At 41.9% G+C, this 230,686-nt stretch carries 227 protein-coding genes, 5 pseudogenes, 5 riboswitches and 2 other annotated features (2 of these 239 running past the window's edge); of the genes and pseudogenes, 158 read left to right on the top strand and 74 right to left on the bottom strand.

From position 1 onward, the window contains the following. The 6 genes from QUF86_RS12220 to QUF86_RS12245 all read left to right on the top strand — a co-directional run. Positions 1-279: the final stretch of a DedA family protein gene (locus tag QUF86_RS12220; RefSeq protein WP_289334497.1), read on the top strand. 336 nt of this gene lie to the left of the window's left edge; 279 of the gene's 615 nt are visible here — the last part of the coding sequence; the start codon falls outside the window, past its left edge; its stop codon occupies positions 277-279. A 180-nt stretch (positions 280-459) separates the two neighbouring features. Then, on the top strand, positions 460-2,097 hold the full coding sequence (locus tag QUF86_RS12225; protein ID WP_289334498.1) for a spore germination protein: 1,638 nt from the start codon (positions 460-462) through the stop codon (positions 2,095-2,097). Continuing rightward, positions 2,087-3,310 (top strand): Ger(x)C family spore germination protein, encoded by a 1,224-nt coding sequence (locus tag QUF86_RS12230; RefSeq protein ID WP_289334499.1) that lies wholly within the window; start codon positions 2,087-2,089, stop codon positions 3,308-3,310. Before QUF86_RS12225 ends, QUF86_RS12230 begins: the two co-directional genes overlap by 11 nt. A 21-nt stretch (positions 3,311-3,331) precedes the next feature. Beyond that, on the top strand, positions 3,332-4,450 hold the full coding sequence (locus QUF86_RS12235) for a GerAB/ArcD/ProY family transporter (RefSeq protein WP_289334500.1): 1,119 nt from the start codon (positions 3,332-3,334) through the stop codon (positions 4,448-4,450). 19 nt (positions 4,451-4,469) lie between these two features. Further along, positions 4,470-4,700 carry a YczF family membrane protein gene (locus QUF86_RS12240; RefSeq protein WP_289334502.1) on the top strand — a complete coding sequence of 77 codons (231 nt, stop codon included), beginning with the start codon at positions 4,470-4,472 and terminating at the stop codon, positions 4,698-4,700. Between the two features lie 173 nt (positions 4,701-4,873). Then, entirely contained in the window at positions 4,874-8,083 is a 3,210-nt protein-coding gene (locus tag QUF86_RS12245) for a DEAD/DEAH box helicase (protein ID WP_289334503.1), read from the top strand. Between the two features lie 133 nt (positions 8,084-8,216). Here QUF86_RS12245 and QUF86_RS12250 read toward each other — a convergent pair whose 3' ends face one another. From QUF86_RS12250 to QUF86_RS12265, 4 genes are all read right to left on the bottom strand, one after another. Continuing rightward, positions 8,217-8,402 (bottom strand): DUF8096 family protein, encoded by a 186-nt coding sequence (locus QUF86_RS12250; RefSeq protein WP_289315224.1) that lies wholly within the window; start codon positions 8,400-8,402, stop codon positions 8,217-8,219. A gap of 106 nt (positions 8,403-8,508) precedes the next feature. Further along, the gene (locus QUF86_RS12255; protein WP_230161041.1) at positions 8,509-8,823 is read right to left on the bottom strand and encodes a DMT family transporter; all 315 of its coding nucleotides are present in this window, start codon (positions 8,821-8,823) and stop codon (positions 8,509-8,511) included. After that, complete coding sequence (locus QUF86_RS12260; RefSeq protein WP_289334504.1) at positions 8,823-9,164, bottom strand: DMT family transporter; 342 nt, start codon at positions 9,162-9,164, stop codon at positions 8,823-8,825. Before QUF86_RS12260 ends, QUF86_RS12255 begins: the two co-directional genes overlap by 1 nt. Positions 9,165-9,236: 72 nt before the next feature. Continuing rightward, positions 9,237-9,337: riboswitch (guanidine-I (ykkC/yxkD leader) on the bottom strand. 497 nt (positions 9,338-9,834) lie between these two features. Beyond that, positions 9,835-10,806: a DMT family transporter gene (locus tag QUF86_RS12265; RefSeq protein WP_289327370.1), complete on the bottom strand. Its 972-nt coding sequence runs from the start codon at positions 10,804-10,806 to the stop codon at positions 9,835-9,837. Positions 10,807-11,332: 526 nt separating this feature from the next. Here QUF86_RS12265 and QUF86_RS12270 point away from each other — a divergent pair. Continuing rightward, on the top strand, positions 11,333-11,614 hold the full coding sequence (locus QUF86_RS12270) for a transition state genes transcriptional regulator AbrB (RefSeq protein ID WP_289315227.1): 282 nt from the start codon (positions 11,333-11,335) through the stop codon (positions 11,612-11,614). 52 nt (positions 11,615-11,666) lie between these two features. On the opposite strand, the gene QUF86_RS12275 is transcribed toward QUF86_RS12270, so the two are convergent. The 4 genes from QUF86_RS12275 to QUF86_RS12290 all read right to left on the bottom strand — a co-directional run bounded on the left by QUF86_RS12275 (position 11,667) and on the right by QUF86_RS12290 (position 16,601). Next, positions 11,667-12,104 (bottom strand): GNAT family N-acetyltransferase, encoded by a 438-nt coding sequence (locus tag QUF86_RS12275; protein WP_289334505.1) that lies wholly within the window; start codon positions 12,102-12,104, stop codon positions 11,667-11,669. Between the two features lie 734 nt (positions 12,105-12,838). After that, positions 12,839-13,984 carry a Ger(x)C family spore germination protein gene (locus tag QUF86_RS12280; RefSeq protein WP_289334506.1) on the bottom strand — a complete coding sequence of 382 codons (1,146 nt, stop codon included), beginning with the start codon at positions 13,982-13,984 and terminating at the stop codon, positions 12,839-12,841. A gap of 3 nt (positions 13,985-13,987) precedes the next feature. Further along, positions 13,988-15,472, bottom strand: coding sequence for a spore germination protein (locus tag QUF86_RS12285; RefSeq protein WP_289334507.1), 1,485 nt, complete (start codon positions 15,470-15,472; stop codon positions 13,988-13,990). After that, positions 15,447-16,601, bottom strand: a complete 1,155-nt coding sequence (locus QUF86_RS12290; protein ID WP_289334508.1) for a GerAB/ArcD/ProY family transporter — start codon at positions 16,599-16,601, stop codon at positions 15,447-15,449. The genes QUF86_RS12285 and QUF86_RS12290 overlap by 26 nt, the downstream gene beginning before the upstream one ends. 180 nt (positions 16,602-16,781) lie before the next feature. On the opposite strand from QUF86_RS12290, the gene QUF86_RS12295 reads away from it, so the two are divergent. The 5 genes from QUF86_RS12295 (at position 16,782) to QUF86_RS12315 (ending at position 20,603) form a co-directional block, all read left to right on the top strand. After that, a complete protein-coding gene (locus tag QUF86_RS12295) occupies positions 16,782-17,300 on the top strand; it encodes a YfiT family bacillithiol transferase (protein WP_483313916.1) in 519 nt (172 codons plus the stop codon). 36 nt (positions 17,301-17,336) lie between these two features. Continuing rightward, the gene (locus QUF86_RS12300; protein ID WP_289334510.1) at positions 17,337-17,849 is read left to right on the top strand and encodes a GNAT family N-acetyltransferase; all 513 of its coding nucleotides are present in this window, start codon (positions 17,337-17,339) and stop codon (positions 17,847-17,849) included. Positions 17,850-17,872: 23 nt separating this feature from the next. Then, on the top strand, positions 17,873-18,358 hold the full coding sequence (locus tag QUF86_RS12305; RefSeq protein WP_289334511.1) for an SRPBCC family protein: 486 nt from the start codon (positions 17,873-17,875) through the stop codon (positions 18,356-18,358). Positions 18,359-18,962: 604 nt separating this feature from the next. Beyond that, positions 18,963-20,213: an MFS transporter gene (locus QUF86_RS12310; RefSeq protein WP_289315237.1), complete on the top strand. Its 1,251-nt coding sequence runs from the start codon at positions 18,963-18,965 to the stop codon at positions 20,211-20,213. 192 nt (positions 20,214-20,405) lie between these two features. Next, positions 20,406-20,603, top strand: a complete 198-nt coding sequence (locus QUF86_RS12315; protein WP_289315238.1) for a hypothetical protein — start codon at positions 20,406-20,408, stop codon at positions 20,601-20,603. Between the two features lie 139 nt (positions 20,604-20,742). On the opposite strand, the gene QUF86_RS12320 is transcribed toward QUF86_RS12315, so the two are convergent. Together QUF86_RS12320 and QUF86_RS12325 are read right to left on the bottom strand one after the other, a co-directional pair. Beyond that, positions 20,743-20,955 carry a hypothetical protein gene (locus QUF86_RS12320; protein WP_289334512.1) on the bottom strand — a complete coding sequence of 71 codons (213 nt, stop codon included), beginning with the start codon at positions 20,953-20,955 and terminating at the stop codon, positions 20,743-20,745. A 490-nt stretch (positions 20,956-21,445) separates the two neighbouring features. After that, positions 21,446-21,844, bottom strand: coding sequence for a HesB/IscA family protein (locus tag QUF86_RS12325; protein ID WP_289334513.1), 399 nt, complete (start codon positions 21,842-21,844; stop codon positions 21,446-21,448). A gap of 380 nt (positions 21,845-22,224) precedes the next feature. Here QUF86_RS12325 and QUF86_RS12330 point away from each other — a divergent pair, with 380 nt between their 5' ends. Further along, the gene (locus QUF86_RS12330) at positions 22,225-23,427 is read left to right on the top strand and encodes a C40 family peptidase (protein ID WP_289334514.1); all 1,203 of its coding nucleotides are present in this window, start codon (positions 22,225-22,227) and stop codon (positions 23,425-23,427) included. A gap of 5 nt (positions 23,428-23,432) precedes the next feature. Here QUF86_RS12330 and QUF86_RS12335 read toward each other — a convergent pair whose 3' ends face one another. From QUF86_RS12335 to QUF86_RS12370, 8 genes are all read right to left on the bottom strand, one after another. Beyond that, positions 23,433-24,062, bottom strand: a complete 630-nt coding sequence (locus QUF86_RS12335) for a poly-gamma-glutamate hydrolase family protein (RefSeq protein WP_289334515.1) — start codon at positions 24,060-24,062, stop codon at positions 23,433-23,435. Between the two features lie 83 nt (positions 24,063-24,145). Continuing rightward, complete coding sequence (locus QUF86_RS12340) at positions 24,146-24,295, bottom strand: CapE family protein (RefSeq protein WP_176474433.1); 150 nt, start codon at positions 24,293-24,295, stop codon at positions 24,146-24,148. Between the two features lie 69 nt (positions 24,296-24,364). Beyond that, entirely contained in the window at positions 24,365-25,948 is a 1,584-nt protein-coding gene (locus QUF86_RS12345) for a gamma-glutamyltransferase family protein (protein WP_289315243.1), read from the bottom strand. A 74-nt stretch (positions 25,949-26,022) separates the two neighbouring features. Beyond that, complete coding sequence (locus tag QUF86_RS12350; RefSeq protein ID WP_289334516.1) at positions 26,023-27,297, bottom strand: CapA family protein; 1,275 nt, start codon at positions 27,295-27,297, stop codon at positions 26,023-26,025. A gap of 10 nt (positions 27,298-27,307) precedes the next feature. Continuing rightward, positions 27,308-27,757 (bottom strand): poly-gamma-glutamate biosynthesis protein PgsC, encoded by a 450-nt coding sequence (gene pgsC / locus QUF86_RS12355; protein ID WP_063232582.1) that lies wholly within the window; start codon positions 27,755-27,757, stop codon positions 27,308-27,310. Positions 27,758-27,772: 15 nt separating this feature from the next. After that, positions 27,773-28,954: a poly-gamma-glutamate synthase PgsB gene (gene pgsB, locus QUF86_RS12360; protein ID WP_289334517.1), complete on the bottom strand. Its 1,182-nt coding sequence runs from the start codon at positions 28,952-28,954 to the stop codon at positions 27,773-27,775. A gap of 771 nt (positions 28,955-29,725) precedes the next feature. Then, the gene (locus QUF86_RS12365; RefSeq protein WP_289326124.1) at positions 29,726-29,938 is read right to left on the bottom strand and encodes a hypothetical protein; all 213 of its coding nucleotides are present in this window, start codon (positions 29,936-29,938) and stop codon (positions 29,726-29,728) included. A gap of 463 nt (positions 29,939-30,401) precedes the next feature. Next, on the bottom strand, positions 30,402-32,081 hold the full coding sequence (locus QUF86_RS12370; protein ID WP_289334518.1) for a methyl-accepting chemotaxis protein: 1,680 nt from the start codon (positions 32,079-32,081) through the stop codon (positions 30,402-30,404). A 186-nt stretch (positions 32,082-32,267) separates the two neighbouring features. After that, positions 32,268-32,310: riboswitch (PreQ1 riboswitch) on the top strand. Positions 32,311-32,365: 55 nt separating this feature from the next. On the opposite strand from QUF86_RS12370, the gene queC reads away from it, so the two are divergent. Genes queC through queE form a run of 3 tightly spaced genes read left to right on the top strand, consistent with a single transcriptional unit; the run spans position 32,366 to position 34,222 of the window. Further along, on the top strand, positions 32,366-33,031 hold the full coding sequence (gene queC / locus QUF86_RS12375) for a 7-cyano-7-deazaguanine synthase QueC (RefSeq protein ID WP_289315248.1): 666 nt from the start codon (positions 32,366-32,368) through the stop codon (positions 33,029-33,031). Further along, complete coding sequence (gene queD / locus QUF86_RS12380; protein WP_289326120.1) at positions 33,031-33,501, top strand: 6-carboxytetrahydropterin synthase QueD; 471 nt, start codon at positions 33,031-33,033, stop codon at positions 33,499-33,501. The genes queC and queD overlap by 1 nt, the downstream gene beginning before the upstream one ends. Further along, positions 33,494-34,222: a 7-carboxy-7-deazaguanine synthase QueE gene (queE, locus tag QUF86_RS12385; RefSeq protein WP_289315250.1), complete on the top strand. Its 729-nt coding sequence runs from the start codon at positions 33,494-33,496 to the stop codon at positions 34,220-34,222. The genes queD and queE overlap by 8 nt, the downstream gene beginning before the upstream one ends. 63 nt (positions 34,223-34,285) lie before the next feature. Here queE and QUF86_RS12390 read toward each other — a convergent pair whose 3' ends face one another. Next, the gene (locus QUF86_RS12390; RefSeq protein ID WP_289334519.1) at positions 34,286-34,633 is read right to left on the bottom strand and encodes a DUF4260 domain-containing protein; all 348 of its coding nucleotides are present in this window, start codon (positions 34,631-34,633) and stop codon (positions 34,286-34,288) included. 53 nt (positions 34,634-34,686) lie between these two features. After that, entirely contained in the window at positions 34,687-35,256 is a 570-nt protein-coding gene (locus QUF86_RS12395; RefSeq protein ID WP_289334520.1) for a TetR/AcrR family transcriptional regulator, read from the bottom strand. A 115-nt stretch (positions 35,257-35,371) separates the two neighbouring features. Between QUF86_RS12395 and QUF86_RS12400 the strand changes: the two genes are divergently transcribed. The 3 genes from QUF86_RS12400 (at position 35,372) to QUF86_RS12410 (ending at position 36,947) form a co-directional block, all read left to right on the top strand. Beyond that, positions 35,372-35,539, top strand: a complete 168-nt coding sequence (locus QUF86_RS12400) for a hypothetical protein (protein WP_289334521.1) — start codon at positions 35,372-35,374, stop codon at positions 35,537-35,539. 102 nt (positions 35,540-35,641) lie between these two features. Beyond that, complete coding sequence (locus QUF86_RS12405; protein ID WP_289315252.1) at positions 35,642-35,929, top strand: hypothetical protein; 288 nt, start codon at positions 35,642-35,644, stop codon at positions 35,927-35,929. A 46-nt stretch (positions 35,930-35,975) separates the two neighbouring features. Further along, positions 35,976-36,947: an HD domain-containing protein gene (locus tag QUF86_RS12410; protein WP_289334522.1), complete on the top strand. Its 972-nt coding sequence runs from the start codon at positions 35,976-35,978 to the stop codon at positions 36,945-36,947. 196 nt (positions 36,948-37,143) lie between these two features. Here QUF86_RS12410 and QUF86_RS12415 read toward each other — a convergent pair whose 3' ends face one another. Continuing rightward, a complete protein-coding gene (locus QUF86_RS12415; protein ID WP_289334523.1) occupies positions 37,144-37,584 on the bottom strand; it encodes an SRPBCC family protein in 441 nt (146 codons plus the stop codon). Between the two features lie 6 nt (positions 37,585-37,590). Next, positions 37,591-38,106 (bottom strand): SRPBCC family protein, encoded by a 516-nt coding sequence (locus QUF86_RS12420; protein WP_289334524.1) that lies wholly within the window; start codon positions 38,104-38,106, stop codon positions 37,591-37,593. A 377-nt stretch (positions 38,107-38,483) separates the two neighbouring features. Beyond that, a riboswitch (PreQ1 riboswitch) is annotated at positions 38,484-38,526 on the top strand. 51 nt (positions 38,527-38,577) lie between these two features. On the opposite strand from QUF86_RS12420, the gene QUF86_RS12425 reads away from it, so the two are divergent. Next, the gene (locus tag QUF86_RS12425; protein ID WP_289315256.1) at positions 38,578-39,120 is read left to right on the top strand and encodes a VUT family protein; all 543 of its coding nucleotides are present in this window, start codon (positions 38,578-38,580) and stop codon (positions 39,118-39,120) included. 21 nt (positions 39,121-39,141) lie between these two features. Then, positions 39,142-39,291 carry a hypothetical protein gene (locus tag QUF86_RS12430; RefSeq protein WP_289334525.1) on the top strand — a complete coding sequence of 50 codons (150 nt, stop codon included), beginning with the start codon at positions 39,142-39,144 and terminating at the stop codon, positions 39,289-39,291. On the opposite strand, the gene QUF86_RS12435 is transcribed toward QUF86_RS12430, so the two are convergent. Continuing rightward, positions 39,288-39,653, bottom strand: coding sequence for a hypothetical protein (locus QUF86_RS12435; RefSeq protein ID WP_289334526.1), 366 nt, complete (start codon positions 39,651-39,653; stop codon positions 39,288-39,290). The genes QUF86_RS12430 and QUF86_RS12435 overlap by 4 nt on opposite strands. A 72-nt stretch (positions 39,654-39,725) precedes the next feature. Then, positions 39,726-40,046 (bottom strand): PadR family transcriptional regulator, encoded by a 321-nt coding sequence (locus QUF86_RS12440; RefSeq protein WP_289334527.1) that lies wholly within the window; start codon positions 40,044-40,046, stop codon positions 39,726-39,728. Positions 40,047-40,354: 308 nt separating this feature from the next. On the opposite strand from QUF86_RS12440, the gene QUF86_RS12445 reads away from it, so the two are divergent. After that, positions 40,355-41,101, top strand: coding sequence for an alpha/beta hydrolase (locus QUF86_RS12445; protein WP_289315263.1), 747 nt, complete (start codon positions 40,355-40,357; stop codon positions 41,099-41,101). 173 nt (positions 41,102-41,274) lie between these two features. On the opposite strand, the gene QUF86_RS12450 is transcribed toward QUF86_RS12445, so the two are convergent. Continuing rightward, complete coding sequence (locus tag QUF86_RS12450; RefSeq protein WP_289315264.1) at positions 41,275-41,979, bottom strand: DUF421 domain-containing protein; 705 nt, start codon at positions 41,977-41,979, stop codon at positions 41,275-41,277. A 268-nt stretch (positions 41,980-42,247) separates the two neighbouring features. Then, positions 42,248-42,351: riboswitch (purine riboswitch) on the top strand. A 176-nt stretch (positions 42,352-42,527) separates the two neighbouring features. On the opposite strand from QUF86_RS12450, the gene QUF86_RS12455 reads away from it, so the two are divergent. Continuing rightward, positions 42,528-43,721 (top strand): nucleoside transporter C-terminal domain-containing protein, encoded by a 1,194-nt coding sequence (locus tag QUF86_RS12455; RefSeq protein WP_289318309.1) that lies wholly within the window; start codon positions 42,528-42,530, stop codon positions 43,719-43,721. A gap of 62 nt (positions 43,722-43,783) precedes the next feature. On the opposite strand, the gene QUF86_RS12460 is transcribed toward QUF86_RS12455, so the two are convergent. From QUF86_RS12460 to QUF86_RS12470, 3 genes are all read right to left on the bottom strand, one after another. Further along, positions 43,784-44,923 carry a CAP domain-containing protein gene (locus tag QUF86_RS12460; RefSeq protein ID WP_289334528.1) on the bottom strand — a complete coding sequence of 380 codons (1,140 nt, stop codon included), beginning with the start codon at positions 44,921-44,923 and terminating at the stop codon, positions 43,784-43,786. A gap of 39 nt (positions 44,924-44,962) precedes the next feature. Next, positions 44,963-45,274, bottom strand: a complete 312-nt coding sequence (locus QUF86_RS12465) for a hypothetical protein (protein WP_289334529.1) — start codon at positions 45,272-45,274, stop codon at positions 44,963-44,965. A gap of 372 nt (positions 45,275-45,646) precedes the next feature. Beyond that, positions 45,647-46,018, bottom strand: coding sequence for a winged helix-turn-helix transcriptional regulator (locus QUF86_RS12470; RefSeq protein ID WP_063232600.1), 372 nt, complete (start codon positions 46,016-46,018; stop codon positions 45,647-45,649). Between the two features lie 187 nt (positions 46,019-46,205). Between QUF86_RS12470 and QUF86_RS12475 the strand changes: the two genes are divergently transcribed. Both QUF86_RS12475 and QUF86_RS12480 read left to right on the top strand, forming a co-directional pair. Next, complete coding sequence (locus tag QUF86_RS12475; protein WP_230176687.1) at positions 46,206-47,411, top strand: MFS transporter; 1,206 nt, start codon at positions 46,206-46,208, stop codon at positions 47,409-47,411. Positions 47,412-47,604: 193 nt separating this feature from the next. Next, positions 47,605-48,447, top strand: coding sequence for an aldo/keto reductase (locus QUF86_RS12480; protein ID WP_289315267.1), 843 nt, complete (start codon positions 47,605-47,607; stop codon positions 48,445-48,447). A gap of 138 nt (positions 48,448-48,585) precedes the next feature. Here QUF86_RS12480 and QUF86_RS12485 read toward each other — a convergent pair whose 3' ends face one another. Further along, positions 48,586-49,029, bottom strand: coding sequence for a MarR family winged helix-turn-helix transcriptional regulator (locus QUF86_RS12485; RefSeq protein ID WP_289315268.1), 444 nt, complete (start codon positions 49,027-49,029; stop codon positions 48,586-48,588). A 183-nt stretch (positions 49,030-49,212) separates the two neighbouring features. Here QUF86_RS12485 and QUF86_RS12490 point away from each other — a divergent pair, with 183 nt between their 5' ends. The 4 genes from QUF86_RS12490 (at position 49,213) to QUF86_RS12505 (ending at position 52,362) form a co-directional block, all read left to right on the top strand. Beyond that, a complete protein-coding gene (locus QUF86_RS12490) occupies positions 49,213-50,241 on the top strand; it encodes an NADH:flavin oxidoreductase/NADH oxidase (RefSeq protein WP_289315269.1) in 1,029 nt (342 codons plus the stop codon). A 168-nt stretch (positions 50,242-50,409) separates the two neighbouring features. Continuing rightward, entirely contained in the window at positions 50,410-50,721 is a 312-nt protein-coding gene (locus QUF86_RS12495; RefSeq protein WP_148357489.1) for a rhodanese-like domain-containing protein, read from the top strand. 307 nt (positions 50,722-51,028) lie between these two features. Continuing rightward, the gene (locus tag QUF86_RS12500; protein ID WP_289334530.1) at positions 51,029-52,111 is read left to right on the top strand and encodes a tartrate dehydrogenase; all 1,083 of its coding nucleotides are present in this window, start codon (positions 51,029-51,031) and stop codon (positions 52,109-52,111) included. Positions 52,112-52,176: 65 nt separating this feature from the next. Then, positions 52,177-52,362, top strand: a complete 186-nt coding sequence (locus QUF86_RS12505; protein WP_057913195.1) for a sporulation protein Cse60 — start codon at positions 52,177-52,179, stop codon at positions 52,360-52,362. Between the two features lie 161 nt (positions 52,363-52,523). Here QUF86_RS12505 and QUF86_RS12510 read toward each other — a convergent pair. Beyond that, a pseudogene (locus QUF86_RS12510) lies at positions 52,524-52,790 on the bottom strand (SDR family oxidoreductase); the annotation flags it as partial. Between the two features lie 150 nt (positions 52,791-52,940). Here QUF86_RS12510 and QUF86_RS12515 point away from each other — a divergent pair. The 3 genes from QUF86_RS12515 to QUF86_RS12525 all read left to right on the top strand — a co-directional run bounded on the left by QUF86_RS12515 (position 52,941) and on the right by QUF86_RS12525 (position 54,261). Further along, positions 52,941-53,111: a hypothetical protein gene (locus tag QUF86_RS12515; protein WP_169803975.1), complete on the top strand. Its 171-nt coding sequence runs from the start codon at positions 52,941-52,943 to the stop codon at positions 53,109-53,111. A gap of 240 nt (positions 53,112-53,351) precedes the next feature. Next, entirely contained in the window at positions 53,352-53,912 is a 561-nt protein-coding gene (locus QUF86_RS12520; RefSeq protein ID WP_289334531.1) for an MEDS domain-containing protein, read from the top strand. Continuing rightward, positions 53,881-54,261 carry an MGMT family protein gene (locus QUF86_RS12525; protein ID WP_289334532.1) on the top strand — a complete coding sequence of 127 codons (381 nt, stop codon included), beginning with the start codon at positions 53,881-53,883 and terminating at the stop codon, positions 54,259-54,261. The genes QUF86_RS12520 and QUF86_RS12525 overlap by 32 nt, the downstream gene beginning before the upstream one ends. A gap of 92 nt (positions 54,262-54,353) precedes the next feature. On the opposite strand, the gene QUF86_RS12530 is transcribed toward QUF86_RS12525, so the two are convergent. After that, on the bottom strand, positions 54,354-55,619 hold the full coding sequence (locus QUF86_RS12530) for a BaiN/RdsA family NAD(P)/FAD-dependent oxidoreductase (protein WP_289336221.1): 1,266 nt from the start codon (positions 55,617-55,619) through the stop codon (positions 54,354-54,356). Positions 55,620-55,824: 205 nt separating this feature from the next. Between QUF86_RS12530 and QUF86_RS12535 the strand changes: the two genes are divergently transcribed. Beyond that, positions 55,825-57,426, top strand: coding sequence for a putative polysaccharide biosynthesis protein (locus tag QUF86_RS12535; protein WP_289334533.1), 1,602 nt, complete (start codon positions 55,825-55,827; stop codon positions 57,424-57,426). A gap of 124 nt (positions 57,427-57,550) precedes the next feature. Next, a complete protein-coding gene (locus QUF86_RS12540; RefSeq protein WP_289334534.1) occupies positions 57,551-58,273 on the top strand; it encodes a pseudouridine synthase in 723 nt (240 codons plus the stop codon). 84 nt (positions 58,274-58,357) lie between these two features. Here QUF86_RS12540 and QUF86_RS12545 read toward each other — a convergent pair whose 3' ends face one another. Next, positions 58,358-58,579: a DeoR family transcriptional regulator gene (locus tag QUF86_RS12545; protein WP_034309346.1), complete on the bottom strand. Its 222-nt coding sequence runs from the start codon at positions 58,577-58,579 to the stop codon at positions 58,358-58,360. Between the two features lie 544 nt (positions 58,580-59,123). Between QUF86_RS12545 and QUF86_RS12550 the strand changes: the two genes are divergently transcribed. Further along, positions 59,124-59,474: a hypothetical protein gene (locus tag QUF86_RS12550; RefSeq protein WP_098372038.1), complete on the top strand. Its 351-nt coding sequence runs from the start codon at positions 59,124-59,126 to the stop codon at positions 59,472-59,474. A 937-nt stretch (positions 59,475-60,411) separates the two neighbouring features. Here the strand turns inward: QUF86_RS12550 and QUF86_RS12555 are convergent. Then, positions 60,412-61,170 (bottom strand): DeoR/GlpR family DNA-binding transcription regulator, encoded by a 759-nt coding sequence (locus tag QUF86_RS12555; RefSeq protein ID WP_483313953.1) that lies wholly within the window; start codon positions 61,168-61,170, stop codon positions 60,412-60,414. A 228-nt stretch (positions 61,171-61,398) separates the two neighbouring features. Between QUF86_RS12555 and QUF86_RS12560 the strand changes: the two genes are divergently transcribed. Genes QUF86_RS12560 through phnX form a run of 5 tightly spaced genes read left to right on the top strand, consistent with a single transcriptional unit; the run spans position 61,399 to position 66,698 of the window. Next, on the top strand, positions 61,399-62,151 hold the full coding sequence (locus QUF86_RS12560) for an ABC transporter ATP-binding protein (RefSeq protein ID WP_289315275.1): 753 nt from the start codon (positions 61,399-61,401) through the stop codon (positions 62,149-62,151). Further along, positions 62,144-63,760 carry an ABC transporter permease subunit gene (locus QUF86_RS12565; RefSeq protein ID WP_289334536.1) on the top strand — a complete coding sequence of 539 codons (1,617 nt, stop codon included), beginning with the start codon at positions 62,144-62,146 and terminating at the stop codon, positions 63,758-63,760. Before QUF86_RS12560 ends, QUF86_RS12565 begins: the two co-directional genes overlap by 8 nt. 13 nt (positions 63,761-63,773) lie before the next feature. Further along, the gene (locus tag QUF86_RS12570; RefSeq protein ID WP_289315277.1) at positions 63,774-64,766 is read left to right on the top strand and encodes an extracellular solute-binding protein; all 993 of its coding nucleotides are present in this window, start codon (positions 63,774-63,776) and stop codon (positions 64,764-64,766) included. 25 nt (positions 64,767-64,791) lie between these two features. Next, positions 64,792-65,886, top strand: coding sequence for a 2-aminoethylphosphonate--pyruvate transaminase (gene phnW / locus QUF86_RS12575; protein WP_289315278.1), 1,095 nt, complete (start codon positions 64,792-64,794; stop codon positions 65,884-65,886). Beyond that, positions 65,883-66,698 carry a phosphonoacetaldehyde hydrolase gene (gene phnX, locus QUF86_RS12580; RefSeq protein WP_289334538.1) on the top strand — a complete coding sequence of 272 codons (816 nt, stop codon included), beginning with the start codon at positions 65,883-65,885 and terminating at the stop codon, positions 66,696-66,698. Before phnW ends, phnX begins: the two co-directional genes overlap by 4 nt. Before the next feature lie 65 nt (positions 66,699-66,763). On the opposite strand, the pseudogene QUF86_RS28910 reads toward phnX, so the two are convergent. From QUF86_RS28910 to QUF86_RS12590, 3 genes and pseudogenes are all read right to left on the bottom strand, one after another. Further along, a pseudogene (locus QUF86_RS28910) lies at positions 66,764-66,922 on the bottom strand (IS110 family RNA-guided transposase); the annotation flags it as partial. A gap of 18 nt (positions 66,923-66,940) precedes the next feature. Continuing rightward, complete coding sequence (locus tag QUF86_RS12585) at positions 66,941-68,308, bottom strand: APC family permease (protein WP_289334539.1); 1,368 nt, start codon at positions 68,306-68,308, stop codon at positions 66,941-66,943. A gap of 385 nt (positions 68,309-68,693) precedes the next feature. Beyond that, positions 68,694-69,815, bottom strand: a complete 1,122-nt coding sequence (locus QUF86_RS12590; RefSeq protein ID WP_289334540.1) for an alanine dehydrogenase — start codon at positions 69,813-69,815, stop codon at positions 68,694-68,696. A 454-nt stretch (positions 69,816-70,269) separates the two neighbouring features. Between QUF86_RS12590 and QUF86_RS12595 the strand changes: the two genes are divergently transcribed. Next, positions 70,270-71,910 (top strand): PucR family transcriptional regulator, encoded by a 1,641-nt coding sequence (locus QUF86_RS12595; protein ID WP_289334541.1) that lies wholly within the window; start codon positions 70,270-70,272, stop codon positions 71,908-71,910. A gap of 538 nt (positions 71,911-72,448) precedes the next feature. Next, on the top strand, positions 72,449-73,516 hold the full coding sequence (locus QUF86_RS12600; RefSeq protein ID WP_289334542.1) for an NAD(P)/FAD-dependent oxidoreductase: 1,068 nt from the start codon (positions 72,449-72,451) through the stop codon (positions 73,514-73,516). 304 nt (positions 73,517-73,820) lie between these two features. Here the strand turns inward: QUF86_RS12600 and QUF86_RS12605 are convergent, their stop codons facing one another. The 4 genes from QUF86_RS12605 to QUF86_RS12620 all read right to left on the bottom strand — a co-directional run bounded on the left by QUF86_RS12605 (position 73,821) and on the right by QUF86_RS12620 (position 78,309). Then, a complete protein-coding gene (locus QUF86_RS12605) occupies positions 73,821-75,767 on the bottom strand; it encodes an FtsX-like permease family protein (protein WP_289334543.1) in 1,947 nt (648 codons plus the stop codon). Beyond that, complete coding sequence (locus tag QUF86_RS12610; protein WP_289326081.1) at positions 75,757-76,518, bottom strand: ABC transporter ATP-binding protein; 762 nt, start codon at positions 76,516-76,518, stop codon at positions 75,757-75,759. Before QUF86_RS12610 ends, QUF86_RS12605 begins: the two co-directional genes overlap by 11 nt. Positions 76,519-76,618: 100 nt before the next feature. Then, positions 76,619-77,623 carry a sensor histidine kinase gene (locus QUF86_RS12615; RefSeq protein ID WP_289334545.1) on the bottom strand — a complete coding sequence of 335 codons (1,005 nt, stop codon included), beginning with the start codon at positions 77,621-77,623 and terminating at the stop codon, positions 76,619-76,621. Next, positions 77,620-78,309, bottom strand: coding sequence for a response regulator transcription factor (locus QUF86_RS12620; RefSeq protein ID WP_289318312.1), 690 nt, complete (start codon positions 78,307-78,309; stop codon positions 77,620-77,622). Before QUF86_RS12620 ends, QUF86_RS12615 begins: the two co-directional genes overlap by 4 nt. 195 nt (positions 78,310-78,504) lie before the next feature. On the opposite strand from QUF86_RS12620, the gene QUF86_RS12625 reads away from it, so the two are divergent. Then, on the top strand, positions 78,505-78,843 hold the full coding sequence (locus QUF86_RS12625) for a zinc ribbon domain-containing protein YjdM (protein WP_289315288.1): 339 nt from the start codon (positions 78,505-78,507) through the stop codon (positions 78,841-78,843). Positions 78,844-78,919: 76 nt separating this feature from the next. Here QUF86_RS12625 and guaC read toward each other — a convergent pair whose 3' ends face one another. Together guaC and QUF86_RS12635 are read right to left on the bottom strand one after the other, a co-directional pair. Next, positions 78,920-79,903, bottom strand: a complete 984-nt coding sequence (gene guaC / locus QUF86_RS12630; RefSeq protein ID WP_289315289.1) for a GMP reductase — start codon at positions 79,901-79,903, stop codon at positions 78,920-78,922. A 372-nt stretch (positions 79,904-80,275) separates the two neighbouring features. Then, positions 80,276-80,779, bottom strand: a complete 504-nt coding sequence (locus QUF86_RS12635; protein ID WP_289334546.1) for a DinB family protein — start codon at positions 80,777-80,779, stop codon at positions 80,276-80,278. Between the two features lie 697 nt (positions 80,780-81,476). Between QUF86_RS12635 and QUF86_RS12640 the strand changes: the two genes are divergently transcribed. The 3 genes from QUF86_RS12640 (at position 81,477) to QUF86_RS12650 (ending at position 84,040) form a co-directional block, all read left to right on the top strand. Next, the gene (locus QUF86_RS12640) at positions 81,477-82,145 is read left to right on the top strand and encodes a YdeI/OmpD-associated family protein (protein WP_289334547.1); all 669 of its coding nucleotides are present in this window, start codon (positions 81,477-81,479) and stop codon (positions 82,143-82,145) included. A 120-nt stretch (positions 82,146-82,265) separates the two neighbouring features. Further along, positions 82,266-83,276 carry a permease gene (locus tag QUF86_RS12645; protein ID WP_289334548.1) on the top strand — a complete coding sequence of 337 codons (1,011 nt, stop codon included), beginning with the start codon at positions 82,266-82,268 and terminating at the stop codon, positions 83,274-83,276. After that, positions 83,276-84,040: a TIGR03943 family putative permease subunit gene (locus QUF86_RS12650; protein WP_289334549.1), complete on the top strand. Its 765-nt coding sequence runs from the start codon at positions 83,276-83,278 to the stop codon at positions 84,038-84,040. The genes QUF86_RS12645 and QUF86_RS12650 overlap by 1 nt, the downstream gene beginning before the upstream one ends. Before the next feature lie 62 nt (positions 84,041-84,102). Here QUF86_RS12650 and QUF86_RS12655 read toward each other — a convergent pair. Then, a pseudogene (locus QUF86_RS12655) lies at positions 84,103-84,202 on the bottom strand (hypothetical protein); the annotation flags it as partial. A gap of 121 nt (positions 84,203-84,323) precedes the next feature. On the opposite strand from QUF86_RS12655, the gene QUF86_RS12660 reads away from it, so the two are divergent. Continuing rightward, entirely contained in the window at positions 84,324-84,764 is a 441-nt protein-coding gene (locus QUF86_RS12660; protein ID WP_289334551.1) for a ferritin-like domain-containing protein, read from the top strand. Between the two features lie 57 nt (positions 84,765-84,821). Here QUF86_RS12660 and QUF86_RS12665 read toward each other — a convergent pair whose 3' ends face one another. After that, a complete protein-coding gene (locus tag QUF86_RS12665) occupies positions 84,822-85,718 on the bottom strand; it encodes a DMT family transporter (protein WP_289334552.1) in 897 nt (298 codons plus the stop codon). Positions 85,719-85,853: 135 nt separating this feature from the next. On the opposite strand from QUF86_RS12665, the gene QUF86_RS12670 reads away from it, so the two are divergent. From QUF86_RS12670 to QUF86_RS12680, 3 genes are all read left to right on the top strand, one after another. After that, a complete protein-coding gene (locus QUF86_RS12670) occupies positions 85,854-86,309 on the top strand; it encodes an RrF2 family transcriptional regulator (protein WP_289315296.1) in 456 nt (151 codons plus the stop codon). A 74-nt stretch (positions 86,310-86,383) separates the two neighbouring features. Further along, entirely contained in the window at positions 86,384-87,094 is a 711-nt protein-coding gene (locus tag QUF86_RS12675) for a DsbA family oxidoreductase (RefSeq protein WP_289315297.1), read from the top strand. A gap of 132 nt (positions 87,095-87,226) precedes the next feature. Further along, complete coding sequence (locus tag QUF86_RS12680; protein WP_289334554.1) at positions 87,227-87,511, top strand: hypothetical protein; 285 nt, start codon at positions 87,227-87,229, stop codon at positions 87,509-87,511. A gap of 94 nt (positions 87,512-87,605) precedes the next feature. On the opposite strand, the pseudogene QUF86_RS28605 reads toward QUF86_RS12680, so the two are convergent. Beyond that, positions 87,606-87,806 (bottom strand): annotated as a pseudogene (locus QUF86_RS28605) (aldo/keto reductase); the annotation flags it as partial. Positions 87,807-87,955: 149 nt separating this feature from the next. After that, the gene (locus tag QUF86_RS12685) at positions 87,956-88,105 is read right to left on the bottom strand and encodes a hypothetical protein (protein ID WP_289315299.1); all 150 of its coding nucleotides are present in this window, start codon (positions 88,103-88,105) and stop codon (positions 87,956-87,958) included. Positions 88,106-88,297: 192 nt separating this feature from the next. Between QUF86_RS12685 and QUF86_RS12690 the strand changes: the two genes are divergently transcribed. The 8 genes from QUF86_RS12690 to QUF86_RS12725 all read left to right on the top strand — a co-directional run bounded on the left by QUF86_RS12690 (position 88,298) and on the right by QUF86_RS12725 (position 95,507). After that, positions 88,298-89,113, top strand: a complete 816-nt coding sequence (locus QUF86_RS12690) for a uroporphyrinogen-III synthase (RefSeq protein ID WP_289315300.1) — start codon at positions 88,298-88,300, stop codon at positions 89,111-89,113. A 13-nt stretch (positions 89,114-89,126) separates the two neighbouring features. Next, a complete protein-coding gene (gene cobA / locus QUF86_RS12695; protein WP_289334555.1) occupies positions 89,127-90,575 on the top strand; it encodes a uroporphyrinogen-III C-methyltransferase in 1,449 nt (482 codons plus the stop codon). A gap of 88 nt (positions 90,576-90,663) precedes the next feature. Beyond that, on the top strand, positions 90,664-90,837 hold the full coding sequence (locus QUF86_RS12700) for a hypothetical protein (protein WP_289315302.1): 174 nt from the start codon (positions 90,664-90,666) through the stop codon (positions 90,835-90,837). A gap of 227 nt (positions 90,838-91,064) precedes the next feature. Beyond that, a complete protein-coding gene (locus QUF86_RS12705) occupies positions 91,065-91,475 on the top strand; it encodes a DUF4064 domain-containing protein (protein ID WP_289315303.1) in 411 nt (136 codons plus the stop codon). 178 nt (positions 91,476-91,653) lie between these two features. Next, positions 91,654-93,552: an immunoglobulin-like domain-containing protein gene (locus QUF86_RS12710; RefSeq protein ID WP_289334556.1), complete on the top strand. Its 1,899-nt coding sequence runs from the start codon at positions 91,654-91,656 to the stop codon at positions 93,550-93,552. 188 nt (positions 93,553-93,740) lie between these two features. Continuing rightward, positions 93,741-94,124, top strand: a complete 384-nt coding sequence (locus QUF86_RS12715) for a DnaJ family domain-containing protein (protein ID WP_289334557.1) — start codon at positions 93,741-93,743, stop codon at positions 94,122-94,124. 64 nt (positions 94,125-94,188) lie between these two features. Beyond that, a complete protein-coding gene (gene lepB / locus QUF86_RS12720; protein ID WP_289315306.1) occupies positions 94,189-94,767 on the top strand; it encodes a signal peptidase I in 579 nt (192 codons plus the stop codon). A 254-nt stretch (positions 94,768-95,021) separates the two neighbouring features. After that, positions 95,022-95,507 carry a DedA family protein gene (locus QUF86_RS12725; RefSeq protein WP_034309313.1) on the top strand — a complete coding sequence of 162 codons (486 nt, stop codon included), beginning with the start codon at positions 95,022-95,024 and terminating at the stop codon, positions 95,505-95,507. A gap of 74 nt (positions 95,508-95,581) precedes the next feature. On the opposite strand, the gene QUF86_RS12730 is transcribed toward QUF86_RS12725, so the two are convergent. Further along, complete coding sequence (locus QUF86_RS12730) at positions 95,582-96,316, bottom strand: SDR family NAD(P)-dependent oxidoreductase (RefSeq protein ID WP_289315307.1); 735 nt, start codon at positions 96,314-96,316, stop codon at positions 95,582-95,584. A 353-nt stretch (positions 96,317-96,669) separates the two neighbouring features. Between QUF86_RS12730 and QUF86_RS12735 the strand changes: the two genes are divergently transcribed. The 8 genes from QUF86_RS12735 to QUF86_RS12770 all read left to right on the top strand — a co-directional run bounded on the left by QUF86_RS12735 (position 96,670) and on the right by QUF86_RS12770 (position 105,849). Continuing rightward, entirely contained in the window at positions 96,670-98,010 is a 1,341-nt protein-coding gene (locus QUF86_RS12735; RefSeq protein WP_289334558.1) for an MATE family efflux transporter, read from the top strand. Between the two features lie 154 nt (positions 98,011-98,164). Next, entirely contained in the window at positions 98,165-99,577 is a 1,413-nt protein-coding gene (pepV, locus tag QUF86_RS12740; RefSeq protein ID WP_289334559.1) for a dipeptidase PepV, read from the top strand. Between the two features lie 21 nt (positions 99,578-99,598). Next, positions 99,599-100,453, top strand: a complete 855-nt coding sequence (dat, locus tag QUF86_RS12745; RefSeq protein WP_289315310.1) for a D-amino-acid transaminase — start codon at positions 99,599-99,601, stop codon at positions 100,451-100,453. Positions 100,454-100,757: 304 nt separating this feature from the next. Further along, complete coding sequence (locus tag QUF86_RS12750; protein WP_353957658.1) at positions 100,758-101,996, top strand: Nramp family divalent metal transporter; 1,239 nt, start codon at positions 100,758-100,760, stop codon at positions 101,994-101,996. Between the two features lie 249 nt (positions 101,997-102,245). Further along, positions 102,246-102,803, top strand: coding sequence for an RNA 2',3'-cyclic phosphodiesterase (gene thpR, locus QUF86_RS12755; RefSeq protein ID WP_289318313.1), 558 nt, complete (start codon positions 102,246-102,248; stop codon positions 102,801-102,803). Positions 102,804-102,823: 20 nt separating this feature from the next. Beyond that, positions 102,824-103,831 (top strand): NERD domain-containing protein, encoded by a 1,008-nt coding sequence (locus tag QUF86_RS12760; protein ID WP_289334560.1) that lies wholly within the window; start codon positions 102,824-102,826, stop codon positions 103,829-103,831. After that, positions 103,818-104,774 (top strand): diacylglycerol/lipid kinase family protein, encoded by a 957-nt coding sequence (locus QUF86_RS12765; RefSeq protein ID WP_289334561.1) that lies wholly within the window; start codon positions 103,818-103,820, stop codon positions 104,772-104,774. Before QUF86_RS12760 ends, QUF86_RS12765 begins: the two co-directional genes overlap by 14 nt. A 292-nt stretch (positions 104,775-105,066) precedes the next feature. Next, positions 105,067-105,849, top strand: a complete 783-nt coding sequence (locus QUF86_RS12770; protein ID WP_289315313.1) for a phosphotransferase family protein — start codon at positions 105,067-105,069, stop codon at positions 105,847-105,849. Here QUF86_RS12770 and QUF86_RS12775 read toward each other — a convergent pair whose 3' ends face one another. After that, the gene (locus QUF86_RS12775; RefSeq protein WP_289315314.1) at positions 105,850-106,125 is read right to left on the bottom strand and encodes a YtzH-like family protein; all 276 of its coding nucleotides are present in this window, start codon (positions 106,123-106,125) and stop codon (positions 105,850-105,852) included. A gap of 251 nt (positions 106,126-106,376) precedes the next feature. Here QUF86_RS12775 and trmB point away from each other — a divergent pair, with 251 nt between their 5' ends. Further along, the gene (gene trmB / locus QUF86_RS12780; RefSeq protein WP_289315315.1) at positions 106,377-107,015 is read left to right on the top strand and encodes a tRNA (guanosine(46)-N7)-methyltransferase TrmB; all 639 of its coding nucleotides are present in this window, start codon (positions 106,377-106,379) and stop codon (positions 107,013-107,015) included. Between the two features lie 331 nt (positions 107,016-107,346). Then, a complete protein-coding gene (locus tag QUF86_RS12785; protein ID WP_289334562.1) occupies positions 107,347-108,192 on the top strand; it encodes a YtnP family quorum-quenching lactonase in 846 nt (281 codons plus the stop codon). 48 nt (positions 108,193-108,240) lie between these two features. Here QUF86_RS12785 and QUF86_RS12790 read toward each other — a convergent pair whose 3' ends face one another. Then, a complete protein-coding gene (locus QUF86_RS12790) occupies positions 108,241-108,558 on the bottom strand; it encodes a PepSY domain-containing protein (protein WP_289315317.1) in 318 nt (105 codons plus the stop codon). Between the two features lie 176 nt (positions 108,559-108,734). Here QUF86_RS12790 and QUF86_RS12795 point away from each other — a divergent pair, with 176 nt between their 5' ends. The 3 genes from QUF86_RS12795 (at position 108,735) to QUF86_RS12805 (ending at position 111,432) form a co-directional block, all read left to right on the top strand. Beyond that, the gene (locus QUF86_RS12795) at positions 108,735-109,808 is read left to right on the top strand and encodes a M42 family metallopeptidase (RefSeq protein ID WP_289315318.1); all 1,074 of its coding nucleotides are present in this window, start codon (positions 108,735-108,737) and stop codon (positions 109,806-109,808) included. Between the two features lie 81 nt (positions 109,809-109,889). Beyond that, the gene (locus tag QUF86_RS12800) at positions 109,890-110,402 is read left to right on the top strand and encodes a DUF84 family protein (protein WP_289315319.1); all 513 of its coding nucleotides are present in this window, start codon (positions 109,890-109,892) and stop codon (positions 110,400-110,402) included. A gap of 160 nt (positions 110,403-110,562) precedes the next feature. Continuing rightward, positions 110,563-111,432, top strand: coding sequence for an AraC family transcriptional regulator (locus QUF86_RS12805; protein ID WP_289334563.1), 870 nt, complete (start codon positions 110,563-110,565; stop codon positions 111,430-111,432). A gap of 120 nt (positions 111,433-111,552) precedes the next feature. On the opposite strand, the gene QUF86_RS12810 is transcribed toward QUF86_RS12805, so the two are convergent. Further along, entirely contained in the window at positions 111,553-112,002 is a 450-nt protein-coding gene (locus QUF86_RS12810; protein ID WP_289334564.1) for a YtoQ family protein, read from the bottom strand. A 123-nt stretch (positions 112,003-112,125) separates the two neighbouring features. On the opposite strand from QUF86_RS12810, the gene QUF86_RS12815 reads away from it, so the two are divergent. The 6 genes from QUF86_RS12815 to murC all read left to right on the top strand — a co-directional run bounded on the left by QUF86_RS12815 (position 112,126) and on the right by murC (position 120,197). Then, positions 112,126-112,632 (top strand): hypothetical protein, encoded by a 507-nt coding sequence (locus QUF86_RS12815; protein WP_289334565.1) that lies wholly within the window; start codon positions 112,126-112,128, stop codon positions 112,630-112,632. Positions 112,633-112,751: 119 nt separating this feature from the next. Continuing rightward, positions 112,752-113,063, top strand: coding sequence for a thioredoxin family protein (locus QUF86_RS12820; RefSeq protein WP_134783638.1), 312 nt, complete (start codon positions 112,752-112,754; stop codon positions 113,061-113,063). A gap of 50 nt (positions 113,064-113,113) precedes the next feature. After that, the gene (locus QUF86_RS12825; protein WP_289315323.1) at positions 113,114-113,920 is read left to right on the top strand and encodes a DUF1444 domain-containing protein; all 807 of its coding nucleotides are present in this window, start codon (positions 113,114-113,116) and stop codon (positions 113,918-113,920) included. Between the two features lie 232 nt (positions 113,921-114,152). Beyond that, on the top strand, positions 114,153-115,340 hold the full coding sequence (locus tag QUF86_RS12830) for an amidohydrolase (RefSeq protein WP_289336222.1): 1,188 nt from the start codon (positions 114,153-114,155) through the stop codon (positions 115,338-115,340). A gap of 430 nt (positions 115,341-115,770) precedes the next feature. Further along, positions 115,771-118,608: a DNA translocase FtsK gene (locus tag QUF86_RS12835; protein WP_483313917.1), complete on the top strand. Its 2,838-nt coding sequence runs from the start codon at positions 115,771-115,773 to the stop codon at positions 118,606-118,608. 284 nt (positions 118,609-118,892) lie between these two features. Continuing rightward, the gene (gene murC, locus QUF86_RS12840; protein WP_289318316.1) at positions 118,893-120,197 is read left to right on the top strand and encodes a UDP-N-acetylmuramate--L-alanine ligase; all 1,305 of its coding nucleotides are present in this window, start codon (positions 118,893-118,895) and stop codon (positions 120,195-120,197) included. 57 nt (positions 120,198-120,254) lie between these two features. Here the strand turns inward: murC and QUF86_RS12845 are convergent, their stop codons facing one another. Next, entirely contained in the window at positions 120,255-121,367 is a 1,113-nt protein-coding gene (locus QUF86_RS12845; RefSeq protein ID WP_289315324.1) for an aminopeptidase, read from the bottom strand. Between the two features lie 225 nt (positions 121,368-121,592). On the opposite strand from QUF86_RS12845, the gene QUF86_RS12850 reads away from it, so the two are divergent. The 5 genes from QUF86_RS12850 to ccpA all read left to right on the top strand — a co-directional run bounded on the left by QUF86_RS12850 (position 121,593) and on the right by ccpA (position 126,089). Beyond that, a complete protein-coding gene (locus tag QUF86_RS12850) occupies positions 121,593-122,102 on the top strand; it encodes a DUF948 domain-containing protein (protein ID WP_289315325.1) in 510 nt (169 codons plus the stop codon). 47 nt (positions 122,103-122,149) lie between these two features. After that, a complete protein-coding gene (locus QUF86_RS12855) occupies positions 122,150-122,722 on the top strand; it encodes a YtxH domain-containing protein (protein ID WP_289315326.1) in 573 nt (190 codons plus the stop codon). Between the two features lie 127 nt (positions 122,723-122,849). After that, on the top strand, positions 122,850-123,176 hold the full coding sequence (gene ytxJ / locus QUF86_RS12860) for a bacillithiol system redox-active protein YtxJ (RefSeq protein ID WP_289315327.1): 327 nt from the start codon (positions 122,850-122,852) through the stop codon (positions 123,174-123,176). A gap of 453 nt (positions 123,177-123,629) precedes the next feature. Next, positions 123,630-124,706 (top strand): bifunctional 3-deoxy-7-phosphoheptulonate synthase/chorismate mutase, encoded by a 1,077-nt coding sequence (locus QUF86_RS12865; RefSeq protein ID WP_289315328.1) that lies wholly within the window; start codon positions 123,630-123,632, stop codon positions 124,704-124,706. 381 nt (positions 124,707-125,087) lie between these two features. Beyond that, positions 125,088-126,089 (top strand): catabolite control protein A, encoded by a 1,002-nt coding sequence (ccpA, locus tag QUF86_RS12870; RefSeq protein ID WP_289315329.1) that lies wholly within the window; start codon positions 125,088-125,090, stop codon positions 126,087-126,089. An 89-nt stretch (positions 126,090-126,178) separates the two neighbouring features. Here the strand turns inward: ccpA and QUF86_RS12875 are convergent, their stop codons facing one another. Genes QUF86_RS12875 through QUF86_RS12885 form a run of 3 tightly spaced genes read right to left on the bottom strand, consistent with a single transcriptional unit; the run spans position 126,179 to position 128,662 of the window. Further along, positions 126,179-127,360, bottom strand: coding sequence for an acetoin utilization protein AcuC (locus QUF86_RS12875; protein ID WP_289315330.1), 1,182 nt, complete (start codon positions 127,358-127,360; stop codon positions 126,179-126,181). Further along, complete coding sequence (locus tag QUF86_RS12880; protein ID WP_289315331.1) at positions 127,353-128,003, bottom strand: acetoin utilization AcuB family protein; 651 nt, start codon at positions 128,001-128,003, stop codon at positions 127,353-127,355. The genes QUF86_RS12875 and QUF86_RS12880 overlap by 8 nt, the downstream gene beginning before the upstream one ends. Positions 128,004-128,029: 26 nt before the next feature. Beyond that, positions 128,030-128,662 carry a GNAT family N-acetyltransferase gene (locus tag QUF86_RS12885; RefSeq protein ID WP_289315332.1) on the bottom strand — a complete coding sequence of 211 codons (633 nt, stop codon included), beginning with the start codon at positions 128,660-128,662 and terminating at the stop codon, positions 128,030-128,032. 347 nt (positions 128,663-129,009) lie between these two features. On the opposite strand from QUF86_RS12885, the gene acsA reads away from it, so the two are divergent. Next, positions 129,010-130,728, top strand: a complete 1,719-nt coding sequence (gene acsA, locus QUF86_RS12890; RefSeq protein ID WP_289334566.1) for an acetate--CoA ligase — start codon at positions 129,010-129,012, stop codon at positions 130,726-130,728. Positions 130,729-130,889: 161 nt separating this feature from the next. Here acsA and QUF86_RS12895 read toward each other — a convergent pair whose 3' ends face one another. Next, positions 130,890-133,898, bottom strand: coding sequence for a transglycosylase domain-containing protein (locus QUF86_RS12895; protein WP_289334567.1), 3,009 nt, complete (start codon positions 133,896-133,898; stop codon positions 130,890-130,892). A gap of 149 nt (positions 133,899-134,047) precedes the next feature. Continuing rightward, positions 134,048-134,264 (top strand) — a binding site (T-box leader). A 66-nt stretch (positions 134,265-134,330) separates the two neighbouring features. Between QUF86_RS12895 and tyrS the strand changes: the two genes are divergently transcribed. Beyond that, on the top strand, positions 134,331-135,587 hold the full coding sequence (gene tyrS, locus QUF86_RS12900) for a tyrosine--tRNA ligase (RefSeq protein WP_289315335.1): 1,257 nt from the start codon (positions 134,331-134,333) through the stop codon (positions 135,585-135,587). Positions 135,588-135,686: 99 nt separating this feature from the next. On the opposite strand, the gene rpsD is transcribed toward tyrS, so the two are convergent. Then, positions 135,687-136,289, bottom strand: a complete 603-nt coding sequence (gene rpsD / locus QUF86_RS12905) for a 30S ribosomal protein S4 (RefSeq protein WP_057276730.1) — start codon at positions 136,287-136,289, stop codon at positions 135,687-135,689. Positions 136,290-136,667: 378 nt separating this feature from the next. After that, positions 136,668-137,147: a GAF domain-containing protein gene (locus QUF86_RS12910; RefSeq protein WP_289315336.1), complete on the bottom strand. Its 480-nt coding sequence runs from the start codon at positions 137,145-137,147 to the stop codon at positions 136,668-136,670. A gap of 154 nt (positions 137,148-137,301) precedes the next feature. On the opposite strand from QUF86_RS12910, the gene refZ reads away from it, so the two are divergent. Next, entirely contained in the window at positions 137,302-137,955 is a 654-nt protein-coding gene (refZ, locus tag QUF86_RS12915) for a forespore capture DNA-binding protein RefZ (protein WP_289315337.1), read from the top strand. Between the two features lies 1 nt (position 137,956). Here the strand turns inward: refZ and hisJ are convergent, their stop codons facing one another. Continuing rightward, positions 137,957-138,760: a histidinol-phosphatase HisJ gene (gene hisJ / locus QUF86_RS12920; protein ID WP_289334568.1), complete on the bottom strand. Its 804-nt coding sequence runs from the start codon at positions 138,758-138,760 to the stop codon at positions 137,957-137,959. Between the two features lie 168 nt (positions 138,761-138,928). Here hisJ and ezrA point away from each other — a divergent pair, with 168 nt between their 5' ends. From ezrA to rarD, 7 genes are all read left to right on the top strand, one after another. Then, complete coding sequence (gene ezrA, locus QUF86_RS12925) at positions 138,929-140,623, top strand: septation ring formation regulator EzrA (protein ID WP_289334569.1); 1,695 nt, start codon at positions 138,929-138,931, stop codon at positions 140,621-140,623. A gap of 240 nt (positions 140,624-140,863) precedes the next feature. Beyond that, positions 140,864-142,012, top strand: coding sequence for a cysteine desulfurase family protein (locus QUF86_RS12930; RefSeq protein ID WP_289334570.1), 1,149 nt, complete (start codon positions 140,864-140,866; stop codon positions 142,010-142,012). Beyond that, positions 142,009-143,220, top strand: coding sequence for a tRNA uracil 4-sulfurtransferase ThiI (gene thiI, locus QUF86_RS12935; protein ID WP_289315341.1), 1,212 nt, complete (start codon positions 142,009-142,011; stop codon positions 143,218-143,220). The genes QUF86_RS12930 and thiI overlap by 4 nt, the downstream gene beginning before the upstream one ends. 82 nt (positions 143,221-143,302) lie before the next feature. Next, on the top strand, positions 143,303-143,509 hold the full coding sequence (locus tag QUF86_RS12940; RefSeq protein WP_289315342.1) for an alpha/beta-type small acid-soluble spore protein: 207 nt from the start codon (positions 143,303-143,305) through the stop codon (positions 143,507-143,509). Between the two features lie 135 nt (positions 143,510-143,644). Next, positions 143,645-145,228, top strand: a complete 1,584-nt coding sequence (gene mbcS, locus QUF86_RS12945) for an acyl-CoA synthetase MbcS (protein ID WP_289334571.1) — start codon at positions 143,645-143,647, stop codon at positions 145,226-145,228. A gap of 148 nt (positions 145,229-145,376) precedes the next feature. Continuing rightward, a complete protein-coding gene (locus QUF86_RS12950; RefSeq protein ID WP_289315344.1) occupies positions 145,377-146,978 on the top strand; it encodes an amidohydrolase in 1,602 nt (533 codons plus the stop codon). Positions 146,979-147,059: 81 nt separating this feature from the next. Next, positions 147,060-147,989, top strand: a complete 930-nt coding sequence (rarD, locus tag QUF86_RS12955) for an EamA family transporter RarD (protein ID WP_289315345.1) — start codon at positions 147,060-147,062, stop codon at positions 147,987-147,989. A gap of 91 nt (positions 147,990-148,080) precedes the next feature. On the opposite strand, the gene QUF86_RS12960 is transcribed toward rarD, so the two are convergent. Next, positions 148,081-148,908 (bottom strand): protein-glutamine gamma-glutamyltransferase, encoded by an 828-nt coding sequence (locus QUF86_RS12960; RefSeq protein WP_289334572.1) that lies wholly within the window; start codon positions 148,906-148,908, stop codon positions 148,081-148,083. Positions 148,909-149,227: 319 nt separating this feature from the next. Further along, a riboswitch (TPP riboswitch) is annotated at positions 149,228-149,337 on the top strand. Positions 149,338-149,458: 121 nt separating this feature from the next. Between QUF86_RS12960 and QUF86_RS12965 the strand changes: the two genes are divergently transcribed. The 5 genes from QUF86_RS12965 to QUF86_RS12985 are packed head-to-tail and all read left to right on the top strand — an operon-like array spanning position 149,459 to position 153,051. After that, positions 149,459-150,463 (top strand): ABC transporter substrate-binding protein, encoded by a 1,005-nt coding sequence (locus QUF86_RS12965; RefSeq protein WP_289334573.1) that lies wholly within the window; start codon positions 149,459-149,461, stop codon positions 150,461-150,463. 11 nt (positions 150,464-150,474) lie between these two features. Then, the gene (locus QUF86_RS12970; protein WP_289315348.1) at positions 150,475-150,756 is read left to right on the top strand and encodes a thiamine-binding protein; all 282 of its coding nucleotides are present in this window, start codon (positions 150,475-150,477) and stop codon (positions 150,754-150,756) included. Further along, positions 150,753-151,535: an ABC transporter permease gene (locus tag QUF86_RS12975; RefSeq protein ID WP_289315349.1), complete on the top strand. Its 783-nt coding sequence runs from the start codon at positions 150,753-150,755 to the stop codon at positions 151,533-151,535. The genes QUF86_RS12970 and QUF86_RS12975 overlap by 4 nt, the downstream gene beginning before the upstream one ends. Next, complete coding sequence (locus QUF86_RS12980; protein ID WP_289315350.1) at positions 151,519-152,262, top strand: ABC transporter ATP-binding protein; 744 nt, start codon at positions 151,519-151,521, stop codon at positions 152,260-152,262. Before QUF86_RS12975 ends, QUF86_RS12980 begins: the two co-directional genes overlap by 17 nt. Before the next feature lie 18 nt (positions 152,263-152,280). Beyond that, on the top strand, positions 152,281-153,051 hold the full coding sequence (locus QUF86_RS12985) for a TatD family hydrolase (RefSeq protein WP_289326024.1): 771 nt from the start codon (positions 152,281-152,283) through the stop codon (positions 153,049-153,051). A gap of 35 nt (positions 153,052-153,086) precedes the next feature. Here QUF86_RS12985 and QUF86_RS12990 read toward each other — a convergent pair whose 3' ends face one another. Further along, positions 153,087-153,887: an NAD kinase gene (locus QUF86_RS12990; protein ID WP_289315352.1), complete on the bottom strand. Its 801-nt coding sequence runs from the start codon at positions 153,885-153,887 to the stop codon at positions 153,087-153,089. Positions 153,888-154,228: 341 nt separating this feature from the next. On the opposite strand from QUF86_RS12990, the gene QUF86_RS12995 reads away from it, so the two are divergent. The 9 genes from QUF86_RS12995 to tpx all read left to right on the top strand — a co-directional run bounded on the left by QUF86_RS12995 (position 154,229) and on the right by tpx (position 163,250). Beyond that, entirely contained in the window at positions 154,229-155,896 is a 1,668-nt protein-coding gene (locus QUF86_RS12995) for a sigma-54-dependent Fis family transcriptional regulator (RefSeq protein ID WP_289334574.1), read from the top strand. Positions 155,897-156,050: 154 nt separating this feature from the next. Next, positions 156,051-157,025 (top strand): 2-keto-3-deoxygluconate permease, encoded by a 975-nt coding sequence (locus QUF86_RS13000; protein WP_289334575.1) that lies wholly within the window; start codon positions 156,051-156,053, stop codon positions 157,023-157,025. A gap of 28 nt (positions 157,026-157,053) precedes the next feature. Then, the gene (locus tag QUF86_RS13005) at positions 157,054-158,346 is read left to right on the top strand and encodes a four-carbon acid sugar kinase family protein (RefSeq protein ID WP_289334576.1); all 1,293 of its coding nucleotides are present in this window, start codon (positions 157,054-157,056) and stop codon (positions 158,344-158,346) included. Then, positions 158,346-159,341, top strand: coding sequence for a 4-hydroxythreonine-4-phosphate dehydrogenase PdxA (gene pdxA / locus QUF86_RS13010; RefSeq protein WP_289336224.1), 996 nt, complete (start codon positions 158,346-158,348; stop codon positions 159,339-159,341). Before QUF86_RS13005 ends, pdxA begins: the two co-directional genes overlap by 1 nt. A 373-nt stretch (positions 159,342-159,714) precedes the next feature. Then, entirely contained in the window at positions 159,715-160,716 is a 1,002-nt protein-coding gene (gene sppA / locus QUF86_RS13015; RefSeq protein WP_289334577.1) for a signal peptide peptidase SppA, read from the top strand. A 12-nt stretch (positions 160,717-160,728) separates the two neighbouring features. Then, on the top strand, positions 160,729-161,268 hold the full coding sequence (locus QUF86_RS13020; RefSeq protein ID WP_289334578.1) for an RDD family protein: 540 nt from the start codon (positions 160,729-160,731) through the stop codon (positions 161,266-161,268). A 99-nt stretch (positions 161,269-161,367) separates the two neighbouring features. Next, on the top strand, positions 161,368-162,060 hold the full coding sequence (locus QUF86_RS13025) for a DUF2953 domain-containing protein (protein WP_289334579.1): 693 nt from the start codon (positions 161,368-161,370) through the stop codon (positions 162,058-162,060). A 15-nt stretch (positions 162,061-162,075) separates the two neighbouring features. Next, on the top strand, positions 162,076-162,576 hold the full coding sequence (ytfJ, locus tag QUF86_RS13030) for a GerW family sporulation protein (protein ID WP_289334580.1): 501 nt from the start codon (positions 162,076-162,078) through the stop codon (positions 162,574-162,576). Between the two features lie 173 nt (positions 162,577-162,749). After that, positions 162,750-163,250: a thiol peroxidase gene (gene tpx / locus QUF86_RS13035; protein ID WP_289315357.1), complete on the top strand. Its 501-nt coding sequence runs from the start codon at positions 162,750-162,752 to the stop codon at positions 163,248-163,250. Positions 163,251-163,410: 160 nt separating this feature from the next. On the opposite strand, the gene QUF86_RS13040 is transcribed toward tpx, so the two are convergent. After that, on the bottom strand, positions 163,411-163,728 hold the full coding sequence (locus QUF86_RS13040) for a hypothetical protein (RefSeq protein ID WP_289334582.1): 318 nt from the start codon (positions 163,726-163,728) through the stop codon (positions 163,411-163,413). Positions 163,729-164,218: 490 nt separating this feature from the next. Here QUF86_RS13040 and QUF86_RS13045 point away from each other — a divergent pair, with 490 nt between their 5' ends. The 4 genes from QUF86_RS13045 (at position 164,219) to QUF86_RS13060 (ending at position 168,173) form a co-directional block, all read left to right on the top strand. After that, on the top strand, positions 164,219-165,205 hold the full coding sequence (locus QUF86_RS13045) for a class I SAM-dependent methyltransferase (protein ID WP_289326016.1): 987 nt from the start codon (positions 164,219-164,221) through the stop codon (positions 165,203-165,205). 174 nt (positions 165,206-165,379) lie between these two features. Then, a complete protein-coding gene (locus tag QUF86_RS13050) occupies positions 165,380-166,582 on the top strand; it encodes an acetate kinase (RefSeq protein WP_289334583.1) in 1,203 nt (400 codons plus the stop codon). Between the two features lie 239 nt (positions 166,583-166,821). After that, positions 166,822-167,661 (top strand): EcsC family protein, encoded by an 840-nt coding sequence (locus tag QUF86_RS13055; protein ID WP_289334584.1) that lies wholly within the window; start codon positions 166,822-166,824, stop codon positions 167,659-167,661. Next, the gene (locus QUF86_RS13060) at positions 167,661-168,173 is read left to right on the top strand and encodes a MogA/MoaB family molybdenum cofactor biosynthesis protein (RefSeq protein WP_289315362.1); all 513 of its coding nucleotides are present in this window, start codon (positions 167,661-167,663) and stop codon (positions 168,171-168,173) included. The genes QUF86_RS13055 and QUF86_RS13060 overlap by 1 nt, the downstream gene beginning before the upstream one ends. Positions 168,174-168,231: 58 nt before the next feature. Here the strand turns inward: QUF86_RS13060 and QUF86_RS13065 are convergent, their stop codons facing one another. Further along, entirely contained in the window at positions 168,232-168,546 is a 315-nt protein-coding gene (locus QUF86_RS13065) for a hypothetical protein (protein WP_289315363.1), read from the bottom strand. 213 nt (positions 168,547-168,759) lie between these two features. On the opposite strand from QUF86_RS13065, the gene QUF86_RS13070 reads away from it, so the two are divergent. Together QUF86_RS13070 and argH are read left to right on the top strand one after the other, a co-directional pair. Beyond that, positions 168,760-169,965 (top strand): argininosuccinate synthase, encoded by a 1,206-nt coding sequence (locus QUF86_RS13070; protein ID WP_289315364.1) that lies wholly within the window; start codon positions 168,760-168,762, stop codon positions 169,963-169,965. After that, the gene (gene argH / locus QUF86_RS13075; protein ID WP_289334585.1) at positions 169,962-171,341 is read left to right on the top strand and encodes an argininosuccinate lyase; all 1,380 of its coding nucleotides are present in this window, start codon (positions 169,962-169,964) and stop codon (positions 171,339-171,341) included. The genes QUF86_RS13070 and argH overlap by 4 nt, the downstream gene beginning before the upstream one ends. A 47-nt stretch (positions 171,342-171,388) precedes the next feature. Here the strand turns inward: argH and QUF86_RS13080 are convergent, their stop codons facing one another. Beyond that, a complete protein-coding gene (locus QUF86_RS13080; protein WP_370016042.1) occupies positions 171,389-171,841 on the bottom strand; it encodes a universal stress protein in 453 nt (150 codons plus the stop codon). A 242-nt stretch (positions 171,842-172,083) separates the two neighbouring features. Here QUF86_RS13080 and bamE point away from each other — a divergent pair, with 242 nt between their 5' ends. Then, the gene (bamE, locus tag QUF86_RS13085) at positions 172,084-172,653 is read left to right on the top strand and encodes an outer membrane protein assembly factor BamE domain-containing protein (RefSeq protein ID WP_289334586.1); all 570 of its coding nucleotides are present in this window, start codon (positions 172,084-172,086) and stop codon (positions 172,651-172,653) included. Positions 172,654-172,740: 87 nt separating this feature from the next. Here bamE and QUF86_RS13090 read toward each other — a convergent pair whose 3' ends face one another. Continuing rightward, positions 172,741-173,838, bottom strand: a complete 1,098-nt coding sequence (locus QUF86_RS13090; protein ID WP_289315367.1) for a M24 family metallopeptidase — start codon at positions 173,836-173,838, stop codon at positions 172,741-172,743. Positions 173,839-173,952: 114 nt separating this feature from the next. Between QUF86_RS13090 and QUF86_RS13095 the strand changes: the two genes are divergently transcribed. The 3 genes from QUF86_RS13095 (at position 173,953) to QUF86_RS13105 (ending at position 176,456) form a co-directional block, all read left to right on the top strand. Further along, positions 173,953-174,633 carry a metal-dependent hydrolase gene (locus QUF86_RS13095; protein ID WP_289334587.1) on the top strand — a complete coding sequence of 227 codons (681 nt, stop codon included), beginning with the start codon at positions 173,953-173,955 and terminating at the stop codon, positions 174,631-174,633. Between the two features lie 207 nt (positions 174,634-174,840). Continuing rightward, positions 174,841-175,065, top strand: a complete 225-nt coding sequence (locus tag QUF86_RS13100; protein ID WP_289315369.1) for a hypothetical protein — start codon at positions 174,841-174,843, stop codon at positions 175,063-175,065. A 71-nt stretch (positions 175,066-175,136) separates the two neighbouring features. Continuing rightward, positions 175,137-176,456 (top strand): DRTGG domain-containing protein, encoded by a 1,320-nt coding sequence (locus QUF86_RS13105; protein ID WP_289315370.1) that lies wholly within the window; start codon positions 175,137-175,139, stop codon positions 176,454-176,456. 30 nt (positions 176,457-176,486) lie between these two features. Here the strand turns inward: QUF86_RS13105 and QUF86_RS13110 are convergent, their stop codons facing one another. Further along, complete coding sequence (locus QUF86_RS13110) at positions 176,487-176,789, bottom strand: YtpI family protein (RefSeq protein WP_289315371.1); 303 nt, start codon at positions 176,787-176,789, stop codon at positions 176,487-176,489. 168 nt (positions 176,790-176,957) lie between these two features. Here QUF86_RS13110 and QUF86_RS13115 point away from each other — a divergent pair, with 168 nt between their 5' ends. Then, complete coding sequence (locus tag QUF86_RS13115; RefSeq protein ID WP_289315372.1) at positions 176,958-177,896, top strand: DHH family phosphoesterase; 939 nt, start codon at positions 176,958-176,960, stop codon at positions 177,894-177,896. A 99-nt stretch (positions 177,897-177,995) separates the two neighbouring features. Here the strand turns inward: QUF86_RS13115 and ytrI are convergent, their stop codons facing one another. Both ytrI and ytrH read right to left on the bottom strand, forming a co-directional pair. Then, positions 177,996-178,499, bottom strand: a complete 504-nt coding sequence (ytrI, locus tag QUF86_RS13120) for a sporulation membrane protein YtrI (protein ID WP_289315373.1) — start codon at positions 178,497-178,499, stop codon at positions 177,996-177,998. Further along, positions 178,496-178,831 (bottom strand): sporulation membrane protein YtrH, encoded by a 336-nt coding sequence (gene ytrH / locus QUF86_RS13125; RefSeq protein WP_076364742.1) that lies wholly within the window; start codon positions 178,829-178,831, stop codon positions 178,496-178,498. Before ytrH ends, ytrI begins: the two co-directional genes overlap by 4 nt. A gap of 182 nt (positions 178,832-179,013) precedes the next feature. Here ytrH and dnaE point away from each other — a divergent pair, with 182 nt between their 5' ends. From dnaE to aceA, 10 genes are all read left to right on the top strand, one after another. Continuing rightward, positions 179,014-182,373 carry a DNA polymerase III subunit alpha gene (gene dnaE / locus QUF86_RS13130; RefSeq protein WP_353957659.1) on the top strand — a complete coding sequence of 1,120 codons (3,360 nt, stop codon included), beginning with the start codon at positions 179,014-179,016 and terminating at the stop codon, positions 182,371-182,373. A gap of 112 nt (positions 182,374-182,485) precedes the next feature. Further along, positions 182,486-183,727, top strand: a complete 1,242-nt coding sequence (gene ystJ / locus QUF86_RS13135; protein ID WP_289315375.1) for an NADP-dependent malic enzyme — start codon at positions 182,486-182,488, stop codon at positions 183,725-183,727. Positions 183,728-183,732: 5 nt separating this feature from the next. Next, positions 183,733-184,362, top strand: coding sequence for a FadR/GntR family transcriptional regulator (locus tag QUF86_RS13140; protein WP_289334589.1), 630 nt, complete (start codon positions 183,733-183,735; stop codon positions 184,360-184,362). A gap of 90 nt (positions 184,363-184,452) precedes the next feature. Continuing rightward, entirely contained in the window at positions 184,453-185,316 is an 864-nt protein-coding gene (gene accD, locus QUF86_RS13145; protein WP_289315377.1) for an acetyl-CoA carboxylase, carboxyltransferase subunit beta, read from the top strand. Further along, positions 185,313-186,314 (top strand): acetyl-CoA carboxylase carboxyl transferase subunit alpha, encoded by a 1,002-nt coding sequence (gene accA / locus QUF86_RS13150; RefSeq protein WP_289315378.1) that lies wholly within the window; start codon positions 185,313-185,315, stop codon positions 186,312-186,314. The genes accD and accA overlap by 4 nt, the downstream gene beginning before the upstream one ends. Positions 186,315-186,592: 278 nt before the next feature. Next, a complete protein-coding gene (gene pfkA / locus QUF86_RS13155; protein ID WP_289315379.1) occupies positions 186,593-187,552 on the top strand; it encodes a 6-phosphofructokinase in 960 nt (319 codons plus the stop codon). A 128-nt stretch (positions 187,553-187,680) separates the two neighbouring features. Next, on the top strand, positions 187,681-189,441 hold the full coding sequence (gene pyk / locus QUF86_RS13160) for a pyruvate kinase (protein WP_289315380.1): 1,761 nt from the start codon (positions 187,681-187,683) through the stop codon (positions 189,439-189,441). A gap of 81 nt (positions 189,442-189,522) precedes the next feature. Continuing rightward, entirely contained in the window at positions 189,523-189,915 is a 393-nt protein-coding gene (locus QUF86_RS13165) for an FxsA family protein (RefSeq protein ID WP_289334590.1), read from the top strand. A gap of 398 nt (positions 189,916-190,313) precedes the next feature. Beyond that, entirely contained in the window at positions 190,314-191,906 is a 1,593-nt protein-coding gene (gene aceB / locus QUF86_RS13170) for a malate synthase A (RefSeq protein WP_289315382.1), read from the top strand. 38 nt (positions 191,907-191,944) lie between these two features. Then, on the top strand, positions 191,945-193,228 hold the full coding sequence (gene aceA, locus QUF86_RS13175; RefSeq protein WP_289334591.1) for an isocitrate lyase: 1,284 nt from the start codon (positions 191,945-191,947) through the stop codon (positions 193,226-193,228). 94 nt (positions 193,229-193,322) lie between these two features. Here aceA and ytvI read toward each other — a convergent pair whose 3' ends face one another. Beyond that, on the bottom strand, positions 193,323-194,450 hold the full coding sequence (gene ytvI, locus QUF86_RS13180) for a sporulation integral membrane protein YtvI (RefSeq protein ID WP_289315384.1): 1,128 nt from the start codon (positions 194,448-194,450) through the stop codon (positions 193,323-193,325). Positions 194,451-194,641: 191 nt separating this feature from the next. Here ytvI and QUF86_RS13185 point away from each other — a divergent pair, with 191 nt between their 5' ends. From QUF86_RS13185 to QUF86_RS13245, 13 genes are all read left to right on the top strand, one after another. Next, positions 194,642-195,103 carry a DUF441 domain-containing protein gene (locus tag QUF86_RS13185; protein ID WP_289334592.1) on the top strand — a complete coding sequence of 154 codons (462 nt, stop codon included), beginning with the start codon at positions 194,642-194,644 and terminating at the stop codon, positions 195,101-195,103. A 523-nt stretch (positions 195,104-195,626) separates the two neighbouring features. Beyond that, the gene (gene citZ, locus QUF86_RS13190; protein WP_289315385.1) at positions 195,627-196,742 is read left to right on the top strand and encodes a citrate synthase; all 1,116 of its coding nucleotides are present in this window, start codon (positions 195,627-195,629) and stop codon (positions 196,740-196,742) included. Between the two features lie 94 nt (positions 196,743-196,836). Further along, on the top strand, positions 196,837-198,153 hold the full coding sequence (gene icd / locus QUF86_RS13195; RefSeq protein ID WP_289315386.1) for an NADP-dependent isocitrate dehydrogenase: 1,317 nt from the start codon (positions 196,837-196,839) through the stop codon (positions 198,151-198,153). 126 nt (positions 198,154-198,279) lie between these two features. Further along, positions 198,280-199,215: a malate dehydrogenase gene (gene mdh / locus QUF86_RS13200; protein WP_289334593.1), complete on the top strand. Its 936-nt coding sequence runs from the start codon at positions 198,280-198,282 to the stop codon at positions 199,213-199,215. Positions 199,216-199,470: 255 nt separating this feature from the next. Continuing rightward, positions 199,471-200,190 carry a response regulator transcription factor gene (locus tag QUF86_RS13205; RefSeq protein ID WP_289334594.1) on the top strand — a complete coding sequence of 240 codons (720 nt, stop codon included), beginning with the start codon at positions 199,471-199,473 and terminating at the stop codon, positions 200,188-200,190. Next, complete coding sequence (gene pnpS / locus QUF86_RS13210; RefSeq protein ID WP_289334595.1) at positions 200,187-201,965, top strand: two-component system histidine kinase PnpS; 1,779 nt, start codon at positions 200,187-200,189, stop codon at positions 201,963-201,965. The genes QUF86_RS13205 and pnpS overlap by 4 nt, the downstream gene beginning before the upstream one ends. Positions 201,966-202,222: 257 nt before the next feature. Beyond that, positions 202,223-203,257 (top strand): FtsH protease activity modulator HflK, encoded by a 1,035-nt coding sequence (hflK, locus tag QUF86_RS13215; protein ID WP_289336225.1) that lies wholly within the window; start codon positions 202,223-202,225, stop codon positions 203,255-203,257. Beyond that, positions 203,254-204,186 carry a protease modulator HflC gene (gene hflC, locus QUF86_RS13220; protein WP_289334596.1) on the top strand — a complete coding sequence of 311 codons (933 nt, stop codon included), beginning with the start codon at positions 203,254-203,256 and terminating at the stop codon, positions 204,184-204,186. Before hflK ends, hflC begins: the two co-directional genes overlap by 4 nt. A gap of 128 nt (positions 204,187-204,314) precedes the next feature. Continuing rightward, complete coding sequence (gene polA / locus QUF86_RS13225) at positions 204,315-206,939, top strand: DNA polymerase I (RefSeq protein WP_289334597.1); 2,625 nt, start codon at positions 204,315-204,317, stop codon at positions 206,937-206,939. Between the two features lie 19 nt (positions 206,940-206,958). Further along, positions 206,959-207,789, top strand: a complete 831-nt coding sequence (gene mutM / locus QUF86_RS13230) for a DNA-formamidopyrimidine glycosylase (protein WP_289334598.1) — start codon at positions 206,959-206,961, stop codon at positions 207,787-207,789. Between the two features lie 79 nt (positions 207,790-207,868). Then, the gene (gene ytaF / locus QUF86_RS13235; protein WP_289315393.1) at positions 207,869-208,501 is read left to right on the top strand and encodes a sporulation membrane protein YtaF; all 633 of its coding nucleotides are present in this window, start codon (positions 207,869-207,871) and stop codon (positions 208,499-208,501) included. Positions 208,502-208,525: 24 nt separating this feature from the next. Then, positions 208,526-209,125, top strand: coding sequence for a dephospho-CoA kinase (gene coaE, locus QUF86_RS13240; RefSeq protein WP_289315394.1), 600 nt, complete (start codon positions 208,526-208,528; stop codon positions 209,123-209,125). 159 nt (positions 209,126-209,284) lie between these two features. Beyond that, positions 209,285-210,322, top strand: a complete 1,038-nt coding sequence (locus QUF86_RS13245; protein WP_289334599.1) for a glyceraldehyde-3-phosphate dehydrogenase — start codon at positions 209,285-209,287, stop codon at positions 210,320-210,322. Between the two features lie 155 nt (positions 210,323-210,477). Here QUF86_RS13245 and QUF86_RS13250 read toward each other — a convergent pair. Then, positions 210,478-210,708 (bottom strand): annotated as a pseudogene (locus tag QUF86_RS13250) (IS5/IS1182 family transposase); the annotation flags it as partial. Between the two features lie 574 nt (positions 210,709-211,282). On the opposite strand from QUF86_RS13250, the gene speD reads away from it, so the two are divergent. The 13 genes from speD (at position 211,283) to QUF86_RS13315 (ending at position 221,380) form a co-directional block, all read left to right on the top strand. Continuing rightward, positions 211,283-211,663, top strand: a complete 381-nt coding sequence (gene speD / locus QUF86_RS13255; protein ID WP_034311443.1) for an adenosylmethionine decarboxylase — start codon at positions 211,283-211,285, stop codon at positions 211,661-211,663. 262 nt (positions 211,664-211,925) lie between these two features. Then, complete coding sequence (gene nrdR / locus QUF86_RS13260; protein WP_063232877.1) at positions 211,926-212,387, top strand: transcriptional regulator NrdR; 462 nt, start codon at positions 211,926-211,928, stop codon at positions 212,385-212,387. A gap of 64 nt (positions 212,388-212,451) precedes the next feature. Next, positions 212,452-213,864 carry a replication initiation and membrane attachment family protein gene (locus QUF86_RS13265; protein ID WP_289334600.1) on the top strand — a complete coding sequence of 471 codons (1,413 nt, stop codon included), beginning with the start codon at positions 212,452-212,454 and terminating at the stop codon, positions 213,862-213,864. Then, complete coding sequence (dnaI, locus tag QUF86_RS13270) at positions 213,851-214,789, top strand: primosomal protein DnaI (RefSeq protein WP_289325987.1); 939 nt, start codon at positions 213,851-213,853, stop codon at positions 214,787-214,789. The genes QUF86_RS13265 and dnaI overlap by 14 nt, the downstream gene beginning before the upstream one ends. 121 nt (positions 214,790-214,910) lie before the next feature. Next, positions 214,911-215,747 carry a sporulation protein YtxC gene (ytxC, locus tag QUF86_RS13275; protein ID WP_289334602.1) on the top strand — a complete coding sequence of 279 codons (837 nt, stop codon included), beginning with the start codon at positions 214,911-214,913 and terminating at the stop codon, positions 215,745-215,747. Between the two features lie 413 nt (positions 215,748-216,160). Then, positions 216,161-218,092: a threonine--tRNA ligase gene (thrS, locus tag QUF86_RS13280; protein WP_289315399.1), complete on the top strand. Its 1,932-nt coding sequence runs from the start codon at positions 216,161-216,163 to the stop codon at positions 218,090-218,092. 105 nt (positions 218,093-218,197) lie between these two features. After that, entirely contained in the window at positions 218,198-218,368 is a 171-nt protein-coding gene (locus QUF86_RS13285) for a hypothetical protein (RefSeq protein WP_289315400.1), read from the top strand. Between the two features lie 52 nt (positions 218,369-218,420). Continuing rightward, positions 218,421-218,915 (top strand): GNAT family N-acetyltransferase, encoded by a 495-nt coding sequence (locus QUF86_RS13290; RefSeq protein WP_289334603.1) that lies wholly within the window; start codon positions 218,421-218,423, stop codon positions 218,913-218,915. A gap of 126 nt (positions 218,916-219,041) precedes the next feature. After that, positions 219,042-219,178, top strand: a sequence feature (ribosomal protein L20 leader region). Between the two features lie 98 nt (positions 219,179-219,276). Next, positions 219,277-219,777, top strand: a complete 501-nt coding sequence (gene infC, locus QUF86_RS13295; protein ID WP_034309072.1) for a translation initiation factor IF-3 — start codon at positions 219,277-219,279, stop codon at positions 219,775-219,777. A gap of 34 nt (positions 219,778-219,811) precedes the next feature. Next, positions 219,812-220,012, top strand: a complete 201-nt coding sequence (gene rpmI, locus QUF86_RS13300; RefSeq protein ID WP_034309070.1) for a 50S ribosomal protein L35 — start codon at positions 219,812-219,814, stop codon at positions 220,010-220,012. Positions 220,013-220,047: 35 nt separating this feature from the next. After that, the gene (rplT, locus tag QUF86_RS13305; RefSeq protein WP_034309067.1) at positions 220,048-220,407 is read left to right on the top strand and encodes a 50S ribosomal protein L20; all 360 of its coding nucleotides are present in this window, start codon (positions 220,048-220,050) and stop codon (positions 220,405-220,407) included. Positions 220,408-220,474: 67 nt separating this feature from the next. Next, positions 220,475-220,750, top strand: a complete 276-nt coding sequence (locus QUF86_RS13310; RefSeq protein WP_289325983.1) for a DUF1294 domain-containing protein — start codon at positions 220,475-220,477, stop codon at positions 220,748-220,750. Positions 220,751-220,810: 60 nt separating this feature from the next. Further along, positions 220,811-221,380 (top strand): TVP38/TMEM64 family protein, encoded by a 570-nt coding sequence (locus QUF86_RS13315; protein ID WP_289334604.1) that lies wholly within the window; start codon positions 220,811-220,813, stop codon positions 221,378-221,380. Positions 221,381-221,433: 53 nt separating this feature from the next. Here the strand turns inward: QUF86_RS13315 and QUF86_RS13320 are convergent, their stop codons facing one another. Next, positions 221,434-221,814, bottom strand: a complete 381-nt coding sequence (locus QUF86_RS13320) for a sigma-w pathway protein ysdB (RefSeq protein WP_101222875.1) — start codon at positions 221,812-221,814, stop codon at positions 221,434-221,436. 109 nt (positions 221,815-221,923) lie between these two features. Between QUF86_RS13320 and QUF86_RS13325 the strand changes: the two genes are divergently transcribed. Both QUF86_RS13325 and QUF86_RS13330 read left to right on the top strand, forming a co-directional pair. Then, on the top strand, positions 221,924-222,412 hold the full coding sequence (locus QUF86_RS13325; RefSeq protein ID WP_289334605.1) for a dUTP diphosphatase: 489 nt from the start codon (positions 221,924-221,926) through the stop codon (positions 222,410-222,412). Between the two features lie 71 nt (positions 222,413-222,483). Beyond that, the gene (locus QUF86_RS13330) at positions 222,484-223,569 is read left to right on the top strand and encodes a M42 family metallopeptidase (protein WP_289334606.1); all 1,086 of its coding nucleotides are present in this window, start codon (positions 222,484-222,486) and stop codon (positions 223,567-223,569) included. A 64-nt stretch (positions 223,570-223,633) separates the two neighbouring features. On the opposite strand, the gene QUF86_RS13335 is transcribed toward QUF86_RS13330, so the two are convergent. From QUF86_RS13335 to QUF86_RS13350, 4 genes are all read right to left on the bottom strand, one after another. Beyond that, entirely contained in the window at positions 223,634-224,338 is a 705-nt protein-coding gene (locus QUF86_RS13335) for a LutC/YkgG family protein (protein ID WP_289336226.1), read from the bottom strand. Further along, complete coding sequence (locus QUF86_RS13340) at positions 224,332-225,762, bottom strand: LutB/LldF family L-lactate oxidation iron-sulfur protein (protein WP_289334607.1); 1,431 nt, start codon at positions 225,760-225,762, stop codon at positions 224,332-224,334. Before QUF86_RS13340 ends, QUF86_RS13335 begins: the two co-directional genes overlap by 7 nt. A gap of 22 nt (positions 225,763-225,784) precedes the next feature. Then, complete coding sequence (locus QUF86_RS13345) at positions 225,785-226,501, bottom strand: (Fe-S)-binding protein (protein WP_289334608.1); 717 nt, start codon at positions 226,499-226,501, stop codon at positions 225,785-225,787. A 180-nt stretch (positions 226,502-226,681) separates the two neighbouring features. Then, complete coding sequence (locus QUF86_RS13350) at positions 226,682-227,413, bottom strand: FadR/GntR family transcriptional regulator (protein WP_289334609.1); 732 nt, start codon at positions 227,411-227,413, stop codon at positions 226,682-226,684. Positions 227,414-227,667: 254 nt separating this feature from the next. Between QUF86_RS13350 and QUF86_RS13355 the strand changes: the two genes are divergently transcribed. From QUF86_RS13355 to glcD, 3 genes are all read left to right on the top strand, one after another. Then, positions 227,668-229,359, top strand: a complete 1,692-nt coding sequence (locus tag QUF86_RS13355) for an L-lactate permease (protein ID WP_289334610.1) — start codon at positions 227,668-227,670, stop codon at positions 229,357-229,359. 73 nt (positions 229,360-229,432) lie between these two features. Then, the gene (locus QUF86_RS13360; protein WP_289334611.1) at positions 229,433-230,545 is read left to right on the top strand and encodes a PucR family transcriptional regulator; all 1,113 of its coding nucleotides are present in this window, start codon (positions 229,433-229,435) and stop codon (positions 230,543-230,545) included. Between the two features lie 117 nt (positions 230,546-230,662). Next, positions 230,663-230,686, top strand: partial view of a glycolate oxidase subunit GlcD gene (gene glcD / locus QUF86_RS13365; protein ID WP_289334612.1) — the 5' end (the start) only. Its footprint extends 1,389 nt past the window's final position; 24 of the gene's 1,413 nt are visible here — the first part of the coding sequence; it begins with the start codon at positions 230,663-230,665; its stop codon lies off the right edge, out of view.

Below are 230,686 nucleotides of genomic sequence, written 5' to 3' on the forward strand. Positions count from 1 at the left end.
GTGTTTTTCTGTAGACTGGTTCCGCTGATCAGAAGCTTGATCTCGATTCCAGCAGGCATGTCCCATATGAGCTTTTGGCTCTTTTTGCTTTACACAACATCCGGTACGTTAATTTGGAACATCATTTTAGTGAATATCGGGGCAGCTGTTGGATCTTCGTGGGAAGATATTGTAGGATATATGGACATTTATTCAAATATCGTTTATGCGATATTGGCTTTGCTATTCATTCTTTTCGTTGTTTTGATTTTCAGAAGGAATAAAGGCAAAGTGAAATAATCTCAGTTTAGTTGATTAGGCCGTTCGAATCGTCACTTGCATTACATAACCGAATATAACCGCGAAAGGCTGTCATTGTGACAGCCTTTTTCTTATGTGAGGAAGAAGGCTGAACCCAGAATAAAGGGGGAGTGCTTTGGACAAAATGAGTGAAACGAAAAAGGAATGAGGTTCGGTGCTATGGCTTCTTTTTTCAAACAAAAAAGACAAATGAAGCAACTTAAAAAGAAAAAGGAAGATGCAGGTCAATCCAAAAGCAAAACGCCTGAGTATATTGAAAGCTCCATTTCGGCCAATCTGGAAATCGTGAAAAAAAAGACGGGAAACAGTCCGGACATTATTATCCGAAGTCTGAAAATCGGTAAAAATCCGGAGATAAAAACGACTATTTTGTATGTGCAGGGTCTGATTGATAATCCAAGCGTTACGGACTTTTTAATTGAATCAATCATGAAAAATCCTCATCTATCAGAAAAAATACTTCCACAAGAAGCGTTGGATGTAATCTCTGAGGACGTGGTTTCCCTCGGTGGTGTAGAAACGGTCACGGACTGGGAAAAACTATTTTTATCCTTATTATCAGGGGACAGCATCATTTTTGTTGATGGTTTAAACAAAGCCCTGGTTGCCAGTACAAAAGGGGGGGAACGGCGCTCGATTCAGGAACCAAGTACGCATTTGACTGTCCGGGGATCAAGGGAAGGGTTTACGGAATCGAATGGAACGAACATCGCCATGTTACGCCGCATCATCAATACCCCGGATTTATGGATAGAGTCGATGAAAATAGGCACGGTGACAAAAACGGATGTTTCCATCATGTATATAAATGGGATTGCCAAAGAGGGGATCGTCGAAGAGGTCAAGAAGCGCTTAAAACGAATAAACATCGATAGCATTCTTGAATCAGGATATATTGAACAATTGATAGAAGACCAGGTCATGACCCCATTCCCAACCCTTAACCATACAGAAAGACCGGATATGGTCGCAGGAAATCTTCTGGAAGGAAGAGTGGCGATATTCGTTAATGGAACGCCTTTCGTCTTGGTAGCCCCGGCAATATTTGTACAGTTTTTTCAATCTGTCGAAGACTACTATAATCGCTTCGACATTGCTTCTGCCACACGTTTTTTACGGATCATCGTTTTCATTATTTCTATAGTCGGACCAGCTGTCTATGTTGCAGCCACGACTTTTCATCAGGAAATGATCCCAACGAAGTTGCTGGTCATTGTTGCAGCCCAAAGGGAAACGGTTCCTTTGCCGGCCGTCATTGAAGCACTTCTCATGGAAATGACGTTTGAAATATTAAGGGAAGCAAGTCTTAGGATGCCAAAGGCCGTTGGTTCGACCATGTCCATTGTCGGAGCATTGGTCATCGGGCAGGCGGCTGTCCAGGCTGGTATCGTATCGCCGGCAATGGTCATCATCGTCTCGATTACGGCGATTGCCAGTTTTGCAACCCCTTCTTATTCCATAGCCATATCTGCCCGTATCGTGCGCTTCGGCTTTATCATTTGTGCCGGAACTTTAGGTTTTTATGGCATGATTTTGGCCTTTTTCGTGCTCATTGTCCATTTATGCAGCCTCCGTTCATTCGGTGTTCCTTATATGACACCGCTCGCCCCTCTGGATCCGGAAGGGTTGGGCGACACATTCTTCAGAAGACCTATGTGGGCCTTTAAGGAAAGGCCAAAATTTTTAACCAACGAAAATAATCTGATAAGGGAAGGCGAAAATCAAAGACCCTTGCCTCCTGAATCGCGTGGAATGAAAACTGCTGACGAGAAAAAAGGTGAAGGCAATGAATCGTAAAAAGCTAATTCTTTTCTTGATGTTGATCTGTACCACATTCACCACCGGCTGTTGGGATAAAACGGAGTTAAACGAAATGGCCATCGTCTCGGCGGTTGGACTCGATAGAAATAAAGAAGGAAAGTTAGTGGGAACTTTCCAAATCATTAATCCGAGCAATGTAGCGGGAGCTCTTCAGGGCGGCGGCGGAACGAATCCACCGATATCCACTTATAGGGCCACCGGAGATAATGTGCTTGAACTGGATAGTAGGACTTCAACTAAAATCTCGCGAGATATGTATTTTGCCCATGCCAATCTGATTGTCATAGGTGAGGAACTAGCAAAAGAAGAGGGCCTCAACGATATTTTCGACGCATTTGAGCGCTCACCGGAATTCAGGGCAACTACGAGAATCGTGATTGCCCGGGGTGTGAAAGCAAGGGATATTGTCGAAACGTTAACCGCAATCGATAAGGTATCAGCTGAGAAAATCATTAGGACAATTGAAATCACTGAAAAAATTCAGGGGAAAAATATTAGCATCAATCTCCAAGAAGTGATCAAGAATCTGCTTAGTACCGGGAAAGAACCGATAATAAGTGGTTTTACCGTGAAAGGAAACACAGGTAAAGAAGATAAAATGGAGAATACCATGTCCTCGGATATTGAGGCAAACCCTAATGCAGCAGGAATAGGTGTTTTTAAAGATGGAAAATTGATTGACTGGCTGGATGGCAATATGGCAATAGGGTCAATGTGGGTATTGGATAGGATCGAAAATACCCATTTAAACATTGATTGGGAGGGTAGAAAAGACGCAGTCACCTATTCGGTTATTCGCCAAAAAACCAACGTCGGAGCAAAATTGGTAAACGGCAAACCGAAAATATCGATAAAGGTCCGTGCAGAAGGAGATATCCGGGAGGTGAATGTTCCTGTGAATCTAACCGATACGCATGTTCTGATTGATATTGAAAAGAAGTTAGCGAAAGAATTGAAGAAGGAGATGGAAGATGCGATCGTTCGGGCACAGAAAAATAAAGCCGATATTTTTGGCTTTGGTGAACTCATGCACGAATCCCACCCGAAAGAATGGAAAAAAATCGAAAAGAACTGGGATGATGATGCTTTTCCCAAGCTTGATGTGGATGTGCAGGTAGAGACTTTCATTCGCCGTACCGGATTACGTAATAAGCCTTTTCTTTCAAATTTAAAAAAGAAAGATCAATAATGGAAAGGAAGTGGCATTCTCATGGAAAAGGCAAAAATCAGCGGTTACCAGCTGTTCGTCCTTATTTTCCTGTTTGAAATGGGCAGTGCACTTTTGGTTCCGCTTGCAGGTGAAGCCAAGCAGGCTGCTTGGCTAGTCATCCTTATTGCGATGATAGGCGGATTTTTATTATTTTTCGTTTATTATGGCCTTTGTCGATACTACCCTGAGCAGCTGTTAACAGAGTTTGTAAAACATATATTGGGAAATTTTCTAGGCAGGATCGTAGCTTTTCTATACATCCTTTATTTCATCTATCTTGCTGCAAGGGTGCTGAGGGATTTTGGAGATACACTGCTTACTTTTGCCTATCCTCAAATTCCGTTATTTGTTGCGAACGCTGTATTCATTTTAGTCGTGGTGTATACGGTCCGTAAAGGGATAGAAGTATTGGCGAGGACGGGGGAACTATTCTTTGTCTTGGAGAATTTACTTTTAATGACCTTCATGCTTCTGATTATTGCTTCAGGCATGATCCATTTAAACAACTTAAAACCCATTTTTGAAATCAGCGGGACAGAGATGATGAAAATGGGTTTCACTAAAACCGTATTCTTTCCATTTGGCGAGATCATAGTGTTTTTAATGATTTTTCCTTATTTGAACGAACCTCAGCGACTGAAAAAAATTGGGATAGGGGGCTTGGCGACAAGCGGTATTTTTCTCGCGATAATAATGGCTGTGAATGTTGCTGTACTTGGTGTGGACCTTACAACACGTTCGCAATACCCTCTTCTTACCCTCATTCAGTCAATAGAGGTCGCTGGCATTCTTGAACGTCTCGATGTGTACTTCTTGTTTTTGTTGTTGATTGGCGGGTTCATCAAGATAAGTGTATTTACTTATGTAGCGGTAACGGGTACGGCGAATGTTTTCAATGTTAAACAGCCCTCTAGACTTGCATACCCTGTTGGCATGGTCATTTTATTGATTTCGATTATTATGGCAAGCAGCTATACGGAACATCTCTATGAAGGGCTAGATGCCGTACCAAAATACATCCATCTGCCATTTCAGGTGATCATCCCGTTGCTTCTCTTGATCATTGCCTTTTTTAAGAATCGAAAAAAAAGCAAGACAAGCACCAAAAAAAGTTCCTAAAAGGTGGAATTGATGAGAAATGAAAATCTTTGGTATTACAGTTTTGATCCTAGCTCCTTTAGTGGTCATATCTTTAGGTATGGATATATTATTGGGATTTGATTTGGATAATTCAATAAAGCATGCCTTTAACCCATTTTTGGTGAAGGACCCCGCTGAACTCATCCTTTTTCTCATTCTTCTTGCATTCCTTGTGATCAGCTCCTTTTATCGAAAAAAAAAGAAAGGCAACACCAAAGGACAACAATGATGGTGCAAATTCCCCTTGCTGAAATAGAGATGAACTCCGAATATGGGAGTTTGTCTTTTTGCTTTTTTACAACCCCATATACCATTTTCATAGTATGATGATGAAATGAGCTTTATTTTTCAACGGAATGTAAAATCGCTTAACAAAAAAACCTCAGGAGGGAGGACGGCAATTTGGATATCAAGTTGAATCAAAAAATCATAAAAGACATGTGCGGGGCCGTCTCCTTCAAAAGAGGGGAAGCTTTTCATCGTGCGAATAAAGTGACATTTGAAAGTTACCAGCCTGATGGTTGTGAAGCAACGGTTAAAGGCAAGGAAGACTTCCATGTTACGATCGAAGTGGATGCTGTCGGCGGATTTCAGACGAAATGCAGCTGTCCTACGCTAGCTTCCTTCCAAAGGGATTGCCAGCATATTGCAGCCGTCCTGCTGTCGGTTTTAGACCATCAGCGAGATGGAACGATTCCAGAGGGCCTATATGCATACAGTTCTGATAAGAAGTTGTCAGAGGGCTTGCTGACCCTTTTCAATAATCAGCCTATACGCAAAAGCGGTCATCAGCGCCACTTTGAAAAAAGAAAGATGATTGATGCAGAGTTTACGTGTAAACCTGTAAGGATAGGCACGGATCAATATATGTTAGGAATGGAAATGAAAATCGGTTCTTTCAATGTAGCGAATGTCCGGGAATTCCTGAAGCGAGTAAAAGAAGGAAAACCTACCCAAGTGTCACTTGCATTTATATATGACCCGGAACTGCATTGTTTTCAGAACGAAATGGATTCCGTACTTCAGGAGCTTATTACAGTGGTATCGGATGAAAGAGTCTATGTTGACGCATTGGCGGACAAGTCTGAATATACGTTGGACAAACACTTATTGCTTCTGCCTCCATCTTCTTTTCAAAGGCTTGTCCCCATCCTTGAAAGAGCACCATTGGTAAAGCTTTCCCATGGGAGCCATACATTCAATGGTTTTTGTTTATCCAGCGGACCGCTTCCTTTACAGTTTGACTTTACCCAAAGCGAGGGAAAAGGTTATCAACTGAATATTAAAGGGTTGAATGAGATGATCGTCATGAATGCATATAAAATGGTTCTATTCGAAGGGAATTTGGTTCAGCTCGAAAACGAGGATTGCCAACGCCTTTCAGAATTGAAGCAAATGCTGGAGAATTCGGGCATGAATCGAATTCCAATCCATCATGACCAACTGGAATTATTCCTCGACAAAGTGGTGCCAGGTTTGAAAAGACTAGGTGAAGTCCGTATAGCAAGGTCCATCACCGAACTGTTTTTCAAGACACCGCTGGTTGCAAAGCTATTCTTGGATCGAGTGAAAAACAGGCTGCTTGCGGGGCTGGAATTCCACTATGAAAATATCGTGATCAACCCTTTGGAAAAACAGGAATCCAAGGCAGTCTCCATGCTCATAAGGGATGTGGAGAAGGAAGCTGAGATACTAAAGCTTATGGAGGATAGCCTGTTTGCCAAGACTGATGGCGGCTATGTCTTGCATAACGAAGAGTTGGAGTATGAGTTTTTGTACCATATCGTTCCGAAACTTCAAAAGCTGGTACAAATCTATGCCACGACCGCTGTAAGAAACCGGATTTCCCGTGGGAATGCTGCACCGCGCATTAGGGTGAAAATCAAAAAAGAACGGACCGATTGGCTGGAATTCAAATTTGAAATGGATGCGATTCCCGATAAACAAATACGTGAGGTCTTAGCAGCGCTTGAAGAAAAAAGGAAGTATTATCGTTTAAAGAATGGATCGCTGCTTTCCCTTGAAACAAGGGAGTTCGAGGAAATCAATCGGTTTCTGAATGCACTTCCCGTTCAGGATGAAAACCTGGAAAGCAGTCTGAACATGCCAATCGTAAAAGGGCTGCAACTCCTTGATTCCGTAAATGACAGCCAGACATTCACAATGGAGGAATCATTCCGTCAGTTTTTGGATAACATCAGGAATCCGGGTGCCTTGGAGTTCGAGGTGCCAAATAGTCTGGGACCGATATTGCGCGATTATCAAAAAAACGGCTACAAATGGATGAAAATACTTGCCCAATACGGTTTTGGCGGGATACTTGCTGATGATATGGGACTGGGAAAAACACTACAAAGCATCACGTTCATTTTATCGGAGCTGCCTGACATCAGGAAGAAAAGGGTTCCTGCGCTTATTATCTGCCCATCATCATTAACCTATAATTGGCTGAGTGAATTCACTAAATTCGCTCCTGAAATACAAGCCGTCGTCGTGGATGGCCACAAATCGGAAAGGTCGAAGCTGCTTAAGGAAGTAATGGACGTGGATGTAGTGATCACCTCTTATCCATTGCTCCGGAAGGACATCACGTGGTTTGAAAAAGAGGAATTCCATACGGTGTTTTTCGATGAGGCACAGGCCTTTAAGAACCCGGGGACACAAACTGCACGAGCGGCTAAGAAGATAAAAGCGGCCCATCGCTTCGCGTTGACCGGTACGCCCATCGAGAATTCACTAGAAGAGCTCTGGTCCCTTTTTCACGTGGTATTCCCTGAACTATTCATGGGGTTAAAGGAGTATAGTAACCTCTCAAGGAAGAAGATTTCACGTAGGATCCGTCCATTTTTGCTGCGGAGAATGAAAGAGGATGTGCTTGCGGAACTTCCGGAAAAAATCGAGTCGCTTGAATCGATGGAACTGCTTCCTGATCAGAAGAAGCTGTACGCCGCCTATCTGGCGAAGCTGCGGCATGATACACTGAAACACCTGGACAAGGATACCCTCCGGAAAAATCGGATCAGGATCCTCGCTGGCCTGACCCGGCTCCGGCAGATTTGCTGTCACCCCGCCTTGTTTGTGGACGGTTATAAAGGCAGCTCGGCAAAATATGAGCAGCTGATTCAAATTGTTGAGGAATCGAAGCTTTCTGGAAGAAGGGTGCTGATTTTCTCGCAATTTACAAAAATGCTGCAAATTATCGGCAGGGATTTGGCTATTAAAGGACAGCCCTTTTTCTACTTGGATGGACAAACCCCATCAAAGGAACGTGTGGAAATCTGCAATCGGTTTAATGCAGGAGAACGGGATATATTCCTCATTTCATTGAAAGCGGGCGGCACGGGTCTCAATCTTACGGGGGCCGATACAGTCATTCTATACGACCTTTGGTGGAATCCCGCAGTTGAAGAACAAGCTGCGGACCGTGCCCATCGAATGGGGCAGAAGAATGTGGTTCAGGTCATCAAACTTGTTGCCCGTGGCACAATCGAAGAAAAAATGAATGAACTGCAAGAGAAAAAGAGACACCTTATTGAAGAAATCATCGACCCTGATGAAAAGTCGTCATCTGCACTTACAGAAGAGGATATCAGGGAAATCTTGATGATATAGGGATAGGGCTGCCGTTCTCCTACAACTTTAAAAGATTGGGTAGCATATTGCCAGCCCAAGAAGGCCGCCAACTAATTGGCGGCCTATTATATAGAAGGGTAGCATGAATTCATATATCGGGGCAAACCAACGACTAAATCGATTTCTTCATGCCGCACTCCCTGCATTTACGAATATATACATAATCCTTGACCGAACTCTCGAACTGGGCTTTCCCGCAATTGTCACACCGTCCACTAACGATGTCAGGATGGTCTTTGTAGTCATAAATGATTGTGGTGTCATATTCCTTTTTTTCTTCTGGAATTTCTTCAGACAAAGTAAAATCACCTTCACTAATTTATTTAACTCATGTATCATACCAAAAATTCAATGGAGCAGGTAGGTGGTTTTCAATAAAACGGGAATTCAGTGGGGGCGGTCACCTATGAAACCAGTTTTAATCCCACTGCCGCACCTAGGACCATGGCAATAAAAACGACCCTTCTCCAATCTTTGGATTCCCCATATAAGAGCATCCCGATTATCGCTCCGCCAGATGCGCCGATCCCTGTCCAGATTGCGTAAGCCGTCCCCATCGGCAAGGTTTGCATGGCATAAGCAAGAAATAGAAAACTTGCTCCAAATCCGATGAATAACAGCAGCAAGGATTGCCAATTTCGGTCTTTATGCAATTTATTTATCATCGCAACCCCAAACATTTCGAATAGTCCCGCTAAAATTAAAGAGATCCAAGCCATTAGGATTCATCCCCTTCCTCGACCTTATCGTCAGTCACTAGTTTCAACCCGATTACCCCTGATAATAATAGGAGGATCAATAGCGTTTTGCTCAGTTTGAAAGATTCTCCGAAGAAAATGATTTCGGAAAGAACGGTTCCGGCCGTTCCCATACCTACAAAAACGGCATATACCGTTCCGACAGGAAGCTTCCTGCCAGCCATTATCATCATATAAAAACTGATGATGATGCAAATGGCCGTTCCAGTCCACGTCCAAAAATCATCTGCATGTTTTAAGCCAATCACCCAAAAAACCTCAAAAAAAGCTGCAATGAACACTTTAATCCAATTCGCACTCATAGAATAACACCTCCGATTTTATTCTTTACAAAAAAAAACAAAAAAAGCCAAAGAGATAACCGTTAAACAGTTTTCTCCCAGGCTTTTATCCTTCCGTGACACAGCAAGCTGTGAGTTTTCTCTCGGACCAGACCAGCAATTGGATACACTGCGGAACCCTAGAAAACATTTGAATTATGCAATTTACATTTCATTATACATACTTTTTGAAATAACTCAAGATAAAAGTTTTGTCAACTCGAAAGCCCTTGATCCAATCCATTCACCTTTTTGAGTCATGCCCATTTTGCCTAATATCCGCATTCGTCATGTAGCGTTTCCACTATGGATGACTTAATATATCCCAAGGTTTTTAGTTTAGATGACCAACCAGAAATGAGGGCAAATCATGGCTCCTGAATATAACATCAGAAAAATGCACAACATCTTTCTGAAAAGGAAAAAAGGAAATATATCAATGCGGTTTTGGAGTTAAAAGAAAAAGGCATATGATCGGTACGTAGCGTGGCATGCTACCGCAGGAAGGTTTCAAACCCCTCCCGTAAAGCGCCCGATAGCTGGGAACGCTCCAACAGAATCCACCCGCAGTCATAGTGACCTGTCAATGGAAAAAAGAACGTAATCTATACCAATAAAGGTGCAGATTACGTTCTTTTTTTTGACTTACTATTCAGGCACTCACTGTCCGTTTCCGGGATGGACCTTCTTTTTTATGTGATACATAGCTATGCAGGATCATTCCTATGATAACTACAAAGATGCCGAACCACGATAACGGAGAAGGGATCGGTAAAGATAGGAATAGTAATTCGCCAGCCAGGGCAAAAAGGACCTCCATCGACTGTGTAGCTTCGACTGAAGCTAATTTCTGCATATTTCCACTTACCAAATCGGTCGCTTTGAAAAAAAGGACCGTGGCAATGACACCTGAAAATAGTGCTACCAAAAGGGATTGGAAACTCTGCATCTTCGTCGGTGCCCCTACTGTAAAGAATCCGTACAATGAAAGCAGGAACCAGAATGGCAGGCTCGCCAAAGTCATTCCCAATACACGCTGGTAAGCATCTAAACGTCCTTCGGATACTTCCATCATTTTGCGATTCCCCAAAGGGTATGCAAACGAGGCGATGACGATGGGAATCACTCCCAACCAAAGATTGGCCATTGAAATGTGCTTGGTGTGTTCCAATTGCATCAGGATGATCCCAAGCAGAATGATCATTGACATGAGGAGGCCTTTCACAGATACCTTTCCTCTTTGCCTTTCGAGCCCATCTTTCGTTTGGACATTTTCAAAAAATAGCGGGGCAAGTAAAGCACCCGAAATGATCGTGATCTGCCAAGTGCCGGCGATCAGCCAGCCAGGTGAGTAGGCGGATGCAAAGCATAAAGGAGCATAAAACAACCCGAATCCGACAAAACTCCAAAGCAACCAAGGCCCCGGCCGTTCTTTCATCACTCGTAAAAGGGGACGCAGGTTTTTTCTGCTTAATACGATACACAACAGGAAAGGCACCATAAAGATGTAACGCAGCGAAGCACTCCATATCCAACTTCCACCAGACAACTCCATGGCCTGATTTAAAACAAACGTAAATGCAAAAAAGAAAGCAGAACAAATACCTAATATAATCGGACGCAATTGACTCACCTCAATCTGTTTTATGAGCCAGTAATTAGCCAAACTCTGGAAGTATGGCAATCGTTTCGGCTTTCCAAGTATTAAAAAAGTTTAAAATACACTCATGTTTAACTGCGTTAAAGGCAGAAGAATGAATTTTCGAAATATAATAAGCCATCAGTTTCAATTTTCCTTCAAATGTAAAAGAAAATCAACTGGATTCTTTTAAACTACTGAAATTCCATCTTCATCATTCGACATGGAATCGAAAGAATGGTTGTGGAAAATAAAATGGAAACGTTGTCATTTTTGTAAATAAATTAACAATAAGTACCATTAAATAATTCGATAGATGGCGGTATGACGCGTTTTATAAAGGGTTTACTGTGAATTTATATAAAAATCATATAAAGGCAGATAATATATGAGGATACGAGAATTGACGAAAATGGTAGGGAGTGGTATCTTTATAGAAGTGCAAATAATGTCGAATGGTGACGAAATATATAAATGCAACATTCGAAAGAAAATTAGTGGGGTAAATTAAATGAAATCTACAGGTATTGTACGTAAAGTTGACGAATTAGGACGGGTAGTCATTCCAATTGAATTACGCCGTACATTAGGAATTAATGAGAAAGACGCCTTGGAAATCTATGTAGAACAAGAGCGCATCATCCTTCAAAAATATAAACCGAACATGACTTGTCAGGTAACAGGTGAAGTGTCAGATGACAATATGAAACTTGCTGCCGGAAAATTAATACTTAGCCCTGAAGGTGCCGAACTTCTAATTAAAGAAATTCAAGCCAGCATGGAAACTGTTTAATAAAATCATCCGGAGTGTAGGGAAAAGAAAATTTCCCCTGCACTTTTTTTAATTAAATGGCGAAATGATAAAAATGGTTCGATTCACGGACGAAACCAATTCTTTCGTAAAGTTTTTGTGCTTTTACATTATCTTTACCTGTCTCGAGGGAAACCCCTTTGGCACCTGTTTCCCGAGCAAAAGCGATGGCTGCGTTCAATAACTCCTCGCCAAATCCCTTTTTGCGGGCGGACTCCTTCACGAATAAATCATTCAATATCCATGAACGTATCATACTCACAGATGAAAAAGAAGGATATAATTGCACAAAACCAATCGGATTCCCTTCATCAAAGGCCATAAAAACGACAGACTCTCCATTTGTCAGCCTTTCTCTTAAAAATTCCCTTGCACGATCAGGATCAGATGTTTGCTCATAAAACACTCTGTATAAATCAAAAAGTTCTGTCAGAGATTCGAGCTCAAGTAATGTCGCTTTCTGAATGCTCATATTTGGAAACCCCCATTTTTAGAATACTCTTAATTTACCATTTGTTTCTATTTAATGATATATTCAGGACTCAATTTTAGCGCCAAAATTCAGGATGGAGCCTTAAAAAGGATCCATCCTGAATTTTTTTATAATTAAGAGGGCTTTTAACGAGCAGTAAACTTGGGGGATATAAGCGTTTACTCGTGAGTTTATAGCAAATACTCGTGAATTTGTTCGACTTGCTCGTGAATTGAGCATTTACTCGTTTGAATGAGCAGCAAACTCATGAGATATAAGCGTTTACTCGTGAGTTTATAGCAAATACTCGTAAGTTTGGTCGATTTACGTGAAATTGGAGTAAATACTCGTGAGTTTGGTCGATTTACTCGTGAAATGAGCATTTACTCGGAATGAGCAGCAAACTCATGAGATATAAGCGTTTACTCGTGAGTTTATAGCAAATACTCGTAAGTTTGTTCGACTTACTCGTGAGTTTGGTCAATTTACTCGTGAAATTGGAGCAAATACTCGTAGTTTGGTCGACTTACTCGTGAATTGAGCATTTACTCGTTTGAATGAGCAGCAAACTCATGAGATATAAGCGTTTACTCGTGAGTTTATAGCGAATACTCGTGAATTTGTTCGACTTACTCGTGAATTTGGCACAAATACTCGTGAATATGGTCAATTTACTCGTGAAATTGACCATTTACAAATAAACAGGCTTTCAATCACCAATCCTCTTTTTTTCCTTACTGCAATGGTTTGGCTTCTAATCCGCCTGTGTTAAGGATATGTACCTTTACGTTTATATCATGTATCGAATCCTTATCTAGGAAATCAGCCGGTTCTTTAATATGATTTTCTTGCCAGTATTTTGTCTCTTTGATATAAAGTGTTTTGCCTAAGCTTAATGGGTCTGCGTTCTTTTGAATCCCGCTCTTGAAGGTTGTTTGGATGTCTTTTTTTATTTGACTTTCGAATTTTCGTTTAATTTTATCGATATCCATTTGGGTATCTAGCCCCAGTATTTTACCTGATACATCAACTTCAATATCAAATTTGTACTTTCCATCCTTGAAAACAGGTTTTACTTTATGTTGTGGATGGGAGAAAGAGGCATAGATGTCTTGTTTATTCATGTTAATGCTTACGGGAGTTTTGTTGGTCCTTTTAGTGAGCCAGCGTACACCGCTCAGTTCCTTTTCAGAGAACCAGGGTTGGGACACTTTATAGTAAATGACAAATGCACCATCCATATAGAGGCTCTTTCGATTTTTATCTTTTTCTTTCCAAACTTTATCGTTCCAGGATATGGAGGGTAAGATGGTTGTAGATGCTTTTTCCCTCTGGTTAGAATAATACCTTTGGACCGTAATGGGTTCGATGTATGATCTGCTCCGATAGACATCTTCTGGTAAATATAATGTCGTGTATAAAGGCGATAAATTAAAATAACCATTAATGGAGAAAAGCTCATCCATGGAACTTTTTGTGCCAAAGATATTGGCTGAGTACCTAAGTAATTGGTTTCTGTATATATAATCCACTATTTCTGAGCTTTGCTGCTTCAAAACATTTTCACTGATGACAAATGTGGAAACATGGCCTATATAAAGAGACTGTTGAGTATCGCGCATTAGTTTATTAATGGCGATCGAGATGGAACGGCCTTTTTGTTTTCCTACATATACGGGGGGACTTTGCGTAGGCTTGGCCTCCGTTTTAGCTACCGCAGCGAAGTCTACAAGTTGCGTATAAACAATGTACTCCCCATCCTTGAAATCAATCCCGATGGCCGTTATATAATGAAAGTCCTGAATCGTTTTTTCATCCCAACAGCCTGAAAGTAAAAGGATTAAAGGTAGGGTCAAGCAAATTTTACAGATGCGGAACATGCCTTACTGCCCCTTTCTGGTCTTATCGTTAGCTGCCAAGGATCGTTTGCTTATGGAATTCCATGGCCTCTTTATGAATGCATCCAGGATTTTTGTGAATTTTGGTGGGTTCAGTCCGCCAATATAAGAAACCCCGAATGATTCAAGTCTGGATAATAAAGTGACAATCGAGAGTAAACCGATTATCATGCCATAGATTCCATAAATGCAGCTTAGTAACAACACAAACATACGTAAAATTGTTACGGCACCTGTTAAAGACTGGTTTACAAGGGTATAAGATGCGACAGAGGTTACGGCAGTAACCACAAGCATGGTTTGTGAAGTTAGCCCGGCCCTTATCGCGGCATCACCGACAATGAGACCGCCTACAACTGCAACTGTCTGTCCAACGGCTTTAGGTAACCTAACTCCGGATTCACGGAATAATTCAAATAAAATGAGCATGAGAATGAATTCCATGGTGGCAGATAAGGGGAGTCCCAGCCTTGAAAGGGTTATGGTGGCTAGTAACGGAAACGGCACCTGTTCAATATTGAAAGCTGAAATGGATATCCAAAACCCTGGCAATAAAATGGTAATACCAAGCCCCATAAAGCGAAGAAGTCGCTCAAGGCTAACAAAAAGATAAGGGAGATTCGAATCTTCTGCGGTTTTTATTTGCAATAGTAATGTAGAAGGAGCTACGATTATCGTTGGCATACCGTCCACGATTAGAATGAATCTTCCTTGATTGAGTGCTTCCACTACAAAATCAGGGCGACTCGTATAATGAGTGAGTGGAAAAATACTATATTTACTGTTTGTAATCAATTCCTCTAATTGTTGGCTGCTAACCAATATATCAATATCAATGTTATTAATTTTCGACCTTACATTGTTAACCAGTTCTTTATTGATGATGTCATCCATGTACATAAGTCCGACTTTCGTTTGACTGCGTCTGCCAACGATAAAGTCTTCATAGGCAAGTGATTTGGTTTTCAGCCGCTTTCTGATTAAAGCTGTATTGATGGATATGTCCTCGACAAATCCATCTCTTGGACCTCTTACCGAGACCTCGAAGGAAGACTCCTCAGGCTGCCGGTTCGGAACATTGGACAAATTTATTGAAAATAAATCTTGGGTTGATGGTATGAATAATAAGGCATACCCAGAGAAAATCAGCTGTTGGACGTTATTGAATTCGCTATCAATGGTTACTTTCGTCAGATCTATCAAGGGTTTTAGCTTGTTGATTGCTTCTTCTTCATCGATTCTCTCATCCAATTCCATCATCTTGTTTAACTTTTCCAAAATTCCCTCGTTCAATAAGCTGATATCGGCCATACCCGAGCAATAAAAAATAAGGACAGGAATAAGTCTTTCGGTTTCTCCGATATAAATCGTGTCAAACATGATATCTGAGCTTGAACTGAATAACTCCCGAAATGTCTCCTCCCTTAATTCAGGCGGGGGTGGTTCATTTTTGGATCGTTTCATTCGCATGTCGTTTACCCTCCTTAGAACTGATGAAAGTGCCGATAAACAAAAAGGTGGACAAAAGTAACAGGAAATAAAAAGCGCCAGGATAGTAGAATGTCTGACTTACATGTAAGAACTTGAAATTACTGAATGGTACGATGGAGATGACGACCATAAGAAAGCCTACAGCGAAAAGGATTCCGAGCTTCATATTATTAGTTTTTCCTTTAAAGACTTCCGTTATTAAGAATAACGCCAGTGAAACACGGATATAGGCTCCTGCAAGCCATTGATAAATGGAAAAGAAGTCTGTATGTTCGATATATTTACCAATTGTCAGCAACCGCCATTGTTCATAGGCGGGGTACCTCATGACTTCTGCTAAGGTCGGTCCGAATTCGGCAATTGCAGCTGTTAATGGGCCAAGAAGTAAAAACACTAATCCGAGGCATAAGAAAAACAATGATTTCCAACTGAGCTTATCAGAAAGCTTTTCCTGAAAAAAGACGATTAAAATCAGTTCGGCAAGGCCATAACCAGTATATTGAAAGGTTTTAACGCCATGAAAATAGCCATTCTCGAAAAGGGGAAGGAGGTGGCTGTAGTCTTTTGTCGGTATATTTCCGGTCGCAACGAAAATCCCAAGAATGACGACTATTGGTAATAATACAGAAGAGCAAATGGCGATGGAGCGCATACCTGAATGGGCAAGGAAGATGCATAGCAGTGTAAACGGAATGATAATGGCTAAACTTGGGGTTTCAAAAAGAAAGCTTGTAGTGATCCAATCAATCGTTTCCTTGGTTGTTGCCAATACAAGGCTAATCAGATAAATCACAATAAAGAATAAAGCGATATTTTTAATAGGTTTCCCAAATCTATTTTCAAGCCAATCCGTCAGGGATTGATTATTCATATTCTTGATTATCCTCGATAATATGTAGACCCAAATCGGTATTATTCCAATAGTAAGGATGGGAAAAAACCAAGCATCCCTTCCGCCGGTGGATAGGAGGAAAGGGATCAAAATAACGTGATCAAGAAGGCCGATTGATAAAAAGAAGATGCTAAGGGTTTGTATCGAACTGATTTTCTTCAAGATGATCCTATCCCCATTTCCATTGTTTAAAGATTGGATTGATGCACATGGCATTCTTTTGTTATGGTTGCTAAATGTGGAAATAGTATACGTGATAATGATATGGATTAATATTCCTGAGGATCAATGAAAACAGGATTGCAAGCCAAGAATTGCCGGTAAAAAGGGTTTGTCTCAATCGACAAAGAATATATATTGGATGCTATTTTTATTGAACATCAAGGGGGAATGAAGATGGATTTAAGATACCCGATAGGAAAGTTTCAGTTTGACGGGGAAATTACTAATCTTGTGGCCGAGGGATGGATCAGGGAGATTGAAGCTTTGCCTGGGATGCTGCGGGAGACAGTGGGTAACATGGATGATGAACAGCTTGATACGGCTTATCGACCTGGAGGATGGACAGTCCGCCAAGTGGTGCATCATGTTGCTGATAGTCATATGAATGCGTATATTCGCTTTAAATTGGCCCTTACGGAAGAAAGTCCGGTCATTAAGCCGTACGAAGAGGGGCAATGGGCAGAGCTGCCTGATTATGATTTGCCGATTGAAATTTCTCTATCACTGCTCGAAGCTATACATATCCGAATGTGCAAACTTTTATCGGGACTTCATGCAGACGACCTGAGCCGAACATTCATCCATCCTGACTCAGGTGAGGTGACTGTCGGTGAAAATATAGGCATTTATGCATGGCATGGACGCCATCATCTTGCTCATATTACTTCTTTATCAAAGCGCCAGGGATGGTGAATATATATTGTATCTCCTGAAAGTGAGGTGAATACTGTGAGTACTGATGTGAAAGTCGAACAATTAACATCGATCGGGCACCATCTTAATGAGCTTTCGGACCTTTTGATGCAAGTTGTGGAAGATGGCGCGTCAATTGGTTTTTTGCCTCCCATGAAACGGTCCGAGGCCATTGACTATTGGGAGAGTGTCATTAATCCTGATGTGATTCTATTTGTCGCTAAATTACATGGGAAGATTGTCGGGAGTGTACAGTTACATTTATGTACAAAGCGGAACGGCGGCCATCGGGCGGAAATCGCAAAATTAATGACGCATACTGGTTATAGGCGAAAAGGTATAGGCCGTTCACTCATGCACCAGGCTGAGGAGAGTGCCAAGCAGGAGGGGCGGACATTATTGGTCCTTGATACAAGAGAAGGGGATCCTTCTAATTTCCTGTATAATTCATTGGGATATATTCAGGCAGGGAGCATTCCTGATTTTGCGAAATCTGCAAATGGTGAATTCCATCCGACCATTTTTTATTATAAAAATATGATTGGGTAACGAAATTGAATGGGGGAATCTACGTGCAAGCAGTAATCGAAAAAGAAGGTAAAGGAATCATCGCAAGATTCGATCGCCAGCTCCATCATTCGGTGGAAAAGGTATGGGGTGCTTTAACGGAGAATGATAAGTTGGAAAAGTGGATGTCCAATCTGGAAATAAAGGACCTTCGAAAAGACGGGAACATAAAATTCAATTTTAATGATGGGTCAGGGGAATCCTTTGATATGAAGATAAGGGATTTCCGGGAATCTGCCGTTTTAGATTTTGAATGGGGGGACGGCTGGGTTCGTTTCGAGATATCCACTGAAAAGGATGGATGCTCATTAGTATTGAAGGAATCCATCACGCCGGTTAATGATCATACATCAAAAGATTTGGCAGGCTGGCATGTTTGCCTCGATATGTTAAGTGATTTATTGGATGGTCAATATCAGGACTTTCAAATGGATGAATGGGAAAAATGGCATAAGGAATATACGGCCGCCGTCAAACGATTGGATGGATGAATGGAATGCAGGTGGTTACATAAGACGGCCTTAAACCGAAGTGATGCTTCTGCTATGAAGGAAGTTTTTTGTTGATATACCAGTTGGTGCCATGTTAATATTATTTTAACTTTTAAGAAATGGAGGTTTTCCTTGTGACATTTATCAGACTGCGTTTCCTATCTTTGAACCGTTAATTGAATACGTTCAAGGGCTCTGCATGTCCGCAGGGTAAATGGGAATGGTCTGTCTATTTTTAAGGAAACCTTCATTTTACGATTTGTGAAAAAAGTTGGGACGATTCTATCCTCTTTTTTTGCTGTCCAGCTGAAGCATAAAACCTTTGTGGATCAAGGGCTTTCGCTATTCAAGCTGGTTTTTAAAAAATAGAAAAAGATTATTAAGGGGAGAAACTCCACTTATCCAAGAGAGGTTATTTTGGATTCGTGTCATTTCTCCATTTAATTGACCAAACCGAAGGCCAGTGAGGGATTATTGTTTTCCGTGATGATCAGTTCCTCTCAGGTTTCCGTTAGATAGGTTTTTATCCATTTACTCTAAACACAGGCAGATAGCCTGTGTTTTTTTTGGGGCATTATTAAAAATGGAATGGGGTGTTTGTAAGATGGAATCATTAAATGAAAAAGTAAAGGAAAAGTGGAAAAAGAATATCATTCTCTTTCTAGGCAGTCAGACCATATCGCTCTTTGGATCGTCCTTGGTTCAGTATGCCATCATGTGGTATATCACATTGAATACACAGTCAGGTGTCATGATGACGATATCCATCGTTTGTGGTTTCGTGCCTACCTTTATATTATCGCCAATCGCGGGAGTATGGGCGGATCGCTACAATCGGAAGATGCTGATCATACTTTCGGATTCATTGATTGCCTTTTCAACCCTGATATTGGCCATCTTGTTTTTAATCGGATACGATGAGCTTTGGCTGCTTTTCGTCATGTCAGCCGTTCGCGCAATCGGAACTGGAATCCAAACTCCGGCTGTCGGGGCCATTCTTCCGCAGCTTGTGCCGGAGGATAAGCTTACTAAGGTGAACGGGACAAATGGAAGCATTCAAGCGCTCGTGATGCTCGTCTCCCCCATGGTGAGCGGAGCGCTGCTTACGATGGCTTCAATCGAGACCATTTTCTTCATAGATGTGATCACTGCTGCAATTGCCATCTTCACATTACTGGCATTTTTGAAAATTCCAGCCCATGCGAAGGCATTACAAAAGCAAACAACCAGCTATTTCACCGATTTGAAAGAAGGATTCAGTTATATCAGAAATCACGACTTTCTTAAGAAGTTCTTTGTTTTTTTCGCATTTTTCTTTGTGCTAGCCGCACCTGTTGCATTTCTTACACCGCTACAGGTCACACGCTCTTTCGGGAATGATGTTTGGCGGTTGACTGCGATAGAAATCACCTTTGCCATCGGTATGATGCTAGGCGGGATTTTCATGGCTTCCTGGGGAGGCTTTAAAAATAAGATCCATACGATGACACTTGCAAGCCTTATGATTGGGGCTTGTACATTCGCGCTTGGAATCATCCCCGTTTTCTGGATTTACTTAATCATCATGGGAGTAGTCGGATTGGCGATGCCCATCTTTAATACGCCGTCCATGGTCTTATTACAGGAGAAAGTCGAGGAGGATCTTCTCGGGAGGGTTTTCGGTGTTTTAGGGATGATCTCGACTTCGATGATGCCGCTGGGCATGCTTGTATTCGGACCGGTATCCGATATCATTAAAATTGAATGGCTGCTTATAGGAACTGGTGTATTGTTGTTCATTCAAGGTTTTTTCTTACTGGGAAGCAAAGTGTTGATCGAAGCTGGAAAACCGATTACGAAAGATTCCCCCGAATAAAGGGTACACAGAATGCCTGGTCAGGATAAAGGACGGCAGTATTACAGGGTTAGCTGAAAAGGACTTGTCTTAATTGGATGTTGTGAATATAAAAGGTTATTAGATAGTGGGCAGAGCTCTTGTGGAAAGGTAATTGGCGGATCGAGGTGGAATCTGCATGAAAGTCAACATTAGACCGGTAAGGGGGAAAAGATGAATTCTTTGGGAAAATTATTTAATTGGATGGTAGTTATCGGAGTGATTCTGCTAATAGGGCGACTGGTTACGGTGGTATTTTTATTTCTGGACATTCCATTCACGACTTTTTTTAAGGACTACAGTCTCATTTCAATCATCATTTTAATAATAGGTGCAATTGGTCAGCAATTCACCAAGCCGGATAAAAAGTAAAAGGAGTTATCACCTTTCCTTCTCACGGAAATGATCAGCTTCGAATTCAAAAGACCGGCATATTCTATTGTCGGTCCCAGAATGCAGTCAAACTCGATGAAAATCGAGTTTGACTGCATTTTTTCATTTGGAAAACGTTTCAATTGTTTTCAGAAATCCGCTCCCTTTCGCCGATTGTCTGCCAAGCCTCCTCGCCGCAAGCGGCTAGCCAGTTATTCGGCAGGAGTGTCGCAAATTTCTTCAATTTAAAAGAAAAACAAAGTTGATTGGAACGGGTAGGCGAGACTCCCGCGGAAAGCGAGTGCCCTACGTTCCAATCACGTTTAAAATGTACATCATTTTCTCGGATCATTTTCACTGGCATTCATTTCATGTTTAATTTCATTCATTCTGTTTTTCGCAGCTTACACAGTTAATAAATGATTTGGAGCATACGCTGGGGGAATTCCAGAAAAAGAACTAGGGGATAACATAAACGCTGCAAAAGGGGAGGCCACTAAAGTGGTTTCCCCTTTTTTGTTGTATGGCCATTTTATCATTCTGCAGGCATTTAACCCTGATTCGCTGAACGTTGCATTTCTCTTTAGTGGATAAAATCACTAGAAGTACAAAAGTACAATTTAGAGGGACTGGTCAAGTATCCATGCTTTTTTTACGAAGGGGAATAATATATAGGAATCGGACAAGTAGGCTCCAATGGCTCAAGACCCAAAAAGCGGGACTATTTTTGGGTTTGTCATGACAAGGAGGGTCATACCAATAACATATTAAAGCGGTGTATATGCCATAGATTCATAGAAATGTGGGGAAGGCCATTTAAGCTTTCCCCTTGTTTACTTTTGCTAGATGATGGGTGATACCAATGGATTCGGGTTCCTGATCAAAAATCCATCGCCTTCGTAATCAATTTCCGTTTGATCTGTAAAATGGGAGTCCGATGGATCTATCAACATTTTTATATCATGTAAAATCAGTATTTCCTCGTGCTCCTTTTTAGAGATTGCCAAACTTAATGTGTAGTTCATTTGGTTACAGCAAGGTCTGTGTATGCCAAACCTCACATACGTTTCCCCTCCCAAACTATGTTGCATATCTTTAAGTGCACGCTGGGCTTTCTCTGTCATTTTTATCAAGATGTTCACTCCAATATCGTTAGGCTCTTCATAGGGCACCCGTATATGTACAACTTTATCATGACCGGGAAAAAAACCGATAACATTCTTATCTTTGGATGTTTCCAATGTAACTTTACCCATATGATTGCACGATTAATAAATGAATAAATTGCGCTGTCCCATGATCTTCTTTGAATCTTCGATTTCCAAAAGTATATCCACTATGAACCTTTTTCTATCTCCATTACCTTACATTTAAAGGATAAATGCAAACAGTAGGTATAATGGTTTGTTTTTAGGCCGTTTGATAAACGATGGTCAAATAATAGGCTAAAGGTTTCGGTTTATTCACCGATAATACACTCGTGGTGGGCATTAAGGTATATTTCCTGAGAATGATGATAGGGTAAAAGGTTTATATAGAACTGGTTCAGCTTCTTATAATGGAGTATTTATTGGAAAATCGTAAATTTTAAAATATTTGAGCGTATAAAGGAAGGGTTTAAATGTTTAAAGGGAAATTAAGCGTTATAGTACTTTCATTGGTATTCATGGTTAGTTTCACTTTTTTACCTGGTTTAAAGGTCGAGGCGGCAGATCGTGTGCATACTGTGATTTCTGGCGAAACGGTAGAATCGATTGCCGATACTTATGATATATCGGCAGAGCAATTAATGAAATCGAATGGTTTACCGGATGATAAGTTATTTGTGGGCCAAAAGTTGACGATCATTCTAACGGATTATACTCCTTCCATCTATCAATGGTCGGAGAGAGGAAAACAAATAGCGAACTATGCGAAATCCTTTATAGGGTTTAAAAAGACAGCTGGAGAGGAGACGCCTGAAAAGGGGTTTGATTCGAGCGGATTGATTCATTGGGTGCTTTCCCAGCAAAATGTGCCGGTCGACCGTTTGACAGTAGATGGTTTTTATAAGCAAGGGATGGATACAGCCACTCCGAAAACTGGGGATATTATATTCTTTCTGGAAAAAGACAGCTTAAAAGTCGTGACTGCGGGTATTTATGTCGGCGAAAACCAATTTGTCAATTCTGGATATGGTGCAGAAACGGTTCAGGTGAGATCCACTACAGAAGATTACTTTGCAAAATACCAAGTGGCGTACAAAACATACACGCCTAAAGGGGAGCATATCGTCCAAACGGGAGAAACGCTTAATAGTATATCGGAGAATTACAGCATTTCCATGAGTACGATCAAAAGCCGTAACGCGTTAAGAACTGATGAGTTAATGAAAGGGCAGTATCTTCAACTATACAGCAACCCGTTATATCCGTTTTATGTAAACCAGGAGGCTGCCTATGATAAAGCATATGATGTCATCAAGTATGCATATACTTTACGCGGATTCACTTATGTTTTCGGGGGAGAAGATCCGATGATCGGAATGGATTGCAGCGGTTTCATTTATTGGGTCATGAAGGAGCAGGGCCTTTCAGTAAAACGGGATTCCGCAGCGGATTACTTCTCATTGGTGCCCAAAATCGAAAATCCAAAGGCAGGGGATTTAGTATTTTTTAGGGACACAGGAACTAGGCTAGGTGTGACCCATGTAGGTATTTATCTAGGTGATGGCCGTTTTCTCAATACAACGGAAAACACCGGCGTTCATATCTCCAATCTTTCGTCAGGTTATTTTGCCGAGAAATTCGAAAGCTTCGGTCAAGTTGAAAGCCTCATCGACTAAGAAGATCATTCAATCTCTTTATATGCTAGAGTCGCTTTTTCAATGGCAGTAACGAACTGTTTAAAAAGATCACATGGATTGACCCTGTTCTTACTAGTAAAGTCATCACCTTTGAAAAAGCTTTTTCTAAGCTTTGTGGAAAGTTCCAATTGCACGCCTGCACCCGTTTTGGAAGTGTTGGTGATGTTGTTTCCTTTCATGCCTGAAAGGTACTGCGGTGCATGATCAGTTTGAAATCCAGCTTTGTTGAGGCATTGCTGAATAAGGTTCTTATAGGGTTCGTTCCTTCCGCCAATGTAAACCAGCGCATTATGTACATCGTAGTGGCCATGGATGGAAAGGGTGGTCTGTGCGTTCGCTGCCATTGAAACGCCGATCGGTTCATTAAACAAGCGGGATGTTATATGGAGGACCTGGTTGCCCCTTGGTTTAAGTCCTTCGAATAGATAGGTGCTTGCACAAAGTCTCTCTCCAAGTGCGGCTGCAATCTCGCTAGTTCCCGGTTCGATGTTCCCGCCATGTATGGCTAGAACTGCAATATCAGGATTCCTGTGATGAACGATGATGCGGTAATCGAGGTCTTCTTGTTCATTTTGCTGCAGTTCAAAAAAATCAGTATAGTTATTTTCAATCATGGTTATCCTCCATATCTCTAGTGTATTTCATCTTCCATACCGTTGACGGCAAAAATAAAAAAAGCGGGGATGCCCCAGCTTTTTTATTCTTCGACAGTCGTATATTGTTCTATTTTCTTTTGCTCGTCGGGTGTTAAAGTTTCTGTCCGTTTAAACGTATTCATGGTCACAAGCAGGGCTGCTACAAGAAGAACAGGTATAACCCAGCTTGTTATTTTTTTTACGATATTCATATTCAAAATCCCCTTATACATCGATAAAATTCATATGATATTTAGGAAAGGAGGGGCTGGATTGCACTTTTATTGCTGAGCTTTCCAGCTTCCATTTCTTCTTTTATCCCCAGCTCCGGATAATCGTCCATTTTTCTCGTTTTTAACGAGAACTTGAACCCCGCCATAATACATGGGGGAAATCTTCTGGATGACTTCATATCCTGAATCTTCCAAGTTGGATATCATTTCATCCGAAAGCCTGGATTCCGTATAAATCTTCTTTCCATCAAAGACGAACCGATTACGGTCGACGATATCCTGAAATGAGCCTTCATTCTCTGTATAAGAATAAAGGACCTGCATCAATATTTGCGGAATCCTATCACCGCCTGGTGAGCCGATCCCAATCGATTCCTGCCCTGGTTTCTTGAGAATGGTAGGAGCGGTGAAAGTTCTTGACCGTTTATATGCCTCTTGAGAGTTCAAGCCGGACCGGAAATTTTTCAATTGATCGTTAAGGAAAAATCCATTCGTATAATCACCAGATCCGAAAAAGTTACTGAGCGTATTTGTTGTGGAAACGACAGTGCCATACTTGTCCATGATCACAAAGTGTGTCGTACTCTCATGTTCTTCGGAGCCATTCGATTCTTTATCTTCCCATTTTTCACTTTTGATCTTACTTTTAAGATTATCCAAGTGAATGGGGGAGAGCAATTTTTCCGCCTTAGAGTGACTTATTCCATCTCCAATGTGGTCGGACCGATCTTGATAAGCAGTATCTGTGATGCCCCCCAAGACTTTCATATAAGCTGATTTGCTTGAAGAATCACCTAGGTTCATTTCCTCCGCCAGTTTTAACATTTCAAGAACTGTGATTCCTGAAAAGGGTGGAGGGGCGGTAAAAACATCATAACCGGCAAATGTTCCTTGGACCGGCTTATGTTCTTTCACCTCATAGCGCTTTAAATCCATCAAGTCGATATCTGATTCTCTTTTAATATCTCGCGCAATTTCCCCTTTATAAAAACCATCAGGACCATCCTTTTGAATCTGCTTCAATGTTTCAGCAAGTCTTTCTTGGACGAGGGTTTTTCCTGGTTCAATGGCATCACCATCAGGATAAAAAAGTGAAGTCGCATCGGAAGATATCCTTGGCTGAGCTGATTCTAAGCGTGATGATAACGATTCGTCGACTTCAAATCCGCCTTCAGCCAACTCTATCGCCGGCTGAAGAAGATCTGCCATTGGTACGCTCCCATACTTATCACTTATAACCTGCATGCCGGCCACTAAGCCTGGAATCCCTGTATCGTGTCTCGAACTCGGGTCTTCTGGAGAGGATTCACGATAATCGATAAAATTGGGATCGCCGGATTCCGGGGCAATCAGCATACCGCCGCCGCCACCCACGCCAGATCCATAAGGTTCAACTACACCTAATACATAAGATACGGCAATGGCAGCATCCGCCGCCGTTCCGCCGTTTTCCAATATATCCATCCCGACATCTATTGCGATTGGGTTTGAAGAACTGACCCCATATGATTGAGCGTTTTTACTATCTATCGGTTCATTCGTGTCAGAAATAGGGGGTGTCTTCGAACATCCAGCAATAGATATGAGCATGCTAAGGGATATAATCACTTTTCTCGTCATACGGTTAATCATCGGTTGATCCCCCTTTTCGTTGAGCTTCTAAGTTGTGTGTCTTTTTTCTTCACGTAGTAGTAACAAAGCGTTCTTTACTGAATGGGTTGTATGTCCTGTTGTTTAGCTTGTGCTGCTTTTTTCTCTTGTACAGCTTTCTTTTCCATTGCTGCTTTCGCTGCTTTTTCTTCTTGTTCACGTTGTGCCTTATGGTCGATTATCTTCTTGTGATCCAAGGTAATCTCGATGCGATCCTCTTTTTTCGACCATTGGGCTTTTTCACTCGTTTCTTTCGTCAACTGACGGTAAACACGTGATTTGTCGATTGAAGAGGTAGCTGGTCTTGGTGTGGCTTCTTCAATTTGCAGTGGAACGACATCGATTGTAGCTTTGCCGTCTTCCGCTAAATGGTATTGAACCATGGCTGAATCCTTTGTCCGTGTCCAGCCTTGATCGAATATGAAGTTTCCTAAGCTATAGAAAATGATTCCATCTTTATAAACATCAAACGATTGAAGTACATGGGGGTGATGGCCGATGATGATGTCAGCCCCCGCATCGATGATAGCTTTAGCCAAGTCTTTTTGCCGGGTGGTTGTAGATGTTGAATACTCTTGCCCCCAGTGCATATTCACGACAACCAAGTCTGCGTTGCCTTGCTTGGCATCACTTGCTTTTCCGATCATTTCAAATAATAAATCAGGGTTGGAGTTCAATAGGCCGGCTTGATTATGTTTTGGCACGGCATCCTTACCGTAAACATCTGTGAAGCCAAGTGTTGCGACACGAACGCCATTAACATCCGCATAGTCGATGCTAGCTTTAGCATCCTCAGTGTTCGACCCAACACCGACATAGTGCATGCCCGCATTTTTGAATTCATCGATCGTGTCAAGGAGTCCCTGTTCTTCAAAGTCCTTCATATGGTTATTGGCCAAAGTCATCACAGAGAAGCCAGCATCTTTAACGGCTTCAACACCACTAGTATTGGAGTTTAAATGGATGGGCGTATCTGCTTCCTTGTAGTTGGCTGCCTCTTCTTTTAAAGCTGGGTGTTCATAATTCCCACTGACATAGTCCGAATCGGAAAAATAGGGCTTCATATAACGGAAAAGGTATTCATATCCGTGCCTTTCCGTCACTTCTTCAACATTACGCCCCATCATTACATCACCGACCATGGTCATCGTCAATGGTTGCTCGGATTTTGAAGCGGTTGTTTTCACTTCCTCAGCCCGTCCCATCCAAGTGGTAATGACTAAAGCGATCAGTAATATAGGTAGTATGATTCCAGTGTATTTAAGATTCTTTTTCTTCGTACGTTTAATAAAGATAAGTGTTTTTTCTTTTGCATTTAAAGTCCGTTTCATTTTTTGCACCTCAGAATAGGTAGTACACGTTCATTAATCCGAAAGTCAAGCCGGATAATAAAAGCGTGCTGCCAAGTGTCAATGGCATTCCTTGTCTTTGAATGGTATTCGCTATCAAACCGGGAACGATTATACCGATTCCCCGAAACTCGAATATTTCAAATGGCATGACGGGGTAGACGAAGTCCAATAGGAGTTTCAAGCAGATCCCTGTCACCATCATGGCTGCGAATTTTCTTCTTCCATATAAAATCACCCATCTTGAAAGGCCGTGAGTGACGATTAAATAAGTTACGACACTAATGATCAGGATGGTCAGCATGATTTCCCATTGATCAAATACCAATGCCAAATAACCTGGCACAATAAGTCCTGCGGGTACGACACCCGTTTTTTCTGAAAATATAAGGCTAAGCGTTACTCCCAGCACTAGGGCTACATATAAATCCGATCCAAACATTAAGGTTCCTCCTACTTAACTCGCTTTTTGCTTTGTTTTAGATTTCATGAATGCTTCAATTAATGGTTCCGCTGCACCGTGAATATTCCCGACACCGTAGACGATTCGATTTTTCATCAATGGGCGGAGACGTGCCACGATTTCTTCAGTTGACCAGTTTTCTAAATCCCAATATTCTTTTGTATCCAATTTACCTTGCTCGAATGCCTTTGTGATCGGTGAAGTGGTTTCACCAATGGCAATGACGATTTCAGATTTTATGTAAGGCAATACATCTCTTGCAAACTGCTCTGTACGGTCCACACGGTCGGCACGGCAGTTCATGATGACGATAGGAGGTTCTGTGCTGTATCCGAACGTATTGACGCGTTCCCAGATGTTCAGCGTCGATGATGCGTCATTTGCAGCAAACCCATTGACAAAGAAAGTTGGCTGGATGGAATCCCCGAATTTGGTGATCCTCATGGCACCTGGATCGGGATGCGCATTTAACATGCCGCGAAAAGCCGTTTTCTCATCGATGCCCAAAGCTTCTGCAACGGCCAACGCCAGTGACGCGTTATCGGGAAATACCATATAGTCGAATTCGCGTAAGAATTCTTCCGAAATTCTTGAATTATCAGCAACGATCACTTTAGAGTTGCGTTCTTGGGCAATTTGCTTGAAAAAGTCCAAATATTCACTTTCGATGGTTATTAAGTGACCGTTATAGGGTATGGTAGCAGTGAAAGCCTCTGCAACCTCATCCAAGGTCGGTCCCATGACATCCATATGGTCTTCCAATACATTCACGATGACCCCAATGTTTGCTTGGATCATTTTATTTTGGAAGATTAGTTGATAGTCAGGCTGAACGGCCATACATTCACAAACCAGTGCTTCCGTGCCTAAATCGGCAACTTCTTTAACTACACGCCTTTGTTCTCCAATGTTGGGTCCTTCTGGGCGGCGTTTAATCGGTTTTTCCTTGTCGGTAAACCAATAGATCATTCTTGCTGATGTTCCGGTTGTTTTACCTACAGTTTTGTACTTAGCTTCCTGGATCACCCCTGTAATTAGACGCGTCACAGTTGATTTCCCTCGAATTCCATTCACATTCACACGTACCGGGATGGAGTCGAGACGCTTCTGGTGGCGTTTTTGTTCGAATATGCCATAGCCAAGCAAAAAGATCGCACAAATAAATATTGGTGCCATTTTTTAACCTCTCTTTTTTTAAATATTTGATTTACTGAATACACACTACATGATTTTAAACTTAATAGGCAATAGTCAATTATTCTATTGTAATATAGTTAATGTCAGCTTTTTCAAATAAATGTATATAGAAGTGTAATAGTATCTAAAGGGATAAAATGCTTTATGAGTACAAAGAAATGGCTAAAAAACACGTAAAACCTTGGAGTTTTACACTAAAATATGGAAAGTGTAATAAAAGCTCATTTTTGAACAGCATCAAAATAGTTTCATGAGCATTTGAGCCCGATTCATAATGGCTATATTTATATAATTAATTGTTTTTAAAAGTGAGGTTTATTACAGAATGGTAATTGTTTATACCCATTTATTTGACCTAAATGTAACAATGTTTATGCATCTGTCATTCAATGTAAGATATTGTATCTATCGACTCAATTAGTTGGACTCTTTTGAATATGGACAAAGATGAGTAAAAGAACACATCTCTTTTTTTTTGTTATTTTTTGGTTTTTTCATTGAAAAATACCCATGGGTCTATAAAGTGATCTTTTCCTTAAACATGAAATAAACTAAAGTTAATCCAATTTTTTAAAAAAATACCTAGTTTCTTCTATTGATATAGTGTTAATAGAAGAATGAAAAATAGAAAAAGCTCAGATGTATATCTGAGCTTTCGGCTTATATATTTTGAATGAATCCGAATGGGTTATAATCCCGTTTGTGGGTTAGGAGCTACAACATTAGTGGCTGATTATGGAAGGGATCTGTTTAACTGGATTTCTTTCTGTCGGAAATCTCAAGGTTGGAGCCTTTTTTACCGCCATCAATTACATAAAATCTAGGAGCTAATCTCCTTTTTCCTTGATTTTCAGGATTCATCTTCATATAATTTTCGTATTCTTTGCGAAAGAATTCTTCGGTTTCCCGTTCCATTGCTTTTCTTTCGTTAAAATCTGCGATGAATTTGAAAAAACGTTTCATATGAATTCCTCCTTATGGGGTTAAAAGGTCTTAGTTTAATAGTAACGTATTGTTAGTGAAGTTTAACCTTTTTTCAATTTTGTAGAAAAATTTATGATTTTGTGTGAATAAAGTTGTGAATGGTGTGGTTTGAATGAAAGTATGTAATGGATAGGTACCCGTGCATTGTGTTGAAATGAACTGTCCGGATCAAGTGAATCCGTGTACCGGGATTTGCGGTAAGCAGGTATTGGAAATGATGATTATTGCAGTTAAATTATTCCTATAATAATATTTATTATACACTAAATATTCTGAAAATAAACGAAAATATTCACATCTAACCGCTTTTGACGGATTTGTCTTTTGATGAATCATTAATGTGTATAGTGTTTTATTCCCCGAATATACGAAAACGAAACAATTCACATCATGGAGGGAAAATAAGCAATTTCCCGTATTAAGTGACGGGAAATTGCTAGTATCATAATTTGAATTTCTTAACCTGTTCAGTCAGCAGTTCAGCAGACGATGCAAGTTCACTGGCATGATTAGTGATTTCATCCATTGAAGAGCTGGACTGTTGGGCGGAGGCGGAGACTTGTTCGATTCCTGCCGCGGAATCTTCGGAAACGGCTGCGATATCTTCGATAGCCTGATTGATTTTTTTACTATTAGTAGAGATATATTTCAATTCATCTGTAATATGCTGTATTTTCATGCCTATATTCCCGACAGAGTGATTGATTGTTTCAAAGGTTCGTCCAGTGAGCGTAATCTGTTTCGTGCCTTCATCCACTTGTGTATAACCATCTTCCAGGGAGTGGACGACCGTTTTTGAACCTGTTTGTATAGCGGAGACAATATCGGTGATGTCCCCAACCGAGTGTGTGACCTCTTCAGCGAGTTTACGCACTTCAGCTGCGACGACGGCGAAGCCCTTGCCATGTTCACCTGCGCGTGCAGCTTCTATGGCCGCATTCAGCGCCAATAGATTGGTTTGATTGGATATATCCTTGATGACCAGCACAAGCTGCGAGATTTCCTGTGATTGAGAATCGAGTCCTTTCACTTGCTCAACGGCATTTTTGACAATCCCATCTATAATCTCCATTTGTTGGACTGAACTGCGCATTAAAGTGGTGCCCTCCTTAGACAAGGAAAGGATCTCGGTTGAACTTTGAGATACTTCCACTCCTTCAAGATGGGCCTCCACGATCTTGCCTGTGAAATCATCCATCATGCGAACCATTTCAGCTGCCCGGTTGGCTTGTGACTCCGAACCTTCGGAAAGTTCGTACATGGTAGTCGCTATCTGCCTGCTGCCCTGTTGGACTTCATTTGCCGATTGAGTCAGATCCTCGCTTTGGCTGGAAACGGATTCGGATACAACCAGCATTTTTTCGATCGTATCACGAAGGTTTTTCTGCATTTGGTTGGCGGATACCGTTAATTCGCCTATTTCATCCTTGGACTTTTGCTCCAGGGGCTCATGATTCAGCTGCCCATCAGCTATCATTCTCATTCTGTCCCTGATTTTAAGGAGAGGGGTGGTAATGAGGTTGGCAGTCACAAGCGCGAGCAGAAGGCCGATAATGACAGCCGCAATCGAGATGATGATACTTGTCGTCTTGACCGATTTCCCGCTTGCGATCACGCTTTCCCCTGAAGCGACAATCAATTCCTCACGTTCCAAAGTCAGCTCCTTGAGCCCTTCCGTCACTTCATCGCCGACCGGTGCCACTTCATTTTTGAGTATTTCTTTAGCGCGTTCTTCATTTCCTTTATCATATTGAGTAAATACCCGGTCTACAATCATGGTCCTCCAATCCACGCTTTTCTCGATCAATTCCTTCGCTTTATCAGAATCGCTTATGGCCAAAAGATCCTCCTGGATGGCCTTGCTATCCTCTGTATATTGTAAAAACCTTTCTTTATAACTCTCGTCGCCATATAAAATATAGGCTCTTGCTAGTGCGGTTCTTTGTGCTAAATTATATAGTAGCTTTTCGTCTTGGATAAGAAGTGGAAGTTCCTCATCAATGATATCCTGAGACTGTTTAAGTGACTTGTTGCTGCTATAAATATTGAATGCTCCTAAGATGATACATAAAGATATGATGAGAGAAAATGCCACCAATATCTTTCCTTTAATGCTTTTCAAATTAATGATCCCCTTTATCGATATTTTATTCACTCTTTTTTATCGGATGAATAATGGGATATTTAAGCAGAAGAGGTGATGATCAAGGTTTCCATTAGGTCTAATTTTCAATAAATATAAACATCTTGATTTCTTTTTGTTTTCAAGTTACTATTGACTTGGAAAAATATTATATTCCGCGTTAAGGCGGAAGAGGTTCTAGCTACCCTCTCAAAAAAACTAAGGAGAAACAGTGCTCTATTCTTAGGGTGCTGTTTTTTTCCGTAAAAAGGAGTTTTATAGAAATGAAGAAGAAAGAAAAGGCAGTGGTTGTGTTTAGCGGAGGGCAGGATAGTACGACGTGCCTGTTCTGGGCGATGGAGAGATATGAGGAAGTGGAAGCGGTAACGTTTGATTATAATCAGCGGCACAGCCTGGAAATCGAATGCGCTCAAAAGATTGCCAATGAATTGGGCGTGAACCATCATATTCTTGACATGTCGCTGCTGAACCAACTGGCACCGAATGCGTTGACAAGAAGTGATATTGCAGTGGAGGACGGAGAAGACGGGGAATTGCCGTCGACGTTCGTACCAGGGAGGAATTTGCTGTTCCTTTCGTTTGCCGGAGTGTTGGCCAGTCAGATTGGCGCTAAACACATTGTCACCGGTGTCTGTGAAACGGATTTCAGCGGATATCCGGACTGCCGTGATGTATTCATCAAATCGTTGAACGTGACCTTGAACTTGTCGATGGACCAGTCATTCGTGATTGATACGCCGCTTATGTGGCTTAATAAAGAGGAAACATGGGAGCTTGCGGATCAGCTCGGAGCGTTCGACTTTGTTCGCGAAAAGACCCTGACATGCTATAACGGAATCATATCCGATGGCTGTGGAGATTGCCCGGCATGTAAGTTGCGGAAAAAAGGACTGGATGACTATGTAAGCAGACGGAAGGTGCTTTCATGATGTACGGTTTTACTATAGTGGATAAACTCCAAAAAATAGATGAAGATATTCAGCGCAGCCAATTGAAATATACCACCAAGAGGGTTCTGGTCAGTAAGGAGTTCACCTTTGACGCAGCGCACCACCTACATGACTATGAAGGAAAATGCAAGAACTTGCATGGCCACACGTATAAGGTCATTTTCGGCTTGAGCGGGTATACGGATTCACGTGGTTTGATGATAGATTTCGGGGACATCAAGGATATATGGAAAAATGAAATTGAAGTCCACCTTGATCATCGTTATTTGAATGAAACCTTGCCACTCATGAATACAACGGCTGAAAATATGGTTGTCTGGATTTATGAAAAAATGGCCGAAGCCCTTTCATTAAAAGATTATGAGGGTGCTAGAGTCGAATTTGTCCGACTATACGAAACGCCAACAAGTTATGCTGAAGCCAGACGGGAGTGGATGGAAAGTGAGTAAACTCCCGGTTATGGAAATCTTCGGACCGACCATCCAAGGTGAGGGAATGGTCATTGGCCAAAAAACCATGTTCGTTCGGACGGCAGGCTGCGATTATTCCTGTGCCTGGTGTGATTCCGCATTTACTTGGGATGGCACCGGTAAGGAAGATACCGTCCAAATGACTGCCGAAGAAATATGGGATGAGCTGAAGCGAATTGGGGGTTCCGGCTTTTCCTTCGTGACGATATCAGGCGGAAACCCGGCACTGCTGAAAAACCTAAATGGCTTGGTAGAAATCTTACATGAAAATAAAATGAAAATAGGTGTGGAAACACAAGGGAGCCGATGGCAGGATTGGTTTCTCGATATTGATGAACTGACCATATCACCTAAGCCGCCGAGCTCAAGAATGAACACGGACTTTACGGTGCTTGACCGAATCATATCGAACCTTGCCAATCGAAACCCTGAAAACCATGTCTCATTGAAAGTTGTCGTCTTTAACGAAGAAGATTACCAGTATGCCAAAAATGTGCATGGCCGTTACCCGGATATTCCGTTTTATCTGCAGGTCGGCAATGATGACAGCACGACGGCTGATGATAATCAATTGATCAGCGGTCTTTTGAAGAAATACGAAGAGTTAATTGATAAAGTGATAGCCGATGATGAATTGAATGATGTGAAAGTGCTGCCCCAGCTGCATACCTATATATGGGGTAACAAGCGAGGCGTGTAAAGAAAAGAGAGCAGGAGGCAGTGTGATGCGTAATCACACTGCCTTTTACATGTGGAAAGCTTCCTATACCTTTTGAAGGTGTGTAGCTTTGAAGGATGATGTGTATTTAAGGCCATACCCAAATAAGCGGTCCATTCCAATATGTGCGGTCCAAATTAAACCAATCATCATACATGCATCCGACTTTAGAAAAACGGCTAGCAAAATCATGAAGATCGACATGGTATAAGTATGGAAAAAGTTATAAACTTTTGCTCCAACTCGTTCATCGATCGAATAGGCCAACATGGAAACATCAGGCGACAAAATCAATAAAAGGAAAATCCACCAGCTGAATTCAAATAACGAATAGACGTAAATCATTGCTAAAAGGACCATGAGTCCTTCGATATGAAGGAATTTCTTTACCATTTTAAAGCCCCCTAAAATTCAATTAACCATTGGTCAATAATATTCATGAAAAATTAGATAATGTTCTTGATGATATTTTTCACGTGAAAATCAGCTAAACCTTTTACATCCGGATAAGATAGATCAGAATTAATATAAAACGTTATGAATCCGTGAAGAGACAGGAAAATGGACCATATGGATGCAGGATTCAGTTTGTTGTCGGTAAGGTCTGTCAAGGACTGTATTAGCTTTTCGTAGGTCTTATTGGAATCGATTTGAAGTAAATGCTGAATTTCTTTTTCCTTGGATAAAAACATGATGGAATAATGATTCTGTTGGGTTAAACCGAACTCTATGAAGCACAATAAAATCTTTTCGATTTTTCGGGAAGGGTCATTTTCCGACATGATGATATCATCGATTAAAGTATTTAAGACGGAAAAATCCGTTTTAACCAAACTATAAAATATTTCTGCCTTATTTTTAAAGTGATAATAAATGGCTCCATGGCTGCAATCCAATGATTTAGCCAATTGTCTCATTGAGACGTTCGAATACCCTTCGGTGGCAAAAAGATGTCTAGCTTCATTCAATACCATTTCCCTGGATAATTCTTTACCTGCCATTTTCCTTGGCGACATTATAGCACCCCCTTATTTATTGACCACTGGTTAATTAGGATGATATCGTACTGATTTTTAAATGTCAAATATTAGACATTCTTCTGAATAAATGTTTTTTTAGTGGACTTTTCCATTGGAAGCAACCGAAATCGCCATCGCCAATAGTAAACCTGAAACCGAAAGGAACACTTGCAGTCTTACGGTTCAAGGGGAGGATAAAGTTGCAAAGGCAGCAGTGGGCGAAGATGCAGAATTCATTTCCAGTTCCCTTTACCAGAAATTTGAATGTCCTTGTAACTGAAAGAAGGAACCCGCTATATATGAGCTTGACTAATTTTTTTAACCAGTTATATCCTTTTGTGGTAGTGTAAGGTCATACAGATAGCTTGGAAGGGATGAATAAATGAAAAATAAATTCGGTATTTTGTCTTCAATTATCATAGTCTTGACTGCTTTTTTTTTATTCACTAAACCTTATAAAAATAAAACAAAACCTGTAGAAGACATTTTTGAAGTGTATCCGACAGATCAGGTAATAAAAACAAATGAAATGATATTCATAGAGGGTATTGATGAGGTCAATCCAGGGAATATCGATTTGAATGATGAAGAGGAGTTAGAAAAATTGGTAAGGAAGCAATATGAGCAAAATCAAAAGGGGGAAATAATTTTCACAGAAGAAAATCAGTGAAATCACCTGCCTGTAATGAGTAAACTAATGGGGGAGGTGGCAGTTATTGATAGTTTCGGATAGTATCTATGGGAAACACATTGTAGAGGGAGTTCTCGAAGAGTTGATAGTAAGCAAACCGCTCCAAAGATTGAAGGGGATACATCAAGGCGGGGCAAGTTATTTAGTTAATGAGAGGTGGGACGCCACACGGTTTGACCATTCAATAGGTGTGATGCTTTTAATAAAATCGCTTGGTGGGTCATTGGAGGAACAAATCGCGGGCTTGCTGCATGACGTATCCCACACTGCATTCTCACATGTAATTGATTTCGTTCTGGATTGTAAGGATGAAGATTATCATGAAAAAATATATGAACATGTCATTATGGAATCCGAAATCCCCTTAATACTGAAGAGGTATGGATATGAATGTGAAGATATTTTTCAATCAAAATGGGAATTCCTTGAACAGCCAGCACCTGAGTTATGCGCCGATCGGGTAGATTATACTCTCCGGGATATGTATCAATACGGACATATCACACTGGAATCCGTTCATGACTTTCTAAACCATGTAATCATAATTAATGGAAGGATGTATTTGGATAATATTGAATCGGCGGAATGGTTTGTAGAAACGTATTATAGCGAAGTTATTGATTTTTTCATGGACCCACTTAATATATATGGCTATGATATCTTGGCAAAGACCTTAAAATTGGCTTTGGCTAACAACCTGATCAGCCTTGATGACTTACTAGGTACAGATGAAGAAGTCATGTCCTTATTAAGCTCCACTGAAGACCATGAAGTGCAAAATCTGTTAAAACGGATCCATGGTAACGTAAAGCTGAAAGAAGATCAATTGGACTACGATATTCATCTGAAAAATAAAGTGCGGCGCATTGATCCTTCCGTTATTCAAGGAGCCAATTTAGTAAGAGCCTCCAATTTATCGGGAAAAGTCAAGAACATGGGGATTAAAGCCCATAAAAAAGCTTCGAAGGGCATGTATCTAAAAGTGATTTCCGATTGAATTTCGTGTCACAGCATACGGTAAATGAAAAACCCAAGGGTGACATCCATCCTTGAGTTTTTTCTCCCGTATAATACGGAAAAATTAAGAATATCATATAGTCTAACCAAGACTTGTAAGCCTTCTTTTTTTAAACATCGAAGAAAAAGCCTTTATTTAGTTGGGCATTCCCAACTGCCATTGATTCTTTTAATAACTAAAAAACTATTGACGCTCTCAAATTATTAACGCCATTTTCTAAATAACCCTTTAAACAGGTTAATGTATATACCCAACCTTCTTTTTGTCCTATCATTTTGTTTATTATTTCTGGGTCATCTTCATTCAAACCGGATTCGTTTACTTCGATAATTGTACTCGTATTATCCAACTCTTTAAGTGTGATGGTAACAACCGTTTCTTGATCATTTCCTCCCCACGAAAACACGATTTTCCTATTTTTCTCGACTTCTAAAACATTGATTACCACTTCTGCATCGTATTCGTCATATCTCAATGTAGGCGTCCGGCCTTGTTCCCATCTTTCCGAACTCGATGAGAACCAAAAATTCCCGATTTTTTCAGGGTTCACTATGGCTTCAAACACCTCATTAGTTGGCTTGACTATTTTAAATTTCGTAGTTATTTGAGTATCCATACTAAATCAACTCTCTTTCAATGTGTTTTTATCGTTTTCCACTAACACCTGATTCTCCCGATCTACATAGATTGGCGGCAAGGTCCGTCCAGTTTCAAGCAAGCTCTTCAGGTTACTTAGAATGGCAGGCCATCCATTATTTAAGCCTTTAAAGGTATTGTCATCGTATACGAAATCTGTCTCCAATAGCTCCTCATGCTTTAGCGTTAACTTCACGGTTGAACCATCCATTGGCTGTAGTTCAAAGGTGACCCGTGTAGGATGGTCGCGAGGGGTTTCGTCTCCTGCCATGTTCCATGTAAACGAGAGCAGGTGCAACGGCTCACACTTATGTACAATACCATGATCAGTAACCCGCCCATCTTGCAGCAAATATTCAACGGTTGAGCCTTCTTGCCAATCAGACTGGACTTGGCATCCGAAATGATACTTTTTCGTAAATTCACCACTCGTCAGGGCTTCCCAAAGCTTCTCTGGAGTGGTTGCGATATAAATAGGATAGAAAAACGTCGTTTTTTTCATTATTCTTTTTCCTCCTCGCGTTTATACTTTTGTCATTCCTCTTAAGACCGTGGCCAATTGAGTTTCTTCTTTTACAAGGAAAGACCGTAACATAACTCTATCAATGATTGTCGCTTTTCATATACAGCTGGTCAAGCAGTTTTCTGCGACAAGAATCGGCAAAAGTCCTAAAGTGTTAACAAAGTGGGATGTTCGTATTAATTTCACTACTTACAAAGCTTTGGAAAAATGGATATTGACTTAACAATTCGGCAAGGAAAACCTTGGTTTCGCACCATTCCCAGCGACTAAATCGAAAATACGATGCAACAGGGAAACTTCTTGATTTCCAATCGTTTTCAAGCTACGATAATTAAGGAAAATGATAATCCGCTCGGGCGGAAGAGGTTCTAGCTACCCTCTCAAAAAAACTAAGGGGAACGGTGCTCTTTCTTAGGGTGCTGTTTTTTCTGTATAAGGAGAATGTAAGAAATGTTAAGAATTCTATTGTATTTAGTATCCATCGTCACGGCGAATGTGGTTACGGCAGCTTTTGAGCCATTGCACTTTGGTATGTTCATCATTCCTATGGGTACATTGCTCATCGGGGGAACCTTCATCTTTCGAGATCTGGTCCAAAATAAATTCGGCCGCGCGAAAACCTATATGTGCATCGTTACCGCACTGATTTTATCTGCGTGTGTATCATTTTTATTAGGAGATACATTATTGATTGTATTTGCTTCCGCATTATCTTTCGTGGTGGCAGAAACAGCGGATACCGAGATTTATACCCGGTTAAAGCTCCCGATGAGTTGGAGGGTGTTTTACAGCGGGATCGTTGGAGGATTTTTCGATTCAGTGATATTTGTCGTGATTGGCCTAAGTCCACTGGGTGCCAATATATTGCCATGGGAAGCTGTACCCGCTGCGGTTATCGGCCAAATCATCGTTAAAACAGTCATTCAGTCAATCGGTGCCACATTGTTGGGCCGAATCAACGTAAGGCTGGAGAAGCGAGTAGTCTCCGGTTGAATGCTAGGAGGGATGCACTCGATGGATGGAACCAAAAAGGAAGAAGACAAATGCTATTGCCTCGAGGCCTTTCGTGAAAAATATGGCCCGCAAGTTCAAGGGGATTGTATGAAGCTCTCCTGCGCCAATTATCGGAAGCATAAAGGAATAGACAAAAAAGGACCTAATTAGGTCCTTTTTTTGCGTGATCGGAGTAACTTACGAGTAAATAGCACGAATTCACGAGTAAATGACCCAAACTCACGAGTAAATGCTCCAAACTCACGAGTAAAACAGCAAAACTCACGAGTAAACAGCACAAACCCAAGAGTGGCGCACGAATTCACGAGTAAATGCTCCAAACTCACGAGTAAAACAGCAAAACTCACGAGTAAACGTGCGAAACTCACGAGTAAAACAGCACGAACCCAAGAGTGGCGCACGAACTCACGAGTAAACAGCACAAACCCAAGAGTGGCGCACGAACTCACGAGTAAATGCTCCAAACTCACGAGTAAAACAGCAAAATTCACGAGTAAACGTACGAAATTCACGAGTAAACAGCAAAAAAAGCTTCTTCCACCGTTCCAATCATGGGTGCAGGAAGCTTTTTATCTTGTTTTTGGTCAGAATTGCTCTGCGCTTTTCCGAACTAACTTTTCCAGGGTGAAAAAGCATTTCCGTTTCCGTTCAAGTTCGGTTTGTCCAGTTTCCGTGACATGATAATATTTCCTGCGACTTGATTCGGACTCTTTCCAATGGCCTTCTATGAAGTCCTTTTTTTCCAACCGTTTAAGGGCGGGGTAGAGGGTGCCTTCACTGATTTCGTATTTGCCCATGCTCATTTCTCTCAAAATCTTTGTGATTTCATAGCCATATAGCTTTTTTTGTGAAAGAAGTGAAAGCAAAAGGAGGTCAATGCTTCCCTTCATTAGTTCTTTATCCAAATAAAATCGCCTCCTTTTCATTTTAAAAGTGTAATACTTTGTGCATCGTAACACAAGGTGCATTTTACTTTTCTTAAAAAAAATGGTTAAATGACGATTGCTAAATAAAATCAATCATAGTAAAATGTGCTTCGGAACGGATGAGTTGTAAAGCGTGTGGTAAGGATATTATATACATGATTTAATTGTTTTAATGAAAATACGGAATAGGATAGAAGAAATCCCACTCAAGGGGTATTAATTGATTTTTTTTTGAAAATCATTTAGATTCTATTTATCAACAAGAGTAGAAAGAAGGTCCTAGAAAGATGAAAGTGAAAGCACCTGAGTCATTCACATACAGAGGTGGAAATAGAGCTGTTCTTTTACTTCACGGGTTTACCGGAAGTACAGGAGATATGAAGAAATTAGGGAAATACCTGCATGATCGCGACTATACTAGTCACGGGCCTCTTTATAGAGGGCACGGAGTATCAGCCGAGGAACTTGCTAAAACAGGTCCAAAGGAATGGTGGGAAGATGTAGTCAATGGCTATAAATTCCTTAAAGAGGAAGGTTACGAGGAAATTGCTGTTATTGGAATTTCTTTAGGAGGATTGTTCTCATTGAAAGTGGGAATTGAACTTCCTGTAAAAGGCGTAGTTTCAATGTGTGCCCCGACACAAGGAAAAAGTAGCGATCGACAAAAAAACCGCTTGCTCAATTATGCACAGGCCTATAAGAAGTTTCAAGGCAAAGATGCTGACCAAATTGCTGCAGAAGTGAAGCTGTTGGAAGAAGACCCGATGACTTCACTGAAAGATGTGGTGAATGTAATAAATGAGACGGGTGAAAATTTAGATCTAATCACATCACCAACTCTTGTTTTACAAGGGCGCTTGGATGATCCTGACTATACGAATAGTGCTACAGCGATTTTCAATGAAGTCGATACGCAGCATAAACACTTGATATGGTATGAAAACTCTGGTCATATAATCACATTAGGTAAAGAACGTGAGCAGGTTTATGAGGATGTGTACAAGTTCTTAAATACTCTGAATTGGTCGGAGTAATATTTTCTTGAAGGCATGAATGTGATATTATCCCCTTTTAAGTTTGAAAGTGTAAAAGCCGACATTTTATATGTAGGTGTTACACTTCCATCTTGAGGGGATTTTATTTTGGGAAAATCGGGCTGCCAATTAGGGCCTGACTATAATAAGTTATACTCTTAAGCTCCAAGTATTTATTTGTAGAAAAAGACCTTTAAGTTATCGTTATTATCAAGAGTTGCTAATAAAATATCGTTTACATCCGCATGGTATGTTATTTTGATTCTGTTTTTCAGCCATTCTTCGTCTTTTCCGCCTCGATTTAATTCTTTAAAATCAATCTGCCCCTCTTTAATGATCGTTTTAGGAAAAGTGAAGGCATTTGTTGCTAGATGCATATCTGCTGGGGTTACCGCTTCATATTGTGGATCTAAAAACAATGAAATGGTACCACCCGGTTCCCATAGTGCGAGGGACACTTTTTGAATATCTTCGACTTTTTCTTTTCTTAATTCCGATAATAAAAAATCGATGGAGATTCGGGCCCTTGCTAAGCTTTTGTAAATGATTTGTCCATTTTCGATAAGTGGAAAGGGGGCGGAGTCAAAAAACCTTCGGAGTTTGCCCCACTTAAGACCCGTAAACACACTAATTATATATAAAATCACTAAAACAAAGGTCGTAATCATTGAGCCCTTCAAACCTAACTGTTCATCAGACAAAGGGTGGGCAAGAATGTTTCCAATAATTAATGCCATTATGAAATCAAGTAATCTTAACTGGGAAATGGACCGTTGCCCCATCAATTTAACCGAAAAAAGTAAGAAGAAGAAGGATATAATGGCTCTTAAAGTCCACTGAATTGCAGTAAGAGTTTCCTGGCTATTAAAAAAATCCACAAAAAATTCACGTCCTTATTTCCTATAAAGGAGATGTAATAGTTAGTATGATGAATTGAAGCAAGGATTATCACAACTGTGAAGGTTATTTAAAGTCCTCTATAGATGGGGCCGTTTATACTTAAGCCAACTCCTTTATAAGTATTACCCAACATTGGACCCTAGGAGACTTTCTTAACTGTTTTCGAAAAATTTATATTAATATAACAATTGTAAAACGTATTGTAATTGAAAATAAACTGCTTTAAAATGATATCTTTCCTAGAGAAATTTATTTTAAAAATATCCTTGTATAGTATCAGTGACAATGGTCTGATAGTTTCTACCTGGCAGCCGTAATAATGCCGGACTACAAGGAAGTATGAAAATAGAAGAGATGAACAGGTTTATGTTGGTTTCAGTTAAAAAGTTTGATCCAGCATCTAGTGTTTCAATGAAGGCTCTTACCTTTTCACACTTTCTTCCTGCGGCTGAAAGTGTAAAAAGGTAAGGGCTTTTTTATATAAAGAAAATGAATGGGAAATAATATATCCAAAGGGGATGAAAGCATGTATTTCTTATTGAATGTACTAGGTGTTTTAGTTGTAATGGGCATCGTTTACCTTTGTTCACCTAATAAAAGGAACGTTAAGTGGAAAGCCATTCTTACCTTGCTGGTTCTTGAATTGCTTATCACATGGTTCATGTTATCGACTAAAATAGGGGCGTGGGTCATTAATCTGATCGCTTCCTTCTTCACCTGGTTGATTGAATGTGCGAATGAAGGGATTTCTTTTGTCTTTCCTTCATTAATGGCAAATGAACAAGTGGATTTCTTTTTCAGCGCATTGATGCCAATTATTTTCATCATCACGTTTTTTGATGTTTTATCGTATTTCGGTATACTTACCTGGATCATTGACAAAGTGGGATGGCTCATCTCAAAAGTATCCGGTTTGCCAAAACTGGAGAGTTTCTTTTCGATTCAGATGATGTTCCTTGGGAATACCGAGGCACTTGCCGTTCTGCGCCTTCAACTTAGTGCGATTAAAGATCAGCGACTTTTGACATTTGGAATCATGAGCATGAGCAGCATCAGTGGTTCAATCATTGGAGCCTACTTATCAATGGTACCGGCAACCTATGTTTTTGTAGCCATACCCTTGAACTGCTTAAATGCCTTGCTGATCGCTAACATGCTAAATCCTGTCGATGTCAGTAAAGAAGAAGACGTCGTTTATGTACCTTCTAAAGAGGAACGTAAAGATTTCTTTTCCACCATTTCTAACAGTATGCTGGTTGGGGCCAAAATGGTCTTCGTCATCATGGCCATGGTTATCGGTTATGTGGCGTTAACGGCCAGCGTAAACGGCATTTTCGGTTTCTTTGTGGATGGCTTGACCATTCAAAAGATTTTCTCTGTCATTTTCAGTCCATTTGCATTCCTGCTTGGACTATCTGGACATGATGCCATGTACGTCGCTCAATTGATGGGAATCAAGCTTGCCACGAATGAGTTCGTTGCCTTGCTCGATTTAAAAGATAAAGTCAGTACACTGCCTCCGCATACAGTTGCTGTGGCTGTCACTTATCTGACGTCATTTGCCAACTTCAGTACAGTGGGCATGATTTATGGAACATTCAATTCCATCCTCAATGATGAGAAATCGAACATTATCGGAAGGAATGTTTGGAAACTGTTGGTTAGCGGGATGGCTGTTTCCTTGTTAAGTGCCATGGTCGTTGGATTGTTCGTTTGGTGATATTTTATTAAAAACAAGAGAAAAAAAGCTGTGCAGGTTTCCCCATGCACAGCTTTTTTTGTTTATTTCCTTAAATAGTTCTCCGTATAATATGGTTTTTCTTCACCATCGAAGGCAACTCCGACACCGAGGGATTGAAAATCCTTCTGTAATTTGTTTTCCCGGTGTCCAATGGAATTCATCAGGCCTTCATGGGCAAAGATACTGCTATTTTGACCGGCAGCCAGGTTTTCCCCAGCCATTCGAAAATTGATTTTGTCATCTTCCATCCGGTCGAACGGGGATTCTCCTTCAAGGTTTGTATGGTTGAAGTATTGATTCACGGCCATATCTTTACTGTGATCCTGTGCAGTGACCTTCACTTGTTTATCCCATGAAAGCACGGAGAGATTATGATTGACCCGTGATGCATTGGTCAAATCGAATAATTGATATTCAAAGCCTTTCTTTAACCCGGGGCTGGCTTCTGCAAAATAGCTGCTCTTTTGCTTTTCAAGGTTTGCATCGATGATTTGGATCGATGTGACTGTATTTTTCTCATGTTTGTCGTAAAAAATGGTTACATAGCTCTTATCCATTTCAAACATATCGTATTCCCCATCGCTTCGAATCTGGTAATAGACGTTTCCTTTAAGCAATTTCGTAACAGGCTCCCCCAATTTCCCTGTCACACTTTCTTTAGGGGTACCGCGTTTAATCCCTTCTTTTGAGGAAATCAAATCTTGGTTCGTATATAAACCAACAACTTTATTGTTGGTATCGTAGGCAACCATGAAAAAGTTTTGATAATTTTCGTGATAGGTGAACCAGTCCACGCCATATTCATTCCGCGTATTCCGCTTTGCTTCACCAGCGAGTTTTTCTACGGCATCCTTCGTGTCGCCTATTTCAATATTACGGACTGAAAAGGATGCATCAGCAGGTGCTTCCAGTGCTGGTTTTTTCACTTTTTCCGATTCCTGCGGTTCTTTTTCCGAAGCGGTATCCAATGTTTCCTTAAGCGAACTTATCAGGTTGCTGACTCCAGCACTCAGTTTTTCCAAGGCAGTTGAAACCTCGGGCCCGTTTATAAAGGTGCGAACATCGGATGCAAAGGAACCAACCCCCGCCTTGAATCCAGACTCCTGAATATCTTTACCATATCCATACCAAAATCCACCGAGTAGGAGTATGAGAACCAGACTATTAAACAATTTTCGCAAATCGTTCACTCCTGCTCTATCTGGGATATAGAATCCCGATTATTGAAAGATCATTTGCAGCACACTTAAAACAGGTGGGGCACATAAAAAAAAGAGTGAACACATGATGAGTATTCGGGATGCCGTTTTTGGAAGCTTTTCCTTCCCTTTTCCCGAATACCAGCCACTGAACTGAAGTTTATTTCTATACCAGACAAACAATAAAATGAGTATTGCTATCGAGCCTAGCCAGCCATACTGATTCATATTAACTCCCATGTTTATATATATGCCGTTTACAATGATCGAAATGATCGATCCGGCTATCCCGAATATTAATATGATGCGTATCAATTCTAATAAGACCCTCATATGTCACTCCCTGGTTTCACCATTATACTCATTCGTCTACAAAATAAAAACTTTAAGTGATCAACACTTCCTGCTTGATCAGATAAAAGAGTTTGGATATCAAATGGTATTACATATTATACCAAAAAGTAAGAGAGGAATAAAACGGGTGACTCTTAGTGAAATTTTATTTACATGCACACCAATTATATATTTGCATTTATGATAAATTAAGGCGGAATGTTTATGGATAAAAAAACTCAGCTAGCTTTAATTCTTATTTTCATACCTCCCGTAGTTAAATTAGGAGAATTCTTTATAAACAAAAAATATGATTGATGGTTCATCAAAAAAAACGGAATCCCTTAGTGGACTCCGTTTTTTTATGTTGAATTACTTCAATTGATCATTCAATACACTTTCCTCGAGAACGGAAAACTTATCTCCATACACTCTAGTAATGTGATTTTCCCCCCACGTACATAGTGCGGATAGGATGCTTTCGAGGCTTTGTCCATACTCACTTAGTTCATATTCCACTTTTGGGGGGACTTGGTTATAAACGATCCGATTGATGACACCGTCCTGTTCCAACTCCCGCAATTGTTGGGTCAACATTTTTTGGGTGATGTTTGGCATTAGGCGCTTCAATTCACTAGTCCGCTTTTTTCCGTGGGTCAGATGGCAGAGGATTACGCATTTCCACTTCCCGCCCAGTACTTCCAGTGTCGCTTCAACGGATATATTGTACTTCTTTTTTTGCATGATTTGCATACTCTCCTTATTTTATAGGAACTTTAAGGTACCTATATTACTTTAAAGTACGTACTGTTTTTTATTTGTATTATATCTCATAATAACATTTGTACACCGAATTCCACTGTACCATTTATAAAAAAGTTGCTAAGGCAATTTCAATGATAGTACAAAACAACAAGAAGGAGAAGAGGATATGATTTCAAATAAAAATAGAAGTACATGGGCATTGCTCGCTTTAGCGATCAGCGCCTTTGCGATTGGAACAACCGAGTTCATCAGCGTGGGATTATTACCGCTCATTTCTAAAGATTTACACATTACAGTCACGACGGCGGGGTTGACGGTATCTCTATACGCCTTGGGGGTCATGTTCGGGGCACCTATCCTTACATCCCTGACATCGAATATGTCGAGAAAGACTTTATTGCTTTGGATCATGGTCGTGTTCATTGCCGGAAATGCATTGGCGGCTTCTGCGACCACGATCAGTGTATTATTGATCGCACGTGTCATTTCAGCGCTTGCACATGGTATCTTCATGTCGATCGGCGCTACGATTGCGGCTGATTTGGTCCCTGAAAACCGCAGGGCAAGTGCCATCGCCATCATGTTCACAGGTCTAACGGTGGCAACGGTGACCGGAGTTCCGTTTGGAACCTTCATCGGGCAGCAATTTGGCTGGAGATTCGCTTTCATCATCATTGTGGCAATCGGCCTGATAGCTTTCATCGGGAATGGCATCCTTGTCCCATCCGATTTAAGAAAAGCTGCACGGACCACGTTCCGTGACCAAATCAAATTGGTGACAAATGGCCGATTGCTGTTAGTATTCATCATTACAGCGTTAGGATACGGAGGTACATTCGTTGTCTTCACGTACCTGTCGCCATTACTTCAGGAAGTAACAGGGTTTAAAGAAGGAACTGTGGCCTTGATTTTGCTAGTATATGGAGTAGCCATAGCGATAGGGAATACTCTCGGCGGGAAATTGGCCAATCGCAATCCTATTAATGCCCTATTCTATATGTTTCTTATACAAGCCATTGTACTGGTGGTCTTGACCTTCACGGCACCGTTTAAGATAGCTGGTTTAATTACGATCATTTTAATGGGATTGTTTGCATTCATGAATGTTCCAGGGCTTCAAGTCTATGTCGTCATGTTAGCGGAGCGTTTCGTGCCGAGTGCAGTGGACGTGGCGTCAGCCATCAATATTGCCGCCTTCAATGCGGGAATCGCCATTGGTGCCTACTTAGGAGGGGTGATTACCGATTCGATCGGACTGATCCATACGGCGTGGATAGGTGGAGTCATGGTGTTTGCAGCAGTGATTTTAACAGGCTTGAGCCGGGCCTTGGAAAGTAAAGACCGTACCAAGGGAACTGACAAAATAGCATAGGAATGAAAAAGTGATGCATGTTAGAAAAAGCATGTTCCATTTCTTGAAAAGCGTATAGAGTATCAAAACCCTAGTATCATTGCATCCCTTCAGCGAATGTGGAAGGTTCCTTGAAGGGATGTAATGATACTGATACTTAAGCGCATTACAATCTATAAAAACAATGAAGAAAAAATTTGGAGGTAGAGTGATAATGGTGAAACATTTACAAGATACAACAACGTTGCATAACGGCGTTAAAATGCCTTGGTTCGGATTGGGCGTATTTAAAGTGGAAGAAGGACCTGAGCTGGTAAATGCAGTTAAAGTGGCCATTAAACATGGTTATCGCAGTATCGATACGGCTGCCATTTATGAAAATGAAGAAGGGGTTGGACAAGGGATCCGTGAGGGATTGAAAGAAGCTGGAATCTCCAGGGAAGAATTATTCGTAACATCAAAAGTCTGGAATGCTGATTTGGGATATGAATCAACAATCGCGGCTTACGAAAAAAGCTTAAAGAAACTTGGCTTGGAGTACTTGGATTTATATCTTATCCATTGGCCAGTGGAAGGGAAATATAAAGAAGCTTGGAGAGCGTTGGAAACTCTTTATAAAGAAGGAAAAGTGAAAGCGATCGGTGTGAGCAATTTCCAGATTCACCATCTTGAAGATTTAATGAAAGATGCAGAAGTGAAGCCGATGGTCAATCAAGTAGAATGCCATCCGCGTTTAACTCAAAAAGAAGTTCAGGCATTTTGTAAGGAACAAGGAATACAACTTGAAGCATGGTCTCCTTTGATGCAAGGTGAACTGCTGGATAATGAAGTATTACAAGCAATTGCGACCAACCATGGCAAGTCTGTTGCACAAGTCATTTTACGCTGGGATTTACAAAATGGGATTGTAACGATTCCAAAATCCACTAAAGAACATCGCATTGTAGAAAACTCATCTGTATTCGATTTTGAATTGACGGAAGAAGAAATGAACCAGATTGATGGATTGAATCAAAATCACCGTGTAGGTCCAGATCCTGATAATTTCGACTTTTAATCATGTAAGAAGGAGAGAGACGGACCTATCCGTCTTTCTCCTTTTTTTACTGGATATTCGCATTGGAGGGGATGGACATGCAAAAAAGGCCTCAAATTGAATGGGGCACAAAATTTCACATCATACATCGCCACTGATTCATTCATTCTCCTGGAGACCGCTTTTTGCATCCACGAATAGTTTCAGTGCTGTGTCAATATCACTGTTTTTTAAGGACTTTTCCAATGTTTCATTAACGGTATCGAGGATTTCCTGAAGCCTTACCTCACCGCGGTCCGTTATGATCGCACACACACCGCGACGGTCGTCTTCATATCCAAGCCTTTGGATGACACCGCAGCTTTTATTTTCCATTCTAACAGACAGCCTGGACATCGCACTTTGGCTTAATCCGACCAATTGCTGCAATTCGAGGAGCCTCAGTTTTTTTTCTGGTGTTTTCGATAAAAATAATAGAACATAAAATTCGTTTAAAGTCGTTTGGTGTCTTGCTTGCAGCATTCGATCAAGCTCATTGGAGAGCTCGGCATGAACACGTGTAAACGATAGCCATGTATTGATAAGGTTCTGTTCACTGGACATTTATATTCGCCTTCCTCTGCTTACTTCCATTAAATATAACACATATTAACTGAAGTGTACCAACAGACGATAGCGTTTACAATGACAGCTTCGGGTGTTACGGGGAATCTGATTAGTTGACACAGTATTATCCAGATGATATAAATGCATGTGCATGCATTATATAAAAAAGGAGATAAAAATATGAAAGATTTATTTTCACCTTATCGCATAAATGAACTTGAACTTAAAAATAGGATCGTCATGCCGCCGATGTGCCAATACTCCGTCGAAGCGGAAGATGGTATCCCGACAAACTGGCATCAGCAGCATTATGTAAGCAGGGCAGTTGGCGGCACAGGATTAATTATAGTGGAAATGACCGATGTAGAGCCTGATGGACGTATTTCGAATCGCGATCTTGGATTATGGTCCGACGATCAAATTGATGCTTTCTCCAAAATCGTTAAGGAAGTACATCAATACGGAGCAAAAATAGGGATACAAATTGCCCATGCAGGACGTAAAGCGCAAGATGCCGAAACTCCGGTAGCACCATCAGCCATAGCATTTGATGAAACGTTTAAAACACCAAGAGCTTTAGAAACGGAAGAAGTAAAGGAAATGGTCGATAAATTCCGTGCTTCCGTCAGAAGGGCTGTTCAAGCAGGATTTGACGTAATTGAATTACATGGTGCACACGGGTATTTAATCCACCAATTCACATCACCGCTTACGAATAAACGTGAAGACGAATACGGAAAAGACCTGACCAAATTTGGAGTGGAAGTCATTAAAGCAGTGAAAAGCGAAATGCCTGCCGACATGCCTTTAATCATGCGCATTTCTGCAAAGGAATACGTTGAAGGCGGATATGGTCTTGAAGAAAGCATTGCATTTTCAAAAGTCTTTAAAGAAGCAGGCGTGGATATGTTCCATGTAAGCTCTGGAGGAGAAGGCCCGATTGGAGCAGACGGAAGACCTGGTACGCATGCCAGCTATCAAACGCCGTTGGCCAGGGAAATCAAAAAAGCTTTGGATATTCCGGTGATTGCTGTAGGTCGATTAGATGATCCGATTCTTGCAAATTCAATCATTGGTAATGAAGAAGCGGATTTGGTTGCCGTAGGCAGAGGGATGCTGCGAAACCCTTACTGGGCACTTGAAGCGTCTAAAGCTTTGAATAAAGAAACGGAGATCCCTAAACAATATCAACTGGCATTCAAGCATTGATACAAATTTATTCCTTAAAACGCCGGCGAATATTATATTCGCTGGCGTTTTTAGTTAGACTCAAATTATCGAAGGGGAAATTTCATCAGGGGATCCATTACGTGATGTTTATCTGGAAATTTTGTTATAATGAATAAGATAAATCAAACTTAATTCGAGGTGCTAATTATGGAAGAAATCAAAATCATTACAACTGAAGAAGTGGAAGCCAAGCTTGAGGCAGGCGAAGCGATGGAACTTGTCGATGTTCGTGAAGACGAAGAAGTGCAAGAGGGAATGATCGAAGGCGCGAAGCATATTCGCATGAATGATATCCCGGAAAATCTTGACTATTTTGATAAAGAAAAAGAATATATTTTTATCTGCCGTTCTGGACGCCGCAGTGAAAATGTATGCCATTATCTTCAGGAACAAGGATATAAAGTGGCAAACATGGTTGGCGGAATGCTTGAGTGGGACGGCGAAGTCATCGTTAAGTGAAGTTTTTCAAAAAAACCTGTTACTTTTGTAAGCGAAAATCCAAGAATGTTACGGCATATCTGAATGAAGAAAGAAAAAAGATCGCGGTTTGTTCACAATGCCGTGAATATGCGGAAAGACGCGCATTTTTGAAGGCGTGAAAAAAAGGTCCTTTCATCATGAAAGGGCTTTTTTTCTGCGTTATGGACATTTTCGATAAAACTTTGCCGTTCACCTGTACGCGTTCCATTAGGGCCTGGGAAGCATACGTTATATGTTAAAATTAGGTTGTTGAAATCAGAAAATATAGAAAAAGGAGAGTTGAAGAATGAATGTTCATAAAATAGCGGTCATTGCGGGTGACGGTATAGGTCCTGAGGTGATTAATGAGGGTGTGAAGGTCCTTAAAGAAGTGGCTGGAATTGCCGGGGATTTTTCTTTCGAGTTCACATATTTCCCATGGGGCTGTGAATTTTATCTTGAGCACGGCAAAATGCTGCCCGACGACGGACTGGAACAACTGATGAAGTTTGACGCCGTGTATCTTGGGGCGGTCGGTTATCCTGGTGTCCCGGATCATATTTCATTACGTGAACTCCTGCTGAAAATCAGAAAGCAATTTGACCAATATGTGAATGTTCGACCAGTCAAATTGCTTCAAGGTGCACCTTGTCCATTAAAAGACGTGACTCGTGACCAAATCGATATGGTTGTCATCCGTGAAAACAGTGAAGGGGAATATTCCGGTGCCGGTGATTGGCTTTTTAAAGGCAAGCCAGAAGAAGTCGTACTGCAGACTGGGGTCTTTTCACGAAAAGGAACGGAGAGAATCATCCGTTATGCGTATGAACTGGCGCGTAAGACAGGAAGGACGCTAACGAGTATAAGCAAGGCGAACGCATTGAATTATTCAATGGTCTTTTGGGATCAGGTTTTTGAAGAAGTCGGACAGGAGTATCCGGATGTAGAAACGAATTCCTATCTGGTCGATGCGGCGAGCATGTTTTTTGTCAAACAGCCCGAACGATTTCAAATCGTTGTCACTTCCAATTTGTTTGGTGACATCATCACGGATTTAGGTGCGGCCATTGCAGGGGGGATGGGTCTGGCAGCAGGAGCCAATTTAAACCCGGAACGGATTTATCCTTCAATGTTCGAACCGATTCATGGCTCAGCCCCGGATATTGCACATCAAGGCATCGCCAATCCACTTGCGGCCATATGGTCCGCCAGTCAGATTCTCGATTTCTTCGGGCATGAGGATTGGGGAGCAAAAGTGTTGGACGTGATCGAACGGGTGATGGTCGATAAAAAGTCGCTGACACCCGATATGGGCGGGGTAGCCTCTACAGAAGAAGTCGGGGATGAAGTGGTTGCATTATTATCCGCTTTACAAAAAAACCGAGTATAATCCTCATGAAAAATGGGCATCCTGCACAATAACTATCATTATAGTAAAAGGGCAGGGGAAAGCCGATGATTCAAGTTAAATTATTCGATTATGAGCATGAAAAGGATCTAGAGGATGAAATGAACGTTTTCTTGGAAGACATCCGTGATAATCAAATCGTCGATATCAAGTACAATGTCGCCACTACAGGTGAAGAGGAAGAGGAACAGATTTACTGTTTTAGTGCGATGATCATCTATAAGAAAAAATAAAGGGGGCTTTGCCCTACCTTTATCCGTACATATAATCAACATTAGACTACCTATTGCTGCAAGGCGGGCAAACCAAGGTAGTCTTTTTCCATGAATGCAAGAAAGTGGACTCCCAAAACCTCTTGAGTTTCAGGGAAGGGAGAATTATTCGGTGTGGAAAGTTAGGATGATGTAGCTTCCCCGCCGTTGACATGAAGTGTTTGTCCTGTCACAAAACGGGAATCATCGGAAGCGAGATAGACAAAGGTGGGAGCCAGTTCGAATGGCTGGCCTTGACGCTCCATCGGGTTATCGACCTGTGTCACTTCGTCTGCCGAGAAACTTGCCGGGATGAGGGGTGTCCAAAACCTTCCAGGCGCAATGGCGTTCACCCGTATGCCTTGATCGACAAGACTGTTTGCCAAGGCACGGGTAAAACCAATGTTGGCCATGGGGAGCCCTCCTAAAAAAGAATTTAGTCGGATTACTTTATGTCGATCAGGTAAATGCCGTGCATGAAGAACATGTTTGGGTACGGGCTCGTTGCGTGCAGTTTCAAATATGCTGATGGGGAGAAAAAAGTTTTTGGAGGCCTCTATATGCCCTATTATTATAGTGAAGAAGTGAAGTTGCTATTGGTCGAACAATCCGATGAAAAAGTGGAGTTGTTATATGATTCCAACCCAAATACCTTTGAATTGCCCCTCATAGGACCAAGACCGCCCTATTATTATAACCCGCGCTATGTGCCGTATTATCCTGTGATTTAGGTACGTGCATCAAAAAGGAAAATGCATTTAAGAACGGAGTCTGCTGAATTGGGCTGCCTTGGTCTTTTGATGAGTGGACTTGAAGCAGCCTCAGTTCGACTTCCCAATCAAAAAAGATAGTAGGTATAAATTAGGAAAAACCAATTAAATTACTCTATGAATTTTACAAACACAGAGATAATGGGTAAAGTTAAACATAATACATAGTGCGAACTGGTGTATTTAAAGGGGAGATCCATTTTGGATAACAATATGAGACAACTAATAGAAACTATACAGCAATCGGATGGGGGCCATATCTTATACTGTTTTAATGAATTGGAAGCCTACATAGAAAATGAAGCAACATTCATCATTGCGGGTGTTGAACAGGGAGACCACATCCTGATCGTCGAAAATGACCGTATCTTTCCTTTGGTGTATAAAAAATTGCAGCTTCATTTAAATGAGGAGCAATTGGAGAAAGTGCATCTTATTAATAATTTTGATTTTTATTGTTTTCATGGAGACTTCCATCCTTCGACGATGGTTAATTATTTCTTGGAAAATATCGATACATACTCTAAACGAAATCAACTCGTGCGGACATGGGGACATGTTGAATGGGGCCATGACGATCAAGTCAGCGTAGCAATAGGTGAATATGAAAAAGGAATCGATAAATTGATCAATGAACGAGGATTGATTTCTGTTTGTGCGTACGATGACTGCAGAGTGCCTTCCGAGCTAAAAGCAAACTTGATCAAGCATCATGGGGTCCTGGTAACCGATGAAAATATTACGATTTTGGCTAACGGATAGAACAAAGGGGAGAAGTATTTTGGAGAGTTTTACTGAACGGGTGATTAAAATCATTCAACATATCCCTTCCGGTAAAGTGATGACATATGGTCAAATTGGACAGCTCGCCGGAAGTCCGCGCGGTGCAAGGCAGGTCGTAAGGATCCTTCATTCAAGCAGCAAAAAACACGACCTTCCCTGGCATCGGGTAATCAATGCAAAAGGCGAAATCGGCATAAAAGCGGACGGCGCCGCAGAACACCAGAAAGCGATGCTCGAGAGTGAAGGCGTCATATTCACGAAACGGAATACCATTGACCTCGAAGCTTTTCGCTATCATCCAGAACTTTTTAACGGAATGCCGGAATAAAAGAGGCGGTGGCCGAAAAAAGTGCGCCTACGCCGGAAATGCGAAATCACATCTAAAAGAGGCTGATTCAAATGGATCAGCCTCTTTTAGAATTATGAACGGGCATATATGGCAGCATTCATTCCGGCGAGTCTTCCGGTTACTAATGCCGAGGTGATATTGTAGCCGCCTGTGTATCCGTGTATATCCAGGATTTCACCGCAGAAATACAGTCCAGCCATTAGTTTGGATGCCATTTCTTTTGGGTGAATTTCTTTGACGGATACGCCGCCGCCCGTGACGAAGGCTTTTTCCAGCGGCTGGGTGCCGTGTACTCCGAATTGGAAGTCCTTGCATAGTTCAGCAAAGCGGCGGATTTTTTCATTTGATATCGTCGCTCCTTGCTCTTGAAGGTCGATGCCGCTACGCTCAAGCAGGAAGTGAAGGTATCGCTCAGGAACTAAACCTTTTAAGGTGTTCTTAATGGCTTTTTTCGGTTCGGCTTTGATTTCCTTCATGATGTCTTGAAAAACCTCTTCCTTGTTTCTGTCCGGAAGGGCATCGAGTTTCATTGTCACTTCCGATAGGTTCCATTTTTTCATCGCTTTCACGACGAATTGGCTGCATCTTAGAACAGCTGGACCGGAGACGCCAAAATGGGTGAAGAGCATATCCATTTGGTGTGTAATCAGGGCCTTGCCCTTTGGGTTAAGGATACTCAATGAAACATCCCGAAGTGCGAGACCTTGAAGCGTCCGATCTTTAATGAATGTTTCATGGCTTAGTACGGGAACTTCAGTTGGGAACAGTTCGGTAATCGTATGCCCCGCCTTTTTAGCCCATGCGTAGCCGTCGCCGGTTGAACCGGTGTGAGGAACTGATTTTCCACCGACTGCTATCACGACTGCATCCGTGTCAATGGTCTGTCCATCTTTTAACCGGACACCGCTTGTTTTTCCATGTTCATAGAGAACTTCCGCAACTGGGGAGTTCTTATAGATCGTTACTTTTAAATTCGACAGGCGCGTCAGCAGGGCATCCACGACACTTTGCGCTTTATCGTTGACCGGGAACATCCGGCCATGGTCCTCTTCTTTGAGGGCCACGCCCAATTTTTCAAAGAATTGAATAATGTCTTCATTATTGAACTCTGAGAAAGCACTGTATAGAAATCGCCCGTTTCCAGGGATATGCTGAATGATTTCATCGATTGAGAGCCTGTTCGTCACGTTGCAGCGTCCGCCGCCCGAGATTGCAAGTTTCCTGCCAAGCTTCTCGCCTTTATCCACTAACAATACATGGGCCCCTTTTTCCCCGGCCGCTATTGCTGCCATCAATCCGGAAGGACCGCCGCCAATTACCACTACATCATATTTCAAATTGATCACCACTTTATCATTTTCAGTCCCTTCATTATATAGCAAGTGCCCTTCAGATTGCGAATGTAGAAAAAAAGGGATTATTTGTTTGTGTATTATCTTCGAAAACGATAAACTTGATTGTAGTTTTCTATAGAAAAAATACTTTAATATGATAAGATAAAGAGCGTGTGAAACGTAACTGACAGAGGCAGGAAGGGATTAGATGTCATCTAAGTTTTTAAAAGGGGCTTTTATATTAACGCTGGGAGCGATTATTTCCAAGGTACTTGGTTTATTTTACGTCATCCCATTTGAACATATGGTTGGGAATAAAGGGGCTACCCTCTATCAATATGGGTACGTTCCATATACCATTTTCATTAGCTTTGCAACGGCAGGCATGCCGCTTGCTGTTTCTAAATTCATTTCGAAGTATAATGCGCTCGAGGAATACGCCGTCGGTGAGAAGTTATTTAAATCGAGTCTGAAATTAATGGTTGTCACCGGTTTTCTCGCTTTTTTGGTTCTTTATACCATGGCACCGATGTTCACTGGAGTCTTCGGGGTCAAGAAGGAAGATGTCAGTGATGTCACGGAGATCATACGGGCAGTCAGCTTCGCCTTGATTTTTGTACCGTTCATGAGTATCATCCGCGGCTTCTTTCAAGGTCATGAAGCGATGGAACCAACAGCCATTTCGCAGGTTGTCGAACAAATTGTCCGCATCGTGTTCCTTCTGGCCGGGGTGTATGTTGTTTTAAATGTCTTGGATGGAGAGTTAGTGAAGGCCATCCAAATGGCTACATTCGCGGCGACGGTCGGAGCTGTCGGCGGTTTAGTGGTGTTATTTTGGTATTGGAAAAAACAAAAACCCCATTTAGACAGCTTGATGAAGAAAGACCGGGGGACGATGGACATTTCCCTGAAGGAAATCTATAAAGAAATATTTCTTTCGTCGATTCCTTTCATATTTGTCGGAATCGCGATGCCAATGTTTCAGTTGGCGGACTTGCTGTCTTTCAATAAGGCGATGTCGGCCATCGGGCTGCAGCATGTCGCAGAAGATGCACTTGGGGTGTTGAATGTATATGCCCAGAAGCTTGTCTTGATTCCGATGACCCTTGCAACCGGGTTTTCGATGGCGCTTCTGCCCTCGGTGACGAAGGCTTATGTAAGCGAGGATTCGGAAGAGTTAAACCGCCAGCTTAACCAAGCCTTTCAAATTTTGTTGTTCATTACGATCCCTGCGGTCGTTGGCATGTCGGTACTGGCCGACCCAATCTATAGTGCATTTTACAGCCATGATCCACTTGGAATCAGCGTCCTGAAGGCATATGCGCCCGTTTCCATCTTGTTTGCGCTTTTTTCCGTTTCGGCGGCCGTTTTACAAGGCATCAATCAGCAGAAATATACGGTGCTCAGCCTGCTTGTTGGCTTTTTAATCAAATTGAGCTTGAATATCCCGATGATCAAGTTGTTTGAAACGGAAGGATCCGTTTATGCCACGGCATTCGGCTACTTGGCTGCTGTACTGCTGAATTTGTATGTCATTACTTACTTTACTGGATATCGTTACAGCCTTACCATCAGAAGATCTGTTTTGATCTCTGTTTTTTCAATAATTATGGGACTGGCTGCATGGGGCATGAACAGTTTATTATCGCTGTGGCTTACAACGGAAGGGCGCTTTCAAGCGATTTTGATCGTGGCCATTTGTGCAATCTTTGGAGCGCTCATTTATGCGGCACTTTCCTTGAAAAGCAAACTTGCCCATCGTTTGTTCGGTACCCGGATCGATCGGTTAAAAGCTAAATTGGGATTATAAGATAGAAGTTTGATATGTAAAAAAAAGGGTATGATAAAATGAATCCCCAGATTAAAAATATATTGGCCTTGCCTGTCATTAAAGTGGGCAAGGCTTTTTACTGAAAAGGCTTTAGGAGGAAACGATGAGAATTGATAAGATTTTATCCAATATTGGTTATGGCAGCAGGAAAGAAGTGAAAAAGCTCCTGAAATCCGGCGCCGTGAAGGTCAATGAAAGTGTGCTGAAGGATCCGAAAGAGCAAGTGGACCCTGATACGGAAATCGTGACCGTCCATGATGAACGGGTTGAATATAGGGAGTTCATATATTTAATGATGAATAAACCGCCAGGCGTATTGTCGGCAACGGAAGACAAACACCAAGAAACGGTCATCGACATCTTGGAGCCAGAGGATTCAGTATTCGAGCCATTTCCTGTAGGCCGTCTGGATAAGGACACAGAAGGGTTATTGCTTATCACGAATGATGGAAAGCTTGCCCACCAATTGCTTTCCCCGAAGAAACATGTCCCTAAAACATATTTTGCGGTCATTGATGGCGAAGTGACGGAAGAGGATATTGAGGCATTCCGCAACGGCGTGACCTTGGATGATGGGTACGAAACAAAACCAGGTGAATTGAATATTTTAAAATCAGGTCTGACATCGGATATCGAGCTGACGATCATGGAAGGAAAGTTCCATCAGGTGAAGCGGATGTTTGAGGCCGTCGGCAAACGTGTCGTCTACCTAAAGCGTCTTTCCATGGGAAGTTTACAGCTTGATGAGGAGCTTGAGCTTGGTGAGTACCGTGAGCTAACGACGGAAGAGCTTGAACAGTTAAAGGCGGGCCAGCCTGCTGAATGAATATAGGCATAAAAAATGAGGCGGACAAATATTGTCCGCCTCAAAGTATTTTACATATCGATCTCGTTCGGGTGGTCGTTCTTTTTACGATGACATCTTCACCTTTTTACTTGTTGTCGTCCAAAGGCCACGGCTTGGGCTTTGAACAAGGTCATTGTATGCTAAGACATTTAAATCGCGCTGCACAGTTCGAGGAGTGATGCCAAATTCTTCTACAAGCTCTTGAGTAGAAACCGTACCGTTATTACTGATGAACATATAAACGGATTTAATACGGGTTAACATGCGATTTGTTGAAGGTTTCAAAAAATCACTCCTTATTCTTTTCATTGTTATTTTGAACAAATGAAAACAACCGATATGTCGGACAGCATTTCAGCTGTCACTATGTACTTGCTATACCCACCCTATAACTCCTCGGAAACATTGGAAAAAATAAGATGTCATTAGCATCATTTTACTCCTTTACAAAAGCAAATTCTATAAAAAGATGCTAATTGACTAAATATTACATTTATTATATCAAATTTTAACAAAATTATTCTCTTTACATATATAAAAATTAATAAGATTGTGTTGTTCCATTTGTTCATACTCATATTTTGCCAATAAACGATTCTAAATATGCATAAAGGGATGTCACACAGCTCGAACGTTGACTAAGAGGCATATACATGTTACTTTACTTAAAAAGGATCATAAATCGTAACAGTTACGGTTTGTGTGTGGATACAGGAATTGCTTGATGGCTTGGGGTTACGATGTCATAATGAGGTGTTGAGGGCAGTATAACTTTTTCATACATGATCTAAAAAGAATGTAAATATAAACAAATTCGAGGTAGAGCCATATGAACGAAAGATTAATGGAGTTTTTATTGCGCGACGAAGTGACCAGACTTTCTGGCGTGAAAAAACAAGTGTATGAATTCATCGTGAATGAGGAAGATTATCTTGCCTCGAAGGCGGACACGGTCGATCAATTCATGAGATTGCTGGTAAAGCATTCTCCGCCCAGGCTCGCAGCCCGTCATTTCAATATGCCTTATGGGGAAATCATTCGTTTCATGAATGAAATAGAAGATGAGTTGAATGAGAGATTAGAGGAAAGATGCAAGAAAGTGAAGTGGATGGACTACACGGAAAAGGACCAGCAGGCATTTGTGGAATATCATAGAAAGTTATATCTTTTCGTAAATTAATAAATTGGATTATGAAAATGCCCTCAGTATGAAAGGGCATTTTTTTATTTGTCCGGAACCATTAACGAGAACCCAGCACAACCATTCCTTTAAATTCAGAGATCCAGTAGAAATTCATCTTGATATAAACGTAAGCATATGTGTGGACTTTCTGCAGCAGTATAGGCGGGCGGGTGGCTTATGGAGAAAGGAATGGCTGCTTTTGCATGAAAGGAACTTTAAATAGGATATGTTATTTGCTTAGGTGATTTCTATCAAAATTTAAATCAATGATTGAATTTTCCAAACCCTCAAGAAAACGTTCCAGTTGATTTCAGAAATGCGCTCCCTTTCCGCCGACTGTCTGCCGAGCCTCCTTGACGCAAGCGCCTGCGTCTCGGCTAGCCAGTAATTCGGCAGGAGTGTCGCAAATTTCTTTAATTCAGAGAGTTTTCATCATATAAAACATTAAAAATACATAAAGGATATCCAAGTTTTGTTTTAAAAATGTAGTAAAAATCCCCTCGGTAATCATGAAAGGGATTCGGGATGAGACCAATCCCATTAGGTCGACAAACTCAAAGAAAAGCGAGTTTACCTGCAGTTTTTAAAAAAAAAGCATTCCAGTTGATTGGAACGTAAGGTACGAGACTCCTGCGGGAAAAGCGCGTCCAGGGGAGACCCCGCAGGCGCAAAAGCGCCGAGGAGGCTTCCCGGACCGTCCGCGGAAAGCGAGTGCCTGGAGGGGAAATCAACGTTGTGTTAAGGGTGTGCCTTTGGGCCAATTGGTCCCTGAACATCATTTAGTCTGGCAGTTATTGATTTCCCCGAAGGTGATCGCCAAAATTAGACTTGTTAAACGTCCTTCATTCCAACTGTATTTGACATTCGCCGAACTCCTTTTGTCTATAAACTGAACGGGAACTATACTACTGTATAGTTCCCGTTTTTTCGACTATTAAGAAAGAATCAAATGTGTGTCGGTCTCTTTAAACGAAGAGATGAAATCTATATGTAAATGATCGTCGGTAATGATGTAATCGATTTTATCCAGTGAAGAAATCCCGATGGTCACGTCTTTCCCGAACTTGGTGCTGTCAGCGGCAACATAGACTTCTTGGGATAATTCAATGATTTTTTTTCGTGTGTTCGCTTCTTCTAAATTATAGTCGGAGATGCCTTTTTCAATGGTTATGCCACTAGCACAAATGAATGCTTTCGAAATATTCAATTCACTAAAGTTGAATAAGTAGTCAAATGCAACAATGGATTGTTCATTTCTCCTCACTTTCCCCCCTATGATCAATATCTCGATATCGCTATGAATGAGCTCATTTACAACAGGGATCGAACTGGTTATCACAGTCAGTTTCTTTTTCTGTTTTATATATTTAGCGATTTGATAGGTTGTCGAACCACTATCGATATAAATGCAATCACCATCGTTGATATACTCACTGCATTTTTGGGCGATGGATTCCTTTTCTTCTAATTGACTGAACATCCGTTCATCTATCGTCGATTCTCCAAACTTCGATTGAACCAACTTAACGCCGCCATAGATCTTTTCTATTTTTCCTTGCCTTGTAAGAAGGTTTATATCCCTTCTGATGGTTTCGATGGAAACTTGCATTTCTTCAGTAAGCTCGGCAATCTTCATGACTTTTCTAATCGTTAATAACTCGATGATCTTCTTTTGCCTTTCCAGAGGAAGCATAAGTTTCACCCGCCTATTCTTCATATCTATCTTCCTGATATTCATGTTAAGTGTACTGTTTACCGCGAACATATTCAACAAGTAGATGATAAAAATATCATTAATTGGTCAAAAGTTAGTATGAAGTTGGTAATAAAGTGTTCAATATTTACAGAGTATTTACAAAAATCTCAAATTCGTTTTACAAATGGCTTTTATACTGAGGGTGTATTGAAGGAGGTGAACGGTTTGCTAAAATTACAAAATATTAGCAAGCAATTCGATGGAAAATCAGTTTTGGATAATATAAATCTTGAAATTAAAACGGGGGAGATCGTTTCACTATTAGGACCAAGTGGAAGCGGCAAAACTACTTTATTACATATTATTTTGGGCCTGACGGGTATCAATCATGGAAAAATCATTTTCAATGATACCGATTTGAGTAACGTGCCCATGAAAGACCGGGGATTTAATATCGTTTTCCAGGATTACGCTCTTTTCCCTCATTTAAATGCCTATGAAAATATCGTTTATGGATTGAGGAACAGGAAGGGATCGGTTTCCAAGGAAGAGCTTCAGGAATACATCGATTTCCTGGAACTAACACCGCATTTGAAAAAGAGGATCAGCGAATTATCAGGTGGTCAGAAACAAAGGGTATCGATCGCAAGGACTCTTGTAATGAAACCGAAGATCCTTTTACTAGATGAGCCACTGAGTGCTTTGGATGGTGTCATCAAGGAATCGATAAAGGAACGCATCAAATCCATTGCCCGAGAATATAAGCTGACGACGATCATAGTGACACATGACCCTGAAGAGGCTTTGACGATGTCCGATAAAATTTTGATCATTAATCAAGGGAATATTTCTCAATTTGGATCACCCCAAGAAATCATCAATCAGCCAGCCAATGATTTTGTAAAGGAATTCATTCTAAAACAACTGGAGATCAAGAGAGAAAATATTTATAACTTATTCGGTGAAAAGTATGCCTGATGTAAAACCGGCAATGAGAGTCATTTATATACCTATCTTACTGCTATTTGCCGCTTTTCTTTTTTTGCCGCTTGGCATATTGTTCGTCCGTTCTTTTGAAACGGCAGATGGAATCAATCTCTCGAATTATCTAACGGTCCTTTCAAATGCAGAGCTGATGAAGTCATTTGGAAACAGCGTGAAAATTTCAGGGCTCACAGCCGTCATTACGACCGTTTTAGCCTTTTTCCTGGCCTATTCCATCCATTGCACCCGATTATATAGGCCATTAAAAAGTGTAATTAAAACAGGGATCCTTATTCCGATGCTGCTTCCGACGATCACATTCGGGTTTGCGATCATCTACTCTTTCGGCAATCAAGGAATCATAACGAAGATCTTTGGAAGGAATCTATTCGATATATACGGCTTTAATGGATTATTGATAGGTTATGTGATTTATACATTGCCATCAGCTTTTCTGCTCATTAATAATTCCTTCAAGTATATGGATAAAAAGTTCATGATCGTTTCGAAATTAATGGGTGACGGAACGATAAGAAGTTTCATGAATACGATCATACGGCCATTGTCGGGAACTTTGGGAGGAGCCTTTGTCCTTTCCTTCATCTTGAGCTTCACCGATTTTGGGATACCGGCTTCAGTCGGCGGGACCTACTCCGTTGTTGCGACGCAACTGTATCAAGTCATGCTAGGTTCAATCCCTGATTTCAATAATGGTGCAGTGATTGCCATTCTCATGCTCATTCCGGTAGTATTCAGCGTTTTCCTATTAAACTATCTGGAGAAACTTAATTTTCATTACGACAAGTTCAGCGATATCGAAATGACGCAGCACAAAGGGAGGGATATATGTTTTGGGGGTATCTCGCTGCTGGTCTTAATAGGGATGTTTTCTGTATTTGCGGTCATGTTCATTGCACCATTTTTAACTAGTTTCCCTTACGATCTCTCGTTCACCTTAAAGCACTTTATCGACACATTCCAATCGAGCGATTTAACGGCAGTCTATAAAAACTCCTTATTCGTTGCCTTGATGACGGCCGTACTGGGAACGTTCATCGCCTTTAGCTCGGCAGTTTTGAATGTCCGAACGCCCCTTAAGGGGAAATCGTCAATGGATGTCATTTCAATGCTGACGAATACAGTACCAGGAATGGTGTTGGGTTTATCGTATTTACTGCTGTTCAACGGCAGCAGCTGGAAGGGGACCTTTGCCATCATCATTCTATGTAACATGGTCCACTTCTTTACGACACCCTATTTAATGGCGAAAAACTCTTTATCCAAAATGAATCCTGCTTGGGAAACCACCGGGAATCTATTGGGGGATAGCTGGATCAGGACAATCTATCGTGTCATTCTGCCAAACTCGGCATCTACGGTAATCGAGATGTTCAGCTACTATTTCATCAATAGTATGGTGACGATCAGCGGAATCATCTTTTTGGTCACGGCCCAAACCACATTAGTGGCCAGTAAAATTAAAGAGCTTCAGCATTTTGCCAAATTCAATGAAATATTCATCCTGTCTTTACTTATCTTTTTTACAAATTTAATCGTTAAGTTGCTTTGTGATCATTATCAAAAAAGACAATTCAAACATTAATGAGGGGGATATTATGTTTAAAACGATCAAGATCGCCTTACTTTCTTTAGTTGCTTTAAGTTTGGTATTTGTATTGGTGGGCCGTAACAGTGGCAAAGCGGATGAAGAAAAGGTGGTCATTTACACGAATGGCGATGAAGAAGCCACTGCAGCAATGGAGACTTCCCTGAAAAATGCCGGTTACGAAGGGAAATATGTCCTTCAATCGTTAGGCACATCTGAATTAGGAGGGAAACTGCTGGCAGAAGGCGATGAAATCGAGGCTGATGTCGTGACGATGAGTTCCTATTTCATCGAAAGTGCACAGGATCAGCATTCCATGTTCAAGGACCTGTCATTCAGTACAAAAGCATTGGAACAAAATCCAGCCTATTATACGCCGATTTTGGCCAATACCGGTTCCATTTTTGTGAATACGGAAGTACTCAAACAAAAAGGCCTGCCGATGCCGATTTCGATTAAGGACTTAACAAAGCCGGAATATAAAGGGTTCGTTTCAATTCCTAATATCCTGGACTCTTCAACAGGGTGGCTGTTAGTTCAAGCAATTATCAGTCAATACGGTGACGCAGAAGGGAAAAAGGTTCTCCATGATTTAATAGCAAATAGCGGTCCGCATCTTGAGAGCTCAGGTTCAGGTCCAATCAATAAAGTGCAAGCAGGGGAAGTGGCTGCCGGTTTTGGTTTACGCTATCAAGCCGTGATGGCTAAAGAGTCGGGATTACCGATTAAGTTTGTCGATCCGATTGAGGGGAATTTCTCATACACGGAATCCGTCGCTGTCGTGAATAAAGATAATGAAGCTAAAACAAGTTTAGCGATGAAAATGGCAGAAACGATCAGTAAAGATGCTAGAGAAGAACTGTTGGAACATTACCCGGTCGCACTTTATGAAGGTGAAAAGGTAACGGAAAAGAACAAACCGGCTCACCCGATGAAATTCAAGCAGCCTCTAACGGTCGAATTATTAAAACAGCATCAAGAGTTCTTTAAATCAGCACAATGATAAATACAGTGAGGAGTGAAGGAAAATGAATACCTATAAACTTTTAACGCCTGGACCATTGACCACTACAAGTACGGTGAAACAGGAAATGCTTGTTGACCGCTGTACTTGGGAAAATGATTATAAAGAAATCACCCAAAAAATCAGATCCCAGCTTCTTGAATTGGCATATGCTGCAAACGGAGAATATACGGCTGTACTTATGCAGGGAAGCGGCTCGTTCGTTGTCGAATCTGTGCTGACGACCGCACTTTCAAAATCCGATAAAGTGCTGATCATAACGAATGGCGCATATGGAAAACGGATTGTGAAAATGGCAGAGTGCATCGGACTGAATCATGTTGAATATGGCGTTGAGTATAATGAATTTCCAAAAGAAGCTGAAATTCGGAACATGTTACTGGATGATAGGGACATCACACATATTGCCATGGTTCATTGTGAAACGACTACTGGGATTTTGAATCCGATAGAAATGGTTTCGAAGATATCAAAGGAACAAGGGAAAACCTTGATCATTGATGCGATGAGCAGCTTTGGCGGAGTTGAGATGAATGTGCCTGAACTCGGAATTGATTATTTGATCAGCAGTGCAAATAAATGCATTCAAGGTATCCCAGGTTTTGGTTTTGTCATCGCAAAGCTTGATAAATTGTTGGCTTGTGAAGGCAATGCCCGCAGTTTGTCCCTGGATTTATATGATCAGTGGAAAGAAATGGACAAGGATGGGAAATGGCGTTTCACATCTCCGACACATGTAGTGGCCGCGTTCGCTAAAGCGTTGGAAGAATTGACGGAAGAAGGCGGCATTCCAGCCAGATTCGCCCGCTATAAAAATAATAATGATAGGCTGAGGGAGCTGATGGGTAAATTGGGCATTCGTACATATATCTCACCTGATAAACAATCGCCCATCATTACAACATTCCTTTTTCCTAGTGAAACCTTTGATTTTGAGGACTTTTACAACTTTATCAAAGAGAGGGGTTACGTAATTTACCCTGGAAAGCTGACTGACATAGATACATTCCGGATCGGTAATATTGGCGAAATCCATGAAGAAGATATCGAGGAACTTGGCAGAATCGTAGAAAAATATATGAAAGTGGTGACAGTATGAATAAGGTAGAGGGAATCATTTTGGATTGGGCTGGAACAGCTGTGGATTTTGGATGTTTTGCGCCAGTGAATGTTTTTGTGGATATTTTTAAGAATGCTGGACTGGACGTGACGATGGAAGAAGCAAGAGCTCCGATGGGCATGCTGAAAATCGACCATATTCGTGCGATGCTGACCATGCCAAGGATATCTTCGTTATGGGAAAACCAATACGGAAGGCCATTCAATGAGGAAGACGTTGAAAAACTATATGCTGAATTCGAACCGGCACTGATGATGTCATTGGCGGATTATACAGATCCCATTCCGGGGGTTATCGAGACGGTGGAAGCATTAAGAAATCGCGGCCTGAAGATTGGGTCGACAACGGGATATACGGATACAATGATGGAGGTTGTCGTAGCAAATGCTTTGAAAAAAGGGTACCGGCCGGATTTCCATGTAACCCCGGATGCAACCCATTCAATTGGAAGGCCTTATCCTTACATGATATATCGGAATATGGAAGAATTGAAGTTAACGGCATCAAGGAAGGTAGTGAAGGTAGGGGATACCATTTCCGATATGAAAGAAGGAGTGAATGCTGGGGTATGGACGGTCGGAGTCATTGTCGGAAGCTCCGAGATGGGATTGAGTTTGAATGAGTATACAAGTTTACCAGAACTTGATAAACAAAATCTCATCTCTAAAACCGCAGACACCTTTATGCAAAACGGTGCCGATTTTACCATCAAAACGATCGAGGAATTACCTGAACTCATAGATACCATCAACCTTCTTATAGCAGATGGGAAGAGACCTCGTTCAAGCTAACTCCCAGTGCCAAAAAAAAGTGCAGCATCTCGTTCACCCATGAGTGGGGATGAGGGATGCTGCACTTTTTCACTTTTGGACTGGGTTCTATCTCGATTCTCTTTATTTCTTTTTATAAGGTGAGGATTGACTTACTACATCAATCTTTTCGTTAGATATCCATTCGATAGATTAATCCAGTAATGACCTGTATGTCTCATACCGACAATAGTCGTGTCTAAACTGTATTTTTTATCTTATTTTCAAGCATCGTGGCTTTTTAAATCTACATCATAACTTTCTTCGATTTTCAATTCTGGTGGCTGTTTTTTAAGTCCTTTTGTCAATACAAGTAAATAAATGAAGCCTAGTATTAACCAACTTACTCCAAGTACTTTTGAGTGCACATCAAGATTCACAAGTAGTAAAATATCAAGAGCGGCTCCAATAAGAGGAACAAATAAATATAAGACAGTTCCTTTTACCGAACGTTCTCTATTTCTAATATAATAATGAGCAATTACGGCAATATTAACACAAGTATACGCAAGAAACGCCCCGAAATTAATAAATGATGCTACAAGATCTAAACTTAAAAATAAAGCAAGCAAAGAGACAGAACTAATGATCAGGATATTATTTACGGGTGTTCCATATCTCGGATGCAGGGTGCCAAAAAACTTTTTAGGAAACTGTCCATCTCGCCCCATCGTATAGAGGACCCGTGATGCACTTGCCTGGGACGACATGGCACTACCCAATACAGCTAATGCGTAAAGCGCAAGATATATTGAGTACATCGCCTTTCCACCAACAAGTTTAATAATTTCGTAGGCAGCCGAATCAGGATTATTAAATGTGTTATATTCTGGCCATACAAGATAAGAGAAATATGCAACACTTGTAAAGATTAAACCACCACCAAGAGTAATTAAAATAACAGCTCGGGGAATTGTTTTCTTAGGGTTCACTGTCTCTTCAGCAAACGCTGTAACTGATTCAAATCCAAGGAAACAAAAGCATAATAATGCTGCTCCAGCTATTGTATAAGAAAAGGGTTCATTCGAATTATAGAATGGCTCAAGAGATAAAAGAGTTGCCGTGCCTTCGCCCATAAAAATTTCCTTAATAGAAAAACCTATAAAGATAAGGATAAAAAGTAAAGCGAAAATCGTTATGAATGCGTTTACATTTGTAGCAAACTTCAATCCTTTAATATTAATAAAAGTGACGAGCACCAGCATACCTGCAATCCAGATGTAACTTGGAATTGTAGGAAAGGCTGCTGAAAAAAATATACCAAATACTAAATAATTTACCATTGGCATAAATAAATAATCCATTAAGATTACCCATCCGACAAGAAATCCAACAGAGGGATTGATCGATTTTTGCGTATAAACATAAGCAGAACCGGAAGATGGAAACGCAATTGCCATTTTCCCATAACTGTAAGCAGTAAACATCATTACCACTAGAGCAACTATCATTGCCCCCGGAACCATACCGTGGGAAATATTAGCCGCAATACCATACGTAGTAAAAGCTGTGGTTAACCCCATAAATGAAAAACCAAACAACACAACTGGAATGAGTGTCAGTGTTCGATCTGTTTTCCTTAAATTTGACATGTAAAATACTCTCCTCTTTTACCTGATTTAACCTTTTACAAGAAGGGGATCTATATTATTACTTCCATAGCTTTTTTAATACGTGGTTTTCTAGTAATCATAAAAAAGTCAGAAAGATGCCAGGGAGCCTGCTTTGAATTATCCATGAATTTGTTGTGTAGAACTTATCTCCCCATTCCTCGTAAAGAATGCCGTCTGCCGAATGACAAAGATAATTCATTGGAATGTATATTATATCTTATATAATTCCTGCAAAAATTTTCTCGCTGGCATCTTTCCTGAATCCTGGAATTTCTTTAGTAGCGACTTGTTCAATAACTTGTATACTGATTTCTAATCAATAGATATGAAACGTAGAATATGAGATGACTCTAAGGACGCTTTATTATTTGGACAATAGTAACTCCGTTTTTATATCTGTATAAGGCATGTTATGATTGATCCCAACTTCGTGATGAACAATTTCACCGTTCAAAGTGCTGATACAATTTCTTACTATTGCATCATTTACTACCACCTCTTTCAAACCATTATTCGCAATGTTCATAATATATGGGCCGGTTGTCATCAACATCATGTTTGTCGAGGTTTGTGGGCATAGAGCCGGCATATTCGGGACACAGTAATGTAGGACTTCTTGTTCGTAGTAAACTGGTTCCTCTAAAGTCGTATAACGTGAGGTTTCAATTATACCCGTTCCTGCAATATCAATAATAATAGAATTAGGTTTCATCTTACTGACCATCTCTCGTGTTATGAGAGATTCGGTTACCCCTGGCATTGGATAAATTGTATTAATTAAAACATCACTTTGAATAAGTTCTTCGAACATCATATCTTTATCCCAACACAAAATGTCCACCTGTGGCAACTGATTGTTCAAATAGTCAATGCGTTTCATTGATGCTTCCATGATTGTTACATTCAATCCAAGACCCACAGCAACTTGCGCAGTATTGAGACCAGCGTTGCCACCACCAAGTATGAATACTTTGCTCGAGGGCAAACCGGCCAGTTTCCGGAGAAGTATTCCTTTTCCGCCATAACCATATTGTGCATATTTGACTGCTTCAAGCATTGCTAATGTTCCTGCAATTTCACTCATTGGTTTAATCGTAGGTCTAGTCCCATCAGGTAAAACGATTAATTCCATTGATAATGATATTGCTTTTTTATCTAGTAATGCCTGAGTCATTTCATGATTAACATCTTCCGCCAAATGAAACCATGCCATTATCATTTGATTTTCTCTAAGAAGGCCGTATTCATAGGGTTGAAGTTCCTTCACTTTAACAACAAATTCTGCCTTCTCATAAACTTCGTCAATCGTGTTTACTATTTGTGCTCCAGCCAAAACATATTTCTCGTCACTAAAACCACTAGCTTCACCGGCCATGCTTTGTATTAGTACTTCATGACCGAAAGCTGTCAATTTTTTTACCCATGTTGGATTTAATCCCACTCTAGTCTCTGCAGTTTTTAATTCTTTAGGAACTCCTACTATCATTGTTCATTCTCCTTTTTAATTGCATTTAATTTATTGAACATTCTAAAATCTTACAGGGGAATGATAACCCTTTCATTAGACACGAGGTTAAATTTATATTAGTTTTTTTTTAACCAAGCACTTTAGGTCATCTTGAACTTTTCAGAATACAGCATTGGTGAAAAAGTGATAATTTTTCATTGTTTATCTAATGTTTAGGTCGTTTTAAGTTTCAGTACTCCACCGTTCATTCGCATATATAACTGATGAAAAACGGTGTAAATGGATTACATTATGAAAGATCCTCAGGTTGATTAGGTACTTCATCAAAGCACGTAAAAGAACGCTCTTACAGATACTTGTCGTATTACTTGGGGTTAAACAGAGATAGGGATCCATATTTTATGGGCTTAGACATTCTAGTATAATTATAATAAGATGATACAGCTAACAATTATTAAATGTGGAGGTACATATGCTTACAGTACAAGATGTTCTTAAGCGTTCACTCTTTTCAAAGACGGAGGTAGTTGCGGGGGCAAACGGGTTGCACCGTCAAGTCAAATGGACACATGTCCTTGAAATTCCGTTTTTTGATGATACCATCTTTCAGGGAGGGGAACTGATACTCTCCACCGGATTTGGCTTTGAATGGAGAGACTCCTCTAATACTTCATTTTTGTTAAATCTTATCGAACGCAACGCCTCATGTTTATGTATAGAACTTGGACACTACTTCGAAAAGGTCCCTAAAGAAATGATCGAGATGGCAAATGAGTATAACTTTCCGATTATTATTTTCAAAGAATTCATAAATTTCGTCGAAATAACACAGGATCTGCATTCGTTTATCATTAATGCTCATCATGAGAAGTTGGTTACATTAGATTCGATTTCAAGAAAGTTCCATTCATTGTCACTCACTACTCATGGGTTATCCAATATTTTAAAGTTGTTGCAACAGAAGACAGAAGCACCAATTATCTATCTTCCTATAGAAGGAACACCTTTTTCGATTCCAGGATTGAAAAATGAATTTATGGAACAGCTACTTCAAACCATTTATGAAGATAAAGAACACTGGCACGACCGGATTACAAATGATTCGCCCGTTGAATGGAAGGCATTAAACCATACTATTCTTCTCCAACCGATCGGGGCAATGGATCAAATCTGGGCGTATCTTGTTATGGTTTTAGATCGTGAATCGGATGAATTTGATTTCCTAATCCTTGATCGTGCTTCTCTAGCAATCTCACAAGACTTATTGCGTAAACATTATTTGGATGAAAAACGATTACGTTTAGAATCTACATGGCTAAATGATTTACTTTATAGACGCATCAATAATGAGGAACAAGCAAGGGGATTTATTTCGTTAAAATCTAAGCATGCTTCGATACGTTATCGAATTGCAATCATTGATATCGAAGATGTTTTTCATCCGACTTCATTAAGTTTATCGGATGAAGAAAATGAATCTGCTATTTATCATTATTCTTTAAAAATTCGATCTGGGTTCGCAAAATATTCTTTTACACCCTATATCACATCAATAAGAAATCAGATTATTGTATTAGCTATTGATCTTGGAACTGCCGATTCCTCAAAGGCGCGCTTCTTGAAAGTGATCGAAACCTTGCTATATGTTAGAGAAGGTGAATCTAGTCAAATCCGTATAGGCGTTGGGCGACAATACCAGTTACTTTTGGATGCTCATAATGGTTATCGAGAAGCGCAGTTAGCTTTAAATTATCGTACGTTTTCAACAAGTGCCTTTTACGAAGACCTTGGCATCTTTCGGCTGATTCAATTAATTCAGCATGATCAAGATACAGCCCATTTTATTGAGGACTATCTCTCTCCTTTAATTTACTATGATAAGGAATATGGAACGGAATTGCTTCTGACTTTAACGAAATACTTTGAGTTTGATCGCTCAAAGAAGCTTACGGCTCAAAAATTGCATATTGTAAGACAAACACTCTATCATCGGATGGAAAAAATAAAAAAGATACTTGATTTTGATTTTGATATGCCTGAGAACAGATTAAACGTTGAAATGGCTTTGAAAGCATATCAACTTATACAACAAGGGGGAGTACCTACGAAGTAGTTATCAACCGCCAATCACGGGGCGCATAGCAACGTGTTCCGCAATATCTCTAGTCTGCTTTCTAAGATTAATTATACGAAAAGAAAAAACTCTCTATACGCTTGTAGCTATTTCACTGGATGTGCCCTTTGAGGAGAACAAATCTTGGATTGGATTTATTCAGAATGCAACGAACAGATATGTTGAACACTTTATTAAAACGGGTCAACTTTTCTAATATAGTAAAAACGGGCATATGATAAGAGCGCTATCCTGTTAAACTACTTTATCTATGAATAAAGCAGGTTAATTTTTAATATTACACCCATACCCTTACTCCATTTTCAACCTAATTTTTCATTCTAATGGTAATACTCCATTTATCATTCATACGTTCTTAATGAATGGTAAGTTTTAGTGATTGGAAATAAACAACTCTGTTGATTTTTAAAATGAACAGAGTTTTTTAATAAATCCATATTGTAAAAAGTGAGAAAAGAGTGTACGATTAAATGAGAATGATAATCAATCACACTTGATTACCGAGGAGTGGACATAAATGGATCAGCAAGATTTATTTGATGTAACGGTTATTGGAGGCGGGCCAGCGGGCCTTTACTCCACTTTTTATAGCGGACTTAGAGAAATGAAAGTTAAACTGATTGAATACCAGCCACAGCTAGGCGGGAAAATTCATGTTTATCCAGAGAAAATGATTTGGGATGTAGGAGGGCTGACGCCCACTACGGGGGAAAAATTAATTGAACAGCTAGTGGAGCAAGGTTTAACATTCAATCCAACGGTCGTGTTGAATGAAAAAGTGGATTCGATCACACGTAATGAGGAAGGTATCTTTGTTTTACATACAGCATCAGGTCAAAAGCACTTTTCCAAAACGATCATTGTCGCGGTCGGCGGTGGAATCCTGAATCCGCAAAAGTTGGAAATAGACGGTGCAGAAAGGTTTGAAGTCTCCAATTTAAACTATACTGTGAAGTCTTTCAATCGTTTCAAGGATAAAACGGTGATCATTTCAGGCGGCGGGAATTCTGCAATAGACTGGGCAAATGAATTGGAGCCCATCGCCAAAAAGGTGTATCTGACATATAGGAAAGATAGTTTAGCAGGTCATGAATCACAAGCGAAACAATTGATGGAAAGCTCTGCGGTATGTTTCTTGAATACCACGATCACAAAATTGATCGCTTGCGCTGATCATGAATCAATTGAACATGTTGAACTGACGAATCATGAAACGGGAGAGGTTTCTTACTTGCCGATCGATGAAGTCATCATCAATCATGGTTATGAGCGTGATACATCACTGCTTAGAAATAGTAAAGTGGATATTGCCATAGTCGACAATTATTATATTGAAGGTACTGCCGCCAGTGAATCCTCGATGGATGGAATATACGCTGCCGGTGATATCCTAAAGCACGAAGGTAAATTGAACTTAATAGCAGGTACCTTCCAAGATGCAGCAAACGCCGTAAACAAGGCAAAGCAATATATCCAGCCTGACGCTAACGGAGTGGGCATGGTCTCTTCCCATAATGAAGTCTTTAAAAAGCGCAATAGGGAATTGATTAAGGAAATGATGAAGAAACCGGCTGGGGTCCTTTAAAGGGGAACGGAAACTGAAAGCTGGTTCGAAATGTCTCACCCCGAACCATGATGATAAAACAAGACTTGGTAATCCTACATGGTTTACTTTTTTATGGTTGGAATCCCATAGGATTGAAGAAATTTGCGACACTCCTGCCAAATAACTGGCTAGCCAAGACCGCACAGACGTTTACTTTGATGCGGCTTGGCAGACAGTCGGCGGAAAGGGAGCGGATTCCGAAAACAGCTGGAACTTCTTCGGATTTTCTAAGTCTAAAAGCTCCAGGGCTTCATGGGCCCTGGAGCTTTTAGCATCTTCGACATTATAGAGATTCTTTGATGACCTTCTTGTAATGGAATACGGATAGGATTGCGAAAATCGAGTACAATGCCGTGTATAATGCCATTACGATGATCATCGGTGTCCAAACTTCGGTACCGAATAAGAACCATCCTGATTGGACTGCGAAATAACTGTGAAGCAGTCCGACGACTAAAGGAATGCCGAAATTGAAAATTTGTTTTGCTTGGATTCCCCTTAGTAAGTCACCTCGTGTGAATCCCAGTTTTCTTAAGATGGTATAATTGGATTTTTCACCTTCACTTTCATCCATTTGTTTGAAATATAGGATACAGCCGGATGTGATGAGGAAGGTTAACCCCAAGAAGCCGACGATGAACATGATAAGACCCATGTTCTTCTTCTGGGTGTTGAACATTTCAAATTGGGAATCATTCACATGTTCTTCTTTAAAACTCATTTTATTGAATAGATCATTCGCTTTTTCAACTTCAGCTTCATCCTTCACATCAATGCCGATATTTACAGATGATACTTTTTGGATTTTCGGGTCGACATCCTTTTTCAAACGGTCGAATATCGTTTGGTCTACAATGGCAACGGGCAATCCGCCGTTCGTGAAGTAATAGGAAACGAAGGTATCATCATTCAATCCCATATATGTTTGCGGAATCACTTCGTGTTTGCCCTTCAGTTCAATCTTTCCGGAATCCTTCAAGGACATGACCTTCTCCATCATATTACTGTATCCGCTGAAAAGGGTCTCATCTTCAGCGACGTTGATTCCTTTAACGGATTCATCACTGATGACAGGAACGGTCATGATGTCCGGATCAAAGTTCACACCTTCCAAGCTAGTCTCCATTATTTCCTTTACATTGACATCCACTTGAATGACATCAATCATCTTTTCGTCGTAATCAATTTTACTGTCTGATAAAGCTTCTTTGAATGCATCCGCATCTCCCTTATCCGTCATGGAAAAATCGGTGGGGATACTGCTTTGTGCCATTTTCTCCGCTGAGTAGTAGGAGATATAGCTTAATGATAATAACCCAATCGCCAAAGCCGAAACGGTCGTGATGATCGTCAATAATATCGCATTCGATTTCATCCGGAACATGATGGATGAAAGGGACAATACTTCATTGATGTTCAAATAGCCATTTTTCTTTTTACGGACGATATTAAAGATGAAGCTTACGGATCCTTTATAGAATAGGTAAGTACCGATGATGACGGATGCCAAAATGAAGATCATGGCCATAAAAAGCTCGGTCATCTCTGAAAAGGCTCCATCGAATAACTTGGATGAAACGACATAGCCGGCAATGATCAGGATGATGCCGAATATCCCGATGATCATTTCGAGCATGGAAACCTTTTTCACTTTTCCTTCCGTCATTGAAGTCACCCTAAATAATGATAGGATGGTCTGCCTTTTAATGAAGGCATAATTCATCAACATGATGAAAAGATAGATGGCGCCAAAAACGAGAATGGTTTGAACAAGCGGCTGAAAAGAAAATTTAAGGGTCGCGATCGCCTGGACACCCATTATTTTAAATAGTATCATGATGATCAATTTTGAAGCGGCAAACCCTACAAAGATTCCCAGGAATACGGAACAGAAATACAGGATCAGGTTTTCCACACTCAGGATCCGGAATATCCTGTTCTTGGTCATGCCGATCAATTGGAATAAGCCAATTTCTTTACTGCGTCTTTTTATGAAAATGCTATTGGCATATAAAAGGAATATGGAAACGATCGCAACAAGCAGGATCGATGCAGCCTTGATGGAGGCGGCCCCTTTCACCGTACCCTCCGCTTCATCCAGCGATGGGTCATATTGCAAGGTGACAAAGGCAAAGTAAAGGGAAGCGCTGAAGACCAGGGCAAACACATACAGATAATAGTTCTTCAGATTCTTCTTCAGATTTCGAAAGATGAGTTGATTAATGCTCATTTTGAACCCCTCCCAATACACCTTGTGTTTTCATGATGTCCTTGAAGAAGGTTTGTCTGGATTCTTCACCTTTATTCAATTGTGTATAGATTTGTCCATCTTTAATGAAAATGACCCGGCTGCAATAACTGGCGGCCACTGGATCATGGGTTACCATGATGATGGTAGCTTTGCGCTTTCGATTCATTTCGCTCAGTTTGTTCAGTAAATCGGATGCTGATTTGGAGTCAAGCGCCCCAGTCGGTTCATCCGCAAATATGATGCTTGGATCATGGATGAAAGCCCGTGCTGCAGACGTACGCTGTTTTTGGCCACCGGAAATTTCGTTTGGGTATTTATCCTTCACTTCATATATGCCCAGTTCTTTCGCTACGTTTTCAAACTTTTGTGCCGCTTCATTTTTGGGTGTTTTTGTAATGGATAAAGGCAGAAGGATATTTTCTTTGACAGTCAGTGTGTCCAATAAGTTATATTCCTGGAAGATGAAGCCTAGATGGTTCTTCCGGAATTCCGCCAAGTTCTTTTCTTTCATACCTGAAATCTCTTTTCCATCGATCGTAATGGTGCCGTTGCTGATTTTATCGATCGAGGAAAGGACGTTCAGCAAAGTCGTTTTTCCTGAACCGGATGCACCCATGATACTTACGAATTCACCTTCTTGTATGCTTATATCGAGACCCTTTAATACTTCTTGTTTATTGAATTTATTACCATAGCTTTTATGGATTTTTTTCGCTTCTAATATATTCATTTGGATACACTCCTTTTTTTCTATATCCTCATTATAAAAGGCCATGTATTTCTTTTCCTTCGTTTGGACGAACAAAGAATAAAAGCATGTGACATTTTTGTCACATGCTTGTGATATTCACGAATTCATTTCTTTTTGGGAAGGTCAAGGTAACGGTCGTTCCCACTCCAAGCTCTGATTTTACGTCAATGGAGATGAATAGGGACTCTGCTGCATTCTTGGTTAAATATAAACCCATGCCAGTTGCAGCCGTGTCACGATGATTCGTCGTGGATGTAAATCCTTTATCAAATATGCGGGGTAAATCCTTTGGGTCGATGCCCCGTCCAGAATCCTTCACTTCAAGAACCGTTTGTTCAGCTTGATCATGGCTATATATCGTGATATCTGAGTTTTCACTATATTTAATGGAGTTGGTCAAGAGCTGCCTTATAATGAAGGCCAGCCATTTGGCATCACTTAGCACTTCGGTTACATCCAATTGTATGTCGAAGCCGATGCCTTTTTGAATGCACCATGATTGCAACGTTTTAATCTCATCAAAGATTATTGTTTCCAAATCTGTATTTTCAATATACAAATCATTTTCGATGAAAGGCATGCGCCTTTGATGGAGCTGCTGATCAAGAAGGAGGTGAATGCGCAGCCACTCATAAGTCAAATGGGATTTCAGCAATTCATCATCCAAGCGGTCAATCATTAAATGCATCGCCGTCAATGGTGTCTTCACTTCATGAATCCAAGATAATAATTCATCCTTCTCCTGCTCTAAAGTCATTCGGCCAATTGATGCGGATTTCTTCAATAATTCGGTTTGGTTAATGATGCTGTTTTCTATTATTTTTTCGAAAGGGCTTTCTGGTTCGGCTATATTCGTTATATCCAGGTTGTCTTCCCGCGCTTCCAAACTTTGATAGAAAAACGTTTCTTTTTTATAACGGAAAATCAAAAAGATACTGAACATGATCAACGATAAAAAGACAATATACAGTATTGGCTTTAATGGTATGGCCGAATCAAGATAAGCGACAAAGATGATGAATAGATGAAGCAGTATGTAGAATGTGATCCAGCTGAACCTTTCCACGAGATACTTTCTGATCATGCATTTGCCTCTTCCACGGCGATATAGCCCTGTCCGACCTTCGTTTCGATAAAATGGCCTAAACCCAGTTCATCCAACCTCTTCCGTAAACGGTTCACATTTACTGTAAGGGTGTTATCGCTTATGAAGCGTTTGTCATCCCATAAGCTATTGATCAATTCCTCCCGGCTTACAATCTTGTTTTTCTGTTCAATAAGCTTTTTCAAGATGAAAATTTCATTTTTCGTCAATTCGATTGAGCCAGTCTCGGCCGATACTGTGTTCTTCTCGTAATCCACTGTTGCACCGCACCAGGTTTTCAATTCGATCTTTTCGGTATTGTAATTATATACCCGGCGGAGGGTGGCCTGTATTTTTGCGATGAGTACATCGAAATGAAAAGGCTTCTGGATAAAATCATCAGCTCCAAGCTGCATGGACATCACCATATCGGTCGGATGATCCCGTGATGATAAAAAGATGATGGGAACATTGGAATGGGCCCGGATCATTCTGCACCAATGAAACCCATCAAACTTCGGCAACTGTATATCAATGATGACTAAATCAGGTTTTATATCCGTGAATTCCTGAACCACTTTACTAAAATCCCCAATACCGTAAATATCATAAGACCATTGCGCCAATCTATCTTTAATTTCATTGAATAACGTCGTATCATCTTCTATCAATAGTAGTTTAAACAAAGGTTTCACCGCACTTTCCAGCTTTTTCTTAAAAGTATATAGTAAAACCTTTGTAGGTTCTATAGGAGGGAGGAAACGGGAGCTGAAATAGCCTGTCCATCGTTACAAAGAAACGATCAACTCTAAAATATTACTTGTTGTATGTAAACCATTATTATATTAGAATTGACAATAACGAATGAAGGAAGTGAATTTATGTCTGCTATTCCTAATTGCCCTGCATGTAATTCAGAATATACATACGAAGACGGAAGTCTTTTTGTTTGCCCAGAGTGCGCCCATGAGTGGACGATGGAATTGGAAACTGAAAATAGTGATCAAAAGACTATTAAAGATGCAAATGGAAATGCCTTGAATGATGGTGATACCGTGACGGTAATCAAAGATCTTAAAGTGAAAGGGAGCTCATCCGTTTTAAAAATGGGCACAAAAGTCAAAAGCATCCGTTTAGTTGATGGAGATCATGATATTGATTGCAAGATCGATGGTTTTGGTGCAATGAAATTAAAATCCCAATTTGTTAAAAAGGTATAGTGAACTTATATAACGAATGAAAGAACGGTCTAATCTATTGATTAGACCGTTCTTTTTTATGAGATTGGATACTCAATTAATAAACTTTGTCACCGTTAAAGATTGAATTCTTAACGACCACATAATCCACGTTCCGGATGGCTTCCAACTTGGTTCCTCCGGCATAAGAAATGGAAGACTGAAGATCTTGTTCCATTTCTTTCAACGTATCTTCCAAAGATCCTTTGTGCTCGACAAACATCTTTTTGCCTTCAACGTTTTTCTTTTCACCTTTTTGGAATTCAGAAGCTGAACCAAAGTATTCTTTAAAGGCCTTACCATCTTTCTCGATCGTTTGACCTGGAGATTCTTCATGTCCAGCAAATAATGAACCGATCATGACCATGGAAGCTCCGAATCTAACTGATTTAGCTATATCACCGTTTGTGCGAATGCCGCCGTCAGCTATGATTGGCTTGCTAGCCGCTTTTGCACACCAGCGAAGTGCAGCTAATTGCCAGCCGCCCGTTCCAAATCCAGTCTTGATTTTAGTGATGCATACTTTCCCTGGTCCAATTCCTACCTTTGTAGCATCGGCACCGGCATGTTCCAATTCCCGTACCGCTTCCGGAGTTCCCACATTTCCTGCAATGACAAAACTTTCAGGTAAATGTTTTTTAATATGCTGTATCATCTTTATCACGGCATTGGAATGACCGTGTGCAATATCTATCGTAATGAATTCAGGCACAATATTGTCTTCTGATAATTGTTGAATGAATCCGTATTCTTCTTCTTTAACGCCGACACTGATGGACGCGATTAACTCACGTGAATGCATATCTTTAATGAAAGTCAGTCGTTTTTCTGGTTCAAAACGATGCATTACATAGAAGTAACCGTTTTCAGCCAAGTAAATCGCAATCTTTTCATCAATGATCGTTTGCATATTGGCAGGTACAACAGGTAACTTGAAAGTATGTTTACCCAAAGTAACGGATGTATCACACTCCGAACGGCTATTTACTACACATTTTGCAGGAATTAATTGAATATCTTCATAATCAAACACGTTTTCCATACTATGCACCTCTATATACGAATATTTTTGTCATTTTATATAAAAATTGTTCGCCCCATTAGGTAATGTACATCATTTTTATCAGTAAGTCAAAATTTTTAATGGTTTTATTTTGTGTCACTTCAGAAAAGTTATGACAATTAGATGGAGAGAGGGGTAACTCGAACGTATGCCATCGTATAAATAATGATAGAGGAAACCGATATTTGGCTGTATGGAATGCTCAGTGGGAAATTGGATTTTACAAATATGTACAGAAAAACATGTCTGTTATTTCTAACTGGATAGTAACGAGTTCTCAAAATAGTAAAAGCTAGACACTTTAGAAATGAGTGTCTAGCTTTTTAGTCCATTCAGCTCAGGTGGAAGGGATTATAATACCGATGATTTTATTTCTTGTATCTGCTTGATATGCCTTTGTTCATGTAAGGATAATAATTCAATCCATTGATCTAAAGAGAGGTCCCCGAACAAAGGATGCTTGGCTTTCTTTCTATTCAAGATGATATCTGAATCCATATCGTAAAGAACCTGTAATAACCGATCCCTTGATTCTGCCAGTAAATCCATAAGGCTCGATAATTGAAATGGGGCTTTTGAGGGTGAAATGATATCAGGAGTTGCGAATTTCTTTGTTCTATTAGTAACCAAGTAAATGTTTTTTTGGATGATATTATTAAAGTCCCTTTCCTGAATGCCATTTGCTATAGCTTCTGTAAATACCTGTTCAGTAAGATATAAATGATGGCAAATTTGGGCGATGGTCCATACTTCAGGTGCAGTCCTATGGTGGAGCATTTTTTCATCCAATTCCGTAACTTCCTCTATTAACTGGTTTCTTGATTCGAATAGTAAATCATACTCGATAAAATTCATGGGAACTCCCCTTTTGTGACACCCCATTTGAAAGCATCACTGATTTTTTTATATAGAAAAAACAAAGGGATATCGACTGCATAAAAACTATGACATACGATGAGGGAACTTATTAAAAAATACACAGATTTAAGTGGATTCATGGTTTTTTTCAATGTTGGGTTATGGGTGCTTTTGCAGAGGTGACACTATGCATCTAAGAAAGGCTTCGATTTGAGTAAGAGTGAAGAAAAGGCATATTTCATGGGTAAGGACATTGTTCAATAATCGGCTTTAATGTTGTCTTGAGGAAGAAATGCATAGCTGAAGTCAGGTCAGTACTTCCAGGGACCATATCTTTTCTGGAGCGTTGATACCCTATCATGCCTATGCATAAAAGTTAAATTTATGCCTGCAATCTGAATGTTGAGCTTCAAAAACTAGAATGCGGCGTCTAAGGCTTTCTCTGGTGAATCCGAAAATGTAAGTTGGCATTCAAAAGGGAAAAAGAAACTATTAGAAGCTAGGCATTGGAATTGATTATATCTGAAGTATAGCACAGTTAATATTTTCCTAGAAATGATTATATGAAAAAAGACGGAAGGTTTACTCATCGTCATTTTGCTTTTTATATGGAAACGATTATCAAAAGTTGCGAACCGAATGGGGAACTTTTAAACTGTAGATAGTCAAAATGAAATGGGATGGGTGAATGCCGATGGCTAAAACAATAGTTGAAAAACTGAATTTACATAAATATGAACGGGTGGCAGTCTTGGATTTGCCAGCCGGGGCGGATTATTTAGCGGAGCTTCCGGATTACGATACAGAGCTTACTGAAAGAGCGTATGATCTTATATTTGCCTTTGTATTGGATATGGATTCTTTAAAAGGAATCGTGGATAAGGTGATCGAGAAAAATCATTTGAGTAAAAACGGCTATATCTATTTGGCATATCCCAAGAAGGGGAATAAAGAATATGCCACATTTATTCATCGTGATGATTTGATGCAAGGCCTTGGTGCGGATGAAAGCGGTTATATTGGATTGAGTGACATGAAGTTTGCACGTATGGTGGGATTGGATGATGTCTTTACGGTAGTCGGACTGAAAGAAGATTCGGAAAATAGAAACCGTCCATCTACCAAAGCAAGCCAATCAGTAGATGATTATATCGAAATGATTTCTGAAATTGAGGAAGATTTGCAGGATTCTCCTGATTTGCTTGCGTTCTATCAATCACTTACCCCAGGGTATCGTAAAGATTGGGCCCGCTACGTGTATAGTGCGAAACAAGAGGTGACCCAAATGAAACGGCGCCAGGAAATGAAAATGATTTTAGGAGAGGGATACAAGAGCAGGGATCTTTATCGAAGAAAGAAATGAGGGTGGAGGAATGTCTTCCATTCTCTTTTTGTTTCTTGTCATGTTCATCCTATCAAAAGCATATACTAGACCGAATCAAAACTTAAATCGTAATAATTATGATTTGTGAGGTGGTTGAACATGCTTTTGAAACGATACACGGGCAATTTGCTGTTATTGATTCTATTGTTTTTGCTGCTGGCGTTCTTTTTTCTAGGCGATGTGTTCATTCCAAAAGCGATTGATTTCTCGGGCTATCCGATGCTTCACTCTGTGCTCGTCGTTTTTTTGGGTTTGTTTTTAGAATCGATTCCTTTCCTGTTCCTGGGTGCCATTGCATCTTCGTTCATTCAGTTGTTCATCAGTGAAGAAATCATTCAGCGAATGATACCAAAACGACCCCTGACGGCTATTTTTGCTGCGATAGGGGCAGCGCTGATCATTCCGGTCTGCGAATGTGCAATCATCCCGGTCGTACGGAGATTGATTCAAAAGGGTGTCCCGGTCCATGCAGGTGTTGTCTTGCTTGTAACTGCTCCAATATTGAATGTCATCGTGTTCGGCTCAACTTATTATGCGTTCCAAAATAATCCGTCCATTCTATATGGAAGAATCATTCTTTGTGTCTTGACCGCCGTGATCGTTGGTTTATTCGTTTATATATTCAGCACTAAAGATGTGGTTAAAGAGGAGAAGGTGGAACTGGTTCATGGGCATGAACATGATTTTCGGTCAACTAAATGGACAAGCTTCATTGATCATACTTCACAGGAATTTTTTATGGTCGGCAGATACTTTATCATCGGGGCTTTGTTTGCCAGTATATTTCAAGTGATTATGGATCGGACCGTACTGGCCGATATTGGTCAGGTGCCGATAAAAGGTACGGCGTTGATGATGGGGATTGCGTTTGTGCTTTCACTCTGTTCTTCAGCTGATGCATTCGTTGCCGCTTCCTTTTCCCATAGTTTTTTACCAGGTTCGATACTGGGTTTCCTAGTATTTGGTCCAATGCTGGATTTAAAAAATGTCCTGATCATGATGTCCTGTTTTAAACGGAGCTTTGTCGTCACATATGTCTTGCTTGTTTTCGCAGTCGTCTTCAGCCTATGCCTGATTGCAGGCGGATTGATCAGTAAGGGGGGCTTCTGATGAAACGTTTTTTTATCCAAAGATTAGAGGGATTGCTACTGCTTGGACTGGGCCTCATGATTTTTAAATTGTATGTTTCGGGACATTTAACGAAATTGATTGCACCCAAAATGGTTCCATATGCATTGGCGGCGCTTTTTGCTTTTTTAGTGATCAGTCTTCTCCGTCTAAAAAAACAAAAACAGGGTACACATCATTGTAATTGCGAATCGAATGGAGAGTCTTCCTCGTCCGCGTTGGTCCTGAAATATAGTTTGTTTTTCATTCCGATCCTTCTCGGCTTCATCTTGACCGATTTTACACTAAGCGGTGAAGTGCTGGCAAAAAGAGGGATGGCGAATCAGCAGCCACAGAAGGTAAGTTCGTATGATACTGGGAAACATGTGAATGGGGATAAAATCACCGTTACGGATGATAATTACTTTGAGGTACTGGATGATTTGCTGAACAACCTCGATGTGATTGAGGGGAAAGAAATAGAGCTTTCGGGATTTATATATCGTGAAGATACTTTTAGGGACAAACAAATGGCCGTCTCCCGCCTCTCCATGTCCTGCTGTGTAGTCGATGCGACATTATACGGATATTTGGTCAACGGGAATGTGGAGGGCATGAAGACGAATGATTGGTACACCATAACGGGGACATTAAAAAAAGGAAGCTATAAAGGGGAATCAGTACCGGTGATCGATTTAAAAGAGTCGAAGAAAATAAAGGCACCGGAAGAAGCTTATTTATATGAAAATGTGCAAATCATTCAATAGTATTGGAAAACCCGGCAAAAGGATTTTTGCCGGGTTTTCAGCTGGTGCCGAAAGGAGTATTTTGCCTGTACGAAGATACCCTTTTCATGTAAAAAGACCTTAAAGCCATATATTCCATCATAAGATCCCATTCCGCTTTTTATTTACACCGTCGAATGGCAGAAAACGTGGGCGGCGAGAATTCTCTTCAAATTCATACATTGAAGGCATAAATTGTTTTGATGGGCACCTGGTTCTCTGTTATTCATACTATATGGGATAAAGAACAGGGAGGGGTTATGCCATGTATGGGCATGATATGTATGAAGGTGATTGGAACAGACAGAAGGATATGTTGATTCAACTAGAAAAGGCGATAAATGGCGAGTACAGTGCCATCCAGTGTTATGAGAAATTGGCAGCATTAGCGCCGGATGAAAAGCAGAGGAAACAAATCATTGAAATAAGGGAAGACGAAATAAAACATTTTCAAGCATTCACCCGGATATACAACAGCTTGACCGGGATGCAGCCACAGCCTAAAGTGACTGAACCATGCCCGGACTCCTATGCAGCCGGATTGGAATTTGCCGTTGAAGGTGAACAGGAAACAGTGGATTTTTATCTGGATGTCGCAGATGGTGCGGCTGATAGAACCATCAGAAAGGCGTTCCGGCGTGCTGCCGTCGATGAACAAAACCATGCCGTCTGGTTTTTGTTTTACTTAGTAAAACTCAAAGGCTGATTCATTAGTAAGGAAAGTTGAAAAAAAGCCAGGAAATTATCCTGACTTTTTTTCACTTTAGGACAGCTCCTGGTTCATCAATCTAGTTTTTTTTCGTACCCCTGGTGAAATCGTCAATGAGATGATTCCGCACAAGAGTAATCCCACCCCGATCCATGACATGGGGGCCAAGCTCTCACCGACAAGGAAGACACCGAGAAGAGCGGCTGTCAGCGGCTCGGCGAGTGATAAGGAAACGGCTGTTGATGAAGGAACGGATAAAAGCCCTTTATTAAAAAATAAGTAGGCTGCTGCTGTGGCAAGAAGTCCAAGGTGAAGGCTGACGGCCATCCCGTTCGCTGTGCCGATCCAGCTGATATCCAGTATGAATAAAGCGGGTGCCAATAGCAGGGCGCTAAAACTAAAGATGACAGCGGCAGTTGCTTCTGGAGGTTGTTTATCCAAAATCCTTTTACTAACCAATGTGAATACCGTAAAGGAAAATCCAGCCCCAAGCGCAAGCAGCGCACCTACAGGATCGATGGTAACGGATCCTTTATTTGAAAATAGCAGTAAACACCCGGCAATCGATAAACCTGTGGCGGTCCACCAGCTTGTTGATGGCCGTTTTTTACTGAACAGCCATTCAAGGAATCCGGCGATGATGGGGGCACTGCTTAAAGTGATGATGGTGCCAATGGCAATTCCGGTCATGCTGATAGCCATGAAAAATAGCGGCTGGTAACAGGCCATGCCTAACGTGGCTAAGATGGTCTCCTTTAATGGCCAATTATATCGCGTTAATTTTTTTTTCCAGATTGCAATGAGCAATAATGCGGCCCCGCCGACTGCCAAGCGGACGGCACCTATTGCTATGGGATGGGCTCCATCGGGGGCGAATGACTGGGCAGTTCCGGTCGTTCCCCACAGCATGGCACCAAGTATGACGAGTAAATAGGGGTATTTTTCCTTCATGGGAGTTCTCCTGTAATAAAGATTTACTATTCAGACTATATGATTGTATCGATTAAGTCAAAGCGTCCATTTGTTCGGGAGAACGTAACATAGTATAATGGGCTTACTATGGATAGTGGTGTAAGGGGGATAAGCATGTCTTCAGGTAATCGTAACAATCAAATTGGACCGCCGCGGTTTGCAATTGCCATTCACTCTCTGGTTTGGCTCGCACAAAGCGAAAAGCTCCTGACAAGTTCGGCAATCGCCTTGAAGGTGAATTCACATGCCACTTTTTTAAGAAGGGTGATGGCTCAGCTTGCAGCTGAGGGGATCGTCGAAACAAAGGAAGGACGGGAAGGCGGATATAGCTTGAAGGTACCTGCCTCACAGCTTACTTTGGCCGATGTGTATCAAGCGGTACGGCCGGAATGCCTTGTTTGTATGGAAACGAGCGAATGCGGTGAAGTCGGGAAGCAGTTGGATACGGCTTTGGAGGAAATCATGAACGAAGCCGAAAAGGAAACATTGCGCCTATTAAAGGGCTATACATTAGAAGAATTCATGAAAAAAATCGACTTCACCAATTTTGAAAATGAGTGTCTTGGGTAATATCCTTGCAAGAGGATACCCAAGGTTATATAATGTGCTTAATTCGATTGCATTTAAAATGAGGGGGTATTTACATGAAGGTGGAAATTTGGTCGGATTATCAATGTCCGTTTTGTTATATAGGGAAGCGTCGATTCGAAGAGGCTTTGAAGCAGTTTGAAAATAAAGATCAGGTAGAGGTTTCATTTCGCAGTTTTGAGTTGAACCCAGAGGCTGAGCGGGATATCAATATGACTCAATATGAAATGCTGGCCCAGAAATACGGCATGTCCCAAGCGGAAGTGGAAGCGAACACCCAAAACCTGACTCAACAGGCTAAAGAATTGGGACTCGATTATCATTTTGACAAAGTGGTCTTAACGAATTCGTTCGATGCTCATCGCTTGATGCACCTTGCTGAATCGAAAGGCAAAGAGAACGAAATGAATGAACGCCTATTTAAAGCATACTTTACGGAAGGCAAACATATTGGCGATCATGCTACATTGGCTAGTTTGGCTGAGGAGGCCGGCCTTGAAAAGTCTGAAGCAGAAGCGATGCTGGCAGGAACGGCATTCACGGCAGAGGTTAGAGGAAATGAGCAAGAAGGAAGCCTGCTTGGAATTACAGGTGTGCCATTCTTCGTCATTAACCGCAAGTATGGAATCTCCGGCGCTCAGCCAACAGAAGCGTTCCTTGATACGCTGAAAAAAGTGTGGGCTGAGGAGAATCCGCTTCAAATGGTGAATGATCCAGCAACGGGCGAAGCTTGTACGGACGGTTCTTGTAACGTGCCGGAAAAATAATGAAGATATGAAGAAGGAGACCCGAAACTGGGGTCTCCTTTTTTTACTTAAAAAGGAAATGTTATATATGGCAAAGAATATAGTGTACAGGATGTCTTTTCGAAAAAGTCCGAAATGAAAGGAAGTTCTAGGGTGTATATAATAATTGGAATACTAGTTTTCGTGCTTGCATGTATATTAACTGCCAAAATCATTTCCTATAAATATTGGACATGTATTTATACGGCATTCGGAAATGATGATTATTTTAAGGTGATTGCGAAATTGGAAAGTGAAGGGATACAATTCAAAACGAAAACACCTATGAATTTAGGTTCCGAAAACCTTCAAAATCGCCATGAAACTACTCAATATGATGTTTTTGTAAAAAAAGAACAGAAGCAAATTGCCCAAAGGGCCATTCACAACAATCAATAAATGCTAAATCGTTGAAATTGGCTGTCCTGGTGGCAGCTTTTTTTAGTGACTGGAAAAGGTAAGATTCATGTAGGAAATCGGATTATATTTAATTTTAGAAGGGCGTGTTTTGATTCATTCTTTCACAACACGCTATATTATTATTGTTGTAGATTTTATCTTCGGTTAATTGGATAGCTAAGGTTTGGAGATTTGTAGCTACTTGATCAGGTCTTGTCGTCCCTGGGACTATAAGATCAACTGCTGGCCGGGTCAATAACCAAGCAAGTGCAATTTGGGCAGGTTGTGCTTCTTTCTTTTTTGCGAATACTTAAATTGGTCAATACGGTTAAGGTTTGCAAGCAATGCCCCTCCTTGACAAACTGGGGTGAACACCAGGTCAAGTTTTACTTTCTTGGAAACTCACGAGTATTTGCTCCAAACTCACGAGTAAAATCCCGAAACTCACGAGTATTGCTCCAAACTCACGAGTAAGATCCCGAAACTCACGAGTATTTGTTCCAAACTCACGAGTAAAATCCCGAAACTCACGAGTATTTGCTCCAAACTCACGAGTAAAGGCCCGAAATTCACGAGAATTTGTTCCAAACTCACGAGGGTGGGACTTATAAAAAGCAAAGTGCTGCTAAACTATCTTTCCTTTGAATTCATATAGGGTATTAGAAAGAAAAAGCGTTGATTTTGATATGGAATTCGTTTTTTATAGTTTCAAAGACTGAAAATTTGTATAATGGTTGAGATGGATAAGAGGTTTCAAAAATGAATGTACATATAGGAGGGGCAAGGATGAGTAAGCTTAATGGCAGGACCGTTGCTTTATTGGGAGCGAGGAAAACGGAAGAACTTAGTAAAATCGTTCATAATCTTGGGGGAGTCCCGCTGGTTCGTCCAGCACAGGGGACGGTATTCCTTGATGATTCCCATTTGGAAGAGGATGTCACCCGTTTGATGGCAGGGGAGTTCGATTGGATCATCCTTACGACGGGAGTGGGGACGGAACTATTATATAATACGGCAGTGAAGATGGAAGCGGGAGATCGTTTCATAGAAGCTTTGCGGTCCCTGAAAATTGCAGCTAGGGGTTATAAAACGGTGAATATGCTGAAAAAACTTGGCCTGCAGCCATTAATCCGTGATGATGATGGCAGTACGGCAGGGCTCGTTCGTAATCTGGAAGGCCATCTGTCCGGAGATGTAAAGGTCGCTTTGCAGCTTCACGGCGATCCGGCGCCTCTTTTGATGAACTGGTTGGATGAACAAAAGGTGAAACATAAAGAAATTCTTCCATACGAGCATATACCGCCCGAAAAAGAAACGATGCAGCAGCTGATCCAAGAAATCCTTGAGGGCAAAATTGATTCCGTTGTGTTCACGAGTGCACCGCAGCCACGAAATTTAATGAGATTTGTCCGTGAACAAGGTGTGGAGGATAAGATAATCGACCTGTTTGCATCGGATGTAATTGCTCTTGCAGTCGGAAAGGTAACGGCGCAGGTGGTAATCGATGAAGGGATAGAGCGGGTCATATATCCTGAAGATCAACGGATGGGCAGTGCAATGGTGGAGCTGGTGAAATATTACCAGGGAATTGCAAGCAGATAGGGGTGAGTGCGGTATGACTAAGGGGAAGGTCTATTTTGTTGGTGCAGGTCCGGGTGATGTGGGCCTGATTACCGTAAAAGGTCAAAAAGAGATTGAAAAAGCGGATGTCATTTTATATGACAGATTGCTGAATCCCAAACTATTGGAGGCTGCTACCCTCGATTGTGAATTGATTTATTGTGGTAAGACACCTTATGCGAATGGCATCAGTCAAGGGAATATCAATGAGCTGCTTGTGTCCAAAGCACTGGCAGGGCATCGGGTCGTCCGTTTGAAAGGCGGTGATCCCGCCGTTTTTGGAAGAGTCGGGGAGGAAGCGGAATCGTTGAAAGCTCAGGGTATCCCATTCGAAGTCATTCCGGGGGTTACGTCCAGCATTGCCGCATCCATGTACGCAGGAGTCCCCGTTACGCATCGGGATTATGGACGTTCCTTTGCGATGGTGACGGGCCATGACCAAACGAAGAAGGATATAGATTGGAATGGGCTTGTGAATAGTATAGATACGGTTGCATTTTATATGGGTGTGGCCAACCTTCCGTATATCCGCGAGAATTTGATTAATCATGGAAAGCCGGGGAACACGCCGGCACTCGTCATTCAATGGGGCACTTATGGAAGACAGGAAACGGTCGAGGGGACCTTGGATGATATCGTCGAAAAGGTAAGTGAAAGGTCGCTTAGCAATCCGGCGATCACCTTGGTCGGGGATATCATTTCACTAAGGGGAAAACTGCAATGGTTCGAAAAGAAGCCACTATATGGTCAACGGTTTTTAGTGGCCCGGACCGGGACGGCAAAGAGTTCCTTGGCAGAAGCACTGTATGAACTTGGCGGCGATGTCATCGAGTTTCCTAAATGGAATGCGGCAAAAGTGAAAATAGAAGAAAGTCAGCTGCTCTCTTTTCTTTCGTATGATCGAATCCTCTTCACTTCGCCCGAAAGCGTCCATGGATTCTTGGATTCACTTACTGAACACGCTATTGATTTCCGTCGGATTTCTTCAAAACTTTATGTGATCTCGCGGAAGTCGAAGAAAGCTTTACAGCAACGTGGACTAATGGCCGAGCTCAAATCCGAGATGCCGGCAGCCGGAACACTGTTGGTCATTGGAGATCGAAACAAGGATCAAAGAGATCCGGCTCATGGGGAAGGAGACTATTTTCAAACCATCACTAAATTTGTTGATGGAAGATTCCTTGAAATCCTTCCGAGAATGCTAGACGGGAAAGCAGTCGGAACGGTACTTTTTTCGAATCAGCATTCGGTTGATATGCTGTTGGAATTTGGGAACCAGGCAGACGTGGATATTGAAGGGCTGCTAAATCATGTCTCTATCGGGGTAATTGGGGAAAGTACTGGCAAAAGACTTAAAGACTATGGATTTAAAGTGGATATGATGCCCGAGGAACCGTCTGTTGAACAATTGGTGGCTTTGATCGTGAATAGGAATGGTTTTTAGGCTCTGAAAAAAACAGAGCCTTTTTCCTTTTTTTACCCAAAAGACCAGTGTTAAATGATATGATTTTCCTTTGGAAGGGAGTGTTTTCATGTTTAATATTGGCGATATTTTATGGCAATTATTCTATCTTGCTCTACTCGTTTTGTTAATCGTAATGGTTGTGAAGGTTGTCCGTTTCTTTATAAAACATATGACAAAAATGCATAACCTGGAAAATAAAGCGGATGAAGTAAATGAACGATTGAAAAAGAAGGATGATTGACGGCCATATATCCGGCTCATTTTCCCTATTCTTTTTTCAGAAGAGCCAAGCTCCACGGGTACTTTCATCGGATTGATTTTTCCATTCATCATGCCTTATCGATCCAAGTAAGGAAAATGATAATACCAAATGGACGCTCACAGATTTTGAAAGGAAGGAATAAAAGTCTTTTATTCCTTCCCAAATTGGGTATATATATAAGTGACTTTTCTAGGGAGGCGAAGTAAATGAAACGCACATGGGAATTCGTATTAAGTATCATAGGCGTGAGTATCGCTGCGATTTCTTTAATCGTGACGATTATAACGGCAGTTTATCTCAACAGTATCGATATGACAGAAATGATGGACTACTCATTAATGTCAGACTCCGAGTTTTCGACGTCTGAGGTCGATATGTCAATCAAGTTTTTCATGGGCTTACTATGGGCTGGAATCATATCGCTGTTCATTGCCTTGGCAGGCGGCTTGATCGCTATCTTTCTATTAAAAGGCGGCAAAGCGAAGGCAGCCGGAATCTTATTGATCATTACGGGCATTCTGACGATCTTTCATGTTTGGCCGCTTATCTTCTTCATCGTGCCGGGAATCATGTGCTTGGCAAGGAAACCGAGGGAAACGGTGGAAGTGATCGTATGATCCAACACCATACATAGTTTGTGATTCAAAAACAAAGGAGCTGATCCGAAAATGCGGGTAAGCTCCTTTTGTCATGCAAGGATATTTTAGGGTAATATACCTATTTATACCTGCATTAACCAGTCTATCATGTTACTATTATTATAGATTTAAATATAAATAGACTGGAGTTCGATCGATGAAGATACCTTTAATGAAGATTGGGATAATGACCTGTTTGACACTCGGTTTGTTCAATGGACAGGCTGCTTTTGCAGAGTCCGGAATAACCAATGCGTGTTCATCATTTGGTGAAATTCAACCCAATAAAAATCCTTCCCATAAGCAGATTAATTGCTTACTGACGAATGCGGCAATAGAGGCTGAAATCCCCCCTGAAGTGGTAAAAGCGGTGGCTACGCAGGAAAACGGGGATTGGAGGCAATTTAATGATGCGGGCAAACCGATTATATCCGGCGATGGCGGTATCGGTCTAATGCAGCTTACCAATAAAAGTGGGTATGACCAGAAAAGGCTGGGAAATGATATAGTCTACAATATCGAGGCTGGCGTCGAGGTACTGAGCGGCATGTATTCAAGAAATGATCATGATTTGCCGAAAATCGAAGGTGCAGGACGCAGGGTCATCGAAAATTGGTATTTCCCTGTCATGGCATACAATGGGACAAAGCCGGTTAACAGTCCTCTTTACCAGGAAAGCGGGAAAAGAAATGTGAATGCTTACCAAGAGGAAGTTTTTGCCAAGATAGAAAACCAAAGTTATTTGGATGGAACTAAACTGGCAATCTATCCATTCAGCACATCGGACTTTCAATATGATCGGGAAAGCACTGAAAATATCATCTTTAAAAAGCTGGAATACACACTGACCGACCAAACGCATGACTCTGTTTATTGGTTCATGCCAGAAGACAAAGTGGTGACGACATCCAACGCGAATATTAGGAAAGAAATAAGCACTACGGTAGGTGCAGTACTTGTGCCTCCAAATACAAGCTTGATCATCAAAGGGAATTTTGACTATCACGAATCTAAGGGAAATAAATTTGTCTTTTACCCCGTACAAACGGAAGACGGGAAGATTAAGGGGTATGTTTCATCAGCTTACATCTCCAATAGGCCATCGAGTGTCGTGCCTATCAAGGATACGAATATACCTGTGATTTCAGGGGCTACAAATAAATCCATTCCGTTCAACTCAACTTTCAATCCTAAAACCGGCGTAAAGGCGAAGGATGATAAAGATGGTGACTTAACGAGTGCCATACGTGTGGATGGTAAGGTGGATACCAAGAAAGTGGGTACCTATAATTTGACGTATACGGTAGCTGACAAGGCTGGGAACTTTGCCAAGGTCACAAGGAAAATAACCGTTTATGATCAAGTAAAGCCAGTGGTTTCAGGTGCCGGGAATAAAACCATCAAACTTAATTCTTCATTCAATCCAAAAACGAATGTGAGTGCCAAGGATAATGCCGATGGTAACTTGACCAGTAAAATCAAAGTGACGGGTACAGTGGATACGAAGAAAAAGGGGACCTATACATTGAAGTATACGGTCACCGATCAATCGAAAAATACTGCTACAGTCACAAGAAAGATTACGATAGACAGCACCAAGCCAGTCATCTCGGGGGCCAAAAGTAAAACCATTGCCTATAACTCGACATTCAATCCTAAATCAGGCGTATCCGCTAAAGATAACCTGGATGGCAGCTTGACCAGTAAAATCAAGGTGACGGGTACGGTGAATACGAAGAAAAAGGGAACGTACACATTAAAGTATACAATCACTGATTCATCGAAAAATACTGCTACAGTGACCAGGAAGATCACAATCGACAGCACCAAGCCGGTCATTTCCGGTGCCAAAAGTAAAACCATTGCCTATAACTCGGCATTCAATCCTAAATCAGGTGTATCTGCGAAAGATAACCTGGATGGAAGTTTAACAAGTAAGATCAAAATAACAGGGACTGTGAATACAAAGAAAAAGGGTTCCTATACATTGACTTACACAGTTACGGATAAATCACAGAACAAGGCAGAGGTAAAAAGGAAAATCACGGTTAAATAGATGGCAAAAAGGGATTCCGTTAATAATGGAATCCCTTTTTTGATGCATGAATGTTTTTGGCCGAAAGCCATGCATATATAATAGTAGAAAGTGTTCATTGAATGATCTTCAAGGGTGGAGTGGGTATAGATAAAAATGTTATAATTGTAAATAGATGTAATGATAAGTGGTCTGAAGGGAGATTGTTTATGGGCAAAGAACAGGGGCATGTAAACTGGATGGATCAGATTTTTAAGGATTATGAAAAGGACGGCGGACTGAAGAATAATCCTGGCTTTGGAAAACCGCTTCCGGAGTCGGTGCTATCGGGAAATATCTATGACAACTTCTTGACGAAGGCCAAGGATGCCGGTTACCTTCCGCTTTGGATAAAATGGCAAAAAGAAATTCGGGAAGAGCTATCCGAAGTGGTTCGATTGAAAAAAATGAATGGACCTGAATCGGAATTAATCAAACGAATTGACGATATAAATGAGAAAGTCCGTACATATAATGCGATTTGTCCTCCAAAGATGCAGCGCAGGGAAATAGAGTTGGAAAGCATCGAGATCCAGTATGGAAAATGGAAGTAATTGATTATGTGCAAAATGTGGGTATTTGTATGACGTGATCATGAAGGGATTATGATATAATTGCATGAATAAAAAACAGAGAGAGGGACTTCGATTGGAAAATAGAAAAGAAGTTTTTTCATGGATAAAAGCGATATTGATTGCAGTCATTCTAGCTTTTTTAATTCGAACGTATATTTTTGCACCGATTGTCGTGGACGGTGAGTCAATGATGCCGACCCTGCAAGACCACGAACGGATTGTTCTTACCAAGTTTGGAACGAAAATTGATAGTATCGACCGGTTTGATATTGTCGTTTTTCATGCAACGGCAGATAAAGATTATATAAAAAGGGTTATCGGTCTTCCAGGTGACCATATTGAATATAAAGATGATACGCTTTATATTAATGGGAAAGCTTATGAAGAACCATACTTGGACAAATATAAGAACCAGATGGCAGGAGTGCCGCTGACTGAATCCTTCAAGCTCGAAGATATTACAGGCAGTATGACAGTTCCGGATGACCAGCTGTTCCTTATGGGGGATAATCGCCAAAATAGTTTGGATAGCCGTGAAATCGGCACGATTTCCGTCGATGAAATTGTCGGCAAGGCGAATCTAGTGTATTGGCCAATCAAGGAAATAAAAATTGTGAAATAAGAGGAAGCGGACTCGGTCATCGGGTCCGCTTTTGTTGCCGTCACTCATCGCGGAAAGGGGGAAACGTTGACTGTCATTGCCATACAAACCTTTCAACAAAAAACGTGTTTATTCTTCTTTTTTTTCTTTTTTTATGAAAATCCACTCATTTGGGTTAATTTAGGTTATCCTATTAAAAAGAAGTAATCACTTTACCCAGGCCCGCATAGAAATTGGATTACTTTAAAAAAGGGTGCTGAGATGGAGTACTATAGATGGATATAGTAAAAGATTTAATCTCAAACTATGGTTATTTTGCGATATATGGACTGTTGGCCATTGGAATTATTGGCTTGCCGGTACCTGATGAGTTCATGATGACTTTTGTCGGCTATTTGTCATCCATTTCCGTTTTGAATGTCCAGGGGGCATTCCTAGTCAGTTTCCTTGGATCGATATCCGGGATGCTTGTCAGTTATTTCATCGGGAAAAAGGTGGGTAAGCCTTTTTTGAGAAAGCATGGTAAATGGATCAAAATGACTCCCGCGAGGTTGGAAAAACTGGAGAAATGGTTCAATAAATATGGCCCATGGACCATTATCATTGCCTATTTCATCCCAGGAGTTCGCCACTTCGCCAGTTACATATCCGGAATGAACGGAATGGGGAAACGAAAGTACTTTATATTTGCAGGTGCTGGGGCTTTCAGCTGGTGCTTGGTATTTACGACTTTTGGCTATTTCATTGGTGTGTTAACGTAACCGCCAAATTTTCATGTTATCAGAAAATCCCGTTTCTGGATTTCAGAAACGGGATTTTCCATTTCCACCTTTTATTATTGAGCAGAGTATCCACCGTCGATGACGAGCTCGGCACCAGTAACGTATGAAGCGTCATCGGATGCTAGATAAAGCACGGCATTTGCAATATCCGCCGGCTGCCCCAAACGCTGTAATGGAGTTGCCTTGATCATTTGGTTCACTAACTCTTTTGACTCTTCTAATTTCTGTGTCATTGGTGTTTCGATGATACCAGGGAAAACGGCATTAACACGGACGCCCATGCGGCCATATTGAGTTGCGGCAGCCTTGGAAATAGCACGAACGGCACCTTTAGAAGCTGAATAAGAGTTTAAGCCCATTCCGATTTGAGCAGTAAAGGAAGAAATGTTCACAACAGCTCCTTTACCTTCTTTAACCATGTAAGGAACAACATGTTTCATTCCAAGGAATGGTCCAAATCCATTAATGCTTAACATTAGCTGCCAATCGGCCAATGTCGTATCGTTAATTCCTTTTTCTGTCGAGATACCGGCATTGTTAACCAAAATGTCGATTTTGCCAAATTTAGCGATGACTTCATCCGTCACCTTTTTCCAGCTTTCATCTGAAGATACATCAAGGACAGTACCATGGACGTTATCCAATTCGTTCACAGCAGCTACAGCTTTTTCATTGATATCAGCAGCAATGACTTGTGCTCCTTCTGTTGTGAATAGGTCGACCATTTCTCTTCCCATACCAGATGCTCCGCCAGTGATAATGGCTACTTTATTTGTCAATCTTCCCATCATGATCACTCCTGTTTAGTTGATATAACGATGAATATATGTTCAAGCATAGTTCAAAAGTTATTTTATCAACGAGCAATACTATTACTCCATCATCAATCCGTCAAGCATTTTGTTTTCCCGCTTGCGAATGTTTTTTCTTTTCTTGCTGGATGAAAAGTAGATGTATATCTGAAATTTTGCCGGAAAGTTGATATATTTAAATAACCGCTACAATTTGAAGGCACTATCAATCTTTAAATATTCAAATTTTGATTCCGTGGATTGTCAATATCAAAAATAGCCTAACAAGTTGTACTTTTATTGCAAAGTTCTTTGAACTTTTCAGACATGAAAAAGGAGGTCATCCATTTATGAATAACAGAATGTATCTTTCCTTGGCCATTCCGCTTACGATTTCGACGATGAGTACACCATTGCTCGGTGCGGTTGATACGGCTGTGGTTGGAAAGTTGAGTGATCCCGCTTATATAGGTGGGGTAGCTGTCGGAACCATTATCTTTAATACGATGTATTGGCTTTTTGGATTTCTTCGGGTCAGTACATCTGCCTTCGCTGCACAAGCTGAGGGGGCAAGGGATGACAAGCAGAGCCTGATGACCTTGATTCGTCCTTTTTTCATAGCAGCAATCATCGGTCTTCTTTTTATCGTGATCCAAAAACCCATATTGAATGTTTCCCTAGGTGCAATCGGTCCGGAATCGGACGTTTCCTCCTTTGCCGCCGATTACTTCAGCATCCGGATATGGGGTGCACCTTTTGCATTATTGAACTATGTCATCTTAGGCTGGTTAATCGGGAAATCCAGGATAAAAACATCATTGTTCATACAAGTTTTCATGAACGTGATCAATATTATTTTGTGCCTCGTTTTTGTAAATGGCTTTTCATGGTCCGTATCAGGGGTTGCTGCCGCTTCATTGATATCAGAGATTGCCGCTTTTTTCCTGGGCTTGTTGGTGATTTGGAAAGCGGTCATCATACCGGATGCTTTTTCGTTCCGGGAGGGGTTCGATCATGCTTCCCTGAAAAAAATGATGGTGGTCAACAGGGATTTATTCATCAGGACCATTTGCCTGATTACGGTTTTCAATCTTTTTACGGCCAAAGGAGCCACTTTCGGGACAGAGACACTAGCGGCCAATGCCGTACTCATTCAAATCCATTACCTGATGGCCTATTGCTTTGATGGCTTCGCGAACGCGTCGAGTCTCCTGATTGGGAGGGCCATTGGTTCGAGAGATATACACCTTTATAAAAAAACGCTCTCACTTTCGGCGCAGTGGGGCTTGTATGCTTCGTTCATACTTGCCGGATCATACTATTTATTTAGCGATAAGGTCATTCTCCTTTTCACGAATATTCCAGGCGTCATCGACCTGGCCCATGAATACGGGCTTTGGATTGTCCTATTCCCTTTCACTGCCTTTATCGGACTCATTTTCTATGGAGTGTTTACCGGTGCGACTGAAGCCGTTCCTGTAAGGAACTCGATGCTCCTTGCACTATTGGCCTTTTTATGTTTCCAATTCATGGCAGTCCCGCACCTTGGCAATCATGGATTATGGCTTGCATTCCTGGCGTTCAGTTTAGGACGTTCCTTGTTTTTAGCGTTATACATCCCAAGACTGAACCGAAAAGTAACAGAGTCGATGGATGAAGATAGCCTATTGAAAATACCCTCTTTTAATTAAAAGGGGGTGTTTTTTTATTTATGTTAGGAATTTTATCGGTAGTTTGACCTTAGCAATAATACGGGAATAAGAAGAAAAAGGTAGCTACGCTTGGCGAATCAGATAGTAAAAGTGATAAAATGAAATATATATATACAAGAGGAGTTGTCGTATTATGAGTGAATTGAATTGGCGAGAAGAAGTTGAAAAACGGAAAATGGACTTATTACTGGACACACAAAACTTACTGAAAATAAAAAGTGTACTGGATGAAGAACATCCGACAGAGGAGGCCCCATTCGGTAAAGGGGTGAAGGAAGCCCTTGATTACATGCTTCAATTAGCCGAAAAAGACGGTTTTACCGTGAAAAATGTCGATAATGTCGCTGGCCATATTGAAATGGGTGAAGGTGAGGAGTTAATCGGGATATTATGCCATGTCGACGTGGTACCCGAAGGAGATGGATGGAGTTCGGATCCGTTTGGTGCTGAAATCCGTAATGGCCGCATATATGCTCGTGGGGCAATCGATGATAAAGGGCCGACGATGGCAGCCTATCATGCAATGAAGCTGGTCCGGGAGCTAGGAAAACCTTTGAACAAACGTGTGAGGATGATCATTGGAACGGATGAAGAATCGAACTGGCGCTGCGTTGACCGCTACTTTGAAGTGGAGGAAATGCCTTCGATGGGCTTCGCGCCAGATGCTGACTTCCCGATCATCAGTGCGGAAAAGGGAATCTGGGATTTCTCGGTTATACACCCTGCCGATGCAGGAAATGGTACGAACTCAAACGTGAATGTCATGGAATTTTCTTCAGGTAGAAGGACAAATATGGTACCGGATTTTGCTACGGCGATTGTGGAAGCGGCTAACCCTGCTGAAGTGGTGGCAAACTATCAGGATTATTTGCAAAAATATTCATTGAAGGGCCAAGCCGTTCCACAAAAAAATCAAGTGCTTCTAGAAATGAATGGTGTTTCGGCACACGCGATGGAACCGAAAAATGGCATTAATGCAGGTCTGCATTTAGCCGTATTTCTAGCTGATCTTACTCTGGATCCCCATGCTAAAGCTTACTTCACTTTCATCAAGGATCGCTTGTTTGAAGATTCCCGTGGAAATAATTTAGGCGTTGCATATTCGGATGAGCAAACAGGTGAATTGACGATCAATGCAGGCGTTTTCAATTATTCAAAACAAGGGGACAGCTCGATTGGTTTCAGTATGCGTTATCCGGTGACGTTTGAGTGGGAAGAGGAAAAGGCGGCATTGGAAGATAGGTTAGCGGCATATAATTTGAAAGTGAAGACCAATTCGCATTCCACTCCGCATTATGTGGACAGCGAAAGCTTCTTGATTAAGACGTTGCAGCAAGTTTATGAAGCGGAAACAGGTGAGAAAGCTGAACTCCTTTCCATTGGCGGCGGCACCTACGCCCGTTCATTGAAGGAAGGCGTTGCATTCGGTCCGCTTTTCCCTGGCAGCGAAGATATTGCGCATCAGAAAGATGAATATATTGATATTGAAGATATGCTTAAGGCTACGTCCATTTATGCACGTGCCATTCATGAATTGGCTAAATAAGAGGCAAAGAGGGAGAAAGACATGGGAAAAATCATTTTCAACGGCGACCTTAAAAGCAGGTCCGAAGTAAAGGTAGATATTGAAGACCGGGGATATCAATTCGGCGATGGCGTCTATGAAGTCATCCGGGTTTATAATGGCGAATTATTTGCGGGGGACATGCATCTGAACCGCCTGATGGACAGTGCGAAGTTGATTCAGATGAAAGTTCCCTATACTGTAGCGGAAATCAAAGCCCGCATGAAAGAGCTGATCACTGAAGATCAACTGAAGGACGGCATCGTCTATATGCAGCTGACAAGGGGAGCATCGCCGCGTACACACTCTTTTCCAACTACAGAGGTGGAACCGGTCTTTGTTGCCTATACCAAGGAAATTCCTTATACAGGAAAAATGAAGCCAGGGGTCAAGGCCGTTACGACCGACGATATACGCTGGCTTCGCTGTAATATCAAAAGTTTAAATCTACTGGGGAATATAATGGCTAAACAGCAAGCGGTCGAAGCTGGCTGTGATGAAGCGATCCAGCATCGTGATGGTACGGTGACGGAGGGAAGTTCGTCCAATGTTTCAATCGTGGTGGATGGGCTACTTAAAACGCATCCGGCCACCAACTTGATCCTGAATGGAATCACCCGTCAGGTGATGCTGAAACTTTGCACAGATCATGGAATTCCCTATGTCGAAGAAGCCTTCACGGTCGAGGACATGATGGCAGCAGATGAAGTCCTTTATACGAGCACAAGCGTCGAAGTGACTCCAATTATTAATATTGATGGCCATTCGATTGCAGCCGGGGAACCCGGTCCGATAACCCAAAGACTGCAAAAACTGTTTTCCGAGGAAATCGAGAAGCAATGCGGTTCCCTTAAATAGATCGATCAAAGTCCCCTTTGCCGCAATCGGCAAGGGGTTTTTATTCTTCAGCAATTACTCGGAATGAATCTTGCATGTCCAGACATTTTCATTGCCTGACTTCAAGTCTGAAGTGAGATAAATCATGTCCGGATCCCTTTTTACATGCCTTCGTTCACACCCTCCTTATGCAGTTTAATTCAGTTTGAACTTCCCGATTTTCCTTTTTGACATTTTCAAGATCCAGGAATATACTTGCTATTAACTTAAAAAGTTTACCTGTTGCAACAATTTGAGTTGCGTGTAAAAAGGAGTTGAAATAGATATGTCCGATGTGTTGCATCATTCTTCTTCGAGAGGAATCAAAAAACTGCTGCCCTATCTAGGGCCGGCCTTCATAGCAGCTGTGGCCTATATTGATCCAGGGAATTATGCTACCAATATCACAGCCGGATCTAAATATGGCTATACGTTATTATGGGTTATCTTCGCATCCAATTTAATGGCTGTGCTAATTCAATCACTATCAGCTAAATTGGGGATAGCCACGGGAAAGAACCTTCCTGAGTTATGCAGGGAGAGATTTTCGAAAAAGACATCTTTCTTATTATGGATTCAGGCCGAAGCCGTTATAATGGCAACCGACTTAGCTGAATTCATAGGAGCGGCACTAGGAATTTATTTGCTATTTGACTTACCGCTTATTACATCGGCCATCATTGCAGCGATTGGTTCTTTTGCCATTTTGGAAATCCAGCGCAGAGGTTTTCGAACATTCGAAGCCTTGATCACGGTCATGATATTTGTTGTGGTGATTGCCTTTGGTGCTCAAGTTTTTTATGCAAAACCTGATACTTCAGCCATTGTTTTAGGACTCTTCACTCCAAAATTCGAGGGAGTGGACAGTATATTACTATCGGCGGGTATGCTTGGAGCTACCGTTATGCCACATGCGATTTACCTTCATTCCTCTTTAACTCAAAAGCGAATTGTCGGTAAAAACGATTTTGAAAGAAAAAGGATTTTTCGTTTTGAACTAATTGATATTGTCATCGCCATGTTGATCGCAGGCGGAATCAATGCCGCCATGGTAATTGTTTCAGCTGCCCTATTTCATAAGAATGGAATGCTTGTAGGGGATTTGGATATTGCCTATCAACAATTCGGTGCCATGCTTGGACCATCAGTCGCGATGTTCTTTGGAATAGGATTATTATTTGCCGGTTTATCCAGCTCATCAGTCGGTGTAATGACAGGTGATGTGGTCATGCAGGGATTCATTAAGAGACATATACCGATTTATTTGAGAAGGATCATTACGACCGTTCCGCCTCTGCTGATAATATTATGGGGAGTGAATCCTTCTAAAGCACTTGTGATGAGCCAAGTAGTACTCTCGTTTGGCATCGCATTTGCCTTAGTGCCATTGATCATGTTTACAAGCAATAAGAAAATCATGGGGAACCTGGTCAATCATAAAATCACTTCAAGCATTGCTTGGCTTATTGCCGTACTTATCATCGGACTGAACTTGTTCCTGCTTTACGAAACGCTGTTCAGCTAAACGGCAGAAAAAGACCAATATTGAACTGCACCCCGATCGTTAGACAACATCTAACAATCGGGGTGCAGTTTTTTAATCCGTCCTTGCGCATGTATCAATAATCCGCCATAGCTTCGTTCACAGGATGGAAGACTGGGAATATACCAGTTTTTTTGATGGAGGGAATATTTATAAGGATGTCCATGAAAAGGTATATACAATTGAAATATGGTAAAATTAAAGGGAAAATAGGAAGGAATGTATTTGACCATGAATACTCATTTTTTCTTTGCTTTAGTATTACCTGATGATATCAAGTCCTATTTAAATGCTGTTACGGAACAACTTAAGTTAGACTTTCCATTTAAGAAATGGCTGCATCCAGCCGATTATCATATTACGATGGCTTTTTTGGGCAATGCTCCCGATACATTGAAAAAGGATGCTTTGGGGCGTGTGGAAAGCGAGCTTGCCAATGAGGCCTCATTCGGTTTGGAACTCGGCGATATCGGCGGTTTCGGCAAGAGTGATAGTCCAAGGATTCTATGGGCAGGTGTCAAGCAGCAAGAAAGGCTTTTTACCATTCAAAGGAAAATCTATAATTCTTGTGCCGGGGCAGGTTTTGAACTTGATAAAAAGCCGTTTAAGCCTCATATAACGCTAGCAAGGAAATTCGAGGGGGAAAGTCCCTTTTCGTTGGAGAGCGTCCGGCAGATAGCGGATTTGGAGGATAAGCATTTTGAAGCAGACCAGGTTGCGTTATATCAAACACATCTTGGAGCTTCTCCTTCATATGAGAAGATTTTCGCGATAAACCTCCAAAAATAGAGAGAGATGGTGGTGGTCGAATGGCACAGCTCATAAAGATGCAGGATTATATTTCCCGGTATGAGCAGGATATTTATCGTTATCCAACACAATTTGCCCGGTTGAAAAAACAGCAATGGGATAAATTGAAGGCTGCCTATGAAGCGGGCGAGCTAGATCGGCTCTATAGTGAACATGCTGAAAGGGAAACACAGGTCAAATTTGATACGCCTCGGGAAGAGTCAAAGGGCATGTTTAAAAAGGTGAAAGGCATATTCCACCGGACAGGAAAACAGGACGTAAAGGCAGATGAGCTGCTCATACCGAACCAGATTGAAAATACTAATGTTTTTTCATTAAGATTTCCGTTCCGTCCGGCCAGTCTGGATGAATTGAAGCAGAATTTTTTAAATCAATTGCTCCGCTTTCAAATGAAATGGGGAAGTTCTACGCTTCTTGAAAAGTCATTTGTGGACCAATCATTCTTTTTGGATGAAAGGCTCCGCTTTTTTCTGCAACGTTTTCCGGATACGTTTCTCGTATTATATAAACCTATCTTTCTATTGAAAAATGCACCTGTTGAAGTCGATGTCATTTTATTGACCCCTGTTGATGCTTGGTGCATCACTTTTCTGGAAGCGGAAGAAAACGCTGCTTTCATCGGTTCGGGTGACCGGTTCTGGGTCCGCATGCATCATAAGCATCCTGATAAAAAAGTGCTCAACCCCATGCTGGGCGCAAATCGGATGGCGAACATCGTCTCCCGGGTATTTGAGCTTTATGAAGTGAACGTACCGATTAAAAAGGTGATTCTTTCCCGGAATGGTTATGTGGATTATCCCGAAGCTCCTTATGATATTACGATATTGGATAAACGGACCTTCCCGGAATGGTTTGAAAGGATGCGGGCAATATCATCTCCTCTTAAGGCACATCAGCTAAAGGGGGCGCAGGCATTGCTTGAATATTGTCAAACTACATCGAGCATGCGACCTGAATGGGATGCTGAATATAACCAAACAGAGGAAAATGAGCATGCAAAACCTTAATGATACGCTGTATTTCATTGTCAATCCAATGGCAGGAAATGAAGAGAGTTTGAAGGTTTGGAAAAAAGCCGAGGAAATACTGAATTCAAAAGCTGTTCCCCATAAGGTGTTTTTTACGGAGGAAAAGGGTCATGCGCTAAGATTGACGAAGGAAATTCTATCAGGGACGAATCAGGAAACCCGGATGATCGCTGTTGGGGGAGATGGAACGGTCAATGAAATGATAAATGGCGCGATTGGTTTTCCTCATGCAATTATCGGCTCCCTTGCGGCTGGATCTGGCAATGATTATGTAAGGGGCATTCAAAAAACTGAGAGTGTGGAAGAAGCGCTTTCTCTATTTCAGGATAACTCCTTTAGTGCCGTTGATATTGGACAGTTCGAGACGAATGGTAAGGTTGGTTATTTTATTAACAGCCTGGGAATGGGCATTGATGCTGAAATTTCAGCTGAAGCAGACCGTTCGCCTCTGAAAAAATGGTTTAATTTTGTCAGAGCGGGTAAATTAATTTATCTGTTCATTTTTATAAAAAAAATATTTTCTTACCAGCCCAGCTGTATGGAATTGTTCATTGATGGAAATCGGCATCTTTTGAAAAAGGTATGGTTCATCGTCATTGCTAACCAGCCCTACTTTGGCGGTGGCATGAAAATTTCACCGATGTCAAAGCTGGATGATGGCAGGTTGAATGTGATTGCGGTTCATGATATTACAATGTTGAAATTATTGACCGTATTCATCACCGTTTTATGGGGCGGTCACCTACACATTAAAAATGTTGATTCTTTTTCTGGTGAAAGGATAAAAATGAAGAACCACGGGTCAGTGAAAATCCAGTCTGATGGGGAAATTGTTGGAATGGGTGAAGTAGCTGCAGTGGTTCTGAAAGAGAAAATTCGCGTCATGTTCAAGGATGATATTCCAAACAAAAATATGAAATGATTTATTTGTTTTTGTTTTATGCGTATAATCGTTTTATAGTACTTGACGAAGAAACCGTTTTTCAACTAAAATTTAATTTATGGCTATTGTTTAATTGCTCAATAGCTATTTTTTTATTTCTCTAAAATGAGGATGTTTTTAATTGCGGGTATCATCCCGATGCAAGTATAAATGCAGCTTCGCCGGCAGGCGGATTTTTTATTAAACATGGACTCAAAGTAGTGGTAATACATACACTAGGTGAACGTACCCACATTTGTATGATTAAGCGAGGAAATCGAAGGTGAACCAGTTGGAACATTTATTAGGTCAGGAGTGGGATATATCCCCTGCTGGAGGAGCTACGGGAGAAGCCTTTATTGCCGAGAAAGAGGGGCAGAAGCTCTTCCTTAAACGAAATTCATCGCCATTTTTAGCTGTTCTTTCAGCTGAGGGCATTGTTCCAAAGTTAATGTGGACAAAACGCCTGGAAAATGGGGATGTAATTACGGCCCAGCATTGGATGGAAGGCAGGGAGCTATCTCAGCAGGAAATGAACAATATAAGAGTCGCAAAGCTGCTTCAAAAAATTCATCAATCCGATCCTTTGTTAAGCATGCTCAAAAGGCTTGGGAAATCCCCTTTACGACCTGAAAGTATACTTACAGACATAGAAACCGGGTTATCTTCGGATGTTACGGATATTCCGATTATCAAGCAGGCCATCCATTTTTTACAGAATAATCTCCTGTTGATTGAATGCGACGAAAAAGTAGTCTGTCATTGTGATGTGAACCATAATAATTGGCTCATGACCGAAACCGACGGATTGTTCCTAATTGATTGGGACGGAGCGGTCATTGGCGATCCGGCCATTGACCTGGGCGTACTCCTGTATTCATATGTCCCAAGGGAAGAATGGAATCAATGGCTTGCCCGTTACGGCAAGAAGCTTGACGCAGGCCTGGAGATGAGGATGAAATGGCACACGGTTTCACAACTAGTGCTTTCCATCCAATGGCATCATCGTAGAAAGCGGTACGAGGAAAGAAATGAATTACTGCAAAAACTTGAAGCGTTAATGATGGTTGGCTGATCAGAATTGATCTATATCATCCACCCACTGGGACAAGTCGTTCTGGTGGGTTGAAATATGTGCTTCTAAATCGGCGGTACCGATGCCTGTCTGGCTATATTCGTAAATCTCCGTCAGTATCGTTTTTACATTGCTGTCAATATCAGTATTGACCATTAAGGATTTGACGAGCCTTTCAACCTGTTCACATTCAGAAACGGATCCGCAGCAATCTGTTTGATGATTGGTTAATATATCTTTTAATAGTGACATTTGATGTTCATGGGAAAGCGGCATATAATACCTCTCCTATCTTAAATATGGATTCAAGGGGTTCCCAGGTGGTTCTCGCCTGCCCTTCACTTATTTATGGTGTGTTTTGCGGAAAGTTTTATACATGAAAACTACAGAGACTGTCGCCTGGATGGCCGGCAGTTTTTTTATTTGTCAGTGGGTGCATGCAGGCTTTTCCTGAAAAAATCATCTTGCAGGAATCCATCCACTCGTGTTATGGTTTGAACGATTATATTATAAATAGGGGTGTCATCATGCGTTTAAGAAATAAACCTTGGGCTGAAGACCGTTTGAATGATTTTCCACAATATGTAATTCAGCAGCCAGTGAGCCATAAAGGTAAATGGCATGAAGTTTTCGGTAACGATAATCCGTTATATATTGAAGTGGGTACGGGGAAAGGCCGTTTCATTACAGAAATGGCAAAAGCCCATCCTGATGTGAATTTCATTGGAATTGAAGTATATAGAAGTGTCATTGTAGCTGCATTGGACTTGCTGATTGAAGCGGATGTTCCAAATTTAAAGCTGTTGAATGTTGACGCAGCGAACTTAGGGGAATATTTTGCAAAAGGTGACGTGGATCGCGTCTACTTGAATTTCTCTGATCCATGGCCGAAATCACGTCATGCAAAACGTCGGTTAACGTATAAGACATTCCTCGAAGTATATGAAGGCATCCTGCCAGACAAAGGCGAGATTCACTTCAAGACGGATAACCAAGGGTTATTCGAATCTTCCTTGAAGAGTATTTCCGAATACGGCATGCTCTTGAAATATGTAAGCCTTGATCTGCATAACAGCAGTTTTGAAGGTAATATCATGACAGAATATGAAGAAAAGTTCTCGAGTAAAGGCAACCGGATATACAGATTGGAAGCAATGTTCCAATAATCATCGATCAGAAACCAGGTGCACAGCATCTGGTTTTTTATTTTGTTTAAGCCGAATAAAATTTCTTAAGATCACACCAATTAACTGCTGCCATATACATGTCCAACATAGTTAATAAGCAAGGATGTCAAGGAAACTCAACGGAGGTTTAGATAGAAATATATCCACCATTTCGTCTACCATGAACCATGTTTGCCTTTGTGATGGCTCTTTCGTTTGGGGGAAATCGTAAAGGTTTGATATGGGAGGGGGGCATTCACGAGGATGAGATGATTGTTATCAATTTCAATATATGGAAGTGGGTGTTAAACTATAGGGGAGGAGGGGTAAAATGGAAACGATGCAAATAGGGGAAATGAAATTAACATGGTTGAACGGCGGTGTGACTCACTTGGATGGGGGTGCGATGTTCGGTGTTGTACCGAAACCGCTTTGGTCCAAGAAGTATCCTGTTAACGAAAATAACCAAATCGAGTTACGTACTGATCCGATTTTAGTGCAGGCAAATGGATTGAACATGCTTATAGATTCCGGTATTGGTAATGGAAAGATGAATGAGAAGCAAAGACGGAATTTTGGGGTGACGGAGGAATCCAGTCTTGTCGAAGATCTTGGCAGACTTGGGATTCAACCAAATGATATCGATTACATTTTAATGACCCATCTACATTTCGACCATGCCTGCGGTTTGACGAAACGTGAAGGTGAAATTTGGGTGCCTGTATTCGGGCGTGCCGAAATCATTACGACTCAAACTGAATGGAATGAAATGAAAAACCCGAATATTCGTTCAAAAAGTACATATTGGGCAGAAAACTGGGAGGCTGTCGCTTCGCAGGTACGTCCTTTTGAAGGTGAACAAGAAATTACGAAAGGCATTAAAATGATCCATACAGGGGGGCATAGTGATGGACATGCAATCATCATCATTGAAGATGGTGGGGAAAGATTGATTCACATGGCAGATATCATGCCGACGCACGCGCATGCGAATGTCCTCTGGGTGCTTGCTTATGACGACTATCCCATGACTTCCATCGAAGCGAAGGAAAAGTGGATGAAATCCGGACTGGAAAATGGGTCCTGGTACAGCTTTTACCATGATGCCCACTACTGTGCCATCAAATGGGATGTAACGGGTAAAGAGATAATAGCCGAATTGAAACGGAATCGGTAAGCAGGAAAGCAAAAGGAGGACGTCATTTTGACGGCCCTCCTTTTTGTTTCAATCATTTTGCGCATTAAGCTCCAATATCGTTCCTGTAGAGGCATCTGCAACAAATTCGAATTGCTCGCGTTTTCCCTCTGTGTTTCTAGTGATCCCGCCTTTGTACACTTCATAGTCCAAATCATTTTTTGTATAGTTTTCCGGCTTCATCAAGATCCATGAGCCATATATATTTCCGTCCTTTTTGACTGTTTCCTTCACTTGGGCCAAGACTTTATCCGGAGAAGGTTTAATTGATTGATCCAATATTTGTTTTGTCGCATAGCCAGCAGCAAACCCGGCTACAGTACCTAGTAAAAACGTTTTCCAATTCATTGATTTCTCCTCCATTGCATTTTTTCAATCACTCTTTCTAGTATACAGAAGAACGCTTTATTTGACTAATAATTTGAAATTTTAACCATTAACTGATAAATTAGAACTTTCTAGTGTAACATGATGCTAAGTTCTGTAAAATAGTATAAAACAATACATAGGTTAGGGGTAGAAAAATGAATCATGAGACTTTAGAACTTTTTAAAACATTGACGGAATTACCGGGAGCCTCAGGAAATGAACATGCAGTTCGGAGTTTCATGAGGAGTGAGCTGGAAAAATATTCGGATGAAATCGTCCAAGACCGCCTTGGCGGAATATTTGGCGTAAAAAGAGGTAATCAAGAAGGGCCGACTGTACTGGTTGCCGGGCATATGGATGAAGTGGGATTCATGGTCACTTCCGTAACGGATAATGGAATGATTCGTTTTCAGACCCTTGGAGGCTGGTGGAGTCAAGTGCTTTTGGCCCAAAGAGTCGAAATCATTACCGATAAAGGGCCGGTCATTGGTGTCATCGGTTCGATTCCTCCTCATTTGCTTGATGAATCGCAACGCTCAAAACCAATGGATATCAAAAATATGCTGATTGATATCGGGGCGGATGATAAGGAAGATGTGAAGAGAATCGGTATTAAGCCCGGTCAGCAGATTGTACCGATTTGTCCGTTCACGCCGATGGCCAATGAGAAAAAAATCCTGGCAAAAGCATGGGATAACCGTTACGGTTGCGGACTTGCGATTGAATTGTTAAAGGATTTAAAAGATGAAACATTACCGAATATCCTCTATTCCGGAGCAACCGTGCAGGAGGAAGTGGGATTACGGGGTGCGCAAACAGCAGCTCATATGATCAAACCGGATCTTTTCTTCGCCTTGGATGCAAGTCCTGCGAACGACATGTCCGGCAGTAAAAGTGAATTTGGGCAGCTGGGGAAAGGGGCGCTTCTCCGTATTTTGGATCGTTCGATGGTTACGCATCGCGGCATGAGGGAGTTCATCCTTGATACGGCCGAGTCGAATGACATTCCATATCAATATTTCGTTTCCCAAGGCGGCACGGATGCAGGGAAGGTCCATGTTGCAAACGAAGGCATTCCAAGCGGGGTGATTGGCATCTGTTCCCGCTATATTCATACACATGCATCCATGATTCATATTGATGATTATGCCGCTGCACGTGAACTGATCGGGAAATTGGTTCGTTCCTGTGATAAAACGACATTCGAGACATTGATAAATAACGGTTGATAGAGGAAGCTGAAATGGAAAGGGAGCTGTCATGAATCCTTTTCCATCAGCTTTTTTTTACATGGAAGGAAGGTAACCATATTGAAAATAGCAGTAGGCAGTAAGAATCCGGCGAAAGTAAAGGCAGTGCTTGACGTATATGAAGAAGCTGAAATCATATCGCTTCAAGTGGAAAGCGGTGTCTCGGAACAGCCATTTTCAGATGAGGAAACGATGGATGGGGCAATGACGCGTGCCCGGAATTGCTTAATTCATAGTGATGCCGAAATCGGTATCGGACTTGAAGGCGGTGTCGTGAAAATGGAACAAGGACTGTTTCTATGCAATTGGGGTGCGATGGCCACGAGGGACGGTGAGGTCTTTGTAGCTGGCGGAGCAAGAATCCCGCTGCCCGGAATTGTTGCCGGGAAGCTACTGCACGGTGAAGAGTTGGGTCCGGTGATGGACGCTTACACAATGCAGGAGAATATCAGCAAAAAGGAAGGAGCAATCGGCGTGTTTACAAATGAGCGAATCACCAGGGGGGAAATGTTCCTTCATATCATGAGGATGCTTGCGGGTCAACACGAGTATAAGCTGAAAATGAAAAAGTAGGATTTTTGAATCATGTCATGACTGAAATTGCTATGGAATGATGATAGAAGAGTACATATGTCGGTTCGAATCAGGAAAAAGAACACTGCCAAAACAGAGCAGAATCTGACAGGATTTTAATGAGTGGGGTTGCTAGTATAGATGACAAGGGGTGAGCGGAATGGGGTGGGTTGAATCAATCCAAAAGGCAATCGAGTATATCGAGGAGCACTTATTGGAGGACCTGACAATCGAGAGTATTTCCAGGCAGGCGAATGCCTCAGCTTTTCATTTTCAACGGACATTCACCATTTTAACGGATATTTCCATTGGTGAATATATCAGGCGTCGAAGACTGACCTTAGCGGCCCAGGAGATTTCATCCACAAATGGCAAGGTCATTGATTTAGCCTACAAGTATGGCTATGACACTCCCGAGGCATTCTCAAAAGCTTTCCGAAGGCAGCATGGAGTATCTCCAAGCGAAGCACGAAAGTATATGGGGAAGCTGAAATTCTATGAACGCCTGGTGATACAGGTGATTTTGAAAGGGGCAAAACCGATGAAATACAATATCGTCGAAAGGGATTCCTTTCAATTGATCGGAATCAAGCAAGAGTTTTCCTTGGTCAATGAAGAGAATTTGGTTGGGATCCCGATGTTGTGGGATAAAGTGAATACGGATGGAACCAGCGATAGGTTAGGAAAGTTGAACAATGGCCAAATAGATGGCTTGATTGGTGTATGTGTCGATAAGCGGGCAGTGGAAAAAACTGAAACGATGGATTATTGGATAGGTGCAGAGTATGCCGGGAAAGTGCCTCAAGAGTTTTCAGCCCTTACGATACCGGCTTCCAAGTGGGTCGTATTTGAAGTTCATGGACCTATGCCGGATGCCATTCAAAAAGCTTGGAAGCAAATCTTCTCTGAATGGTTCCCTACCAGCGGTTATGAACATGCCGGAACTCCCGAAATGGAAGTATACGCGAATGATGACGCTTCAAACCCTGACTATTACTCGGAAATTTGGATTCCCATTAAAAAGGGATAAGTTTCAACCCATAAATATTTGCTTTTAGCTTGTAGGGTAATTTTCCCTACAAGCTTTTTATTGGGGTAAAGACCTTTTCTCGTTATTGATATAAGGGGGAAAACTCCTTGGGCGGGAGATTTATAACCCTTCTTCAAAAATATAAGAAAGCACCTTCATGGCTTGGTTCACGGATTCGACCGTTACACTCGCCTTTTCCGATAATTCCTTTAAGGCATGGTGATGGGATTCCGGGCGAATCAAAATAAGCGGTTTACCCAGGGAAAGGGCGGTGCTTGCGTCCATGGCAGTATTCCACTGTTTATATTTCTCTCCAAACAGGGCGACGACAAGATCAGCTTTTTTCATCAAAAGACCTGTCCGCAAATTATTGATTTGGGAAGCGGCCGCATCCTTCAGAATAGGGTCCGGCTGTTCTCCGAGAATATCTTCACCGATATTATCGGAGCGTTCATGGTTCTCCATCGGACCGACGAATTCTAAAGGAAGCTTCAGTGCAGAAGCCTTATCTCTCAACTCATTTCTCCAATTTGAATGGATCTCCCCAGCAAGATACACGGTTAATTTCATTGTTTTCCTCCTCGGTATTTAAATTGTTTTCATTGTATCATGTTTTTTAGAAAATGGATGAATTCCATTAATAAGGATAATAGTATCCATAAGTGAATAAAAGAGACGGCTGGAGGAATGAAGATGGCTTTATCGAATAAGAAATTTCTTGTTTTCCTGTTAATAAGCAGTTTGCTTGTTGGCTGCTCAGGTATCGAGAGACAAACCGAAAGGGCAATGAAGGCTGCTGAAGTGGCTTTTCGTGACGATGAAAAACAGCCCAATCTCGAGGCAGGGCTTATTCAAGTCTATCTGCCAAAGGAATATAGGGTAGTGGAAGAACATGATAATAATTTGATTTTACAAAAAGGTGATAAGGCTTATATATTATTTGTCAATCCGAATGAAAAAGAAGACAGCTCCGTTTTATATTTGGCGATAAAGGAACAAGGAGATCAATATTTGGTGCTGCATTCCTTTCAAACTGATGATAAATTCGGCTTTATCTCGATTAAGCAGATACCGAAAGAAAAGTATGAGCTTGCAGTGGGGATCGGTGGGGTCAAGCTGACAACCGAAACGGATAAAGACCATTTAAAAACCGATGCGAAACAGATGATGGAAATCGTATCATCCGTGCCCCAGAAATAAGATAACTCCCCAATTTCCCGGTAATTTAACCGATCCGTATTAATGGTTGATTCGCGGAGAGTCTGGTATGATGGGATTATAAAAACTAAGGTGACATATAGAGCAGGAGGAATATTCAAATGGAAAAGTTACAAACCATTGAGCAATATGATGCATTAAAAAATGAAGGCAAACATATTTTTCTTTTTTCGGCGACATGGTGTGGAGATTGCCGTGTAATCGAACCGATAATGCCGGAGATTGAAACGAAATTTCCTGACTTCACATTCATTTATGTGGACCGTGATGAATTCATCGATGTGTGTGCAGCTAATGATGTATTCGGAATACCAAGTTTCATCGCTTATGATAATGGCAAAGAGCTAGGTAGATTCGTGAGCAAGGATCGCAAAACACAAGAACAAATTGAGGAATTCATACAATCACTATAATCAATTTCCCCTTCTCGCTGGGGATTTTTCAATGAAGAGGAGGGTCAATCATGAAAATGGACAGCACAAAGCTGAAAAATATCTTGAAGGAACGGTTAAAAGATGATAATCGGACTTTCAAATTCGATAGCAAGCAAGATACGTTACGCGTGGAAAATGTGAAGACCGGGAAGGGGATCACCATCGAGCTGCCTCCTGTACTTGCTAACTATGAAAACGTACAGGAAAAAGCCATCGATGAAATCATCTATTACGTGGAAGAGGCCCTGAATGTGATGGGGGAGGAACACAGCATGGAAGGCAAGGAGAAATTCATTTTCCCAGTCATCCGCTCTACCTCCTTTCCAATGGAATCGGAAGAAGGAAATCCATTTTTATTCGATGAGCATACGGCTGAAACCCGGGTTTTTTATGCCCTTGATTTAGGGAAAACCTACCGTCTTATAGATGAAAAGATGATTCAACGGGAAAATTGGCAGGGTGACAGAATCCGTGAAATTGCCCTTTTCAATGCCCGTTCCCTCTCCACTGAAATGAAGTCGGATATCGTCGCGGATAATGCATTTTATTTTTTGAACACGAATGATGGATATGATGCCAGCAGAATCCTGAATGAATCCTGGCTTCGGGAAATGAAGGAAAAGATCGAGGGGACCATGGCTGTGGCCATTCCGCATCAGGATGTCATCATCATTGCCGATGTGAAGAATGATACGGGTTATGATATTCTTGCGCAAATGGCCATGAGCTTCTTTGCCAGCGGTCATGTACCGATAACGGCTCTATCATTCCTTTACGAAGATAATGAGTTGGAGCCCATTTTCATTATGGGTAAAAACAAAAAGCGAGAACAATAAATCATCGCAAAACATAAGGACCGTGTCAGCATTGGGGAAACTCCATCTTGGCAGCGGTCCTGTTTTATTATCGAGAAGTATATACAAGTTTAATAGAGTTTATTTACCAGACCGAAAGAAAATTTTAAGCCTTGTTAAATACACACTATACAGGGCCATCCTTTCCTTCCACTACGGAAGGCATTGCTGAAAAACTACTTATAATGAAATAAGGGGGACAATTATCGTGAATGTGAAAAGTAAATTATTGAACATGCTGGAAGCCCGTAAAGAGGAAATGGTTCAAATCCGCCGTCATTTACATGAGAACCCGGAGCTATCTTTCAAAGAAGAGAAAACGGCACAATATATCATTGATTTTTATAAAGGGAAAGATGTGTCGATTCAAACGAATGTAGGAAATGGATTAGGGATCATCGTAACGATCGAAGGCGGAAAACCAGGGAAAACGATAGGTCTCCGTGCGGATTTCGATGCATTGCCGATTACAGAAGAAGCGGAGGTCCCATTCCGTTCAAAAAATGAAGGTGTCATGCACGCCTGCGGACACGATGGGCATACCGCTTATTTATTGGTACTGGCCGACTGCATCAACGAGTTGAAAGATTCCCTATCAGGCACTATCAAAATTATCCATCAACATGCAGAAGAAACACCCCCAGGAGGAGCAAAAAGCATTATGGAATCAGGTTTTTTGGATGAACTGGATGCTGTTTTTGGAATCCATTTATTTCCATCGCATCCAGCAGGGGTCGTCGGGTATCGCGGCGGCTATTCGATGGCTGGACGGACCTATTTCAAGTTAGCGATAAAAGGTGTAGGCGGTCATGGTTCCTCCCCGCATATGGCTAATGATGCCATCGTGGCAGGCGCCCATTTCGTGACAGCCGTACAAACCGTAATCAGCCGTCGCTTGAACCCTTTTGATATGGGCGTAGTCACAATCGGCTCCTTCGATGGAAAAGGAAGCTTTAATGTCATAAAGGATCGTATAGAAATTGAAGGGGATGTCCGTTATATGACAGCAGAGACCCAACAGCTGATAGATAAGGAAATCCACCGGATCGTCAAAGGGGTGGAAACGGAATTTGATGTTCAGTGCGAACTTACCTATGTGCCTGATTATCCTCCGTTATATAATGACCCTGAACTGACTGGATTCGTGAAAAATAGCCTGGAAAGCATGCATGATAAAGATATTAAGAAGGTCGTGGAATTTCCGGTATTCTCAGGTTCAGAAGATTTTTCGTATTATGCGGAAAAGATACCTGGATGCTTCTTTTACATTGGCTGTAAACCGAAAGGGGTGGAAAAGGCATATTTCAATCACCATCCTAAATTCGACATAGATGAAGATGCCATTTTGATCGCTTCCAAATCAGTGGCGCAGGTTGTATGCAGTTTTTATGATTGGGCTTAGTGCCATTGGTCTTGGTTTGCAAAAAAAAAACGCTTGAACCCACAAACACCGTTCGATATTAACGAACGGTGTTTTATAGGTTTCAGCCGTTATTTGGATGCCACAGGAGGTTTCGTGAAGGATGATGCAATGAAATGACCAGCTTTCATCCTGGGCTACATGAAAACTTAATCTCTTTGTAAACGCGATTTAACAGCGGTGTTTTATTTAAATAGTAGACTAGGGGCTAATGTTATTTCGCGATGGATAGGTTTAAACTCATTCCAGAAGGGGTTTAGTAGGGTAGGGGTTCTGCGAAATACGTAGAGTTGGTAAAGAATACGATTAAAAAAGTAGATACAAATCCCAATTTAGCTTAAATTTTCTCGATATTTTAAAAATAACTGGTAGAATTAGTTACATAACTACAGATGTAGAAAGAGTGATAGGTTTGAAATGGCTAAATAAGATGAAAAAATGGTTCCAAGCAGAGGAAATTATTGAAATCGAAGAAATTATTATAGATGAACCGCTTGATGAAGAGACATTAAGGAATATGGATTTTTCGAAGCTTGCAAAGTCAAAGAAAGAAGAAATAAAAGTTTACAATCAAACAGTGGAAAAAATGTCACAGACTCCAGATCCTGATACGAAAATCCTGTTTCAATATCCAAAAGGACAGTTCAAGTTTCCGCTCATCCCTGACCGGGAGCAGAACAAAAGAAAGCCTAGGGAAAGAAACAGGGAAGATCACGAACCCAAACAGGGGAACGCGGCCAAAGAAACGAAAAGGCCTGTGAGGGATCCTGAACCAAAACGGAGAAACTTCGATCGGGAGCAAATCCCTAAAATAGTCCCGTCGAATACTCCATTCCGCCCAACGGAAATCCCTTCACCCATTTATGGATTCCGTCGCCCGGAAAAAAAAATAGTCCCTACTGAAGAAATTGTCGAATATGAATTGGAAAGTAAAATGCCGGTCCGTAAAAAAGAAGAACCCGATATTGAGATTCCGATATCCATCCCTGAAATCCCAAAAGCCAATGAGGAATTGACGATAGAGCCATCCGTCCTTGTACCAAAACAAACGGAAGAAAAAAGGGAAGGTTCGGAGATACCCGCTTTCTTTCGTAAGCATTCCATTGAGTCACCGCCTGAAGAAGCAGTAAGCGAGCCTGGTATAGATGAGCCAGCAGTAGAAAAAGAGGCTTATGAACAGGACCAAGTTGATTTTGGACGCGAAGTCGCTGTTTCCATCATGGAACATGTGGACGAAAAAACGCCTGAAGCTATTTCGGTTCCTGGGGAGGTCACTGTACAATCACCTCAGCCATCCGTCAGTCAAGGGGCACAACCGGAAAGTGATCCATCAGAGGCAATGCCGGAAGAACAGACTAAACGTCCGAAAAAACATATCCCATTTAATGTGATGATGCTTAAGCAAGATAGGGAAAAAAATGGGTTCATCAATAAAATGATGCCGGAAAAAAAAAGCCCTGATGTCGAAATTGGAGTAGTATCATCTGATAAACGACCTCTGATTAACGCTGCTGAAACGGAAGCGGGACAAGCGAAACCATCCTCCATCCCTGAAAGGAAATCAGAGGAAGGCAAAGTGATGTTTAAAGAGGAGGAGACTCCGGTCATTCAGCCAACGTTAGTGGACACTAAGCATGGAACCGAGACGGTTGCCGTGCCTGAAAATACAGTTGAATCCAATATCGGTTCGAACCCGGTCCCAGCAAAGTCTTTCGAACAGGGATCTCCCATTTCTGAAAATGTAAATCAGGAACCGGTTTATACAGAGGTGGTAGCAGAAGCTAAGCAGAGCGAAACCCCTGAAGTGTTTTGCTCCGTGGAAGCCGCTGATAATCCATACTATGTGTTTCCGGATATCGGGTTGCTGACGCCTCCCACCTATGCTGTACATGATGATGAATGGCTCGAGGAACAGACTTTATTACTTGATGAGACGTTGAAAAATTTCAATGTCCGTGCAAAGGTCGTCAATGTCACGCAAGGACCGGCAGTAACTCGTTTCGAGGTGCATCCGGAACCCGGAGTGAAGGTGAATAAAGTGACGAACTTGATGGATGATATCAAATTGAGTCTTGCCGCTCAGGATATGAGGATGGAAGCGCCTATCCCGGGTAAACATACAATTGGCATCGAAATTCCAAATAGGAAGAGCAAGCCGGTATTTTTGCGCGAGGTTTTGGAAAGTACTGAGTTTCAAGAGCATGAATCACCGCTTGCCGTAGCTTTAGGCCTCGATATATCCGGTCAGCCTATTATCACGGATTTAAGAAAGATGCCGCATGGATTGATAGCCGGGCAAACGGGATCGGGGAAAAGCGTCTGTATCAACACGATGTTGGTCAGCTTGCTGTATAAAGCGACGCCGCAGGAGTTGAAATTACTGTTGATCGATCCGAAAATGGTCGAGCTTGCCCCATATAATCGAATCCCGCATTTGGTCAGTCCAGTCATAACCGATGTAAAAGCCGCTACGGCTGCGTTGAAATGGGCGGTTGAGGAAATGGAACGGCGTTATGAATTGTTTGTACATGCAGGTGTACGTGATATCACCCGGTTTAATGACCAAGCGGAAAAAGCCGGTCAATATTCAAGCAAGCTGCCTTATATCCTGGTGATCATCGATGAGCTTGCGGATCTAATGATGATGTCGCCTGCTGATGTAGAGGAAGCGATTTGCCGGATTGCCCAAAAGGCCCGTGCCTGTGGCATTCATTTGATTGTGGCCACTCAGAGACCTTCTGTCGATGTCATAACTGGATTGATCAAGGCAAATATCCCGACAAGGATCGCTTTTTCGGTTTCTTCACAAGTCGACTCCCGTACAATCATCGATAGCGGTGGTGCAGAAAAACTGTTGGGAAGAGGAGATATGTTATTTGCTGAAAACGGCTCTTCAAAAACGGTACGCCTGCAAGGGACTTTTGTTAGTGATGAAGAAATCGATCAAGTCGTAAACCATGTCAAATTGGAGCAGCAGCCGAACTATCTGTTTGAACAGGAAGACTTGTTGAACAGGGCACAGGTCACGGAAGAAGCGGATGAACTGTTTTTCGAGGCATGCGAATTCGTCGTGAGCCAACAGGCTGCTTCTGCATCGAGTGTACAAAGGCGCTTCCGTGTCGGTTATAACCGTGCAGCGCGTTTAATAGAAATGATGGAGCAGCAGGGAGTCGTTTCCGAATCCAGGGGCTCAAGGCCCAGGGATGTTTTGATTACGGAAGAAGAACTGGAATTTTTACATGTTAATTAAGAGAACCTATCAAGAGGAAATTGTATATAATGTGAAAGGGTGAAAACCCGTTATTATCACCTTAATTGAGGAAAAAACCAATGATTTGATAAATTGGCATCTGCCTGACATGGATGAATGGATAAAAAAGTGATATAATAGTTTTTTGTTATGAATGATTGAAAATATATGCATGAAAAACCAAAGAAGAAATTGCGTTTCTAACAAGTCTCGTAATGAAAAAACAAATAAAAGATGACGTCATATACTGTCATACAGGTAGACGATTGGTGGAGGTTCGCTTTATGACTGCTTACCATTTTGTGGGAATTAAAGGGTCGGGTATGAGTGCTCTTGCACAAATACTGCATGATATGAATATTGAAGTGCAGGGTTCCGATTACGAAAAAGAATTTTTTACACAATTGGCATTAGAAAAAGCCGGGATTAAAATCCTTCCTTTTAACGAGGAAAATATTCAAACTGGAATGACCATCATTGCAGGAAATGCGTTTCCGGATAGTCATCCGGAAATCGTGAAGGCAAATGCACTTGGTTTGCCAATCATCCGTTATCACCGTTTCCTAGGTGATTTCATGAAAAACTTTATCAGCGTAGCCGTTACGGGAGCGCATGGTAAAACATCGACGACCGGCTTATTGGCCCATGTAATGGGGGGCGCTAAACCGACATCCTTCTTGATTGGGGATGGAACGGGTAAGGGAATCGCGAATTCTGATTACTTCGTATTCGAAGCATGTGAATATCGCCGTCATTTCCTTTCATATTATCCGGATTATGCAATCATGACGAATATCGATTTTGATCATCCTGATTACTACGCCAATGTCGAAGACGTGTTCGAGGCTTTCCAAACGATGGCCCTTCAAGTCAACAAAGGCATTATTGCGTGCGGGGATGATGAGCATTTACCACATATTCAGGCGAAAGTACCGGTTATTTTTTACGGATTTGCAGAAGGAAATGATTTTCAAGCGAAAAATGTTTCCGTCACTCCGGATGGCACCACTTTTGATGTGCACGTAAGGAACAATTACTATGATACATTCACAATTCCTACTTTTGGAAAGCATAATGTGTTGAATGCACTTGGTGTCATTGCACTTTGTAAATATGAAAACTTGGATACGGAAGCTGTGAAAGCCCAATTGCGGACTTTTGGCGGAGTTAAACGCCGGTTCTCCGAAAAGGAAATCGGAAGTCAGATCATCATTGATGATTATGCGCATCATCCGACTGAAATTTCGGCAACTGTTGACTCTGCTCGTCAAAAGTATCCAGAGCGTGAAGTTGTAGCGGTATTCCAGCCGCATACTTTCTCGAGAACGCAAGCATTCCTGGATGAATTCGCCGACAGTTTGAATTTGGCCGACAAAGTATACTTATGTGAAATTTTTGGATCTGCTCGTGAACATCAAGGGAAATTATCGATTGAGGATCTTCAAGATAAAATTCCCGGTGCCGAGCTGATTACGGAGAACACAACATCAATATTGCAAAATCATGAAAACAGTGTCGTGTTATTCATGGGTGCGGGGGACATTCAAAAGTTCCAAGCAGCCTACGAGCATTCACTGCAGGTAAAATAAAAAAACGACCGACCCGTTAGTTAGTGCGGGTCGGTCGTTTTTTTATTGGTATTTTTTTTATTTTAAATTTTCTGGATTTAAATTTTCCAGTTCCGGTAAAACGAAGCGTCCGTCCTTACGTATCAAGACGTCATCAAAATGGATTTCCCCGCCGCCATATTCAGGGCGTTGAATATTGACCAGGTCCCAGTGAATGTCTGAATGATTTCCGTTAAAGGCATCATCATAACATTGTCCGGGAGTGAAATGAAAACTTCCATCAATTTTTTCATCAAAGAGGATATCTTGCATCGGATGTAGAATATAAGGATTTACACCAATTGCAAATTCACCGACATATCGTGCGCCTTCGTCAGTATCAAAAATTTTGTTGATGCGTTCCGTATCATTCGCGACCGCTTCAACGATTTTTCCATCCTTGAATGTTAACTTCACGTTTTCAAAAGTAAAACCCTGATAAGGGGACGGAGTATTATACGAAATCACTCCATTGATGGAATCTTTAACTGGAGCCGTATATACTTCACCGTCAGGAATGTTCAGCTCACCTGCACACTTGATGGCTTTAATGTCTTTGATGGAGAAGGTTAAGTCCGTACCGGGCCCGGTTATGCGGACCTTATCCGTTTTATCCATCAATTCAACAAGGTTGTCCATTGCTGCGCTCATTTTGCCATAGTCGAGGTTGCAGACTTCGAAATAAAAGTCTTCGAATGCTTCTGTGCTCATTTTGGCTAATTGGGCCATCGAATTTGTCGGGTAGCGAAGAACGACCCATTTTGTTTTTGGCACGCGGATATTTCTATGTACTTTACCGACTGTCTGTCCATGAATCGCCATCTTTTCTGAAGGGACATCGGATTGTTCATTGATATTATCCCCGGCACGAAGCCCGATATAGGCATCCATCTGGTTCATTACGTTTGCTTCAAACTCACCCATCATCTTGTACTGTTCTTCTTTGGCACCCATCAACAAGGCACGATCCACTTGGTGATCCTTTAAAAGGACGAATGGGTAACCACCTGCTGCATAGGCTTCATTCACAAGAGCGTTAACAAGTTCACGCTGCAATCCAAAGTTTTCGATCAAGATTCTTTCACCTTTTTGAAGCTTTACGGAGTAATTGATTAAGTTTTTGGCCAATGTTTCAATTCTGGGATCTTTCATAAAAATACCTCCATTGTTTAAATTCGACTTATGTTTCTATCATACCCGATTTCCTGCCATAAGTGTCACCCATGAATTTCATGGAGGAACTGGATACAGACAACAATATTTCCAGATTAGGGTTTGATAGGGTATATTGAAAAAATAAATACGTTTATAATAATAGGGAAGGGGTAAGTAATAACTAACAGCTACTAAATAAGTCGATTTTTCGGAGGTGTTCCAATGGAGATTATTTTATACCTAAGTGCTGCTGTTGCAGCGATAGCTTTCCTCGTCCTTGTTATTTTCCTGACAAAGGTACTGACATCACTTCAAACAACCCTGGACAGTGTGGCCCGGACGCTGACAGGACTAGAGAGCCAAATGCAGGGCATAACGCTCGAAACTACCCAGCTACTACATAAAACGAATACGTTGGCTGAAGACTTGCAGCATAAGTCAGAAAACCTGAACACAGTGGTGGATGCCGTGAAGGATGTAGGTACATCCATCTCTAGCTTCAATTCTTCCATCCAAAAGGTTTCCCATAAAGTGCAGGCTGAGATTGATAATAATCAAGAACGAATCTCACAAATTGTACAATGGAGTAATGTAGCCATGGAGATTAGGGACAAATGGAAAGCCAGAAGCAAACAGGCTGCCCCGACCCCAACTGAAAGGGCGGAGTTAGAAAGGGAAGCACTGGAAACTGATAACCTACCTAAAAAAAGGTTTTTACGTTCTAGATCTTAAAATCTAGTTAAATAAAAATGAACTGAAAATTGAAAGGGGAATGTATTATGACTCAAAAAGAATTTCCGGCAAAGGACTATCAGAAATCATATGAGGACGAACGCGACTCGATCAATTCTAAGGACTTTATGATTGGCGCCTTAATCGGCGGGATGATCGGAGCGGCTACAGCTTTGTTCATGGCTCCGAAAACAGGCAAGGAATTAAGGAATGATTTCAATGAACAAGCTAAAAACATTTCAGAGAAAACAGAAAAATTAAGACAAACCGCGATAGAAAAAGGAACAGTGCTTGCTGATACTGCAAAAGAAAAAACAAGCTCCGTCACGGAAATCGTTTCAACTAAATCTTCAGATATCGTCAATAAAGTGAAAAGCTTGAAAACGGGAAAAGAAAACGGCAACGCGGCTGATGATACGACAAATTCGAGCAATAAGGATATAGATGTAACGGGAACTTCCGATTCTCCTATCGTATCCGTTGAAACGAATTTTGCTAACGGCAACGACCTAGAAAATAACCCTGCCGATCCTACAAGCGGTAACAAGAATACGGCAAAATTAAAACTCGATGAAACGAAAAAGGCATTTGATGAGACAGAGAATAACCTTAAAATATAAACTCTTACATTCCTTTGATGGGGATGGAGAGGCATGAAGGTACGAAGAATAAGGCGGTGAAGTGCTTCGATGGCTTCATCGCCTTTTTGATGGTAAAATTTATATGAACAAGAAAAGGAGATGTATTATGACGATTACCAAGATTGAAACAGAAGAACAATTCAATGAGCTTTTAAAAGAGGATACATTCCTACTTTTCAAGCATAGCGTGACATGCCCGGTCAGTGCTGAAGCATATGAACAATATGAGAAGTACATCTTGGAGAACGAACAACTTAAAACGGCCTATTTAGCCGTTCAGGAAGCTCGTCCACTATCCAATTATGTGGCAGAAACATTTGATATCAAACATCAATCACCTCAGGCCATCCTTTTTAAAAGTGGAAAACCGGCCTGGAATGAATCTCATTGGCGGATTACATATGATTCATTGAGCAAGGCCATTACTGAATGATTGATTAAGGCCGGATCCCTTAGGTAAGGGATCCGGCCTTTTATTATTCCATCATTCATGGGTCAGGGGATTTTTTATCGATCTCCAGGGGAACCTTTTCTTGAAAGGTCGTTAACTGATATCAATTATATTATAGCTTTCCTGTTCCATTTCCAATATAATTCCTACAACGGATCGTGTTCCAATAGCTAGTGCAGATCGTTTTTCTTACATGGGTAACACCTACTTTTATGCATTTATAACTTTAATGCTTAAAAGCGTTTAATTATTAAAGAAAAATATAGTGACATTTAAGGACACTTCATTTATAATTGATTTAATTATACATGAAATATTCTAAATTTTTCATTGATAAAATAATCGGGGTGGATGATCGAGGATCCAGATGGGATTTTCGGGTTAGATTTCCGCTGTACCGATTTCTATTTTAAAAAACGAAGGGATGGATTTGTAATGAGCAACAAAGAGCTTGATGGACTTCGTAATCAACTGGATGATGTGAACATTCAGTTATTACATCTTATTAATCAACGTGCTGAACTTGTACAGGAAATTGGTCGCGTTAAAGAAAAACAAGGTGTTAACCGTTACGATCCGGTCCGTGAAAGAACAATGCTGGATCTTATCGAAGCCAATCATCAAGGACCGCTTGATCTTGGTTCGATTAAACATATTTTCAAAGAAATCTTCAAATTGGGCTTGGAGCTTCAAAAAGATGATCAGAAGAAAACGCTTCTGGTATCAAGAAAACAAAAGGCTGAAGACACTATCATCGACATTAAAGGTGAATTGGTCGGTAACGGGATTCCTAGCTTCGTGTTCGGACCATGTGCCGTTGAATCTTATGAACAGACAGCTGCGGTGGCGGAAGTCATTAAAGCTAAAGGTTTGAAATTGATGCGCGGCGGTGCATTTAAGCCACGTACATCTCCATATGACTTTCAAGGACTTGGTTTGGAAGGCTTACAAATACTTAAACGTGTTGCTGATGAATACGGCTTGGCTGTCATCAGTGAAATCGTGAGTGCTAACGATATCGAAGCGGCGATCGATCATATCGATGTCATCCAAATCGGAGCACGCAACATGCAAAACTTCGACTTGCTAAAAGCGGCAGGTGCCGTAAATAAACCAGTTCTTTTAAAACGTGGACTTGCTGCAACGATTGAAGAGTTCATTCATGCAGCGGAATACATCATGTCACAGGGAAATGGCAACATAATCCTTTGTGAACGCGGTATCCGTACTTACGAAAAAGCAACAAGAAATACACTGGATATCTCTGCTGTACCGATCTTAAAACAAGAAACTCATTTACCGGTCATGGTTGATGTAACGCATTCCACTGGACGTCGCGACCTCTTGCTTCCGACAGCTAAAGCGGCTCTTGCAATCGGTGCTGACGGTGTAATGGCAGAAGTGCATCCGGATCCTTCCGTTGCTTTATCGGATTCTGCACAGCAAATGGACTTCAAACAATTTGATGAATTCTATGATGAAATTAAACGTTTGAACTGGGTAACTGTATAAGCTGGAAAATCTTTAAAATATCTACTTACGGCCCTTACCATATTGGCAAGGGCTATTTTTAATGGTAAAATACTTGTTTTTGCAGAAAAAGCATCGAAATAAGCACTATTGGATTGCAGGAAAGATTCGACTATCGTATGATAAATAACAAGAATGAGAACTGTTCGGAAGATTGAGTCATACATAAAGAGATATCTATGTGAATTTTATACTTGAATAGGGTATTGAATCTTTGACTGAGAAGAGAGAGGACTGCAAATTTTTTGTTAGGCAGATCGTTCCTGAAATAATCTTCCTTATAGAGGAAAACGCATAAAAGAATATTTTCGAAATAATTCGGGTCTTTTATGGGAAAAATGAAAGAAATGGAGGAATGGATGAATGAATAATATAACCATTTATGATGTGGCGCGTGAGGCGAATGTTTCCATGGCCACCGTTTCCCGCGTAGTTAACGGGAATCCAAATGTAAAGCCTGCAACAAGAAAGAAAGTTTCGGATGTGATTGAGAAGTTAGGGTACCGTCCCAATGCAGTGGCAAGGGGTCTTGCAAGCAAGAAAACGACTACAGTCGGGGTCATTATTCCGGATATCTCGAGCATCTTTTTTGCCGAATTGGCACGGGGCATAGAGGATATAGCCACAATGTATAAATACAATATCATTCTAAGCAGTTCTGATGAGAATATAGATAAGGAATTCCATTTGTTGAATACGATGCTTGGAAAACAAGTGGATGGTATCGTATTCATGGGCGGTAACATTTCTGATGAGCATGTCAAAGAGTTTACGAATTCACCGGTTCCAATCGTTCTGGCAGGCTCGGTGGATGAAAGCGGGCAAGTTCCATCGGTTAATATTGATTATGAGGCGGCGGCATTCGACGCAGTGACCTTCTTCGCTAAAAATGGCCACAAGCATATCGCTTTTGTAAGCGGAAACCCTTCCGCGCTGATTAATGAAAAGAAATTGGCTGGTTATAAAAGAGGATTGAAAGAAGCTGGGCTTTCATTTGATGAAAGGTATATTATTGAAGGCGATTATACATATGATTCAGGAATTGAGTCTTTTGAAAAGTCCCTGGAAACTGAAGAGAAACCGACGGCATTCATCGCCGGTGCTGATGAAATGGCGCTTGGAATTGTCCATGCCGCACAGGACAAAGGGTATAATGTACCGGAAGACTTTGAAGTGATCAGCTTCGATAACACGAGATTGACATTGATGGTGCGTCCGCAAATCACGACGATCGTTCAACCATTATATGATATTGGTGCGGTTGCGATGAGGCTTCTGACAAAGTTGATGAATAAAGAACAAGTGGAGGAAGGGCATGAAGTGATCCTGCCACATCGGATTGAAAACCGTCAATCCACGAAATAAGCTGGTTTAGAGAGTGTCCCGAGGGCACTCTCTTTTGTTTTTCAAATATATTCACAACCAAAAAAGATCGTTTTTCAACGATCTTTTGGTTAACTTTGGTCATTGCTTGTCGATGTTTTCCTGGAAGACCTGATGGGATAAAGGGCCTTTTCAAGCGTCAGGGCATTCTTCTCGGTAATTTCAGGCTTTCTCGGAATGGGTTCATATATATCCTCCATGTCATCCCACTCGTTCGGTAGCGGAACAGGGGACTCAGGCTGCCAGCATTCAAGCCATTCCTTTGCTAGGGGCCCTGAAATATCATTATTCGTCATTTCAAGCCAGACCCTCGACCAAGCCCTCGGGACGACACGCCATATATCATATCCCCCGCCACCTACTGCAATCCACCGGCCCTCGCAATACTTATGGGCCATTTCGTGGGCCAACTTTGGTATTTCCCTATAAATCTTCATGGTGGCAGATAAATGGGTGAGCGGATCGTAATAATGGGAATCGGCTCCGTTTTGCGTTAAAATGACATCCGGTTTGAAGAATTCAATGACCTCTTTAAAGGAAGCACTGTAGCATTCGAGCCAGGACTCATCTTCAGTGAACGCATCGACCGGGATGTTGAATGAATAGCCGTAGCCTTTTCCTTGACCCCGTTCGTTAATATTGCCGGTGCCGGGAAATAAGTAGCGTCCCGTTTCATGAATGGATAGGGTGCATACATCCGGATCATCATAAAATGACCATTGGACTCCGTCGCCATGATGTGCATCGGTATCGACATACAAGACTCGTGCTCCATATTTTTTTTGCAGGTATTTAATCGCGACCGAACTATCGTTATAAATGCAAAAGCCCGAGGCTTTTCCGCGGAAACCGTGATGCAGGCCACCTCCTAGATTAAGTGCGTGCAGGGACTGACCGGTCATGACGGCATCCACTGCCGTCAAGGTACCGCCTACAAGCAAGGCGCTTGCTTCATGCATTCCCGGGAAGATTGGGGTATCTTCTGTTCCGAGCCCGTAATTTCCGGCCTTTTCAGGGGGGAGCTTTCCCTGGCCTGCTAATCTGACAGCGTTTACATAATGCTGATCATGGATCAGTTCCAATTCTTCATCGGTGGCCATTCTGGGCTTGATAATTTGATCATCACTGATGGCATGGTGTTTTTTTAGCAAATCCAGAGTGAGTTTAAGACGTTTTTGATTGAACGGATGCTCATCGTTGAATTTATAGGTGAGGAGTTCATCCGAATAGATAAAAAGGGATGCATCATTCATGGGAAATCCCCGGCAGACTAGGCCATAAAACGGTATAGCCTTCTTTCTTCAAATCCTCCACCACCATAAATGGATTCATCGTCTGCACACGAATTACAAGAATCTTATAATCGGTCCCATCTTTATCCGGGTAAACGAGAGTGCTCAGGATATTCGAATTGCGCCTTTTGAAAATATGGGCAATATCATGAAGGGTACCTGCCTTATCCGGGATTTTGATTTCGATTTGGGAACCGGGCTGATTGACTCCTGTCAACTCAACGTATGAATGAAGTAAATCAGAACCGGTTATGATGCCGACTAACTTCCTTCCTTTTAAAATTGGAAGGCAGCTGATATTGTTATCACAAAAAACAGCCCCGATTTCTTCCACGAAATCTAACGGGTGACCTGTGATTATATCCGTTCTCATGATGCTCGATAGTGGTTTTTGTAAATCACTTTTGTATTCTGCGGTGCGGAATATAGAAGGGGCAGCATCCCGTATATCACGGTCGCTGACTAATCCCACAAGTTGAAAGCTGTCATCGACAATGGGGATATGGCGAATGCGTTTCTCCTTGATGATCATGACAGCGCTATGGATTGTATCCGTTGGAGTGAGGGTGATGATATCCTCATTCATTATTGTTTCAACAATCATTTTCCTTCCTCCTCTTTTTCACCTCTTTAATACATATACCGATTCATGAAACGCAATTGGTCGAATTTCTGGATGGATTCGGGCGGTACTCTTTTGCCAATACGGGCCATCAGGCAGTTGGCCGGGTGGGAACTGATTTCAGGATCATCCGTTGCAAAGTAGACCAAGCCGCCGGCACTCATCATTTTTTCCATGACCTTGCGATAGTCCCAAATATTCAGCCCTGTCCCTTTCAAGTCCCAATGCCAATAGTATTCAGTGGTGATGATGATGAAGTCTTCAACCGAATCGTCTTCCATGGAAAGGCGGATTAAGTTCTTCCCGACGGAAGCACCCCGGTATTTAGGGATGACCTCGATTGCACCAAGCTCAATCAGATCCTTCATCTCGATTTCCGACCAGCGCTCCAAGGGATCGGGATATAAATAAGTTACATAACCCACGATCGTTTCATTTTCACGGGCGATGAAGATCCTGCCCTCAGGCAAGTCTGCAATCTCTATTAACGCTTTATGCTGCAAAGCAGGCTGGCGAAAGGCGACCAAGTCTTCGTGAAACTCATAAGCGGACATCTTTTCGCCGTTTAACGGCCCCTCGATGATGAGCGTTCCGCTTAATGTCTGCAGTTCCTTGGTATAAAAGGTCTTATTATATTCCATTCTTTCACCACCCTCATTATATAGTAATCTTACACTCTCGCATTCCGAAGCATAAGGAGCATTGCTTTTAAAACTGAACCAATCGAAGCCTACATTAATTATACTTAAAAACAAGTGGCATAATTCAGAAAGTTCAAGGCATATATGAATCTTTTGTTACAGTACTTCTCATATACCCGCCATCGCTATGATGTCATCTTAACTATACCAATATACCTGTGTTTTTCAAAATTAGGCCAAGAAGGAATTTCCCTATTATGGAAGGTTTTAATATTTTAAAAATTGAGATAATTGGTTTCTTATACTATAATGAAAATATAGAGCCGAATAAAGGGGGAGTTTGTCGTATGAATGTGAAAGCGCTGCCAGTAGTGGAAGGTAATTTTAATTTAAAGAATTACGATGAGAAATACAATAAGTTTGACTGGTCTGAGACGGAAAAGGAATTCTCCTGGTCTGAAACCGGTAAAGTGAATCTTGCGTATGAAGCCATTGACCGCCATGTCGAAACATACAAAAAGAACAAAGTCGCCCTTTATTACAAAGACGATAAAAGAAATGAAAAGTATACATTCAAGGAAATGAAAGATTATACGAACCAAGCGGCCAATGTGTTTAAGAACATTGCCAATGTGGAAAAGGGTGATCGTGTTTTCATCTTCATGCCACGCTCCCCGGAGCTTTATTTTGCATTGTTGGGTGCGATTAAAACGGGGGCGGTCGTAGGTCCGTTGTTCGAAGCCTTCATGGAAGGCGCGATAAGGGATCGCCTTGAAGATAGTGAGGCAAGTGTGATAGTGACGACCCCGGAGCTTTTGCCGCGGGTCCCGGTAGAGGAATTACCCCAATTAAAACATATTTTCTTAGTGGGGGAAAATGTAAAAGAAGAAGGAAAGTATCATCACTTCAACAAAAAATTAAAAGAAGCGGACAAAAAATTCGAAATTGAATGGGTGGATCGGAATGACGGTTTGATTCTTCACTATACTTCCGGTTCCACGGGAAAACCAAAAGGCGTGCTTCACGTTCATAATGCGATGATCCAGCATTATCAAACGGCAAGATGGGTCCTTGATTTGCAGGAAGAGGATGTGTATTGGTGCACAGCGGATCCTGGATGGGTGACAGGGACGTCTTACGGTATCTTTGGACCGTGGCTGACAGGCACCTCGAATGTCATTGTAGGTGGGCGATTCAAGCCTGAATCCTGGTACAAGACCCTGGAAGACTTCGGTGTCACTGTATGGTATAGTGCCCCGACTGCCTTCAGGATGCTGATGGGCGCAGGTGACGAAATCGTTAAACGGTACGATTTGAGTTCTCTCCGCCATGTTTTAAGTGTCGGTGAACCGTTGAACCCGGAAGTGGTGCGCTGGGGAATGAAGGTATTCAATCACCGTATCCATGATACATGGTGGATGACGGAGACCGGGGCTCAGGTAATCTGCAATTATCCTTGCCTGGAAATCAAACCGGGCTCGATGGGTAAACCGATTCCGGGTGTGAAAGCGGCAATAGTGGATGATCAGGGCAACGAGCTTCCTCCGCATAGAATGGGGAACCTTGCCATCAAGAAAGGGTGGCCTTCGATGATGAAGACCATCTGGAAGAATGAATCAAAATATGAATCTTATTTTATGCCGGGTGATTGGTATGTTTCCGGAGATTCCGCTTATATGGATGAAGAGGGGTATTTCTGGTTCCAAGGCCGGGTTGATGATGTCATCATGACGGCAGGGGAAAGAGTCGGACCTTTCGAAGTGGAAAGCAAGTTGGTCGAGCATCCAGCCGTAGCTGAAGCGGGGGTCATCGGTAAGCCGGACCCAGTTCGGGGAGAAATAATCAAAGCGTTTATCGCCCTCCGTGACGGATACGATGCAAACGATGAGCTGATTGAAGAAATTCGTCAATTTGTAAAGAATGGTCTCGCAGCACATGCGGCGCCGCGTGAAATTGAATTCAGGGATAAGCTTCCTAAAACAAGGAGCGGAAAAATCATGCGCCGTGTCTTGAAAGCTTGGGAACTGGATCTGCCAACTGGTGATTTATCATCGATGGAGGATTGAAAAGCTGAGTCATACTGATTATTGAGAAGGTAAAAAGGCATCCATGTCAATGCATGGATGCCTTTTTTGGAGTTTGGGTCATTCGCCAAACCAGTGTGGGAGATTAAAATGAAACAGGCTGCCGGGTCATCCCCGACAGCCTGTTTTCCTTCAAAAGAGTGTCATTCTTCCACTTCTTCAGCTTTATCCGTGTCTTGTTCTTTATCGTTGACTGTATTCTGATCTTTGTTGGTTTCCGGATCTTCTTTATCTGTATTGTCTTTGTTTTGCTCTTCGTCTTGAGCTGGCTCTTTATCTTGCTCTTTTTCTATTACTTTTTCCTTTTCTGGTGTAACGTTCACTTCTTTTGAGTCTGGTTTTTTATCTTCGTTAGTTATTTTATCTTTTCCTTGAGCATCTTTATTTTTTGTGGAATCTTCTTTTGAACCTTTCTTTGTTGCGCCGCTTTCAACACGTTGAGAAGGGGCGGATTCTTTACCGACTATGTCCACGGCCGTTACATAATAAGAACCGCCTGAGCCGACTTTGTAAACAAGATTCTCCCCAGCATTGATGCTCGCCACTTTTTTGCCGTCTTTATAGACACGATAACCGACGACATCACCTTCATGATGCAGCCCCCATGTAATCCTATCGTTACTTTTTGTTATGGATAGGGCATCCGGTGCTTTGCCATTATCATTCAATTTCGCTGTCGCCCCGACGACATTTCCCGATTTTTCGCCTCCAGGAATCACGGATCCCGGGTCATCGACATATTTCAATCCGATATCTCCAAAGGAATCGGGATTCAACATGAACCCGCCGCTTGTGAATTCGCCTGGCGTTTGCGGAAGGGCTGCGTAGCGTTTGCTGCCGACTGATACATATTGTCCATTTATGAAACTATCATCTGCCTTGGATGGAGCATATTTGGCGATGAATAAATCTGATTTTACAAGCCCGGCCTTTTGGCATGAACTTGAAGGCAGCAGTCCTGAAACGCCACAGAAGGAACGGCTGACAATTCCGCCCGGCATTTCAAAGCGCTTATCGGGGTCGATTAGTTTAGGATCGACTTTGTATGCGGCATTGATCAAATCTGCCCAATAATACATATTTCGTTTATTATATTCCAGACCATTATAGGTCCCTTGCAAGGATTTCGGTGTGTCATAACCCAGCCATGTACCGAATGATACATTAGGGTTGGTTGCGACGAACCAAGCGTCCCAATAGTTTTGGGAAGTTCCGGTCTTACCTGCCCAATCACTTGAGAAAGCAAGTCGGTTCCTGACCGAAGCGGCCGTCCCGCTGTTCACGACATCACGCATCATATCAAGCGTCAGGTAAGCGGCTTGTGGAGAAAATACTTCCACTGGTTTCGCTTTATGCTGATAGATGACCTTGCCATCTTTCGATACGATTTTATCGATCATATAAGCATCGATGAACTCACCTGAGTTGGCAAATGTGCCGAATGCATTGACGTTTTCTTCAACGGTAACACCTTTTGACATAGCTCCCAATGACATGGAAGGGTTAGAGTAATCTTCTTTCGTCACTGTTGTAAAGCCCATTTTTTCCAAATAGGAAGCTGGACCATGGTTGATTATTTTCATGTAAAAGAGCGCAGCCGGAATATTATAGGAATTCTTCAGGGCTTCACGAGCTGTCGTTACCCCTGTATAGCTTCCGCCGCCATAGTTCCCTGGTCGCCACATTTTTCCTGCTGGAATGGAAATGGGGACGTTGGCCGATACGCTTCCAGGTGAGATCTTTCCTATCTCAATGCCTGGGCCATATACGAGCAGCGGCTTCATCGTTGATCCGTTCGATCGCAGTGATGCGGTTGCATGGTTCGTCTGTTCCCGCTTGAAATCACGGCCACCTACGAAACTGATGATTTTTCCTGTTTTATTTTCGATTAGAATAGCTCCGGCTTCAACGGGCTCACTTACCGTTTTCATTGCTTTTGTATCCGGATCGACGACTTGTGCCGTTTTATCGTATCCGTAATTCGGATAGTTTTTCGTTACTTCCTGCATCTTGTCATAAATCTTTTTATCGATTGTCGTATAAATCTGATAGCCGTTTTGACGTAGCTTACGATCGGCAAGTGCTAGATATTGATTTTTTAAATCATCATTCTTTAAGTCTTTTTCTTCATATCCGTCTTCTTTTGCCAGACTGACAGATAGGATTTCGATGGAGCGTTTTTCTATTTCATAGGTGAGCCATGGGTATTTCTCGGATGGCAGCTCCTTTTTACCGATAAAGTCTTTTGTTATGTCGTATGCGGTTGCTTTATCATATTCATCTTTTGTTATGTATCCATTACTATACATCCGCTTTAAAACGGTTTTCATCCGGTTGATGCCGGGTTCTTGATTTTCTTTCAGTTTCCCTTTCTGGGTATATGGTGTATAACCGAAAGGACTTTGCGGCAATCCAGCAATAAAGGCTGATTGGGGCAGTGTCAGATCTTTGGCCTCCACACCAAAAATACCTTCAGCAGCGGACTCGACACCAGCGATGTTACGACCGGAAGAATTTCGTCCCAAAGTGGAGACGTTTAAGTAGGTTTCCAAAATCTCTTCCTTTTCAAAGAATTTTTCGACCCGGAGTGCAAGAAGGATTTCTTTTGCTTTCCGTTCAAATGATACTTCGTTAGTCAGGACCTGGTTTTTAATGAGCTGCTGTGTTAATGTACTTCCCCCCGATTGGACGGATGCATTAGAAAATTCCTGGTAAATGGCCCGCAGGATTGCTTTCGGGACAACCCCGTCATGTTCATAAAAATACTCATCTTCGGTAGCGATGACGGCATTTTTAAGATGCTCGGACACTTTATCGATGGACACTTCTTCACGCTCAAGGTCACTCTTAAGCTTGCCCAAATATACTTTATCAGCAAAGTATACTTCAGAGGTCTCTTCATAATTGTAGATGTCTTTTTTCAAATCTTCTTTCGAGCGTACCGGCTCATCATTGACGAGGGCAGCGAAATAGCCGGCTCCTACGCCGCCGGCGAATGAGAATCCTAGAATCCCGACAATAATGAGGATCAGCGTTAAATTCCAAATGACTTGGTATGTAACCCGCGCGTTCTTATGTGTTTTTTCATTTTGAAAAAAACGGGTCAGCTGCTTCCATACTGTTTGAAATCTATCTTTTTGATTATTATTCATCGTATCATACCCCCTGAAATCACATATATTATAGCATATAACAGGTAAGGGAAAGGGCATCTTTCTTATTTTTCTAGAATCTGTAAGGGGGATGTTGACAAGAATTCCTATGTATGATAAAAGTTTATTAACAACAATAAATTGATTAAATGATCGCGATGATAGGACCCAGTAGTCAGACTATCCCTGTTTCAGAGAGCCGGTGGTTAGTGGAAATCGGTACAAATGGTATGATGAATTACTTCCTGGAGCATTTGCTGTGAAATGATTAGTAGCAGGAAACGGCTGACGACCGTTATTCGTCTTGAGCGGAGGGCATATTATGTCCTCAAGTTGGGTGGTACCGCGAATTTATTCGTCCCTTCATATTTATGAAGGGGCGTTTTTGTGTGCTTTTTGCGGGGTTTTTCTAAGATGGAGGAGGAATATTTAATGGAATTGCTTAATGACCTCGAGTGGAGAGGGATTATTTATCAACAAACGGATGAAGAAGGTTTTAAGAACCTTTTAGAAAAAGAGAAAATTTCTTTATACTGTGGTGTAGATCCAACTGCGGATAGTATGCATATCGGACACCTATTGCCATTCTTGACGATGCGCCGTTTCCAGCAGCATGGCCATCGCCCCATTGTGCTAGTAGGCGGTGCGACTGGACTTATCGGTGATCCAAGCGGTAAAAAAGAGGAACGCCAGCTGCAAACGTTGGAAAAAGTGCTCTATAATGCCGACTGCCTAAAAGGGCAGCTATCCCACATCTTTGAATTCGATGGTGAAAATGGTGCGGTCATGGTCAATAACTATGACTGGATAGGTAAAATCGATATGGTTACGTTCTTGCGAGATTACGGGAAATACATCGGCATTAACTACATGCTTGCAAAAGATACGGTTGCTTCCCGCTTGGATACGGGAATTTCCTTTACTGAATTTGCGTACACGATCTTACAAGGAATTGATTTCAGTCATTTATACAGCAATTACGACTGTAAATTGCAAATTGGCGGCAGTGATCAATGGGGCAACATTACGACCGGCCTTGAAATGATCCGGAAATCCAATGATGAGGATGCAAAAGCGTTCGGCATGACGATTCCGCTCGTAACGAAAGCGGACGGAACGAAATTCGGTAAAACGGAAGGCGGGGCTATCTGGCTTGATCCGGAAAAAACGACTCCTTACGAATTTTACCAATTCTGGATTAACACAGCGGATGCTGATGTCGTAAAATACTTGAAATTCTTCACATTCCTATCACGTGAGGCGATTGAAGAGTTAGAGCAATCCGTACAGTCCGAACCGCATTTGCGTAAAGCGCAAAAAGCTTTAGGGGAAGAAATGACCCGTTTGATTCATGGTCAGGAAGCTCTTGACCAAGCAATCAAAATCTCTGCCGCCCTATTCAGCGGTGAGGTGAAGAATTTAAGTGCAGCGGAAATCAAATTGGGCTTTAAAGATGTCCCTTCCTTCGATCGTGAAAGCAAGGAAGACATCGGTTTGGTCGATTTAATTGTTGAAGCGAAAATTTCGCCATCAAAGCGTCAAGCCCGTGAAGATATTCAAAATGGGGCAATCTCCATAAATGGGGAGAAAGTGACTGACCTGCAATATGTAGTGACCGAAGCTGCCAAGATTGAAGGGGAGTTCATCCTCGTTCGTCGCGGCAAGAAGAAATACACATTAGTGAAATGATTGTTCAAAGCCCGGCTGAATCCCAGCCGGGCTTTGTCATGCGCTAAAGTGTTTACATGCGAAAAAAAACCCCATCCAAGGATGGGGTTTTCGAAGTTATTAACGAGAGTAGAACTCAACGATAAGAGCTTCGTTAATTTCAGCAGGCAATTCAGAACGTTCTGGTAAACGAGTGAAAGTACCTTCTAATTTCTCAGCATCGAAAGTAAGGAAATCAGGAACGAAGTTAGTTGCTTCAACTGATTCTTTAATGATTGAGAAGTTGCGTGATTTTTCACGAACTGAGATAGTTTGTCCAAGAGACACTTTGTAAGATGGAATGTCTACGCGGCTTCCGTCTACAGTGATGTGACCGTGGTTAACAAGTTGACGTGCTTGACGACGTGTACGAGCTAAACCAAGACGGTAAACTAGGTTGTCAAGACGTGATTCAAGAAGAACCATGAAGTTTTCACCATGTACACCTTTAAGTTTGCCAGCACGGTCGAACATTGAACGGAATTGACGTTCAGTGATTCCGTACATGTGACGAAGTTTTTGTTTCTCTTGTAGTTGCATTCCGTATTCAGAAATTTTTCTACGTTGGTTAGGACCATGTTGTCCTGGAGCATAAGGGCGTTTTTCTAATTCTTTACCAGTACCTGTAAGGGAAATTCCTAAACGACGGGATAGTTTCCAGCTTGGGCCAGTATAACGAGCCATAGGATGACTCCTCCTTTAAATGTTTTTATTTTGGTAAAATAAAAACCGTGTGAATGTACGATCATGACCATTTTGTTTTCATGTACCTTCGCCCTAGCAGCAGAGAGTTACGAGATACACCTCTGTATTGAGGAACAAAATGAGAACATAAAGGCTGTCACATAGGCTGCAATATTTTACACAAGGAGTATTGTATAATATTCTGCTCATTGAGTCAAGGACAGTTACGATTAATTAACGGAAAAGGTGAAAGAGAATAGTAGACGGGAAAATACAATATATTTATATTGCCATGAATCAAGGGGGGACAGGGGACATGTACATGGGGTCCTGTAATGTTCAAAAGGGAGCAGGCGAGGATTGCCGCTCCCTTGAACTTTATAAATGTCTGGAAAGGATATCAGCGAACTTCTCCAGTCCTTGTTGATCGATTTCGTCAAATCGGTCCGTGACCGGGCTGTCGATATCGAGTACTCCGATCAATTTGCCATCCTTCATGAGCGGTATGACAATTTCAGATCTTGATGCCGCATCGCAGGCGATATGTCCAGGGAATTGGTGGACATCCTCGATGCGCAAGGTTTTTTCAGTTGCCGCTGAAGTCCCGCATACACCCTTACCCATTGGGATGCGGACACAGGCTGGAAGTCCCTGGAAGGGTCCTAGTATTAATTGGCCTTCTTCGTATAAATAAAAGCCAACCCAATTAATCTCATCGAGAAACTGATTAAGTAAAGCTGCCGCATTGCTTAAATTGGCTATCCGGTTGGTTTCATCCTCGATTAAGGCTGAAAGTTGTTTTTGGACCAGCTCATAATTTTTTTCTTTTTTTCCTTGATACATTTCGACATTAAACAAAAGCGTTCACCTGTCTTCCGCATTTTTTTACAGAACTTTCTAATCATGTTGCTTCATTGTTGGGAAATTGTCGAGAACTTACTAAAGGATTCAGGCTCTTCCTTGCAGAAATAGTCCACAAGACTTGTCTCAAAGAAAGCGAGGGATTGCCTAAATGAATCGCCAGACGCCAACGAAACAAGCCATTGTGGAAGCTGCACTGCATTTATTTCATTTAAAGGGCTATCATGCGACATCCATACGGGATATAGCGAATAAAGCGAAAGTGAACGCTGCCAACATTGCCTACTATTTCAAGAATAAGCAGGGATTGCTTGAATTCTGTTTCACTTCCTATTTAGAAGAGTATATCCTGGTCCTTGAGACGAACATGACACTGCTGGAGCTTAAAGGCCCGCAGCATTGCTTGATGAATCTAGTAAAGGATATTCTCACTTTCCAGAGGGAAAACTTCCTGGCTGCACGGTTCATATATGGGGAATCTTCACTCGATTCCAATTTAAACCGGGAAATTCATTCGACTTATTTTACAAAGGAAAAATTTTATTTTCAATATGTTTTGGAACAAGGGATTAAGAGCAGGAGTTTCCAGCAGGTCTCCATTCCCATGTATATGCTGCAGTTGAAGGGCCTGCTGACAGCTCCTGTCCTGCATACCCATTATGCGATGGATGTGCTGCATGTGTTCCCGCAGGAAGCCTATTACACGAATATTTATGCCAATGAAGTCGGGCGTTTCCTGCAAGATACCCTTTTCATTGCAGAAGACCTGCAGCCACTGTTAGCGGGCCGGCCTGTGTATACATGAGCTACCCATTGAAAGCTGCAATCAGTGCCTGATAGCCCTGACCCAAATCTTTAGCCTGATGGGCATCGGAACCGTAAATGAGCGGAATGCCGAGTTCGAATGCACGTTTGGCAAACCGTTCTGGAGGATAGGGCTCACCGCAAAGCGGCTTTACAAGCCCGGCTCCATTATAATCAAGTTCATACTTTTGTTCCTTGATCATGTCCAGCACCTTGTAAACGCGGTCGTCAAAACTTAATGCTGGTGGATATCGATGCTGGAATTTATGGACAAGCGTAATATGCCCGATCCGTTTAGGTTTATAAATGCCTAAATCAGCTTTTATCGATTTTTCCAGTGTATCAAAATATTTGGCATACACCGATTCGACTGAACCTAGTTCATTAACGATTTCACCAAACCCATTTTCGCTGAAATCGAGGCAATGCCAACTGCTTTGATGCTTGATGAAGTGGACGGAAAGTATACTATCATCAAGGAATTCTCCGATTTCGTCGAGGAATTCTTTTGTTTCTTTTTCATAACCCTCTATAAAGTCAACCTCTAGACCACTTTTGATCAGGATTTTGTCTTTATAGCTTTCTTTCAGTACGCGGAGCTCCTGAAAGTAATCCAGGAGCAGGGCAGCGTCCATACCGCTGTCTTTTTCAGGCGTAGGATCTTGAAAATCTCGTGGCAAGGGAGCATGTTCCGTAAATGTGATTTCCTTTAATCCTAGCTCGATTCCCCGCGTAATATATTCATCGAATCTATCCGTAGAGCCGTGAGGGCAAAACGGAGTATGCACATGACCGTCAACTTTCATGGTCCTTCCCTCCCAAAAAACAGGTATTTGTAGCAATTTTCTACAAAAAAATCATTTTTGTCGTCAAAAATTATTGCTAACATGGTATCATAAAAGCATTAAATTTAACATTTTTATAATTGATATATAAACGAGCAAGACTGTAAGGACTAGAACAGGGGGCTTACCATGGAGTACATACTTGGGGTAATTGTATTAATTTTGATTTTCATCATTTGGGGTTATTTTTTCAAAAAGAGATATTTTAAAGAAATCGATAAACTGGAATCCTGGAAAATAAGCATCATGCACCGCCCCGTGCTGGAAGAGCTTTCTAAAGTCAAACAATTGAACATGACAGGTGAAACAGAAGAAATGTTCGAAAACTGGCGCATTGAATGGGACGCTATCATTACGGACCATATGCCGGAAGTCGAAGTGCTTTTATTCGATGCCGAGGAATTCGTCGATAAATACCGTTTCAGCCGATCAAAAGAGGTACAGCGCAAAATTACAGTCAAGCTGAATGAAGTCGAGGAAATAATCAAAAAGATCCTTTACGAATTGAATGAACTCGTAGGCAGTGAGGAAAAGAATCGATTGGAAATTGAGGATATTAAGGAATCCTACCGACAATTGAAGAAATCCCTGCTTGCGCACAGGCATAATTACGGGAAAGCGGCTGATAAGCTGGAAAATTCCTTGGATGAAGTATTGCTGATCCTTCAGAAGTATGAAGAAGAGACTGTGAACGGGAATTATTTGAATGCGAGGGAGCTTGTCCTTTCCATTAAGGAAAAATTGGCGGTCTTGTCCGTTAAAATGGAAATGCTCCCAAAATTATTGGTCGAAAGTCAATCCGAGCTTCACTCCCAGCTTCATGAATTGAAGGATGGGTATGAGGAGATGTCAGGTCAGGGGTATATGCTGAGCCATATCCAATTCGAGCAGGAAATATCACGGCTTGAGGAAGAACTGGACCTATATAAAACTCAGTTGGATAATGCCGAAACGGAAGCTGTGGATAAAGGCATTAAAGATATGCGCGAAAGCATTGAGGTGCTTTATGACCTTTTGGAGAAAGAAGTGCTTTCAAAACAGTATGTCTTGAAAAATGATGAAGTCCTCAGGAAAACGATAAGTGACCTTGAATATGAAAACGATAAACTTAAAGTAGAAACCATCCATGTTCAACATACGTATCATCTAACGGAAAATGAGCTCGATGCACAACGGAAAATGGAAAAGCAGATTGCCCAGATTTCGAAACGCCATCAATTGCTCGTCTTGAAGATGGAGGATAATGTGATGGCAAGCTCGCTTATCAGCGAGGAGATGCAGGGACTGGCTGTGCAGTTGAAAGAATTACAGGAAAATCAGAAAGACTTTACCGTTAAATTACAGGCTTTACGAAAAGATGAAATGGATGCCAGGGATTCACTGGCCGAATTGAAACGCAAAATGGTCGATACTGGCCGTTTAATTGCAAAAAGCAATATTCCAGGTCTTCCCGAAGACTATAAAATGGTGCTTCAGGATGCCAAAGAAAGCATGGATGACGTTCAGGGGAAACTTGAAGAAAAACCGCTTGATATGGCCGCTGTTTATATTTATTTAGAAAAAGCGGTCCAACAGGTGAATAAGGTCCACGAAAAAGCCCATGAATTGATCGAGCATATGTATTTGGCCGAAAAAGTGATTCAATTCGGAAATCGTTATCGCAGCAGTCACGAAATAGTTGCCGAGAGTCTCAGGGAAGCGGAAGCGAAATTCCGAAGCTATGAATATCAAGCTGCATTGGAAACGGCCGCCACGGCGATTGAAAAGGTCGACCCGGGAAGTTTAAGTAAAATTGGAGCGAACATAGAAGAAGTCCTATCCTGAAAACCCGCCATGGCGGGTTTTTTCTTTTACCGGATCCTAAATTAGTTTACTTCCGATAGCGTGGGAAGTTGAATATTCTGCAAGAATCCATAGGAGGCAGGTCTCCTTTCATCCATGGTCCAGTGTTTTACATTCTCTTTCAATTTCAATTATGTTAATATTAGAAGTTGCAACAGCAACATTTGAAATGACATTTAAGAAGTATGACCATATAGATACAAAAATATGGAAGGTGAACCCATGATTTATTTTGACAATAGTGCAACAACTAAACCATATCCCGAAGTGATCGAATCGTTCATGAAGGTTACTTCGGACTATTTTGGGAACCCCTCTTCGCTGCATGGACTTGGGGTCCAATCCGAAAAACTGCTTTCTGCTGCAAGAAAGCAGATCGCTGATTTATTAAAGGTCAAGAGTTCGGAAATATATTTCACTTCCGGGGGGACGGAAGGGAATAATCTCGCCATTAAAGGAGCCGCCCACTCCCAGGGAAATCGGGGCAAACACATAATCACGACAGCGATCGAACATCCTTCTGTAGAAGATGCATGCCAATCATTGACGAAAATGGGTTATGAGATCACATATCTCCCCGTTAACGAATTTGGACAAATTGATCTAACTGATCTTAAGCATGCATTGAGGGAAGATACCATTTTGGTTTCCGTCATGCATGTAAATAATGAAGTTGGTTCGATACAGCCGATTGCTGATATTGGAAAATTGTTAAAGCAATACCCACACGTACTCTTTCATGTCGATAATGTGCAGGGAGCAGGCAAAGTTCCTTTATCCTTACGTGATGCCAATGTGGATTTATGTACAATTTCGGGACACAAGGTTCATGGCTTGAAGGGGACGGGCATCCTTTATGTTCGTGAAGGCGTTCGGGTCGATCCGCTTTTTCACGGTGGCAATCAAGAAACGAAAATCAGGAGCGGCACCGAAAATGTTGCGGGAATCGTCGCTCTTTCCAAGGCTTTACGCATTAGTATGAACAATCAATTGCTGTATCATGATAAGCTGCAGCAAATCAAAAGTTATTTATATAAAGGTTTGAAGGAAATGGACGGGGTGCTGGTTAACAGTCCTGAAGCGGGCGCACCCCATATTGTGAATTTTTCCGTTCCGGGACTTAAATCAGAGGTATTGCTTCATGCACTTGAATCGGAAGGAATATATGTTTCGACGACTAGTGCCTGTTCCTCGAAAAAAAGGACGGTAAGCAAAACGGTGGATGCGATGTTCCATAATCAAGCTCGCTCCGAAAGTGTCATCCGAATTAGTACTACCTATGGCAATGAGTTGGAAGAAGCGAAGAAAGTTCTGGCGGCGATACAGAAAATAGTCGCTAATTTAGAAAAAATAATGAGGGTTGCAAAATGAAATTTGATCATATAATTATCCGTTATGGAGAAATCTCCACGAAAAAAAGAAACCGTAAAGGCTTTGTAGACAAAATGAAGGCACATATCCGCTGGAGTTTAAAGGATATTGAAGGCGTAGTGCTTACGGCCAACCGGGAGCGGATGTACGTTCTCCTGAACGGTGTGGACCATAAGCCTGTCATTGACCGATTGAAAGGCATTTTTGGAATCCAGTCTTTAAGCCCTGCGATAAAAATAGAGCGTGATCTTGAAGTGATGAAAACGGCAGCATTATATTACCTTAATCATACCCTTGAAGATGTAAACACGTTCAAAATCACGACAAAACGCGCAGATAAGGATTTTCCATATAATACAGATGAAATTAACAGGGCACTTGGCGGGCATTTGCTTCGGAATACAGAAGATTTAAAAGTGGATGTAAAGAACCCTGATTTGAACTTGCTAGTGGAAGTGAGACGCGAAGCCGTGTATTTGACGGGTGAAATCATCCAGGGGGCAGGAGGACTTCCTTTTGGTTCTAGCGGAAAGGCAATGCTGATGCTCTCAGGCGGGATTGATAGCCCTGTTGCGGGTTTCCTTTCGATGAAACGCGGATTGGACGTAGAAGCGATCCATTTTTATAGCCCACCTTTCACAAGTGAGCGTTCACGTCAAAAGGTCATTGATCTGGCGGGCAAGCTAGCAGAAATAAATGGAAGTATGAAAGTGCATATCGTTCCATTTACGGAAATTCAATTATTGATTCAAAAACAGATCCCGGAAAATTACTCAATGACTACAACTCGTCGTTTAATGATGCGGGTCGCCGATCAAATCCGTGAAAAAGAAGAAGCTATGGCACTGATAACAGGTGAAAGCCTTGGACAGGTTGCGAGCCAGACCATGAGCAGCATGTTTGCCATCAATGAGGTGACGAATACACCGATCCTGCGCCCGCTGATTACCATGGATAAAACGGAAATCATCAAAATTGCAAGAGAGCTTGATACTTTTGAAATATCCAATCTGCCGTACGAAGATTGTTGCACGGTCTTTACGCCGGCAAGCCCAAAAACGAAACCCAAACGTGAAAAAGTCAATTACTATGAGAGCTTCGTCGACTTTGAATCTTTGATTGAAAAAGCGGTCTCCGAAACAGAAATATTGACGGTTAAACCGGGTCAGACATTCGATGAGGAAGAAGCGATGGAAGACTTGTTTTAATATCCTGTAATTACCAATAAAATAGTGCGAATGAAGCCATGTGTTTTAACACACTCTATAATCACAAGGAGGTGAAAAACACATGGCAAACAACAACAGCTCAAACGAATTATTGGTACCTGGAGTGGAACAAGCTCTAGAACAAATGAAATATGAAATCGCTTCTGAATTCGGCGTACAACTTGGTGCCGACACAACATCTCGCGCTAACGGTTCAGTTGGTGGAGAAATCACAAAACGCCTTGTTCAAATGGCTGAACAACAATTAGGCGGAGGATTCAAAAGATAATTTAATAAATATGGCTACAGAGAGCGGGTTCTTACACCCGCTCTCTTTATTTATTTGTAAAAATAAATGGATATATCAGAGAAGTATCTTGTATAATGAGTAGGTACTAAGAGTTCATAATTGGAGGGGAAGAAAATGAAGCGTGAAGATTTATTGGCTCCGGAACATTACAACTTAGTGAGTGAAATGGAACGTTATGCAAAAAATCCAGAAAAAGTTGCTGTACTTTGGGAGAACGAAACCGGAGATAAAAAACAACTTACATATGAGAATTTATTAAAGAGTGCAAATAAAATTGGAAATGCCTTCAAGAAAAAAGGACTGGGTAAAGGTGATACGGTCCTTATCATAATCCCTCGTTTGGTGGAAGCTTATCAAGTGTATTTAGCCGCATTGAAAATTGGCATGATTGTCATACCTTGTTCTGAAATGCTTCGTGCGAAGGACCTGCAGTATCGGGTCAACCACGGCGAAGTAAAAGGAATTGTCAGTTATCATGAATATACCGAAGAATTGAATGAAATAGAGGGAGCGGAAAGCCTCCTGAAATTTTCGATCGGAAAACGGATGGAAAATTGGCTGGATTTGAATGAGCTTGCCGATGATGAATCCGATCAGCTGCCGATGGCCGACACGAAGAGTGAGGATATGGCGTTCTTATCGTATACTTCCGGCACGACAGGCAATCCAAAAGGGGTCGTCCATACACACGGATGGGCATATGCCCATTTGAAAACGTCTGCTGCAAACTGGCTGGGCATCAGCGAAGGGGATGTGGTTTGGGCAACGGCAGGCCCAGGGTGGCAAAAGTGGATATGGAGTCCTTTCCTGGCTGTTCTGGGAACGGGAGCGACCGGTCTTGCCTATCATGGGAAGTTCGAGGCGAAAAAATATCTTCAGTTGCTACAGGACTATAAAGTGAATGCGTTATGCTGCACACCAACAGAGTATCGATTGATGGCAAAGGTGAATAATCTTGATGACTATGATTTATCCCATCTTCATAGTGCTGTATCAGCGGGGGAACCTTTAAATCAAAAAGTGTACGAGGTCTTTAAAAACCATTTCCATATTGAAGTGCGCGATGGATATGGACAGACCGAAAATACCTTGTTGGTAGGTGTAACAAAAGGCATGGAAATTAAATTGGGCTCCATGGGCAAACCGACTCCGGGGAACCATGTGGAAATCATTGATGATTTCGGTAAACCCTGTGCTCCTGGCGTAGTGGGGGATATTGCCGTACATGTCGATACACCCGCTCTCTTTAAAGAATATTTTAAAGATCCCGAGCGGACATCGAAGCAATTCCGTGGGGACTATTATATCACCGGCGATCAAGCGAAAAAGGACGAAGATGGTTATTTCTGGTTTGAGGGTCGTTCTGATGATATCATCATCAGCTCGGGATATACCATTGGACCGTTTGAAGTGGAGGATGCACTCGTTAAACATCCATATGTGAAAGAGTGTGCCGTTATAGCAAGTCCTGATGAAATAAGGGGAAATGTGGTCAAGGCGTATGTCGTCTTGATGGAGGATATCGATCCGAACAGCCAAGACTTGATCAAGACGCTCCAATCGCACGTGAAAGAATTGACTGCTCCATATAAATATCCAAGGAAAATCGAATTTTTAAAAGAGCTGCCCAAAACGACATCGGGTAAAATCAAACGGGTCGATTTACGGAAAAGGGAAGAAGCACTCTTTAACAATTAATCGAACGCATTAACGTCAGCCCCCGGCTGGCGTTTTTTTTTAACAGGGGCTGCTTAAAATCATAAATATGGGAATTCGTGAAATGAGATGGTAAACTTACTGCATATCTGAATAGCAAGAATCATTTTATAAGGAGTGTAAAGCCGGAATGGGAACGTTATGGTTCAATGGGTCGATTTATACGATGATTAAAGAAAAGGATCAAGTGGAGGCGCTCTACACTGAAAAGGGGGTAATTGTTGATACCGGAAGCATTGACTATTTAAAAAATGAATATGCCGGCAATATTTCCAGGGAAATCGACTTAAAAGGACAAACCATGCTGCCGGGGTTAGTGGATAGTCACCTACATTTGGTCGGGCATGGTGAAAGACTGCTTCGTCTTGACCTCTCCTTGATGGATAGCAGGGAAGCCATCATGGATGCCTTGAAGGAAAAGTGTTCTAAGACCTCGGCTGGAAAGTGGATTGTCGCCGAGGGCTGGAATGAAAATGAATGGCCCAGTCCCGAATTGATATTACGGGATGAGCTTGACGCGATATCGACGGAACATCCCATCATATTGAAAAGGATCTGCCGTCATGCCTTGGTGGTCAATTCCCGTGCCCTTTTGGAAGCGGGTATTAAAGAAGGTATAAAAGAACCGTCTGGCGGGGTGATCTGCCGTTATCCTGATGGACGGCTAAATGGTTTATTTAAAGAAAGCCAGGCGCAGAACCTGATTTTAGACAGCCTTCCTGGCATTGACCAAGACTATATCGAAACCGCACTCACAGAGGCCATAGAAGACGCATATAGGCTAGGTTTGACTGGAGGGCATACGGAAGACCTCCATTACTATAATGGCTTCATGCCGACATACCAGGCGTTTAAATCGGTAATCGAGGACAGGGAAATGGCCTTTCGCGCCAATTTGCTCGTCCATCACGAAGCGTTTGAAGAAATGCTGGCAGCAGGCGGTCGTTATCAAGAAGGTACGCAATATATCAAATTCGATAGCATGAAGATATTTACTGACGGCTCCTTAGGCGGACGCACAGCCCTGTTGAGCGAGCCTTATGTAGATCAACAGAATACGAATGGTGTCGCGATATTCACTGAAAATGAGCTTCAGGAATGGGTGGGAAAAGCAAGGGATGCCGGAATGCCGATTGCTGTCCATGCCATTGGCGATCTCGCTTTTGAATACGTCTTGAATGCGATTGAAGCCCTCCCCGTGAAAGAGGGACAGAGGGACCGGCTCATCCATGCGCAGATCGTCCGGCCGGAGCTGTTGGAGCGGGCAGCAAAGCTGCCGGTCATCTTTGATATCCAACCGGGTTTCGTCCCGTCCGATTTTCCGTGGGTGGAAGAAAAGGTTCCAGCCAATTTATTGGAATCCTCCTATGCCTGGAAAACCTATTTGAATTTGGGCATCATTTGTGCGGGCGGGTCAGATGCGCCCATTGAGCCATTAAATCCAATTTTGGGCATTCATGCAGCTGTCACAAGAACGAAAATCAACAGTGAGGACAGTACCGTATATGGCTTGGATGAAAGGCTTTCCGTTTATGAGGCCTTCGCACTTTATACAAAAGGGAGTGCTGCGGCAATCGGCCAGGAAAAACGCCGCGGTCAGATCATCAAAGGGTATGATGCCGATTTTACCGTGTTTAATCTGGATGTCTTTGCTGTTGCGCCGGATGATCTCCTAAAAGCTGAGGCGGTCATGACGGTCATCGATGACAGAATCATGTATGATAATAATTAACGGTTACAAAAAAAGAAATGGATATACAAAATAGTTAAATGGAATTCGGTTAAAGGAATGTAAATGGAAAGAAGGCAGGTTATGAAAGTGGATGAACAAAAAGAAGGGGCGATCTATGCAGCCCTTTCTTACATGATGTGGGGAGTCGTGCCGATTTACTGGAAGTTCCTACAGGGAGTCGGTGCTACGGAAATTTTAGCTCAGAGGGTATTATGGTCTTTCGTTTTCATGCTGGTTTTATTGATGTTCATGAAAAAATGGCAAGCGTTTCTTGATTATGTCAAAATCATTTTGCGAAATCCCAAACTCTTTGCAGCATTACTAACGGCGTCACTGCTCGTTACTGCTAATTGGGGTGTGTTCATCTGGGCCGTTAACTCAGGACGGATCCTCGACACGAGCCTTGGATATTATATCAACCCGCTAGTTAGTGTACTATTGGGAGTGATAGTCTTAAAAGAAAAATTGAGCGGAGCACAAATCATATCGTTCCTGCTTGCAGGAATCGGAGTCTTGATCCTTGGCATTCATTTCGGTACGATCCCGTGGGTCTCTCTTGTTTTGGCCATGACCTTTGGATTATATGGTCTGGCAAAAAAAATGATCAAGGCCGAGTCGGCGATCGGACTGACTCTCGAAACGATGATGGTAACGCCTCTGGCCCTGGGTTACCTGATATACTTGATGAACCAATCAGAAATGCAATTCTTTACAGCGGGAAGCACAAGCTTGCTGTTGGTGGGCGGTGGGATTGTCACGGCCTTGCCACTTTTATATTTTGCAAAAGGGGCGGAGAAGATCCCGTTATCGATGCTGGGCATTTTTCAGTATATCGCTCCGACCTTATCCTTATTGATCGGGGTATTCGTCTATCATGAAAGTTTTACTAAAGCACATCTTTTAGCGTTTTTATTCATATGGTCAGCCTTGGCGGTTTATACGTTATCCATTACGAAATGGGGTCAGGCAAGTGCCCGAAGGTTTAAAGGCAAAGGGAATATTGGTGCGTGAATAAGAAAAAATGCTTGGGAGATCTCTCCCAAGCATTTTTTTATGCCGGTATATAATAAAACGGTTTTACGGCATAGGGGAAATGCCAGGGTCATGAAAGGTAAATCTTCGGACCTATTTCAGAAACAATACAATTGGAAAGGCTGACAGGACTGTCAACGGGCATTGCACGAGGATTATTTTCCAGGAATTGGCTATAGAAGGAACTATCCAAGTTAATGATATGCGTTGTCAGGAATGCCGATATGGTGGCGTTCGGCTTTCTATTGCTATTTAATTCATCGATGATTCCCTGTGCAGTGGTAATCCCGATCCCGTGTCCATAAAAGAGGTTGTTCCCTAATAATATGGCATTTTCACCTTGCCATTCAGGAGTTTCCAAGTCGTGATCAGGGTTTTCGAAGTAAACGCAATCCCCTGGTAAATAATCCGTTCCTTGATGAATATCAAGAGCCATATTGCTTGGAGGGCGAAAGTCATATAGAAATACGTTTGAAAAAAGATAGTCAAAATTCCTAGGACCGATTAAATCCAAAATGGCCTTTAAAAAAGTGACGACTATCGCTGTACCGCATTCGAAAGCGTAAAGCCTTCCATTCAAAAAAATGTCCAGGAGTGCGGCATGAGGGGGAATCCCTGGCTGAAGGGTAAATGTGCCATCCTTTGAAACGCGCCAATATTGTTCATTGCTTGCCGATTCATCAAGCGTGGAAAATTCTGGACTGCTTTTATCTAACGAAATGGCGGCCTCGATGACTCGGTGCCTCAGTTGTATATCGAAATTAAGGTATCCGAAGTTCCGGTATTCAAAAACGTTAGAATCTTCCGCCAGCAATTGGAGAATTTCAAGCGATGTATCAGATGCTACACCTGGTTGGATTTGACTGACATCTAACCATTTGTGATTAATCTTTATCATGATCATATCCACCTTTTGTTTATGAAATGAAGGGTTTATAAAACCAGTACACAAAAAAGTCTACAGGTAATGCTCATTATATGAATGCATGCAAAGAAATGACCATTTGGAGCATTTCAGGCATCATGGCAACCGAGAATGATTGGTATGGCAAGAGGGATGATCATTTTGCTTACAATGATTATCATTTTCCAAAAAGATGTTTTGGTGGCTGTGCTAAACATTTAGGAGGAATACCTTTCCAATTAGGGAGAAGGAGCAAATTAGTATTCCCTTTTCTGAATGAATTGATATAATGAGAGAGAAAAGTTCATATGTGCGAGAAATGTAGGGGGGCCAGTAAAGCTGGCTGAGATTGCGTCCTTTAGATGCTGACTCTTTGAACCTGATCTGGATGATGCCAGCGGAGGGAACATATTATTACTGACTTTCTGTTTTGTATGTTAACGTCCGAATTCATCTTCGGGCGTTTTTTGTATTTTTATAGACCCTGGCGCCCCATTATGGTTCCGGCATATGGATCTTATATGATGTGTAGGAGGATAATAACTTGAATAAATTTTTACCACTGTTGACTTCGTTGTTCCTTTTGGCTGGATGCGGTGCAGGCGGAACTAATGAAAAAGAAGAAGCATCTAAAAATGAAGGCAATAAAGAATTAAAAAAGGTATCGGTCGTGCTCGATTGGACACCGAATACAAACCATACAGGTTTGTATGTAGCCAAGGAAAAAGGATATTTTAAAGAACAAGGTCTGGATGTGGATATTATCATGCCAGGTGAAGCTGGAGCTGATAAGCTTGTCGCTTCAGGGAAATCCGAATTTGGCGTGGGCTACCAGGAGGGCATTACGCAGGCCCGCGTGCAAGGCGTCCCGATTGTTTCGGTAGCTGCTGTCATCCAGCACAATACATCTGGATTTGCTTCACCTGAGGCAAAAAACATTAAAACACCCAAGGATTTTGAAGGGAAAACGTATGGTGGCTGGGGGTCTCCGGTTGAAAAGGCCATCATTGATTCACTCATGAAAGAAGAAAATGCGGATGTAAATAAAGTGGATATAGTGAATACAGGAGACACGGATTTTTTCACTTCGGTTAAAAGGGATATAGATTTTGCCTGGATATATTATGGGTGGACAGGTATTGAGGCTGAGTTGCGAAATGAAAAGCTTAATATGGTTTACTTAACCGAATACTCGGATAAGCTCGATTACTATACACCTGTTTTGACAACGAATGAAAAGATGATAAAAGAGGATCCCGAGACTGTTAAAGCATTCGTTCATGCAGCTTCGAAAGGGTACCAGTTTGCGATAAAGAACCCTGGTGATGCAGCAGACATGCTAATTAAGTCTGCCCCGGATCTTGATGCAAAACTAGTGAAGAAAAGCCAGGAGTGGCTTGCAGCTAAGTATCAGGATGATGCTCCGCGTTGGGGTGAACAAAAGCTTGAAATTTGGAAGAATTACAGTGATTGGATGACGGAAAATAAGCTTCTTGAAGGTGATTTCAATCCTGAAAAAGCATTTACCAATGAATTTTTACCAAAATAGGAGGAAATACAATGGCCAATTCATTAATTAGTATACAAATCATTCCTAAAGGGGATGTCATCCCTTTGGTCGACGAAGCAATCAAGATCATTGATGAATCAGGTGTCAAGTATGAGGTTCACCCGCTTGAAACGACAATGGAGGGTGAGCTTTCCGAACTTTTTGCCGTGATAGAAAAAATGAATGTAAGAATGATTGAATTAGGCTCGCCGAATGTCATATCCCAAGTGAAAATATTATTTCAGCCGAGCGGAATTACGATGGATACGTTAACGGAGAAATATCGGGCATGACCGGAAGGGGAATTTGGAAGAAGGGGGCTCCCTTCTTTCTTTTATTATTGTTGCTGATAATATGGGAGTCAGTGACAGTCTTATTAAAGGTTGAAAAATGGCTGCTTCCCGCTCCGTCGGCCATTTTCATTGAAGGAATTGAGTCGTCCCAGAATCTTTTTGGTCACCTTACATCAACAACTGAGCTTGCGTTATCGGGTTTTTTTATTGGAAGCTGCATTGGATTATTAATCGCGGCAATCCTACATCTGTTTCCAGGCGTGAAGGACGCGGTTTACCCTCTGCTCATACTATCACAAAATATACCTATCATAGTTTTGGCACCGCTTTTAGTAATTTGGTTTGGCTTTGGCATGATGCCTAAGTTAATCGTCATTTCGCTAGTATGTTTTTTTCCGGTTGCGGTTGCTTCATTGGACGGTTTTCGCCAGACACCATACGAACTCAAGCATTATTTCAAGATGATGGGAGCGGGAAAAAACCAGTTATTTTGGAAGCTTGAACTTCCTCACTCGATCCCGTTCATTTTCTCGGGCCTGAAAATTTCGGCCACCTATAGTGTAATGGGTGCGGTTATTTCGGAATGGCTTGGGGCAAAGTCGGGGATTGGTGTTTATATGACGCTCGCTTCCTCTGCGTTCAGGACAGATCGGGTGTTTGTTGCCATTTTCATCATTATGGGAATGAGCCTGCTCTTTTTTGGAATCATCACCTTCCTGGAGAAACACTTAGTTTCATGGAAGATAAAGGAGGGTGCAAAGGATGAAGCTGGAAATTAAAGATGTCTCCTATTCTTTCGATGGTAAACAGAATATTTTAGAGAATATGGATTTCCATGTGGGAGATGGGGAATTTGTCACAATCCTTGGGCCATCCGGCAGTGGTAAAAGTACATTGTTCCACTTGATAGGCGGTATTTTGAAGCCGGATCATGGCAACATTTCGCTGGACGGTAAAAAGATAAATGGCTTAAAGGGCCATATAAGCTATATGCCGCAGCAGCCTTCCCTTTTACCTTGGAGAACGGTATTGGAAAATGTTTTGCTTGGAAGCGAGCTTGCTGGGATCAGAGATAAAGAAAAGGCAAAAGCCCTTTTGGTGAAAGCTGGATTAGCAGAGTACGAGAAAGCATATCCGCATGAATTATCTGGAGGCATGAAGCAAAGGGCCGCATTCATTCGGAGTATCTTAAGTCAACAGGACTTGATGTGCCTGGACGAACCCTTTTCTGCCTTGGATGAACTGACAAGATTGCAAATGCAAAAATGGCTGCTGTCCGTTTGGGAAGAAAATCGGAGGTCGGTGCTTTTTGTTACGCATAGCATCGATGAAGCCGTTTTCCTTTCAGATAGAATATATGTGTTATCAGCAAAACCCGCTGCTGTCATCAAAGAAGTGGCAGTGCCATTTCCAAGGCCAAGAAGTGAAGAACAGCTGCTTAGTGATGAATTTTTCCATTTGAAGAGAGAATTATATGCAGCACTAAAGCCAACTGTTTCGACTTAATTAAGGAGGCGACTAAACTTGAGAATCATCGACAGCCATATCCATTTGGATAGGTATGAAGAAAGTGAGCAGAAGCAGATTCTAACTGATATGGACAAGGTTCATGTGGAATCGTTACTGACTGTTTCCATGAATTTGACCTCTTCCATTAACAATTATCAGCTTTCACGCAAAGATTCACGAATTAAGCCTGCCTTCGGTTTTCATCCAGAGCAGCCCCTCCCGAGTAATGAAGAAGTGGACGAATTATTGAACTGGATAAGGGTACATGTGCACAATATGTTTGCTATAGGTGAGGTTGGGCTGCCCTATTACTTAAGGCAGGAAAATCCCGATATTGATCACTCAGCGTATATAGAGATACTGGAGAGGTTCCTGGCTTTAGCTAAAGAGGTTGAAAAGCCGGTTATTCTTCATGCCGTCCATGATGATGCACCTATCGTTTGCGATCTTTTGGAAAAACATCAAATCACAAAGGCACACTTTCATTGGTTTAAAGGTGATATCCGGACAATCGAACGAATGGCCGAAAAGGGCTACAGCATTTCGATTACACCTGATGTTTGTTATGAGAGGGAAATACAGGAATTGGTTTCGGCATACCCACTTAAGCTGATGATGATTGAAACGGATGGCCCATGGCCGTTTGAAGGAGTTTTCAAAGGGAAATGGACCCATCCCGGCATGATGCATGACAGTGTGCGTCAAATCGCTTCGGTTAAAAGATTGCCTATTGAGGATGTCTATGAAATCCTTTATCAAAATACCAAAGATTTTTATCATATATAAAGGTACCGGATATCATATCCGGTACCTTTAGTTCGTTATAGAAAGGTCCTTTTAACCTTTTCCCAAAAGGAATTGTCTTTTAGCTTGACGGTCTTGATGACTTTACCGCTTAACCGGACCTTTACCTTTTCGACATGGTTGATGCTTAATGCTTCATTGTCCATTCCGATGATCGGATAGCTTGGCCCGTTTTGTTCAAGGTGGACGGTCAACGTCTTGTCTCCGCTCAGGATGAATGAAGAACCCAGGGTCCGATAGGTATTGTTATTGATGGAAGCAAGCTCACTCACTTGAAAGCAAGGGAGAAGGGGATCCACAACGGCCCCATTGACCGATTTATTATAGGCGGTGCTTCCGGTCGGAGTCGCAATGATGATACCGTCCCCGCGAAAAGTTTCAAAATGGAGTTGATCAATGAAAATATCCATGATGAACGTTTTGGTGATGGAAGACCGGATACTTAGTTCATTGAGGGCATAAAAGGAGGGCTGATCGTCCAATTGGATTTCGATGGTTGGATATTTACGCACCTCGATTTGCTCTCTTGTCATGGCATCGATCATTTTATCCGTGTCTTCCAAGTGGAAATCGCAATACATATTCAAGTTGCCTGTGGTGGAAATACCCGCATATAAACAGTCATCCCTGAATCCAGTTTTACGGGCTGCCTGTAAGAATGTGCCGTCATCACCGATGCTAACGATGATATTCGCTTTTGTGAAATCTTGGATGACTTCATACGAATGTTGTTTCGCCAAGCCTGATAAGTATTCGACCTTGTTAAGCATCTCTGCATTCGGAGCATGGAAAAAATAAATATTCCTTCGAGTGTTCATCATGTTCCCCCCTAGTATGAATAGTGATGAAAAGGCTTACTTTTTCCGCGACAAAGGAAAGCGGAAGTACAAAAGCGGCTACACACTTCGTACACGTTTATGTGATTTATTTTAGCATGAATGAAGCACTTTTGTTATTCCTTTGAGGAAGGGTATCGAAAAGAAAGAATGTACACTCTTGCATGAATAAACGGATAGCGCAAGCAGTTCTTTTTAGGAAGTGAAAAGAGAATGATGGTATAATGAATTCTCAATAAGGGCTCTTTCAAACCCTGCCATACAATGGTTATATCACTAAATGGAGAATAGGGTTCGGATATATAAGAAAGGAGGTTATGTGTATGAAAGTGCATATTATTGCCCCGTATGAATCAATGATTCCAATTATAAAAGCGTGTGTACCTCTTTATCCAGATTTAGAAATAAGGTATTCCATAGGTGACTTGGAAAAGGGTGTGGAACTTGCAAAATTGGAAGAGGAAAACGGAGCGGATGCCATAATCAGCAGGGGAGGAACGGCTAAGTTAATTAAGAAATCCGTCAATATTCCAGTGATCGACATGCACCTTTCCGGTTATGATATGATTCGTTCCCTGACATTAGCCAGTGAGCTTAAAGATAAAACGGCCATCGTAGGATTTTCAAACATAACATCAGGCGCCCAATCGATTATCGACTTATTGGACCTTCCTTTACAGGTTTATACGGTCCGTGAATCAAAAGATGTAGCTCCGCTCATTTTGACTTTAAAAAACGAGGGTTATAAACAGATCGTTGGTGATGTGATTACAATAAATACAACCATCTCTTATGGAATGAAAGGATTCCTCATTCAATCGGGAAAGGAATCAATCATAAGGGCTATCGATGATGCTAGAGAAATGATTACCTATCTTCAATACAAAAGCGACATCAATAGGATGTTTGAAAGGCTTTTAGTCAAAGAAGTACATAATATCGTCATTTTAAATAGTAATAATCAAATCGTCTATGAGCATTTAACTGATTTTGACTCCAATCCATTGACCGATGATCAATTTAGAAGCATGAATGGAGAAGTGAACGTAAGTAAGCAGCTTCATACCAGTTTTTCGCAGGATGGCAGCAGTATAGAGGTAGACGGCTTTTGGCATGATGGTTTGTACTCGTCATATGTGGTTTATGTATTAGATGCCAGTCCGGTGAAACGATTCGATCAAAAAGGTGTGCAGATCAAGGCGGCTTCTATCTCAGAACCGATTGCCATGGATACCGTTCTGATAAATAATGTAACAGCACTCTATAAGAACCATGAAATCATTCACTTAAAAGGAAACCGAGGGACGGGTAAAGAGTTTCTTGTCAATCAAATACATAATGAACAAACGAAAAATGGAAAGCTCCTTACAATTGATTTCAAAGAATTCAAGGAAGCCGATCTTAACAAACTGCCTCTTGAGCATATCTGCACCATAACTTTGAAGAATATCGATTGTCTACAGGATTATGAACCATTAAGAGAATTTCTAAGCACTTGCAGCAGAAAAAATCTATCGATATTCATTGTATCAAATGTTCAAATCAACGAAGCCATTACTGGAAATTTTGCAATAAACACGATTCATATGCAGGATTTATCGCAACGTAAGGGCGATATAGGAAACTTAACGAAATTCTTCTTATCCCATTATCATCAAACGTATGGAACAACGGCAATGAATATAAAAAATGATGCCCTTGCTCTTCTGGAAGAGTATTCGTATCCTAACAATATCGACGATTTAAAACAGTTAATTAAGCAAATAGCCTTAAATGAAAAAGAGTATGTAATACGAAAGGAAACCATTGAGAAAATAATAGCAGATAATAACATTCCGACTGATATCTTCGTTTCACAAAAAGCGACGCTAAAAGAAATGGAAAAGTATATCATTCAGCGAGTTCTGAAAGAGGAAAATTATAATCAAACGAAAACTGCCGAACGATTGGGGATCAATCGGGCAACATTATGGCGCAAACTTAAAGAATGACTTTAAGTTTGTTTTTTTTTGCATAAAGTGTTGCATTTTTAAACTGTTTTCATTAAAAATAGTTTTATATTTTTATAAGTGTTGCTTTTATTAACATCATATTTTAATATGAATCTTGTAAGCGCTTTAATAATAAAACAAAGGGGTTTTTATTATGAGAATTAAAGCAACGCTTGAACGTATCCCAGGGGGGATGATGGTTGTTCCACTATTGCTGGCAGCGACTATCAATACATTATTTCCCAGTCTATTAAGGATTGGCGGTTTTACTGAAGCACTGTTCGTGAACAGTTCAAGTGCTTTAATTGCATTATTCCTTTTAATCGCCGGAACGCAGATCAATCTTCGTACGGCAGGTACTTCGGTCAAAAAGGGCGTTACACTTTTAACATATAAGTGGGTATTAGGGGCATTGGTCGGTCTACTTGGATTCTGGCTGGCCGATAGTAACGGATTGTTTTTAGGAATGGCACCATTGGCAATCATTGCTGCCATGACAAATTCCAATGGCGGGCTTTATATTGCATTAGCCGGTCAGTATGGAAAGGAAGAAGACAAGGCTGCCTACCCATTTCTCGCTTTAAGTGACGGGCCATTCTTAACAATGGTAGCGCTTGCTATTTTCGGAACAATGGGCTTCGCGGATGGCATGTTCTCTCCAACTTCGTTCATAGCCGTATTGCTTCCGCTGCTAGTCGGGGTGGTATTAGGGAATTTAGATTCCGAGATGAAAGATTTTCTTTCTAAAGGGAGCGATAAGCTTGTTCCGTTCTTTGCTTTTTCATTAGGTATGGGGATTAATTTCACAGCGATTATCCAAGGGGGATTAAGTGGGGTATTACTTGGTGTGATTACAGTTCTCCTAACCGGTGGAGGAGGGTATCTGATCTTTAAATGGATAGGATGGAACCCGATTGTCGGTGCTTCTGAAGGTTCTACTGCAGGGAACGCTGTCGGGACTCCGGTGGCTATCGTGGCAGCGAATGCTTCATTCGGGATCCATGCAGAGCTTGCTACTGTACAAATTGCAGCAAGTGTTGTGACAACAGCTATCCTTCTCCCGATATTCATCGGCTTCCTATCCAAGCACTTGGATAAGAAGGGTGGAGTGGCTAAATACAATAATTAGGCTAGCCCATGTTTTGGAGGGGATTGAAATGAAATTAGCGATCATCGCGGATGATTTAACGGGTGCCAATGATAGCGGTGTCCAATTAGCTCGACATGGTCTTAAAACGACCGTACTATTTGGATTGGATGAAGAAAATGTACGGGATTATGATGCTGTCGTATTTGATACGGACAGCCGATCCCTGGAGAGGCAAGATGCTTACGATAAAGTCAGGGCAGCAGCAAATTTTCTAAAGCAGGCTGGCTTCTCAACGATCTTCAAAAAGCTGGATTCGACAATGCGCGGAAATATCGGTGCTGAAATTGATGCCATGTATGATGCTCTAAAACCGGATTTAGTCATGATTGCTCCAGGGTATCCTAAAAATGGAAGATCCATTCTGGATTCTACCCACTATTTAAATGGTATTCCTCTTGGAGAATCAGAGATTTCCAAGGATCCAAAAACGCCTGTGACACAATCATATCTGCCAGAGTTGATTGGTGCCCAGACATCACATCAAATTGGTACAATTACAGTGAAGGATTTGGAAAAAGGCAAAAACCATGTGTACGATAAGTTAAAAGGTTTTATAGAGGATTCGATAACGTATATCATCATCGATGCAACAGAAGAGCAGCATTTAAAGGACATATTGAATTATGCAAAAGAAATGAATCTTGAAGTGGCCTGGGCGGGATCGGCAGGGATCGCCAATTACCTGCCTGACCATTATTCCATTCCACAAAAGGAAAATCGATTGAATATCCCTATTTCACCTTCGCCGGTTCTTACAGTGATCGGAAGTGTAAATAAGAATTCACGGAAACAATTGAAAAAAATGTTGGAACGGACCCAGGTACATGCCATATCATTCGAGTCCCATAAAGCTGTAGGGGACGACCGGGAAAGAACAGAGGAAATCAGGAGAGTCTATCATGAGGCCATCCAAAAGGCAGCGGAAGGGCAGGATGTCGTCATTTATTCCACTGCTGAAAAAGCTGATATTGAAATGGCTTGGGAAAAAGGAGAATCTAAAGGCCTTACTCATACACAGATCAGTAACGAGATTGTGAAAGCGATTGGTACAGTATGTTCTGTCTTGTTGGAGAAACAATATTTTAAAGGTGTGACCATGACTGGCGGCGATACAGCCAAGCAAATATGCAATCTATGGGATATAAAAGGATTCGAATTGCTGGATGAACTGGAAATAGGAGTCCCTGTCTCCAAATTCCTGGGTAATGACGATATTTATGTCGTCACAAAAGCCGGCGGATTTGGTTCAGATGACGTATTTATAAATGCGATGAAAAAGTTGAAGGGGGAGAATGCTTGATGAGACCCATTATCGGAATTACCATGGGGGATGCGGCGGGAATTGGCCCGGAAATTATCGTAAAGGCATTGGCTCACGTTGAGGTGTATCAACAGTGCAGGCCGCTTATTATCGGAGATGCGAAAATAATAGAAAAGGTAAAGCCCATCGTCGGCTTTGAGGGGATGGTGCATGCCATAAAAGATCCTGCAGAGGCGAAGTATGAGTTCGGTTCGATAGATGTTTTGGATTTGGATATCCTACCTTTGGACCTTCCGTTTGGAGAGGTTTCTGCTCTAGCGGGAGACGGCGCCTTTCAATACTTGGCAAAGGCCATCGAATTGGCAAAGGAGAAGAAGATCCATTCAATCTGTACCGCCCCTTTGAATAAAGAAGCGCTCCACAAAGGTGGTCATATGTATCCGGGACATACAGAGATTCTTGCTGACCTTACCGATACAGATGACTTCTCGATGATGCTGACCACTCCCAATTTAAAGGTCATCCATTTGACGACTCATATGGGATTGATCGAAGCGATCGAAAGCATTAATCCTGAGAGGACGTACAAAGTGATTAAGCTTGCCCATGAAACACTGACAAAGGCGGGGTTCCAAAATCCAAGCATCGCTGTTTGTGGTATAAACCCTCATGCTGGGGAAAATGGTTTATTTGGAAATGGTGAAGAGGAAGAGAAATTAATGCCTGGAATAGAAAGGGCACAGAATGAGGGAGTCAATGTAACGGGGCCGCTTCCTGCAGATACATTGTTCTTCAGGGCTGGCCGTGGAGATTTTGATATAGTCATTGCCTGCTATCATGACCAGGGACATGCTCCGATCAAGGTTATGGGAATTGAGGCTGGGGTCAATATTACCGTAGGGCTTAAAGGCGGTATTATCAGAACTTCCGTAGATCATGGAACAGCCTTTGATATCGCTGGGAAGAACATCGCTGATGAAAAAAGCATGCTTGCGGCCATTCAGTCAGCAATTGAATTAGCTCCAAAGCTATAAATGTAGAGCTGCCGGGATTAATCCCGGCAGCGTTTTATATTGTAATTATTAACCTTTCCGAAATAATCCCTTGAATGATAACGATGCTATTTTTTTTTCGCCATGAGGGAGCAAACTTTTCTACATCTATGAATTGTAACTTGAAAATAATATTTTTTCGCTGTATATAATGTTTCCCCCTAGTATGTGCAGCGATGAAAGGGCTTACTTTTTCCTGTTTAGGTAAATGCAGATCATGCAAAATGCACCAATTCATTTCCAATTTGAGGATTATTTGCTACAATTTTATATGTCTTGTTTTATCATGGAATGAAACATTTTTGTATGCAGTTCGTATGGTAAGAAGGATACATATATTTAAGGGGGAAAACAGATGAATGGAAAGCGTTGGGCAGCACTTGGAATTGCAGCCGTTTTATTTTTTGTTTCCATTGCTGTAGGGGCGGCTACGACTCTATTTACAGCGGATACGGAAAATATCATTGATGGATTATTTGCTTCCGAAAGTGCATTTTACGAGGAAGTCATAGAAGGCGATGATTTAACTAATGTCATTGCCGTATTTGATGTAGAGGGCACGATTCAAGATACAGGAGAAGCTTCATTACTGAGTTCGACAACATATAATCACCGTGCCTTCATGGATAAGTTGAAGATGGCAGAGGAAAATGATGATATCAAAGGAATCATACTAAGGGTGAATTCGCCAGGCGGCGGAGTCGTCGAAAGTGCGGAGATCCATGACAAGATCCTTGATATTAAAAAAGTGAAAAAACCTGTATATGTTTCAATGGGGTCGGTGGCGGCTTCCGGTGGATATTATATTTCTGCACCAGCCGATAAGATATACGCTAGCCCAGAAACGATGACGGGTTCACTTGGTGTCATCATGCAGGGGTATAATTACGAAAAGTTAGCCAAGAAGTATGGTGTTGAGTTCGAAACCATCAAAAGCGGACCACACAAAGATATAATGAGTCCGACCCGGGAAATGACTGGAGATGAACGTGAAATCCTCCAAGACATGATTGATAATTCTTATGATCAATTTGTAAAAATCATTGCAGACGGACGCGGTATGACAGAGAAGGAAGTAAGGGAAATCGCCGATGGTCGCATCTATGATGGGCGTCAGGCTAAAGAAAACCATCTAATAGATGATTTCGGCCATTTGGATGATGTAATTGCCGCGATGAAAACGGATATCGGTAATAAAGATGCACAAGTTATCCGTTATACAGATGAGGCAGGTTTCGGTTCATTATTCAGTATGGGAGCGCAAAAAATGTTGGGAAATGATGTGGAAACGGCAGTCTTGACAAAAATCCTTTCCTCTTCAAATTCTCCACGCTTAATGTATTTGTATGCGGAATAGGGGGGCTGAAGGATGACGGAACGAAATGAAAACAATGAACAAATCGCTTCATCCAATCTAAGGGCAGATCAAGGGGTTCCCGTTCAGCAGGAATTTACACCAGCCAAGAAGGCAGTGGATGATGGCGAAGTCACGAAAGTGCATTTTGCTGGTTTTTGGATGAGGTTTTGGGCCTATTTAGCCGATCTGCTGGTTATCGGAAGTTTGAACCGGATTTTGATTCATCCCATCTTCAAGTTTTATGAAGGGACAGATGATCTTTGGTTTTCCGCAGAGGGTTTCTTAACAGGGATCGTATTTTTCTTATACTTTGTTTTGATGACCAAATTCTTGAACCAAACCCTTGGCAAGATGATTTTTGGACTGAAAGTCGTTGCATTGAAGGAAGGGGCAAAAACCATTACATGGGGTACGGTATTGTTCAGGGAGTTGGTGGGTCGCTATATTTCAAAAGTCACTTGGATTGGCTATCTCTTGGCAGGCCTATTACCGAAGAAACAGGCTTTGCATGATGTTTTTGCTGACACGGGTGTTGTTTTGATCAGAAGGTGATTTTCTCCCATTAATAAATCTGTAAGAGCGGATATTCGCTTTTGCAGGTTTATTTTTTTTGCATATGCCGATAATGATAGCTTGAAGGGGTGTGGGTGCATGAAGTGGCTTTTGTTGATTATGGGTATCCTCATTTTGGTGCTGCTTATTGTTGTTTTTACTAAAGTAAGAGTGTACATCGACTACAAACGTGTCCAAACGAATGACCGAATACATATTAAATTATCAGCTTGGTATGGGCTTTTTCACTATACATTCAAGGTTCCGGTCATCAAAATGGAAGCTGACTCGGCAACTGTAGTAGTAAAGGAAGAGCAAGAAATGAACGGAAAAACCGAAAAGAAAGAAAAGAAAAAAATCACACCCGAAGATATGCGTGACGGATTCGCAGACAGTCTGGAAATGCTTCAGCATATTGTCGGATTTCATAGGATCGTCCGTCAATTCGCAGGGAAAGTCCAAGTCAAAAAGTTCACCTGGCATAGTATGGTCGGTACTAAAAACGCTGCACACACCGGTGTTTTAACAGGAGCATGCTGGGCACTTAAAGGTTCAATCATCGGTTTGCTGACAACCTATTTCAACTTCCGGATCATGCCCTCATATTCCATTACACCCGACTTCCAGAGATGGCAGGCCAATACGTCGATTTCCTGCATATTACAATTTAGAATCGGGCAGGCTATGGTGACTGGAATAAAACTGCTTCGTTATTGGAAAGGCGGAAAGCCGCGTTTCAAGTCCAGGAAATTAGCGAAGCTATCAGGTGATTCCAATAAACAATCGTTCTAGAGTGGAGGAATTTAAATGTCAGATCATCCGATCCAAGGTTTAATGAAAGAAGCGATGGAAAATCTGAAAGAAATGGTCGATGTGAACACGATCATCGGAGATCCGGTGGAAACTCCGGATGGAAGTGTCATTTTAACCGTTTCCAAAGTTGGATTTGGTTTTGCAGCCGGTGGCAGCGAATTTGTTATGGATGGAAACCATCAAGGACAGCAAGGTGTTTCCAAGCAGCCTTTTGGAGGCGGTAGCGGCGGTGGGGTTTCCATAACACCAATTGCCTTTTTGATTGTCGGTTCCCATGGCGTGAAAATGATTCATCTGGATGAAGGGACGCACCTTCTCGAAAGAATGATGGATTTAGCTCCACAAGTCGTCGATAAGATTCAGTCCATGCTATCCAAGAAAGACAGTAATCAAAATCAAGGCAGTAATCAAGGCAGTAATCAAGGCGGTAATCAAGGCGGCAGTCAACCAGCTGTAAAGAGGTACCAAGAACCTAAACAGGATATAGATTTCTAACAGCGACTCGGCATCCGCCGAGTTTTCTTTTTGCTGCAGTCTGCATTACACCATAAAAAGCTTGGATGTCATTGCAAGCACCATTCACATTTCCCAATTCAATTAATTGCAAAATTCCGGTAAAACAAATATTATTATGCTTGTACATATAGCAGAAAAGGGAGGAATTATTAATGGCTTCAGTTACATTTAAAAACAACCCGATCACTTTAGTGGGACCAGAACTAAAAGTTGGGGACAAAGCACCGGATTTTACAGTATTGGCTAATGACTTATCACCGGTTACATTAAGCGACTCCAAAGGTTCTGTCCGCATTATCAGCGTGGTTCCATCCGTGGATACAGGTGTATGTGATGCACAGACACGTAAATTCAATGAAGAAGCGGCAAAATTGGATAATGTGAAAGTACTGACGATCAGTAACGATCTTCCTTTCGCGCAAAAACGCTGGTGTGCTGCCAGTGGCTTGGACAATGTTCAAGTTCTTTCCGATCACCGTGACCTTTCATTCGGTGAAGCATATGGTGTCGTCATGCAGGAACTTCGTCTATTGGCTCGCTCTGTATTCGTAGTGAACAGCTCTGATGAAATCACATATGTAGAATATGTGAGTGAAGGTACCAACCATCCAAATTACGAAGGTGCAATCGAAGCGGCTAAAGCGGCAAAATAAGATGCGAACTCTAAGAAACCGGGCACAAAGTGCCCGGTTTTTTGTAGTTGATTTTCTTGTTGATAAACACCTTGTCGTTGAAGTGGGCAGGGCATTCGTTTCTAATACACTGGTTTTTTATGATTTTTGACGAGTTTCAATTATTATATGCTGGATTTAGTTAAGGCTCTAAAGTCGGACCATTTTGTGGTAAAACAATCTTGCCAGACCACTCTTGACCATTAGGTGTACCAACTTTTATGTCAATTTCATTAGGCCACGACGGCATTTGTCTTTGATGAGGTCCTGGAAAAAACCCCGCTTGTTGCCCTGCTCGAAATCCTTCACGATACCCTTGTCGATACCCTTGCCGAAATCCTTGTCGAAAACCTTGTTGAAATCCTTGTTGCTGCCTGTTAAATTCATCTGCTGACTGTGTATCATGTTGCTGATTTATCGGATTAACCGGCCCATGATAGTATTGATATTCATTATCCATATGATCACCACCTCCTGTATGGTATTCTGTTTGGGCATTCATTGAGCCTTTCCAAGTAATAAAAAATACAGGGCAACAACCCTGTATTTCAGTTTGTAGACAAAAGGGCTTCGGAAAACGTATCTGTGATCAAATGATGTTCCCGAACCAACTGACCCAAAGCAATATCTTCAACTCATCGGGTATGGTTTATATCTAAATTTTATAACAAAGATGATTGGAGAGGAGGCTCCCAGACTGCCCGCGGAAAGCGAGTGCCTGGAGCGGAAATCAACGTCCAAATTGTACACCCTGTATTTCATTTACCTTTTAATTACTCATGGTTAAAAATTTTGAAAAAAGTGGCGCGCGAGAGATTCCTTATATCCGGACTTTCATATAGGAAAACAGTGCGTTAAACAAACGAAGGTTGATAAGTAGGGCGTCCGGCTTGTATCTCTTTCTTCTTACCTTTAAAATAGGGACAGAAGCAAACAGGAGGAATAAATAAGTGAAGTCTACCCCAGTTGAACAATTATTTTATGAATTTGATGAAACAGCCCAAATATTGCAAAGTGAACTATCATGTACGTATCTGGATGCCCTAGGTGAAACGGGCGAGAATTTCTTCCAAGGGAAAGTCCTGCAGGAGGAAATCAGTGAAGTATCGAAGAAAAGGTTAGTGAAGCATTATGCAGATTTTTCACCTGAGAAATATGAGAAGGAAGCAATTCGTAAAGCGTACCAGCTTGCTATTTTAAAAGGCATGCAGCAGAGTGTTCAACCGAATCATCATATGACCCCGGATGCAGTCGGCATGTTCGTCAGCTATTTAGTCGGTAAATTCACCAAGGATCAAAAAGAGTTAGTCATGCTCGATCCGGCCATCGGAACGGGGAACTTACTATTTGCGATCTTGAATCAACTTACAGATAAAAGCATCGCATCATATGGTGTCGAGATTGATGAAACCTTGATCAGGCTTGCTTATGCAGGTGCCAACCTGCAAGAACATCCGGTGCAATTTTTCAACCAGGACAGCTTGGAGCCGCTTTTCATCGATCCTTCGGATGTTGTGGTCAGTGATTTGCCGATTGGTTATTACCCGAATGATGTGCGTTCAGCTGAATATGAATTGAAGGCCGATAATGGACATTCGTATGCACACCATTTGTTTATTGAGCAAAGTGTTAAACATGTCAAGGATGGCGGACACCTATTCTTCATTGTCCCGAATAACTTGTTCGTCTCGGAGGAAGCGCCGAAACTCAATGATTTCCTGAAGAAGCATACACATATCCAAGGGATGGTGCAACTGCCGCTTTCCATGTTTAAAAGTGAAGCGGCTGCGAAAAGCATCCTGATCCTTCAAAAGAAAAAAGAGGGTATCGAAGCCCCGAAGAAGGCACTGCTCGTACAACTTCCGAAGCTTTCGGATTTTGAAGCGACAAGGTCTGTCATGCAACAGATGGATGACTGGTTTAAAGAGGAAAAATAGTCAATGAAAGCTGATGCCATAGGCATTGGCTTTCTTTTTTTTTGGAAAGAGTGTTTTTTTCATTTTTCATTATATTTGGTTGAATCCGCTTGCCATGATAAGATTGTACAATACACTGCACGGTCGTTGGAATGAACAATGGAAGTACTATCTTAGAGTAAAGGAGCAGGATGGATGTCGAAAATCATGGCTATTAATGCTGGCAGCTCATCATTGAAGTTTCAACTTTTTGATATGCCAAGTGAAAACGTAATTACAAAGGGTCTTGTAGAACGGATCGGCTTGGAAAATTCCACATTCACTTTGAGCGTCGAAGGCGAAAATGTATCTGAAACGGTGCATATACCCAATCATGATGTGGCTGTAAGGCTTTTGTTGAAAAAGCTGATTGACCATCGCATCATTGACTCCTTTGAAGAGATAGATGGCGTAGGGCATCGGGTTGTGCATGGTGGTGAGGTATTCAGTGACTCCGTCTTGATTACGGAGGACGTAATCAAGGAAATCGAAAAGCTTTCCGAGTTGGCACCCCTTCATAATCCCGCCAATATCACGGGAATCAAAGCCTTCAGGCAAATACTTGGTGATGTTCCTGCGGTTGCCGTATTCGATACTGCTTTTCATCAAACGATGGAAGCGGGTTCATATTTGTACAGCTTACCCTTTGAATATTATGAAAACTATGGAATAAGGAAGTATGGGTTTCATGGCACTTCTCATAAATATGTGTCACAGCGGGCTGCCGAAATGATTGGCCGCCCAATAGAACAGCTTCGCTTGTTATCCTGCCATTTAGGGAATGGTGCAAGCATTACTGCCATAAAGGGCGGTAAATCGATTGATACATCAATGGGATTTACACCATTGGCGGGTGTTACAATGGGAACGCGTTCAGGCAACATCGACCCTGCGCTGATTCCTTATATCATGGAGAAGACGGGAAAAACAGCAGATGAAGTGCTGGATGTCCTGAATAAGAAAAGCGGAATTCTAGCCCTTTCCGGATTTTCCAGCGACCTGCGCGATATTCAGGTTGAAGCGGATAAAGGCAATGAGCGTGCTGAACTCGCACTTGAAGTGTTTGCAGATCGGATTCATAAGTACATAGGCTCCTATTCAGCTAAAATGGGAGGTGTGGATGGCATCATTTTTACAGCGGGCATCGGTGAAAACAGTCAAACCATTAGGGGGAAAATCTTGGAGGGACTTGAATTCATGGGGGTATATTGGGATAAGGATCTCAATCGCACTTTGGGTAAGGAAGCGTTCATCAATACACCTTATTCCCCCGTGAAAGTTATGGTCATCCCAACTAATGAAGAAATCATGATTGTCAGGGATACCATGAAAATAGCTTTGGAAAACATGACTTCCTGATTTTTTTATTAGGATCTCCTTACCTATCAATCCTCTGGTAAGGGGGTCTTTTCTATGAATGCGGCGATTCAAATGATTTCACCCCCAATAGCCGTCCTCTTATGGATTTTCTTTATGGATATCTTTCATGAAACCCATCCTCTTGAACTCTGGATCCCCATCATCTATTCTTGAAAAGCCGTCCTCTATGGTATACTTAAGGGAGAATCCACCAATTCTGTACATAGGAGGCTTGATGCATGGAATTCACGAATCGGGAAATGGAAATTTGGAATGAAATTAGTGAATGGCAGGAAAATCTTTATCAGTATGAGCCAACGGATCTGGCTGCATTGTATGATAAATGGTTAGAGCAGGGGTTTGCCCTGCTTCCGGAAAACGTCCAACAACAGTTTTTTGAAAAGCTGGATACCTGGCTTTTTCATTTGCATGCCATGGTTCAGAGCTCACAAATTCAAATAGATGCAAGAGAGCGGACTTTAGCATCTGCGCGTGTGTTTAATGAAGATATCGAAACGCTGAGTGACTTGAATCTCTTATCGATCGATCAGTTGAATTACATAGCCAACCAGCATATCGCTAAGCATCGCTTATATTCATTTGCACAAGGTGGGATAAGCGGATCGGGAGGCCTTCTCCTGCTAGGGAGTGATATTCCGGCCATGACGGTCATCAATGTCAGGACGGTACAGCTGATTGCGATGTCTTATGGTGTTGAGGTGAATACACCTTTTGAAATGATGATGGCTCTTAAGGTATTCAATGCAGGAGCGATGCCAAAGAGACTCCAAGGAATAGCCTGGGAAGAATTGATTCGGGAAGTCCAGAACGCAGAAGATGACTACTTTTATTTAGGAATCGAGGAACTCACGAATCCAAGCTGGATGGAACAGCCGCTGAAGCAGCTGTTGAAAGCCGTATCCATTACTGTCTTTCGAAAAAAACTGTTTCGGGGCATACCGTTCATCAGCATGGCCATCGGGGCTGGGTCCAATTATCAAATGACCCGGAGTGTCAGTGAATTTGCCCAGAAATTCTATCAATATAGGTATTTACAGGAGAAGAAGGCTGATGAATAATGAGTGTCAAGAATCATAAAAAAGCCATCACGGAGGCAGTTCGCTGCAAGGTGATAACCGTTAGCGATACTCGTAATGAAGAAACGGATAAAAGCGGAGCACTGATGATGGAATTATTGAAAACGAATGGGCATGAAGTGACGGAATATGAAATAGTAAAAGATGAGCGGGAAGCGATTCAAGATGCGGTCACTTCTGGCTGCCAAAGCAGTAAGGTCGATGTCATATTAACAAATGGAGGCACTGGCATTGCTAAAAGGGATGTAACGATCGAGGCGGTCAAAGAATTGATGACCAAGGAAATCCCCGGTTTTGGCGAGATTTTCCGAATGCTCAGCTATCAAGAGGATATCGGGTCGGCCGCCATTCTATCCAGGGCTAATGCCGGAGTCGTGAACAACAAAGCGGTTTTTTCCACCCCAGGCTCATCAGGGGCGGTTCGGCTTGCAATGAATAAATTGATTCTCCCGGAATTGGGACATGTCGTTGGTGAACTTCGGAAGGATTTATAAGAGGGATGCAAAAAAAGCCACAGTTTAAAACTGTGGCTTTTTTTGCATGGAATAGGCCTTAATTATGCATCTTTTCACTCACGGCTTGATTGGCACGATACCAAAGCCATAAATCATTGATGATGGAAGCCAGATCGGCAATTTCGGAATTGAGCTGGCATGATTTGGTGAAATTACTCTCATCGGATAGCTGAAACTGCTTTCGGTTAATGGTGGATTCCAGTTCCTTGATGCGGTCGGGGATGCTCCCCCGGATATTCTCCCAATGTACGAGTATTTGCTGTTGCTCGCCTTTTGTATATTCATCCCACTCCAGGTTGAAATCAGGAATGGGGATGCCAAGCCGTTCATCATAAGTAAATAGTTCTTTCATATTCCCTCCATTATTCGATTATTAATACTCCTAGTTTACTATATTCTTGCGGAAGCATCCAATGTGTGAATTTCCTTAAAATATTAACGGATTTTTTAGCGAAATCTTTAAAATACCCCTTGTATTCCTTTAATAAAGATGATAAAGTACTAATCATAGAATGAATAAAAATAACAAACGATGAATTTTTATTCATACGAAAGGACGATGAAAATGAAAAATCAAAAAGTTGTTTTAGCATATTCCGGAGGTTTGGATACTTCCGTTGCAATTAAATGGTTACAAGATCAAGGGTACGAAGTTGTGGCATGCTGCTTGGATGTCGGTGAAGGGAAAGATTTGGACTTCATTAAAGAAAAAGCGATCACTGTCGGTGCGGTAAGTTCTTATGTAATTGATGCGAAGGACGAATTCGCTGATGAATACGCGTTGACGGCTCTTCAAGCACATACTTTGTATGAAGGGAAATATCCTTTGGTATCAGCTTTATCACGTCCGCTGATCGCTAAGAAATTAGTGGAAGTGGCTGAAGCGGAAAACGCGGTAGCCGTTGCGCACGGTTGTACGGGAAAAGGAAATGACCAAGTGCGTTTCGAAGTATCCATCTCGGCATTGAATCCTAATTTACAAGTTCTTGCACCTGTTCGTGACTGGAAATGGTCCCGTGAAGAGGAGATTGAATATGCAGCTAAAAATGGCATTCCTGTTCCGATCGGCTTGGCAAGTCCATTCTCGATTGACCAAAACCTTTGGGGAAGAAGTAACGAATGTGGAATCCTGGAAGATCCATGGGCAGCTCCACCGGAAGAAGCGTATGATTTGACTGCAAGCCTTGAAAATACCCCAGATACTGCTGATATCATTGAAATTGGTTTTGAACAAGGTGTGCCGGTTACATTGAATGACAAAAACTATAAATTGGCTGACATGATTGTTGAATTGAATCAGATTGCCGGTAAACACGGAGTTGGACGTATCGACCACGTGGAAAATAGATTAGTTGGAATCAAATCACGTGAAGTCTATGAAGCACCCGGTGCGATGACATTGATAGCTGCACATAAGGAACTTGAAGATATCACACTTGTAAAAGAATTGGCTCACTTCAAACCGGTGATCGAGAAGAAAATGACTGAATTGATATATGAAGGACTTTGGTTCTCCCCGCTTCAAAAAGCATTGGCTGCTTTCCTGAAAGAAACACAAGTGAATGTAACGGGTACAGTCCGTGTGAAACTATTCAAAGGTCATGCGATTGTTGAAGGAAGAAAATCAGAGTACTCCCTATATGACGAAAAATTGGCTACCTATACAAAAGCTGACGAATTCGATCATGATGCAGCAGTTGGTTTCATTAAGTTATGGGGACTTCCAACGAAAGTGAACAGCATGGTCAATAGCAAGAAGGTGACAGTGTGAGCAGCAAGCTTTGGGGAGGAAGATTCACGAAGTCTGCCGAAGAATGGGTAGATGAATTTGGAGCTTCCATTTCCTTTGACCAGGAACTTGTGCTTGAAGATATTCAAGGGAGTTTAGCTCATGTAACCATGTTAAAGCAATGCAGCATTTTACCTGAAGAAGATGCGGATCAGATCATTGCAGGTCTGAAAAGTTTACAGGGAAAAGCTGAGAAGGGTGAATTGACTTTTAAGGTTGAGATGGAAGATATCCATCTTAACCTGGAAAGTATGCTCATAAGCGAAATCGGTCCAGTTGGCGGAAAGCTTCATACAGGAAGAAGTCGTAATGACCAAGTTGCAACCGATCTTCATCTGTATATGCGGAATCAAACGAAAGTGATTCTGGAACTTATCAATGACCTGCAAATAGCGATTTTGGGACAATCCAAGAAAAATGTGGAAACGCTAATTCCAGGTTATACACATTTGCAGCGTGCACAGCCCATTTCATTTGCCCACCATTTAATGGCTTATTTTTGGATGCTTGAGCGTGATAAGCAGCGCTTCACCGAGAGTTTCAAAAGGATCAATGTTTCTCCATTGGGTGCTGGGGCATTAGCTGGGACGACTTTCCCGATTGACCGTGCGCTCAGTGCCGAGCTATTGGGGTTTGACGGAATTTACGAAAACAGCCTTGATGCGGTAAGTGATCGTGACTTTGCCATTGAATTCATGAGCAACAGTGCGACGATGATGATGCATTTATCCCGTTTCAGCGAAGAAATCATCCTTTGGTCAAGCCAGGAATTCCAATTCGTTGAATTGGATGATGCGTTTTCAACGGGAAGCAGCATCATGCCGCAAAAGAAAAACCCTGATATGGCGGAATTGATCCGTGGTAAAACAGGACGGGTTTATGGTAATTTAACGGGGTTATTGACTGTCTTGAAAGGACTGCCGCTTGCTTATAACAAAGATATGCAAGAAGATAAAGAAGGCGTTTTTGATACGGTTAAGACCATTGTTGGTTCACTTAAAATATTTGCCGGCATGATTTCGACAATGAAAGTGAAAACGGACGTCATGGAAAAAGCAACAAGAAATGACTTCTCGAATGCGACGGAATTAGCTGATTACCTAGCTTCAAAGGGAATGCCTTTCCGTAAGGCGCACGAAGTGGTCGGGAAACTTGTATTGTTCTGTGTCCAGAAGGGCTGCTATTTAGTGGACCTAAGCATTGAACAATTCCAGGAAGCTTCCGAGTTGTTTGAACATGATATTTACGATGCATTAAACCCATACGAAGCCGTTAAACGCCGTAACAGTGCGGGCGGTACAGGTTTTGCCCAAGTGTTGCTCGCGATTGAAAAAGCGGAAAAACTTGTAAGTGAATAATCACAAAAAGCTCGTTCACCAATTTGGCGAACGAGCTTTTTTTATGATTATTTTTTACAATTCGTACGCACGACCATTACATCACAGTTTGAATGGCGAACGATGCCTTCCGACACGCTGCCGATAAGGAAACGTTCGACTGCGTTAAGGCCTGTTGCACCGCAAACAATTAAATCGATAGAATGTTTTTTCGCTAAATCCCTTGGAATTTGAACTTTAGGAGAACCATATGCAACTTCTGTTTGGACCTTTGCAATCCCGGATGCAATGGCTTCCGTTTTATACTTGTCCAATAGCTCATTGGCAAAGGTTTCAGAGTGATCACGGATAGTCATATCATAAGCTTCGACAGTAGGGAAATTCCTTGTATCCACGATATGTGTGAGCACAAGGGTAGCGTCACTGAGTTTTGCTAAATAGATTGCCTTTTTTAAGGCCCACTCTGCTTCTTCCGAGCCGTCCACTGCTACAAGAATATTTTTATAATCTATACTATTCAAGTGAATCTCCTCCTTCTATTTCATTCCTATTATACAATGATTTACCTAATGGATCTGATTTCAATTGTAACAAATTAGCGAATGTTTTAGCCAATGATCTGGAAATCGCAACATGAAAAAAATGATTCTAACCTTATTATGATGAAAAGATAACCACAATCATTGCATGAACGAAACTCTCGACTTTTTTACCTTATTTGTTCATTTATGGTAAATTCAATGAAGGAGGGGAGTTTTTTAATTTGAGTGTCTCAAGAATATTAAACTATGCATTATATTTATACGTGCTTTTGTATGCTTTGATCTATTTTATTTATATTTTTTACATCAATGCTGTACATGCTTCGATCAGTTTAATGAGTATATCAGCCATGCTGCTTCCATTTGTTCTTTTACTATTTTTTCAATGGATTTCATGGAAATATACCGATCAGCATAATAAAAGGAAAATCAAAATTAGATTTATAGTCATATCGATCCTTGGCTTTTCTCTTTTATTTTATTGTGTTTTTTTGTTAGGGGTAAATGAAAATGAATCAAGGTTCACCACTGAAAGATGGTTAAATGATGATGAAGGAAGAGTATATCTGGTTGATGACTTAATGAATGAACATGAATTGATAGGCATGACAAAAGAAGAAGTGATCACGCTTTTGGGGTCCCCAACAGAAACGGAATATTTTAAAGAGAAAGATAATGTTGTTTATTTTCTTGGTGCCGAGAGGGGACTCATAAGAATAGATAGTGAATGGCTGGTCATTTGGTTTGACGGCCGTGATAAAGCAGTGAAGTATGAACTGCGGACCGATTAGTAAAATGAATTTTGATTAATAGATACCCCCGTCTTAAATGAAGGCGGGGGTATCTGGGTTACGTTATATTAAATGGTCAATACATTATCACTTTATGATTTGCAGGCTCTTCGGGAATTTGGTCAAAATCTCACAGCCAGTATCGGTGATCAATAGATCATCTTCAATCCTGACGCCTGCAACATTCGGAACATATATGCCCGGTTCGATCGTATAAACCATTCCGGATTGAAGCTCGAGGGAATTCGTTTCAGTCAAGGATGGGTATTCATGGACGCTGATCCCAAGTCCGTGGCCGAGCCTGTGCGGGAAGAATTCACCATATCCTTTATCCCTGATGATGTTTCTGGCAGTCAAGTCTATCTCGGAACAGGATACACCAGGTTTACTGGCTCTAACGGCAGCTTCTTGTGCCTTAAGTACAGTTTCATATATTTCTGCCTGTTTATCATTGATATCTCCGTAAGCGACCGTTCTAGTGATGTCAGAGCAGTATCCTTCATGAACGACGCCCAGGTCAAAAAGGACAAGGTCACCGCGCTGAACTTTCGTATTCCCAGGTGTGCCATGTGGGGAAGCGCCATTTTTACCGGTCAGGACCATGGTGGAGAAAGACATTTGGCTGACTCCGGCCTTTTTCAATTCGAATTCTATCGCTGCAAGGATTTCCATTTCCGTTTTACCTTCATGAATTTCGCTGACACCCACTTCAATCGCAAAGTCGGCAAGGCGGCAAGCTTCACGGATTTTGACCATTTCATCTTCCGATTTGATCATTCGCATCCTTTGAAGTTTTTCTTCTGCGGAAACGAGCTTTGGTGCTCCGAAGTATTGTTGGACCTTTTCATAGCGTTCTACATTCATATGCTCTTTTTCAATGGCCATTGTATTAATGCTTAACCCGCGATTCCCCACTGCTTGCTTAACTTTTTCCCATGGATTTTCAATGTCGGTGTAACCGATGATATCTCCAGCCCATCCAGCCTGTTTAGCATCCGGAACTTCCATCTGCGGGCAGACAAGGATTGGGTCGGCATTTGCAAAAATGGCAAGTGCTAGCAGTCTTTCGTGAGGATCACTAAAAAAACCGCTCAAATAGAAGATGCTCTCTGTAGATGTAAGTAAAGCGGCTTCCGTTTCATTGGCCTGTAGCCAATTTTGTAGTTCTCTCAAACGTTCATTCATGACGATACCTCCATTAATAAGATATAATTACCTTAGCAATATTTATAAGTATAGTAAATGGGAAAGGCCTGATAAGGCCATTTAAAAAGTGAGTAAGGGAAGGGAGCATCAAAAATGAAAGTATCTTTTCATGGACATGCAGTTGTAAAAGTCGAAACGAATGGTAAAACGATTTTATTCGATCCGTTCATTACTGGAAACGCTTTGACCGATTTGAAGGTGGAAGATGTGAAACCGGATGTGATCATCTTAACGCATGGTCATAATGACCACGTCGGTGACACGGTTGAATTAGCCAAGAGGCATGATACACTTGTCATTGGCATAGCAGAGATTGCCGACTACCTGGGTGCTCAAGGGATTAGGACTCACGGGATGAGCATCGGCGGAGCTTTCGAGTTTGAATTTGGAAAAGTGAAATTGACGCCTGCTTTCCATGGAACGGGATTCGTTAACGGGGATGGACAAATCGTGTATTTGGGAATGCCTGCTGGCGTGTTGCTTACGATAGAAGGGAAAACGATCTATCATGCGGGGGATACATCTGTATATTCCGATATGAAACTGATCGGGGAGCGACATCCGATTGACTTGGCATTTTTGCCAATCGGCGACAATTACACCATGGGTCCGGAAGATGCCGCACTTGCAGCGAAATTCCTTCAAGCCAAACAAGTCGTGCCGATTCATTACAATACTTTCCCTGTCATCAAACAGGATCCTAACAAATTCATCGACCTGCTTGAAGAGGGAAATGGACTGATCATGGAAGCCGGGGATGAAATAGAATTTTAATAAGAGCGGGAGCCTGCAGGGGCTTCCGTTTTTTATGTGGATTGTATGGGGATAGCCGACCGAAATGACGGATTTCCCTTTAGCATTTGCCTTCTACGCAGATGATTCCCAGCGATAGGAAAGTTAAGTCTCGTTAAGTATAAGTAGTCAAGTCTTTTTTCCTTTCACAGGCATAAAATGAATAGATGAGAAAAAAGGGGGGATTGGATGAAACAGAGGTTATTACTGTGTTTGCTTTTATGCGGTGTGATGCTGTATTATGCCGTGCCGCGCTTGTCGTTGGAAAGTGGCGGTCTGGAGAGTCTGTTTGCTGGGTCCTGGCTGTTGTTTGCCTTGTTGGCGGTGGCTGGCAACTTGACGGGGATACTATATTCCCCGAAAAAACAAAAGGTAAATCGCCTGCCGGAATACAAAAGGTTGCGCCAATACTAGTAGTTGTTTGATAAACTAGGCTCTTTGACCTTATAATGGGGAATAGGAATACCGTGAAAAGGGTGAAGCGCTTGGCTACAAAGCATGAACAAATATTAAAACATATCGATGGGCTCCCTGTTGGCGAGAAGATTTCCGTCCGTCAAATTGCGAAAGCATTGAATGTTAGTGAAGGTACGGCATATCGGGCAATTAAAGAGGCGGAGAACCAGGGCTACGTAAGCTCGATTGAGCGGGTAGGCACGATTCGTATTGAGAAAAAGAAAAAAGAGAATATTGAAAAGCTCACTTTCGCAGAGGTAGTTAATATCGTCGACGGACAAGTTCTTGGTGGAAAAACGGGACTTCATAAGACATTAAATAAATTCGTCATCGGGGCGATGAAGCTGGATGCCATGATGAGATATACGGGTGCAGGCAATCTGCTGATCGTCGGGAACCGTACCCAGGCCCATGAGCACGCGTTAAAAGCGGGTGCAGCGGTGCTGATTACCGGGGGATTCGATACGGAAGAGCCCGTTAAAAGGTTAGCCGATGAATTGGAGATGCCAGTCATTTCAACGAGTTACGATACCTTTACCGTCGCAACGATGATCAATCGGGCGATCTATGACCAATTGATCAAAAAGGAGATCTTGCTCGTGGAGGATATTTTGACACCCGTACAGGAAACGACCTTTTTAACAGTGGGTGACCGGGTCCAGACTTGGCATGAACTGAACCAGGAATCCGGGCATAGCCGTTTCCCTGTTGTCGATGACAATATGAAGGTTCAAGGAATGGTCACATCAAAAGATATCATGGGTCAGGAAGAGTTGACGCTCATTGATAAGGTGATGACGAAAAACCCGATGACCGTAGGGGATAAAATGAGTGTTGCATCTTCTGCACATATGATGGTTTGGGAAGGCATTGAGTTGATTCCGGTCGTGAATGACAGTCATATCCTGAAGGGAATCGTGAGCAGGCAGGATGTGTTGAAGGCCCTGCAAATGAGTCAAAGGCAGCCTCAGGTCGGCGAAACGATCGACGATACGATCACGAGTCAGCTTGTGATGACTTCGAATCGTGGCAAGGGCGAGGAAGTGTATAACTATGGCGTCACTCCGCAGATGACCAATTACCTTGGAACCATTTCAAGCGGTGTGTTCACAACATTGGTTACGGACTCAGCGAACAGGGCACTCCGAAGCTATAAGCGCGGTGACTTGGTCGTGGAAAATATGACGATTTATTTCATCAAGCCAGTCCAGATTGACAGTACGCTTGAAATCCATCCGCGTGTCCTTGATGTAGGACGTAAATTCGGAAAAGTGGATGTCGAAGTGTTTAACCAAGGCAAACTAGTCGGCAAGGCGATGTTAACTTGCCAATTGCTTGATAGATCATGAAAAAAATCAAAAAGGATAATCGAAATTCGATTATCCTTTTTGATTTGCGGCTTCTTCAATTGCATGCGGCAGGTAAAATCTATACATTTTATAGCCTCCCCAAATGCTGAATAGACCAACGGAGATGAAAACGGCAGAAATGATATAAGTGGTGGTCGTGTGGAATAGAAAAAGCTGATTGATTCCGAATAGTGCGACAAACGCTCCAAGGGCAATGGAAGACTTCCCTGAAATCCACTTTTTCTCCATTGGCATTTTGGTTCGGACCATTTTAATTTTATAAAACAGATAGACCCCTAATGATAGAACGATCAAGGTGACAAGAATAGGCATTGTTTAAAATTCCCCCAATTTAACATATGTACCTTTTTATTGTAGCGGGAAATGAAAGAGAATGCCACAGTAAACAAGATGACTCTTCCTATTTCCGCAATTTTTTGATTAAATGAAATATATCATCTTTATTAGGCTCGATAATACATATGTTGAGGGGAGATCAATATGAAAGCTGAAATTTTAGCAGATATAAAGCGTTATGATACTATCATTCTCCATCGTCATGTCCGTCCAGATCCGGATGCTTATGGTTCACAGGGTGGATTGGCGGAAATCCTGAAGGCATCTTTCCCTGAAAAGCGCATTTTTACGGTTGGGAAAGAAGAACCGTCATTGAATTATTTAAGAAGGCTCGATGTGATTTCGGATGAAACATATCAAGGTGCATTGGTCATCGTTTGTGATACGGCAAATACGGACCGGATTTGTGATGCGCGTTATAAGACGGGGGATAAACTGATTAAGATTGACCATCATCCTAATGAAGATCCATATGGGGATATGCGCTGGGTCGATACATCAGCAAGTTCCGCAAGTGAAATGATTTATGACTTTTACCAGTTCGGTAAAGAACAAGGCTTGAAGATGAGTGATGAAGCGGCACGTCTTCTATATGCAGGCATCGTTGGCGATACAGGTCGATTCCTATTCCAAAGTACGACTGAAAAGACATTTGCCTATGTCAGTGAATTGATTCACTATTCGTTCTCCCGCCCGCAGTTATATCAGGAGATGTATGACGTCAATGAAAGCATTGTCCGGTTGAATGGCTATGTGCTGCAGCATTTTGAAATCCTACCATACGGCACGGGGAAAATGATCATCACCAAAGATATTCTTGAAAAGTTCAATGCTTCGACATCTGAGGCATCTCAGCTCGTTTCCTCGCTCGGTTCAATTAAAAATGTTAAGTCTTGGGTCTTTTTCATTGAAGAGGATAAAGAAATCCGAGTCCGTTTCCGTTCTAAAGGGCCAATCATCAATACGATTGCCCGTAAATATAACGGCGGTGGCCATCCGCTTGCAGCAGGGGCTTCGATCTTTTCTTGGGATGAAGTGGATAATATCCTTGCCGATTTGGAAGAGTTGAATAAAGCGAATTAGAGTATGGTATACGATTTTTGTTAAAATGACTTGAAGACCAAATCAAAGTGATTTGGTCTTTTATCTTTGCGAAATTAAGGATTGTCAGAAATCGTTTTATCACGAATTTCTCTTTACTTTTATTTCTATGTTCATTTTCGTATAAAACATGATTTCCACGACTTCAAGATCATAACGCTTTTTATTGATGATCAGTTTTTTATTTTCGATGGATTTTATCAATAGCATCTTTCCGTTATATACACTGACGACATCTTTGGCGAGAAGAGAGGAAAGGTCGTCCTCTATCACATCCTCCGCTTCAGCAATACTCAACTGATCGAGACTGTATGTTTTTCCATTCGTTATCGTCACTTCGACTTCTTGAATCGTTAAGATCTCTTCGTTTTGCTGGTTCAATTTTTTATAATCCTGCTCCCAAATTGCGATTTCCCCGTTTAAATCCTTGATCTCTTCTCTTTGTTCGTGAATGGTCCTGATCTGCTTCTCTTGCTGGACCCCATGCATATAAAAGAACATCACCCAGCTGATCAGTCCGCCAAGCGCAGCTCCGGCAAAAAAACGCTGCCAGGTGGGTGCCCGGTGATAGGGGGGAATCCTCATGATGATATATGCTCCTGCGTAAACCAGTTTATGATCAGTGCTCCTGTCTGTGCTCCGCCAAGTGCAGATAGAATCAAAAGGACTTGCTTGACTATATCCTTCGTTTCTCCGTGGAAAATGCCGCGTTCGAAATTATAGACCATATCAAAGGTGCCCCCGATGGCAGCGACAATCGCCCATATACGCAGGCTGTCCGATAGCCGGAACACAGTCGTCATCGGGGCTTGTCCAGTAAAAAAAGCGGCGAGGCCCCCGATTATCGAACCGCCAAGCAAAACGCCAAGCGATATGAAAAAGCTGTTGAGAAAGGCTGGAACAAAGGCTTCATTCATATATCATCATCCTTTTTTGCTTGATATTCTTCTATTCTATTTATATGGGAAGTGCAGAGGTATTATGATAGTCGGCGGAAATCAGGATGTTAAATTGCATTGGTAATGAGAACATATTTTCTTTTTTTGAAATAAACACTATAATGAAAAGAAACATGCCTTACAAAGGTGGGAGAAAAAACGTGTATACTCATCTCCATATTCAGAGCGGATACAGCTTGCTGACAAGTACGGTTAAAATCACTGAACTTGTGGCCAAAGCGAAAGAGGATGGCTGTGAAAGTCTTGCCTTAACCGATCGAAATGTTATGTACGGTTCGGTCTATTTTTATAAAGAATGCAAGAGACAGGGAATAAAGCCAATCATCGGCATCCTTGCAGATGTTCTTGATGAACAGGAATCGGCACATGGCCTTCTTTTATTGGCAAAAAACCTGCAAGGATATCAAAACCTGCTTAAAATAAGCAGTGCCATAAAAACGAAATCCCCGTCAGGCATTCCAATGAACTGGCTTAAAGCCTATTCCAGTGGCTTGATTGCAATCACCCCGGGTGCGGAGGGGCAAATAGAAACACTTTTGAGAGAAGAAAATCCTGAAGAAGCCAAACTGGCAGCAGGGCGTTTCCTGCAGATTTTTGGTCATGAAAACTTTTTTGTATCCATACAGAGACTTTCGATTGCGGATGAGGAGAAAGGTAACGAAGCCATTAGCCAGTTGGCGAGAGATTTAGAGATAAAGATTGTCGCTACGAATCCGGTCTATTATTTGAACGAAAGCGATGCACTCGCTCAAGAAGTCCTTCTGGCAATAGGAAATGGAGACAAGCTGGCGGATGAGGCGCATATGGTTCTTGAATCCAATCAATTTTATTTGAAAAGCCGGGCTCAGATGGCTGAACTATTCCATGACAGACCTGATGAACTCGAAAATACACTTCATATAGCCGCGCAATGCAATCTGGAAATTCCGTTTCATCGATCACTGCTGCCTAAGTATCCTACTGAAGAAGGAATAACAGCAGAGGAAATGCTCGAAGCCGTCTGTTTCCAAGGGTTGAAGAAAAGAATGCCGGAGCCATCCATTCAATATGAAGAGCGCCTTCGGTATGAATTGGATGTCATTGCCAAGATGAAATTCAGCGATTACTTTTTAATCGTTTGGGATTTCATGAAATTCGCTAAGGACCATCAAATCCTGACTGGACCTGGAAGGGGATCGGCCGCCGGATCGATGGTCGCTTATGTGCTGTCGATAACGGATGTCGATCCAATCGAACATTCCTTGCTGTTCGAGCGTTTCCTGAATCCTGAACGTGTCTCGATGCCGGATATCGACATTGATTTTCCTGATAACCGCCGTGAAGAAGTGATTGCCTATGTCGCGAAGAAATACGGGGAACTTCATGTAGCGCAAATCATTACGTTCGGAACATTAGCTGCCAAAGCTGCCTTAAGGGACACAGGACGTGTATTCGGCTTGAATTCAAAGGAACAGGAAGCGGTATCAAAAATGATTCCAGGCCGTCTGGGCATCACGCTTCCTGAGGCATACAAGGAATCGAAAAGGCTGAGGGAGTTCGTTAATGAGAGTGACCTTAATCAAAAACTTTTTCAAACGGCGTTATTGCTTGAAGGGCTGCCCCGACATGCTTCGACACATGCGGCGGGCGTCGTCATCAGCGATCAGGCACTCACCGAGCATATCCCGATTCAGGGAGGGCATGACGGTATCCATCTGACTCAATACCCAATGGACCTCCTCGAAGAACTGGGACTGCTTAAAATGGATTTTCTTGGACTCCGTAATTTGACGCTCATCGATAATATCTTAAAGAACATCCATAAAGGAACCGGGAAAAAGCTGGACCTGTCCCATATCCCAATGGATGACCCCGAGACGTTAGCCCTTTTAGGTAGAGGTGAAACAACTGGCGTGTTTCAATTTGAATCAGATGGCATCCGAAAGGTTTTGATCAAGCTGAAACCGAACCGATTCGAGGATATCGTTGCGGTCAATGCCCTATATCGTCCAGGTCCGATGGAAAATATACCGCTGTTCATCGAGCGGAAACATGGACTGGCCCCCATCGATTACCTGCACCAGGATTTGAAGGATATTCTTGAGCCTACATACGGAGTCATCGTTTATCAAGAACAAATCATGCAAATTGCTTCCCGCCTAGCCGGATTTTCACTTGGCGAAGCTGATCTGCTCCGCCGTGCCGTTTCGAAGAAGAAGAAGGATGTGCTGGATCAAGAGCGGCAGCATTTTGTGAGCGGCTCGTTGAAACAAGGGTATTCCGAAAGAACGGCAGATGAGATTTATTCCTTGATCGTCCGCTTCGCTAACTATGGATTCAACCGAAGCCATGCGGTGGCGTATAGTGTCATCGCTTATCAGCTGGGTTACTTGAAAACCCACCATCCGGAATATTTCATGGCAGCACTCATGACGTCGGTCGTCGGGAATGATGAAAAGATTTCCCAATATATCCGTGAGGCAAAAAAGAAAGGGATAACGGTTTTGACACCCTCGATTAACCGGAGTGGATACCCGTTTTTACCGGAAAAGGAAGGGATCCGTTTTAGCCTTGGGGCCATAAAAGGAATAGGCGGTACGGTTTTAAAAGAAATCTTTGCTGCGAGACGGCAAAAGAAGTTCGCTGATTTATTCGATTTCTGTTTACGCGTTTCAGGAAAAATCGTAAATAGAAAAGTGTTGGAGGCGCTTGTGCATTCAGGTGCATTTGATGAATTCGGTGAAGACCGGGCAACATTGTTGGCGAGTTTGGACGTAGCGATCAGCCATACGGAATTGGTTAATCCAGATGATGATCTATTCGATATGTTTTCGGACGGCGAGTTTTCACTCAAACCGAAATACAACAGGGTCGAGCCTATTCCAATCGAGCACAAACTCTCATTGGAAAAAAGCGCCTTGGGGCTTTATCTATCGAATCATCCGGTGACCAGCTACAGGGAACTTTTTCAGTACTTCGGATGTTTGACCATAGACGAAGCGACCAATAAAAAGGAATCGAAAGTCTTACTTGGCGCATACATTACGTCGGTTAAAACCATAAGGACAAAAAAGGGCGATGTGATGGCTTTTTTGAGCGTTAGTGATGAAGAGGGAGACATTGAAGCGGTCGTTTTTCCCAATGTTTATAAAAACCACTCTGCCGACTTGAATAATGGACAACTCGTTATGCTGCAAGGGACATTTGAAGAACGGGATGGAAAAACACAGCTTCTGATCAGGAACGTATACCCGCTTGAAAAAGTGAAGCAGATGAAAGAGGAAAAAAACGGAACGATATTCCTGAAAATTGAGGCTGGCAAGCAAACGAAGGAAACACTGCAAAAAATAAAAAAAATTTTAATGCAGCATAGCGGTGAAACCAAGGTGATGCTTTTTTACGAGAGGGAAAACCGCTATGTACAGCTATCTTATTGGGATTGGGTCAATCCTACAGATAGTCTGATGCAGGCACTATATGACATGGTCGGAAAAGGGAATGTGGTTTACAAGAGCGAATAACTGTTTTACAACTTTAATAGTTATGTTATATTGAAAACAGGCCGCTGTGGTCTGACCACTAGATTTCAGCATATATGATTTGGGTTACCCAATTTGTTTTAGGAGTGAAACTATGACATTAAGAGAAGAAGCATTACATATGCATCGCTTGAATCAAGGAAAATTAGAAACAGTTTCGAAAGTACCGGTAAGGAATGCAGTGGATTTAAGCCTGGCTTATTCTCCTGGTGTCGCAGAACCTTGTAAAGAAATTTACGATAAGCCGGAAACCGTTTATGACTATACAATGAAAGGGAATACTGTTGCAGTTATTTCTGATGGAACGGCTGTGTTGGGACTTGGAAACATCGGTCCTGAAGCTGCTATGCCGGTTATGGAAGGAAAAGCCGTTTTATTTAAAAGCTTCGCTGGAGTGGACGCTTTCCCTATCTGTTTAAAAACGACGGATGTGGACAAAATTGTAGAGACCGTTAAATTACTCGAACCGACTTTCGGTGGAGTGAACTTAGAGGACATTGCCGCACCAAATTGTTTTGAAATTGAAGAACGTCTTAAGAAAGAAATGAATATCCCTGTTTTTCATGATGATCAGCATGGTACAGCCATTGTGACTGTTGCCGGTCTTGTAAATGCATTACGACTTGTGAATAAATCAATGTCAGAAATTAAAGTGGTAGCGAATGGGGCAGGCGCTGCGGGCATTGCCATCATTAAATTGCTTTATAGCTATGGAGTTCGTGACATAATCATGTGTGATACGAAGGGTGCCATTTATGAGGGCCGTTCGACAGGTATGAATGATATAAAAGAACAAGTGGCGAAAGTGACCAATCGAAATAAGATTTCAGGACCTTTGGAAACTGTCATTCAAGACGCTGATGTATTTATAGGTGTTTCTGCTGCAGGTGCATTGACCAAAGAAATGGTTTCTTCGATGAATCGGGATGCAATCATTTTTGCGATGGCTAATCCAGATCCGGAAATCATGCCGGTAGATGCGAAAGCAGCGGGTGCCAAGGTTGTTGGAACAGGTCGTTCGGATTTCCCGAATCAGGTCAATAACGTCCTTGCTTTCCCAGGGATTTTCCGTGGAGCGTTAGATGTACGTGCGACTCATATCAATGAAAAAATGAAGGTTGCTGCAGTACAAGCCATTGCCAGTTTAATACAGGAACATGAGTTAAATGAAGACTACGTTATCCCTGCTCCTTTTGATGAGAGGGTAGCGCCTGCCGTTGCGGCGGCTGTTGCCAAGGCAGCGATGGAAACGGGAGTGGCTAGAATTAATGTGGATCCCGAGGAAATTAAAGAAAAAACCAGGAAATTAGCGATCATTGGAAAAAGTGAGGAATAATTAATTTGGCAGGTCGTACTTCTTCATCCAAAATTTATCTCGATGTCGTTGAGAGCCTGCGCAGCATGATTGAAGCGGACAGCCTCTTGCCGGGAGATAAAATCCCATCAGAACGGGAGTTATCGGATCGTTTTAATGTTGGTCGTTCCTCTGTCCGTGAAGCATTGCGTGCCTTAGAGCTATTAGGATTAATAGAAACAAGGCGTGGTGAAGGGACGTTTATCAGGGATTTCCAGGAGCATAAGCTAGTCGAGCTTCTGGGAACCTTTTTTTTGCAAGATAAAAAGGTTCAAGAAGATTTGGCTGAAACGAAAAGGCTGATTGAAATTGACTGTTTGCGGATCGTCGCCTTCTTCGCTAAGGCTGAGGACATCAAATGTTTAATGGTCTGGGTCAATGAGGATGAATTTCATGATGATGATTTCTTCTTAAGAATTGCCATATTGAATCGTAATCGATTGCTGGAAAGAATTTGGCGTATTGTCAACAGCTATGCTAGAACATCAGAGATGGAACAGGGTAATGTGAAAAAAGAAGACTATCTGGCACTTCTTACATATTTGCTCGAACGGGATGAAGAAAAAGCCATCGAAACGTATCTTATTAGAATTAGAAATATGTCGAAGGACGAATGACACCTTTTTACACGATACTAATTTTATTTCTGATATAGTTTGTACCAAGTATCATAAAATAGATAATTGGTGGTAAAGGGAGGATTAAGCTTGCTTAAAGAGCTATTTGCGAAGTCTAAGAAGAAATATGCAACAGTTCCTTTTGATCGGGAGAAACAAGATGTACCAGAAGGAATCATGACAAAATGCTCCGGCTGTAAAAAAATCATGTATACAAAAGAATTAGTGAAAAACAAGAAAGTCTGTCTGCATTGTGGGTTCCATCATCCGATGTCTTCCCATGAGCGTATCGAATGTTTATTCGACGCCGGCAGCTTTAATGAATTTGATAAAGAAATGATTTCAGTTAACCCACTTGAATTTCCGGATTACTTGGATAAATTGGAAAAAGATAAAAAGAAAGCCAAGATTAATGAGGCAGTTGTTACAGGAGTAGGAAGCATCAATGGGTACCAAGTTTCAACAGCCATCATGGATTCGAATTTCCGGATGGGAAGCATGGGATCCGTTGTTGGGGAAAAAATCACCCGTGCCATTGAACGTGCAGGCGAATTGAAGATTCCGTTTATCATTTTTACGGCTTCAGGCGGCGCTCGGATGCAGGAGGGTGTTTTAAGCTTGATGCAGATGGCAAAGACAAGTGCAGCACTTAAGATGTTCAGCAATGAAGGCGGACTGATCATATCAATGATGACTCATCCTACCACAGGTGGGGTTTCGGCAAGTTTCGCGTCACTTGGTGATATTAATCTAGCCGAACCTGGAGCCCTTATTGGTTTTGCGGGACGAAGAATCATTGAACAGACGATTCATGAAGAACTTCCTGAAGATTTCCAAACGGCTGAATTCTTGATGAAGCACGGCCAATTGGATGCAGTCGTCAACCGTACGGAAATGAAAGAAACCTTGACGACGATCCTTAAAATCCATGCCCCGGGTGGTGAATGGTCATGATTTACGAATTAGAGTTCGAGCGTCCCGTTACGGACCTGAGAAATAAGATTAAAGAACTTAAGGCAATTTCGAAGGATGCCGACGTAGACCTTACAGTTGAAATCGAAACGTTGGAAAAGCGTTTAGAGAAGCTGGAAGTGGATATTTATAACCATTTAAAACCGTGGGATCGCGTTCAGATTGCCCGGCATCCAGCCCGTCCGACGACGCTTGATTACATTCCGCTATTATTCAATGAATTCATGGAGTTTCATGGTGATCGTTATTATGGGGATGATGAAGCAATTGTGGCTGGAATCGCAGAGTTTGATGGACTTGCCGTGACTGTCATCGGTCATCAACGAGGTAAGGATACGAAGGAAAACATCCGTCGCAACTTTGGCATGCCCCATCCGGAAGGCTATCGAAAAGCTTTGCGTCTGATGAAACAGGCGGAAAAATTCAATCGGCCTATCATTTGTTTCATTGATACAAAGGGAGCTTTCCCGGGTAAAGCTGCTGAAGAGCGCGGGCAAAGTGAAGCCATTGCGAAAAACCTTTTCGAAATGGCAGGGTTGAAGGTGCCGGTCATCAGTATCGTCATCGGTGAAGGCGGAAGCGGCGGTGCATTGGCACTTGGCGTTGGAGACCGAATTTTCATGCTTGAGAATTCAACATATTCGGTCATTTCCCCTGAAGGGGCTGCAGCCTTGCTGTGGAAGGATGCTTCTCAGGCCAAGAGGGCTGCGGAAACAATGAAAATCACGGCTCCCGACTTAAATCGCTTAGGAGTCATCGATGAGATCATTCCAGAAGTGAGAGGCGGCGCCCACCGTGATGCAAATGTACAGGCAGAAGCCATCAAGGAAATCCTTAAACGTTCATTCAATGAACTTCTGCCATTGAATAGTGATGACCTCATCAACCAGCGTTACATGAAATTCAAGAAAATCGGTGAATATGAATTTGCAAAACAACCTGAGGGCGAACCTAAGGAAGAAGTGGAACAGCATTCATAAACACATTTTGCAAAAGGAAAAACGTGCTGCCTGGGGCAACACGTTTTTTCATCCTTTCATTGAAGCAAAAGTATTCATTACAGAACGAGTGAAGAATATGGTTTGTGTGAAGAATGTAAACTTTTACGCCGTTTTACTTCAATTTCTGAAGAGAATCGGTTAGGCTTATAACATCAAGTGAGTATAAGTGAAACAGTTATTGCTTATTGAAGCTTGAAAAAGGGTACAATGATATAATGAAGCTTATAATTGATTAGTGCTGTAGAGAGGTGACATTTATGAAAAGAATTGGTGTATTGACAAGTGGAGGAGATTCTCCAGGCATGAATGCGGCAGTCCGAGCTGTTGTTCGGAAAGCGATTTTTCATGAAATGGAGGTCTTCGGAATTTATCATGGCTATCAGGGTTTGATAAATGGCAATATAAAGAAGCTTGAACTTGGGTCGGTCGGCGATATCATTCATCGAGGCGGCACAATGTTACATACGGCTCGCTGTCCGGAATTCAAGACGGAGGAAGGCCAGCTGAAAGCGATTGAACAATTGAATAAACTTGGTATCGAGGGCATTGTCATAATAGGTGGCGATGGTTCTTACCGCGGAGCGAAAGCTTTAACGGAAAGGGGCTTCCCTTGTATCGGCGTTCCAGGAACGATTGATAATGACATACCGGGTACGGACTTTACGATTGGTTTCGATACGGCACTGAATACGGTCATCGATGCTATTGATAAAATTCGGGATACGGCAACTTCCCATGAAAGGACTTATGTGGTTGAAGTGATGGGAAGAGATGCCGGCGATATCGCGCTTTGGGCTGGATTGGCTGGCGGAGCTGAAACGATTCTTTGTCCCGAATATGAATACGATATAGAAGAACTGATTGGGAAGCTGAATCGCGGACATGACCGTGGGAAAAAGCATAGTATCATCATTGTAGCTGAAGGTGTTGGAAGTGCCGTTGATATTTCCAGGAAAATTGAGGCGAAGGCAGGATTTGAAACCCGTGTAACGGTCCTGGGCCATGTTCAGCGTGGAGGATCTCCTTCTGCAAATGACCGGGTATTGGCAAGCCGACTTGGAGCAAAAGCTGTTGAATTGCTTCTTGAAGGCAAAGGGGGCAGGGCTGTTGGGATAGAACAAAATCGATTGGTTGATTATGATATCATCGAAGCTCTTGCCAAACCTCATACAATCGACCAAAAAATGTATGATTTATCCTCAGAGCTATCCATTTAATCAGTATTGATCAATGATAGGAACCGCTCTGGATGAAATTTAGTATTTGAAAGATGAGACTAAAACACTACGCCCCTGTCTTCAAAAGGTGGACAGGCGGCGAGTTTTCCTTAGAGGAGGATGACACTATGCGTAAAACCAAGATTGTTTGTACGATTGGCCCTGCAAGTGAAAGCATAGAAAAACTGGTTCAATTAATAGAAGCGGGGATGAACGTGGCCCGGCTTAACTTTTCTCATGGAAATCATGAAGAACATGCCGCTAGAATCCGCAATATCAGGGAAGCAAGTGAAAAAGCGGGTAAACAGGTCGCTATCCTGTTGGATACAAAAGGACCTGAAATACGGACAAATAATATGGAAAATGATTCCATTGAGCTGATGGCAGGCAATGAAGTCATTATTTCCATGAATGAAGTCCTGGGAACCCCTGAAAAATTCTCCATTACCTATGAAGGGCTTCTGCATGATGTCCACCCGGGATCTAAAATCCTTTTGGATGATGGATTGATCGGTCTTGAAGTGTTGAAGATCGATGAGGTAAGAAAAGAAATCCGTACCAAAATATTGAATAGCGGTACACTTAAGAACAAAAAAGGCGTGAATGTTCCAGGTGTTTCGGTTAACCTGCCAGGCATAACTGAGAAAGATGAACAAGATATCCTTTTTGGGATCGAACAGGGTATCGACTTCATTGCTGCCTCATTTGTACGTAGGGCTTCCGATGTGCTTGAAGTGCGTGAATTATTGCAGCAAAATGGAGCGGAACATATTCAAATCATCCCTAAAATCGAAAATCAAGAGGGCGTAGACCGGCTTGATGAAATCTTGGAAGTTTCTGATGGTTTGATGGTAGCCCGTGGCGACTTGGGAGTGGAAATTCCTGCTGAAGAAGTGCCATTAGTCCAAAAACAAATGATCAAAAAATGTAATAATGCCGGGAAACCTGTCATAACGGCTACACAAATGCTCGATTCGATGCAGCGTAACCCAAGGCCAACCCGTGCAGAAGCAAGTGATGTCGCCAATGCCATATTTGATGGAACGGATGCCATCATGCTTTCTGGTGAAACAGCTGCTGGTACCTATCCTGTCGAAGCTGTGCAAACGATGCATAATATTGCTTCACGTGCTGAAACTGCGCTTGATTATCGGGATATATTATCAGTCAGAAGCAAAGTGAACCGTCATAATGTCACGGATGCAATTGGTCAATCCGTTGCCCACACCGCGCTTAATCTTAATGCCGGAGCAATCATCACCCCTACAGAAAGTGGCCATACGGCACGAATGATTTCTAAATACCGCCCTAAAGCACCGATCATTGCCGTTACATCCAATGATCATGTTTCAAGACGGCTTGCATTGGCTTGGGGAGTCTATCCGCAGATTGGTCCTAAAGCGACGACTACCGATGAAATGCTTCAAACCGCAATAGATGAAAGCTTGCATTCCGGCTTAGTGTCCCATGGGGATTTGGTCGTCATAACAGCCGGTGTGCCTGTAGGTGAAACAGGTACGACTAACTTGATGAAAATTCATGTGTTGGGAGAAGTTCTTTTGAAGGCTCAAGGAATCGGCAGGAAGTCTTCGAAAGGTGAAGTGGTTGTTGCCAAGAATGCCAAGGAAGCTTTGGAAAAAGTGACGGCAGGCTCTGTATTGGTTACAATCGGTTCGGACCGCGATATGATGCCAGCGATTGAAAAGTGTGCGGCATTGATTACGGAAGAAGGCGGTTTGACAAGCCATGCCGCTGTCGTAGGAGTCACATTGGGCATTCCGGTCATCGTGGGTGCGGAGGACGCAACAAAAATTTTCACGGATGGGCAAAGAATAACAGTCGATGCAGGTCGTGGAGTCATTTATGATGGACATGCCAACGTTTTGTAAAACGAAATTTTGGCTGATTCCGTGCCAATGAGGTAAGATGGATGTACCGCACCAGAAATGGGCTGTGCAGGAGGAATGTAGATGAAATATTTTTTATTGTTTATCATTGCGATGCCGGTCGTTGAAATCATTGTCCTATTGCTGTCAGGCAATATGATTGGTTTTTGGCCAACGCTGTTCCTGATTGTAGCCACAGGTTTAATCGGAGCTTATTTGGCTAAACGGCAAGGGATGGAAACATGGAAAAAGGCACAGGAACAGATTCGTTATGGAATGATGCCTGGAAATGAAATCATTGATGGAATCTGTATCTTTATCGGATCTGCACTGTTGCTGTCCCCTGGGCTCATCTCGGATATCATGGGATTGATCCTTGTGCTTCCGCCAACCCGGAATCTCCTCAAACCGATAGTTATCCGGTTTATCATGAACAGGATGAATAAAGGGAAAGTTACCATCATTCGGCATAAATAATACAAGGCTGTCTAAGGGCTCAAGCTTTTAGGCAGCCTTTTTGGTTTGGATAAAAAAAGAATTCATCAAAAGCATCCAAGGGTAATCATTGGATGTTTTTTTTTGCATTTAATTGAAATGGGACAAGACATTGGGCAATTTAATGTATTTGGATTTTAACTGTTTCACCATTAAAAGATGATTTCAAGAGGTTGAAACAGTGTATAATAACAGAATTTTTGAATTTTTTATCCCATGAAAACATTGATAAATTAGGCTTTTCCATTAAATAATTCTTTTTTTGAGATTTTTTAGAAAAAACTGGTGACAAATTTATACAACGTGTTATATAATACAAACAGGAAATAAAACAACTGTATTATAACATAGGATAATTGGAAAGGGTGTGGAAAGGCAACATGATTACGGGAGCAAAAGGCTTACAAATTACAGGCAACATTAAGCCTGGATATGAACAAATACTTACAACGGAAGCTCTTCAATTCATCGAAAGAATTGAACGGCATTTCGGTGAAAGAAGGAGAGAACTTCTAGAACGGCGTAAAATCGTTCAGGAAGAGCTGAATAAAGGTAAGCTGCCTGATTTCCTTGAAGAAACGAAGCATATTCGTGAAAGTGATTGGACGATTGCGCCCCTTCCGAATGACTTGCAGGACCGCAGGGTTGAAATCACTGGACCAGTTGACCGTAAGATGATCATTAATGCCATGAACTCGGGTGCCAATGTATTCATGGCTGACTTTGAAGACGCCAACTCACCAACTTGGGAGAACTGCATTGATGGTCAACTGAATTTGCGCGATGCCATCCGCGGTACCATTTCATTTAAAAATCCAAATGGTAAAGTGTATGAATTAAATGAAAAGACGGCTGTACTAAAGGTAAGGCCACGCGGCTGGCATTTAGAGGAAAAACATATCATGTTAGATGGACAGCCTATATCAGCCAGCATTTTTGACTTTGGACTGTACTTTTATCACAACGCAAAAGCATTGGTCGAACAACAAAGCGGTCCATACTTCTACTTACCAAAAATGGAAAGTCATCTGGAAGCAAGATTATGGAATGAAATATTCGTGTATGCACAAAACGATTTGAGAATTCCGCAAGGAACCATCAAGGCGACGGTCTTGATAGAAACGATTCTTGCCGCATTCGAAATGGACGAAATTCTGTACGAGCTGAAAGAACATTCGGCAGGCCTGAACTGTGGGCGCTGGGATTATATCTTCAGTTTCCTGAAAAAATTCCGTCACTCGGATGATGTGATCTTCCCTGACCGGTTACAGGTCACGATGACTGTCCCGAACATGAGAGCTTATTCCTTATTGGCAATTAAAACATGCCACACCCGTAATGCTCCGGCAATCGGCGGGATGGCAGCACAAATTCCAGTTAAAAATGACCCGATTAAGAACGATGAGGCTTTTGCGAAAGTCCGGGCAGATAAAGAACGCGAAGCAAGAGACGGTCATGATGGAACATGGGTTGCCCACCCAGGTATGGTAAGAACGGCAAAAGAAGTTTTTGACCTGCTTGTTCCAAAACCGAATCAAATTTTCCGCAAACGGGAAGATGTCCATGTAACAGCCCAAGAGTTGCTGGCTGTACCCGAAGGAACGATTACAGAGGCAGGATTAAGGACTAACATTAACGTAGGCATCCAATATATTGCCTCCTGGTTAAGTGGCAGAGGGGCAGCACCCATTAATAACTTAATGGAAGATGCAGCAACCGCTGAAATTTCAAGAGCTCAAGTCTGGCAATGGATCCGTCATCCTAAAGGCATTCTCGAAGATGGCAGGAAAATAACCGAAGAATTATTCCATCAAATCAAGGAAGAAGAATTAGCTGTCATTAAATCGGAAGTGGGGGAAGAAACTTTCAAATCAGGAAAGTTTGAAGAGTCTACTAAACTATTCGAAGAATTGATAGAAGCGGATGACTTTGCAGATTTCTTAACCAATCCGGCATACGAACAATTATCATAATATTTAAAATATTAAATATAAATTAGGAGGAAAATATAATGATGAATGAAAGAGCGCAACAATTAAAACAAAGCTGGGAAAATGACTCACGGTGGACTGGGATTAAACGTCCATATACGGCGGAAGAAGTTATTAAATTAAGAGGTTCCATCGATATTGAACAGACCTTGGCACGCCGTGGTTCTGAAAAACTATGGAATCTATTAAATACAGAGGATTTCATCAACGCATTGGGAGCATTGACTGGTAACCAAGCAATGCAGCAGGTGAAAGCTGGTTTAAAAGCAATTTACCTAAGCGGCTGGCAAGTGGCTGCCGATGCTAACATTGCAGGGCAAATGTACCCCGACCAAAGTTTATATCCAGCCAATTCCGTGCCGCAAGTGGTTAAACGCATTAATCAGACACTTCAGCGTGCAGATCAAATCAGCTTTGCTGAAGGAAAAAGTGATATCGATTGGTTCGCACCAATCGTAGCGGATGCTGAAGCCGGCTTTGGCGGTTCTCTTAATGTCTTCGAATTAATGAAAGGCATGATCGAAGCTGGAGCGGCAGGCGTTCACTTTGAAGATCAGCTTTCTTCCGAGAAAAAATGTGGCCACCTAGGCGGTAAAGTTCTTCTGCCAACCCAAACGGCAGTACGTAATTTAGTTTCGGCCCGATTGGCAGCAGACGTAATGGGTACACCGACTATCTTAATTGCCCGGACGGATGCTGATGCTGCAGATTTGATCACCGATGATATCGATCCGGTCGATGCACCATTCATCACTGGCGAAAGGACTCCAGAAGGATTCTACCGTACCAATGCAGGTCTTGACCAAGCGATTGCAAGAGGCCTTGCTTATGCACCGTATGCCGATCTTATCTGGTGTGAGACTTCTGAACCTAATCTAGCGGATGCCCGCCGCTTTGCCGAAGCGATCCATGCAGAGTTCCCGGGTAAACTCCTTGCTTATAATTGTTCGCCATCATTTAACTGGAAAGCGAAATTAAGTGATGAAGAAATTGCGAGCTATCAAGTTGAATTAGGTAAATTGGGTTATAGATTCCAATTTGTTACCCTTGCAGGATTCCACTCATTGAATCATAGCATGTTCAATCTTGCCCTTGGTTATAAAGACCGCGGCATGGCTGCATACTCAGAACTTCAACAAGCGGAATTCGCCAGTGAATCCGATGGCTACACAGCAACACGTCATCAGCGTGAAGTGGGAACAGGTTATTTTGATGAAGTGGCACAGGTCGTTTCTGGTGGTACATCATCCACTACAGCACTTGCAGGTTCTACTGAAACAGAACAATTCGAGACGTCAAAATAATTTTAGCTTGAAACCAAAAATCCGCCTCGTACCCGAGGCGGATTTTTATATGGAGATGGGAGAATGCTATAAGGTATAAAGGTAGTGGGATTACTTATGTGGTTTTCTTTGTATCCGGTCCGATGATGAAAGCCCATATGGCCTTGAAGACATTGGCACGCTGAAGTGTATTGAATATGACAAGAACGACAGGTCCTGCGATCAGACCTAGGAAACCAATCAATTTGAAGCCGATGAACAAGGCGATGAGAGTGGCAAGCGGATCCAAACCAATACTGGAAGAAAGAACTTTTGGCTCTATTAACTGACGCTGGACAACAACGATTATGTAAAGGACGGACAAACCGATTGCGAGACTTGTATTTCCAGCGATGAATTCAAAGATGATCCAAGGAATGAAAATGGTTCCTGTCCCTAAATAGGGGATGATATCGACCAATCCGCATATCAGGGCAATGGTAATTGAATAATTCACCCCTAAAATGAGAAATCCGATTAGAATCGTAACGGTCGTCAATGAAACAAGAGTGAATTGTGCACGGATAAAACCAAACAAAGCACGTTTTAAATCCCTGAATAAACGCTTGGCACCTGCAAAAATCTTATCAGGCAACACTTTTCCGGTCATGCGCCCAAAGGTATCCCAATCTTTACTGATGAAGAATGTGCCCAGTAGGGTAAAGAGGAGTGCCGTTGCTGTAGTGGGGAACCATCCGATGATTGTCGGAATGTTCTTCAAGAACGCTTGAATGAAGCCGCTTACTCCGGTAGTGATGGATTCACCGATATTTTGGATATTCTTGAGGACTGTATCTTGCTGTTCGATATCCAAATTATTGAACATGGCAGCTATTTGATTATATAAAGGGATGACGGTGGACGCGATGTATGTTTCTATATAGTCCACGATAGTCTCAATGTGCTTTGGTATGACTCCGGCAAGGTAATTGGTCCCTGATATGATCTCGGTAACCAGTAAGGTGATAAGACCCGCAAATAAAAGGAAAATGAGTAAAAGGGAAACGAATACAGCCAATCCCCTTGGCAGCCTTCCTTTCCTTTCGAAAAAAGTGACCAGAGGGTTCATCAAGAAAGCGATTATCAAGGCAATGATGAATGGATATGTATATTTAGATAAATAAAACAAGGCAATTCCACCTAAGATTATCCCTCCGACGACCAGTAAAGAACGAATGAAACGATTTATATATACTGGATTCAAGACATATCCTCCTTCAATCATAAAGTTTGTATTATAATTGTAACGAGTATGGAAAAGAAAGGAAAGATTCTTTCGTCTTTCGCTTAAATTTTTTCCGATGATGCATTGCTCCAGAATTCGATCTTTTCTCAGGAAAGAGGGGAGTTTGTTATGTTAAAATAACAAAAATGACGAAAGAAGGTGAAGGGAGAATGATAAACGGTCCTGTTGTATTTTTAATTTTACTTGCAGCAATCGGTTGGTTTGGCAAAAATACGTCACTGATCATGGCTGCGGGTTTTCTTTTAAGCATGAAACTGATCGGCCTCGATACTAAAGTGTTTCCGTATCTGGAAGCGAAGGGAATAAACTTGGGCGTTACGATCATTACGATCTCCGTACTCATACCCATAGCGAATGGGACGATAGGTTTCAAAGAGCTCGGTGAAGCCATTAAATCTCCTTATGCCTGGATTGCGCTTGCATCTGGTATAGCGGTTGCACTCATAGCGAAAAATGGGATTACCCTCCTATCACATGATCCGCACATTACCACGGCTCTTGTTTTTGGGACGATTCTTGCGGTCGCATTATTCAAAGGTGTGGCTGTCGGTCCGTTAATCGGGGCGGGAATTGCTTATTTATGCATGCAGATCTTCAATTTTTTAAAATGAAGCGTTGGCAAATGATAGATGGGGTCGTCAATCTTGAGAATGAAATTTTCTATCTAATGTTTCATTTATTCTGCTTTGTGGCATTTTTTCAAAATCCCATAAAAAAAAGCAAGAGAATATGTAGCTAATTTTTCTAATAAAATAATAATTTTTTCACATTTTAGGTGCTTTTCATTCCCAAAAAAGTGTTTATTGTTTATAATAATCATGTAACTGCTCTGATTTATTAAAAAGGGATTCAGAATATCATTGATATTTTGAGGAATCTTAAAAAAAAGATGTAGTTATTGAGCAAGCGCTCACTAGGAATAGCTACAAGCATTATTTTTAGATTTTCTTATTAAAGATTATCGTACATTTTACTATTGTTGGGGTCATATTCTGTGAACGCTTCCAATACAAGATGTATGTCTTCTGCTAAAAAATAGATGGTTGTATATAATAGCTAATTCCTTGGAAGCGCTATATTTATACGCAATGAGCAAGGGCATAGGGGAATACTTAGGAAAAGGAGAGATTTAGTATGACAGCAACAAAAGGTCTTGAAGGTGTGGTAGCAACAACTTCATCAGTAAGCTCCATTATCGATGATACATTAACGTATGTAGGATATGACATCGATGATTTGGCTGCAAACGCAACATTCGAGGAAGTAATCTATCTTTTATGGCACGGAGCTCTTCCGAACAAAAGCCAACTAGAAGAATTAACTAAACAACTTGCTGAAAATGCTGAAATTCCAGCTGAAGTGGTTAATCACTTTAAAACATACCCAATTGATAAAGTACATCCAATGGGAGCTCTTCGCACAGCAGTATCTCTTCTTGGTCTTTATGATGAAGAAGCAGATGTAATGAGTGAAGACGCTAACTATCGTAAAGCAATCCGCATCCAAGCAAAAATCCCTACATTGGTAACCACTTTCGCTCGCACCCGTCAAGGTAAAGAAGCGGTTGCGCCACGTACAGATTTAAGCTTTGCTGCTAACTTCTTATATATGTTAAGCGGTAATGAACCAACGGCAATCGAAGAAGAAGCATTCAACAAAGCATTGGTTCTTCATGCTGACCATGAATTGAACGCTTCCACATTCACTGCACGCGTTTGTGTGGCTACTTTAGCTGATATCTATTCTGGCGTAACTTCTGCCATCGGCGCTTTAAAAGGCCCACTTCACGGCGGAGCTAACGAACAAGTCATGAAAATGCTTACAGAAATTGGTACAGTGGATAACGTTGAGCCATATATCAACGAAAAATTAGCCAATAAAGAAAAAATCATGGGCTTTGGCCACCGTGTATACCGTAAAGGTGATCCACGTGCTAAACACCTTAAAGAAATGTCTCAAAAACTGACTGAACTTACTGGACAACCGCAATATTATGATATGTCCATCAAAATTAATGAAATCGTAACTGGTCAAAAAAATCTTCCGCCGAACGTGGATTTCTATTCTGCTTCCGTATACCATAGTTTAGGTATCGAGCATGACCTATTTACACCAATCTTTGCTGTAAGCCGTGCTTCAGGCTGGATTGCTCATATCCTTGAGCAATATTCAAACAACCGCCTTATCCGTCCGCGTGCAGAGTACGTTGGACCAGGTATGCAAAAATACGTACCGATCGAAAAACGCTAATTAAAAGTTTTTCGAGAAAATATTTTTTATTTCAACGAATTTGTAGTAAATTAATAGATGTGAGTAAAAAGGGTTAGTGGTTCTGCCTCATTTAATGGCAGGCCATCTAACCTTTGAATTTGAATCGGAGGTAAGAGACATGACACAAAGCCAAAAAATCACAGTTACTAACGGTGCTCTTAACGTACCAAACAACCCAATCGTTCCTTATATTGAGGGAGACGGAATCGGTCCTGATATCTGGGCAGCAGCTTCTCGCGTTTTAGACGCAGCAGTTGAAAAAGCTTACAATGGCGAAAAGAAAATCGAATGGAAAGAAGTTTTAGCTGGACAAAAAGCATTTGACCAAACAGGCGAATGGCTTCCACAAGAAACTCTTGATGTCATTAACGAATATCTAATCGCTATTAAAGGACCCCTTACAACTCCAATCGGTGGCGGTATCCGCTCATTGAACGTTGCATTGCGTCAAGTATTGGACTTATTCGTATGTCTACGTCCAGTACGTTACTTCGATGGTGTACCTTCACCAGTTAAACGTCCAGAAGACACTGACATGGTCATCTTCCGTGAAAACACTGAAGATATCTATGCTGGTATCGAATATGCAAAAGGTTCTGACGAAGCTAAGAAGTTAATTGACTTCCTACAAACTGAATTCGGAGTTAAAAACATTCGTTTCCCTGAAACTTCAGGTATCGGAATTAAACCGATTTCTGAAGAAGGAACAAAACGTCTTGTTCGCTCTGCACTTAACTATGCGATCAAAGAAGGCCGTAAATCATTAACGCTTGTTCATAAAGGTAACATCATGAAATTCACGGAAGGCGCATTCAAAACTTGGGGTTATGAAGTTGCAGAACAAGAATTCGCTGAAAAAGTGTTTACATGGAACCAATATGACAAAATTAAAGATGCTGAAGGCACTGAAGCTGCTAACAAAGCACAATCTGATGCTGAAGCTGAAGGCAAAATCATCGTTAAGGATTCCATTGCTGATATCTTCTTACAACAAATCCTGACTCGTCCTAAAGAGTTTGATGTTGTTGCAACAATGAACTTGAACGGAGATTACATTTCTGATGCATTAGCTGCACAAGTTGGCGGAATCGGTATCGCTCCAGGAGCAAACATCAACTACGAAACTGGACATGCCATTTTCGAAGCAACTCACGGAACGGCTCCTAAATATGCTGGCCTTGATAAAGTTAACCCATCTTCAGTACTTCTTTCAGGCGTTCTTTTACTTGAGCACCTTGGCTGGAACGAAGCTGCAGATAGCATCACGAAATCAGTGGAACAAACAATCGCTTCAAAAGTTGTTACATACGACTTTGCCCGCCTAATGGAAGGTGCAACAGAAGTTAAATGTTCTGAGTTCGCTGACGAGCTTATCAAAAACCTTAAATAATAATTGCTTACATGCTTTCTGGAAAATTGCCTTAACGGGCTTCTTTCCAGGAGGCTTATATTATATGTGCATGAAAATGTTTAAAGTATTCCAAAAGTATTTACATATTTTAAGGAGGAAATTAACATGTCTAAACGAAAAAAAATCACAGTGGTTGGTGCCGGCTTCACTGGTGCTACAGCAGCATTCCTAGCAGCTCAAAAAGAACTTGGTGATATCGTTTTAGTTGATATTCCACAAGCTGAAAACCCTACAAAAGGCAAAGCTCTTGATATGGCGGAAGCAGGCCCGGTTCTAGGATTTGATGCTAACATCATCGGTACATCCGACTATAAGGATACAGCTGACTCCGACGTAGTGATCATCACTGCCGGTATTGCTCGCAAACCTGGCATGAGCCGTGACGACTTAGTGCAAACTAACCAAAAAGTTATGAAATCAGTAACTAAAGAAGTGGTTAAATATTCCCCGAACACGACAATCATCGTATTGACCAACCCAGTTGATGCAATGACTTACACTGTTTACAAAGAATCAGGTTTCCCTAAAGAACGCGTAATAGGACAATCAGGTGTTCTTGATACAGCTCGATTCCGTACTTTCGTAGCTCAAGAATTAAACTTATCCGTCAAAGATGTAACTGGTTTCGTACTTGGTGGACACGGTGACGATATGGTTCCTCTTGTACGTTACTCATATGCTGGCGGAATTCCTTTGGAAACATTGATCCCTCAAGATCGTTTAGAAGCAATCGTGGCTCGTACTCGTACTGGCGGCGGAGAGATCGTAAACCTTCTTGGGAACGGAAGCGCATATTATGCACCAGCTGCGTCTCTAGTGGAAATGGCTGAAGCGATTCTTAAAGACCAACGTCGCGTTCTTCCATCCATCGCTTATCTTGAAGGCGAATACGGATTCGAAGGAATCTACCTTGGAGTGCCAACTGTACTGGGCGCGAACGGTATTGAACAAATCATCGAACTTGAATTGACTGAAGACGAAAAAGCGGCACTTTCAAAATCAGTTGAATCTGTTAAAGCAGTAATGCAAGTTCTTCAATAAGGGATAGTGAAAACAATCTCTTGATCAGACTGCCCGGATACTGGAAGGGAAGGCCAAGGCCCCTTTCCAGTATCCGGGCAGTTTTTTTATCGGCTTAAAAAGGCGGCGGGAACCACTCTAGCGAGGTGCTGAATGTAGGAATAACTTTCTAAGTGTTTTTTTTATGTGTAAATTTCATATAATATTCTTTATAATGGAAGTGGATGAGTAGACTGAATTTGGTCTATGGGGTAATACATAATTCAGGAGGATCTAATGTCAAAGAAAATTCTCGTAGTGGATGATGAACAATCAATAGTTACCTTACTTCAGTACAATTTAGAACAAGCGGGCTATTCGGTGATTACGGCCTTGGATGGGGAACAAGGGCTCCAGGCTGCTGTGGATATACGCCCCGATTTAGTGGTATTGGATTTGATGCTGCCTAAAATGGATGGGCTTGAAGTATGCAAGGAGCTTCGCCAGCAAAAAATCAATATACCGATCTTGATGCTGACGGCAAAGGACGATGAATTTGACAAAGTGCTGGGACTTGAACTTGGAGCGGATGATTACTTGACCAAACCATTCAGTCCACGGGAGGTAGTGGCCCGGATTAAAGCCATATTAAGAAGATCCCAGTTTCAAGCGAACGGCAGTGACTCAAGTCAGGATCAGGAAGATGGTCTCTTGAAATTAGGGGAATTGAAGGTATTCCCGGAACGATACGAAGCATTCTTTGATGAACAGCAATTAGAATTGACTCCAAAGGAATTTGAATTACTTTTATACTTGGCGAAGAATAAAGGAAGAGTGCTGACGAGGGACCAACTGCTCAGTGCGGTATGGAATTATGATTTCGCGGGAGATTCACGAATCGTCGATGTGCATATTAGCCATCTGCGTGAAAAAATAGAGAAGGATACAAAAAAACCTCTATATATTAAAACGATAAGGGGCTTGGGGTATAAGCTTGAGGAGCCTAAAAAAGAATGACGACCTACCGTAAAAAGCTCTTATATACCCTCATCACGCTAGTGATGGTCGTCCTGATGGCCGTGGGCTTTTTATTAGGACATTTGTTCAAAAGTTATTATATTAAAACGTTCAATGAGCGTATACAGAACGAAACATTTTTCATTTCTACATATATTCAAGAGCATGGGGGGATCGTGTCTTTTTTGGAAAAAGGCAAGACGGCAAAACTGACACCCCTTTTAGATTCGAACTTAACCATACTCTCCACGAATGGGGAAATATTATACGATTCGACATCATCCCATGAAATACTTAAAAGTCATGCCAATGTCCTTCGAAAAATAACTTTGGAAAAAGGGCTTAAGCATGGGGAAGGGTATGAAGTGGTTGAAGGGGAATCGGACCTCCATTATTATTGGAAGACGGTTGAAAAGGATGGCGAGATTGAAGGTTTTGTCGTTCATAGCAATGAAATAGAGGCCATCAATCAAGTGAATAAACAAATGTGGCAAATATTGATCATTTGTTTAGGAGTCGCCCTGATCATCATTCTCATGCTTGCGAGTAAAATCACTTCATATTATACCCGTCCGATCGAGGAAGCGACGATGGCAGCCATTGAACTGGCAAAAGGGAATTATGGAACTCGGACATTCGGGCGACATTCAGATGAAACGGGAATGCTGACAACTTCCTTGAACATATTGGCGAGGAATCTTCAGGAAACAGAGATAGCGAGGGAAATGAATCAGGATCGTTTGGAAACACTTGTTGAAAATATCGGTAGTGGAGTCTTGCTGATAGACAGTAAAGGGTATACCACCTTAATCAACCGTGAATTCAAGAAAAGCTTCCATGTAAACGCCGCTACGTTTTTGTTTCAGGAATATTACTCGGTCATTAAAGATCAGGAAGTGATTGCCATCATCGAAGAGATCTTTCGAACGGAAAAAACGATAAAACGCCAGGTGAAGATACCACTTGCCATCGAACGTAAACATTTTGAAATTTACGGGGCTCCAATCATCGGGAATCATGATGAATGGAAGGGGATTCTCCTCATTTTCCATGATATCACCGAATTGAAAAGGCTCGAACAGATGCGGAAGGATTTCGTGGCTAATGTGTCCCATGAATTGAGAACCCCGATTACATCTATTAAAGGCTTTTCAGAAACTTTGTTGGATGGGGCTTTAAAAGACGAAAAGACCTTAAAGCACTTTTTATCGATTATCCTGAAAGAAAGTGATCGGCTGCAAGAACTTATTCAGGAGCTTCTGAATTTATCTAAAATGGAGCAACAGGAATTCGTTTTGAACGCAGGCGTCGTGGATATTACGAAAGTGCTTGGCGAAATCCAAGAAATGCTTATTGGGAAGCTGAGGGAAAAAGAAGTCTCGCTTGAAATTAAAGCATCACGGGAACCGGTATTCATTGAAGGGGAATCTGACAGGATCAAACAGGTTTTCATTAATTTGATAACCAACGCATTGACCTATACACCTAATGGCGGGAGTGTCACCGTGAACATCTTGGAGAAAGAACAGACGGTTGATATTGCGGTTCAAGATAGCGGAATCGGCATCGAAGAAAAAGAACTGCCGAGGATCTTTGAACGGTTTTACCGGATCGATAAGGCAAGGAGTCGCGATTCAGGAGGAACTGGCATTGGACTTGCGATCGTCAAGCATATAATAGAAGTCCATAAAGGTAAAATCAACGTGGAGAGCACACCTGGAACGGGGACGACTTTTACAGTCACTTTAAATAAAAGCTTAAAAGGAAAAATGTAGTGGGTTTGTCAATTTACATTCCCTTTACAATTTCTTAAAACCCGCTTCATAATGCAGGGGTACAATGGTTGTACAACCCCTCATCCAAGGAGTTAAACATCGACAGAGACACATAGTCTCTGTCTTTTATTTTTGGCTATATTCCCCGGGAACCATTCCTCTATCCTATTTTCTTAGGAAAATATTTGATTTTTATGAAACTTTAGGCCCTTTCTTGCGTAAATAAGATATAACACAGCAAAGAAGGGGTGATACATATCGTTAGCTTAAAAAGGATATATACGATCACGGGACTAGTCTTTCTTATTTTAATTTTGGGTGTAGTTGCGATATCGACCTGGTACACGGTTGATGAATCCGATCAAGCTGTCATAATGACGTTTGGTGAGGTGGAGCAGACGATAACAGAACCGGGGCTTCACTTTAAACTGCCTTGGCCGATCCAATCGGTCGAGAAATTATCGAAAGAAACATTCAGTCTAAAATTTGGATATAAGGAAGAGGATGGAGAGGTGACGGATTACCCGAGTGAGACCAAAATGATTACGGGTGATGAAAATATTGTGCTGGCAGATCTAGTGGTGCAGTGGAAAATAACAGACCCTCCAAAATATCTGTACAATGCAGATGATCCTGAGAAAATTTTATATGATACGACGTCAGCCGCGTTACGGAGCATTATCGGCAGTACGAAAATCGATGATGCACTTACATCTGGAAAAGCGCAAATTGAAGCGGATGTAAGGGATTTGTTGTCACAGCTAATGGAAAAATATGATGTTGGGATTTCCATATCAGCGGTTAAACTCCAGGATGTGGAGCTACCGAATGAAGAAGTTCGGAAAGCATTTACCAATGTAACGGATGCCCGTGAAACGGCTAATACGAAAGTCAACGAAGCGGATAAATATGAAAATAAACGGATGAATGAAGCGGAAGGGGAAAAAGACGCCATCATTTCACAGGCTAATGGGGATAAAGCTGCCCGGACGGAAGCTGCCCGTGGGGATGTTGCGGTCTTTGAAAAATTACTCAGTGAGTATAAGGGCAATAAGGGGATTACGAAGGACCGCCTTATTATTGAGACCCTCGAAGGAGTATTGCCGAATGCGGAGATTTATATCATGAATGATGATGGAAACACAATGAAGTACTTGCCGCTTCGCCCGCTTGAAAAGGAAGAAACGAAAAAAACGCCTGCTCCTGATGAAGCCGCTACACCTGAAGAAGGAACGAAAAAAGGGAATGCATCGGAAGAAAAAGCGACAGGGGAAGGGGGCGTTAAACAATGAGCGGAAAAATAGTAGATTTCTCTGAGCTTAAAAAAGGTGATTTTCATTGGAGAGGCTATGTGAAATTTGGCATTTTCCTGATTATTTTCATCGCGTTGCTGCTAATCATCTTCACCAATGTATATATCGTCAAAGAGGGCGAATATAAAGTCGTCCGTCAATTCGGAGAGGTGGTAAGGATTGATAAGTCCCCGGGATTAAAGGCGAAGGTGCCATTCATTCAGAGTGTGATGACCTTGCCGAAGTATCAGATGAGTTCTGATGTATCTGAAGCGGAAATCAATACGAAAGATAAAAAGCGGATGTTGATCGATAACTATGCAGTATGGAGAATAGAAGATCCGAAGAAATTGATTACAAATGCAAGGACGCTCGAGAATGCCGAAACGAAAATGGAAGAGTTCATCTATTCGGCAGTTCGTTCAGAGCTTGGACAGCTGAATTATGATGAAATCATCAATGATGAGAAGTCATCCAGGGGAAGTCTAAACGACCGCATAACGGATAAAGTCAACGAACTGCTGCAAAAGGACAGTTATGGCATCAGCTTGACGGATGTCCGGATAAAGCGGACCGACCTGCCTGCCGAAAACGAAGCATCCGTCTTCAAGAGGATGATTTCCGAGCGGGAATCGAAAGCGCAAGAATACCTATCCAAAGGTGATGCGAAGAAAAACCGTATCATTGCGGATACTGATCGGAAAGTGAAAGAATTGCTATCGACTGCAGAAGCTGATGCAGAAGTGATCAGGGCTGAAGGAGAAGGGGAAGCAGCGAAAATCTATAATAAGTCGTTTTCCAAAGACCCCGAATTCTATAAACTATACCGGACTCTTGAATCCTATAAAAAAACCATTGGAGATCAAACGGTTATCATCCTGCCGTCGGATTCCCCTTATGCCAGCTTGTTAATGGGAAATACTAAATAACCGCGTCGCCGTCATTTTTCTTTCCGCTTCTACTCATGGTAGAATAGAGAAAGAAAATGAACGGCTTTTTGCGTTTTTAAATAGAAGCTAAAACTACATAAACCTGTATTGACTGGAGGAAGACGGATTTGGATAAAAAGTTAGTACTCATAGATGGAAATAGCATTGCTTACCGTGCATTTTTTGCGCTTCCGCTCTTGAATAATGATAAAGGGGTCCATACGAATTCCGTGTACGGATTCACCATGATGCTCAACCGCATCCTTGAAGAAGAAAAGCCAACGCACATACTTGTTGCATTTGATGCGGGTAAAACGACATTCAGGCATGCGTCATTTAAAGAATATAAGGGAGGACGCCAAAAAACGCCGCCTGAATTATCCGAGCAATTTCCATTCATTCGCGAGCTGCTTGATTGTTTTCAAATAAAAAGGTATGAACTGGAGAACTACGAAGCCGATGATATTATCGGTACGCTTTCTTTACAAGCGGAAAAAGATGGTTTTGAAGTGAAGGTCATTTCCGGTGATAAGGATTTAACACAATTATCCTCCCCTAGTACGACGGTTTCCATCACGAAAAAGGGGATTACTGAAATTGAGGAATACACTCCAAAGCATATACATGAAAAATACGGTCTATCCCCCTTGCAGATCATTGACTTAAAAGGGCTGATGGGAGATGCCTCAGACAATATTCCCGGCATACCGGGTGTTGGTGAAAAGACTGCACTTAAGTTATTGCATCAATTTGAAACGGTGGAAAACCTTCTGCAGTCGATCGATGAGGTAAGCGGACAAAAATTGAAAGAAAAAATAGAAGAACATAAAGACCTGGCCCTATTAAGTAAAGAGCTGGCTACAATTACGAGGGAAGCTCCGCTTGAGGTTTCTGTAAATGAGACCGAGTACAGTGGCATAGATCAGGATCGAGTCATCTCATTCTATAAAGAGCTTGGCTTTTCGACTTTGCTCGATAAATTGGATGTAACGGAAAGTGAACCTCTTGAACAGGAAAAGATAGAGGTTCACAAGGGTGAAATGACAGAAGGAATGTTTACAGATGAAAGTGCTTTATATGTTGAGACTTTAGAAGATAATTATCATCGTGCAGATATTATCGGGATTGCCATCAGTAATGAACAAGGTCATTTTTACTTCCATGGAGATGATGCCTTGAGTTCCGCGGCATTTAAAACTTGGGCAGAGGATGAAACAAAAAAGAAAACGGTTTTCGATGCGAAGCGTACGGTTGTGGCACTCCGTCATCGAGGCGTCGAAATAAAAGGCATCGATTTTGATGTGTTTTTGGCTTCCTATATCCTGGATCCGGCAGAGTCAGTGGACGAAGTGGCCGAAATCACGAAAACTCAAGGTACAATCCGTCTTGAAACCGATGATGTTTTTTATGGGAAAGGTGCAAAACGCAAGATACCTGAGCAAGCTGAACTAAGTGAGCATATCGCCAGAAAATCAAAGGCGATCCTTTCTCTTAAAGAACCGATGATCGATAAGCTGCAAGAGTTCGAGCAATATCATCTATTAACGGAACTGGAGCTTCCACTGTCAATCATCCTGGCGAATATGGAATGGCAGGGCATCAAGGTGGATATAGGCCGGCTGAAAAACATGGGGCAGGAATTAGCCATTCGTTTAAGAACCATCGAAGCGCGAATTTTTGATTTGGCTGGAGAGGCTTTCAATATCAATTCACCTAAACAGCTTGGGGCCATCCTTTTTGAAAAGTTGGAGCTTCCGGTCATGAAGAAAACTAAAACAGGTTATTCGACTTCAGCCGATGTGCTGGAAAAACTGGAGAGCCAGCATGATATCGTTAAGGAAATATTACTTTACCGCCAGCTTGGTAAGTTGCAATCGACTTATATTGAAGGCTTGCTTAAAGTGGTCAATGGTAAATCGGACAAGGTTCACACCCGGTTCAACCAAGCATTGACCCAGACCGGCCGGTTAAGTTCTACAGACCCCAATCTGCAGAATATCCCGATCAGACTGGAAGAAGGCAGGAAAATCAGGCAGGCATTCATTCCTTCCGAAAAGGATTGGATCATTTTTGCTGCTGACTATTCTCAAATCGAGTTACGCGTGCTGGCGCATATCGCCAATGACAGCGGATTGGTGGAAGCATTCCAGGCCGGGATGGACATCCATACAAGGACAGCTATGGATGTGTTCCATGTATCGGCGGAGGAAGTCACTTCGAACATGAGGCGCCAAGCCAAAGCGGTCAACTTCGGAATCGTTTATGGTATAAGTGATTACGGGCTATCTCAAAGTCTTGGCATCACGAGAAAAGAAGCTGGAGAGTTCATCGAGAAGTATTTAAGGAGCTTTCCTGGTGTTCAGGAATATATGGAAGAAAGCATACATGAAGCCCGTCAAAAAGGGTATAGTACGACCCTGATGCAAAGAAGGCGATATATACCTGAGATTACAAGCAGGAATTTCAACATCAGGAGCTTTGCCGAACGGACAGCGATGAACACGCCGATTCAAGGCAGTGCCGCGGATATCATCAAGCTTGCGATGATAAATATGAATAAGCGCCTGAAAAGTGAAGGGCTGAAAACGAGAATGCTTCTTCAGGTACATGATGAATTGATTTTTGAAACTCCTCCTGAGGAACTCGAAATCCTTAAGGTGATCGTTCCTGAGGAAATGGAAAATGCCATTGAATTGAACGTCCCCCTTAAGGTGGATTATGCTTTCGGGCCGACATGGTTTGATGCCAAATAATAAAAGATAGGTGATTGCAATGCCAGAACTTCCAGAAGTGGAAACAGTCAGAAGAACGTTAGAGCAGCTCGTACTCGGAAAAGAGATCAAGGAAGTGTCCGTCTTCTGGCCAAAAATCATTAAAGCGCCCGAGCCTGTCGAACAGTTTCAGGATGCTTTAAGGGGTCAGACAATACAGAGTATAGGCCGTCGGGGAAAGTTCCTCATTTTCACATTGGATGATTATTCGATGGTTTCGCATTTAAGGATGGAAGGGAAATACGGGGTGCATCCAAAAGAAGAGCCTTACGATAAGCATACCCATGTAATCTTTACTTTCACGGATGGCAGTGAACTTCGATACAGGGATGTCCGGAAATTCGGTACGATGCATCTGTTTGCAAAAGGGGAAGAACTTGAGCGGTTGCCGCTATTGCATTTAGGGCCTGAACCGTTATCTGAAGATTTTACTGTCGAGGGGCTTAGTGCGAAATTGGCAAGAACCAACAGGAAAATCAAGCCGGTTCTCCTTGATCAAACGGTAGTTGTTGGGATTGGGAATATATATGTGGACGAGTCGTTATTCCGTTCTGGTATCCATCCGGAGAGAATCGCTTCTTCACTATCATTGCAGGAAATAAAAACGTTGCATGCAGAAATCATTGCAACGTTAGCTGAAGCGGTGGAAAAAGGCGGAAGCACGATTCGTTCATACCTCAACTCTCAAGGGCAAATCGGCATGTTTCAGTTGGAACTGAATGTCTATGGACGAAAGGGCGAGAACTGCAAAACATGCGGCACGCCACTTGAAAAACTGGTTGTTGGAGGACGCGGCACACATATTTGCCCGTTGTGCCAGCCGCTTATTTAGCTAATGTTTTTTCAAACACATCGGATGGGCTCCTTCCATATACTAGGGTAGCAACGAGAAGGGAAGGAGTAATATTCCGATGTGGCTACAAATTATTTTTCTTGCTTTTGCAGTTAGTATTGACGGGTTTGGCGTAGGTTTGACATTCGGTATGCGGAAGATGAAAATCCCCTTAAAGTCAATAGCGGTCATCTCATTTTGTTCTGCATTGAGTTTAGGTATAGCGATGGTCATCGGACAATTCATCAGCCAGCTCATATCTATCGGGGCGGCTGAAAAAACGGGGGGCATCATCCTCATCTTTCTTGGTGCCTGGATGGTATACCAGTATTTTAAGCCTGAAAAAGATCTGAAAGATGATAGATACCATGAAAAGATCATCTTTAATTTTGAAATTAAATCACTTGGGGTAGTCATTAATATTTTACAAAAACCATTGAATGCCGATTTTGATAAATCAGGTACGATCACCGGTATTGAAGCACTTGTTCTGGGGTTTGCACTTTCGCTGGATGCGTTCGGAGCTGGAGTCGGAGCGGCTATGATCGGGATTTCACCGATTATCCTCGCAGGATGCATCGCTGTTATGAGTTCGATTTTCATTTGGAGCGGAATTCAAAGCGGGAAATTGCTTTCAAATAATAAAGTTGTCCAGCATTTGACCTTTCTTCCAGGTGTACTATTGATCATCATCGGTTTATTCAAGTTATGATACGTGGTTTAAAAGGGGGAGCTTATGGGACAAATCATCGGAATCACCGGAGGCATCGCCAGTGGGAAAAGCAGTGTCAGCCTCTATTTACAGGAACTGGGATTCACGATTGTGGATGCAGATCTGGCTTCCCGTGCTGTCGTTGAGCCAGGTGAAGAAGCCTATCATCAAGTTGTGAAGGCATTTGGTGAAGATATCTTATTGAAGGATGGGAATATAGACCGCGCAAAGCTTGGGTCGATAATTTTTCATGATCAGGAAAAGAGATTGCTATTGAATGGCATCGTGCATCCTGCCGTCAGGAATTGGATGCGCCTCAAGACGGAAGAGGCACTCGCTTCAGGGGAAGAAACTGTGTTCATGGATATTCCGCTCCTATTTGAAAGTAAGCTGACATTCATGGTGGAAAAGACGCTTTTGATATATGTGGATGAGCAAGTTCAACTGAAACGATTAATGAACAGGAATGGTCTTTCAGAGACGGAGGCACTTGCCAGGATCCATTCGCAAATGCCCTTGGCCGATAAAAAGGCTTTAGCGGATGCCGTCATCGACAATAATGGAGACATTAATGATACGAAGAAGCAAGTGAAGGCCATACTTAGCGATTGGCATGTCATATAATTGTGATAAAAGGAAGAAACCTCAGGGTTTCTTCCTTTTATGTTGAAAAAATAAGAACAATCCGCATTTTTCTTAGCACAATTCAACTGAATTATGTTATACTAATTACATAAGAAAGGTAATAAGTATAACATTAATATTTTTTGGAGGGTCCGAACAATGAATTCAAGAATAGCGATTAACGGATTTGGGAGAATTGGAAGAATGGTTTTCCGAAAGGCCATATTAGATGAGAGTTTGGACATTGTTGCCATTAATGCAAGCTATCCTGCTGAAACTTTAGCCCACTTACTAAAATATGATACGATACATGGTAAATTCGACGGTATCATTATAGCGGAAGATGATTCACTTGTAGTGAATGGCCGCCGAGTAAAACTAATAAATAACCGCGATCCAAAGCTATTGCCTTGGAAAGAGATGAACATAGATATTGTAATTGAAGCTACGGGTAAATTTAATGACCGTTCTAAAGCGGCTCTTCATTTAGAAGCAGGGGCAAAAAGAGTGATTTTATCTGCGCCGGGTAAAAATGAAGACGTTACCATTGTCATGGGCGTCAATCAGGAAGTGCTGGAAATCGACAAACATTTTGTCATATCCAATGCATCTTGTACAACTAACTGTCTTGGACCGGTTGCAAAAGTGCTTGATGAAAAATTCGGCATAAACAACGGTTTAATGACAACGATACATTCTTATACAAACGATCAAAATAATATCGATAACCCGCACAAAGACTTAAGACGAGCCCGTGCCGCTGCGGAAAGCATCATTCCTACCACCACAGGGGCTGCAAAAGCCATCTCCCTGGTGTTGCCTCAATTAAAAGGCAAACTTCATGGAATGGCGATACGCGTACCGACACCTAACGTATCTCTAGTCGATCTTGTTGTGGACCTAAACCGTGATGTCACGATTGATGAAGTGAACCAAGCGTTCATCGACGCTTCGGAAAATGAACTTAAAGGAATCATGGAATTCACGATGGAACCTTTAGTTTCCAGCGATTTCAAAACTAATCCTCACTCTGCCATCATCGATGGTTTGACAACGATGATGATTGGGAACAGGAAAGTGAAAGTCCTGGCTTGGTATGATAATGAGTGGGGTTACTCCAACCGGGTAGTGGACCTTGTGAAATTAGTTGCGTCCGAGTTGAAAAAAACTTCAGAAGTCGAGTTAACAGTAAAATAATGAAAATAAACGGGCCTGCTAAAATTTTTTTAGCGGGCTCAGTTTGTAGACAAAAAGGTTTCAAAATGGTGATTCCGAAACCTTTTTGATTTTTTATTGGATTTGAAGCAGTTATAGAGAATAGTTGACCCATCGCATATCATGTTTTCTTTTGTATCTGCAGCAACTGCTTCTGGTTTTCCAATTTTCTCAATCACTTGTTCAACCAGAGGCTGATATGACTATCATCCGTATTTCCGGGTGTTACTATCGTCCTCAACACAAATCCATAACGGTTTATTGCCGCATGAACCGAATAGGCAAACTTGTTTTTGTCGTTCATCTTTCACATAGTAGCTACTCACAGGATCAGTTGAATTGTCCTTAATCTCCTTGGTTTTCTTCCTTAAATAGACTGTGAGAGTTCCATCTTACTGTTAAAACAAAGTTGACTGGGGCGGGTGTACGAGACTCCTGCGGGAAAAGCGCGTCCAAGGGAGACCCCTCAGGCGCAATGGCGCCGAGGGCGGACCGCCCGCGGAAAGCGAGTGCCCTACGTTCCAATCAACGGCCAAATATTAAAAATCTAAAAAAACAGTAAGCAAACTGAATTATTATCGAGTTTGTCTACGGTCTGGGGTCTGCTAAAATTTTTTAGCGGGCTATTTTTCATTCATTGATCAATCAATTCTGACGGTTTTAAGGCGCTGAATAAACCGGAAAACAGTAATCTGCCTCCCATTTGACCCTTCACTATATCCCTATTACATTTAAAGTTTATCTTTCCTAAAATTCAATTTGGAGTTGCAAAAAAAATTCAAACCATATATACTATGAATCGTGAACTTCTTCAAAAGCGGTTTGCATGATGGCTACTTAAAGGGTTAGGACCTCTTTGGACTAACTTTCCCCCGTGGTAGTTATCAGACTTAATTTTTAATCATGGTAAGGGGGAAGCTTAATATGGAAACAGCTTACACTATGGAAACTATGGGTAGACATGTCATTTCTGAACTTTGGGGTTGTGACTTTGAAAAACTGAACAATATCGATTTAATTGAAAAGATTTTTGTTGATGCTGCTTTGAAATCAGGTGCAGAGGTACGAGAAGTTGCCTTTCACAAGTTTGCTCCACAAGGAGTTAGCGGGGTTGTCATCATTTCTGAATCACACTTAACGATTCACAGTTTTCCAGAACACGGCTATGCTAGCATTGATGTCTATACATGCGGTAACTTGGATCCGAATATTGCGGCAGATTATATTGCAGAAGCTTTGAACGCGCAAACACGTGAAAACATAGAATTACCACGTGGATTAGGTCCTGTACAAATGAAAAAAGCCAATATAAGTGCCCTATAAAAAACACGTATACACAGAGATGCCATGGGTGCATCTCTTTTTTAATTCAGCAATCTTGCTCCAATTTATAGGGTAAGATAACCATGAACACAAAGACTTTGATAAAGGTGCTTCAAGTGCATGACAAAAAGTGCCTACTGCTGGAAGTTACACTTTTTACTTGTACTGGCCGTTCCTTTTAATATAAGATTAAGGTAGAAAAGTAATTCCTTGGGGAACATTTAGATAGGGGAGTCCTACATAAAATACGGAGCTGATAATGATGAAATGCCCATCATGTCAATATAACGGAACAAGAGTGCTCGATTCCAGGCCAGTCGATGAAAGTAAATCGATTCGACGACGCCGTGAATGTGAGGCATGTGGTTTTCGATTCACGACATTTGAAAAGGTGGAGGAAACACCTCTTATTGTAGTGAAAAAGGGCGGGACACGGGAAGAGTTCAGTCGTGATAAAATCCTGCGTGGCTTAATCAGGGCTTGCGAAAAACGTCCGGTTCCCTTGAAAGAACTAGAGCAAATTACCAGTTATGTAGAAAAAGAACTGCGCAATCAGGGCATAGCGGAAGTGAAAAGCGACAGTGTCGGCGAAATGGTGATGGATAAGCTGGCAGAAGTCGATGAGGTGGCCTATGTTCGGTTCGCATCCGTCTATCGGCAATTTAAAGACATCAATGTCTTTATCGATGAATTGAAAGATTTAATAAATAAAGAAAGAAAGTAGAGCTGAAGATTTACTTTGGCTCTTTTTTCACTACATCTTTTGAAAGGTTTGAATGGAGATGTCAATGCATTGGCAAGAATTGCTCCCAGCGGATTCATATTTGGTCTCATCTGCGGGGCTGCTTCATGATTATGATCGGAAAATACTGACCCGACTATATCAACCTCTTATTGGACCTATCTGTATCAGCCTTTATATGACGTTATGGAGTGAGTTGGAGGAAAACAGGCTATGGTCGGAAACCTCCTCACACTATCAATTAATGAATACCATCGGCCTTAAGTTAGGTGATATTTACGAAGCACGGCTTTTACTTGAGGGAATCGGTTTGTTGAATGTATATAAGAAATCGGAGAATGACACGAAGGAATTTATCTATGAGTTAAACCCGCCGCTTTCCCCCCAGCAGTTTTTCACGGATGGAATGCTGAATATCTACTTATACAAAAAGATCGGTAAAGTACAATTCAACCGGTTGAAGAGATTCTTTTGTGATGATCATATTTTAACGGATCAATATGAAAGTGTGACTAAATCTTTTGCGGAGGTATTCTCATCAGATCACTTGGACTCTTTATATGTAACGGATGAAGCGAAAAATGAATGGAAACCGATCCCTGAACAGCAATTCATCGATCGGGCGGATGGCGTCGAACCAACGGGGTTTGACAACTTATTTGATTTTGAACTTTTATTTGCCGGGATGAAATCCTCGATCGTACCGAAAAAGGCCTTTACCCCGAAAATAAAAAGTACGATTGCCAAGCTTGCTTTTTTATATGGCATTGATCCGCTTGAAATGCAAAAACTAGTAATGGATGCCGTTTCATTGGATGATGAGATCGATGAGGAATTGCTTAGGAAGGCGGCAAGGGACTGGTATCAGATCGAACGGCAGGCCGATATGCCTTCCCTTGTCAATCGTGTGCAGCCGATCCGTGAACGGACACAAAAAGAAGAACCGAAAACGCAGGAACAAGAGCTCATCCGTCATTTGGAGACGATTTCTCCAAGAGAGCGGCTGATGCAATTGTCAGGCGGTGCTGAGCCATCAAGCGGTGATTTGAAAGTGGTGGAGGGCGTGATGATCAATCAAAAGCTGAATCCGGGTGTCGTCAATGTCTTGATTGAATATGTCATGCTCAAAACGGATATGAAGTTCACGAAGGGCTATGTGGAAAAGCTGGCAGGCCATTGGGCACGGCTGAAGGTCTCCACGGTCATCGAGGCGATGGAACTGGCTAAAAATGAACACCGGAAATATCAGGACTGGGCTCAGGGAAGCAGGAATGTTGCGAAGGGCGGCCGGAAAAAGACGATACGGGAAGAAGTGGTTCCGGAGTGGCTTGAGAAAAAAGAAGAAGCACAGCAGGAGCAGACTGCGGATCAACCTGAATTGAATGCCCAGAAACGTGAGCTTCAGGAGAAATGGAAGCAGTGGAAAGCTGGAGGTGAAATGAACGATGGAAAAGATTAATAGATCCCTTAATAAATTGGCCAATACAAACCAATTTCAAGAGCGTTATGAAAAGCTGAAGCAGGAGATTTTTGAAGACGAACAGGTGCGGTTATTTTTGAATGCCAACAGTTCGACTGTCACGAAGGAAATGATAGACAAAAACTTGGGGAAGCTTTATGAGTTCACTTCACAAAGCAATAAGTGTGATAAATGTCCAAGCTTGGATGGATGCATCAATATGATGCATGGGTATTATCCTAAATTGGTCGTTCAAGGGAAGGCCTTGAATCTGAATTATGAAATCTGCCCGCGGAAATTCGCAGAGGATGAAAAGCGAAAACGGGAAAAATTGATCCGTAGCCTTTACGTGCCGAAGGATATTTTAAAGGCGACCATCGAGGACTTCACTCAAACGGATGATGAAAACAAACGCTTGGGTGTTTTAAGTAAGGCGATGTCGTTCATTATGGAGTATGAGCCAGGTAAAAGGCAAAAAGGCTTATATATATACGGGAAATTCGGTGTTGGGAAAACCTATTTATTAGGTGCGATTGCCAATGAACTTGCAGAAAGGCAAATTTCCTCCCTTATTGTCTATGTGCCTGACTACTTGAGGGAACTTAAAGGGTCGATAGGTGATAATACGGTCAATGAAAAAATTGAGATGGTGAAAACGGCACCTGTCCTCATGCTGGATGATATTGGAGCGGAGTCCATGACGAGCTGGGGACGCGATGAGGTTTTTGGTCCGATTTTGCAATTTAGGATGCTGGAAAACTTGCCGACGTTTTTCACTTCGAATTTTGACATGAATGGCTTGGAGAATCACCTAACCTTTTCACAGCGTGGTGAGAAGGAAGAAGTGAAGGCGGCCAGGGTACTGGAACGAATTCAATATTTAGCGGAGCCCGTCAAGCTGGATGGCGTGAATCGGAGAAGATAAAGGAAAGTGGTCTCTTAATGGAGGTCACTTTTTTCTTATTACAAGGTCCATCCTACTTCTAAACACGTCCCCATCCCCATATACATGAAAAAAGAAGCAAGGGGGAAGGGGGGATGTCGTAGTGCAAATTTCGTTTCAAAACGATTCAGAGGCTTTGAAATTACTGAATTTCGTTTCTGCCCATCCGCTAGGGGCAGAATTTCAACCATACATTCGATTTCTTCCGCAACAAGGCATGCATGTGGATATGACGGGGTCTTCAGGTGATAAATGGCTAATTCTGCTTCGTGATGCATTTCATTCTTTTTTATTGGAAGAAAAGACGCTTCCTGTTCTGGAGCAAATAATAGTCGGTAAATTTTTTTATAGGGAACGGGAAGAAATTGAAGCCATCACTGAGATTGCTTCATCCATCATTGAAGGGGAACGTGCAAGGAATCAAGAAGAAGTATTCAGTACGGAGAAACGATTGATTGAGGAAGGACTACAAAGCATTTTGGCGGGGAAGGTATCTTTTTCATTCGATTCTTTTACGACCTTCCGTTTAAAATCATTTCAGCACACTTTGGAAAAGTATGTCGTCAAGGCGATTGATGAATACAAGTTGGAACAGGATTATCAAAATTTCATTGCCACTCTCCGTGATTGCCTTCAGGGGCAGGAGTCGAAATTAAGAAAGCTTCACCTCGTCAATCGGGATGGTTTTCACTTCTATGATCAGAAATTCAGCAAGCTCGACCGTCCAAAAATCAATAGTATGATCGACAGGAGGCTTCTTGCCAAAAGTTCACTTTTTCTAGATACGGTGATACTTGCCCCACTTTTATCGATTGCTCCTGAAAACTTGTGTATCTATACCGATGACAAGGAAGAAGGGCTGATCCAGACCATTTCAAGGATTTTCGAAGAACGGGCAACCATCTTGCCACTTTCGTCTTTTTCTAATGCATTTGAATGATCTTTCTTGTAAAAAAGAAAATTAACCTTGATTTTCACAGTATAACAAATTATAATTTCCTACATACTATTAAAAAACAAAAAGTTATGATGAGGACAAGGGTATTCTAGTCGCCGATTATCAGAGAGGGAAGCCAACAGGCTGTAAGCTTCCTATTCGCATGGAACACTTACCACCTTTAAACTTCGGCTCGGAAAGCAAGCATTCTGCGAATATGAGCTGACGGGAAGCTGCCGTTACCAAGTTACAAGTGCCGTTTTGCCGTGAAAAGCAAGATGGAACGAGGGTGGAACCGCGGGTTAATGATATTTATTACTAAGCTCGTCCCTGTTTTATACAGGGGCGGGCTTTTTGTGTTGTAATGGAATCAAAAACCCTTAATTTGTTTGAACAATAAGAAGGAGTGAAACTGTATGTCTGAATTACTGAAAATATCTTTTCCTGACGGAGCGGTCAAGGAGTTTGCTAAAGGCACTACAACTGAAGACATCGCTGCATCCATCAGTCCTGGTTTAAGGAAAAAATCCATTGCCGGAAAATTCAATGGTGAATTATATGATTTGAAACGCCCGATTGAACAAGACGGTACAATCGAAATCGTTACACAGGACGCAGCCGATGCTCTTGAAATATTACGTCACAGTACAGCACACTTGATGGCACAAGCGATCAAACGTTTGTACAAAAATGCTAAATTCGGTGTAGGGCCAGTCATCGAGGGCGGTTTTTACTACGATATTGATCTAGAAGAATCATTGACTCCCGATGACCTTCCATTGATTGAAAAAGAAATGAAGAAAATCGTCAATGAAAACTTGGAAATTTCCCGTATCGAAGTGAGTCGTGATGAGGCCATTTCCCGTTTTAAAGAAATAGGCGACGAGTATAAACTGGAGTTGATCGATGCGATCCCTGCCGATCAGCAAGTAACGCTCTATGAGCAAGGGGAATTCTTTGACCTTTGCCGTGGAATTCACGTTCCATCAACTGGGAAAATCAAAGAATTCAAGCTTTTGAGCATCGCTGGTGCATACTGGAGAGGCGATAGCAAAAACAAAATGCTTCAGCGCATTTATGGTACGGCTTTTTATAAGAAAGAAGATTTATCCGAACACTTACGTTTCCTTGAAGAAGCCAAGGAACGTGACCACCGTAAAATCGGCAAGGAATTGAACTTGTTCATGAGCTCACAAAAAGTGGGGCAAGGGTTGCCGATGTGGTTACCAAAAGGCGCGACAATCCGCCGGACAATCGAAAGGTATATCGTGGATAAAGAAGAACGCCTGGGTTATGACCATGTCTACACACCTGTAATGGGAAGCGTGGACCTTTATAAAACATCTGGACACTGGGATCATTACCAGGACGACATGTTCCCTGTCATGGAGATGGAAAACGAACAGCTTGTCCTGCGTCCGATGAACTGTCCGCATCACATGATGGTATATAAAAACAGTATCCACAGCTACCGCGAACTGCCAATCCGGATTGCCGAGCTTGGCTTGATGCACCGCTATGAAATGTCAGGTGCCCTTTCCGGCCTTCAGCGCGTACGTGGGATGACATTGAATGATGCGCACATATTCGTCCGTCCCGACCAAATCAAAGAAGAGTTCAAGCGTGTTGTTAACCTGGTCCTGGAAGTTTATAAAGATTTCGATATCAAGGATTATTCATTCCGTCTGTCATATCGCGATCCGCAGGATACAGAAAAATACTTTGATGATGATGCCATGTGGGAAAAAGCCCAAAGCATGTTAAAAGGTGCTATGGATGAACTTGGTCTGGATTACTTTGAAGCGGAAGGTGAAGCGGCATTCTACGGTCCTAAGCTTGATGTTCAGGTGCGTACTGCCTTAGGAAAAGATGAAACGCTATCCACTGTTCAGCTTGATTTCTTGCTTCCTGAACGTTTTGATCTTAATTACGTCGGTGAAGACGGCAAGCAGCACCGCCCGGTAGTAATCCACCGCGGGGTCGTTTCCACAATGGAACGTTTTGTCGCTTACTTGATCGAAGAATACAAGGGGGCATTCCCGACTTGGCTGGCACCCATCCAAGCACAAGTGATTCCGGTCTCACCTGAAGTGCACTTGGATTATGCGAAAGAAGTCCAGGAAAAACTTAAAGCGCAAGGCATTCGTGTCGATCTGGATACACGTGACGAGAAGATCGGTTATAAAATCCGTGAAGCGCAAATGCAAAAAATCCCGTACATGCTGGTTGTTGGAGACAATGAAGCCAAAGAAGGCAGCGTGAACGTACGTAAATACGGTGAACAAAAATCGGAAACGATCGCATTTGAAGATTTTGTTTCAGCGATTAAAGCGGAAGTAAGCCGCTAACAGCAATGGAGGGGCACATATTATTGTGTCCCTCTTATTAATTAAGGCATGATAAAATGAAACCATCATGTGAATATATGTACAGCAATGAAAAGGAGGGTCAGCATGAAAAAGAAATTCACTTATCTATTCGGGCCAACATTCCTTGCCATCATCATCTTATTGTTATTGGATGATTATCGGCAATATGCCATTGTCCCGGTCCTGCTTTTTTGGATAGCCCTATTTTCTTGGGACAACATTGAGAAAAAGAAAAAGGCGAAAGAAAACTCTTGATTTTTGATGGCTTCGATCAGTATGGCCTGTAACCAAAGGGGGAGTGGGAGAAATGGAAATTCGAAAGGCTTCAAGGGAAGACACGGGTAAATTGGCAGCTCTATTCAATCATGTTGAAGATTCCGGATATATGCTGTTCAACCCTGGGGAAAGAAAAGCGACGGGGAAGCAAATGGAAAAGCAACTGGAGCAAATCGAAAAAAATCCTCTTTCCGTTTTCCTCGTTGCTGCGAGCGGCCATGATTTGAATGGTTACCTAATATTATTGGGCAATCAATTGGGCCGAACCAGACATTCAGCCAAAATCGTGATCGGGATCGCCGAACAGGATAGAGGAAAAGGCATCGGTACGAAGTTATTTCAGAAAATGGAGGAGCATGCACGGACAAACGAAATCAGGCGCCTGGAATTGTCCGTAATTGCAACCAACGCCCCTGCGCTTTCCTTATATGAAAAGATGGGTTTTGAAAAAGAAGGAATAAAGCGGGAATCGCTGTTTTTTGGTGGAAAGTATCATGATGAATATTTTTTGTCCAAATTACTTTAAAAAAACGTATTGTCAAATAACAGAATGTCTGATAATATTAATTTTGTTGTGAAAAACGAATAAATTAGCATTTGACAAGTCATCAGTGTTTATGATATATTTCTAAAGTGAATTGAATACGTGTTTGAGGAAAAGAAGAAGCACCCGCTTCTCACCTGGTTGACGCAAGCAATGCAGTTAACAGGTCATGATTTGATTATTTGGATCTTTCTGAATGAGTCTATCAGTGTGGGTGCAGCATGCATCCACACTTTTTTATTATGATTATATCCTGTAAGCGAGTTGTGAGCGTGACCGAATTGATTCAAATATTCGTATTCGCCAATATCTTTGGAGGTGGCTAACTATTAGTAAAGACGCGATGGTAAACGAGGGCATCCGAGCCCGTGAAGTTCGTCTTATTGACCAAAACGGAGAACAACTTGGAATTAAAACGAAATTCGAAGCATTGGAAATTGCCGCTCGTGTAAATCTTGATCTAGTTTTAGTTGCTGCAAATGCAAAGCCTCCGGTAGCCCGGATCATGGACTACGGAAAACACCGCTTCGAGCAGCAAAAGAAAGACAAGGAAGCACGTAAAAATCAAAAAGTCATCAGTCTGAAAGAGGTTCGTCTGAGCCCGACGATTGAAGAACATGATTTCAATACGAAGCTTCGCAACGGAATTAAATTCCTTGAAAAAGGCGATAAAGTAAAAGCTTCTATCCGATTCAAAGGACGTGCCATTACGCATAAGGAAATTGGTCAACGTGTACTCGTTCGTTTTTCTGAAGCATGTAAAGAAGTGGCTACAATCGAGCAACACCCAAAAATGGACGGACGCAGCATGTTCATTATCTTAGCACCGAAAAACGAAAAGTAATTGTAAAGTAATTTGTAATGAGGAGGAATACCTTATGCCTAAAATGAAAACTCACCGCGGATCTGCTAAACGTTTCAAAAAGACTGGATCCGGCAAACTTAAGCGTTCTAACGCTTACACAAGCCATTTATTTGCTAACAAATCTACTAAGCAAAAGCGTAAGCTTCGCAAAGCTAGCCTTGTAAGCAAAGGTGACTTCAAACGTATTCGTCATATGCTAGACAACATTAAATAAGTTCGATTTATCGAGTTAAATAGGAGGGAAATAACATGCCACGTGTAAAAGGCGGTACTGTTACTCGCAAACGTCGTAAAAAGGTAATAAAATTAGCTAAAGGTTACTATGGCGCGAAACATATTCTTTTCAAAGTAGCTAACCAACAAGTAATGAAGTCAGGAAACTATGCTTTCCGTGACCGTCGTCAAAAGAAACGTGATTTCCGCAAACTTTGGATCACTCGTATCAACGCTGCAGCACGCATCAACGGTCTTTCTTACAGCCGTTTAATGCATGGTCTAAAGCTTGCTGGTATCGAAGTGAACCGCAAAATGCTTGCTGATCTTGCTGTTGCTGACGAACAAGCTTTTGCTCAATTAGCAACTGCTGCTAAACAACAATTAGACAAATAAGTCTGACTGATATCAGCCACTCTCTTTTCAAGAGGGTGGCTTTTTACATTTAAAGGAGGGAATGAGGATGCAAGGAGTATGGTTCATTGTTGTTTATATGATCATCACGAACATCATGGGATTTGCCATAATGGGAGTCGACAAAAGGAAAGCGCGTAATGGGGAGTACCGAATCAGCGAAAAGACACTTTGGTTTTGGGCGGTCATAGGTGGAGGGACAGGATCCTTTCTGGGGATGAAGCATTTCCGCCATAAGACGAAGCATGGCGCTTTTAAATGGGGCCTGCCTATATTGATGATTCTTCAAATAGGCTTATTGATCAAGATATTCATTCAATGGTAATATGTAGCCCGTATAATGTATATGCTTGTAGAAGCAGCAAAGAGTAGCTGGAGGGAGAGCATGAATGATAAACTGACACTTGTGATGAGCTACATTCAATCCGGAAGCGTGTTTGCACCACTTATCTTTATCACTTTTCATTTATTAAGGCAATTTTTATTCATTCCCGTCATTGTGGTTTGCATGTCTGGCGGAGTATTATTCGGGGCCGCTTTTGGGACCATCTATTCGGTAATCGGTTTGACGTTGTCCAGTATGGCCTTTTATTTCGTGATAGGCAAATTTCCGAAAACAAAGGAAAAGCTGCTGCGGCTTAAGAATAAGTTGTTTGGAAACAGAAAGCTAAACAGCCGGCAAATTGCAGTACTGAGATTAATACCATTCATACATTTTTACTTATTATCGCTTTGCTTATTGGAATCCAATAAAGGGTTGAAAAATTACTTTTATCTATCTTTCATGACTAATATCCCTGTAGCATTCGTATACACGGTTTTTGGCCACTATATTGCCGATTTCAGTCCAACACTGATCGTCATTATTTTATTATCATTAACCTTATTACTATATTTATTGAGAGAGAAGCAGACGGTCGTTCCCTGGAAGGAATTTTTCCGTTCCCATGATTAATATAGAGCCTTGAGTTCATTTTTCTCAAGGCTCTTTGTTGTGTGTGATATTTTTCATTTTTGCAAAAATTCCTTAACCGGGCTTTTCCAATCAATGACGGCATCCGGATATTGTTTTTTTATCGCTTCCTCGATTTTTAAAAAGTCATTTCGCTTCAAGCCTTTCAGGCCCGCAACTTTTTTAGGCCATATGAAGATGGATATGACCTCGAAGGAGCGCTCCGTCGTCCCTAAATACTTTTCCCCTTCAAACATCACCCCGTTGTACGTCAATAAAAAATTCTTTCGTATATTGGCTGTATCGTCGAGCAGAAAGAACTTTTTCTGTTCATGTGCCAGCTCTAATTTTCTTTTCGGGTTAAATAGGTATTTGATGACTGTATATATTAAGAAGATGATAAGAGCCAAAAGAATGAACCGCATGATCAATACCATGGAGCTACCTCCCTAAACAGAGTGATTCCCTTCATTTACGTATGGGTTTTTAATAAGTTTCATTTATTTGATATAATTTAAAGGAAGACGATAGAAAGTAGTGATGAAAATGAACATAGGTAAATTAATGGACATGCAGGCAGCGTTAGATGAGCATATACAATCAAAGCATGATTTGGGTGCTGAAGACTTGGTCGAACGGAAGATACTTGCTCTATTGGTGGAGCTTGGGGAGTTGGCTAATGAAACGAGATGTTTTAAATTTTGGAGTCTCAAAGGCCCCTCTGATAAAGAAACGATTTTGGCTGAATACGTGGATGGGATTCATTTCATTTTGTCACTCGGGATCGAACTGGGATTTGAACCTGAAGTTCCATCCGCCCTCAAGATGCCTCAGGAGGATTTGACGGCTCAATTTACTGCTATTTACGGCTACATCAGTGAATTTCGCACGCAATTGACAGAGTCATCTTTCCAAAAGGTTTTTACTGAGTATTTACATTTAGGGGAGTTGCTTGGATTTTTAGCAGTGGATGTCGAAAAAGCATATGTAAGTAAAAATGAAGTGAACTACGAACGGCAAAAGCAAGGCTACTGATTGTTGATTGTTTATGCAATCGATTTTCTGTATAATTATTCTTGTAATGTAAGTAATAGGGAGGTAGAGGAATGACTCAATTAGACGAAACGTTAAGAATGCTGCGGGACTTAACGGATGCTAAAGGCATTGCAGGAAATGAAAGTGAAGTAAGAAAAGTGATGACCGAATACATAGCACCATTTGCCGATGAAATATCGACAGATGGCCTGGGAAGTTTGATTGCCAAGAAAACGGGTGATGAAAACGGACCGAAAATTGTCGTTACTGGGCATATGGACGAAGTCGGTTTCATGATTACCCAAATTGATGATAAAGGATTTTTGCGTTTTCAGCCGGTAGGGGGCTGGTGGTCACAGGTCATGCTGGCCCAACGTGTGACGATCGTTACAAGTAAAGGGGATGTAACTGGCGTTATCGGTTCCAAGCCGCCACATATCCTGTCAGCGGAGGCGAGGAAAAAGCCGATTGATATTAAGGATATGTATATTGATATTGGTGCAGCAAGCAAAGAAGAGGTTAAGGAATGGGGCGTCAAGCCAGGGGATATGGTCGTGCCATATTTTGAATTCACGGTCATGAATAATGAAAAGATGCTGCTGGCCAAAGCCTGGGACAATCGAATTGGCTGTGCAATCGCCATTGATGTGCTTAAACAGCTGAAAGATAGCGACCATCCTAATGTAGTTTATGGAATTGGCGCGGTGCAGGAAGAGGTCGGGCTGCGTGGCTCTAAAACATCCACATTCAAAATTCAGCCGGATATCGGTTTTGCCGTCGATGTCGGCATAGCTGGTGATACACCGGGGGTATCCGATAAAGAAGCGATGAGTAAGATGGGGGAAGGTCCGCAAATCGTCATATATGATGCGTCGATGGTAGCACATAAGGGATTACGCGATTTCGTTACCGACACGGCTGATGAAATGGAAATTCCTTATCAATATGAATCGATTCCAGGTGGTGGGACAGATGCAGGCTCCATCCATTTAACGGCAAATGGAGTACCTGCCCTGGCGATCACGATTGCAACCCGCTACATTCATTCACATGCAGCAATGCTTCACCGGGACGATTATGAGAATGCTGTTAAGCTTATTGTCGAAGTGATCAAACGCCTCGACCGTGAAGCGGTTGATCGGATCATTTACGAGTGATATAGTGAAAGTTAAAAATGGAGAGGCCTAATTAGGTCCTCTCCATTTTTTCTTTTCCTTATTTCTATTTATCTTCTACGATTATATAGACAGCTCTGATGGGCCCATGGACGCCGACGACAAGGTCCATTTCAATATCGGCGGAATTGCTCGGTCCTGTTATGAAATTAATGCAGGAAGGAACGACTTCGCCACGGGTAACTTTTGAACGGATGGCCGCAGCAGCCTGGGTCATTCGCGGAACGATGGTGCTTTTTGGAATGATGGAAACATGGCAGGAAGGAAGGAAGCTGATGGAACGGCCGTGGTCCTTGTCGCTGAACAAGACGACGGTCGCTGATTCTGCCAATGTCATTTCACTGAATGTGATTCCGATGTTGGCACTCTCGGCTTTCTTGATATTTTCTTTCCCTGCTTGGTAATCCCAAACATGGACATCTTTTTCTTTTAGGATATCATCTAACTGATAGGCAGAAAATCGATCGTCCTTAGGGATGATCAAGGGTCCGTTTCCAAGTTCCTCGATCACCTGTTTTAAACACTGCATCACTTGTTTGGAGTCGGTAAGGTGAAACTGAGTATGTACCCTTTTGCACTGCTCCTCCAATTCCTCGACAAGATCATTTGGTGTCGCATGTTTCAAAACTTCTTTTTGGGGGGCATGCTTCCATACCGGAACGGAAATGCCTTCCTTAATAGGAGCCCTTCCCAGGTTTTTGGCAATATTGTTTAAAAACGTCTCTTCATTGTGGATGGTTCCATTCATGATGGTTTCCCTCCTTTTTCCCGATTTTTGAACCAGTCCCGAAAGCTTTCTTTTTCTGGAGCAGGGAACTCGCGGCTTTCTGTCCAAGTTTTGAGTGGACCAGGTCCCTTTGAAATGAAATCCCCCGTTTTAAAAGGAGACATCGCTGATGGGGCCATTTTGGAACCGAACTTATAAAGCATAGGCGATGCCGCACCGATTCCGAAGGCTTTCATGGCCATCTTTTCTGAAAATGGAGCCATTTTTTCCTTTTCAACGATGACTTCACGATGCTTCCTCAGTAAATCGTGAAGAGGAATCTTTACCGGACAGGCATCTGTACATGCTGCACAAAGAGTTGAGGCATATGGAAGCTCCTTGAAATCATCATACCCTCCGAGCAAGGGGGAAAGCACAGCACCGATTGGTCCCGGATATATTGAACCATATGAATGGCCGCCAACCTGGCGATAGACCGGGCATACATTTATACAGGCAGCACAGCGAATGCATTGAAGAACGGATTGAAACTCAGTTCCCAAAATGGAGGAACGTCCATTATCTACAATCACAAGGTGAAATTCCTCGGGTCCGTCTGCATCGCCTTCATCACGCGGGCCGGTAAGTGCGGTGATGTAACTGGTCAATCTTTGGCCGACAGCGCTTCTTGTCAATAAGCTGACAAGGACTTCGAATTCATCGAATGTAGGCACAAGCCGTTCCATTCCCATCACGGTGATTTGCGTTTTCGGGAGGGCAGTGACCAAATCGGCGTTTCCTTCATTCGTCACCAAACCGATCGAGCCCGTTTCCGCAATTGCAAAATTACAGCCGGTTATGCCCACATCGGCGCTTAAGAAGTCTTTCCGCAGAATGCCCCGGACATGGGCAGTAAGCTCTTCCGGTTTTTCGGTTTGCGTATAGGCGAGCTTCTCTTTAAAAACATCCCTTATCTGTTCTTTATTTTTATGGAGAGCAGGTGCGACGATATGGGAAGGGGGATCATGATCATCCACTTGTAAAATGTATTCACCAAGGTCCGTTTCGACGACATCGAGGCCAACCGCTTCAAGAGTTGCGTTTAAATTGATCTCTTCCGTGACCATCGATTTGGATTTCACGACTTTTTTGGCATTCTTCTTTACAATGACATCCTTGATGTATCCGCTTGCTTCTTCAGCCGTTTCAGCGAAGAAGACATGACCGCCCCTTTTCGAAACATTTTCTGCAAGCTGATGCAAATAGAAATCAAGGTTACTGAGCACATGCTGCCGGATTTCTTCACCAAGGGAACGCCAATCCTCCCAGTTTCCCAATTCATCAACGGCCGTCAGCCGCCGTCCGTGTAATCGTTCCTGGGCACTCGATACTGCCAATCGCATAAAATCATTATGTATTCCTTCATCCACCCGGTCTTTAAACTTGGCAGAGCTGGTTTTCATAGCCATCGTTTTTCCCTCCTCACTTTCTTTAAATACTATTCAGGACTTCCGCAATATGGAGCACTTTCACCGGTTGCCCCTTCCTTTGGATCCGTCCGCCGATATTCATCAAACATCCTGCATCCCCACCAATTAAAAAATCGGCCCCGGTCGCTTCAATATTGCAGACTTTCTCCTCCACCATTTGCCCGGAAATGTCCCCCATCTTAACCGAAAAGGTTCCCCCGAACCCGCAGCAATTCTGAGCACCGGGAAGAGGTGTCATTTCCAGACCCTTAACATGGGTTAACAAAATGGCAGGTGCTTCCTTCACCTTAAGCAGCCGTGTCATATGGCATGAAGTATGATAAGTAGCCTTTCCCTTAAGGGTAGCCCCGACGTCGGTCACTTTTAAGACATCCACGATGAATTGGGTCAATTCATATGTTTTAGCCGCTAATGAAGCTGCTTTCTTTTCCCATTCGGCATCGCCTTTGAAAAGGACCGGATATTCTTTGAACATCGCTGCACAGGAACCGGAAGGGGTTACGATGTATTCAGCATCCGCGAACGTTTTAATCATCTTTTTCATAGCTTCCTTCGAATCCTTCGTATACCCGCTATTATATGCCGGCTGTCCGCAGCATATCTGGGATTCCGGGAAATCAATCTCACAGCCTAATCTCTCGAGCAGCTCCACTGTCGCCTTGCCGACATTGGATTGAAACAAATCAACCAAACAGGTTGCAAAGAGAGTAACTTTCAATCTGAACTCCTCCTTTAACAAAATAGGTTAACAGGTCATCTGATGACTAAAAAATAGAAAAAGGAAATGGTTAAGAGAATATACCAATTTCCAAGATTTTTAAATGAAGTAATCGTTTTCAAAATAATATATCAATTTTATCTTTGTTTGTATAGGGTATTTTTCAAATTTAAAGGAAGATCAACGATTCTTTTGCTGATTCTTTTGGATGACCCGGTTCAGTGATTCCTCGACGCTTTGAAGGTGAAACAGCATGGCATTGCGGGCTCCGGCTTCATCTTGTGCCACGATTGCATCATATATCCGGGCATGCTGCTGGTAAAGCTGCTTAAGTGTCATCTCTTCGGAATAAAGTGCAATCCGCCGGATATCACGCATCTTTTCCGTCATTAACTCTGAAACGTGGTTCATCAATGTTATCAGCAGCTCATTTTGGGAGGCATTTGCCACTGCGACATGGAAGGCGATATCCGCTTTATCACTAAGTTCTTCATCGTAGGATACCTTCTCAATATCAGAAAGCCTTTCTTTGAGTTCGATAAGGTCTTCTTCCGATCTTTTCTTCGCTGCCACCTCTGCCGTGCCGGACTCAAGGATTTTCCGAACTTCCAGCAAATGCTGGATATTGTCTTGATCCATCAAAAGGGCAGCGGACAAGGGATGATTCATGATAGTAGGGTCGAAGGTTTTAACGAATGTTCCTTCCCCTTGTTTTATTTCAATGAGGCCCATTGAACTTAATGCACTTAATGCCTCACGGATGGCCGGGCGCCCAACTTGGAAATTTTCCGCAAGCTGCTGAATGGAATCCAATTGTTCACCTGGTTTCAGGATACCTGACCGAATCATTTCATAAAGTTCATCGCTGACTTCTTCATAAATTTTTTTCGGCTTTATTTTTTTATATACCAAGGGTAGCACCTCTATTTTCTATGAGTTTCTCTGGTTAATATTATATAACACAAATGATCTTTCACACTTCCAGAAGGTTAAAAATCAACAAAAAATAAAAAAAAAATCTTGATTTTATATTTTTAATCATTTAATTTTAATGAATACTCATCAAGTCATCTGATGACTTTGAATATTTAGATATGTAAGGGTTTTCAGTTAGTGGCAGATTTCTGAAATTTTAAAAAAATTTATAGTAAATGGAGTCGAAATGAATGACATGGACACAAAACTTTACGCCGATCAACGATAATTTAGTTTTATCATCTCTTGTCGCACTCATCCCAATTATTTACTTTTTCTGGGCACTTACCATCAAACGGATGAAAGGGTACATTGCTGGTATAACCACGTTGCTTGTAGCTATTGCAGTGGCCGTATTGTTATATGGAATGCCGGCAGGAAAAGCGGTGATGTCTGCTTCACAAGGAGCGGTATATGGGCTGCTCCCAATCGGATGGATAATCATCACTTCAGTATTTTTGTACAAAATGACTGTTAAAAGCGGGCAATTCAATATTATTCGCTCTTCTGTGCTTTCGCTTACCGAAGACCGCCGCCTTCAGGCATTATTGGTGGCATTTTCTTTCGGGGCCTTTTTAGAAGGTGCCGCGGGATTTGGAGCACCGGTCGCCATTTCAGCCGCGCTTTTGGTTGGTCTCGGTTTTAACCCGCTATATGCTGCCGGGATTTGTTTGATCGCGAACACCGCACCGGTAGCATTCGGGGCGGTTGGCATACCGATCATCGCCATGGAAGGCCCAACTGGCATAGCCGCCATGGAGATTTCAAAAATGGTCGGCCGTCAATTGCCATTCCTTTCGGTTTTCATTCCGCTTTATCTCATTTTGATAATGACTGGGTGGAAAAGGTCGCTCGAAGTCTTGCCGGCAATTTTGGTTTCCGGATTTTCCTTTGCCATCACCCAGTACTTAAGCTCAAATTTCCTTGGGCCTGAATTACCGGACATCCTTTCTGCGTTAGTGTCACTATTTGCATTGGCGATCTTCCTTAAATTCTGGAAACCTAAAACGATCTTTCGCTTTGCATCCGAAGAAACGGCAGCAGCTGTCGAACCTTTGGATGATACAGCCGAAGCGGAAACAACGTACACGAAATGGCAGATCTTCCATGCTTGGTCACCATTCCTTCTGTTAACGCTTTTCATATCAATATGGGGGATGAACCCAATTAAGCCTGCGCTCTCCGGACATTATGAAGGCAACAATGTGTTGCTTGGCGGAATCAATGAAATCGGGAAACTATTAACCTTTCAAATCGAAGTGCCAGGTTTGCATAATGAGATAATCGGAAGCAACGGATTGCCGATTGCGGCTTTCTATAAAATAGAACTGCTTGGAGCAGCCGGAACTGCCATTTTACTGGCAGCCATCGTTACGAAGTTCATCGCACATATGTCTGCAAAAGACTTTTTTAGCACCTTTGCGGAAGCGATGAATGAGTTGGCAAAACCAATCTTGATGATTTCATCCGTGGTGGCTTTTGCCTACATAACGAATGCTTCAGGCATGTCGACAACATTAGGGATGACCCTTGCAAAATCGGGGGATTTGTTTCCGTTCTTCGCACCGGTTCTCGGCTGGCTGGGTGTGTTCATTACCGGGTCGGATACATCAGCCAACCTCTTATTTGGCAGTCTTCAGAAAGTTACCGCACTTAAAGTGGGGATGGAGCCGGTCCTGGCGCTTGCGGCGAACTCATCCGGAGGGGTCACCGGAAAGATGATTTCACCACAATCGATAGCGATTGCTTGTGCCGCCGTTGGATTGGCCGGCAGGGAATCAGAATTATTGAGATTCACGCTCAAACATAGTTTATTCTTGTTGCTGCTTGTTTGCGTGATTACCTTCTTGCAAAATGGCGTCCTTTCCTGGATGATTCCATAAGTAGAAAGAGGCTCCCTTTCGAAAGGGAGCCTCGAAGTATTTTCCAAGCCCATTCAATAAAGGAGGACATATAATGCAATTGGCAGCCGTGGCAGAAAAATTGGTTCATGAGGTTCGAAAACTGATTGATGAGGAAATCATCATTATTGATCATGCTGGCACGATTATCGCAAGTACCGATGGCAGCCGTATCGGATCTTATCATGAAGGAGCCATCCACGCTTTCAACAATCGTGAGAAATTGATCATCAACAAACAGGATGAACGAAGTTGGAAAGGGGTGAAGGCAGGAATAAATCTACCTATTTTCTTTAATCAGGAAGCCGTTTGTGTAATTGGAATCACGGGAGACCCCAAACATGTTTCCCCCTATGCAGAACTTTTAAAAAAGATGACGGAGATGTTCATTCAGGAAAGCTATCATATCGAACAAGCAGAATCCCAATCACGTCTGATGGAATTCTTTGTATTTGAATGGCATCAGCTGCAGACGTTCAATGAGTCATTCCTTCAGAAGGCTAAGTTGCTTGGGGTCGATGTTCATACAGACCGGATCATAACCCTTGGTGAATTTAAAACTGAAAAAATCATCGAACCTCATGTGTGGAGAACGCTTCAGATATACATAAAACAGCAGCATCCCAAGGACATCGTGGTCCGTTGGGGGAGGAACCAATTCGTCATTCTTTCGATAGCCGATTTTATCGGTTCAAAAATCCAACAATTAAAGAAATTAAGTAAACTGATAAGAAATCTGGAAGAGAGTTCGGGTTATAAAGTGAGCGCAGGGGTTAGTTCACGTGCACCGGGATCCGCATTCAGGCAAGCATTTTTTAAAGCGGAACGTTCCTTGAAAATCGCGTTACCTTCATCGGGAATAATATTTGACGAAGACTTGAAGCTTGAGGTCCTGCTTGATGAAGTTACCCCTGAAACAAGACTTGATTATTTATCCCGGACTATTCAGGATTTGCTTCCTAATGAGGAGCTGCTTAAAACCCTTTCCATGTATTTTGCAAGTGATCTATCTTTGAAGGAAACCGCTGCAGCCCTGCATATCCATATCAATACCCTCCATTACAGGCTCAAGCGCATAGAAGAAATGACCCAGTTGAATCCTAGGAAGCTAGCCGATTTGGTCACTATGTATCTAGCACTAAGAGTATTGGATAAACATACAAATTAATTCTATGGAAAGCTGTAAATTCTATATGTTCATACATAGAAGGTTGAATGTTATTTTCTTATACTTAAATCATATAAAAAATATCGAATTCCATTTGTTTATATGAGGAGGATATACATGTTAACAAAGCAGGTTAAGCAA

The organism is Peribacillus sp. NJ11, from assembly GCF_030348405.1.
Classification (GTDB): Bacteria; Bacillota; Bacilli; order Bacillales; family DSM-1321; genus Peribacillus.

Coding starts and splice junctions, on each gene's coding strand:
- QUF86_RS12225 (WP_289334498.1), top strand. CDS start 460: ATGGCTTCTTTTTTCAAACAAAAAAGACAAATGAAGCAACTTAAAAAG.
- QUF86_RS12230 (WP_289334499.1), top strand. CDS start 2,087: ATGAATCGTAAAAAGCTAATTCTTTTCTTGATGTTGATCTGTACCACA.
- QUF86_RS12235 (WP_289334500.1), top strand. CDS start 3,332: ATGGAAAAGGCAAAAATCAGCGGTTACCAGCTGTTCGTCCTTATTTTC.
- QUF86_RS12240 (WP_289334502.1), top strand. CDS start 4,470: ATGAAAATCTTTGGTATTACAGTTTTGATCCTAGCTCCTTTAGTGGTC.
- QUF86_RS12255 (WP_230161041.1), bottom strand. CDS start 8,823: ATGGCTTGGATCTCTTTAATTTTAGCGGGACTATTCGAAATGTTTGGG.
- QUF86_RS12260 (WP_289334504.1), bottom strand. CDS start 9,164: ATGAGTGCGAATTGGATTAAAGTGTTCATTGCAGCTTTTTTTGAGGTT.
- QUF86_RS12270 (WP_289315227.1), top strand. CDS start 11,333: ATGAAATCTACAGGTATTGTACGTAAAGTTGACGAATTAGGACGGGTA.
- QUF86_RS12275 (WP_289334505.1), bottom strand. CDS start 12,104: ATGAGCATTCAGAAAGCGACATTACTTGAGCTCGAATCTCTGACAGAA.
- QUF86_RS12280 (WP_289334506.1), bottom strand. CDS start 13,984: ATGTTCCGCATCTGTAAAATTTGCTTGACCCTACCTTTAATCCTTTTA.
- QUF86_RS12285 (WP_289334507.1), bottom strand. CDS start 15,472: ATGCGAATGAAACGATCCAAAAATGAACCACCCCCGCCTGAATTAAGG.
- QUF86_RS12290 (WP_289334508.1), bottom strand. CDS start 16,601: ATGCCATGTGCATCAATCCAATCTTTAAACAATGGAAATGGGGATAGG.
- QUF86_RS12295 (WP_483313916.1), top strand. CDS start 16,782: ATGGATTTAAGATACCCGATAGGAAAGTTTCAGTTTGACGGGGAAATT.
- QUF86_RS12310 (WP_289315237.1), top strand. CDS start 18,963: ATGGAATCATTAAATGAAAAAGTAAAGGAAAAGTGGAAAAAGAATATC.
- QUF86_RS12315 (WP_289315238.1), top strand. CDS start 20,406: ATGAATTCTTTGGGAAAATTATTTAATTGGATGGTAGTTATCGGAGTG.
- QUF86_RS12320 (WP_289334512.1), bottom strand. CDS start 20,955: ATGATCCGAGAAAATGATGTACATTTTAAACGTGATTGGAACGTAGGG.
- QUF86_RS12330 (WP_289334514.1), top strand. CDS start 22,225: ATGTTTAAAGGGAAATTAAGCGTTATAGTACTTTCATTGGTATTCATG.
- QUF86_RS12335 (WP_289334515.1), bottom strand. CDS start 24,062: ATGATTGAAAATAACTATACTGATTTTTTTGAACTGCAGCAAAATGAA.
- QUF86_RS12340 (WP_176474433.1), bottom strand. CDS start 24,295: ATGAATATCGTAAAAAAAATAACAAGCTGGGTTATACCTGTTCTTCTT.
- QUF86_RS12345 (WP_289315243.1), bottom strand. CDS start 25,948: ATGATTAACCGTATGACGAGAAAAGTGATTATATCCCTTAGCATGCTC.
- QUF86_RS12350 (WP_289334516.1), bottom strand. CDS start 27,297: ATGAAACGGACTTTAAATGCAAAAGAAAAAACACTTATCTTTATTAAA.
- pgsC (WP_063232582.1), bottom strand. CDS start 27,757: ATGTTTGGATCGGATTTATATGTAGCCCTAGTGCTGGGAGTAACGCTT.
- pgsB (WP_289334517.1), bottom strand. CDS start 28,954: ATGGCACCAATATTTATTTGTGCGATCTTTTTGCTTGGCTATGGCATA.
- QUF86_RS12365 (WP_289326124.1), bottom strand. CDS start 29,938: ATGAAACGTTTTTTCAAATTCATCGCAGATTTTAACGAAAGAAAAGCA.
- queC (WP_289315248.1), top strand. CDS start 32,366: ATGAAGAAGAAAGAAAAGGCAGTGGTTGTGTTTAGCGGAGGGCAGGAT.
- queD (WP_289326120.1), top strand. CDS start 33,031: ATGTACGGTTTTACTATAGTGGATAAACTCCAAAAAATAGATGAAGAT.
- QUF86_RS12390 (WP_289334519.1), bottom strand. CDS start 34,633: ATGGTAAAGAAATTCCTTCATATCGAAGGACTCATGGTCCTTTTAGCA.
- QUF86_RS12395 (WP_289334520.1), bottom strand. CDS start 35,256: ATGTCGCCAAGGAAAATGGCAGGTAAAGAATTATCCAGGGAAATGGTA.
- QUF86_RS12405 (WP_289315252.1), top strand. CDS start 35,642: ATGAAAAATAAATTCGGTATTTTGTCTTCAATTATCATAGTCTTGACT.
- QUF86_RS12415 (WP_289334523.1), bottom strand. CDS start 37,584: ATGGATACTCAAATAACTACGAAATTTAAAATAGTCAAGCCAACTAAT.
- QUF86_RS12420 (WP_289334524.1), bottom strand. CDS start 38,106: ATGAAAAAAACGACGTTTTTCTATCCTATTTATATCGCAACCACTCCA.
- QUF86_RS12425 (WP_289315256.1), top strand. CDS start 38,578: ATGTTAAGAATTCTATTGTATTTAGTATCCATCGTCACGGCGAATGTG.
- QUF86_RS12430 (WP_289334525.1), top strand. CDS start 39,142: ATGGATGGAACCAAAAAGGAAGAAGACAAATGCTATTGCCTCGAGGCC.
- QUF86_RS12445 (WP_289315263.1), top strand. CDS start 40,355: ATGAAAGTGAAAGCACCTGAGTCATTCACATACAGAGGTGGAAATAGA.
- QUF86_RS12455 (WP_289318309.1), top strand. CDS start 42,528: ATGTATTTCTTATTGAATGTACTAGGTGTTTTAGTTGTAATGGGCATC.
- QUF86_RS12465 (WP_289334529.1), bottom strand. CDS start 45,274: ATGAGGGTCTTATTAGAATTGATACGCATCATATTAATATTCGGGATA.
- QUF86_RS12470 (WP_063232600.1), bottom strand. CDS start 46,018: ATGCAAAAAAAGAAGTACAATATATCCGTTGAAGCGACACTGGAAGTA.
- QUF86_RS12475 (WP_230176687.1), top strand. CDS start 46,206: ATGATTTCAAATAAAAATAGAAGTACATGGGCATTGCTCGCTTTAGCG.
- QUF86_RS12480 (WP_289315267.1), top strand. CDS start 47,605: ATGGTGAAACATTTACAAGATACAACAACGTTGCATAACGGCGTTAAA.
- QUF86_RS12485 (WP_289315268.1), bottom strand. CDS start 49,029: ATGTCCAGTGAACAGAACCTTATCAATACATGGCTATCGTTTACACGT.
- QUF86_RS12490 (WP_289315269.1), top strand. CDS start 49,213: ATGAAAGATTTATTTTCACCTTATCGCATAAATGAACTTGAACTTAAA.
- QUF86_RS12495 (WP_148357489.1), top strand. CDS start 50,410: ATGGAAGAAATCAAAATCATTACAACTGAAGAAGTGGAAGCCAAGCTT.
- QUF86_RS12500 (WP_289334530.1), top strand. CDS start 51,029: ATGAATGTTCATAAAATAGCGGTCATTGCGGGTGACGGTATAGGTCCT.
- QUF86_RS12505 (WP_057913195.1), top strand. CDS start 52,177: ATGATTCAAGTTAAATTATTCGATTATGAGCATGAAAAGGATCTAGAG.
- QUF86_RS12515 (WP_169803975.1), top strand. CDS start 52,941: ATGCCCTATTATTATAGTGAAGAAGTGAAGTTGCTATTGGTCGAACAA.
- QUF86_RS12525 (WP_289334532.1), top strand. CDS start 53,881: ATGAAAATATTACGATTTTGGCTAACGGATAGAACAAAGGGGAGAAGT.
- QUF86_RS12535 (WP_289334533.1), top strand. CDS start 55,825: ATGTCATCTAAGTTTTTAAAAGGGGCTTTTATATTAACGCTGGGAGCG.
- QUF86_RS12540 (WP_289334534.1), top strand. CDS start 57,551: ATGAGAATTGATAAGATTTTATCCAATATTGGTTATGGCAGCAGGAAA.
- QUF86_RS12550 (WP_098372038.1), top strand. CDS start 59,124: ATGAACGAAAGATTAATGGAGTTTTTATTGCGCGACGAAGTGACCAGA.
- QUF86_RS12555 (WP_483313953.1), bottom strand. CDS start 61,170: ATGCTTCCTCTGGAAAGGCAAAAGAAGATCATCGAGTTATTAACGATT.
- QUF86_RS12565 (WP_289334536.1), top strand. CDS start 62,144: ATGCCTGATGTAAAACCGGCAATGAGAGTCATTTATATACCTATCTTA.
- QUF86_RS12570 (WP_289315277.1), top strand. CDS start 63,774: ATGTTTAAAACGATCAAGATCGCCTTACTTTCTTTAGTTGCTTTAAGT.
- phnW (WP_289315278.1), top strand. CDS start 64,792: ATGAATACCTATAAACTTTTAACGCCTGGACCATTGACCACTACAAGT.
- phnX (WP_289334538.1), top strand. CDS start 65,883: ATGAATAAGGTAGAGGGAATCATTTTGGATTGGGCTGGAACAGCTGTG.
- QUF86_RS12585 (WP_289334539.1), bottom strand. CDS start 68,308: ATGTCAAATTTAAGGAAAACAGATCGAACACTGACACTCATTCCAGTT.
- QUF86_RS12590 (WP_289334540.1), bottom strand. CDS start 69,815: ATGATAGTAGGAGTTCCTAAAGAATTAAAAACTGCAGAGACTAGAGTG.
- QUF86_RS12595 (WP_289334541.1), top strand. CDS start 70,270: ATGCTTACAGTACAAGATGTTCTTAAGCGTTCACTCTTTTCAAAGACG.
- QUF86_RS12600 (WP_289334542.1), top strand. CDS start 72,449: ATGGATCAGCAAGATTTATTTGATGTAACGGTTATTGGAGGCGGGCCA.
- QUF86_RS12605 (WP_289334543.1), bottom strand. CDS start 75,767: ATGAGCATTAATCAACTCATCTTTCGAAATCTGAAGAAGAATCTGAAG.
- QUF86_RS12610 (WP_289326081.1), bottom strand. CDS start 76,518: ATGAATATATTAGAAGCGAAAAAAATCCATAAAAGCTATGGTAATAAA.
- QUF86_RS12615 (WP_289334545.1), bottom strand. CDS start 77,623: ATGATCAGAAAGTATCTCGTGGAAAGGTTCAGCTGGATCACATTCTAC.
- QUF86_RS12625 (WP_289315288.1), top strand. CDS start 78,505: ATGTCTGCTATTCCTAATTGCCCTGCATGTAATTCAGAATATACATAC.
- guaC (WP_289315289.1), bottom strand. CDS start 79,903: ATGGAAAACGTGTTTGATTATGAAGATATTCAATTAATTCCTGCAAAA.
- QUF86_RS12635 (WP_289334546.1), bottom strand. CDS start 80,779: ATGAATTTTATCGAGTATGATTTACTATTCGAATCAAGAAACCAGTTA.
- QUF86_RS12640 (WP_289334547.1), top strand. CDS start 81,477: ATGGCTAAAACAATAGTTGAAAAACTGAATTTACATAAATATGAACGG.
- QUF86_RS12645 (WP_289334548.1), top strand. CDS start 82,266: ATGCTTTTGAAACGATACACGGGCAATTTGCTGTTATTGATTCTATTG.
- QUF86_RS12650 (WP_289334549.1), top strand. CDS start 83,276: ATGAAACGTTTTTTTATCCAAAGATTAGAGGGATTGCTACTGCTTGGA.
- QUF86_RS12660 (WP_289334551.1), top strand. CDS start 84,324: ATGTATGGGCATGATATGTATGAAGGTGATTGGAACAGACAGAAGGAT.
- QUF86_RS12665 (WP_289334552.1), bottom strand. CDS start 85,718: ATGAAGGAAAAATACCCCTATTTACTCGTCATACTTGGTGCCATGCTG.
- QUF86_RS12670 (WP_289315296.1), top strand. CDS start 85,854: ATGTCTTCAGGTAATCGTAACAATCAAATTGGACCGCCGCGGTTTGCA.
- QUF86_RS12675 (WP_289315297.1), top strand. CDS start 86,384: ATGAAGGTGGAAATTTGGTCGGATTATCAATGTCCGTTTTGTTATATA.
- QUF86_RS12690 (WP_289315300.1), top strand. CDS start 88,298: ATGAGTAAGCTTAATGGCAGGACCGTTGCTTTATTGGGAGCGAGGAAA.
- cobA (WP_289334555.1), top strand. CDS start 89,127: ATGACTAAGGGGAAGGTCTATTTTGTTGGTGCAGGTCCGGGTGATGTG.
- QUF86_RS12700 (WP_289315302.1), top strand. CDS start 90,664: ATGTTTAATATTGGCGATATTTTATGGCAATTATTCTATCTTGCTCTA.
- QUF86_RS12705 (WP_289315303.1), top strand. CDS start 91,065: ATGAAACGCACATGGGAATTCGTATTAAGTATCATAGGCGTGAGTATC.
- QUF86_RS12710 (WP_289334556.1), top strand. CDS start 91,654: ATGAAGATACCTTTAATGAAGATTGGGATAATGACCTGTTTGACACTC.
- QUF86_RS12715 (WP_289334557.1), top strand. CDS start 93,741: ATGGGCAAAGAACAGGGGCATGTAAACTGGATGGATCAGATTTTTAAG.
- lepB (WP_289315306.1), top strand. CDS start 94,189: ATGAATAAAAAACAGAGAGAGGGACTTCGATTGGAAAATAGAAAAGAA.
- QUF86_RS12725 (WP_034309313.1), top strand. CDS start 95,022: ATGGATATAGTAAAAGATTTAATCTCAAACTATGGTTATTTTGCGATA.
- QUF86_RS12730 (WP_289315307.1), bottom strand. CDS start 96,316: ATGGGAAGATTGACAAATAAAGTAGCCATTATCACTGGCGGAGCATCT.
- QUF86_RS12735 (WP_289334558.1), top strand. CDS start 96,670: ATGAATAACAGAATGTATCTTTCCTTGGCCATTCCGCTTACGATTTCG.
- pepV (WP_289334559.1), top strand. CDS start 98,165: ATGAGTGAATTGAATTGGCGAGAAGAAGTTGAAAAACGGAAAATGGAC.
- dat (WP_289315310.1), top strand. CDS start 99,599: ATGGGAAAAATCATTTTCAACGGCGACCTTAAAAGCAGGTCCGAAGTA.
- QUF86_RS12750 (WP_353957658.1), top strand. CDS start 100,758: ATGTCCGATGTGTTGCATCATTCTTCTTCGAGAGGAATCAAAAAACTG.
- thpR (WP_289318313.1), top strand. CDS start 102,246: ATGAATACTCATTTTTTCTTTGCTTTAGTATTACCTGATGATATCAAG.
- QUF86_RS12760 (WP_289334560.1), top strand. CDS start 102,824: ATGGCACAGCTCATAAAGATGCAGGATTATATTTCCCGGTATGAGCAG.
- QUF86_RS12765 (WP_289334561.1), top strand. CDS start 103,818: ATGCAAAACCTTAATGATACGCTGTATTTCATTGTCAATCCAATGGCA.
- QUF86_RS12775 (WP_289315314.1), bottom strand. CDS start 106,125: ATGCCGCTTTCCCATGAACATCAAATGTCACTATTAAAAGATATATTA.
- trmB (WP_289315315.1), top strand. CDS start 106,377: ATGCGTTTAAGAAATAAACCTTGGGCTGAAGACCGTTTGAATGATTTT.
- QUF86_RS12785 (WP_289334562.1), top strand. CDS start 107,347: ATGGAAACGATGCAAATAGGGGAAATGAAATTAACATGGTTGAACGGC.
- QUF86_RS12790 (WP_289315317.1), bottom strand. CDS start 108,558: ATGAATTGGAAAACGTTTTTACTAGGTACTGTAGCCGGGTTTGCTGCT.
- QUF86_RS12795 (WP_289315318.1), top strand. CDS start 108,735: ATGAATCATGAGACTTTAGAACTTTTTAAAACATTGACGGAATTACCG.
- QUF86_RS12805 (WP_289334563.1), top strand. CDS start 110,563: ATGGGGTGGGTTGAATCAATCCAAAAGGCAATCGAGTATATCGAGGAG.
- QUF86_RS12810 (WP_289334564.1), bottom strand. CDS start 112,002: ATGAAATTAACCGTGTATCTTGCTGGGGAGATCCATTCAAATTGGAGA.
- QUF86_RS12815 (WP_289334565.1), top strand. CDS start 112,126: ATGGCTTTATCGAATAAGAAATTTCTTGTTTTCCTGTTAATAAGCAGT.
- QUF86_RS12820 (WP_134783638.1), top strand. CDS start 112,752: ATGGAAAAGTTACAAACCATTGAGCAATATGATGCATTAAAAAATGAA.
- QUF86_RS12825 (WP_289315323.1), top strand. CDS start 113,114: ATGAAAATGGACAGCACAAAGCTGAAAAATATCTTGAAGGAACGGTTA.
- murC (WP_289318316.1), top strand. CDS start 118,893: ATGACTGCTTACCATTTTGTGGGAATTAAAGGGTCGGGTATGAGTGCT.
- QUF86_RS12845 (WP_289315324.1), bottom strand. CDS start 121,367: ATGAAAGATCCCAGAATTGAAACATTGGCCAAAAACTTAATCAATTAC.
- QUF86_RS12850 (WP_289315325.1), top strand. CDS start 121,593: ATGGAGATTATTTTATACCTAAGTGCTGCTGTTGCAGCGATAGCTTTC.
- QUF86_RS12855 (WP_289315326.1), top strand. CDS start 122,150: ATGACTCAAAAAGAATTTCCGGCAAAGGACTATCAGAAATCATATGAG.
- ytxJ (WP_289315327.1), top strand. CDS start 122,850: ATGACGATTACCAAGATTGAAACAGAAGAACAATTCAATGAGCTTTTA.
- QUF86_RS12865 (WP_289315328.1), top strand. CDS start 123,630: ATGAGCAACAAAGAGCTTGATGGACTTCGTAATCAACTGGATGATGTG.
- ccpA (WP_289315329.1), top strand. CDS start 125,088: ATGAATAATATAACCATTTATGATGTGGCGCGTGAGGCGAATGTTTCC.
- QUF86_RS12875 (WP_289315330.1), bottom strand. CDS start 127,360: ATGAATGATGCATCCCTTTTTATCTATTCGGATGAACTCCTCACCTAT.
- QUF86_RS12880 (WP_289315331.1), bottom strand. CDS start 128,003: ATGATTGTTGAAACAATAATGAATGAGGATATCATCACCCTCACTCCA.
- QUF86_RS12885 (WP_289315332.1), bottom strand. CDS start 128,662: ATGGAATATAATAAGACCTTTTATACCAAGGAACTGCAGACATTAAGC.
- acsA (WP_289334566.1), top strand. CDS start 129,010: ATGAATGTGAAAGCGCTGCCAGTAGTGGAAGGTAATTTTAATTTAAAG.
- QUF86_RS12895 (WP_289334567.1), bottom strand. CDS start 133,898: ATGAATAATAATCAAAAAGATAGATTTCAAACAGTATGGAAGCAGCTG.
- tyrS (WP_289315335.1), top strand. CDS start 134,331: ATGGAATTGCTTAATGACCTCGAGTGGAGAGGGATTATTTATCAACAA.
- rpsD (WP_057276730.1), bottom strand. CDS start 136,289: ATGGCTCGTTATACTGGCCCAAGCTGGAAACTATCCCGTCGTTTAGGA.
- refZ (WP_289315337.1), top strand. CDS start 137,302: ATGAATCGCCAGACGCCAACGAAACAAGCCATTGTGGAAGCTGCACTG.
- hisJ (WP_289334568.1), bottom strand. CDS start 138,760: ATGAAAGTTGACGGTCATGTGCATACTCCGTTTTGCCCTCACGGCTCT.
- ezrA (WP_289334569.1), top strand. CDS start 138,929: ATGGAGTACATACTTGGGGTAATTGTATTAATTTTGATTTTCATCATT.
- QUF86_RS12930 (WP_289334570.1), top strand. CDS start 140,864: ATGATTTATTTTGACAATAGTGCAACAACTAAACCATATCCCGAAGTG.
- thiI (WP_289315341.1), top strand. CDS start 142,009: ATGAAATTTGATCATATAATTATCCGTTATGGAGAAATCTCCACGAAA.
- QUF86_RS12940 (WP_289315342.1), top strand. CDS start 143,303: ATGGCAAACAACAACAGCTCAAACGAATTATTGGTACCTGGAGTGGAA.
- mbcS (WP_289334571.1), top strand. CDS start 143,645: ATGAAGCGTGAAGATTTATTGGCTCCGGAACATTACAACTTAGTGAGT.
- QUF86_RS12950 (WP_289315344.1), top strand. CDS start 145,377: ATGGGAACGTTATGGTTCAATGGGTCGATTTATACGATGATTAAAGAA.
- rarD (WP_289315345.1), top strand. CDS start 147,060: ATGAAAGTGGATGAACAAAAAGAAGGGGCGATCTATGCAGCCCTTTCT.
- QUF86_RS12960 (WP_289334572.1), bottom strand. CDS start 148,908: ATGATAAAGATTAATCACAAATGGTTAGATGTCAGTCAAATCCAACCA.
- QUF86_RS12970 (WP_289315348.1), top strand. CDS start 150,475: ATGGCCAATTCATTAATTAGTATACAAATCATTCCTAAAGGGGATGTC.
- QUF86_RS12975 (WP_289315349.1), top strand. CDS start 150,753: ATGACCGGAAGGGGAATTTGGAAGAAGGGGGCTCCCTTCTTTCTTTTA.
- QUF86_RS12980 (WP_289315350.1), top strand. CDS start 151,519: ATGAAGCTGGAAATTAAAGATGTCTCCTATTCTTTCGATGGTAAACAG.
- QUF86_RS12990 (WP_289315352.1), bottom strand. CDS start 153,887: ATGAACACTCGAAGGAATATTTATTTTTTCCATGCTCCGAATGCAGAG.
- QUF86_RS12995 (WP_289334574.1), top strand. CDS start 154,229: ATGAAAGTGCATATTATTGCCCCGTATGAATCAATGATTCCAATTATA.
- QUF86_RS13000 (WP_289334575.1), top strand. CDS start 156,051: ATGAGAATTAAAGCAACGCTTGAACGTATCCCAGGGGGGATGATGGTT.
- QUF86_RS13005 (WP_289334576.1), top strand. CDS start 157,054: ATGAAATTAGCGATCATCGCGGATGATTTAACGGGTGCCAATGATAGC.
- pdxA (WP_289336224.1), top strand. CDS start 158,346: ATGAGACCCATTATCGGAATTACCATGGGGGATGCGGCGGGAATTGGC.
- sppA (WP_289334577.1), top strand. CDS start 159,715: ATGAATGGAAAGCGTTGGGCAGCACTTGGAATTGCAGCCGTTTTATTT.
- QUF86_RS13020 (WP_289334578.1), top strand. CDS start 160,729: ATGACGGAACGAAATGAAAACAATGAACAAATCGCTTCATCCAATCTA.
- QUF86_RS13025 (WP_289334579.1), top strand. CDS start 161,368: ATGAAGTGGCTTTTGTTGATTATGGGTATCCTCATTTTGGTGCTGCTT.
- ytfJ (WP_289334580.1), top strand. CDS start 162,076: ATGTCAGATCATCCGATCCAAGGTTTAATGAAAGAAGCGATGGAAAAT.
- tpx (WP_289315357.1), top strand. CDS start 162,750: ATGGCTTCAGTTACATTTAAAAACAACCCGATCACTTTAGTGGGACCA.
- QUF86_RS13040 (WP_289334582.1), bottom strand. CDS start 163,728: ATGGATAATGAATATCAATACTATCATGGGCCGGTTAATCCGATAAAT.
- QUF86_RS13050 (WP_289334583.1), top strand. CDS start 165,380: ATGTCGAAAATCATGGCTATTAATGCTGGCAGCTCATCATTGAAGTTT.
- QUF86_RS13055 (WP_289334584.1), top strand. CDS start 166,822: ATGGAATTCACGAATCGGGAAATGGAAATTTGGAATGAAATTAGTGAA.
- QUF86_RS13060 (WP_289315362.1), top strand. CDS start 167,661: ATGAGTGTCAAGAATCATAAAAAAGCCATCACGGAGGCAGTTCGCTGC.
- QUF86_RS13065 (WP_289315363.1), bottom strand. CDS start 168,546: ATGAAAGAACTATTTACTTATGATGAACGGCTTGGCATCCCCATTCCT.
- QUF86_RS13070 (WP_289315364.1), top strand. CDS start 168,760: ATGAAAAATCAAAAAGTTGTTTTAGCATATTCCGGAGGTTTGGATACT.
- QUF86_RS13090 (WP_289315367.1), bottom strand. CDS start 173,838: ATGAATGAACGTTTGAGAGAACTACAAAATTGGCTACAGGCCAATGAA.
- QUF86_RS13095 (WP_289334587.1), top strand. CDS start 173,953: ATGAAAGTATCTTTTCATGGACATGCAGTTGTAAAAGTCGAAACGAAT.
- QUF86_RS13100 (WP_289315369.1), top strand. CDS start 174,841: ATGAAACAGAGGTTATTACTGTGTTTGCTTTTATGCGGTGTGATGCTG.
- QUF86_RS13110 (WP_289315371.1), bottom strand. CDS start 176,789: ATGCCTATTCTTGTCACCTTGATCGTTCTATCATTAGGGGTCTATCTG.
- QUF86_RS13115 (WP_289315372.1), top strand. CDS start 176,958: ATGAAAGCTGAAATTTTAGCAGATATAAAGCGTTATGATACTATCATT.
- ytrI (WP_289315373.1), bottom strand. CDS start 178,499: ATGAGGATTCCCCCCTATCACCGGGCACCCACCTGGCAGCGTTTTTTT.
- ytrH (WP_076364742.1), bottom strand. CDS start 178,831: ATGAATGAAGCCTTTGTTCCAGCCTTTCTCAACAGCTTTTTCATATCG.
- ystJ (WP_289315375.1), top strand. CDS start 182,486: ATGACATTAAGAGAAGAAGCATTACATATGCATCGCTTGAATCAAGGA.
- accA (WP_289315378.1), top strand. CDS start 185,313: ATGATTTACGAATTAGAGTTCGAGCGTCCCGTTACGGACCTGAGAAAT.
- pfkA (WP_289315379.1), top strand. CDS start 186,593: ATGAAAAGAATTGGTGTATTGACAAGTGGAGGAGATTCTCCAGGCATG.
- pyk (WP_289315380.1), top strand. CDS start 187,681: ATGCGTAAAACCAAGATTGTTTGTACGATTGGCCCTGCAAGTGAAAGC.
- QUF86_RS13165 (WP_289334590.1), top strand. CDS start 189,523: ATGAAATATTTTTTATTGTTTATCATTGCGATGCCGGTCGTTGAAATC.
- aceB (WP_289315382.1), top strand. CDS start 190,314: ATGATTACGGGAGCAAAAGGCTTACAAATTACAGGCAACATTAAGCCT.
- aceA (WP_289334591.1), top strand. CDS start 191,945: ATGATGAATGAAAGAGCGCAACAATTAAAACAAAGCTGGGAAAATGAC.
- QUF86_RS13185 (WP_289334592.1), top strand. CDS start 194,642: ATGATAAACGGTCCTGTTGTATTTTTAATTTTACTTGCAGCAATCGGT.
- citZ (WP_289315385.1), top strand. CDS start 195,627: ATGACAGCAACAAAAGGTCTTGAAGGTGTGGTAGCAACAACTTCATCA.
- icd (WP_289315386.1), top strand. CDS start 196,837: ATGGCAGGCCATCTAACCTTTGAATTTGAATCGGAGGTAAGAGACATG.
- mdh (WP_289334593.1), top strand. CDS start 198,280: ATGTCTAAACGAAAAAAAATCACAGTGGTTGGTGCCGGCTTCACTGGT.
- QUF86_RS13205 (WP_289334594.1), top strand. CDS start 199,471: ATGTCAAAGAAAATTCTCGTAGTGGATGATGAACAATCAATAGTTACC.
- pnpS (WP_289334595.1), top strand. CDS start 200,187: ATGACGACCTACCGTAAAAAGCTCTTATATACCCTCATCACGCTAGTG.
- hflC (WP_289334596.1), top strand. CDS start 203,254: ATGAGCGGAAAAATAGTAGATTTCTCTGAGCTTAAAAAAGGTGATTTT.
- mutM (WP_289334598.1), top strand. CDS start 206,959: ATGCCAGAACTTCCAGAAGTGGAAACAGTCAGAAGAACGTTAGAGCAG.
- ytaF (WP_289315393.1), top strand. CDS start 207,869: ATGTGGCTACAAATTATTTTTCTTGCTTTTGCAGTTAGTATTGACGGG.
- coaE (WP_289315394.1), top strand. CDS start 208,526: ATGGGACAAATCATCGGAATCACCGGAGGCATCGCCAGTGGGAAAAGC.
- QUF86_RS13245 (WP_289334599.1), top strand. CDS start 209,285: ATGAATTCAAGAATAGCGATTAACGGATTTGGGAGAATTGGAAGAATG.
- speD (WP_034311443.1), top strand. CDS start 211,283: ATGGAAACTATGGGTAGACATGTCATTTCTGAACTTTGGGGTTGTGAC.
- nrdR (WP_063232877.1), top strand. CDS start 211,926: ATGAAATGCCCATCATGTCAATATAACGGAACAAGAGTGCTCGATTCC.
- QUF86_RS13265 (WP_289334600.1), top strand. CDS start 212,452: ATGCATTGGCAAGAATTGCTCCCAGCGGATTCATATTTGGTCTCATCT.
- dnaI (WP_289325987.1), top strand. CDS start 213,851: ATGGAAAAGATTAATAGATCCCTTAATAAATTGGCCAATACAAACCAA.
- thrS (WP_289315399.1), top strand. CDS start 216,161: ATGTCTGAATTACTGAAAATATCTTTTCCTGACGGAGCGGTCAAGGAG.
- QUF86_RS13285 (WP_289315400.1), top strand. CDS start 218,198: ATGAAAAAGAAATTCACTTATCTATTCGGGCCAACATTCCTTGCCATC.
- QUF86_RS13290 (WP_289334603.1), top strand. CDS start 218,421: ATGGAAATTCGAAAGGCTTCAAGGGAAGACACGGGTAAATTGGCAGCT.
- infC (WP_034309072.1), top strand. CDS start 219,277: ATGGTAAACGAGGGCATCCGAGCCCGTGAAGTTCGTCTTATTGACCAA.
- rpmI (WP_034309070.1), top strand. CDS start 219,812: ATGCCTAAAATGAAAACTCACCGCGGATCTGCTAAACGTTTCAAAAAG.
- rplT (WP_034309067.1), top strand. CDS start 220,048: ATGCCACGTGTAAAAGGCGGTACTGTTACTCGCAAACGTCGTAAAAAG.
- QUF86_RS13310 (WP_289325983.1), top strand. CDS start 220,475: ATGCAAGGAGTATGGTTCATTGTTGTTTATATGATCATCACGAACATC.
- QUF86_RS13315 (WP_289334604.1), top strand. CDS start 220,811: ATGAATGATAAACTGACACTTGTGATGAGCTACATTCAATCCGGAAGC.
- QUF86_RS13320 (WP_101222875.1), bottom strand. CDS start 221,814: ATGGTATTGATCATGCGGTTCATTCTTTTGGCTCTTATCATCTTCTTA.
- QUF86_RS13325 (WP_289334605.1), top strand. CDS start 221,924: ATGAACATAGGTAAATTAATGGACATGCAGGCAGCGTTAGATGAGCAT.
- QUF86_RS13330 (WP_289334606.1), top strand. CDS start 222,484: ATGACTCAATTAGACGAAACGTTAAGAATGCTGCGGGACTTAACGGAT.
- QUF86_RS13340 (WP_289334607.1), bottom strand. CDS start 225,762: ATGGCTATGAAAACCAGCTCTGCCAAGTTTAAAGACCGGGTGGATGAA.
- QUF86_RS13355 (WP_289334610.1), top strand. CDS start 227,668: ATGACATGGACACAAAACTTTACGCCGATCAACGATAATTTAGTTTTA.
- QUF86_RS13360 (WP_289334611.1), top strand. CDS start 229,433: ATGCAATTGGCAGCCGTGGCAGAAAAATTGGTTCATGAGGTTCGAAAA.